Source organism: Neohoeflea coraliihabitans, from assembly GCF_019334345.1.
Lineage (GTDB): Bacteria > Pseudomonadota > Alphaproteobacteria > Rhizobiales > Rhizobiaceae > Pseudohoeflea > Pseudohoeflea coraliihabitans.
In genome coordinates, this window is record NZ_JAHWQX010000001.1 from 875,001 (window position 1) to 1,103,769 (window position 228,769).

At 62.2% G+C, this 228,769-nt stretch carries 211 protein-coding genes, 2 tRNA genes, 3 pseudogenes and 3 riboswitches (2 of these 219 only partly in view); of the genes and pseudogenes, 84 read left to right on the forward strand and 132 right to left on the reverse strand.

Annotated features, from left to right (window positions below; translation table 11 throughout):
- Window positions 1-1,694: the 3' portion of a M23 family metallopeptidase gene (locus tag KY465_RS04145; protein WP_219200151.1), read on the forward strand. 253 nt of this gene lie to the left of the window's left edge; only the last 1,694 of its 1,947 coding nucleotides appear in the window; its start codon lies beyond the left edge, outside the window; its stop codon occupies window positions 1,692-1,694.
- 43 nt (window positions 1,695-1,737) lie between these two features.
- On the opposite strand, the gene KY465_RS04150 is transcribed toward KY465_RS04145, so the two are convergent.
- The 7 genes from KY465_RS04150 to KY465_RS04180 all read right to left on the reverse strand — a co-directional run bounded on the left by KY465_RS04150 (window position 1,738) and on the right by KY465_RS04180 (window position 11,662).
- Window positions 1,738-2,094 (reverse strand): MmcQ/YjbR family DNA-binding protein, encoded by a 357-nt coding sequence (locus KY465_RS04150; RefSeq protein WP_219200152.1) that lies wholly within the window; start codon window positions 2,092-2,094, stop codon window positions 1,738-1,740.
- Between the two features lie 96 nt (window positions 2,095-2,190).
- Complete coding sequence (gene clpB / locus KY465_RS04155) at window positions 2,191-4,809, reverse strand: ATP-dependent chaperone ClpB (protein WP_219200153.1); 2,619 nt, start codon at window positions 4,807-4,809, stop codon at window positions 2,191-2,193.
- 187 nt (window positions 4,810-4,996) lie between these two features.
- A complete protein-coding gene (locus KY465_RS04160) occupies window positions 4,997-5,758 on the reverse strand; it encodes a DUF4167 domain-containing protein (RefSeq protein WP_219200154.1) in 762 nt (253 codons plus the stop codon).
- A 310-nt stretch (window positions 5,759-6,068) separates the two neighbouring features.
- A complete protein-coding gene (gene prmC / locus KY465_RS04165; RefSeq protein WP_219200155.1) occupies window positions 6,069-6,947 on the reverse strand; it encodes a peptide chain release factor N(5)-glutamine methyltransferase in 879 nt (292 codons plus the stop codon).
- The gene (gene prfA / locus KY465_RS04170; RefSeq protein WP_219200156.1) at window positions 6,940-8,022 is read right to left on the reverse strand and encodes a peptide chain release factor 1; all 1,083 of its coding nucleotides are present in this window, start codon (window positions 8,020-8,022) and stop codon (window positions 6,940-6,942) included. Before prfA ends, prmC begins: the two co-directional genes overlap by 8 nt.
- A gap of 17 nt (window positions 8,023-8,039) precedes the next feature.
- Window positions 8,040-10,301, reverse strand: coding sequence for a phosphoenolpyruvate--protein phosphotransferase (gene ptsP / locus KY465_RS04175; RefSeq protein WP_219200158.1), 2,262 nt, complete (start codon window positions 10,299-10,301; stop codon window positions 8,040-8,042).
- An 86-nt stretch (window positions 10,302-10,387) separates the two neighbouring features.
- On the reverse strand, window positions 10,388-11,662 hold the full coding sequence (locus KY465_RS04180) for an aspartate kinase (protein WP_219200160.1): 1,275 nt from the start codon (window positions 11,660-11,662) through the stop codon (window positions 10,388-10,390).
- A 284-nt stretch (window positions 11,663-11,946) separates the two neighbouring features.
- Between KY465_RS04180 and ubiG the strand changes: the two genes are divergently transcribed.
- Window positions 11,947-12,714 carry a bifunctional 2-polyprenyl-6-hydroxyphenol methylase/3-demethylubiquinol 3-O-methyltransferase UbiG gene (gene ubiG, locus KY465_RS04185; protein WP_219200163.1) on the forward strand — a complete coding sequence of 256 codons (768 nt, stop codon included), beginning with the start codon at window positions 11,947-11,949 and terminating at the stop codon, window positions 12,712-12,714.
- Window positions 12,715-12,741: 27 nt separating this feature from the next.
- Here the strand turns inward: ubiG and KY465_RS04190 are convergent, their stop codons facing one another.
- The 4 genes from KY465_RS04190 to KY465_RS04205 all read right to left on the reverse strand — a co-directional run bounded on the left by KY465_RS04190 (window position 12,742) and on the right by KY465_RS04205 (window position 15,284).
- Entirely contained in the window at window positions 12,742-13,251 is a 510-nt protein-coding gene (locus KY465_RS04190; protein ID WP_219200165.1) for a DUF1178 family protein, read from the reverse strand.
- A complete protein-coding gene (locus KY465_RS04195) occupies window positions 13,248-14,147 on the reverse strand; it encodes a carbon-nitrogen hydrolase family protein (protein WP_219200167.1) in 900 nt (299 codons plus the stop codon). Before KY465_RS04195 ends, KY465_RS04190 begins: the two co-directional genes overlap by 4 nt.
- A gap of 1 nt (window position 14,148) precedes the next feature.
- The gene (gene grxC / locus KY465_RS04200; protein ID WP_219200168.1) at window positions 14,149-14,409 is read right to left on the reverse strand and encodes a glutaredoxin 3; all 261 of its coding nucleotides are present in this window, start codon (window positions 14,407-14,409) and stop codon (window positions 14,149-14,151) included.
- A gap of 83 nt (window positions 14,410-14,492) precedes the next feature.
- A complete protein-coding gene (locus KY465_RS04205; protein WP_219200170.1) occupies window positions 14,493-15,284 on the reverse strand; it encodes a ComF family protein in 792 nt (263 codons plus the stop codon).
- A gap of 137 nt (window positions 15,285-15,421) precedes the next feature.
- Here KY465_RS04205 and KY465_RS04210 point away from each other — a divergent pair, with 137 nt between their 5' ends.
- A complete protein-coding gene (locus KY465_RS04210; protein ID WP_219200172.1) occupies window positions 15,422-16,330 on the forward strand; it encodes a class I SAM-dependent methyltransferase in 909 nt (302 codons plus the stop codon).
- A 38-nt stretch (window positions 16,331-16,368) separates the two neighbouring features.
- Here KY465_RS04210 and KY465_RS04215 read toward each other — a convergent pair whose 3' ends face one another.
- From KY465_RS04215 to KY465_RS04240, 6 genes are all read right to left on the reverse strand, one after another.
- Entirely contained in the window at window positions 16,369-16,545 is a 177-nt protein-coding gene (locus KY465_RS04215) for a Flp family type IVb pilin (protein ID WP_219200174.1), read from the reverse strand.
- An 81-nt stretch (window positions 16,546-16,626) separates the two neighbouring features.
- Entirely contained in the window at window positions 16,627-16,947 is a 321-nt protein-coding gene (locus KY465_RS04220; RefSeq protein ID WP_219200176.1) for a hypothetical protein, read from the reverse strand.
- 138 nt (window positions 16,948-17,085) lie between these two features.
- The gene (locus tag KY465_RS04225) at window positions 17,086-17,502 is read right to left on the reverse strand and encodes a (deoxy)nucleoside triphosphate pyrophosphohydrolase (protein WP_219200178.1); all 417 of its coding nucleotides are present in this window, start codon (window positions 17,500-17,502) and stop codon (window positions 17,086-17,088) included.
- The gene (locus KY465_RS04230; protein WP_255561427.1) at window positions 17,499-18,338 is read right to left on the reverse strand and encodes a GNAT family N-acetyltransferase; all 840 of its coding nucleotides are present in this window, start codon (window positions 18,336-18,338) and stop codon (window positions 17,499-17,501) included. The genes KY465_RS04225 and KY465_RS04230 overlap by 4 nt, the downstream gene beginning before the upstream one ends.
- The gene (gene argJ, locus KY465_RS04235; RefSeq protein ID WP_219200181.1) at window positions 18,319-19,551 is read right to left on the reverse strand and encodes a bifunctional glutamate N-acetyltransferase/amino-acid acetyltransferase ArgJ; all 1,233 of its coding nucleotides are present in this window, start codon (window positions 19,549-19,551) and stop codon (window positions 18,319-18,321) included. Before argJ ends, KY465_RS04230 begins: the two co-directional genes overlap by 20 nt.
- Before the next feature lie 121 nt (window positions 19,552-19,672).
- Window positions 19,673-20,623 (reverse strand): peptidylprolyl isomerase, encoded by a 951-nt coding sequence (locus KY465_RS04240; RefSeq protein WP_219200182.1) that lies wholly within the window; start codon window positions 20,621-20,623, stop codon window positions 19,673-19,675.
- 259 nt (window positions 20,624-20,882) lie between these two features.
- Here KY465_RS04240 and secA point away from each other — a divergent pair, with 259 nt between their 5' ends.
- The 7 genes from secA to KY465_RS04275 all read left to right on the forward strand — a co-directional run bounded on the left by secA (window position 20,883) and on the right by KY465_RS04275 (window position 29,599).
- Entirely contained in the window at window positions 20,883-23,609 is a 2,727-nt protein-coding gene (gene secA / locus KY465_RS04245; protein ID WP_219200184.1) for a preprotein translocase subunit SecA, read from the forward strand.
- Between the two features lie 178 nt (window positions 23,610-23,787).
- On the forward strand, window positions 23,788-24,072 hold the full coding sequence (locus tag KY465_RS04250) for a hypothetical protein (protein ID WP_219200185.1): 285 nt from the start codon (window positions 23,788-23,790) through the stop codon (window positions 24,070-24,072).
- On the forward strand, window positions 24,069-24,746 hold the full coding sequence (locus tag KY465_RS04255) for an SDR family NAD(P)-dependent oxidoreductase (RefSeq protein WP_219200187.1): 678 nt from the start codon (window positions 24,069-24,071) through the stop codon (window positions 24,744-24,746). Before KY465_RS04250 ends, KY465_RS04255 begins: the two co-directional genes overlap by 4 nt.
- Window positions 24,730-26,052, forward strand: a complete 1,323-nt coding sequence (locus tag KY465_RS04260) for a class I adenylate-forming enzyme family protein (RefSeq protein ID WP_219200189.1) — start codon at window positions 24,730-24,732, stop codon at window positions 26,050-26,052. The genes KY465_RS04255 and KY465_RS04260 overlap by 17 nt, the downstream gene beginning before the upstream one ends.
- Window positions 26,052-26,738: a GNAT family N-acetyltransferase gene (locus KY465_RS04265; RefSeq protein ID WP_219200191.1), complete on the forward strand. Its 687-nt coding sequence runs from the start codon at window positions 26,052-26,054 to the stop codon at window positions 26,736-26,738. The genes KY465_RS04260 and KY465_RS04265 overlap by 1 nt, the downstream gene beginning before the upstream one ends.
- 154 nt (window positions 26,739-26,892) lie before the next feature.
- Window positions 26,893-28,314 carry an oligosaccharide flippase family protein gene (locus tag KY465_RS04270; RefSeq protein ID WP_219200193.1) on the forward strand — a complete coding sequence of 474 codons (1,422 nt, stop codon included), beginning with the start codon at window positions 26,893-26,895 and terminating at the stop codon, window positions 28,312-28,314.
- Window position 28,315: 1 nt separating this feature from the next.
- On the forward strand, window positions 28,316-29,599 hold the full coding sequence (locus KY465_RS04275) for a GNAT family N-acetyltransferase (protein ID WP_219200194.1): 1,284 nt from the start codon (window positions 28,316-28,318) through the stop codon (window positions 29,597-29,599).
- Between the two features lie 3 nt (window positions 29,600-29,602).
- Here KY465_RS04275 and KY465_RS04280 read toward each other — a convergent pair whose 3' ends face one another.
- Window positions 29,603-31,240: an AMP-binding protein gene (locus KY465_RS04280; protein ID WP_346432586.1), complete on the reverse strand. Its 1,638-nt coding sequence runs from the start codon at window positions 31,238-31,240 to the stop codon at window positions 29,603-29,605.
- 195 nt (window positions 31,241-31,435) lie between these two features.
- Window positions 31,436-32,989, reverse strand: coding sequence for a malonate--CoA ligase (locus KY465_RS04285; protein WP_219200195.1), 1,554 nt, complete (start codon window positions 32,987-32,989; stop codon window positions 31,436-31,438).
- Window positions 32,990-33,170: 181 nt separating this feature from the next.
- Between KY465_RS04285 and KY465_RS04290 the strand changes: the two genes are divergently transcribed.
- The 6 genes and pseudogenes from KY465_RS04290 to KY465_RS04315 all read left to right on the forward strand — a co-directional run.
- The gene (locus tag KY465_RS04290; protein WP_219200196.1) at window positions 33,171-33,959 is read left to right on the forward strand and encodes an alpha/beta fold hydrolase; all 789 of its coding nucleotides are present in this window, start codon (window positions 33,171-33,173) and stop codon (window positions 33,957-33,959) included.
- Between the two features lie 6 nt (window positions 33,960-33,965).
- Entirely contained in the window at window positions 33,966-35,177 is a 1,212-nt protein-coding gene (locus KY465_RS04295) for a PAS domain-containing sensor histidine kinase (RefSeq protein ID WP_219200197.1), read from the forward strand.
- 185 nt (window positions 35,178-35,362) lie between these two features.
- Entirely contained in the window at window positions 35,363-36,700 is a 1,338-nt protein-coding gene (locus KY465_RS04300; protein WP_219200198.1) for a tyrosine-type recombinase/integrase, read from the forward strand.
- 340 nt (window positions 36,701-37,040) lie between these two features.
- Window positions 37,041-37,460, forward strand: a complete 420-nt coding sequence (locus KY465_RS04305; protein WP_219200199.1) for a hypothetical protein — start codon at window positions 37,041-37,043, stop codon at window positions 37,458-37,460.
- A gap of 108 nt (window positions 37,461-37,568) precedes the next feature.
- A pseudogene (locus KY465_RS18835) lies at window positions 37,569-37,838 on the forward strand (BRO-N domain-containing protein); the annotation flags it as partial.
- A gap of 457 nt (window positions 37,839-38,295) precedes the next feature.
- Window positions 38,296-38,559, forward strand: a pseudogene (locus KY465_RS04315) (BRO-N domain-containing protein); the annotation flags it as partial.
- Between the two features lie 90 nt (window positions 38,560-38,649).
- Here the strand turns inward: KY465_RS04315 and KY465_RS04320 are convergent.
- Together KY465_RS04320 and KY465_RS04325 are read right to left on the reverse strand one after the other, a co-directional pair.
- Window positions 38,650-39,243 carry a hypothetical protein gene (locus KY465_RS04320; protein WP_219200203.1) on the reverse strand — a complete coding sequence of 198 codons (594 nt, stop codon included), beginning with the start codon at window positions 39,241-39,243 and terminating at the stop codon, window positions 38,650-38,652.
- A gap of 627 nt (window positions 39,244-39,870) precedes the next feature.
- Window positions 39,871-40,977, reverse strand: a complete 1,107-nt coding sequence (locus KY465_RS04325) for an HNH endonuclease (protein WP_219200205.1) — start codon at window positions 40,975-40,977, stop codon at window positions 39,871-39,873.
- Between the two features lie 451 nt (window positions 40,978-41,428).
- On the opposite strand from KY465_RS04325, the gene KY465_RS04330 reads away from it, so the two are divergent.
- On the forward strand, window positions 41,429-42,175 hold the full coding sequence (locus tag KY465_RS04330; protein ID WP_219200207.1) for a S1 family serine peptidase: 747 nt from the start codon (window positions 41,429-41,431) through the stop codon (window positions 42,173-42,175).
- 313 nt (window positions 42,176-42,488) lie between these two features.
- On the opposite strand, the gene KY465_RS04335 is transcribed toward KY465_RS04330, so the two are convergent.
- A tRNA-Leu gene (locus tag KY465_RS04335) sits at window positions 42,489-42,573 on the reverse strand.
- A 248-nt stretch (window positions 42,574-42,821) separates the two neighbouring features.
- Here KY465_RS04335 and KY465_RS04340 point away from each other — a divergent pair.
- Together KY465_RS04340 and KY465_RS04345 are read left to right on the forward strand one after the other, a co-directional pair.
- A complete protein-coding gene (locus KY465_RS04340; protein WP_219200209.1) occupies window positions 42,822-43,409 on the forward strand; it encodes a YqaA family protein in 588 nt (195 codons plus the stop codon).
- Window positions 43,410-43,411: 2 nt separating this feature from the next.
- Complete coding sequence (locus tag KY465_RS04345) at window positions 43,412-43,936, forward strand: disulfide bond formation protein B (protein WP_219200210.1); 525 nt, start codon at window positions 43,412-43,414, stop codon at window positions 43,934-43,936.
- Window positions 43,937-43,970: 34 nt separating this feature from the next.
- Here the strand turns inward: KY465_RS04345 and KY465_RS04350 are convergent, their stop codons facing one another.
- Together KY465_RS04350 and KY465_RS04355 are read right to left on the reverse strand one after the other, a co-directional pair.
- Complete coding sequence (locus KY465_RS04350; RefSeq protein WP_219200212.1) at window positions 43,971-44,528, reverse strand: HNH endonuclease; 558 nt, start codon at window positions 44,526-44,528, stop codon at window positions 43,971-43,973.
- A gap of 158 nt (window positions 44,529-44,686) precedes the next feature.
- A complete protein-coding gene (locus KY465_RS04355) occupies window positions 44,687-45,343 on the reverse strand; it encodes a DNA-3-methyladenine glycosylase family protein (protein WP_219200766.1) in 657 nt (218 codons plus the stop codon).
- 142 nt (window positions 45,344-45,485) lie between these two features.
- Between KY465_RS04355 and gluQRS the strand changes: the two genes are divergently transcribed.
- Window positions 45,486-46,406 carry a tRNA glutamyl-Q(34) synthetase GluQRS gene (gluQRS, locus tag KY465_RS04360; protein WP_219200215.1) on the forward strand — a complete coding sequence of 307 codons (921 nt, stop codon included), beginning with the start codon at window positions 45,486-45,488 and terminating at the stop codon, window positions 46,404-46,406.
- On the opposite strand, the gene KY465_RS04365 is transcribed toward gluQRS, so the two are convergent.
- Both KY465_RS04365 and KY465_RS04370 read right to left on the reverse strand, forming a co-directional pair.
- Window positions 46,381-46,668, reverse strand: a complete 288-nt coding sequence (locus KY465_RS04365) for a hypothetical protein (protein WP_219200218.1) — start codon at window positions 46,666-46,668, stop codon at window positions 46,381-46,383. The two genes, gluQRS and KY465_RS04365, sit on opposite strands and share 26 nt — an antisense overlap.
- 233 nt (window positions 46,669-46,901) lie before the next feature.
- Window positions 46,902-47,747: a YihY/virulence factor BrkB family protein gene (locus KY465_RS04370; protein WP_219200220.1), complete on the reverse strand. Its 846-nt coding sequence runs from the start codon at window positions 47,745-47,747 to the stop codon at window positions 46,902-46,904.
- Between the two features lie 78 nt (window positions 47,748-47,825).
- On the opposite strand from KY465_RS04370, the gene KY465_RS04375 reads away from it, so the two are divergent.
- The 7 genes from KY465_RS04375 to KY465_RS04405 all read left to right on the forward strand — a co-directional run bounded on the left by KY465_RS04375 (window position 47,826) and on the right by KY465_RS04405 (window position 53,400).
- Window positions 47,826-48,686: an SDR family oxidoreductase gene (locus KY465_RS04375; RefSeq protein ID WP_219200222.1), complete on the forward strand. Its 861-nt coding sequence runs from the start codon at window positions 47,826-47,828 to the stop codon at window positions 48,684-48,686.
- Between the two features lie 75 nt (window positions 48,687-48,761).
- The gene (locus KY465_RS04380; protein ID WP_219200224.1) at window positions 48,762-48,959 is read left to right on the forward strand and encodes a twin transmembrane helix small protein; all 198 of its coding nucleotides are present in this window, start codon (window positions 48,762-48,764) and stop codon (window positions 48,957-48,959) included.
- Between the two features lie 14 nt (window positions 48,960-48,973).
- Window positions 48,974-49,558, forward strand: a complete 585-nt coding sequence (locus KY465_RS04385) for a cob(I)yrinic acid a,c-diamide adenosyltransferase (protein ID WP_219200225.1) — start codon at window positions 48,974-48,976, stop codon at window positions 49,556-49,558.
- 35 nt (window positions 49,559-49,593) lie between these two features.
- The gene (locus tag KY465_RS04390; RefSeq protein ID WP_219200227.1) at window positions 49,594-50,448 is read left to right on the forward strand and encodes a rhomboid family intramembrane serine protease; all 855 of its coding nucleotides are present in this window, start codon (window positions 49,594-49,596) and stop codon (window positions 50,446-50,448) included.
- Between the two features lie 199 nt (window positions 50,449-50,647).
- Window positions 50,648-51,397 (forward strand): electron transfer flavoprotein subunit beta/FixA family protein, encoded by a 750-nt coding sequence (locus tag KY465_RS04395; protein ID WP_219200228.1) that lies wholly within the window; start codon window positions 50,648-50,650, stop codon window positions 51,395-51,397.
- A gap of 65 nt (window positions 51,398-51,462) precedes the next feature.
- On the forward strand, window positions 51,463-52,392 hold the full coding sequence (locus KY465_RS04400; protein WP_219200231.1) for an electron transfer flavoprotein subunit alpha/FixB family protein: 930 nt from the start codon (window positions 51,463-51,465) through the stop codon (window positions 52,390-52,392).
- A 126-nt stretch (window positions 52,393-52,518) separates the two neighbouring features.
- Complete coding sequence (locus KY465_RS04405) at window positions 52,519-53,400, forward strand: 3-hydroxybutyryl-CoA dehydrogenase (protein WP_219200233.1); 882 nt, start codon at window positions 52,519-52,521, stop codon at window positions 53,398-53,400.
- Between the two features lie 17 nt (window positions 53,401-53,417).
- On the opposite strand, the gene tlpA is transcribed toward KY465_RS04405, so the two are convergent.
- Window positions 53,418-54,107: a thiol:disulfide interchange protein TlpA gene (gene tlpA / locus KY465_RS04410; protein WP_219200236.1), complete on the reverse strand. Its 690-nt coding sequence runs from the start codon at window positions 54,105-54,107 to the stop codon at window positions 53,418-53,420.
- 21 nt (window positions 54,108-54,128) lie between these two features.
- On the opposite strand from tlpA, the gene argH reads away from it, so the two are divergent.
- The 4 genes from argH (at window position 54,129) to KY465_RS04430 (ending at window position 59,928) form a co-directional block, all read left to right on the forward strand.
- The gene (gene argH / locus KY465_RS04415; protein WP_219200238.1) at window positions 54,129-55,529 is read left to right on the forward strand and encodes an argininosuccinate lyase; all 1,401 of its coding nucleotides are present in this window, start codon (window positions 54,129-54,131) and stop codon (window positions 55,527-55,529) included.
- Between the two features lie 135 nt (window positions 55,530-55,664).
- On the forward strand, window positions 55,665-55,862 hold the full coding sequence (gene lptM, locus KY465_RS04420) for an LPS translocon maturation chaperone LptM (RefSeq protein ID WP_219200241.1): 198 nt from the start codon (window positions 55,665-55,667) through the stop codon (window positions 55,860-55,862).
- Between the two features lie 29 nt (window positions 55,863-55,891).
- Window positions 55,892-57,157, forward strand: a complete 1,266-nt coding sequence (gene lysA / locus KY465_RS04425) for a diaminopimelate decarboxylase (protein ID WP_219200243.1) — start codon at window positions 55,892-55,894, stop codon at window positions 57,155-57,157.
- 95 nt (window positions 57,158-57,252) lie between these two features.
- Window positions 57,253-59,928 (forward strand): TIGR02302 family protein, encoded by a 2,676-nt coding sequence (locus tag KY465_RS04430; protein WP_219200245.1) that lies wholly within the window; start codon window positions 57,253-57,255, stop codon window positions 59,926-59,928.
- Window positions 59,929-59,982: 54 nt separating this feature from the next.
- Here the strand turns inward: KY465_RS04430 and hpt are convergent, their stop codons facing one another.
- Both hpt and KY465_RS04440 read right to left on the reverse strand, forming a co-directional pair.
- The gene (gene hpt / locus KY465_RS04435) at window positions 59,983-60,528 is read right to left on the reverse strand and encodes a hypoxanthine phosphoribosyltransferase (RefSeq protein WP_219200246.1); all 546 of its coding nucleotides are present in this window, start codon (window positions 60,526-60,528) and stop codon (window positions 59,983-59,985) included.
- 109 nt (window positions 60,529-60,637) lie between these two features.
- A complete protein-coding gene (locus KY465_RS04440; protein WP_219200247.1) occupies window positions 60,638-60,859 on the reverse strand; it encodes a hypothetical protein in 222 nt (73 codons plus the stop codon).
- A gap of 698 nt (window positions 60,860-61,557) precedes the next feature.
- Here KY465_RS04440 and ftsE point away from each other — a divergent pair.
- From ftsE to KY465_RS04460, 4 genes are all read left to right on the forward strand, one after another.
- Complete coding sequence (gene ftsE, locus KY465_RS04445) at window positions 61,558-62,217, forward strand: cell division ATP-binding protein FtsE (protein ID WP_219200248.1); 660 nt, start codon at window positions 61,558-61,560, stop codon at window positions 62,215-62,217.
- Complete coding sequence (locus KY465_RS04450) at window positions 62,210-63,358, forward strand: cell division protein FtsX (protein ID WP_255561428.1); 1,149 nt, start codon at window positions 62,210-62,212, stop codon at window positions 63,356-63,358. The genes ftsE and KY465_RS04450 overlap by 8 nt, the downstream gene beginning before the upstream one ends.
- A 108-nt stretch (window positions 63,359-63,466) precedes the next feature.
- Window positions 63,467-64,204: a YdcF family protein gene (locus KY465_RS04455; protein WP_219200249.1), complete on the forward strand. Its 738-nt coding sequence runs from the start codon at window positions 63,467-63,469 to the stop codon at window positions 64,202-64,204.
- 136 nt (window positions 64,205-64,340) lie between these two features.
- A complete protein-coding gene (locus KY465_RS04460) occupies window positions 64,341-65,153 on the forward strand; it encodes a lysophospholipid acyltransferase family protein (RefSeq protein ID WP_219200250.1) in 813 nt (270 codons plus the stop codon).
- Here the strand turns inward: KY465_RS04460 and KY465_RS04465 are convergent, their stop codons facing one another.
- Window positions 65,154-65,687, reverse strand: a complete 534-nt coding sequence (locus tag KY465_RS04465; RefSeq protein WP_219200251.1) for a gamma-glutamylcyclotransferase — start codon at window positions 65,685-65,687, stop codon at window positions 65,154-65,156.
- Between the two features lie 60 nt (window positions 65,688-65,747).
- Here KY465_RS04465 and KY465_RS04470 point away from each other — a divergent pair, with 60 nt between their 5' ends.
- Window positions 65,748-66,755 carry a DUF2125 domain-containing protein gene (locus tag KY465_RS04470; protein ID WP_219200252.1) on the forward strand — a complete coding sequence of 336 codons (1,008 nt, stop codon included), beginning with the start codon at window positions 65,748-65,750 and terminating at the stop codon, window positions 66,753-66,755.
- Between the two features lie 11 nt (window positions 66,756-66,766).
- Here KY465_RS04470 and KY465_RS04475 read toward each other — a convergent pair whose 3' ends face one another.
- The 3 genes from KY465_RS04475 to KY465_RS04485 form a co-directional block, all read right to left on the reverse strand.
- Window positions 66,767-67,690: a prephenate/arogenate dehydrogenase family protein gene (locus tag KY465_RS04475; protein ID WP_219200253.1), complete on the reverse strand. Its 924-nt coding sequence runs from the start codon at window positions 67,688-67,690 to the stop codon at window positions 66,767-66,769.
- Window positions 67,690-68,790, reverse strand: a complete 1,101-nt coding sequence (gene hisC / locus KY465_RS04480; RefSeq protein ID WP_219200254.1) for a histidinol-phosphate transaminase — start codon at window positions 68,788-68,790, stop codon at window positions 67,690-67,692. The genes KY465_RS04475 and hisC overlap by 1 nt, the downstream gene beginning before the upstream one ends.
- A gap of 150 nt (window positions 68,791-68,940) precedes the next feature.
- Window positions 68,941-69,687 (reverse strand): class I SAM-dependent methyltransferase, encoded by a 747-nt coding sequence (locus KY465_RS04485; protein ID WP_219200255.1) that lies wholly within the window; start codon window positions 69,685-69,687, stop codon window positions 68,941-68,943.
- Between the two features lie 94 nt (window positions 69,688-69,781).
- Here KY465_RS04485 and gloB point away from each other — a divergent pair, with 94 nt between their 5' ends.
- Both gloB and KY465_RS04495 read left to right on the forward strand, forming a co-directional pair.
- Window positions 69,782-70,552, forward strand: coding sequence for a hydroxyacylglutathione hydrolase (gloB, locus tag KY465_RS04490; RefSeq protein ID WP_219200256.1), 771 nt, complete (start codon window positions 69,782-69,784; stop codon window positions 70,550-70,552).
- A gap of 42 nt (window positions 70,553-70,594) precedes the next feature.
- Window positions 70,595-71,097 (forward strand): annotated as a pseudogene (locus KY465_RS04495) (cupin domain-containing protein).
- Here the strand turns inward: KY465_RS04495 and yddG are convergent.
- Both yddG and KY465_RS04505 read right to left on the reverse strand, forming a co-directional pair.
- Window positions 71,094-71,972, reverse strand: coding sequence for an aromatic amino acid exporter YddG (gene yddG, locus KY465_RS04500; protein ID WP_219200257.1), 879 nt, complete (start codon window positions 71,970-71,972; stop codon window positions 71,094-71,096). The pseudogene KY465_RS04495 and the gene yddG overlap by 4 nt on opposite strands.
- A 41-nt stretch (window positions 71,973-72,013) precedes the next feature.
- Window positions 72,014-72,847, reverse strand: a complete 834-nt coding sequence (locus KY465_RS04505) for a DUF3108 domain-containing protein (RefSeq protein WP_219200258.1) — start codon at window positions 72,845-72,847, stop codon at window positions 72,014-72,016.
- Window positions 72,848-73,093: 246 nt separating this feature from the next.
- Between KY465_RS04505 and rpmB the strand changes: the two genes are divergently transcribed.
- Entirely contained in the window at window positions 73,094-73,384 is a 291-nt protein-coding gene (rpmB, locus tag KY465_RS04510) for a 50S ribosomal protein L28 (RefSeq protein WP_219200259.1), read from the forward strand.
- A gap of 126 nt (window positions 73,385-73,510) precedes the next feature.
- Window positions 73,511-74,167: a queuosine precursor transporter gene (locus KY465_RS04515; protein ID WP_219200260.1), complete on the forward strand. Its 657-nt coding sequence runs from the start codon at window positions 73,511-73,513 to the stop codon at window positions 74,165-74,167.
- 1 nt (window position 74,168) lies between these two features.
- Here the strand turns inward: KY465_RS04515 and KY465_RS04520 are convergent, their stop codons facing one another.
- The 4 genes from KY465_RS04520 to KY465_RS04535 all read right to left on the reverse strand — a co-directional run bounded on the left by KY465_RS04520 (window position 74,169) and on the right by KY465_RS04535 (window position 78,843).
- Window positions 74,169-75,161: an esterase-like activity of phytase family protein gene (locus KY465_RS04520; RefSeq protein WP_255561486.1), complete on the reverse strand. Its 993-nt coding sequence runs from the start codon at window positions 75,159-75,161 to the stop codon at window positions 74,169-74,171.
- 86 nt (window positions 75,162-75,247) lie between these two features.
- Complete coding sequence (cobT, locus tag KY465_RS04525) at window positions 75,248-77,140, reverse strand: cobaltochelatase subunit CobT (RefSeq protein WP_219200261.1); 1,893 nt, start codon at window positions 77,138-77,140, stop codon at window positions 75,248-75,250.
- A gap of 11 nt (window positions 77,141-77,151) precedes the next feature.
- Complete coding sequence (gene cobS, locus KY465_RS04530; RefSeq protein ID WP_219200263.1) at window positions 77,152-78,147, reverse strand: cobaltochelatase subunit CobS; 996 nt, start codon at window positions 78,145-78,147, stop codon at window positions 77,152-77,154.
- Between the two features lie 66 nt (window positions 78,148-78,213).
- On the reverse strand, window positions 78,214-78,843 hold the full coding sequence (locus KY465_RS04535) for a J domain-containing protein (protein WP_219200265.1): 630 nt from the start codon (window positions 78,841-78,843) through the stop codon (window positions 78,214-78,216).
- A 175-nt stretch (window positions 78,844-79,018) separates the two neighbouring features.
- Here KY465_RS04535 and KY465_RS04540 point away from each other — a divergent pair, with 175 nt between their 5' ends.
- A complete protein-coding gene (locus tag KY465_RS04540) occupies window positions 79,019-79,300 on the forward strand; it encodes a BolA family protein (protein WP_219200267.1) in 282 nt (93 codons plus the stop codon).
- Between the two features lie 28 nt (window positions 79,301-79,328).
- Here KY465_RS04540 and KY465_RS04545 read toward each other — a convergent pair whose 3' ends face one another.
- From KY465_RS04545 to KY465_RS04555, 3 genes are read right to left on the reverse strand one after another with little or no spacing between them, the layout of a single operon-like run.
- Complete coding sequence (locus tag KY465_RS04545; RefSeq protein WP_219200269.1) at window positions 79,329-80,633, reverse strand: HlyC/CorC family transporter; 1,305 nt, start codon at window positions 80,631-80,633, stop codon at window positions 79,329-79,331.
- Window positions 80,630-81,793: a 3-dehydroquinate synthase gene (aroB, locus tag KY465_RS04550; protein WP_219200270.1), complete on the reverse strand. Its 1,164-nt coding sequence runs from the start codon at window positions 81,791-81,793 to the stop codon at window positions 80,630-80,632. Before aroB ends, KY465_RS04545 begins: the two co-directional genes overlap by 4 nt.
- Complete coding sequence (locus KY465_RS04555; protein ID WP_346432588.1) at window positions 81,790-82,398, reverse strand: shikimate kinase; 609 nt, start codon at window positions 82,396-82,398, stop codon at window positions 81,790-81,792. The genes aroB and KY465_RS04555 overlap by 4 nt, the downstream gene beginning before the upstream one ends.
- Window positions 82,399-82,905: 507 nt before the next feature.
- Between KY465_RS04555 and KY465_RS04560 the strand changes: the two genes are divergently transcribed.
- The 4 genes from KY465_RS04560 (at window position 82,906) to KY465_RS04575 (ending at window position 86,674) form a co-directional block, all read left to right on the forward strand.
- Window positions 82,906-83,877, forward strand: coding sequence for a site-specific tyrosine recombinase XerD (locus KY465_RS04560; protein WP_219200274.1), 972 nt, complete (start codon window positions 82,906-82,908; stop codon window positions 83,875-83,877).
- Between the two features lie 75 nt (window positions 83,878-83,952).
- A complete protein-coding gene (locus KY465_RS04565; protein WP_219200276.1) occupies window positions 83,953-84,909 on the forward strand; it encodes an acetyl-CoA carboxylase carboxyltransferase subunit alpha in 957 nt (318 codons plus the stop codon).
- A 311-nt stretch (window positions 84,910-85,220) separates the two neighbouring features.
- Entirely contained in the window at window positions 85,221-86,411 is a 1,191-nt protein-coding gene (locus KY465_RS04570) for a L,D-transpeptidase family protein (RefSeq protein ID WP_428982944.1), read from the forward strand.
- Window positions 86,411-86,674: a sulfurtransferase TusA family protein gene (locus KY465_RS04575; protein ID WP_219200279.1), complete on the forward strand. Its 264-nt coding sequence runs from the start codon at window positions 86,411-86,413 to the stop codon at window positions 86,672-86,674. Before KY465_RS04570 ends, KY465_RS04575 begins: the two co-directional genes overlap by 1 nt.
- Before the next feature lie 19 nt (window positions 86,675-86,693).
- Here the strand turns inward: KY465_RS04575 and KY465_RS04580 are convergent, their stop codons facing one another.
- Together KY465_RS04580 and KY465_RS04585 are read right to left on the reverse strand one after the other, a co-directional pair.
- Window positions 86,694-87,788, reverse strand: a complete 1,095-nt coding sequence (locus tag KY465_RS04580; protein WP_255561429.1) for a CobW family GTP-binding protein — start codon at window positions 87,786-87,788, stop codon at window positions 86,694-86,696.
- A gap of 1 nt (window position 87,789) precedes the next feature.
- The gene (locus KY465_RS04585) at window positions 87,790-88,899 is read right to left on the reverse strand and encodes a D-alanyl-D-alanine carboxypeptidase family protein (RefSeq protein WP_346432589.1); all 1,110 of its coding nucleotides are present in this window, start codon (window positions 88,897-88,899) and stop codon (window positions 87,790-87,792) included.
- 205 nt (window positions 88,900-89,104) lie between these two features.
- Here KY465_RS04585 and KY465_RS04590 point away from each other — a divergent pair, with 205 nt between their 5' ends.
- The 5 genes from KY465_RS04590 (at window position 89,105) to KY465_RS04610 (ending at window position 93,810) form a co-directional block, all read left to right on the forward strand.
- Window positions 89,105-90,274 (forward strand): M20 aminoacylase family protein, encoded by a 1,170-nt coding sequence (locus tag KY465_RS04590; RefSeq protein WP_219200281.1) that lies wholly within the window; start codon window positions 89,105-89,107, stop codon window positions 90,272-90,274.
- Between the two features lie 55 nt (window positions 90,275-90,329).
- Window positions 90,330-90,405, forward strand: a tRNA-Arg gene (locus KY465_RS04595).
- Between the two features lie 98 nt (window positions 90,406-90,503).
- The gene (locus tag KY465_RS04600) at window positions 90,504-92,075 is read left to right on the forward strand and encodes an amino acid adenylation domain-containing protein (protein WP_219200283.1); all 1,572 of its coding nucleotides are present in this window, start codon (window positions 90,504-90,506) and stop codon (window positions 92,073-92,075) included.
- Window positions 92,072-93,559 (forward strand): hypothetical protein, encoded by a 1,488-nt coding sequence (locus KY465_RS04605; RefSeq protein WP_219200284.1) that lies wholly within the window; start codon window positions 92,072-92,074, stop codon window positions 93,557-93,559. The genes KY465_RS04600 and KY465_RS04605 overlap by 4 nt, the downstream gene beginning before the upstream one ends.
- Window positions 93,559-93,810 carry an acyl carrier protein gene (locus KY465_RS04610; RefSeq protein ID WP_219200286.1) on the forward strand — a complete coding sequence of 84 codons (252 nt, stop codon included), beginning with the start codon at window positions 93,559-93,561 and terminating at the stop codon, window positions 93,808-93,810. The genes KY465_RS04605 and KY465_RS04610 overlap by 1 nt, the downstream gene beginning before the upstream one ends.
- A gap of 23 nt (window positions 93,811-93,833) precedes the next feature.
- Here the strand turns inward: KY465_RS04610 and KY465_RS04615 are convergent, their stop codons facing one another.
- Complete coding sequence (locus tag KY465_RS04615) at window positions 93,834-94,070, reverse strand: hypothetical protein (RefSeq protein WP_219200287.1); 237 nt, start codon at window positions 94,068-94,070, stop codon at window positions 93,834-93,836.
- A gap of 176 nt (window positions 94,071-94,246) precedes the next feature.
- Complete coding sequence (locus KY465_RS04620) at window positions 94,247-95,023, reverse strand: hydroxypyruvate isomerase family protein (RefSeq protein WP_219200288.1); 777 nt, start codon at window positions 95,021-95,023, stop codon at window positions 94,247-94,249.
- A 162-nt stretch (window positions 95,024-95,185) separates the two neighbouring features.
- On the opposite strand from KY465_RS04620, the gene dxr reads away from it, so the two are divergent.
- Together dxr and KY465_RS04630 are read left to right on the forward strand one after the other, a co-directional pair.
- A complete protein-coding gene (dxr, locus tag KY465_RS04625; protein ID WP_219200289.1) occupies window positions 95,186-96,349 on the forward strand; it encodes a 1-deoxy-D-xylulose-5-phosphate reductoisomerase in 1,164 nt (387 codons plus the stop codon).
- 150 nt (window positions 96,350-96,499) lie between these two features.
- Window positions 96,500-97,000 (forward strand): response regulator, encoded by a 501-nt coding sequence (locus tag KY465_RS04630; protein ID WP_219200290.1) that lies wholly within the window; start codon window positions 96,500-96,502, stop codon window positions 96,998-97,000.
- On the opposite strand, the gene KY465_RS04635 is transcribed toward KY465_RS04630, so the two are convergent.
- Genes KY465_RS04635 through KY465_RS04655 form a run of 5 tightly spaced genes read right to left on the reverse strand, consistent with a single transcriptional unit; the run spans window position 96,981 to window position 102,500 of the window.
- Entirely contained in the window at window positions 96,981-97,925 is a 945-nt protein-coding gene (locus tag KY465_RS04635; RefSeq protein WP_219200291.1) for a dipeptide ABC transporter ATP-binding protein, read from the reverse strand. The genes KY465_RS04630 and KY465_RS04635 overlap by 20 nt on opposite strands.
- A complete protein-coding gene (locus KY465_RS04640; protein ID WP_219200292.1) occupies window positions 97,922-98,911 on the reverse strand; it encodes an ABC transporter ATP-binding protein in 990 nt (329 codons plus the stop codon). Before KY465_RS04640 ends, KY465_RS04635 begins: the two co-directional genes overlap by 4 nt.
- A 3-nt stretch (window positions 98,912-98,914) precedes the next feature.
- Complete coding sequence (locus KY465_RS04645; RefSeq protein WP_219200294.1) at window positions 98,915-99,844, reverse strand: ABC transporter permease subunit; 930 nt, start codon at window positions 99,842-99,844, stop codon at window positions 98,915-98,917.
- A 10-nt stretch (window positions 99,845-99,854) separates the two neighbouring features.
- Window positions 99,855-100,859, reverse strand: coding sequence for an ABC transporter permease subunit (locus tag KY465_RS04650; RefSeq protein WP_219200296.1), 1,005 nt, complete (start codon window positions 100,857-100,859; stop codon window positions 99,855-99,857).
- 48 nt (window positions 100,860-100,907) lie between these two features.
- Window positions 100,908-102,500, reverse strand: a complete 1,593-nt coding sequence (locus tag KY465_RS04655; RefSeq protein WP_219200297.1) for an ABC transporter substrate-binding protein — start codon at window positions 102,498-102,500, stop codon at window positions 100,908-100,910.
- On the opposite strand from KY465_RS04655, the gene KY465_RS04660 reads away from it, so the two are divergent.
- On the forward strand, window positions 102,499-102,726 hold the full coding sequence (locus tag KY465_RS04660; protein ID WP_219200298.1) for a hypothetical protein: 228 nt from the start codon (window positions 102,499-102,501) through the stop codon (window positions 102,724-102,726). The two genes, KY465_RS04655 and KY465_RS04660, sit on opposite strands and share 2 nt — an antisense overlap.
- On the opposite strand, the gene KY465_RS04665 is transcribed toward KY465_RS04660, so the two are convergent.
- The 10 genes from KY465_RS04665 to KY465_RS04710 all read right to left on the reverse strand — a co-directional run bounded on the left by KY465_RS04665 (window position 102,711) and on the right by KY465_RS04710 (window position 114,402).
- Window positions 102,711-103,505 (reverse strand): FAD binding domain-containing protein, encoded by a 795-nt coding sequence (locus tag KY465_RS04665; RefSeq protein ID WP_219200299.1) that lies wholly within the window; start codon window positions 103,503-103,505, stop codon window positions 102,711-102,713. The two genes, KY465_RS04660 and KY465_RS04665, sit on opposite strands and share 16 nt — an antisense overlap.
- A 114-nt stretch (window positions 103,506-103,619) precedes the next feature.
- Window positions 103,620-105,962 carry a xanthine dehydrogenase family protein molybdopterin-binding subunit gene (locus KY465_RS04670; RefSeq protein ID WP_219200300.1) on the reverse strand — a complete coding sequence of 781 codons (2,343 nt, stop codon included), beginning with the start codon at window positions 105,960-105,962 and terminating at the stop codon, window positions 103,620-103,622.
- 128 nt (window positions 105,963-106,090) lie between these two features.
- Complete coding sequence (locus KY465_RS04675) at window positions 106,091-106,582, reverse strand: (2Fe-2S)-binding protein (protein WP_219200301.1); 492 nt, start codon at window positions 106,580-106,582, stop codon at window positions 106,091-106,093.
- 193 nt (window positions 106,583-106,775) lie between these two features.
- The gene (locus KY465_RS04680) at window positions 106,776-107,972 is read right to left on the reverse strand and encodes a vWA domain-containing protein (RefSeq protein ID WP_219200302.1); all 1,197 of its coding nucleotides are present in this window, start codon (window positions 107,970-107,972) and stop codon (window positions 106,776-106,778) included.
- A 122-nt stretch (window positions 107,973-108,094) separates the two neighbouring features.
- On the reverse strand, window positions 108,095-108,547 hold the full coding sequence (locus KY465_RS04685; RefSeq protein ID WP_219200304.1) for a GNAT family N-acetyltransferase: 453 nt from the start codon (window positions 108,545-108,547) through the stop codon (window positions 108,095-108,097).
- Complete coding sequence (locus tag KY465_RS04690; RefSeq protein WP_219200306.1) at window positions 108,544-109,512, reverse strand: homoserine O-succinyltransferase; 969 nt, start codon at window positions 109,510-109,512, stop codon at window positions 108,544-108,546. The genes KY465_RS04685 and KY465_RS04690 overlap by 4 nt, the downstream gene beginning before the upstream one ends.
- A 63-nt stretch (window positions 109,513-109,575) precedes the next feature.
- A riboswitch (SAM riboswitch) is annotated at window positions 109,576-109,653 on the reverse strand.
- A gap of 57 nt (window positions 109,654-109,710) precedes the next feature.
- Window positions 109,711-110,883 (reverse strand): sensor histidine kinase, encoded by a 1,173-nt coding sequence (locus tag KY465_RS04695; RefSeq protein ID WP_219200308.1) that lies wholly within the window; start codon window positions 110,881-110,883, stop codon window positions 109,711-109,713.
- Window positions 110,884-110,957: 74 nt separating this feature from the next.
- Window positions 110,958-111,797: an AAA family ATPase gene (locus tag KY465_RS04700; protein ID WP_219200309.1), complete on the reverse strand. Its 840-nt coding sequence runs from the start codon at window positions 111,795-111,797 to the stop codon at window positions 110,958-110,960.
- A gap of 117 nt (window positions 111,798-111,914) precedes the next feature.
- Complete coding sequence (locus KY465_RS04705; protein WP_219200311.1) at window positions 111,915-113,744, reverse strand: ABC-F family ATP-binding cassette domain-containing protein; 1,830 nt, start codon at window positions 113,742-113,744, stop codon at window positions 111,915-111,917.
- A gap of 1 nt (window position 113,745) precedes the next feature.
- Complete coding sequence (locus KY465_RS04710) at window positions 113,746-114,402, reverse strand: thiamine diphosphokinase (protein WP_219200313.1); 657 nt, start codon at window positions 114,400-114,402, stop codon at window positions 113,746-113,748.
- Window positions 114,403-114,465: 63 nt separating this feature from the next.
- Window positions 114,466-114,576, forward strand: a riboswitch (TPP riboswitch).
- Window positions 114,577-114,609: 33 nt separating this feature from the next.
- Here KY465_RS04710 and thiB point away from each other — a divergent pair.
- The 4 genes from thiB to KY465_RS04730 all read left to right on the forward strand — a co-directional run bounded on the left by thiB (window position 114,610) and on the right by KY465_RS04730 (window position 119,900).
- Entirely contained in the window at window positions 114,610-115,632 is a 1,023-nt protein-coding gene (thiB, locus tag KY465_RS04715) for a thiamine ABC transporter substrate binding subunit (RefSeq protein ID WP_219200315.1), read from the forward strand.
- Between the two features lie 10 nt (window positions 115,633-115,642).
- Window positions 115,643-117,310, forward strand: coding sequence for a thiamine/thiamine pyrophosphate ABC transporter permease (thiP, locus tag KY465_RS04720; protein WP_219200316.1), 1,668 nt, complete (start codon window positions 115,643-115,645; stop codon window positions 117,308-117,310).
- Complete coding sequence (locus tag KY465_RS04725) at window positions 117,307-118,098, forward strand: thiamine ABC transporter ATP-binding protein (protein WP_219200318.1); 792 nt, start codon at window positions 117,307-117,309, stop codon at window positions 118,096-118,098. The genes thiP and KY465_RS04725 overlap by 4 nt, the downstream gene beginning before the upstream one ends.
- A gap of 323 nt (window positions 118,099-118,421) precedes the next feature.
- Window positions 118,422-119,900 carry a M48 family metalloprotease gene (locus KY465_RS04730; RefSeq protein WP_219200321.1) on the forward strand — a complete coding sequence of 493 codons (1,479 nt, stop codon included), beginning with the start codon at window positions 118,422-118,424 and terminating at the stop codon, window positions 119,898-119,900.
- 136 nt (window positions 119,901-120,036) lie between these two features.
- Here KY465_RS04730 and KY465_RS04735 read toward each other — a convergent pair whose 3' ends face one another.
- The 7 genes from KY465_RS04735 to KY465_RS04765 all read right to left on the reverse strand — a co-directional run bounded on the left by KY465_RS04735 (window position 120,037) and on the right by KY465_RS04765 (window position 129,060).
- Window positions 120,037-120,900 carry an RNA polymerase factor sigma-32 gene (locus KY465_RS04735; protein ID WP_219200323.1) on the reverse strand — a complete coding sequence of 288 codons (864 nt, stop codon included), beginning with the start codon at window positions 120,898-120,900 and terminating at the stop codon, window positions 120,037-120,039.
- A 346-nt stretch (window positions 120,901-121,246) separates the two neighbouring features.
- The gene (locus tag KY465_RS04740; RefSeq protein WP_219200324.1) at window positions 121,247-121,816 is read right to left on the reverse strand and encodes a CarD family transcriptional regulator; all 570 of its coding nucleotides are present in this window, start codon (window positions 121,814-121,816) and stop codon (window positions 121,247-121,249) included.
- A gap of 381 nt (window positions 121,817-122,197) precedes the next feature.
- Entirely contained in the window at window positions 122,198-122,536 is a 339-nt protein-coding gene (gene fdxA / locus KY465_RS04745; RefSeq protein WP_219200326.1) for a ferredoxin FdxA, read from the reverse strand.
- Window positions 122,537-122,692: 156 nt separating this feature from the next.
- Window positions 122,693-123,103 (reverse strand): RNA-binding S4 domain-containing protein, encoded by a 411-nt coding sequence (locus KY465_RS04750; protein WP_346432590.1) that lies wholly within the window; start codon window positions 123,101-123,103, stop codon window positions 122,693-122,695.
- An 18-nt stretch (window positions 123,104-123,121) separates the two neighbouring features.
- Complete coding sequence (locus tag KY465_RS04755; RefSeq protein WP_219200330.1) at window positions 123,122-126,343, reverse strand: helicase-related protein; 3,222 nt, start codon at window positions 126,341-126,343, stop codon at window positions 123,122-123,124.
- A gap of 695 nt (window positions 126,344-127,038) precedes the next feature.
- Window positions 127,039-127,764, reverse strand: coding sequence for an acetoacetyl-CoA reductase (gene phbB / locus KY465_RS04760; protein WP_219200332.1), 726 nt, complete (start codon window positions 127,762-127,764; stop codon window positions 127,039-127,041).
- Between the two features lie 114 nt (window positions 127,765-127,878).
- Complete coding sequence (locus KY465_RS04765) at window positions 127,879-129,060, reverse strand: acetyl-CoA C-acetyltransferase (RefSeq protein ID WP_219200334.1); 1,182 nt, start codon at window positions 129,058-129,060, stop codon at window positions 127,879-127,881.
- Between the two features lie 338 nt (window positions 129,061-129,398).
- On the opposite strand from KY465_RS04765, the gene phaR reads away from it, so the two are divergent.
- Together phaR and KY465_RS04775 are read left to right on the forward strand one after the other, a co-directional pair.
- A complete protein-coding gene (phaR, locus tag KY465_RS04770) occupies window positions 129,399-130,022 on the forward strand; it encodes a polyhydroxyalkanoate synthesis repressor PhaR (RefSeq protein WP_219200336.1) in 624 nt (207 codons plus the stop codon).
- Between the two features lie 172 nt (window positions 130,023-130,194).
- Complete coding sequence (locus KY465_RS04775) at window positions 130,195-130,626, forward strand: GlcG/HbpS family heme-binding protein (RefSeq protein WP_219200338.1); 432 nt, start codon at window positions 130,195-130,197, stop codon at window positions 130,624-130,626.
- A 7-nt stretch (window positions 130,627-130,633) separates the two neighbouring features.
- On the opposite strand, the gene KY465_RS04780 is transcribed toward KY465_RS04775, so the two are convergent.
- From KY465_RS04780 to KY465_RS04795, 4 genes are all read right to left on the reverse strand, one after another.
- Window positions 130,634-131,098, reverse strand: coding sequence for a hypothetical protein (locus KY465_RS04780; RefSeq protein ID WP_219200339.1), 465 nt, complete (start codon window positions 131,096-131,098; stop codon window positions 130,634-130,636).
- A 259-nt stretch (window positions 131,099-131,357) separates the two neighbouring features.
- Entirely contained in the window at window positions 131,358-131,543 is a 186-nt protein-coding gene (rpmF, locus tag KY465_RS04785; protein WP_133282438.1) for a 50S ribosomal protein L32, read from the reverse strand.
- 159 nt (window positions 131,544-131,702) lie between these two features.
- Window positions 131,703-132,341: a glutathione S-transferase family protein gene (locus tag KY465_RS04790; RefSeq protein ID WP_219200341.1), complete on the reverse strand. Its 639-nt coding sequence runs from the start codon at window positions 132,339-132,341 to the stop codon at window positions 131,703-131,705.
- 77 nt (window positions 132,342-132,418) lie between these two features.
- On the reverse strand, window positions 132,419-133,138 hold the full coding sequence (locus KY465_RS04795) for a biosynthetic peptidoglycan transglycosylase (RefSeq protein WP_428982924.1): 720 nt from the start codon (window positions 133,136-133,138) through the stop codon (window positions 132,419-132,421).
- 195 nt (window positions 133,139-133,333) lie between these two features.
- On the opposite strand from KY465_RS04795, the gene KY465_RS04800 reads away from it, so the two are divergent.
- Together KY465_RS04800 and KY465_RS04805 are read left to right on the forward strand one after the other, a co-directional pair.
- Window positions 133,334-134,251 (forward strand): polyprenyl synthetase family protein, encoded by a 918-nt coding sequence (locus tag KY465_RS04800; protein ID WP_219200342.1) that lies wholly within the window; start codon window positions 133,334-133,336, stop codon window positions 134,249-134,251.
- Window positions 134,252-134,355: 104 nt separating this feature from the next.
- A complete protein-coding gene (locus tag KY465_RS04805) occupies window positions 134,356-136,908 on the forward strand; it encodes a hybrid sensor histidine kinase/response regulator (RefSeq protein ID WP_219200343.1) in 2,553 nt (850 codons plus the stop codon).
- A 58-nt stretch (window positions 136,909-136,966) separates the two neighbouring features.
- Here the strand turns inward: KY465_RS04805 and ispG are convergent, their stop codons facing one another.
- Window positions 136,967-138,232, reverse strand: coding sequence for a flavodoxin-dependent (E)-4-hydroxy-3-methylbut-2-enyl-diphosphate synthase (ispG, locus tag KY465_RS04810; RefSeq protein WP_219200344.1), 1,266 nt, complete (start codon window positions 138,230-138,232; stop codon window positions 136,967-136,969).
- Window positions 138,233-138,743: 511 nt separating this feature from the next.
- Between ispG and KY465_RS04815 the strand changes: the two genes are divergently transcribed.
- Window positions 138,744-138,893 (forward strand): DUF3309 family protein, encoded by a 150-nt coding sequence (locus tag KY465_RS04815; protein ID WP_219200345.1) that lies wholly within the window; start codon window positions 138,744-138,746, stop codon window positions 138,891-138,893.
- An 80-nt stretch (window positions 138,894-138,973) separates the two neighbouring features.
- Here the strand turns inward: KY465_RS04815 and pyc are convergent, their stop codons facing one another.
- From pyc to KY465_RS04835, 4 genes are all read right to left on the reverse strand, one after another.
- The gene (pyc, locus tag KY465_RS04820; RefSeq protein WP_219200346.1) at window positions 138,974-142,444 is read right to left on the reverse strand and encodes a pyruvate carboxylase; all 3,471 of its coding nucleotides are present in this window, start codon (window positions 142,442-142,444) and stop codon (window positions 138,974-138,976) included.
- Window positions 142,445-142,662: 218 nt separating this feature from the next.
- Entirely contained in the window at window positions 142,663-143,403 is a 741-nt protein-coding gene (locus tag KY465_RS04825) for a helix-turn-helix transcriptional regulator (RefSeq protein ID WP_219200347.1), read from the reverse strand.
- A 556-nt stretch (window positions 143,404-143,959) separates the two neighbouring features.
- Window positions 143,960-145,348 (reverse strand): aldehyde dehydrogenase family protein, encoded by a 1,389-nt coding sequence (locus tag KY465_RS04830; protein WP_219200348.1) that lies wholly within the window; start codon window positions 145,346-145,348, stop codon window positions 143,960-143,962.
- A 121-nt stretch (window positions 145,349-145,469) separates the two neighbouring features.
- The gene (locus KY465_RS04835) at window positions 145,470-146,228 is read right to left on the reverse strand and encodes an N-formylglutamate amidohydrolase (protein ID WP_219200350.1); all 759 of its coding nucleotides are present in this window, start codon (window positions 146,226-146,228) and stop codon (window positions 145,470-145,472) included.
- Between the two features lie 193 nt (window positions 146,229-146,421).
- Between KY465_RS04835 and KY465_RS04840 the strand changes: the two genes are divergently transcribed.
- The 3 genes from KY465_RS04840 (at window position 146,422) to KY465_RS04850 (ending at window position 149,669) form a co-directional block, all read left to right on the forward strand.
- Window positions 146,422-146,769 (forward strand): ArsR/SmtB family transcription factor, encoded by a 348-nt coding sequence (locus KY465_RS04840; protein WP_219200351.1) that lies wholly within the window; start codon window positions 146,422-146,424, stop codon window positions 146,767-146,769.
- A 90-nt stretch (window positions 146,770-146,859) separates the two neighbouring features.
- Entirely contained in the window at window positions 146,860-148,125 is a 1,266-nt protein-coding gene (locus KY465_RS04845; protein ID WP_219200352.1) for a putative DNA modification/repair radical SAM protein, read from the forward strand.
- Window positions 148,125-149,669, forward strand: coding sequence for a UdgX family uracil-DNA binding protein (locus KY465_RS04850; protein WP_219200353.1), 1,545 nt, complete (start codon window positions 148,125-148,127; stop codon window positions 149,667-149,669). Before KY465_RS04845 ends, KY465_RS04850 begins: the two co-directional genes overlap by 1 nt.
- A gap of 15 nt (window positions 149,670-149,684) precedes the next feature.
- On the opposite strand, the gene KY465_RS04855 is transcribed toward KY465_RS04850, so the two are convergent.
- Genes KY465_RS04855 through KY465_RS04865 form a run of 3 tightly spaced genes read right to left on the reverse strand, consistent with a single transcriptional unit; the run spans window position 149,685 to window position 153,417 of the window.
- A complete protein-coding gene (locus KY465_RS04855) occupies window positions 149,685-151,883 on the reverse strand; it encodes a xanthine dehydrogenase family protein molybdopterin-binding subunit (protein ID WP_219200354.1) in 2,199 nt (732 codons plus the stop codon).
- Complete coding sequence (locus tag KY465_RS04860) at window positions 151,880-152,905, reverse strand: FAD binding domain-containing protein (protein WP_219200355.1); 1,026 nt, start codon at window positions 152,903-152,905, stop codon at window positions 151,880-151,882. The genes KY465_RS04855 and KY465_RS04860 overlap by 4 nt, the downstream gene beginning before the upstream one ends.
- Window positions 152,902-153,417: a 2Fe-2S iron-sulfur cluster-binding protein gene (locus tag KY465_RS04865; protein ID WP_219200356.1), complete on the reverse strand. Its 516-nt coding sequence runs from the start codon at window positions 153,415-153,417 to the stop codon at window positions 152,902-152,904. Before KY465_RS04865 ends, KY465_RS04860 begins: the two co-directional genes overlap by 4 nt.
- Before the next feature lie 190 nt (window positions 153,418-153,607).
- Between KY465_RS04865 and KY465_RS04870 the strand changes: the two genes are divergently transcribed.
- The gene (locus KY465_RS04870) at window positions 153,608-154,450 is read left to right on the forward strand and encodes a MaoC/PaaZ C-terminal domain-containing protein (protein ID WP_219200357.1); all 843 of its coding nucleotides are present in this window, start codon (window positions 153,608-153,610) and stop codon (window positions 154,448-154,450) included.
- 59 nt (window positions 154,451-154,509) lie between these two features.
- Window positions 154,510-154,941 carry a PaaI family thioesterase gene (locus KY465_RS04875; protein WP_219200359.1) on the forward strand — a complete coding sequence of 144 codons (432 nt, stop codon included), beginning with the start codon at window positions 154,510-154,512 and terminating at the stop codon, window positions 154,939-154,941.
- Window positions 154,942-154,973: 32 nt separating this feature from the next.
- Here KY465_RS04875 and KY465_RS04880 read toward each other — a convergent pair whose 3' ends face one another.
- From KY465_RS04880 to KY465_RS04930, 11 genes are read right to left on the reverse strand one after another with little or no spacing between them, the layout of a single operon-like run.
- Window positions 154,974-156,590, reverse strand: a complete 1,617-nt coding sequence (locus KY465_RS04880; RefSeq protein WP_219200361.1) for an alpha/beta fold hydrolase — start codon at window positions 156,588-156,590, stop codon at window positions 154,974-154,976.
- Window positions 156,591-156,593: 3 nt separating this feature from the next.
- Entirely contained in the window at window positions 156,594-157,301 is a 708-nt protein-coding gene (locus KY465_RS04885) for an ABC transporter ATP-binding protein (RefSeq protein WP_219200362.1), read from the reverse strand.
- Complete coding sequence (locus KY465_RS04890) at window positions 157,294-158,073, reverse strand: ABC transporter ATP-binding protein (RefSeq protein ID WP_219200363.1); 780 nt, start codon at window positions 158,071-158,073, stop codon at window positions 157,294-157,296. Before KY465_RS04890 ends, KY465_RS04885 begins: the two co-directional genes overlap by 8 nt.
- On the reverse strand, window positions 158,070-159,029 hold the full coding sequence (locus KY465_RS04895; protein ID WP_219200364.1) for a branched-chain amino acid ABC transporter permease: 960 nt from the start codon (window positions 159,027-159,029) through the stop codon (window positions 158,070-158,072). The genes KY465_RS04890 and KY465_RS04895 overlap by 4 nt, the downstream gene beginning before the upstream one ends.
- A 2-nt stretch (window positions 159,030-159,031) precedes the next feature.
- Entirely contained in the window at window positions 159,032-159,907 is an 876-nt protein-coding gene (locus KY465_RS04900) for a branched-chain amino acid ABC transporter permease (RefSeq protein ID WP_219200365.1), read from the reverse strand.
- A 56-nt stretch (window positions 159,908-159,963) separates the two neighbouring features.
- The gene (locus KY465_RS04905; protein WP_219200366.1) at window positions 159,964-161,094 is read right to left on the reverse strand and encodes an ABC transporter substrate-binding protein; all 1,131 of its coding nucleotides are present in this window, start codon (window positions 161,092-161,094) and stop codon (window positions 159,964-159,966) included.
- 50 nt (window positions 161,095-161,144) lie between these two features.
- Window positions 161,145-162,008: an isocitrate lyase/PEP mutase family protein gene (locus KY465_RS04910; RefSeq protein WP_219200367.1), complete on the reverse strand. Its 864-nt coding sequence runs from the start codon at window positions 162,006-162,008 to the stop codon at window positions 161,145-161,147.
- A 21-nt stretch (window positions 162,009-162,029) separates the two neighbouring features.
- Window positions 162,030-162,539 carry a LeuD/DmdB family oxidoreductase small subunit gene (locus KY465_RS04915; protein ID WP_219200368.1) on the reverse strand — a complete coding sequence of 170 codons (510 nt, stop codon included), beginning with the start codon at window positions 162,537-162,539 and terminating at the stop codon, window positions 162,030-162,032.
- 8 nt (window positions 162,540-162,547) lie between these two features.
- On the reverse strand, window positions 162,548-163,804 hold the full coding sequence (locus tag KY465_RS04920) for a 3-isopropylmalate dehydratase large subunit (RefSeq protein WP_219200369.1): 1,257 nt from the start codon (window positions 163,802-163,804) through the stop codon (window positions 162,548-162,550).
- Window positions 163,805-163,838: 34 nt separating this feature from the next.
- Entirely contained in the window at window positions 163,839-165,443 is a 1,605-nt protein-coding gene (locus KY465_RS04925) for an FAD-binding oxidoreductase (protein ID WP_219200371.1), read from the reverse strand.
- Window positions 165,444-165,454: 11 nt separating this feature from the next.
- Complete coding sequence (locus KY465_RS04930; protein WP_219200372.1) at window positions 165,455-166,354, reverse strand: MBL fold metallo-hydrolase; 900 nt, start codon at window positions 166,352-166,354, stop codon at window positions 165,455-165,457.
- A 166-nt stretch (window positions 166,355-166,520) separates the two neighbouring features.
- Between KY465_RS04930 and KY465_RS04935 the strand changes: the two genes are divergently transcribed.
- Complete coding sequence (locus KY465_RS04935) at window positions 166,521-167,360, forward strand: IclR family transcriptional regulator (protein WP_219200373.1); 840 nt, start codon at window positions 166,521-166,523, stop codon at window positions 167,358-167,360.
- 16 nt (window positions 167,361-167,376) lie between these two features.
- Window positions 167,377-168,078, forward strand: coding sequence for a fumarylacetoacetate hydrolase family protein (locus KY465_RS04940; protein ID WP_219200374.1), 702 nt, complete (start codon window positions 167,377-167,379; stop codon window positions 168,076-168,078).
- 12 nt (window positions 168,079-168,090) lie between these two features.
- Here the strand turns inward: KY465_RS04940 and KY465_RS04945 are convergent, their stop codons facing one another.
- The 15 genes from KY465_RS04945 to KY465_RS05015 form a co-directional block, all read right to left on the reverse strand.
- Window positions 168,091-169,809 carry a SulP family inorganic anion transporter gene (locus KY465_RS04945; RefSeq protein ID WP_219200772.1) on the reverse strand — a complete coding sequence of 573 codons (1,719 nt, stop codon included), beginning with the start codon at window positions 169,807-169,809 and terminating at the stop codon, window positions 168,091-168,093.
- A 28-nt stretch (window positions 169,810-169,837) separates the two neighbouring features.
- Window positions 169,838-170,269 (reverse strand): YeeE/YedE family protein, encoded by a 432-nt coding sequence (locus tag KY465_RS04950; protein ID WP_219200375.1) that lies wholly within the window; start codon window positions 170,267-170,269, stop codon window positions 169,838-169,840.
- 1 nt (window position 170,270) lies between these two features.
- Window positions 170,271-170,699 carry a YeeE/YedE family protein gene (locus KY465_RS04955; RefSeq protein WP_219200376.1) on the reverse strand — a complete coding sequence of 143 codons (429 nt, stop codon included), beginning with the start codon at window positions 170,697-170,699 and terminating at the stop codon, window positions 170,271-170,273.
- 306 nt (window positions 170,700-171,005) lie between these two features.
- Window positions 171,006-171,899 (reverse strand): DMT family transporter, encoded by an 894-nt coding sequence (locus tag KY465_RS04960; protein ID WP_219200377.1) that lies wholly within the window; start codon window positions 171,897-171,899, stop codon window positions 171,006-171,008.
- 49 nt (window positions 171,900-171,948) lie between these two features.
- Window positions 171,949-172,989, reverse strand: coding sequence for a Gfo/Idh/MocA family protein (locus KY465_RS04965; RefSeq protein WP_219200379.1), 1,041 nt, complete (start codon window positions 172,987-172,989; stop codon window positions 171,949-171,951).
- 90 nt (window positions 172,990-173,079) lie between these two features.
- Entirely contained in the window at window positions 173,080-173,910 is an 831-nt protein-coding gene (locus KY465_RS04970; RefSeq protein ID WP_219200381.1) for an HpcH/HpaI aldolase family protein, read from the reverse strand.
- Between the two features lies 1 nt (window position 173,911).
- Window positions 173,912-174,973, reverse strand: a complete 1,062-nt coding sequence (locus KY465_RS04975; protein WP_219200773.1) for an alanine racemase — start codon at window positions 174,971-174,973, stop codon at window positions 173,912-173,914.
- Between the two features lie 151 nt (window positions 174,974-175,124).
- On the reverse strand, window positions 175,125-176,315 hold the full coding sequence (locus KY465_RS04980; RefSeq protein ID WP_219200382.1) for an amidohydrolase/deacetylase family metallohydrolase: 1,191 nt from the start codon (window positions 176,313-176,315) through the stop codon (window positions 175,125-175,127).
- A complete protein-coding gene (locus tag KY465_RS04985; RefSeq protein ID WP_219200384.1) occupies window positions 176,309-176,980 on the reverse strand; it encodes an SDR family oxidoreductase in 672 nt (223 codons plus the stop codon). The genes KY465_RS04980 and KY465_RS04985 overlap by 7 nt, the downstream gene beginning before the upstream one ends.
- Window positions 176,965-177,882, reverse strand: coding sequence for an SMP-30/gluconolactonase/LRE family protein (locus KY465_RS04990; RefSeq protein WP_219200386.1), 918 nt, complete (start codon window positions 177,880-177,882; stop codon window positions 176,965-176,967). Before KY465_RS04990 ends, KY465_RS04985 begins: the two co-directional genes overlap by 16 nt.
- Window positions 177,875-178,756 (reverse strand): aldose epimerase family protein, encoded by an 882-nt coding sequence (locus KY465_RS04995; protein ID WP_219200388.1) that lies wholly within the window; start codon window positions 178,754-178,756, stop codon window positions 177,875-177,877. Before KY465_RS04995 ends, KY465_RS04990 begins: the two co-directional genes overlap by 8 nt.
- Window positions 178,756-179,259: a RidA family protein gene (locus tag KY465_RS05000; RefSeq protein WP_219200390.1), complete on the reverse strand. Its 504-nt coding sequence runs from the start codon at window positions 179,257-179,259 to the stop codon at window positions 178,756-178,758. Before KY465_RS05000 ends, KY465_RS04995 begins: the two co-directional genes overlap by 1 nt.
- On the reverse strand, window positions 179,256-180,047 hold the full coding sequence (locus tag KY465_RS05005; RefSeq protein WP_219200392.1) for an IclR family transcriptional regulator: 792 nt from the start codon (window positions 180,045-180,047) through the stop codon (window positions 179,256-179,258). Before KY465_RS05005 ends, KY465_RS05000 begins: the two co-directional genes overlap by 4 nt.
- A 121-nt stretch (window positions 180,048-180,168) precedes the next feature.
- Window positions 180,169-181,347 (reverse strand): mandelate racemase/muconate lactonizing enzyme family protein, encoded by a 1,179-nt coding sequence (locus KY465_RS05010; RefSeq protein ID WP_219200394.1) that lies wholly within the window; start codon window positions 181,345-181,347, stop codon window positions 180,169-180,171.
- Complete coding sequence (locus KY465_RS05015; protein ID WP_219200395.1) at window positions 181,344-182,408, reverse strand: LacI family DNA-binding transcriptional regulator; 1,065 nt, start codon at window positions 182,406-182,408, stop codon at window positions 181,344-181,346. The genes KY465_RS05010 and KY465_RS05015 overlap by 4 nt, the downstream gene beginning before the upstream one ends.
- Before the next feature lie 225 nt (window positions 182,409-182,633).
- Between KY465_RS05015 and KY465_RS05020 the strand changes: the two genes are divergently transcribed.
- A complete protein-coding gene (locus KY465_RS05020) occupies window positions 182,634-184,091 on the forward strand; it encodes an NAD-dependent succinate-semialdehyde dehydrogenase (RefSeq protein ID WP_219200397.1) in 1,458 nt (485 codons plus the stop codon).
- Window positions 184,092-184,097: 6 nt separating this feature from the next.
- On the opposite strand, the gene KY465_RS05025 is transcribed toward KY465_RS05020, so the two are convergent.
- From KY465_RS05025 to KY465_RS05040, 4 genes are all read right to left on the reverse strand, one after another.
- Window positions 184,098-185,093: an Ldh family oxidoreductase gene (locus tag KY465_RS05025; RefSeq protein ID WP_219200399.1), complete on the reverse strand. Its 996-nt coding sequence runs from the start codon at window positions 185,091-185,093 to the stop codon at window positions 184,098-184,100.
- On the reverse strand, window positions 185,090-186,025 hold the full coding sequence (locus tag KY465_RS05030; RefSeq protein WP_219200401.1) for a hydroxyacid dehydrogenase: 936 nt from the start codon (window positions 186,023-186,025) through the stop codon (window positions 185,090-185,092). The genes KY465_RS05025 and KY465_RS05030 overlap by 4 nt, the downstream gene beginning before the upstream one ends.
- A gap of 78 nt (window positions 186,026-186,103) precedes the next feature.
- Entirely contained in the window at window positions 186,104-187,285 is a 1,182-nt protein-coding gene (locus tag KY465_RS05035) for a UxaA family hydrolase (protein WP_219200402.1), read from the reverse strand.
- 13 nt (window positions 187,286-187,298) lie between these two features.
- Complete coding sequence (locus KY465_RS05040) at window positions 187,299-187,586, reverse strand: UxaA family hydrolase (RefSeq protein WP_219200404.1); 288 nt, start codon at window positions 187,584-187,586, stop codon at window positions 187,299-187,301.
- 133 nt (window positions 187,587-187,719) lie between these two features.
- Here KY465_RS05040 and KY465_RS05045 point away from each other — a divergent pair, with 133 nt between their 5' ends.
- Entirely contained in the window at window positions 187,720-188,448 is a 729-nt protein-coding gene (locus KY465_RS05045) for a GntR family transcriptional regulator (protein WP_346432591.1), read from the forward strand.
- 10 nt (window positions 188,449-188,458) lie between these two features.
- Here KY465_RS05045 and KY465_RS05050 read toward each other — a convergent pair whose 3' ends face one another.
- From KY465_RS05050 to KY465_RS05085, 8 genes are read right to left on the reverse strand one after another with little or no spacing between them, the layout of a single operon-like run.
- Window positions 188,459-189,961, reverse strand: coding sequence for an aldehyde dehydrogenase (locus tag KY465_RS05050; RefSeq protein WP_346432592.1), 1,503 nt, complete (start codon window positions 189,959-189,961; stop codon window positions 188,459-188,461).
- A gap of 13 nt (window positions 189,962-189,974) precedes the next feature.
- Window positions 189,975-192,230: a N,N-dimethylformamidase beta subunit family domain-containing protein gene (locus KY465_RS05055; protein WP_219200407.1), complete on the reverse strand. Its 2,256-nt coding sequence runs from the start codon at window positions 192,228-192,230 to the stop codon at window positions 189,975-189,977.
- A complete protein-coding gene (locus KY465_RS05060) occupies window positions 192,227-192,499 on the reverse strand; it encodes a N,N-dimethylformamidase alpha subunit family protein (RefSeq protein WP_219200409.1) in 273 nt (90 codons plus the stop codon). Before KY465_RS05060 ends, KY465_RS05055 begins: the two co-directional genes overlap by 4 nt.
- A 12-nt stretch (window positions 192,500-192,511) precedes the next feature.
- Complete coding sequence (locus tag KY465_RS05065) at window positions 192,512-194,197, reverse strand: thiamine pyrophosphate-binding protein (RefSeq protein WP_219200410.1); 1,686 nt, start codon at window positions 194,195-194,197, stop codon at window positions 192,512-192,514.
- On the reverse strand, window positions 194,194-195,864 hold the full coding sequence (locus tag KY465_RS05070; protein ID WP_219200411.1) for an ABC transporter ATP-binding protein: 1,671 nt from the start codon (window positions 195,862-195,864) through the stop codon (window positions 194,194-194,196). The genes KY465_RS05065 and KY465_RS05070 overlap by 4 nt, the downstream gene beginning before the upstream one ends.
- Window positions 195,864-196,706: an ABC transporter permease gene (locus KY465_RS05075; protein WP_219200412.1), complete on the reverse strand. Its 843-nt coding sequence runs from the start codon at window positions 196,704-196,706 to the stop codon at window positions 195,864-195,866. Before KY465_RS05075 ends, KY465_RS05070 begins: the two co-directional genes overlap by 1 nt.
- Entirely contained in the window at window positions 196,706-197,680 is a 975-nt protein-coding gene (locus KY465_RS05080) for an ABC transporter permease (protein WP_219200413.1), read from the reverse strand. Before KY465_RS05080 ends, KY465_RS05075 begins: the two co-directional genes overlap by 1 nt.
- An 8-nt stretch (window positions 197,681-197,688) precedes the next feature.
- On the reverse strand, window positions 197,689-199,299 hold the full coding sequence (locus KY465_RS05085) for an ABC transporter substrate-binding protein (RefSeq protein WP_219200414.1): 1,611 nt from the start codon (window positions 199,297-199,299) through the stop codon (window positions 197,689-197,691).
- A 114-nt stretch (window positions 199,300-199,413) separates the two neighbouring features.
- Between KY465_RS05085 and pdxR the strand changes: the two genes are divergently transcribed.
- Window positions 199,414-200,913 (forward strand): MocR-like pyridoxine biosynthesis transcription factor PdxR, encoded by a 1,500-nt coding sequence (gene pdxR, locus KY465_RS05090; protein WP_219200415.1) that lies wholly within the window; start codon window positions 199,414-199,416, stop codon window positions 200,911-200,913.
- Window positions 200,914-201,028: 115 nt separating this feature from the next.
- On the opposite strand, the gene KY465_RS05095 is transcribed toward pdxR, so the two are convergent.
- The 12 genes from KY465_RS05095 to KY465_RS05150 all read right to left on the reverse strand — a co-directional run bounded on the left by KY465_RS05095 (window position 201,029) and on the right by KY465_RS05150 (window position 213,308).
- A complete protein-coding gene (locus tag KY465_RS05095) occupies window positions 201,029-201,994 on the reverse strand; it encodes a carbohydrate kinase family protein (RefSeq protein WP_219200416.1) in 966 nt (321 codons plus the stop codon).
- 19 nt (window positions 201,995-202,013) lie between these two features.
- Window positions 202,014-203,525 (reverse strand): mannitol dehydrogenase family protein, encoded by a 1,512-nt coding sequence (locus KY465_RS05100; protein WP_219200418.1) that lies wholly within the window; start codon window positions 203,523-203,525, stop codon window positions 202,014-202,016.
- A 1-nt stretch (window position 203,526) separates the two neighbouring features.
- A complete protein-coding gene (locus KY465_RS05105) occupies window positions 203,527-204,300 on the reverse strand; it encodes an L-iditol 2-dehydrogenase (protein WP_219200419.1) in 774 nt (257 codons plus the stop codon).
- Window positions 204,297-205,301 (reverse strand): ABC transporter ATP-binding protein, encoded by a 1,005-nt coding sequence (locus KY465_RS05110; protein WP_219200421.1) that lies wholly within the window; start codon window positions 205,299-205,301, stop codon window positions 204,297-204,299. The genes KY465_RS05105 and KY465_RS05110 overlap by 4 nt, the downstream gene beginning before the upstream one ends.
- A 10-nt stretch (window positions 205,302-205,311) precedes the next feature.
- Entirely contained in the window at window positions 205,312-206,142 is an 831-nt protein-coding gene (locus tag KY465_RS05115) for a carbohydrate ABC transporter permease (protein ID WP_219200423.1), read from the reverse strand.
- A gap of 11 nt (window positions 206,143-206,153) precedes the next feature.
- Window positions 206,154-207,026, reverse strand: a complete 873-nt coding sequence (locus KY465_RS05120; RefSeq protein WP_219200424.1) for a carbohydrate ABC transporter permease — start codon at window positions 207,024-207,026, stop codon at window positions 206,154-206,156.
- Window positions 207,027-207,167: 141 nt separating this feature from the next.
- On the reverse strand, window positions 207,168-208,481 hold the full coding sequence (locus tag KY465_RS05125; RefSeq protein WP_219200426.1) for an ABC transporter substrate-binding protein: 1,314 nt from the start codon (window positions 208,479-208,481) through the stop codon (window positions 207,168-207,170).
- A gap of 106 nt (window positions 208,482-208,587) precedes the next feature.
- Window positions 208,588-209,613 (reverse strand): LacI family DNA-binding transcriptional regulator, encoded by a 1,026-nt coding sequence (locus tag KY465_RS05130; RefSeq protein WP_219200428.1) that lies wholly within the window; start codon window positions 209,611-209,613, stop codon window positions 208,588-208,590.
- A 148-nt stretch (window positions 209,614-209,761) separates the two neighbouring features.
- On the reverse strand, window positions 209,762-210,505 hold the full coding sequence (locus KY465_RS05135) for an energy-coupling factor transporter transmembrane component T family protein (protein WP_219200430.1): 744 nt from the start codon (window positions 210,503-210,505) through the stop codon (window positions 209,762-209,764).
- On the reverse strand, window positions 210,484-212,067 hold the full coding sequence (locus tag KY465_RS05140) for an ABC transporter ATP-binding protein (protein ID WP_219200432.1): 1,584 nt from the start codon (window positions 212,065-212,067) through the stop codon (window positions 210,484-210,486). Before KY465_RS05140 ends, KY465_RS05135 begins: the two co-directional genes overlap by 22 nt.
- A complete protein-coding gene (locus KY465_RS05145; RefSeq protein ID WP_219200434.1) occupies window positions 212,051-212,635 on the reverse strand; it encodes an ECF transporter S component in 585 nt (194 codons plus the stop codon). The genes KY465_RS05140 and KY465_RS05145 overlap by 17 nt, the downstream gene beginning before the upstream one ends.
- A 61-nt stretch (window positions 212,636-212,696) precedes the next feature.
- On the reverse strand, window positions 212,697-213,308 hold the full coding sequence (locus KY465_RS05150) for a Ykof family thiamine-binding protein (protein WP_219200437.1): 612 nt from the start codon (window positions 213,306-213,308) through the stop codon (window positions 212,697-212,699).
- A riboswitch (TPP riboswitch) is annotated at window positions 213,297-213,409 on the reverse strand. Its footprint overlaps the gene before it by 12 nt.
- Window positions 213,410-213,578: 169 nt before the next feature.
- Here KY465_RS05150 and KY465_RS05155 point away from each other — a divergent pair.
- Window positions 213,579-214,277: an outer membrane protein gene (locus KY465_RS05155; protein ID WP_219200439.1), complete on the forward strand. Its 699-nt coding sequence runs from the start codon at window positions 213,579-213,581 to the stop codon at window positions 214,275-214,277.
- Here the strand turns inward: KY465_RS05155 and KY465_RS05160 are convergent.
- Complete coding sequence (locus tag KY465_RS05160; RefSeq protein WP_219200441.1) at window positions 214,257-214,952, reverse strand: GNAT family N-acetyltransferase; 696 nt, start codon at window positions 214,950-214,952, stop codon at window positions 214,257-214,259. The genes KY465_RS05155 and KY465_RS05160 overlap by 21 nt on opposite strands.
- 84 nt (window positions 214,953-215,036) lie before the next feature.
- Window positions 215,037-216,764 (reverse strand): mechanosensitive ion channel family protein, encoded by a 1,728-nt coding sequence (locus tag KY465_RS05165; RefSeq protein WP_219200443.1) that lies wholly within the window; start codon window positions 216,762-216,764, stop codon window positions 215,037-215,039.
- A gap of 277 nt (window positions 216,765-217,041) precedes the next feature.
- Between KY465_RS05165 and KY465_RS05170 the strand changes: the two genes are divergently transcribed.
- From KY465_RS05170 to KY465_RS05220, 11 genes are all read left to right on the forward strand, one after another.
- Window positions 217,042-217,908, forward strand: a complete 867-nt coding sequence (locus KY465_RS05170; RefSeq protein ID WP_219200444.1) for a helix-turn-helix transcriptional regulator — start codon at window positions 217,042-217,044, stop codon at window positions 217,906-217,908.
- A 98-nt stretch (window positions 217,909-218,006) separates the two neighbouring features.
- On the forward strand, window positions 218,007-220,955 hold the full coding sequence (locus KY465_RS05175) for a xanthine dehydrogenase family protein molybdopterin-binding subunit (protein WP_219200446.1): 2,949 nt from the start codon (window positions 218,007-218,009) through the stop codon (window positions 220,953-220,955).
- Complete coding sequence (locus tag KY465_RS05180) at window positions 220,952-221,779, forward strand: FAD binding domain-containing protein (protein WP_219200448.1); 828 nt, start codon at window positions 220,952-220,954, stop codon at window positions 221,777-221,779. Before KY465_RS05175 ends, KY465_RS05180 begins: the two co-directional genes overlap by 4 nt.
- Window positions 221,767-222,276 carry a (2Fe-2S)-binding protein gene (locus tag KY465_RS05185; RefSeq protein ID WP_219200450.1) on the forward strand — a complete coding sequence of 170 codons (510 nt, stop codon included), beginning with the start codon at window positions 221,767-221,769 and terminating at the stop codon, window positions 222,274-222,276. The genes KY465_RS05180 and KY465_RS05185 overlap by 13 nt, the downstream gene beginning before the upstream one ends.
- Window positions 222,269-223,843 (forward strand): AMP-binding protein, encoded by a 1,575-nt coding sequence (locus KY465_RS05190; protein ID WP_219200452.1) that lies wholly within the window; start codon window positions 222,269-222,271, stop codon window positions 223,841-223,843. The genes KY465_RS05185 and KY465_RS05190 overlap by 8 nt, the downstream gene beginning before the upstream one ends.
- A complete protein-coding gene (locus tag KY465_RS05195) occupies window positions 223,824-224,627 on the forward strand; it encodes an enoyl-CoA hydratase/isomerase family protein (RefSeq protein WP_219200453.1) in 804 nt (267 codons plus the stop codon). The genes KY465_RS05190 and KY465_RS05195 overlap by 20 nt, the downstream gene beginning before the upstream one ends.
- A gap of 34 nt (window positions 224,628-224,661) precedes the next feature.
- Window positions 224,662-225,834 carry an ABC transporter substrate-binding protein gene (locus KY465_RS05200; protein ID WP_219200455.1) on the forward strand — a complete coding sequence of 391 codons (1,173 nt, stop codon included), beginning with the start codon at window positions 224,662-224,664 and terminating at the stop codon, window positions 225,832-225,834.
- 22 nt (window positions 225,835-225,856) lie between these two features.
- Window positions 225,857-226,741 carry a branched-chain amino acid ABC transporter permease gene (locus tag KY465_RS05205; RefSeq protein WP_219200457.1) on the forward strand — a complete coding sequence of 295 codons (885 nt, stop codon included), beginning with the start codon at window positions 225,857-225,859 and terminating at the stop codon, window positions 226,739-226,741.
- Window positions 226,734-227,762: a branched-chain amino acid ABC transporter permease gene (locus KY465_RS05210; RefSeq protein WP_219200460.1), complete on the forward strand. Its 1,029-nt coding sequence runs from the start codon at window positions 226,734-226,736 to the stop codon at window positions 227,760-227,762. The genes KY465_RS05205 and KY465_RS05210 overlap by 8 nt, the downstream gene beginning before the upstream one ends.
- Window positions 227,759-228,499, forward strand: coding sequence for an ABC transporter ATP-binding protein (locus tag KY465_RS05215; RefSeq protein WP_219200462.1), 741 nt, complete (start codon window positions 227,759-227,761; stop codon window positions 228,497-228,499). The genes KY465_RS05210 and KY465_RS05215 overlap by 4 nt, the downstream gene beginning before the upstream one ends.
- Before the next feature lie 3 nt (window positions 228,500-228,502).
- A protein-coding gene (locus KY465_RS05220; RefSeq protein WP_219200464.1) for an ABC transporter ATP-binding protein crosses the window boundary here: on the forward strand, window positions 228,503-228,769 show its start. 432 nt of this gene lie beyond the right edge of the window; only the first 267 of its 699 coding nucleotides appear in the window; its start codon is at window positions 228,503-228,505; its stop codon lies off the right edge, out of view.

Below are 228,769 nucleotides of genomic sequence, written 5' to 3' on the forward strand. Positions count from 1 at the left end.
AGGGCTCCCGCCTCGTGCAGTCGGCCATTGCTGCGAAAGTGACCGACCGTGAGATCATGGAGGTCTCGACCATGGTGCGCGACGGCGATCGCGATGTGGTCCGCAAGCAGCCCTTTGCCCATGTCCGGATGCTGCTTGCCGCAGCCGAGCCGCCCGCGAAGAAATACCCGGCCTTCGATCCTCTCGCTATTTTTGCCACGGAGGACGTTGAGACCGTCGCCTCGGTCCGCACCGGCCAGATTTACGGCGCCGACGTCGATTCGGAGATCTCGCTGCGAACGCTGGATTTCCCGCTCGAGGCGCCCGGGCGTCCCTATGCCGCCACGATGTCCCTTGAGGAAGCTGAGGAGACCGTGCGCACCAATGGCTCGGTGCTGACCGACGGAACCATTCAGCTGGCGTCCCTCAACTATGTCGATCCGCGCCGTTTTGCCTCGAATTCCTTCGAACTTGATCTGACCATCAGCCCGAATGCCAACGTCGTCGCGGAAAATGTGTCGGTCGCCGCGATGGAACCTGATTTCTTCCATCAGTCGTCCGAGTTCGTCGATGATGTCATACCGGCCCGCAAACCCGCGCCGATTACCGATGTCCTGACCGGCGCCGGCTATCAGGGCGATCAGGTCAACGAGGCCTTGGCGGCGTTGCGCTCGCTCACCGGCCTCGCGGAGGTCGAGGAACTGAGCGCCGTACGCCTTGGCGCGATGCAGCGTGGACCGGAGACAGAGATCGTCCGTCTGAGCATCTACGAGAAAGGTCGGCATCTCGGCACCGTGGCCCGGACTGATTCGGGAATCTTCGTTCGCGGCAGCGAGCCGCCGTCCACGCCGGCGATTGCTTCAGCTTTCGAACAGGCTCCCGTCGCCCTTCCGGCTGGTCGCACGCCGCCGACCATCTACGACGGCATTTACCGCGCCGGTCTCGGTTATGACATGCCGCTCGACATGATTGGCCAGGTGATCCACCTTCTGGCCTCGAATGTCGACTTCAAGGCCAAGCTGCAGCCGAGCGATACGCTGCAAGCCTTCTTTTCCGTCGATGATGCCAAGGGGACCGCCAGCGACGAATCGGAATTGCTCTTCCTCGACGCCAAATTCGGCTCAAGCCACGTCCGGCTCTACCGGTTTCAGCATCCCGAGGACAATTCGATCGATTACTATGACCCGGAAGGGCGCAGCGCCAAATTGTTCCTGCTGCGCACCCCCGTCCCGACCGGCAAGTTCCGCTCCGGCTTTGGCATGCGCCGCCATCCGATCCTGAAATACAATCGCATGCATTCGGGCGTTGACTGGTCAGCGCCGCGCGGCACGCCGATCCTGGCTGCCGGCAATGGCAAGGTGATCAAGGCTGGCTGGGATTCCGGCGGCTACGGCAAGCAGACGCTTATCCAGCACCCCAACGGCTATGTCACGTCCTACAATCACCAGAGCCGTATCGCCAAGGGCGTCAAGCCCGGCGCCACGGTGCGCCAGGGCCAGGTGATCGGGTTTGTCGGCTCCACCGGCCTGTCAACAGGGCCGCATTTGCACTACGAGCTGCATGTCAATGGCCGCAAGGTCGATCCGATGCGTGTACGCCTGCCGGACGGCAAGGTTCTCGATGGTGAAGCGCTGGCATCGTTCAAACGCGAACGCCAGCGTATCGATTCGCTGTTGGGAATCGACGCCGAGGACACCAAGCTCGCCAGCCGCTAACGCGACAGTGACCGTCAAAGGCGGCAGGTCCTTAGCGAACCCGTCAAAGGCCGAGTTCGCTGCGCGCCTTTTTCGTCAGCTTGGCGGTGACCAGGGCATGCGACTCGGCGATGAGATCGCAGAGCGTCGCCTCATCGATCGTGCGATCATCGCACCATTGCAGCCATTTCATGCCGCGCGTCGCAAGATAGGGAGCAGGCCGCACACCGTGCGCATCGCGAAAGATCTCCCAGGCCATCTCCGAGGCCTTGAAGGTCACGTGACAGGCGCCGCCCTCCCCTTCGCGCGCCAGGGCGAAGACCTTGGCCCCGACCTTCCACACATGCGCGCCACCCCACTGGACAACCGTGTGAGTCGCCGGCAGCGCCGCGCACAGCCGGTCGAATTCCTCAAGCTGCATCGCGCTGCTCCTGAAACTGAAAAAGCGGGCCGAAGCCCGCTTTAACTTCTTCTGGCTCTGTCCGCTCGGTCAAGTGCGCCGCGCGGATTGCACCTCTCAGGCGGCTTCCACGTCGTCTGAGCCGGCCGGCCGGGCGGCTCCGGTCTGGAAGACGAGCCGGTCGGAACCGCTCGAAACGACCACATGTTCGCCATCGGCAATATCGCCCATCAAGATCTTCTCTGCGAGCGGATCCTGCACTTCCTTCTGGATGACTCGCTTCAAGGGACGCGCCCCGTAGGCCGGGTCATAGCCCTTGTTCGCCAGCCAGGCGCGCGCCTCCTCATCGAGCGCCAGGGTGATCTTGCGGTCTGCAAGCAGAGCCTCGAGGCGCTTGAGCTGAATCTCCACGATCGCGCCCATCTCCGAGCGCCGCAGGCGGTGGAACAGGATCGTCTCGTCAACGCGGTTGAGAAACTCCGGCCGGAAAGCCGCCCGCACGACCGACATTACGGCTTCGCGTGCATCTTCCGCCTCCTGCTCCTCGCTGAGCGCGGTCAGATGCTCCGCGCCGAGATTGGAGGTCATGATGATCAGCGTGTTGCGGAAGTCGACGGTGCGTCCCTGCCCATCGGTAAGACGACCATCATCAAGCACCTGCAATAGCACGTTGAACACATCCGGATGCGCTTTTTCGATTTCGTCGAACAGCACCACCTGATAGGGCCGCCGCCGCACCGCTTCCGTCAGTGCTCCGCCTTCATCGTAGCCGACATAGCCGGGCGGAGCGCCGATCAGCCGCGAAACGGAGTGCTTCTCCATGTATTCCGACATGTCGAGGCGCACCATCGCCGTCTCGTCGTCGAACAGAAACTCCGCCAACGCCTTTGTCAGCTCGGTTTTGCCGACGCCGGTCGGGCCGAGAAAGATGAACGAGCCGATCGGCCGATTCGGATCCTGCAGGCCGGCACGCGCACGCCGCACGGCCTTGGAGACCGCCTGCACCGCTTCGCCCTGCCCGATAACCCGCTTACCGATCTCATCTTCCATGCGCAGCAGCTTGTCGCGCTCGCCTTCCAGCATCCGATCGACCGGAATCCCGGTCCAGCGCGATACCACATGCGCAATATGGTCCGAGGACACCGTTTCCTCGACCATGCCGGCTTCCGTCTCGCCCTCGGCCTCCGCCTGGGTCAGCTCCGCCTCGAGTTTCGGGATCTCGCCATAAGCCAGTTCGCCGGCGCGCTGATACTCGCCCTGCCGCTGGGCCGTCGCGAGCTCATTGCGGGCTGCTTCGAGCTTGGTCTTCAGGTCGGCCGCCAGACCGAGCTTTTGCTTCTCCGCCTGCCATCTGGCAGTCAGCGCATCCGCTTTCTCGCCCAGTTCAGAGAGATCCTTCTCGAGTCGCTCGAGCCGATCCCGCGAAGCTTGATCCGTCTCTTTCTTCAAAGCCTCGCGCTCGATCTTCAGCTGCATGATTCGGCGGTCGAGCTCGTCGAGTTCCTCTGGCTTGGAATCCACCTGCATGCGCAACCGAGCCGCCGATTCATCGACCAGGTCGATCGCCTTGTCCGGCAGGAAGCGGTCCGTGATATAGCGGTTCGAAAGCATCGCCGCCGACACCAGCGCCGAATCACTGATCCGCACCTTGTGATGCTGCTCATATTTTTCCTTCAGGCCGCGCAGGATCGAGATCGTGTCCTCGACCGTTGGCTCAGCGACCATCACCGGCTGGAAACGCCGCGCCAGTGCGGCATCCTTTTCGACATGCTTGCGATACTCATCGAGCGTCGTCGCACCGACGCAATGCAGCTGGCCGCGTGCCAGTGCCGGCTTCAGGAGGTTGGAGGCATCCATTGCGCCGTCTGCCTTGCCGGCGCCGACCAGCGTATGCATCTCGTCGATGAACAGGATGATCTCGCCATTATGGGCCTCGATTTCGGAGAGCACCGCCTTCAGACGTTCTTCGAATTCGCCGCGGTATTTCGCCCCGGCGATCAGCGAGCCCATATCGAGCGCCATCAGCTTCTTGTCTTTCAGCGATTCGGGCACATCGCCATTGACGATGCGCAGCGCCAGCCCTTCGGCGATCGCAGTCTTGCCGACGCCCGGTTCGCCGATCAGCACCGGGTTGTTCTTGGTACGTCGCGACAGGACCTGGACGGTGCGCCGGATCTCGTCATCGCGGCCAATGACCGGGTCGAGCTTGCCCTCCTGCGCCGCCTCGGTCAGGTCGCGCGCATATTTTTTCAACGCATCGAAGCCGCCCTCCGCCGACGCGGTGTCCGCGGTGCGCCCCTTGCGCACGGCATTGATCGCCTGATTGAGGGACTGCGCCGTCAGTCCGGCTCCAGACAGCGACTTGGCGGTGGAAGCCGACGTCTCGATGGTCAGGGCCAGAAGCAGCCGTTCAACCGTGACGAAGCTGTCACCTGCTTTCTTCGCCGCCTCTTCGGCGGTCGCGAAGACCTTGGCCAAAGGTTGCGCCAGGTACAGCTGGCCGTTGCCGCCCTGCACCTTGGGCAGCTTGGCAAGCGCCGCATCATTGGCCAAACGCGCATCAGCCGGCCGACCGCCCGCTTGCTCGATCAGCGCAGCGGCCATGCCTTCACTGTCATCAAGCAAGACCTTCAAGAGATGTTCAGGGGCGAATTGCTGATGATCCTGCGACAACGCGAAAGATTGCGCCGACTGGATGAAGCCGCGCACGCGTTCTGAATATTTTTCAATGTTCATCTTCTTGCTCCTTGGCATGTCCCACCCGAATTGGCGCAGGACAGAGGGGTCCGGAGAGGCTCCCGTTCGCGGCAAGCCTCATGTCAATAGGGATATGGGAACTGCCGGGAGTGAAGAAAAGGACGCTCAAAAACAAAAAAAACCGGCCACAAGGACCAGTTTTTCAAAGTATCGATTTGCAAGAGGCTTATTCGGCAGCCGTTGCTTCCGCAGTATCCTGCACAACCGATTGCGGCTGATCATCCTTGTCGGACGTCTTGACGCGGCGCGGCCGCCCACGGCGCCGCGGCGCCGGCTGCCCACCGGAAGCATCGGCAGAAGTCTCCTGCTGTTCCAATGCCACTTCGGCTGGAACGCCTTCAATCACGGGCTGCGGCGCATCCGGCTCAACGGCATTCCGCTTTGGAGAACTGCGCCGCTTGCGCGGCCCGGCGTCGCGGTCGCGCGCTTCATTGCCGCCTTGATCACCGCCCCGCTCGTCGCTCCGGTCTGTATCTTCATCCCGGTTGCGCTCTGCACTGCGCGTCTCATCGGCTCGGCCAGCTTGGCGGCCACCCCGACCGTTTTCGCCGTTATGCGACTGCGCATCATCATTGCTGGTGTTGCCGTTGTCATCATCGCGCGATTGTGCTTGCCGATCATCGCGCTGACCATCACGGTCGTCGCGTTGATTGCGCTCCTGCAACTGGGCCTGTGCGGCTGCAATGATGCGGTTGTAGTGTTCTGCGTGCTGCAGATAATTTTCAGCCATCACACGATCGCCCGAGCTTTGCGAATCGCGTGCCAGGCTCATGTATTTGTCCGCGATGGTTTGTGCGGTCCCGCGAATTTTGACGTCCGGTCCGGAACTGTCATATGACCGCGACAGCGGATTCTGACCCTTGCGGTTGTTGTTGCCGCCGCTGTTGTTGCGACCGCGACCGCGCTTGTTCTGCTGACCTGGCCTCATTCCATATTCACCTGATTTAGCGTCCTGAAAATCCGGCCTGCAATCTGTGCGTCCGGCTCGCGCGTAGCGCTTCGACAGAGATCCGCAATAACGGACCAGTCGTTGTTTATGGGTTTTGTAAAAGAAACCCGTACCGGAGACCGTCTCACGGTCCGCCTATGCCGTTATGGCAGCAGCCGTTCGAGCCTGAAGGATCGAATCTCTCGTAAGACTTGGGATCCAGTACTGGCCGGAACCGTAGACAGGTTTTCCGGCAATTCCAAGCCCTTTCTTTGTGCAATTCCCGGAAAAACCGCGGAAATCGGCGATTTCAGGCCTGGCTGAAACCGAGAACGCGAAGGATCGCCGACAGATCACCGGCGCTCGAACACTGCACGAATCCCTTGTCGCAGAATATTGCGGCAACATCGCGGCCTTGTCCGATACCGATCTCGACAAGAATGACCCCATCAGGGCGCAGCCGTCCCGAAGCCTGGGCTGCAATCGCCCGATAGGCATCAAGCCCGTCAGCGCCGCCGTCCAACGCCAGAAGCGGATCATGCAGCCGCACGCCAGGTTCCAGCGAACCGATCTCCGCACTGGCGATATAGGGTGGATTCGACACAATCAGATCAAACTGCTCTTCGCGCCCCTGCAGCCAGTCGCCCTGTACTGCCGCGAAGCGATCGCTCAGTCCGAGCGACGCGGCATTACCGGCTGCTGTAGCGACGGCATCCGGAGAAAGATCAACTCCAATGCAATGGCAGTTTTGCACCGCAGCAACGATCGACAGGCCGACAGCGCCCGTGCCGGTTCCAAGATCTGCGATCAAGAGGCCACCCTCCCTTAAAGGCCGGGATTGCAGGGTGGAAATGGCGACATCAACGAGCGTTTCGGTATCCGGACGGGGCTCGAGCGTGCCCGGCGAGAGCGCGAAATCATGGCCATGGAAGCCGCGTCGTCCCAGAATCCGGTGCGCCGGTTCCCCGGCAATCCTGCGCCGCGCCGCGGCGCGAAGGCGCGCCAGCTCATCGGCGTCGACGATACGCTCGGGCTGCAACATGAGCTGAGTGCTCGACAGGTCGAGCAGACCGGACACCAGCAATCGTGCCTCAAACCCCGGATTGTCGAGCTCTGCCGCTGTAAATGCTCTGCGCAATGCCGAAAGCACCGCATCGACTGGTGCCGGGTCTTCAGGAAGTTCAGCCATCCCCCTGCCCGAGCGCCGCCAACTGATTGGCCTGATGATCGCTGATCAGCGCCTCCACGACATCGTCGATTTCGCCCATCATCATGCGGTCAAGCTTGTAAAGCGTCAGGTTGATCCGGTGGTCGGTCACCCGGCCCTGCGGAAAATTATAGGTCCGGATGCGCTCGGACCGGTCGCCCGAACCGACCTGACTTTTCCGGTCTGCCGAGCGGGCGCTGTCGGCCATTTCACGTTCGCGGTCGTAAAGCCGCGCCCGCAGCACCTGCATCGCACGCGCACGGTTCTGATGCTGCGATTTTTCCGAGGAGGTGACAACGAGACCGGTCGGCAGATGCGTGATCCGTACCGCCGAATCCGTCGTGTTGACGTGCTGGCCGCCGGCACCCGAAGCGCGCATCGTATCGATGCGGATATCCTCGGGGCGGATATCGATATCGATATCCGCAGCTTCCGGAAGCACCGCGACGGTCGCGGCAGAGGTGTGAATCCGCCCCCCTGATTCAGTTTCCGGAACCCGTTGCACCCGGTGCACACCCGATTCGAATTTCAGCCGCGCAAAGGCCCCATGTCCGGCGATTGTCGCGATGATTTCCTTGTAGCCGCCGACCTCGCCCTCGCTTGCCGACAGCACCTCGACGCGCCAGTTGCGGGCCGCCGCATAGCGCTCATACATCCGAAACAGATCGCCCGCGAACAGCGCCGCCTCAGAACCGCCGGTCCCGGCTCTGATCTCGAGAATGACACTGCGCTGATCGGCAGCGTCCGTCGGCAGCAAGAGTATCTGGATATCGCTCTCGAGTGCGCCGATGCGCGTCTTCAGACCTGCCAGTTCCAGTTCTGCCAGTTCGCGCATTTCCTTGTCGGTTGATCTGTCCGACAGGATATCGCCAAGGTCGTCCCGTTCCCGCTTTGCCTTCTCCAGTTCGCTGATTTTCTTCACCAGCGGCTCCAGCTCCGCATATTCCGAAGCCAGCCGGACGTAGGCGTCCGCATCCGGACCGGCCGCCATGCGCGCTTCGACTTCGTCGAAACGCCGCTGCAGCTCGCGCATTTTATCGAGGGGAAGTTTGGCCATGAGAGTTGGATGCAATCCTAGATGCTGACGTCATTCTGATCGGCGAATTCCGTCAGAAGAGACCGGATCGTCTGCCCGCTGTCGGGTTGGTCGAGAGCGGCGAGAAGGTGCGACTGCAATTGCTTCGCATCAAGTGAAAGCAACATCGCCTTCACCGGCCCGATGGCCGCCGGGGTCATCGAGATCGATCGGAAACCGAGGCCGATCAGCGCCATGGCCGACAGGGGCCGCCCCGCGAGTTCGCCGCACAGGGTCAGTGGCGTGCGGGTCCTGTCAGCCGCCTCGACCACCTGCCGCAACAGGCGCAGGAAAGGACGACTGAGCGGATCGAACCGGTTTGACACACGCGCATTGCCACGATCCGCCGCCATTACGAACTGGAACAGATCGTTCGATCCCACCGACAGGAAATCCACTTCCTGCAGCAATTCGTCAAGTTGCCACATCAGGTTCGGAACCTCGAGCATGGCGCCGAACTGCAGCCGCTTCGGCAGCGTATAGCCGAACCGCGACAGCCGGTTGACTTCCTTTTTGAGCAATGCCTTGGCGGCCCGCAATTCGTTGACCTCGGTGACCATCGGCACCATCAGCTTCAGCTCGGCGCCGGCCGCCGCCCGCAGGAGGGCGCGAAACTGCGTTCGCAGCAATGCAGGCCGATCCAGAGACAACCGCAGCGCGCGCCAGCCAAGCGCCGGATTCTCTTCTTCTGCCGAGCGGAAAAAGGGCACCACCTTGTCGCCGCCCACATCGAGCGTCCGGAATGTCACGGGATGATCGCCCGCCTGTCGCAACACGCTGCGATAAAAGCTTTCCTGCTCCTCGATCTTCGGCATTGTCGAAGCGATCATGAACTGCAGTTCGGTTCTGAACAGCCCAATCCCCTGCGCCCCGCATTCGTCAAGCTGCGGCAGGTCAACGAGCAGGCCGGCATTCATCTGCAGATCGACGGAGATCCCGTCCTTGCTCTCGGATGGCAATCCGCGCAGCGCCCGGAACTGCTCCTGGCGGCGGGCCCGGAACCGAACCTTGTCGGCATAGGCCGACTCGAGCTCCGGCACCGGCCGCAAATGCACCTGGCCATCCTCGCCATCGACAATGATCGCATCGCGGTTCTCTGCCAGCGAGACGATCCCCGCCGCCTGGCCGACCACCGGGATTCCCATCGCCCGCGCCACGATGACCACATGGCTGGTCACCGCCCCGTCCTCCAGGATCAGGCCGCGTATCGCTTCGCGCGGATAATCGAGAAGTTCCGCCGCCCCCATCGCACGAGCGACGATGATGGCATCGTCCGGCAGCGACGCGCCGCCCGGTTCGAAGCCGGTCAGTTTGCGCATCAGCCGATTGGCCAGATCATCAAAGTCATGCAACCTTTCGCGCAAGTAGGGATCGGTCATGTGGATCATGCGCGCGCGCGTATCGCTTTGCACCTTTTCCACGGCCGCTTCCGCTGTCAGACCGTTGCGCACCGCCTCCTCCAGCTTGCGCACCCAGCCCCGGTCATGCGCGAACATCCGGTAAGCCTCCAGCACCGCCCGGTGCTCACCCTCCATCGAGACATCGCGGCGCGACAGCATGTCGTCGATCGAGATCCGCAGCGAATCAAGAGCCTCTTCGAGACGCGCTATTTCCGCATCGGCGTCATCGTTCAAAAGATTGGTGACGACCATCCGCGGCTCGTGCAAAACGACATAGCCAAGCCCAATGCCATCGCCATAGGCGTTTGCATCGATTGTCACGGGACGGGTGAGATCAAGTTCGACGCCGGAGGTCGACATCTGTCGCAGCTCGCCGGTGGCAATCATTTCGGCGAGAATCATCGCCGTCGTCTCGAGCGCCTCCAATTCATCATCGCGATACTTGCGATAAGCCTTGTTCTGCACGACCAGCACGCCGAGCGACCGGCCGGCTCTCAGGATCGGCACGCCGAGAAAGGAGTGGAAGATTTCCTCACCGGTTTCCGGCAGATAGGTGAATGCGGGATGCGTCTGCGCGTCCGAAAGATTGAGCGCCCGGGCGCTGGCAGCAATCGTTCCGACCAGCCCCTGCCCCATCTTCAGCTGCGAGTGGTGGACGGCGTCCTTGTTAAGCCCTTCTGTGGCAAACAGTTCCAGCGCCCCGTCGGCCCGCAGCACGTAAAAAGAGCACACTTCGGCCACCATGTTGGACGCGATCTGGCGCACAATATGGTCTAGGCGCTCCTGTGGCTCCAACGGTTCCGCCATCAGTTCGCGCAACCGCCGGAGCAACACGCGCGGACCTGTCGAGAGGTCTCTCATCGCGCTTGCTCTTCCCCCGTATTCATACCGTTCGCCACCTCTTAGCGGAGATGCGCGGTTAGCCCGGCGGCCCTGTTGTTATTGAATCAAGTCTTATCGAGACCATAGACGGAATGCAAAGTCCGCACCGCGAGTTCTGCATAAGCCCCATCGATCAGGATTGAGATCTTGATCTCGGAAGTCGTGATCGCTTTGATATTGATGGACTTTTCCGCCAATGCCTTGAAAGCGGTCGCCGCCACGCCCGCGTGACTGCGCATCCCGATGCCGATCACCGAGATTTTCGCCAGCCCGCTCTCACTCTGCACCACGTCAAAGCCGATCGCCTGCCGCTGCTTTTCAAGCTGATCCAGCGCCTTGTCGACATCCGCCGACGGCACCGTGAATGTCATGTCGGTGCGCGATCCGTCCTCGGATATGTTCTGGACGATCATGTCGACATTGATATGTGCATCGGCGAGCGGGCCGAATACGGCGGCCGAGACGCCCGGCCGGTCTGAAACGCGCCGCAATGAAATTTGCGCTTCGTCCTTGGCATAGGCGATGCCGGTAACAACTTCCTGTTCCACGATTTCTTCCTCGTCGCAAATCAGCGTGCCGGGTGGATTGAGCGGATCGCTCATGCCCGGCGCATCGGGATCATCGAAACTCGAACGCACGAATGTGCGCACATTGTGCACCATCGCCAGCTCGACCGAGCGCACCTGAAGCACTTTGGCGCCCAGCGATGCCATTTCCAGCATCTCTTCAAAGGCAATCTTCTTCATCCGCCGCGCCTTCGGCTCGATGCGCGGATCGGTGGTGTAAACGCCGTCGACGTCCGTATAGATGTCGCAGCGGTCAGCCTTGACCGCGGCCGCCACCGCAACCGCGCTGGTATCCGAGCCGCCACGTCCGAGAGTTGCGATCCGGTTGTCCGGCCCGATGCCCTGAAAGCCGGCAATCACCGCGACCTGACCGGCCTCGAAGCGGCTGACCAGATCGCCGCCCTCGATTTCGAGAATGCGGGCCGCGCCGTGCACATTGTCGGTCCTCACCGGCACCTGCCAGCCCTGCCAGGACCGCGCATCGACGCCCATCGCCTGCAGCGCGATAGCCAGCAGACCGCTGCTGACCTGCTCCCCCGAGGCGACCACCGCATCATATTCACGTGCGTCGTAGAACGGGGCCTGCGCTCCGGCAACCTTCGGCATGGTCTGCACCCAGTTGACAAGTTCGTTGGTCTTGCCGGCCATCGCCGAGACCACGACGGCAACCTGGTTCCCGGCCTCCACCTCGCGCTTGACATGCCGCGCCACATTGTGGATCCGCTCCAGGTCGGCCACCGATGTGCCGCCAAACTTCATCACGATACGCGCCATGCTGTATTTCCGGTAAGACCGCCCTGCCGTGAGCCCGCTGCTCGTCGGGATCGAAAATGAGGTCCGCTTTGGCGGACACGAAGTGCCGGTTTTCCACCGCGCAAGAAAAACGCCCCGGTCCAACGGAGCGAAATCTGCGGCCCTCATAGCTAAAAACCCTGTGGCCTGCAACATCGCCGCGGATGTGGCGCGACAAGTTCGTTGTCCGCGCCAGCCGCTCAAACCTTGACAAAGGCCCGTTCAGACGAAACTTGAAGGCAAGGTGCCGGAAAAGGAAACCCGCCATGCCCGAAACTGCTCAGAATGGAACGCCCAGAACAACGATCGATGATCGCGAAGTCGAGCGGTTCTCGCAGATTGCGCAGGAATGGTGGGATCCGGACGGCAAGTTCAAGCCGTTGCACAAGTTCAATCCGGTTCGTCTGAGCTATGTGCGCGACAAGATCTGCGAGCATTTCGATCGCGATCCGAAAGCGATGCGGCCGCTGACCGGCCTGCGCATCCTCGATATCGGCTGCGGCGGCGGTTTGCTGTGCGAACCGCTTGCACGCATGGGTGCCGAGGTTGTCGGGGCCGATGCCTCTGAAACCAATATCGAGGTGGCGAAATTGCATGCCACATCGCAGACCATTGAGATCGACTATCGCGCAACCACCGCCGAGGCACTGGCCGAGGCCGGTGAAACCTTCGACATTGTGCTCAACATGGAAGTGGTCGAGCATGTCTCCGATGTCGATTTGTTTCTCGAGTCCTGCGCCGCCATGGTGCGCCCGGGCGGATTGATGGTGGTCGCTACGATCAACCGCACGCCAAAAGCCATGGCCTTCGCCATTATCGGTGCCGAACTGGTGTTGCGCTGGCTGCCACGCGGCACCCATCAATATGACAAGCTTGTGAAACCGACGGAGATCGAAAGGCCGCTTTCGGAAAACGGCATGGGCATTATCGATCGCACTGGCGTGACTTACAGCCCGTTACAGGACCGGTGGCAGCTTTCGCGTGACATGGACGTCAATTACATGCTTCTCGCAGCCCGCCCGCAACCGGCCTGACGCCGCATCGGCCCTCGGTTGCCGCGCTCAGTTGAGATCTTCGGGAAGCGTCGGCAGCGGCGCAATCTCGATCCCCTCTTCGATCAGGGCCTTGGCATCTTCGAGGCTCGCCCGTCCGATTATTCCGCGCTCTTCCGCCTCGCCGTGGTGAATGCGGCGGGCTTCCTCCGGAAACCGGTCGCCCACGTCTTCCGACTGGGCCCGCACTTGCCGCACCACTTCCCGCACAGCCTTGATCATTTCTGCTTTTCGCGGGTCGATGGCTCCCGCAACCGCCATCGGCGCGCTTGCACCGGCGGCTTTGGTCGTGTCGGAACCTGCGCCCACCGCACCGGCTTCTGATGCTCTAGAACCCGGCGACCCCCGGCGCCTCGACGTGGCGATGGCCGGTGCCATCAATGCCTTTTCGACGTTCGTCGAACCACATGACGGGCATGCCACCAGTTTGCGGGCCCGTTGACGATCGAAATCATCATTTGAGGCAAACCAGATCTCGAACTGGTGCGCATGCTCACAATTGAGCGAAAACCGGATCATGACCCCGTACCCGCTGGCATCGTTCCACCCGTCTTTTCCGTTTCAGGCGCCGCGCAACGATAGGTTCGGCTGTTTTTCAGGTTCGGAATCTTGCGGCGGGCAGCCGCCGATTCCGCCGGGTCGATTTGCGCCAGCACCACGCCCGCTTCGTCGCCATCGGCTTCGGCGAGCACCCGGCCCCACGGATCGACGATCAGCGAATGTCCGTAGGTCTCGCGGCCATCCTCGTGATCACCGCCCTGCGCAGCAGAGATAACAAAAGCACCATTTTCGATGGCACGCGAACGCTGCAGCACGTGCCAGTGCGCCACCCCCGTCTGGCGTGTGAAAGCCGCCGGCGCGGTCAGCACCGATGCACCCGCCAGAGCCTGATCGCGGAAGAGCTGCGGAAAACGGATGTCGTAGCAGATCGCCAGACCGAACACCGTGTCGTCGATCCGCGTCGTCACCATCTCTTCGCCGGCGCGGTAGGTTGCACTTTCCCGCCAGCTTTCGCCATTGTCGAGATCGACATCAAACATGTGGATCTTGTCATAGACAGCCTGGCAGCGGCCATCAGGACCGAACACGAAGGCGCGGTTCGCCGCGACAGGCCCACTAGCCGAAGCTCCGGCCGCATCGCCGATCCGCACTGCCGTTGAGCCGATATGCAGATAAATCTCGTGTGCTGCCGCAAGTTCGGCTGCTGCCGCCACCACCGGATCGTCATCGGCAGTCCTCAGTCCAGCCATCAAACTCGCGCGATCACGCACCAGGCATCCGGTCATCTCCGGGGTCTGCACGTAACGTGCGCCGCGTCCCGCTGCCTCGGCTACCAGATCACGCAACGTGTCTATATTGGCCGCCGCATCCATGCCCGACCGCATCTGAATGGCGGCGACCGCCAACCCTGTCATGTCACGCCTCGCTGAGCATGGGATCGAGCTTGCCGCTGCGCTCAAGCGCCATCAATTCATCGCATCCGCCAATATGCGTCGACCCGATGAAAATCTGCGGAAACGTCGAACGGCCGTTCGCCTTCGCGATCATCTCCTGCTTGAGGTCCGGTGACTGTCCGGCATCATGCTCGGTGAACGCAACGCCCTTCTCACTCAAGAGCCGTTTTGCAGCCGTGCAATAGCCGCAGAACTGTCGCGTATAGATCGTCACATCCGCCATTCACTTTCTCCCGGCGGGCGCGCCGCCTTTTACCTGTTTTCTTGCCGGACCGGCCCGTTCCGCACCGTGGCGCGCCAGCCTTCTCAGGCATATAGAAGTTCGGCACCTTCGCTTGCAACCCTTGCAAAGGTTAGCACCGAAACCTGTGAGGCGCCGGCCTTGAGCAAGGTCCGCGCCGCCGCATTCGCCGTTGCCCCGGTCGTCAGCACATCATCGATCAGCACGATGCTCCGATCAGCGATCAGCGGCCGCCGGTGGGCTTCGATGAAAAACGCGCCGCGCAGGTTTTCGATCCGCTCCTGCCGACCGAGCCCCACCTGGCGCAGGGTGGCCTTGCGCCGGACCAGCACGCCGGAAAGTTGCGGTCGTCTGCTCAGCTGCGCCAGGATGCGCGCCAGTTCACCGGCCTGATTGTAGGAGCGCGCACGCAAGCGGGAAGGATGCAACGGAACGGCAATGAGAACATCACCGCTCTCCAGCAGTTCGTGACCCGCGCGCAGCATCCAGCGGGCCATGCCGGGCGCCAGGTCGGAGCGATCGGCATATTTGAGAAGATGCACAAGCTGGCGCCCGGGACCCTCGTGCAAGACGGCGGCGCGCGCCTTGGCAAACACCGGAGGGTCGGCGATCATCGCAGCGCTGACCATGCCCTCGCCACGCTCGTGACTGAAAGGCAGCCCGCTCACGGCACAGAAGGGCTGCTCGATAAACGGAATGGTGCGCCAACACTCGGCACACATCCCGCTCTCCGACCCGGTAAGTGTGTTGCAGTTCATGCATAGCGGCGGGTAGACCAGCGCCAGGCCATGCGCCGAGACGGCCTTCAGCCCCGCCCGGACTGCTCCGCTGATCCTATGCGCTGCAAGCCTGACCATCGCTTGACAATACTGGCCTGTAGCGTCATCGACAATCGAATTGAACTACGGGCGCATGTCTGCATTTCTGTGACATCGCACAGTGCAGACGGTTTGCCGCCACGTTTTGCCCGTCGGATCCGGGATCCTGGCCACGCATGGACACACTTTTCGATCACTCTCTGCTGCGCCAGCGCCACCGCCGGGCCCTTGCAGCAACGCGCAAGCAGCCGGCACGCGACCCGCAGTTTCTGTTGCGCCACGTGGCCACCGAGCTTGCCGAGCGCCTGAGTATGGTCGAGCGCCATTTTGCGAACCCGGTTCTCCTGCATTCCGCCACCACCCTCCCGGCGGATCTTCTTGAAGCGACCGGCAAGACCGACAGATTCCTTGTCGTTGCCCCCGACCGTCCGGAAGACATTGGTCCCACTGCCGGCACGAATTCCAGAGAGTGGGTTGCAGCGCCGCCGGACGAGGTCGGATTGAATGTGGCATCCGCCGATCTGTTCATTGCGCCGGCGACACTGCATCTGGTCAATGACACGCCGGGCCTGCTGATCCAGGTACGGCGCGCGCTCGTACCGGACGGGTTGTTTCTCGCGGCCGTGCCGGGAGCTGGAACCCTCGGCGAGCTACGCCAATCTCTGCTGCAAGCGGAAAGTGAAGTCACGGGCGGCGTTCATTCGCGCATTCACCCCTTCGCCGACGTGCGCGACTATGGGGCACTCATGCAGCGCGCCGGTTTCGCCCTGCCGGTGGCCGATTGTGAAGAGCTTGTCGTTCGCTACGACAACCTGTTTGCGCTGATGCAGGATCTGCGCGCCATGGGGATGACCAACGCCCTCGTTCAGCGCAGCCGGAAACCGCTCAGCCGGCGCGTTTTGCTGCGCGCCGCGGCAATTTACGCCGAACGTTTTGCTGATCCGGACGGACGCATCCGCGCCAGCTTTCCAATGATTCATTTATCTGGCTGGGCGCCGGATGCCAGTCAGCAGCAGCCGCTGCGTCCCGGTTCGGCCAAGATGCGCCTTGCCGACGCGCTGCGCCCCGGCGGCGACCGGAAATAGACGCTTCCCGCCGCTGTCACCGGCCTGGGGTCCTGACCCTAGTCCGCGGCGTTCGTCATCGTCGTCGATGTCTTGTTGAAGAGATTGCCGAGCGTGTTGCCGAAGCCGCCGATGCCAACCACGAGGGAGATCGAGATCAAGGCAGCGATCAGGCCGTACTCAATGGCTGTCGCGCCGCTGGAATTTCGGAGAAGGCGGCGCAGTATGACTGACATGATTGAACCTGTGCTTTGAGGGTAGGATCGCATCGCTCGTTTGTCGGGAGCGTCGGCGGAGCTTCGATGCTGCCGAAGTTTCTAGCAATCACCGGAGGTCCGGCCTCCGGGATGAATGATGCAGATTGCATCCGGTCGCTGTTGCAGAATGGACTTGCGGATCGTGTAGGTGCTGTGCGTCTGCCGCGCGGGTATCGACCCCGTCAGGATGGAATCATAGGCATCCGGGGCATAGGCGATCCGCGCCGACTGATCGACCGCGAGGATTGGCGTGAGCAGCAGCGCCGAGACCACGGCCGCTCCGGCGAAAAGACACGCCAGCTTCAAAGGGCCTATGCCTGTCGCCGCATGGCGCCCGGGAAAATTGTCCGCAGCCGTTGTCCAGAAATCGCCGTCTTGCATGCTCGCCCCTTTCCGGAACCCAGTTTAATCCGGTAGGTTTGCGAGTGTGTCTTAGAGGCGTTGACGTTTGCTTAACGGTGTTTGCGAATTCATCTGGCCTGGGGAGTGTGTGCCGTGAAACGGGCACAAATCCTGCCCCTAGAGCAGATCGATCAGGCTGGCCACCAACGGCGCATCAGCCGGCGGCATCGGCAAATGCCGCATATCTCGCGGGCGCACCCATTTCAGCGCCTGCCCTTCCCGGGATTGCGGCTGGCCTTGGTAGCGGCGGCAGATGAACAGCGGCATCAGAAGATGAAAGCTGTCATAGGCGTGGCTGGCAAATGTCAGGGGAGCAAGGCAGGCCGGCTGGGTGCGAATGCCGAGTTCTTCCTCAAGCTCGCGGATCAACGCGGTCTCCGGCGTCTCGGCGGGCTCCACCTTCCCGCCAGGGAATTCCCACATACCCGCCAGCGGCTTGCCCTCCGGTCGTTGTGCCAGAAGTACGCGCCCATCGACGTCGACCAGGGCGCAGGCGACGACCAGCAAGACCGGCAAGGAGGACAGTTCGCTCATGCCGCCTCTGACCCGATCGGCGGCCGGCGATAGACATAGCGATAGACCTCGCGGAAGCCGAGCCCGAGATAAAGCTGCACCGCTGCTTCATTGGCACTCTCGACCTGCAGCCAGCCATGCAGCGCTCCGCGATGCCTGGCCCAGCGCAGGCCGGCGCTGACAGCATCCCGCCCATGTCCCATTCGGCGCCGGTCAGCCCGGGTCGCCAGCTCATAAAGACCGGCAAGGTCGTTGTCGTGGATGCACAGCGCCGTGGCCACCGGGCCGGATTCGGGATCCTCGATGACAAACAATCCGGTTGGCGGCCTGATCGAACTCAACACCTCGGTAAGGCCGGCCTTCAGCGCCGGTTCGCGCCCATGCACCCGGATCGAGGCATCGACATAGCGGCCGACATCGCGCACCGGCAGATGATCCATGCCGGTATCAATATCCAGCGCAGCGATCGGCGCCATCATGACGATCGTTTCGTCAAAGCGGTCCCAGCCGGCTTCATCCAGGTAGGCGTCCAGTTCCGGAGGCGCCAGCGGCGATTGCCGGAACACCAGCGGCCGATCATAGGATTCGAAGCGGTGCGCCGCACGCTCGACGCGCTGTGCAATGTCGCGCCGGTCGGACGGGTCGAGCGGATTGACCGAGTTGAGGCGCTTGGACGGGTGCCCAGCGGTCAGCCGCACCTGCCAGCTGCCGTCATACTGGATCGAAGCCGCCGGCCAGGCACGAAATCCGGCGGCTTCCAACCGCCGCACGATGGCCAGATCCGACGTGGGTGATGTCTCCTGCCGCGGCCCGTCTCGGCGTGAGCCGTTTGCATTGTCAGCTTCGATAGTCGCCATTGATTTCCACATATGCCTTCGTCAGATCACAGGTCCAGACGCGCGCCCGGCCTTCGCCCAGTCCAAGATCCACCGTGATCGGGATCTCCTCGCGCCGCATCACCGCCGACACTTCTTCCTCGCTGTAATCGGGGTCGCGCTCACCACCAACTGCCACGCGAATATCTCCGAACCAGATTGCCAAACGGTCGCGATCAGCTTCCTCGCCAGCCTTGCCGACCGCCATCACCACCCGGCCCCAATTGGCGTCCTCGCCGGCAACCGCAGTCTTGACCAGCGGCGAGTTGGCAATCGACCGCGCGATCCGCCCGGCGGAGTGATCGGACACCGCGCCAGTGACCGTTATCTCAACCTGCTTTCGCGCGCCCTCTCCATCGCGGACGACCTGCAGCGCCAGATCCTCCATCAAGGACAGCAACGCGGCGCGAAAACCGGCATAAAGCGCGTCATGCGCATCCGCCGCGCCTGGACCAGCCTGTTGACCGGTGGCGAACAGCAGCACCGTATCGGAGGTCGAGGTGTCGCTGTCGACGGTGATCGCGTTGAATGTTGGCTTGACCAGCGCAGACAGCATCTCTTGCAGCACCGCCGCCGGGATCGCCGCGTCGGTGACGATGAAGGACAGCATCGTTGCCATGTCCGGCGCGATCATGCCCGCACCTTTGGCAATGCCGTTCAGTTGCACGCTGACGCCGTCGATTTCCGCCGACCGGGTCGCCACTTTCGGATAGGTATCGGTGGTCATGATCGCCCGTGCCGCCTGCAGCCAGCGATCGCCCTGCGCCGCAGAAACCAGGCGCGGCAGATGCCCGATGAACTTGCCGGCATCGAGCGGTTCGCCGATCACGCCGGTCGAGGCGAGAAACACTTCCGAGGCCGCACAGCCGAGTGCAGCCGCAGCCGCTTCGGCTGTCTGCGCGGTTGCCGCATGGCCTTTGCGCCCTGTGAAGGCATTGGCATTGCCTGAATTGACCACCAGGATCCGCGCCTTCCCGCCGGGGAGATTGACCCGGCACAGATCGACCGGCGCGGACGGACATTTGGACTGCGTGAAGACCCCGGCAACCTCCGTTCCGGGATCGAAGACCATGATCATCAGGTCGGTGCGCCCCTGATATTTGATCCCGATTTCGGCCGTCTCGATGCGCACGCCGGCAATCGCCGGCATCTCGGGATAGGACTTCGGTGCCAGGGGAGACACGGCTTCAGTCATGGTTTGGCGGCCTCGTTCGGATTGTTTCATTCTGCGCAAAGCGCCGCGCGGACGCTCTGTGATTTAGCCGCGTTTGGCCGCGGCCGCCAATTGCAGCGGCCCCGGCTCGCCATGCATCCCGTCATTCAGCGTCCGGTGCGCCGTCCGTCTGCGTGTCGGAAGCACCATCTGCTTCGGCGGCACCATCGCCATTCTCTGTCTCACCGGCCGCTGCAGCGCCGCCTTTCTGCATCGCCATGACCTGCTCGTATTTCGCTTTCAGGTCCGGATCGACCACCTCGATGTCGATCGAGTCGCGCGCTGAGGCCATCAGATCCGCATAGCGCTCACGCAGCAGAACCTGGCGCACCTGGCCCTCGACCTGTTCGAAGGAGGGCGGCGCGGCAGCACGGCGATCCTCGACCTTGATGACGTGGAAACCGAATTCCGACTGCACCGGCTCCTTGGTGAACTCGCCGGGCTCAAGTGCAAAGGCCGCTTCTTCGAAAGCCGGCACCATCCGGCCCTTGGTGAAATAACCCAGGTCTCCGCCTTCTGCTGCGCTGGGACCGGTCGATTTGGTTTTCGCCAGTTCGATGAAATCCTTGCCGTCTTCGAGCTCGGCGATCACCGCCTTGGCCTCGTCTTCGGTCTTCACCAGCACGTGCCGCGCTTTGACTTCTTCTTCGCTTGGCATCGCCGCGATTTCTTTGTCGTAGCGGGCCCGGGCATCTTCGTCCGTGATCGTGTCGACGATCTTTTCCTTGAACATCAGATTATGCAGCGTGCGGTCCCGGTAATAGGCCATCTGCCGCTTATAGGTCTCGGTCTCTTCAAGATCCTCGTCCTCGGCAAGCCGCGCCAGCAGCTTCACGTCGATTGCCGCCGCCAGCGCAGCCAGGCGCCGCTGCTCCGCGGGCATCTGCGCGAATTGCGGATCGAGTTCGCCTTCTGCCAGGCGCAATTCTGACTGATGCAGCTCAACCCCTCCGACCTTGGCCACGACCGGATCATCCTCCGCCGCGTGCAGCGGCGTCGAAAGAGAAAGTGTGGCTGCGAAAAAGACAGCAGCAAGCAGCGGGGTATGGCGCATGAAAAGACCTTTCGTTCAACAGGGGTATGCAATGCCGTGTGCACCGGAATTCGGTCAAGAACATGACCTTTCGCCCGTCCGGCGCGCCGTTGACATCGAACCAACCCCCTCTTATCTGTCAGCCAACCGCCCGTCCAGTCGGCTTCGCTCGCGCAAGCCCTTGGACTGTCGCATTCAAACCCGAAAGCCCGGCGCATCCCCTGCCGTCTCTGGCTTTGCAAATCTGCCTTTCGCGCAGCCTTGGGAAAGGACCTCAGGCATGGTCAATTTCGGCGCCGTTGCCAAGAAGATTTTCGGTTCATCCAATGATCGCCGCATCCGCAGCTATCAGCCGAAAGTTCAGGCTATCAACGCCCTCGAATCGGACATGCAAGCGCTGTCCGATGCCGAACTCGCGGCCAAGACCGACGAGTTTCGCGGACAACTTGCCGATGGCAAGACGCTTGACGACCTTCTGGTTCCGGCCTTTGCCGTGGTTCGCGAAGCGGCCAAAAGAACGATTGGCCTGCGCCCCTTCGATGTGCAGCTGATCGGTGGCATGATCCTCAACGAAAATTCCATCGCCGAAATGAAAACCGGCGAAGGCAAGACGCTGGTCGCCACCTTGCCGGTCTATCTCAACGCCCTGACCGGCCGCGGCGTCCACGTGGTTACGGTCAACGACTATCTCGCCAAGCGCGATGCCGAGTGGATGGCGCAGATCTACCGCTTCCTCGGCCTGACCACCGGTGTGATCATGCATGGGCTCGATGACGACGAGCGGCGCGCGGCCTATGCCTGTGACATCACCTACGGCACCAACAACGAGCTCGGCTTCGATTATCTGCGCGACAATATGAAATATGAGCGCGGCCAGATGGTTCAGCGCGGCCATTACTATGCCATCGTCGATGAGGTCGACTCCATCCTCATTGATGAAGCGCGCACGCCCCTGATCATATCCGGCCCCCTCGATGACCGCTCCGATCTCTACCAGACGATCGACGCCTTCATTCCGACCCTGGCGGAGACCGACTACGACATTGATGAAAAGATGCGCACCGCCACCTTCACCGAGGAAGGTACGGAAAAGCTCGAGAACATTTTGCGCGAGGCCGGCTTGTTGAAGGGCGAGTCCCTCTACGACGTCGAGAATGTCGCCATTGTCCATCACATCAATAATGCGCTGAAGGCGCATCGGCTGTTCACCCGCGACAAGGATTACATCGTTCGCAACGGCGAGATCGTCATCATCGATGAATTCACCGGCCGCATGATGCCGGGCCGCCGCTATTCCGAAGGCCAGCATCAGGCCTTGGAAGCCAAGGAAAAGGTGGAAATCCAGCCCGAGAACCAGACGCTGGCCTCGATCACCTTTCAGAACTATTTCCGCATGTACGACAAGCTGGGCGGCATGACCGGCACCGCATCGACCGAGGCCGAGGAGTTCGGCAACATTTACGGTCTCGACGTTGTCGAGGTGCCGACCAACCGACCGATCGCCCGGGTCGACGAGGACGATGAGGTCTATCGCACTGCCAGCGAGAAATTCGCCGCCATCACCGAAGAGATTTCACGCGCTCGCGAGAAAGGCCAGCCGGTTCTGGTTGGCACCACTTCGATCGAGAAGTCCGAACAGCTTGCCGATCTGCTCAAACAGGCTGGTATCAGCGAATTCCAGGTGCTCAACGCCCGTTATCACGAACAGGAGGCCTACATCGTCTCCCAGGCGGGCGTTCCCGGCGCCATCACCATTGCCACCAACATGGCCGGCCGCGGCACGGACATCCAGCTGGGCGGCAATGTCGACATGCGCCTGGACCGCGAATTGGCCGATCTGCCCGAAGGACCGGAGCGGCAGCAGCGGGAACAGGAAATTCGTGCCGACATCGAGAAGCTGAAGCAGCAGGCTCTGGCCGCCGGCGGTCTCTACGTGCTGGCCACGGAGCGCCATGAGAGCCGCCGCATCGACAACCAGCTGCGCGGCCGATCCGGCCGTCAGGGCGATCCGGGGCGTTCAAAGTTCTATTTGTCGCTTCAGGACGACCTGATGCGAATCTTCGGCTCCGACCGCATGGACGGCATGCTCAAGAAATTGGGGCTGCAGGAAGGCGAAGCCATCGTCCATCCGTGGATCAACAAGGCGCTCGAACGGGCGCAGAAGAAGGTCGAAGGGCGCAATTTCGACACCCGCAAGAACCTTCTGAAATTTGATGACGTGATGAATGACCAGCGCAAGGTCATTTTCGAGCAGCGGCTGGAACTCATGGATGCCGAATCGATCAAGCCGACGATCGACGACATGCGCGAGGAAGTCATCGACGGACTGGTCACGCTCAACATTCCCGAGAAGGCTTACGCCGAGCAGTGGAATATCGCCGAATTGAAGACCGGTGTGCAGACCTATCTCAACCTCGATCTGCCGCTTGACGAGTGGGCCGCCGAGGAAGGCATTGCCGAAGACGATATTCGCGCCCGCATCCTCGAGGCGGCGGAAGCGCAGGCGGCTGACAAGGAGCAACGCTTCGGACGGGAAATCATGCGCCACGTGGAAAAGTCCGTCGTGCTGCAGACGCTCGATCACCTTTGGCGCGAACATCTCGTCAATCTCGACCATCTGCGTTCGGTGATCGGCTTCCGTGGTTATGCGCAACGCGACCCGCTGCAGGAGTACAAATCCGAGGCGTTCGAGCTGTTCCAGGCGCTCCTGGCCAACCTTCGCCAGACCGTCATGGCGCAATTGAGCCGCGTCGAACTGGTGCGCGAAGCCGCCGACGCTCCCGACCCGGAGCCGCCACAGGATCTCAATCCCAGCCACGCCGATCCGCTGACCGGCGAGAATGAGTTTGCCACCCAGAACGCGCCTACCCTGCTGGCGGAAAGCAGCGGCCAGCCCACCGGCCCCCGCGATCCGGATGATCCGGCAACCTGGGGCAAGGTTGGGCGCAATGAATTGTGCCCCTGCGGCTCTGGCAAGAAGTTCAAGCACTGTCACGGACAGTTCTAGGGTCTGGCCAATAGCCCTGGCCCGCGCCCCACAAGGTTGCGCGAATCGAAGCCAAACGGTAGGTAGCAAACGTGCCGCTCGCCTGTGCCGGCAGCTTGATCCGGATCGCCGGCGCAGCCATCGGCAGCTGTGCCGCGCCCCTGCCCGGGCGTCAGCGGATCGGGAAGGGGCTTCCAGCATGACCAACGACGAAGCGGCAGCCATCGTGCAAGCTGTCATCGCCTCTGTTCTCGACACGGATGCAAATGGCATCGACCAAGACACACCGCTGATTGGCGGTCAGGCGCAGATCGATTCCATCAAGCTCGTCGAGGTCTGCCTCGCCCTTGAAGATCGCGCTGAACAGCTTGGCTTCGAATTTGACTGGACTTCCGAGGCGACCTTGTCCCGATCACGCAGCATGTTCCGCAGCGTTGGCGCTCTGGCCGAAGTCTTCGCCAAGCAGGCAGGCGGCGGCAAATGATCGTCATCACCGGCGCCAGCAAGGGATTGGGGGCGGCCATTGCCGAACGCTGCAGGAACAATGGACACAGCGTTTTCGGTCTCGCACGCGACACCAGCAACCTGTCTTTTCCCGGCATCAACTGTGACGTCGGTGACTATCAGTCGCTCAAGGACGCCGTCCGGGCCATCAAGAAAGCCGGCGAACCGCTCACGGCAGTGATCAATGCCGCCGGCATCGCCGCCATGAACATGGCCGTGACCAGCGACGAGCAGACCGTGCGCCGCATCATCCAGACCAATCTCACCGGGACGATCTTCGCCTGTCAGCTGCTGGCGCCGCTGATGATGCGGCGCAAGGCCGGAACGATCATCACATTCTCGACGATTGCCGTTCCCCTGGCCATGAAGGGCGAATCCATCTACGCCGCGTCAAAGGCCGGGGTTGAGGCTTTCACCCGCACCTTTGCCCGCGAGGTCGCCGATTTCGGCATTCGCGTCAATTGCATCTCTCCCGGCCCGATAAAGACCGATCTTTTGCGTGGCGTTTCCGAAGCGCAGATCGATGCCATTGTCTCGCACCAGCTCGTACCCCAGCGGTTCACCAAGGACGATGTGTGCGATCTCGTCGATCTTCTGCTCGACGACAAGGCGCGATCGCTGAGCGGACAGGTGCTTCATGTCGGCGGCGTCTGAGGGGCTCCTCGAGCGTCTGGCGCGCATCTGGGAAGGCGTCGACCATCCCTTCCTCATCCATCCGGCAGGCAACCTGACCTTCGCCGATATCCTCGGCCAGCCGCCGGTTGATCTGACCTCGGTGCATCGCGGTGATGTCGTCGCTCTCATCGGCGATTTCGACGCGCGTTCGGTTCATACATTGCTGCGCCTGTTCGATCTTGGCGCGATCGTTGTCCCGCTGACTGCCGCCACCCGGGCACAGCACGATTATTTCCTTGAGACGGCACTCGTCGATACGGTCATTGATGCCGCTGGAGTACACCGGCGCGAGAACAGGCACCTCCGTCCCCGGACCCATCCCTTGCTGGAGGAACTGCGAAACGATGAGACAGCCGGACTGATCCTGTTTTCCACAGGCACCACCGGGCAGCCCAAGGCCATTCTCCACGATCTCGACCATTTCATCCGTCGCTTCGACCGGCCGAATCCGGGCTTGCGCGCTCTGAGTTTTCTGCTCTTCGACCATATCGGCGGTCTGAACACTCTGCTGCAGGCTCTGTTCAATCGCCGCGTCATCGTCGCGCCGAGCGGCCGCACGGTCGATGCTGTCCTCGACGATTGCCGCCGCCACGGTGTCGAGGCGCTGCCCGCCACCCCGACCTTTCTTCGCATGCTGCTTTTGAGCGGCGCCGTGCCGCAGGGCGTGCCGGAGACCATCCGCCTGATCACCTACAGCACCGAGCGCATGGACCAGCCAACGCTGGATGCCTTGTGTGCCTTGTTGCCGGATGTCGAGTTTCGCCAGACCTTTGGCATGTCGGAACTGGGGATCATGCGCGTTGCCAGCAAGGCCCGCGACAGTCTGTTCTTCAACCTCGGCGGCAGAGGCGTCGAAACGCGAACGGTCGATAATGTGCTCTGGATTCGCACGCCGGCGCGCATGCGCGGCTATCTGAACGCGCCCTCCCCCTTCGATTCCGAAGGCTGGTACAACACCGGCGACATCGTTGTGGAGCGCGACGGCTTCTACAAGGTGACCGGGCGCGCCGATGACGTGATCAATGTCGGCGGGCTGAAATTCATGGCAGCAGAGGTCGAGCAGGCCGCGCTGGCGCTCGACGCGGTGCTCTTTGCCAAGGCTGTCGGCCGCGACAATCCGCTGACCGGACAACATGTGGAACTGCTGGTGCAACCGGTGCCGGGAGCGAACCTCGACACGGCCGAGCTGAAAGCGCAATTGCAGCAGCGTCTTCCCGCGCACATGATGCCGCGGCGCCTGCGCATAGATGCAGTGCCGGTCAGCCACCGCTATAAGCTGGTCTGATGAACATTGCTGAACAGATCCGGCGCCTGAAGCATCAGGAACAATCCCGGGCCCGCGCCGATGCTATCGAGATCCGTGATGATGAAGATCTGCCCGCCGGAATGCTGGTGCCAATCGGCGCCTGGGCGCTGAAAGACCCCGGTCTGATCGACGATTTCACCGCATGGCGGCGCGCCTTCAGGCGCTTTTTCCTCACCCGTTTCACCGAAACGCCTGAGCACACCCTAGCCTATCTGAAGAATGTCGCGATTGCCGAAGAGGATCGCATCCTGTTCGCCCTGACCACACTCGAAGGACGCGTCATCGGCCATCTCGGCCTGTGCAATATCTCGGCGGAGTGCGGCGAGCTCGACAATTTCATTCGCGGCGTTTCCGGTGGCCCGCCCAATCTGATGTTTCTTGCCGAGCGTCAGCTCTTGCGCTGGGCATTTTTTGATCTCGGCCTGGAACGTATCCTCGCCCAGGTGCTGTCATTCAATTTCCTCGCACACGGGCTGCATGCTCCGCTTGGCTTTGAGGTGCTTGAACAGCGCTGCCTGAGACAATCGACCCAAGGCCCGCTGGTCAGTCATTCAACCTGCGAGCCGGAAGACTCGAATGTCAGCTACAAACTGGACCTTCTGGCCCTCGACCGCAGCGTCTTCGAAGCGCTGGCCGCTTCGGAACCGCGCCGTCCCGCTGATTAAGGGAGGCTTCGGCAATCGACGACAGCCGCCCGATTCGCCATCACCGCCCGTCTCACCATTACTTTCTGCTAATTTTTCCGGACCTGACCAACCGTTTCTTAACGACACAAAGAGATAGTGCCGTCATGCAATCTGGAGCCAGGCCACTCATACGATGACCATCATCAACGCCGCAGAACGGGTTCTGCCAGCAGGCCGCTTCCGGCGTCTGCGGCCGGCGCTTGCCCGCCTTTCTGCGATGAGCACGGGTCAGGGCGAGATGGCCAAGGCCCAGCGCATGGCACTGATTGCCTTTTCGATCCGCATCATCAGCGCGCTGATCACGTTCTTATCGCAGATCGTCCTGGCCCGGATCATGGGCCATTTCGAATACGGCATCTTTGTCTATGTCTGGGTGCTCGCAGTCATTCTCGGCAATCTCTCATGCCTCGGATTTCACACGGCGGTGATCCGCTTTCTGCCTCAGTACCGTGCCGCCGGCGCCGAAGATCGAATCCGCGGCCTGACCGTGACGGCACGCATTTTTGCCATGCTGTCGGCAACATTGCTGGCCGGCATCGCCATCGCCACGGTGCACCTGCTCGGCGAACGTATTCCGGCCTACTACGTCGTGCCGCTGATCATCGGGGCCTTTGCCCTTCCGATGATCGCCCTCGGTGACGTGCTTGATGGAACGGCGCGCGCCAACAACTGGCCGATCTACGCCCTCAGCCCGACCTATATGGTGCGCCCGACGCTGATCTTGCTGTTCGTTGTCGGCCTTCTGTATTACTTCGGCGCCGTCAACGCGACACTGGCCCTCATTGCGGCGCTCGTCGCCACTTACGTGACCACCCTCGGCCAGCATGCGGTGATCCTCAGCAAACTTTGCGGGCAACTCGCCAGGGGTCGGCTCGACATTGATCTGCGCGCCTGGCTGGCTGTCGCCCTGCCGATTTTTCTGATCGAGGGTTTCTACTTTCTGCTCACCAATTCAGACGTCATCGTTGTCGGCATCTATTTGCCGCCCGAACGGGTGGCCGTCTATTACGCCGCCGCCAAGACCATGGCGCTGGTGCATTTCGTCTTTTTTGCGGTCAAAGCGGCTGCCGCTCCGCGTTTCTCGAGCCTGGTCTACAGCGGCAATCGTCAGGAGCTTGGTCACTTTGCGAGCCTGACAACCCGCTGGACCTTCTGGCCCTCGCTGACGCTTGGAGCCCTTGCACTTCTCGCTGCGCCCGTTCTGCTCTCCCTGTTCGGGCCCGGCTTCATCGAGGGCCGCACGGTGATGTTCATCCTGTTTGCCGGCATTCTGGCGAAGGCCGCCGTCGGCCCGGCGGAAACCTTGCTGACCATGGCCGGCCATCAGAAGATCTGTGCTCTGCTTTACGCCAGTGCCTTGGCCATCAACATTGCCCTGAACATCCTTTTGATCCCGCGATACGGGATCGAGGGGGCCGCACTCGCCACGGCGGCAGCCATGATCTGCGAAGCTCTCCTCCTGCATCTGACCGTACGCCGAACCCTCGGCATGGTGCTGTTTGCCGGTGTCGACCAGCATGGTCGCTTGGGCCTGTTGCCACGGCGGGAGATCTGACATGGCGAGCAAACCCGTTGTTGATGACCATGTCGGTAGCCAGGCCAACACGCTTCTCGGCGAGCTTGCCTCCATGTCGGCGGCGCGTCCCGTCGCCGAACTCGAGATCGACGTTGGCCGCGAGGGCCGGCAGCTGGTCACCTACAATGCCCGCGCCGGGTACAGTCTGCGCACGGAGCTCGACCACCTGACCAACCGCGTCGTGGAGCCGAATGTCTTTTTCTCCGCACGCTTTCTGGCACCGGCCATGCCGCGCCTGGATGACCGCCAGGTCCGCCTGCTGCTCATTCGCGACGAGAACGCCCGCTCGTCGCGCATGCGGCTGATGATGCCGTTCTCCATCGAAAAGCCCGGACTGGCCGTCGGGCCGAACATCCTGCGTGCCTGGGCCAACCCGTTCGGACCGCTCGGCACACCCTTGCTCGACGCGGAAGGCGGTGCCGAAACGCTCGACAATCTTCTTGAAGGCCTCGCGCGACCGGGCAGCGGCTTTCCAGAGGTCCTGGTGCTGCCCGATGTGCGGATGCAGGGACCGGTCATCAGCCTGCTGCGAGCGGTCGCCATCGACCGGAATTTGCCGATCAGCGAGACGGGCTTCACGGAACGACCGATGCTGGAAAGCAATCTCGAGGCCGACGACTATCTTGCCGCGGCAATCGGCAAGAACCACCGCCGCGAGATGCGCCGCCAATGGCGTCGGCTGTCCGAACGCGGCACGCTCAGCTACGTTGTCGCCCGTCAGCCCGACGAGGTGCGGCATCATCTCGAGGAGTTTCTGACCCTTGAAGATAGCGGCTGGAAAGGCCGGCAGCGTACCGCCATGGTGGCAGACCGGTACCGGGCCGCCTTTGCGCGCGAAGCCATCAACGGGCTGGCCGAACACGATGCCGTGCGCATTCATACCCTGTTGCTCGACGACGAGCCGATCGCATCCATGATCGTGTTCATCGCCTCCGGCGAAGCCTACACCTGGAAGACCGCCTACAATGAAGAGTATGCATCCTATTCACCGGGCAAGCTGCTCGTCGAAAAACTGACCGAATGGCACCTTGATGATCCGAACATCAGCAGGACGGATTCCTGCGCCGTGCCCGATCACCCGGTCATGTCTCGCCTCTGGAGCGAAAGGATGCGCATGGGCACGCTGATTATCGGTTTGCGTCCCAACAGCGACCGGGAAGTCCGCCAGGTCTCCGCGACCCTTCACATCTACAAGAACACCCGCAACATGGCCCGTCTGATCCGACAGAAGATCCGCGGCCTCGCCGCCCGGCGTCGCCCGTAGCGCTCAGTTCCCAACTTCTCCGGCGGCCTTGTCGCGCAGTTCACGCCGGATCACCTTGCCGGTCGTGGTCACCGGCAAGCTGTCGACGAAAGCGATTTCCCGAGGATATTCGTGGGCCGACAACCGCTCCTTTACAAAGGTCTGGATGTCGCGTCGCAACGCCTCATCGGCCGTTTGTCCATCCGCCAGGACTATATAGGCCTTGACGATCTCCGTACGGATCGGGTCCGGCTTTCCCACAACTGCTGCCAGGGCCACCGCCGGATGGCCGATCAGGCAATCCTCGATTTCGCCAGGTCCGATGCGAAAACCGGAGGAGGTGATGACATCATCATCGCGGCCGAAAAAGCTGATAAAGCCCTCATCATCCAACACGCCCTGATCTCCGGTCAGCATCCAGTCGCCGACGAATTTGCTTCTGGTCGCCTCTTCGTTGCGCCAATAGCCCAGAAACATCGCCGGATCGGGACGCCGCACAGCGATCTGTCCGACAGTGCCGGCCGGCATTAAGGCTCCTGTTGCATCGATGATCGCCACGTCATGTCCGGGCACCGGGCGACCGATTGCGCCCCCCTTGCTCACGTCCCGGGCGGCGCAGGATGACAACACGGCGTTGCACTCCGTCTGGCCGTAAAACTCATTGATCGTCAACCCCAGCGCCCGTTGCCCCCACTCATAGGTGTCGCGTCCGAGCGCCTCTCCTGCTGAGCTGACCGTCCGCAATCGCAGTCGGTAGCGCGCCGCCGGATTTTCGACCGAGCGCATGATCCGCAGCGCGGTGGGCGGAATGAAGGCGTTGCGCACACCCATCTCCTCAAGTATCCGGAAGGCCAGCTCGGGATCAAATTTCTGTGCTGGCGAGGAGACCACCGGCACACCCAGAAGCAGCGCCGGAAGCAGCACATTCAACAACCCGCCAGCCCAGGCCCAATCGGCCGGCGTCCACATAAGGTCATCCGGTTGCGGCATGAATTCGTGGTGAAACTGGATGCCCGGTATGTGGCCCGCCAACACCCGGTGCCCATGCAGGGCACCTTTCGGCGCACCGGTGGTCCCGGAGGTGAAGATCATCAGCGCCGGGTCATCGCGACCGCCGATCACATTGATCGGTTCCTGCCGGTAGGCACTGATCAGCGCATCCATGCGGTCATCCCAGCCGCGCGACTCACCGCTGACAACGATATGTTCCAGCGCCGGCAGCGAAGAGCGGATGGCCTGAACCTTGTAGGCGCCCTCACGGGTCGAGACGATGGCACGCGCGCCGGAAGCGGCCAGGCGGTGCTGAAGTCCCTCGACGCCGAAAAGCAACGCCAGCGGCACGCTGATCGCCCCCAGTTTGAAGATCGCCATATGGGCGATGACGGTGTCAAATCCCTGCGGCAACAGCAGCGCCACGCGATCGCCTGCACCAACACCGAGAGCCTGCAACGCCCTGGCAAAGGCATTCGAACAGCCGGACAATTCGCCGTATGTCATCTCCAGATGTTGCCCGTCAGGCGAATAATGCGTCAGGCAAACTCGATCCGGCTCCCGTTCGGCCCAGTCATCACAGGCCACCCGGGCGATGTTGAAATCACCGGGCACGTCCCATCGAAAGTCGCGATACAGCTCTTCATATGATCGGTTTCGATCAATACGCACGTCGGCTCAATCCCTTCAAATACGCCCAGCCAGGACGCGCTTCACAATCGCCGAGCGTTACGATCAAGAGCGACCGGACTCTCCACGGATCAGATTGCCCCGCAACGGCCCCAAGGCTCGTCGAGGGCGGCTGCGACTATGCAAGAGTTCGCATAGTGTGTCCAACGCACGCACAGGCTTCAGGGCCGCACCGGATTACCCCATGGCGCCAAACCCGGCGAACAGGTCGCGGAAGCGCTCGCGCAACAGCGATTTCTGCACCTTGCCCATGGCGTTGCGCGGCAATGCATCGACGACCACGAAGCGGCTTGGATGCTTGTACCGCGCCAGTGAGGAAGCACATTCCGCGAGAATCGCATCGGTGTCGATTTCCCCCTCGTCCTGTTCATCGGCCGGCTGCGCTTGCGCGGGCACCAGCACGCCGACGACGGCCTCGCCGAAGTCGGGATGCGGCACACCTATCACGGCGCTTTCGAGCACCCCCTTCTGGGCATCGAGCACCAGTTCCACCTCTTTCGGATAGACATTGTAGCCCCCGGAAATGATCAGGTCCTTGCCGCGACCGACGATGTGCACATACCCATCCGCATCGATTCTGCCGAGATCGCCCGTGATGAAGAAACCGTTCTCTCGCAGTTCCTCCGCCGTCTTCTCCGGCATGTTCCAATACCCTGAAAACACGTTCGGCCCGCGCACCTCGATCATCCCGACCGCGCCGTCTTCGACAGGATCGCCGCTTTCCGGATCAGTGATCTTCACCTCCACACCGGGCAGAGGCATTCCGACCGTGCCGGCACGGCGCTCGCCCTCATAGGGATTGAACGTGTTCATATTCGTCTCGGTCATGCCATAGCGCTCGAGGATACGGTGGCCCGTGCGTGCCGCGAATCGCTCATGCGTGTCAGCCAACAACGGCGCCGAGCCGGAAATGAACAGCCGCATCCGCTCGGTCAGAGCCTGATCAAGGCGCGGATCGCTCAACAGGCGCGTGTAGAAGGTCGGCACGCCCATCATGGTCGTCGCCCTCGGCAGGGCGGCAACAACCGCATCGAGATCGAATTTCGGCAACAGGATCATCGAACCGCCGGCGACAAGCATCGTGTTGGTCGCGACGAACAATCCGTGTGTATGGAAAATCGGCAGGGCATGCAGCAACACGTCATCCGCCGAGAACTGCCAGAGTTCGGCCAGTGTTTCGGCATTGGAAACCAGATTGCCATGACTGAGCATCGCCCCTTTCGAGCGGCCGGTGGTTCCGGAGGTGTAAAGCAGCGCCGCCAGGTCATCCGCGCTGCGGGCAACCGGCGCAAAATCCGGACTTAGCTCCAGCGCCCGGTCCGGCAATGAGCCCCCGCCGGCCGCGTCCAGCGTCATGATCATCGCGTTGTGCCGTTCGGCAATTGGCGCAAGCTCCTCGCTCCGGCCCGGATCGCACACCAGCATGCGCGCGCCGCTGTCTTCGATAAAGTAGGACACCTCGTCCCTGGTGTAGGCGACATTCAACGGCAGGAACACCAGGCCGGCCTGCACGCACCCCGCATACAGCGCCAGCGCATCCGCCGATTTTTCGACCTGCGCCGCCACCCGGTCGCCGGCCTCTAGACCCGCAGCGCTGAGAGCGGCCGCCATCTGCCCGGCGCGCGCAACAAATCCCGCATGGGTCAGCGTCTCGCCACCGGGAAGGTGCAGAAACGGCGTATCACGCCCGGCGTGAATGCCGAGCAGCGTGTCATAAAGCATGTTGGTCATCGGGTAGCTCTCCCCTCATTTGAGACATTTCTACCACCGCCGATGTCGGATCGCCGTGATGGGCGCCAGTGTGTACGCTCAGCCGTGCTAAGCTGCACTTGGCGCGGCGCAAGCGTTGTGCAATGAAGAATATGTGTTCTGAGCAAAAACGAGTACCCTTCTTGCGGCCGGGGAGGATGCCATGTCGTCTGTTGAACGAAATAATATCACCATCTCCGGGAACGGGTCCCGTCCCATGATTTTCGCGCATGGCTTTGGCTGCGATCAGAACATGTGGCGCTTCGTGGCTCCGGCTTTTGCGGATGACTTCAAGGTCGTGCTGTTCGACCATGTTGGCGCCGGGCGCTCTGATCTCAGCGCCTACAGCTCCGAGAAATACGGCTCGCTCGCAGGTTATGCCGATGACCTTGTCGAGATCGGCGAGGAGCTCGAGTTGCGCGATGCGGTGTTCGTCGGTCATTCCGTCAGCGCCATGATCGGGGTGATGGCATCCATCAAGGCACCTGGGATGTTTGAGAGCCTCGTCCTTGTCGGACCCTCTCCCCGTTACATTGACGATGCGGACTATCGAGGCGGTTTCAGCCGTGCCGAGATCGAGGAATTGCTCGATTCGCTGGCGGACAACCCCATGGGCTGGTCGGCAGCTATGGCGCCAGCCATCATGGGCAATCCTGACCGCCCGGAACTCGGCGAAGAACTGACCAACAGCTTCTGCAGGACCGACCCCGATATCGCGCAGGAATTTGCGCGTGTGACATTCATGTCCGACAGCCGCGGCGATCTGCCCAAGGTGCCGGTGCGCGCCCTTGTACTGCAGTGTCGCGATGACATTATCGCATCCGAGCAGGTCGGAGAATATGTTCATCGGCACCTGCCCGAGAGCCAGCTCGTCCTCCTGAACGCCACCGGTCATTGCCCCAATCTGAGTGCGCCGGATGAAGTGATTTCGGCCATGCGGTCCTTTCTCTAGGTGGTGATGGCAACCCCGCCACCCCCGGAGGATCTTGAGGATCTCTACGAGCATGCGCCGTGCGGTTACATGTCGCTGCAGCCTGACGGGCGAATCGTCAAATGCAACGCGACGCTTTGCGCCTGGGTCGGGTATTCGCACGACGAATTGCATGGCAAGAGGCTGCACGATCTGCTGAGTGTTGCCGGCCGCATTTTCTTCGAGACACATTTCGCGCCACTTCTGCGCATGCAAGGATATTTCGACGAGGTGGCGCTCGACTTCATCGCCCGCGATTCCACGAAGATCCCCGTTCTTGCCAACGCCATGGAACGCCGCGATGACCAGGGCGCCTTGCTGTTCACCCGCATCACGATCTTCAAGGCGACCGACCGTCGCCGCTATGAACGCGAACTACTCGAGGCAAGAACTAATGCGCAAACGGCGCAGCGCGAGCTTCAGGCCTTGAACGCAACCCTAGAGACGCGGATACGGCGGGCGGTTGAGGAACGGCTGCAGATCGAGGAAAGCCTGGCGCGCGAACGCCAGCTGGCGGAGTTGCGTGAGCAGTTCATTGCCATTCTTGGTCACGACCTGCGCAATCCCCTGGCATCCCTCGACGGCGGAATCCGCATGCTGCACGGCGAAAATCTGAGCCCGCAAGGCGAGCGTGTGGTCAAGCTGCTGCAAGGAAGCACCCTGCGCATGTCGGGCCTGATCGACAATATCCTCGACTTTGCCCGCACGCAGCTCGGCGGCGGCATCGCGCTGAAAATTGAGGATGACGTAGAGGTGCAGCCGGTGCTCGAACAGGTGGTCGACGAACTCCGCACTGCCACGCCTGATGCCACGATCGAGACTGAATTTACCATCCCCGCCCCCATGCGCTGTGATCGCATTCGCATCGGGCAGCTGGCCTCGAACCTTCTCGGCAACGCGCTGGCGCACGGCCACCGGACCAGCCCGGTCAGGGTTCGGGCTAACGCCGCCGATGGCGAGTTCGTTCTCTCCGTGACCAATGCCGGCGAGCCTATTCCGCCCTCGACCATGGAGCGGCTTTTCCAGCCCTTCGTGCGCGGCACATCCGGACGAAACCAGGACGGCCTCGGCCTCGGCCTGTATATTGCCTCGGAGATCGCGCGCGGCCATGGCGGCACGCTTGAAGCGGAATCGACCGCAGAGGAAACCCGGCTGACTTTTTGCATGCCGCTGACCGGCAATCCCGTCGAACCTGACTAAACGCTGACGCCGGCAAACAACCGCAGATGCTGCCGGTCGGACGTCCGCATCGAAGATCACGCCATATTTGCTTGAATGGTGCCCCTGGCCGGGATCGAACTTGCCTGCGATCCGACTGTAATGCTTGACTTTTATGGGGAGGCCGGCGACTTGTGGTACGCATCTCGGTACACAAAGGCGCTCTCATGGCGAAATCTCCCGCTCTTCCCCGGCACGTCTCGCAGTCCGACACCGGCATATACCGATATCGCCGCCGGGTCCCCGAAGCCCTGCGGGCAGAACTCGGACTTGAGGTAAAGCGAAGCCTCGGCCGGGACTATGCAAAGATGTTGGAGCAATATGCTGTGCTGCAGGCTCAGGTAGCGAAATCCTTCGCATCAAAGCCGCATCGGCAGTCCAACGCACGACAGAAAGTTATTTCGAAGCTGCGGGAGCACGGCTTCCAACCGCACGAGGTCGTGAGCTTGGTCAGTAGCGGCGCGGACCCCGATGACATGGACGGCCGGTTTTACGCTTTCGACGCCGCGCTCGACGAGCTGGCGCGAGAGGCGGACTTGACGCCTGAATTGATCCGCGCCGTCAGCCGCGGCGAAATTCCGATGACAATGGAAGCGGCCCTCGATGAATACCTCGAATACCGCATCCGGGATGCGCCACAACGGGCAACACAGTCCCGGCAGGCAGTAGAGCGGCATAAGGCATTGCTGAGGTCTACGTTGGGGGGCACGGCGTTCTCTCGCCGCCCCGTACAGCAACTGAGACGAGCAGACGCGAGGCGAGTACGCGATCACCTGATGGAGCGTGTAGCTGCGTCAACCGCCCGCCGCTCGCTCAACGACATCTCCGCCGCGCTCCGTAGAGCGATCCGCGAACACGATCTAGACATGGCCAATCCGTTCGCGGATCTCGAGGTCGCCGGATCGCAACACACGAGGTCGCAGCGGATACCGCTAGATCATGCAGACATGGCGAGGCTGGCGAAGATCATGGAGACGAATGACGAGCTCGGTGACATCTGGATTACCTTGCGCGACACAGGCGCTCGGCTGAGTGAGATCATTGGGCTGCGTGGGATGGATCTGGACGCGAAGAGCCTCCTCGTCCGAGTCGAAACCCATGACGAGCGACGGTTGAAGACAGCCAACAGCGAGCGGGAGATCCCCATTCCTGCCGAATTGGCAGAACGCCTCGCCAGCCGCGCCAATCCTGACGACAAGGCTGCTCCACTTTTTCCCCGATATCAGCGCCCACGCGGCAATGACGCCTGCTCGCAAGCCTTGATGAAGCGACTCCGTCGGGTGATCAAGGATCCCCGCAAGGTCGTTTACAGCCTCCGACATCGCATGAAGGACCTGCTGCGAGATACGGACTGCCCCGAGAGCCTTGCTCGGGAAATTATGGGGCACTCCGACCAGTCCAGCGCAGCGAACTATGGCAGAGGCTCCTCGCTTGAACGAAAACGCCGCGCGTTGGTGGCGGCATGGACCAACAGTCAGGACGGCACTGCGACCTTCCACGGATAGGGCACCGCCCCGGCCATCACTGCATTCACCCCCTCCGGGTAAAAGGTACTCGTACAGCACGAGAGATTCTCGAGCTCCCTCGGGCCCGAAGAGTCCAAGAGAAACCCTGAGACCACCCCAAGGCGCCAGAGACAACTTCTCTGGTGCAGGTGGGGTGTGCTCCCCTTCGGATAACACTCCGGCCTCCCGCGAGGAGAACCCCGACTTATCCCCGCCTGCCGGTCCAGTGCATGGACCGCCCTGCTCCTGCACCGATTTCCCCTTGCTCAGCTCCCCACGCCGGAGCCGCGCTGCCGGTGCATGCACCCATATGTCCTCGATCACAGGAAAGGTAACCTGTATGATCCCCTTCACCATCTCCACCCTGCACACCATCGAACTCATCGGCTCCTATACCGCCCGCCACCTCCCGTCTGGGCTCACGACTAACCAGCGTTCTCGCAGAAACCGAAATACCACTCGCAGCCCCATATCTCCGTTGTGCAGGAAACTGCTGGAGGAAGGCTATGACCCCTCCGAGGAGGTCCATATCATTCGCAAGGCGCTTGACCGCGACGGATACATACCCGTCTTCAAACGCGACCGCACACTCCAAGGCTGGGCCGACCTGGATTGCGTGGAAAGCGACCGACACTCCGTCACAATCGTCAGGCATCGCCCATTCCCCCATGCGGTCAACGCGAAAAACAGCCGGGAGGCGGCCTCAGAGGAGGATGGGCCCGAAGCGAACGTTCACGCCGCTAAAACGCATCGACCGTGACAGCGAATTGCCAGAGGCGGCGCAGCTCCCTTGCGTCGCCTCCCGCCTTCAACGACCACACCACCATCCGCGTGGTCACCCTCGAGTGGGCCTTGATTCGTCGCGGCCGATGTGAGCTGTGCCCTTGCCCTCGGCCAAACCGCCTCCGCCCTGCGGCGGCTCGATGATTATGAGGTCATCCGCATATCCCGATCTAATGTTGATCCGATCAACACTAGCTTCCGGAACCGCGGGGCCCACTGCGTCACCGAGAGCAGCCTGTACAAGCTCGTCATGCGCTCCGACAAGCCCGAGGCCCCCGCCTTCCAAGACTGGGTGACACGCGAGGTGCTCCCGGCAGTCCGCAAGGACTGTGGGTACATCAAGGGCGAGGAGAGGTGCCGACCGCCCCTCCGACAGGGCGATGACCGCGTCGATGGGCTCTCGATGATGGTGGCTCACTTCGTTGAGGTGATGGACCAGGACGCCAAGAAGGCCAGCGACAGCGCTTACGATAAGGGGATGCGAATGGAGATGGCGAAGATCCATCAGGCCCGGCTCAATAGCGGCAAGGGGACTGCTCCCGGTGGGGGTGGTCGGGGGCCGTGGAGTGGGTCGATTTAAAAGGTACTCATACAGGCGGGAGATACCTCCTCTTAGTGACACATTAGGTTAACCTGAGGTTCTCCTCCTCCGCTCGGTCCAGAGTATTTCGTGTCTCCCGCCCCGGGAAACCCCCAGGCAACCCCTCCGCCTCCGGGGGAGACCCACCACCTACCACCTACCCCCTCTCACAGGGCCCGAGAGGTCCCCAGGGAGCCGTTGGAACCCGGCAGGACACCGACACACCATCCGCGTGGTCGAGAAAGACGGAGCCCCATGGTTCGTCGGGTCGGACGTACTGCACGTCCTGTACGGGAGGTCCTCGGGGATCACCCACATCTACAACCGGCTGGACGCCGACGAGAAGCCCAAAGTGAAACGAGTTCACCTTGGGATGCGCCAAGGCAAGGACGCCAGCATCGTCACCGAGAGCAGCCTGTACAAGCTCGTCATGCGCTCCGACAAGCCCGAGGCCCCCGCCTTCCAAGACTGGGTGACACGCGAGGTGCTCCCTGCGGAGCTGCGATTTCACCGGCTTACCTAAGCTCGAAGTTATTGAAGATAATAGAAGACTAAAGGTCGACGCTGACAACAAATGTTTTCGTCATCAGCTGATGATCTCTACCGTTAAACCCAACCCCAATGCGTCCGAAATTTGTTCGATGTTCCGCTTTTTTTGTGCCGTGCTGCTGTGCGTCTTAATGAAATGGGGCGGTACTCTCGCTTCATTGTATTTCTTCGAGGGCGTTCGTGACACGATATTCTCGCTATTAACTAAAATTCCTAGCTTCGCGACACGCTCAGCTCCGGCGCGTTTGATGACCTCAATAAGCGTGTCCGCGCCTTTTTTCTCAGCCACCACCTCGCCGCATGGGTATCGAACCAAGAGTGCTGTCTTTGGAGATTTTGAGTTGGAGAGAATTTGGCGCGTTGCAGCCTCGACCGCTGGATCTTGGTAGTCAACTTCGGCGGTTCCGGCGAACGAGTTAACCCATTCCGCCTCAAGTAGCTGAACTTTCTCCAAGAAGCCCCGAAGGGCTTTTCCTCTCTCTCCCAGCTTCGTCGCCTCTTCATACTGCGATTCGTGGAAAAGGCTCGCTCCATAAGCATTTAGGTTATCAACTTCGGCACCGAGCTCCAGTCTCATGAGCTCGAACGCAATAGTTACGCTATCCATGCTTCCGCTCTGACGATGGTTCATTTCTGCCACCCCCTTTTAACTCGTGGAATGCACTATCGGGTCTACGATCATGGGACTAGATAAGCGGCCTCTTGGCTTTATGCGTTACAGCAGCATGTCATACTACCGCAAAATCTACACAGGCGCGAAACTTCGCGATCGGTGAGAGGCCCTCAAGTTCTATGACCGCGCGGATGCGCCGGCCAAGCTGGTGGCGCACCTCGTCGAGGTCATTGACCAAGACGCCTCCAAGACGAGCGGCCAAGCTACGACAAGTGGATGGTCGACCAACTCTCCAAGTCGCACGCCGGCGGGGAGTACGCCCTGCCTCCCCCCGTATCCCACCCCAATCCCCCGGGGTCCCCAGGGTTACCCCGGGCATACACCGACCCCCTTCCCCCACCGCTCATCCTCCGTCCCTCCTCCGGATCCCCGGGGTCCCTGAGATACTCTTGGTGACCGTGAGATCCCGGGGAGCGGTAGGGGACCCCGCGCCCGGCCGTGGCTCAGTCTGCTAACGACCATTTCGTGAAAAACCGCCTTACCGTGCTTGAATTGGCGCACGTTTCCCGATTACCCCCCGTGGGGGGGGTAACCTCATGTCCAGCCGCTCGAAGCTCACGGTACAACACGGGCAAAATCAACCTCCTAGCGTCCTGCAAAGCGGCTGCGCTGGCTCATCTGACTGTGAACGACGCGGTGACAGTTCGCGCAAAGGCATTCGACATCCGACAATCTCGTTTCATGTCCAGGAGCCATTTCGGCTAATGGCAGCGCATGATGCACCTCTATGCATGCTTCCCCTTCGGGCCCGCCGTATTGAATCACGGGATCGAGTCCGCACAGCTCGCAGAAGAGTCGGCCATGAATTCTTCTGAACTCCGCCCGTTTGGCCGCAGGAAGACCTCTATGCCGCTCTCGTTTAAGATGACTGACCAGCCTCGGATCGCCTTCAGCCCAAGACAAGTCCTCGCGCGACAAGACCGGGACGGCCCTCTCGACCTCGCCCTTCGGAACGATACCGAAACCGGCCGCCCTAAGAATCTTGAAACACGGCTCACCCTCCCCCGCCGAGAAATGCTCCGGGAGCACTCGAAATCCAAGTGCCAGCGTTGCCGCTCGCCCGAACACGGCCTTGGGCGGCAATCTGATTCCATCTCCCGCAATCAGGTCGTACTGGCGGGACTCCTGAAATGCGGGGTCCGGGCCATTTTCGATAGCGTCAAGGACAGCTTCCCGGACATGTTCCGCCGTTACACTGTATAGGGTGTCGGCAGAAAGACGACCGCGCGGCGAACCGCTTTCGCGACGGATATGCGCCGATAGCATGCGCTCGATTTGTGACCGGCTCTTTCCCTCCACCTCGATGCGAATGCGCTTATTCGAGTTTCCTCGAGTTGTCTGTGCCGTCGAAGAACGGCCAATTGCCTGCATACGTCGGCTAATCAAGGTAAACAGGTCGCTGGGAGACCCAACAAATTCGCTAGAAGCCAGAATGATACGATCGGCTCCCGGAAGATGCCGGGTCCGGGCGCTATCCACCCATATGCCACGCAAAACCGCTCGTGCCTCAAGTGTGCGTGTCAATATGAGACGTAGAGCTTCCGAATAATCGCGATTTCTCTCGCTGTAGCTCCCGATCGTTCCGCCTCGGCTATGCAGCACTATAGCGCCATCCTCGATATCGATAGCAGCACTTAACGGCTCCGCGCCTTCCGATAGTATCTCGTAGACCATAGGGGAAACATCGCTCATGCCGCAGCGGCACAGCAAGGATTATTTTAAAGAGGACACCGATCGACGCTATGTAGAAAGCGACTCCAGCAAGCGAAATCTAGGAACGCGCTCGTCGCCACCAGTGCACTCCGAGTGCTCGGCATCGCCTAGTCAAGGATGAACTTCGCTGCATTCGGCGAAGCGGAAACGCATGTGATGCGTAAGAGTGGTTTAACCTCTCTTAAGAGGGACGGCAGGATGTTGGTCTCCGAGATCGGCCTCTGCCTCCGCCACCTTGCTTCATTCACCCACACATGTTCGCTGTCGAAGACTAGGACCCTCTCAGTCTTCGGGGGACCCGAAACTTCCCCATGCAATCATCACTCGCGCGACACTTTAATGGGCGGCCCCTAGCGCAACTGCACAAATCATTACATAATGGCCTAGCAAGGTAGGCTCTTCGATAATCACGCGCGGCAAAGTCTCTCAGTTGAACAGTATCCTCCTCCCATCAGTGAAGTCTTTGTACATTCAGTTGCTTTTTGAAGATACGATATTGAGCACCGGGACGGCGTTTTCCGTTCAGACGAGCCAGGGCGCGATGTTGATAACCAATCGGCACAATTTAACAGGACGAGATCAAAATACCGACAGATGTCTTCATAACATGGGTGGATTGCCAACCCATGTCCGGATCCATCACCACGCCACCGGAGCCTTGGGGACATGGATCGAGAAGACTGAGGCTCTATACAAAGACGGAGTGCGACGATGGCTTGAGCATCCTGCTCTCGGAAGCAGAGCGGACGTAGTCGCTTTGCCCCTCGTTGAGACGGATGGAGTAGATCTCCATCCATACGACCTATACAACGAAGGCTGCGATTTTGTGGTCGGTCCCGCCGATCCGGTTAGCGTGATCGGATTTCCGTTTGGCCTCACTGCGCACGGTAAATTCCCAATCTGGGCTACAGGATTCATCGCAACCGAACCGATTTTCGATTACGAAGATCTTCCAGTTTTTTTAGTAGACTGCCGATCTAGAAAAGGTCAATCCGGGTCACCAGTCATTGCGCAACGCAATAGTGGCACGGTAACGCGGCCTTCCGGTGCAGTAGTCACATTTGGAGGGCCCGTTTCTCAGTTTCTCGGCATCTACAGCGGACGAATTAACAACGAATCAGATTTAGGGTTCGTCTGGAAAACAAGAGCCATTCAAGAAATTATTGCATTTAACTGATAAGAGACAGATTGCAGGAGATTCTCGACATCCGGCAAACTAGAAACAGCGATAGCTACACCACACCTTAGTTGTTTCGTCACTCTTTCCCATTTCGATGAATTTTGATGACATAAGTTACTCAATCGATGTGAAAAGCATGCCTTCGGCGAACATATGTATGGCTGCTCCCGTGGGAGTGTGAATACGCCGCACGAAGCCAACTTACAGCTGGATGCGAGCTAGATCAGTCCACAAATTGGTACACAATCCCAGCCAATGGTGCACAAAAACCGAGAAAAGCACTTACATATCAAAGCACGTAAGCGCTGCATGGTGCCCCTGGCCGGGATCGAACCAGCACTCCCGAAGGAACCGCATTTTGAGTGCGGCGCGTCTACCAATTCCGCCACAGGGGCACTGTGTCTCGCGCACCAGGATGCGCGAGCGGGGGTAGGCGGGCAGGACTATATTCGCCGATGGGTCAGGGTCAAATACTTTCTGCCATCAGCTTGCCTAACCGCTTGCCGCAGCGATCGGAACGGGCCGCGCCGGCAGGAAATGTCAGTTGCGCGCAAGCCCCTCTCCGGTTTGTCGTCCGCCCCGGTTGTTCTCGGTCATCAATGCTCCTAAAACCGGAGCGACCCACCGAATCGCGAGCCCGGAAATGCTGCGACGCCTCTATGACTGGACCATGTCGCTGGCAGCGACCCGCCACGCCGAAAAGGCGCTCTTCGGCGTTTCCTTTGTCGAAAGCTCGGTGTTTCCGATCCCGCCCGATGTCCTGCTGGTCCCGATGGTGCTGGCGCAGCGCGCCCGATGGCTACGCTTCGCCGTCATCTGCACACTCGGCTCGGTCCTCGGTGCCTTTCTCGGCTATCTGATCGGCATGTTCCTGTTCGAGGCGATCGGCCAGCCGATTCTCGCCTTCTACGGCAAGGCCGATTCCTTCGCGCAGATCAGCGACTGGTACAACGAGTCGTCCTGGGGCGGCTGGGCCATCTTTTTCGCGGCCATCACACCGTTTCCCTACAAGGTGCTGACCATCTTTTCCGGCAGCACCGGGTTCAATATCGTGCTCTTCACCCTGATCAGCATAGTCGGCCGCGGCTTGCGTTTCGTACTCGTCAGTGCCCTTCTTTACCGCTTCGGAGCGCCGATCCGGCTTTTTATCGAAAAGTATCTTGGCCTTCTTTTCACCCTTTTCGTCCTCTTGTTGGGCGGCGGTTTCTACGCTGTCAAATACGTGTTCTGATCATGCATCTTGCAACAAGCCTTACCGCACCTACTGGCCGGCCGCAGCTCGTCGCAGCCCTGTTTCTCACTCTTGGCATGGCCGCGGTGGTCGGCACCGCGCTGGCCTTTGAGCACATTGGCGGCTACATCCCCTGCGCCCTCTGCCTGACCCAGAGGACGCCCTACTATCTCGGCATTCCGTTGATGGCGTTGGCAGCGCTCAGCCAGGTGCTGTCCGGCCCGGCGCTGCTGACCCGCGGTCTGCTTCTCGCCGGCGCCCTGCTGATGCTGTATGGCGGCGCGCTCGGCATCTACCATTCCGGCGTCGAATGGCAGTTCTGGCCCGGCCCCACCAGCTGCGCCACCTCGGCGCAAGGCGTCACCACCAATGCCGGCGATCTGCTTTCCGATCTCAATGCCAAGAAGCCGCCCTCATGCGACGCGGCGGCGCTGCGCGTTCTCGGCCTGTCCTTTGCGGGCTGGAACGTCATCGCCAGCGCCATCCTCGCCATCATCGCCCTGCGCGCCGCCTTCCGCCGCGCCTGACGCACCGCCTGACGGCGCCGGACGACGGCGCCAGTCAGGGCTGCAATTCGACATCCCAGTAGAGATAATCCATCCAGCTCTCATGCAGATAGTTGGGCGGAAACAGGCGGCCATTGTTGTGAAGATCATGCACCGAGGGGCGAAACGGCTTCTGCCGCGGCAGCATGCCAGCCTGTTTCGGCATCAGCCCGCCCTTGCGCAGATTGCACGGTGAACAGGCGGCAACGACATTCTCCCAGGTCGTCTGCCCACCACAGCGGCGCGGAATGACGTGATCGAAGGTCAGTTCTTCCTCCGAGCCACAATACTGGCATTCGAACCGGTCACGCAGAAAGACGTTAAAGCGTGTGAAGGCCGGATGCCGCGAAGGTCGGACGTAGCTTTTCAGGCAGACGACGCTGGGCAATTGCATGGAGAAACTCGGCGAGGAGACCGCGTGGTCATACTCCGCCACGATCGTCACGCGGTCGAGAAAAACAGCCTTCACTGCATCCTGCCACGACCACAGTGACAATGGATAATAGCTCAAGGGTCTGTAATCCGCATTCAAGACCAGCGCGGGCATCGACTGCGGCGACACATGGATCGTCAAGCGAACCTCCCGATCGTCTGTTGCCTAGCGGTCTTATATTAGGCGCACTGTGACACCCTTGTGAAGCTGGCATCTGCGTTCTTCACACAAAGCGCTGCCGGGGCGCTGGCAGTGGCGCTGCCGGTGGTACTGGCGGTGGCACTGGCCGGCGGCGTCAGCTAGGGCGGCGCGCCGTCGCGGCGCATATGATGCGCATAATAGGCCCAGAACAGCCGTGCCGCGACGCTGCGCCAGGGCGACCAGGTTTCCGCCACCTGCCGCAAGGCCTTTGCACCCCCGATTGACGGATCGCCGAAGGCATGGCCCACGGCCCGCTGCAATGCGACATCGCCGACCGGGAAAATGTCCGCATGTCCGGCACAGGAAAGAAGATAGACTTCCGCTGTCCAGGGTCCGATCCCTTTTATCGCGGTCAGGGCACTCATCGCCTTCTCGACCGGTTCGGCACACAGATCCGCCGGCTTGAGCCGTCCCGCTTCAACCGCCTCAGCCACTGCGCGCAGCGTTGCGAATTTCCCCCGTGACAACCCGATCACGCGGCTGTCTGCCTGCGAGAGCGCCAGCAGGGCCGGTAGTGTGATCTCGCCATCGCATGCCGCCCGCAAGCGCGCGCTCAAGGCCGCGGCGCTGCCTTTCGAGACCATCTGTGCGAGCACGATGTCGACAAGCGCGGCAAGTCCCGGCGGACGCAGGCGCAACGGCACCGGCCCCGCCCTGTCTATCACCGCACGGAGCCGCGAATCCTTCAGCGCCAGCGCCGCCAGCCCTTCAGCGATATCGGCCTCGCAGCCTATGCGCAGCCTATTCTCTCCCATCACTGCCAGTGCCTCGTTCAAGCCTTCGCACTACCCTACGAGAACGTCCGGCACCGGTGACGTCAACCGCAAAACATGCGACAGACAGCCGATGAAACCGCCAACTGATCCGGGCCCGCCCGGCCCGGATACGACAAACGCCATGTCAGACACCCAGACCCTTCAGGCGCCGCGCGTGCGTTTTGCACCTTCACCCAATGGCCGGCTGCATCTCGGCCATGCCCGCTCGGCGCTTCTTAACTGGCAATTTGCCGCAGAAAATGGCGGCACCTTCCTGCTGCGGATCGAGGACATCGACGCGGAGCGCTGCCGCCCGGAATATGAGCAGGCAATCGGGGAGGACCTTGCGTGGCTCGGCCTGTCCTGGCCGCAGCCGGTGCGCCGCCAGTCGGAGCATATGCCCGCCTATCGCGCCGCGCTTTTGGAACTTGATCGCCTCGGCCTTGTCTATCCCGCCTTTCTCAGCCGAGGGGAGATCAAGGCGAGCGTCGCTGCCTTCGAGGAGCGCGGCGCGGTCTGGCCGCGCGATCCGGATGGGGCACCCCACTACCCGGGTCAGGAGCGTCATTGGTCGCAGACGAAGAGAAACGAACGCATCGCCTCCGGTGCCTCTTTCGCCTGGCGTCTTGACATGCAGCGCGCGCTGACGGGTCTTGCCACCCCGCTGAACTGGCAGGAAGGCGGGGAAGACGGGACGCTGCGCGACGAGGTCGCGGCGCCACAGGATTGGGGCGACATCGTGCTGGCGCGCCGCGATACGCCGACAAGCTATGCGCTGGCGGTAGTGGTCGATGATGCCCTGCAACAAATCACCGATGTCATTCGCGGCGCGGACCTCTTCGCTGCCACTGCTGCCCACCGGCTCCTGCAGGTTCTGCTCGGATTGCCGGCACCCATCTACCGCCATCACCAGCTGATCACCGACCGCAATGGCCGCAAGCTATCGAAGAGTGACGGGGACACGGCTCTCGCCGCACTCAGGGCACGCGGTACGACCATCGCTGAAATTCGCAAGATGGCCGGTCTTGATGCGCCGCTCAGGCCATTCGGCCGAGAAGCTTGACGAGCATCGCCAGGATCAGCCCCGTAAATGCACAGCCGACCGCCGCTGGCATCAGCCATTCCCATGGCAAGGGGGGCGAGGCCAACGCATCCAGCGCCATGCGGCTGGTCAGGAACCCGGTGAACAGGATCAGCATGTTTCCGAACGGGCCGAAGCCGCTTTCCGCAGCCAGAGCATCCATCGCGCAACCCATGAAATAAAAGGCAGCGGCGAAAACCAACACGATCAGGATCGGCAGGCCGAAAACTTCAATGGAAAACATGCAATGTCTCCCTTCATCCTCCCGTATTAAGGCGAATTGCCTCAATGGAGGACCCTGGAAGCCGGCGGAATGCAACGCTAGGACCTGACCTCGCGCTGCCGCTGGCCCTCATGGCCGCAAACCGACATCACCACGCATACCAATGTACGCTTGCACTCAACTTCGCGCAAAAGCACTTTAATCTTAGGGTTAAGGCCTGCTTTGCAGCGTGGCCGACGCTGCCGGCAATGTGGCTACTGATTTTTGCGCGCCCGCGCCCGCGCCCGCATCTTCATGATCGCTGCATTGACCTCGGCACCGAAGATGAAGATCACGGCGATCATGTTGAGAAACACCAGAGCGACGACGATCGAAGCCAGCCCGGCATAGGTCGCCACATAGGTGCCGAGCGCCTGCAGATACCAGGCAAACAGCAGCGCTCCCGCACTCCAGGCGACAAGCGTGACAATAACGCCCGGCAGCACATCGATCACGCGCCGTTCCCCGGCCGGCAACCATTTATGGGCGATGATCATGCCGATCACCAGGACGACGATGGCAATGACGATCCGCCACTGATCGAAAGCCGTGATGATCTCTTCAAGCAGCGGAAAATACTGGCGCGCCAGCTTGACGACCACCGGCCCCAGCACGACGAGAAAGCTGACCGCGACAACCGCCAGCACCGCCATAATCACGAATCCGACACTCTGCAGGCGGGTCAGATACCAGGCGCGGTTGTCAATCATCCGGTACGCCCGGTTGAGCGACATCCGCAACGCCTCAACACCATTGGCCGAGAAAAACAGCGCTGCCAGCACCGACAAGGTCAGAAGGCCGCCCCGGTCCACCGTCAGCACCTCGACCAGTTCGTTGGCAATCGGCGTCGCGATTGCCGCCGGCCAGGTGTCGAAAATCAGATGCGATACCGTTTCGGAATAGGCGCTGGCGCCGAGGAAGCTGGCCAGGGCCGCTCCGAATATGACAAATGGGAACAAGGCCAGCAAAACCGACATCGCCACATGGCTTGCCATTGCCCAGCCATCATCATTGTTGAAATGGTAGATGGCGTCCCAGATCACCGAAAGCGTACGTTTCATAGAGGCGGTATTTCCTTCAAGCATGTCCGGTGAAGATCTTAGATGGGATTCTGTCCCGCAATGAACAGGTATTGCGAAATGTCGATAACACACCGAAAGCCGGTCATTCTCATCACCGGCTGCTCAAGCGGCATTGGCGCCCATTGCGCCCGCCGGCTGCGTGACGATGGCTGGCACGTGATCGCCTCCGCCCGCAAGCCGGAGGATCTTGACCGATTGCGCGCCGATGGCTTCGAGGCCTTCGCGCTGGATTACGCCGAGCCGCAATCGATCGCCGCCTTCTTCGAGGCGGCCATGGCCGCCAGCGGCGGGCGCTGCGACGCATTGTATAATAATGGCGCGATCAGCCAGGTCGGCGCCGTCGAGGATCTGCCGCCGGCAGCCCTGCGTCACCAACTCGAGGTCAATCTCATCGGCTATCACGATCTGACCCGCAGGGTGATCCCGGTCATGCGGGCCCAGGGGTCCGGCCGTATCGTTCAATGTGCCTCGGTTCTCGGACGTATGCCGGTGCGCTGGCTCGGTGCTTATACCGCCTCCAAATACGCTCTCGAAGGGTTGACCCTGACGTTGCGCATGGAACTGGCCGGCAGCGGTATTCACGTCAGTCTGATCGAGCCCGGTCCGATCGAATCGAACATCGCCACCAATGCTCTCGGGCATTTTCAAGACAACATCAACGCGGAGCAATCGCCGCACGCTGCCGACTACGCCAGCCGGATCGACCGTCTGCGCGGCGGCACGCTGTCAAGCGATAAGCGCCTGCTGCGCCGCTCCAAGACTGGCCCGGAAGCTGTCTACAAGGCCGTGCGCCGTGCCCTGACGAGCGCTGCGCCGCGCCCGCATTATCCTGTCACGCTCGAAGCCCGCATCGGCCTCATCGCCCAGCGAGTGCTGCCGTCTGCCCTGTTTTACCGCCTGCTCGCCCGCTCATCGTGAGCGGCGCGGCTTCCGCCATCGCCACCTTGCGGCGGCGATGCACCTGTGCCATCTGAAAGCTGCGAAAGGACGTTTATGTCGACCTTCACCTATTATCTGGCCATCATCGTAATGTTCGCCGTCGCCGTTGTCCTCGTGCGCGGTCTGATCAACATGGCCCGCGGCGGCAGCGGAAATGCCTCGAACAAGATGATGCAGATGCGCGTGCTTCTGCAATTCGTCGCCATCGTCCTGATCGTTGCCACGATCTGGTTGACCGGGGCCGGCCGCTGACGGAGGCTTTATCGATGGTCAAGCTCAACAAGATCTACACCCGCACTGGCGATGATGGCACCACTGGCCTGGTCAGTGGCGCCCGCCGGCTGAAATGCGATTTGCGCGTCAAAGCCTATGGCGCCATCGATGAAACCAATGCGCTGATCGGCATCGCGCGTCTGCACAGCGCCGATCAGCCCGACTTCGACGCCATGCTGTCGCGCATTCAGAACGATTGCTTCGATCTTGGCGCCGACCTTGCCACACCCGAGCCGGAAGCGGACGCTGAACCGCAATGGCAGCCCTTGCGCATCATCGATCATCAGGTCGAGCGTCTGGAGGCGGAGATCGACCGGCTCAACAAGGATCTCGAACCGCTGCGATCCTTCATCCTGCCGGCGGGAACGCCGCTTTCGGCGCATTTGCATCTGGCGCGCACGGTGGCACGGCGTGCGGAACGCGATGTTGTTGCCTTGCAGCAAGCCGGTGGCGAGCACGTCAATCCTGCCGCCCTGCGCTATCTCAACCGCCTCTCGGATTTTCTCTTTGTTGCGGCCCGCTGGACCAATGCCAAGGGCGCCGAAGACGTTCTCTGGGTGCCGGGCGACAATCGCTGAGCGGCAGTCGCCGGGCGAAACAATGGGAAGCTCCGATGTTCGTGCCCCTGCATGACCGCAACAGCCTCAAACACATCCGTCTGCAATATGTCACCTGGCTGCTTATCGCCGTCAACGTGATCGTCTACCTGCTGACCACTCTGGCCGGTCCTGACAGCGGCTTCGCCCAGGCGGCGATGCTCAGCTACGGCTTCATTCCCTCAGTGGTCAATGACCTTGCCGAACTGCCGCCGGAATTCGTCGTCATTCCGGAAACGCTCAGCTACGTCACCTACGCCTTCCTGCATGCCGATATTCTGCATCTTGGCTCCAACATGCTGTTTCTCTGGGTGTTTGGCGACAATGTCGAAGATGCGCTCGGCCACATCCGCTTTCTCGCCTTCTATCTCATCTGCGCTGCCGCGGGGGCCGCCGCTCACAATCTTCTGCTGCCCGCCTCGATCGCCCCTTTGATCGGCGCTTCGGGCGCCGTCGCCGGTGTCATCTCGGCCTACCTGATCCTGCATCCGCGGGTTCGCGTCTGGATCCTCGTGCTCGGCCGCATTCCGTTGCCTCTGCCCGCCTACATCCCGCTGCTCTTCTGGATCGGCATGCAGGTGTACATGGTCATTGCCGACCCGGACGGTGAGGTGTCCTGGGCCACCCATCTCGGCGGCATCCTCGCCGGTGCCGTGCTCGTCGTCGTCTTGCGGCGCCGCAGCGTGCCATTGTTTGACCGCGCCCTCGAGAGCCCCCGCGCCGTCGTGCATACCGAAGGGCCACCGCCCTTGCCGGGCCGCCCGGCGCCTTCCGGGCCGCCGCCGCTTCCGCGGTCGGAATCTACAAGGGGCACTGATCCTCGCGGTACTGGTCGTCGCGGCACCGGGCGCCGCGTGCGCTGGGGACGTTAGGTCCGAACACCGGCATGAGCGCCGCGTGCCGAGCACATCCACCTATGGCAGCGATTGGCAGGGGCACGGTTTCGGTTGAAATTGCGGCAATTTCGTCTATCCCTGTCGCCGGAGACTTCGGGCTGGGCCCTGCAGACCAATTTCGGCCAGGCCGAGCATCTGCTCGCACCGCGGCGACACAGAATGAGGAAGCTGACCTATGAAAATTTTGGTGCCTGTAAAACGGGTGGTTGATTACAACGTCAAGATACGCGTCAAGCCGGACGGTTCGGGCGTTGAACTCGCCAATGTCAAGATGTCGATGAACCCGTTTGATGAGATCGCCGTCGAAGAGGCGCTGCGCCTCAAGGAAGCCGGAAAGGCCGAGGAAGTGATCGCCGTGTCGATCGGCGCTGCCAAGTCCGAGGAAACGCTGCGCACCGCGCTGGCGATGGGGGCCGACCGCGCCATTCTGGTCGAAGCCGACCAGCCGGTCGAGCCGCTGGCCGTCGCCAAGATTCTCAAGGTGATCGCCGAGGAGGAGAAGCCCGATCTCGTCATTCTCGGCAAGCAGGCCATCGACGATGATTCCAATCAGACCGGCCAGATGCTTGCCGCTCTTCTCGGCTGGGCGCAGGCCACATTTGCCTCGAAGCTCGAACTGGGCGATGGCAAGGCCGACGTTACCCGCGAGATCGACGGCGGTCTGCAGACCATTTCCGTCAAGCTGCCAGCCATTGTCTCCACCGACCTGCGCTTGAACGAACCGCGCTATGCGTCGCTGCCGAACATCATGAAGGCCAAGAAGAAGCCGCTCGACAAGAAAACCGCCGCAGATCTGGGCGTCGATGTCGCTCCGCGCCTCGAGATTCTCAAGACCGAGGAGCCGGAAGGCCGCAAGGCCGGCATCAAGGTGGAGACTGCCGCCGAGCTTGTCGACAAGCTGAAGAACGAAGCCGGCGTATTGTAAGCTTTGCGATCCTTCTTTCGCCCGGGTCGAGCCTGCCGCTCGCCGGCGCAAACCGGAGACAATGAATGACCATTCTTATCCTTGCAGATCATGACAATGAAAACCTGTCCGACCAGACCGCCAAGGCGGTCAGTGCCGCTGCCAAGATCGGCGGCGACCTGCATGTCCTGGTCGCCGGCAAAGACGCGGGCGGTGTCGCCGAAGCGGCCGCCAAGCTCGATGGCGTCAGCAAGGTGCTCAGCGCCGATGACGATGCCTATGCGCATGGGCTGGCCGAGCCGGTTGCCGACCTGATTGTCAAACTCGCCGGCGACTACGACGTGCTCCTCGCCGCGGCCACCACCGCCGGCAAGAATGTCATGCCGCGCGTTGCCGCCCTGCTCGACGTCATGCAGCTTTCGGATGTGCTGGAGATCGTCTCCGCCGACACCTTCAAGCGGCCGATCTATGCCGGCAATGCGATCCAGACGGTCAAGTCGGGCGAAGCCAAGAAAGTGATCACTGTTCGCACGTCCGCCTTCCAGGCTGCTGGTGCGGGCGGTTCGGCCTCGGTCGAGACAGTCGAATCCGCCGGCGATCCCGGCCTGTCGAGCTTCGTGCGCGAGGAAATTGCCGAAAGCGACCGGCCGGAACTGACATCGGCAAAGATCATCATCTCCGGCGGTCGCGCCCTGGGATCCGCCGAGAAGTTCGAATCCGTCATCCTGCCGGTTGCCGACAAGCTCGGCGCCGCTGTCGGAGCCTCCCGCGCCGCCGTCGATGCCGGCTACGCGCCCAACGACTGGCAGGTCGGCCAGACCGGCAAGGTCGTCGCCCCGGATCTTTACATTGCCTGTGGCATTTCCGGAGCCATCCAGCATCTCGCCGGCATGAAGGATTCAAAGGTGATCGTCGCCATTAACAAGGACGAGGACGCACCGATCTTCCAGGTTGCCGATTACGGCCTGGTCGCCGATCTCTTTGACGCACTGCCGGAATTTGAAAAAGCTCTCTGAGCTTTTTCTTTGCCGCGGTATAATCTTCGAGTGGCCGGGCTGGACGTCTGCATCCCGGCCCTTTAGCTTGCCGATGCCCTCCGAGACTGCGGGCGTCCATCTGAATGCGAGACCCAGGCGATTTCAATGGCAAATCAGATCAGAAGTGTTGGCGTGGTAGGCGCGGGCCAGATGGGCAGCGGCATTGCCCATGTTTGCGCCATGGCCGGGTACGAGGTGCATGTCTACGACGCCGCCCCCGAAAAGCTGCAGACCATGCATGCGACCATTTCCGGCAATCTGGCGCGGCAGGTCTCCTCCGGCAAGGCCACCGATGAGGAACGTGATGCTGCCTTGGCGCGCATCAAGCCCGCCGCCGAGATCAGCGATCTGGCCGGCATGGATCTGGTCATCGAGGCCGCCACCGAAGATGAAACGGTCAAGCGCAAGATATTCCAGCAGCTCTGCCCGGTCCTCAATCCCGAAGCAATTCTCGCCACCAACACCTCTTCCCTGTCGATCACCCGGCTGGCCGCCAGCACCGATCGCGCCGAACGGTTCATCGGCATCCATTTCATGAATCCCGTGCCGGTGATGAAGCTTGTCGAACTGGTGCGCGGCATCGCCACCGAGAACGAGACCTTTGAAACCGCACGCGCCTTTATCGACAGTCTCGACAAGACGATCACCGTTGCGGAGGATTTTCCCGCCTTTATCGTCAACCGCATACTTCTGCCGATGATTAACGAGGCGATCTACACGCTCTATGAAGGTGTCGGTTCGGTCGAGGCCATCGACACGGCGATGAAGCTCGGTGCCAATCACCCGATGGGCCCGCTGCAACTGGCCGATTTCATCGGTCTCGACACCTGCTTGTCGATCATGCAGGTGCTCTATGACGGTCTCGCCGATTCCAAGTACCGGCCGTGTCCCTTGCTCGTCAAATATGTCGAGGCCGGATGGCTTGGCCGCAAGTCAGGCCGCGGCTTCTACGATTACCGCGGCGACACGCCGGTACCGACGCGCTGAGACCGGCGCCGTCGCAATCAGGATTGCGGCGTCCCGGCTTTCAATTGCGCAATCAGCGCCTTGGCATCCGGGCTTGCCCATTCGGCCGGACCATTCATTACCCCGAGCAGGCAGCCATCCGCGCCGACAAGCAGCGTCGCCGGCAGCCCGAAGGCCAGTCCTCTTTTTTTCAGGATGTTGAACACATCCATCGTCGCATCACGGTAAAGACCGAGATTGCTTACTCCGATCTCATCGAGAAACGCTTCCGGCTTTGATCGGTCGCCGGTGTCGATATTGATTGCCAGCACCTGGAAATCGTCTCCGCCCATCTCCTCCTGCAATTGCGCGAGAGCCGGCATCTCGGCGCGGCAAGGCGCGCACCAGGTGGCCCAGAAATTGACAAGCAGAGGCGTGCCTGAGAAATCGTCGAGCGAGCGTCGCTCTCCGGCGCTGTCATCAAACGTCAGTGGCGGCAGAGTGAGCGCGGGCTCGCGGATGTCCATCGCCGCCACCTCGCCGCGCGCCAGCGGTTCCAGCGCCGCACTCAGTGCATCGTTGCCCGTGCAGCTCGCGCTGTCGTCGGATGCGACAACCGGCGCGGCCACGCCATTGCCAGAGGGCGGGCCCATCCCGTATACCCACCACACGCCCGCCGCGGCGCCCAGAACAATGGCGATCGCCACCAGCACGGGCGTTGGAATATGGCGCGATCTCGCTGAACTCATGTGTCACTCCGGGACTTCTTCATGACTGATAAAAACAATTCCGACGCCTCCAATCAGATGTGGGGCGGCCGCTTTGCATCAGGACCGGATGCTATCATGGAAGAAATCAACGCTTCCATCGATTTCGACCGCACTCTTTTTCGTCAGGATGTCCGCGGCTCGCTCGCGCATGCCAACATGCTGGCCAATACCGGCATTATCACGTCCGAGGACCGCGACAAGATCGCGCAGGGACTGAACACCATACTTGGCGAGATCGAGAACGGCACCTTTATCTTCTCACGCCGCCTTGAAGACATTCACATGAACATCGAGGCGCGGCTGTCCGAGTTGATCGGCCCGGCCGCCGGACGTCTGCACACGGCCCGCTCGCGCAACGATCAGGTGGCGGTCGATTTTCGCCTCTGGGCCAAGGAAGAGCTGCAGCGCACGGAGACAGCACTGACGGGCCTCATCGGCGCGTTTCTCGATCAGGCCGAAGTGCATGCCGACACGGTGATGCCGGGCTTTACCCATCTGCAGACGGCGCAACCCGTCACCTTCGGGCACCACTGCATGGCCTATGTCGAGATGTTCGGGCGCGATCGCTCGCGCGTTCGCGACTGTATCGAGCGCATGGATGAAAGCCCGCTTGGCGCTGCAGCGCTGGCCGGCACCGGCTTTGCCATCGATCGCCATCAGACGGCGGAATCGCTCGATTTCCGTGAGCCAACCCGCAACTCGATCGATTCCGTCTCGGATCGTGATTTCGCGCTGGAGTTCCTGTCGCTGGCCGCAATCTGTGCGACGCATCTCTCGCGCCTTGCAGAGGAAATCGTCATCTGGTCGACACCGCAATTCAACTTCGTCCGCCTCTCGGATTCCTTTTCGACCGGCTCGTCGATCATGCCGCAGAAGAAGAATCCGGACGCTGCCGAACTGGTGCGCGCCAAGACCGGCCGCATCAATGGCGCCCTGGTCGCCCTTCTGACCGTGATGAAGGCGCTGCCGCTCGCCTATTCGAAGGACATGCAGGAAGACAAGGAGCAGGTCTTCGACGCCGCGGCCAGTCTCGAACTGGCGCTCGCCGCGATGACCGGAATGCTGCGCGATCTGACCGTCAATGGCGCAGCAATGCGCGCTGCGGCAGGCTCCGGATATTCAACTGCCACCGACCTCGCCGACTGGCTGGTTCGGGAAGCCGGCCTGCCGTTTCGCCAGGCCCATCACGTCACCGGCCGTGCGGTCGCACTTGCAGAGGAAAAGGGTCTCGACCTTGCCGCCCTCGATCTGGCCGATCTGCAAGCCATCGACGCGAAGATCACTGCCGCGGTGTTTGACGTGCTGACTGTCGATGCCTCGGTGCGCAGCCGCACAAGCTTCGGCGGCACCGCCCCCGATCAGGTGCGCCGGCAGATCGCATTCTGGCGCAGTCGGTTGTAGCATCGATGCAGGGTCCCCGCGGTCACCGGCCCGGCGTCGCTCATCCATCCCGAACTTTCTGGGGTGCACAAACGGTGAAAAACGGCTAAGAGGGCATCGATCGATGGTTTCAGCGCAGCACCCGGGACGGAACGGATGACCACCCGCAGATTGACGACTTCTCTGACTCTCCTGCTCGTGGCCGGACTGGCGCTGAGCGCTTGCGGCCGCAGGGGCGATCCCATCACACCAAGTGCGGCACGGGCCGAAGCGGCGGGCAACGCCGAACGTCCCGCCGAGGAGCGGTATGAAGCGCCCGACCGCCGTTTCATTCTGGACGGGTTGCTCGATTAGCGCCGCCATCTGTTGAGGATCAGCCTCTCGTGAACCATTTCGAATATCGCGAAGGCATTCTCCATGCCGAGAATGTCAGTCTGCCTGCCATCGCGGCTGAGGTCGGCACGCCCTTCTACTGTTATTCAACAGCCACGTTGCGCCGCCACTACACGGTGTTCGCCGCGGCATTCGCTGATCTCGATTCGTTGGTCTGCTATGCCATGAAGGCCAACTCCAACCAGGCGGTTCTGACCACCCTCGCCCGTCTCGGGGCCGGCGCCGACGTTGTCTCCGAAGGCGAATTGCGCCGCGCCCTGGCCGCCGGCATTCCTGCCGACAAGATCATGTTCTCCGGCGTCGGCAAAACCGCGCGCGAGATGGATGCGGCGCTGGAAGCAGGCATCTTCTGCTTCAATGTTGAATCCGAACCGGAATTGGAACTGCTGAACCAGCGCGCTCTGGCTCTCGGCAAGGTGGCGCCGGTCTCGTTCCGCATAAATCCCGATGTCGATGCACGCACCCACGCCAAGATCTCCACCGGGCGCAAAGAGAACAAGTTCGGCATTTCCTGGGAACGCGCCATCGAGGTTTATCGTCGCGCTGCCGAGCTGAAAGGCGTTCACGCCATCGGCATCGATATGCATATCGGCAGCCAGATCGTCGATCTCGATCCGTTCGACGATGCCTTGACGCTGATGGTCGAACTGATCGGCATTCTGCGCGCCGAGGGTCATGAGATCAGTCACATCGATGTGGGCGGCGGCCTTGGTGTCCCCTACCGCGATGACGCCACCGTGCCCCCCGATCCGGTCGCCTATGCCCAGATCATCAGGCGCCATCTCGGCGATCTTGGCTGCAAGGTCATCTTTGAACCGGGCCGGCTCATCGTTGCCAATGCCGGCGCGCTGATTTCCGAGGTGATCTACGTCAAGGACGGCGGCGAAAAGACCTTCGTCATCATTGACGCGGCGATGAATGATCTGATCCGCCCAACCCTTTACGATGCCTGGCACGAAATCCGCCCGGTCCGCCTGCAGGCCGCCAATCAGCCCTGGATGCGTGCCGACATCGTCGGTCCCGTCTGCGAAAGTGGTGACTATATGGCGCTCGATCGCGAGGTGCCGAAGATGAAGGCGGGTGATCTGATCGTTGTCGGATCCGCCGGCGCCTATGGTGCCGTGCAGGCGTCGTCCTACAACACGCGCCCGCTGGTGCCCGAGGTTCTGGTCGATGGCGACCGCTTTCACGTCATCCGTGCGCGCCCGACCTATGAAGCCATCATAGCGGCGGATTCGATGCCTGACTGGCTTTAGACACACCGGACCGCCAGCCGTCACTTTTCCGCGATCCGCCTCGTCAAAGCCGCAAAGGATGCTATCCTCGTTGCGACACGACAACGGAGAACGGGATGGCCGACACCCGCACCCCGGGGACCGTGACCGGTTCCGACCGGCAGCCGCCCCGCAGACCTGCAACGCCTGACGCGTCGAAAGCACTTCGCCATGACGACACATTGGGCCGGCGCATCGGCTGGGCGCGCTGGCGCATGCGCCTTGTCATCCTCAGCGAGACGTTGCTCGGCCAGCTCGCACTGCCGCTGGCGCTGCTGGCTCTGTTCTGTGCGCTGGCCTGGTTCAATGTCTTTCAGCTCATTCCAAATTGGGCACGCCTGGCAAGTCTGACTGCACTGGCTGCCGCACTGATTGCCGCGCTCTGGCCGTTGCGTCGCCGCCCTTCCCCCGCAGCGCAAACGATCGACCGCCGTCTCGAAAGCACCAACCACATCGCGCACCAGGCGCTCCGTGCCCGGGACGATGCCCTTGCCAGCGACGATCCCTTCGCGCAGGCCCTGTGGGACGAACACCGTCGGCGCCTGGCGGCCGATATAGACCGGCTGGCCACCGGCGCGCCGCGCTCTGATCTGCCCGCCCGCGACCCCTACGGTCTGCGCGTGCTTGTCGCGCTCCTGTTCGTCACCGGTTTCGCCTTTTCGTTCTCAAGTCAATCCGGGCGGCTTGCCGACGCATTCAAAAGCCATGCATCTGCCGAAACCCGCGATATCCGCATTGATGCCTGGATCAGCCCGCCGCCCTATATCAACGCCGCGCCCGTGTTTCTGACCGGCGACGCCACGAACTCGCGCGGCAGCAGCGAGGCCGTGTCGGGCAGCGAGATCACCGTGCGCGTCGGTGCAGATGCCGATCGCGTTGATGTCCGCTATGGCGATCAAGACGATCTTGTTGTGGACCTCGAACCGGCCACCGCACCCGCCCCCGGCAGCGGAACCGACACGGCGCGATCTGCCGCCACCGCCAGCGTCTACACCTTCAAACCGCAGGGCTCCGGTACACTCAGCGTCGAAGTCGCCGGCTCAGAGCGCAGATGGCACGTCAACCTGATAGCTGACCGGCCGCCGCAGGTTTCCTTCGCCGAACCACCCCGCCGGGCCGTCAACGGGGCACTCGATACCGACTATACGCTCAGCGATGATTTCGGCATCGTCGAGGCTTATGCGGAGATCATTCCCGCCATTGAGCAACGAGCGGAGGCGGTCCCGCTCTACGATCCGCCGGAATACCGCCTGACGGTACCGCGGCGCGGCACGGAGGATCATCGCGCCGCCACCAGCGTCGATCTCACCGCTCACCCGCTGGCGGGCCAGCCGGTGCGCTTGACCTTGGTCGCCACCGACGGCGCTGGCCAGACCGGCCGCAGCGAGACCATCGAGATGACCCTGCCGGCGCGCCGTTTCAACGAGCCTCTGGCCGCCGCGGTCGCGGAACACCGAAGCATTCTGGCGCTTGATGCGCACCAGCTGCCCCGGGTGTTCGCGCTGCACGACGCATTGCGGGTTGCGCCGGAGGAAACCATCCCCAACCTCACGCACTTCCTGTTGTACAGCTCGGTGCGCGGCCGGCTTGAAACGGCGCGAACGACAGACGATCTGCGCGCCGCCCTCGATCACATGTGGGGCGTTGCCCTGGAGATCGAGGATGGCGATCTGTCCGTTGCGGCGCGGCGCTTGAGCGAGGCGCAGAAAGCCCTTGCCGAAGCTCTCGAGAATGGTGCTTCCGATGCGGAGATCGCCCGGCTGATGAATGAATTGCGCGAGGCCATGCAGGACTATCTGTCCGAATTGGCGCGCCAGGCGCCACCGTCGCAGCCAAACGCAGGCATGAACCAACAGGCGCAGAACATGCTGCGTCAGCGTGATCTCGACAACATGCTTGATCAGATCGAAAACCTTGCCCGGTCGGGCGCCCGGGATCAGGCCCAGCAGATGTTATCCGAACTGCAGCGCATGATGAACAATCTGCAGGCCGGTCGTCAGCCGGGCCAACAGGGGCAGCAGCAGCAAAATCCGATGCGGGAACAGATGGACAAGCTCGGTGAACTGATGCGTCAACAGCAGCAATTGATGGATCAGACCCTGCAATTGCAGCAGCGTCAGAACAACCGCGATCAGCGCCAGCAAGGGCGCGACCAGCAGGGCCAGATCCAGCCCGGCCAACAACCGGGGCAACAACCGGGCCAGCAACCGGAGCAAAGGCCCGGGCAGCAGGGCGAAGGGCCGTCGCTTCAAGAGCAACTCGATGCTTTGGGGCAAAGCCAACAGGCGCTGCAGGACCAGCTCGAAGCCCTGCGCGAGGCCCTCGAAGGCATGGGCATGCAGTCCCCCGAAGGCTTCGGCGAGGCGGGCACCGCGATGGGTGACGCCACCGGCAATCTTCAGGGCGGCGCTCCGGGCGAGGCCCTCTCGGACCAGGGAAGGGCGCTCCAGGCCCTGCGCCAGGGCGCCCGGCAGATGATGAACCAGATGATGCAGGCGATGGGCACGCAGCCCGGCGGGCCCGATGGCGAGGGCATGCAGGGAGCCGGCGGCCAGGGTGCCGATGGCCGGGATCCGCTCGGTCGGCCGCGTGGCAGCAATGGTCCGGATTTCGGAGCCAATGTCAAAGTGCCCGACGAAATCGATGTCCAGCGCGCCCGCGAGATTCTCGAGGCCATCCGCGAGCGTTTGGGAGAGCGCCTCTCGCCGCAGCTCGAAAAGCAGTATCTCGAACGGCTTCTCGAATTGCAGTAATGGACTACAGCGCCTTGTGCGCGGTGCTTCTGATCGAGGTGTCGGTTGCCCTGGTTAGCTCGCGTCGCCGCGGACAACACCGACAAACGGCAACTCGCGAAAGGCGTAAGCCACATCCATGCCATAGCCGACCACGAAATAGTCCGGACATTCGAACCCGACATACTCCGCCGTAAGTTCGCCCTCGCGCTTGCAGCTCTTGTCGAGCAATACCGCCAGTTCGACGCTGCGCGCGCCGCGCTCAAACATCAGGTCGCGGGCAAAGCGCAGTGTTCGGCCAGATTCGAGAATGTCGTCGATCAACAGCACATCACGGCCCGCAACGTCACTGTCGATATCCTTGATGATCTTCACGCCTTGGCTCGTCGTTCCCTTGCCGTAACTCGACAGAGTGATGAACTCAACTTCCGGCGCCAGGCCGGCTTGATGCAGCGCACGGATCAGATCGGCAGCAAAGATGAACGACCCCTTCAGGATCGAGATGACCAGAAGATCGGTTTTCGGCTGGCGGGCAATAGCTTCTGCCATGGCGCCATTGCGTTCGGCGATCTGCTCCGGTGAGAACAGTGTCTCGATCTGTTTGCCGCGAACGACCTGCATGGGGTACCCTTTTCCTTCCAGCCACTACGCCGGGCAAACTAGAACGAGACGCAGTTGAATGGAACTGTTTCCTCATCACTCCCCTGGAAGTTTGCAACAGCCGTCTTGATCAGTCACCGGCGCGGATCATCAGGATAGAGCCGGCGCGCTCGATGCGCGGTGGTCGCGAGGCCACATTCTCGGCTTCCTCGGTCAGAGCCGGCATCACCCGCTTCTCCGGTACTGACCCGGCTGCCGACGGTCGCACAGCCGGCTCGACGCTGCGCTGCAGCGCATCCCGCACCAGTGCTGGCGGGTGGTTCGCCTGGGCTGGCGCCGCCATGGTTTGCATGAGCAATGGGGCCGCCGGCTCGCGCTCAAGCATCGCCGGGCCTTGCGCGGCTGATTGCGAGAACCAATAAAATCCCGTCGAAACTGCGGTGAGACATCCAAGCACCATAACCCCGATGCCGACGGCAAGTCCTGCCGACCATCGCCGGTGTGATCCTGCAGCTCGGCCAGGCGCGAAGATCGCGCCGCGACCGGTGCCAGCGTCCGAGGGGCCTGTCTGCCGCATCGGTTCCACCAACACTGGCGGGACCGAGTTATCCTGACCGGATGAAATGGTTTCGAACTCCGCGTCCTCAACCAGGTGACGTGGCCCTGCGCCGCCGCGCTCGGACCGTCTTCTTTCCGGCCGCAGCAGCTCATATTCCGGCTCTTGGCCGCCCCTTTGACGCGCTGCGCTATAGCTTGTGGCGGACGCACCGCGCATGTCGCTCTCCATGTCCTTGCCGAGGCAAACCTTTCGAAAACGTAAAGCCAAGAGGTTAACGCTTGGCAAACATGCCCGTCCCCATCGCCCTTTTGCTGCCCGAATTTACCTGCCATTAACCATAGGGTAAGAGGGTGCCGGCTTCTGCTGGTCGCGCACTGCCGGCCGTGGCACGCAGCAAGTTGCCGGTTGGCAAATGGCGGCAGCATCGGGTATGGCCGGCGACTGCCGCACAGTCGCACTCCGATAACCGATAGGCCGGGAGAGAAGACAAGGTGATTCACTTCGAGAATGTCGGTTTGCGCTACGGGATGGGACCGGAAGTCCTGCGCGACCTGACGTTCGATATTCCGAAGGAATCCTTCCAGTTCCTCACCGGACCGTCGGGTGCAGGCAAGACCACCCTGATGCGTCTGTTGTTCATGTCGCTGCAGCCGACACGCGGCCTTGTCCGCACATTCGGCCGCGACATTTCGACCATCGGCAAGGAGGAGCTGCCGCTCCTGCGCCGCCGAATCGGCATCGTGTTTCAGGATTTTCGTCTGCTCGATCACCTGACGACCTATGAAAACGTTGCTCTGCCGCTTCGCGTGCGCGGCAAGGAAGAGGCAAGCTACCGCAACGATGTCATCGAGTTGCTGCGCTGGGTCGGCCTTGGGGAGCGCATCAATGTCCTGCCGCCGGTCCTGTCGGGCGGTGAGAAGCAGCGCGTTGCCATTGCGCGTGCGCTGATCGACCAGCCCCAGCTTCTATTGGCCGATGAACCGACCGGCAATGTCGATCCGCCGATGGCGCGGCGCATCCTCAGTCTGCTCGTTCAACTGAACCGTCTTGGCACCGCCGTCGTTATTGCCACGCACGATCTCAGCCTGATGGACCGCTTCGAGGCACGCCGCATGATTCTCGCTGACGGACGGCTGGAAGTCTATGACTGACCGCCCGACATCCCCACTCCCGGCGGCAGGGCCCGGTCGTGGCGGGCGCCAGCGCGCCAGGACCATAGCTCAGATCCGCGACGGCAACCGCGATGAGCCGGGCGACAGTCATGCCGCTGGCGGCACCGCCGGTTCCGGGGACGGACGCGTGCCCCCTTCCGCGCCTGACAGCCAATCCTCCGAACAGCGGCAGCGTCCGGTCGTTCTGCGGCCGACAGCGCCGATCGTCCCGGCGGGCAACATCTCCGGTCGCGCCCTGATCCTCGTCATCGCCATCATGTCGTTTCTGTCGTGCCTGACGGTCGGCATCACGACCATGGTTGTCGCCACGGCCGAGAGCTGGCAGAGCCAGATTTCACGCGAGGTCACGATCCAGATCAAGCCGGCCGAGGGCCTGGATATGGACGCCGCACTGCAACAGGTGCGCTCGGCGGTGATGGCCGTGCCCGGTGTCACAACGGCCACTATCGTCGATCGGGCGGCGACCGAGCGCCTTCTTGCGCCATGGCTCGGTGACGGTTTCGACATCGACACGCTGCCGGTGCCGCGGCTTGTCATCCTGTCGGTCGGCGGAGAGACGGCGCCCGATTATGAGCGCCTGCGCCAGGTCCTCGCGGACACCGTGCCCGAGGCGGTGCTGGACGATCACCGCACCTGGACCGACCGTCTGGTGGCGATGGCGCGCACCATGAGCCTGTTCGGCTTTCTGATCCTCGGATTGATGCTTGCGGCCACCGCCCTGACGGTGATTTTCGCCACCCGTGGCGTCATGGCCGGCAATCGGCACATCATCGAAGTGCTGCATTTCGTCGGCGCCGAGACCGGCTTTATCGCCGGTCAGTTCCAGCGCCGCTTCTTTTTGATCGGGCTGAAGGGCGCAGCCATCGGCGGCGGGGCAGCCACCCTGCTTTTCGCCGCCCTCGCCATCTGGCAGACCTTCACGCGCGCCACACCGCTCAACGATCAGGCTACGGCCCTGTTCGGGCAGTTTCTGCTGCCGGCTGGCGGGTATCTCGGTATTGCGCTGGTTATTCTGATCATTGCAGCCATGACCACGCTGACATCACGCTACACCGTCATGCGCGCCGTGCGTGAGATCGACCGCCTTCGCGCCGATCCATCCCTTGTCGGAATTTCCTGACCGGCGCCGCGATTCCCCCTCGGAAAGCGGGGGTTAACACCGGTGATTGCCTCTTTTCAGCCGGAAATCTGACTGGTACTTGCCCGATTCTCAGGTTAGTTTCATTAAATGAGCTATGAGACTGTTCATGAGCCGCCCTTGCCGCGGACATCGACAGGCCCTGCGCGTCGCCTGCGTCGCGGCGGTCGATATACCTTGTTCGTTCTCATCGCGCTTCTCGCCGCGCTGCTGCTCGCCACCATGGTCGGTTTCTTCCGTTTCACCGAGCGCGTCGCCCATCTGCCTCTGCCGGTCGATATCACCTCCAATGAAGCGATCGTCGCGCTGACGGGAGGCTATCAACGCATCGACAAGGCTCTGGAACTGCTTGAAGATGGCGTCGGGCAACGGCTGCTGATCAGCGGCGTCAATCCGGCCACCTCAGGCGCCGCCATCAAGAAGGCCACCGGGGCCAGCGAACGTCTCTTCGATTGTTGTGTCGATATCGGCTATCAGGCCATCGACACCATCGGCAATGCCAATGAAGCCGCCAACTGGATCCGCAAGAACGGGTACCGCCGTGTTCTCGTGGTCACCAACAACTATCACATGCCGCGCAGCCTGCTCGAGCTTGCAGCCGTCAGCCCGGAGGTCGAGTTCACCGGCTATCCTGTCAGCCACACCGACTTGCGGACCGAGGATTGGATTTCCGATCCGATGGCCATCCAGACCCTCCTGACGGAATATTTCAAATACGCCTTGGCGCAACTGCGCAGCCTGACCGGAGCGGTCGCCGGCGATGGACTGCGTGCCGATCTTCCTGAGGCCGGGCCGGCTGTTACCGCCTCTCTGCTCAGGCCCCAATGATGTGCCCCAAGGTGTGAGAGCCAAGGATATCGGCACGGATCACGATTGACCGAAACCTGACCCTGACGCTAAGTGCCGGAGTGCTCTTCTTCGCCGCCAAGGCGCTAAGAGGTGCAAAACGGGGACCCCGCCATACATGATTGTTCTGCGCTCGATCATCTTCAACATCGCCTTTTATCTCAATCTCATACTGCGGATGATCATTTTCAGTCCCTATTACTTCCTCGCCGAGCGCAAGAAGGCCTGGCGGGTGCCAAAGGAATGGGCGATGTCCAACCACCGCCTGCTCGAAAAAATCGTCGGCACGACCTTTGAGATCGAGGGGTTGGAAAACCTGCCGAAAGAAGGCGGATTCATTTTCGCCGCAAAGCACCAGTCCTTTTGGGATGCCTATGCGCTGCTGCCCTGGATCGAGGATGGCGTGATCATTCTCAAGCGCGAACTGACCTGGATCCCGCTGTTCGGGCAATACATCACCAAGATGAGAATGATCCCGATTGATCGCGGCGCCCGGGGCAAGGTGATGAAGCATGCGGTCAATCGCACCCGCGCCGAAATGGAAGCCGGCCGGCAGCTGATCATCTATCCGGAAGGGACCCGCCGCCCGGTTGGCGCCGAACCAAGCTATCGCTATGGCATTGCCAGGCTGTACCGCGACCTGCGCGTTCCAGTCGTGCCCTGCGTCATGCATCCGGGCCTGTTTTGGCCACGCCGCAAATCCATGCGCTATCCCGGTCATTTCAAGGTGCGCATCTTGCCGGCCATTCAGCCAGGGCTCGACCCGGATGTCTTCTTTGCAAGGCTGATCAGCGGGATGGAGACCGCCAGCGACGCGCTTTTGCTGGAAACCGTGCGCGCCAATCCGCAGGTTCCGCTTACCCCGCTCGCCCGCCAGAAGGTCGCTTCACTCGAAGCAGCCGCAAAAGAAAGCGGAACGACGCAGCCCTGATCAAGGCGAACCGGGCGCTGCCTCAAGCAGTCGCGCCAGCGATTCCAGGCTGCGATCGCGTATGCCGAGACCTTTCAGATGCTCGACCGTGTTGATCACATAATCTGAATTCGGTCCCGACATGCCCTGCGCCCCGACGATCATTTGCGCCGCCTGCGGTACGGGCAACCGACCGGCATATTGGTGGTGCATGCGGTCGACCACGAAGGCGACCGCTTGTACCGCTTCGCCGTTTGCGAGCTGGATGTTACGCACCGTCTCCTTGTAGACATGGGTCACCAACTCACGCTCACGCAGATAGGCAAGCACCGTTTCGCGCTCGTCACCCGCCACGCGAAATGCCAGACCGACACATGAACCGCCGCGATCGAGCCCCAGCACCAGGCCGGGGTGGTCGACCGTACCGCGATGCACATGCGACAACACGCAGAGGGAACGGTGAAATCCGTTCAGCCGCGCCCGCGAGGCGTCGGTGTAGACAAAGCCCGGTCGCCACATCAGCGATCCGTAGCCAAAGACCCATAAATCCGCCATATCACCATTCAAACAGTAGCCAGCCCGGCACCAGCCGCGCGCATCACAACGGAGTGCACAATGCCCGATCAGCGACGCGACGCAACCCGCAAACCGTCGGCCGCGCGGAAGATTGCCTGGCTTGGGGTCGTCGTCCTTGTCGCCGTCGTACTCTATGTCGGTGCCTGGTTCTTCATCGCCGCGCGCATCGAAAACAGCCTGCCGGACTTTTTTGCACAGGCGCAAAGCGAAGGTATTTCGCCGCGCTGCGACAATGCCGAAGTGCGCGGTTTTCCCTTCCGGCTTGGCCTGTTTTGCAACGGTGTGGCGGTCGAATTCGAAGAATCCGCGACGACCGTCTCCGCCGGCCCGGTGCGCTCTCTGGCGCAGGTGTACAATCCGCGCCACATCGTCAGTGAGATCGACGGTCCGCTGACGATCAAGGGCACGGCCGGCCTGGACCTGGTACTCGACTGGCAGCTCCTGCACATGAGCACAGTGCTCTCTGGCAATGGGGTGAATCGCGCTTCCGCCGAGGGCGTCAATATCAGCTTGAGTGGCGACAGCCCGGCATTTCCGGTGCGCCTCGACGCAACGGCAGAACGCGTCACCGCGCATGCGCGAGCCAATGAAGGCGATCTCGACGTCGTCATCACCGCCGACGGTTTCACTTCACCGCTCGCACTCAATGCCCGCCGTATCAATTTGGAGGCCACGGTCGAAAATTCAGCATCCTTTCTGCACGGCGAAGAGCCGGATCTGCGCGGCAAGACAATTCATCTGCACGGCTTGCGCTCGGAACTGGACGGGGGCGGAGCCGCTTCACTTTCTGGCATCGTCTCGATCGATCGACAGGGGCGCGCCAGCGGCGACTTGCAGCTGCGCCTCGAACAACCGGCGGCGGTGCTGCAGGCCATCGCGGTACTGCGGCCGGAACTGGCTGAAGACATCAACCGCTACGGCGGTCTGGTCACGGCGTTAGACACGGAGCCCGGTGATGGCTCCGACACCATCACCGTTCCTCTCACCCTGCGTGACGGCAATGCCTCGATCGGATTTCTCAATCTCGGAACGGTGCCGGCGCTCTGACCGACAGCCGGTCAGTCCTTCTTGCCGATCCGGCCGAAATCCGGGGCCGAAATATCCTGCCCGGCCTCGACGATCGAACGGCGAATGCTGCGCGTGTGGCTGAAAATGTCGAACAGCTTGTCACCGTCGCCCCAGCGGATCGCGCGCTGCAGAGATGACAGATCCTCGGAGAACCGCGCCAGCATCTCGAGGATGGCATCCTTGTTATGCAGGCAGACGTCGCGCCACATGATCGGATCGGACGCCGCCAGTCGCGTAAAGTCGCGAAAACCGGACGCCGAATATTTGATCACCTCGGATTTGGTAACCGTTTCCAGATCATCGGCGGTGCCGACGATGTTGTAGGCGATGATGTGCGGCAAGTGCGAGACGATCGCCAACACCATGTCGTGATGATCCTTGTCCATCTGCTCGACGGTCGAGCCGCACGCCTCCCAGAAACGGGTCAGGCGTGCCACCGCGTCAGGCTCGACACCCGGTTCGGGAGTGAGAATGCACCAGCGCCCCTCAAACAGCGTGCTGAAACCGGCGGACGGTCCTGACTGCTCGGTACCGGCAATCGGATGCCCCGGCACGAAGTGAACGTCGGCCGGCAGATGCGGCGCCATTTGCCGCACCACCGACGCCTTGGTCGAGCCGACATCGGTGACCGTGGCGCCGCTCTTCAGCGCCCCCGAAATCTCTTTGGCGACGCTTTCCGAGGCGCCGACGGGAACCGAAACGATCACCAGGTCAGCATCGCGCACCGCTTCGGCCGCCGCCGTCGAATAGCTGTCGCCCAGCCCCAGTCGACGCGCTTCATCCAATGTCTCCGCGCTGCGCGTGGCAATCGAGATCTCGTTGCCAAGTCCCTTTTCGCGGATCACGCGCGCCAGCGACGAGCCGATCAGACCGATGCCGATCAACGCGATCCTGTCATAAATCGGGGTCGCCATCATGCCTCCATGAAGGCGCTGAGCGCTGCAATAACGCGGCGATTGGCCTCCTCGCTTCCAACTGTCATGCGAAGAGCATGCGGCAGTCCGTAGCCGCTGACGCGACGCAGAATCAGTCCCTGCCCTGTCAGAAATTTATCCGCCTCGGCGGCGGTCTTGCCCTCGGTCTCTGGAAAATGGATCAACAGGAAATTGGCCACCGAGGGCGTGACTTTGAGACCGATCTCTTCAAATGCACCCCTTAGACGGGGCAGCCAGACCTCGTTGTGCGCCACCGCGCGCTCGACATGCGCCCTGTCGCCGATCGCCGCACTTCCGGCCGCAATTGCGAGCGCATTGACGTTGAAGGGTCCGCGCACCCGGTTGACGGCGGCAAGCACCGCCTCCGGGGCATACATCCAGCCGATCCGGAGCCCGGCCAGGCCGTGGATTTTCGAGAATGTTCGCGTCATGACCACATTCTCGCTGCTCGCCACGAGCTCGATACCGGCCTCATAGTCGTTGCGGCGCACGTATTCCGCATAGGCAGCATCGAGCACCAGCAGCACATCCTTCGGCAGTCCGGATTGCAGTCTCCTGATCTCCGAAAATGGCAGATATGTGCCCGTCGGATTGTTCGGATTGGCGAGAAACACCAGCTTGGTGCGCTCCGTCACCGCCGCGAGGATCGCATCGACATCCGCCGTCAGATTGCTTTCCGGGACCACCACCGGCACAGCGCCGGCAGCCGTGATCTGGATGCGATAGACGAGAAAGCCGTGTTCGGTGAAAATGCCTTCCGAGCCGGGTGACAGATAGGTCTGGCACAACAGCCCGAGCAGTTCGTCCGATCCGTTTGCGCACAGGATGCGCTCGGGGTTGAGCCCGTGCGCGCGTCCAATGGCTTGTCGCAATTGCTGCGCCGACCCGTCCGGATATAATTCCAGATGCGCTGCCGCCGAAGCAACCGCTTCCGCCACTGCGGGGCTCGGACCAAGCGGCGTTTCGTTCGACGACAGCTTGTAGATTTTCGCCACGCCGGGCGCGCTTTCACGCCCTGGCACATAGGCGGCGATATCCATGATGCCGGGATTGGGTTGGGGGCGGTCGGGGCGTGTCATGGCTGCAAAGTCCTGGTGGCCTGAATGCCCGGCGGCATAGCCCTTCACGCCGGAATTGTCGAGTGCTGCGGCAAGGGGCGGCGCGGGCCGATGGTCCGTACCGGATGGCGACCCGCACCTTGCGCGGTCCTCTGGCTTTGCAATGGGGTGTCAGGAACCGCCAGGCTGACGCACCCGAGTCGGCTGCGGCGACAACACCGGCACGAACACCCGCCGCGAGGACCGGGCCGCGATCGGCAGTCCCTGATACAGTCGCTTCTGAGCCTCAACGATGATCACGCCCGAAAACGCCGGCCACAGGCGCCGCCCGATCCGCTCCAGCCCCATGCGCAGGCGGCTGATGGCCGGCAACCGGCTCGGCGGGAAGAACAGGGCCTCGGCAAGGCCGCCCGGCGTGAAGTTCGTCTCGCGCAGCAGCCGCGTCATCTGGCCGCGAGAATAGGGTCGCCCCGCACCGAAGGGCGTATGTTCGAAGCGCGCCCAAACGCCGCGTCGGTTCGGCGCGACAACGATCAACCGCCCACCGGGAGCCAGCACCCGCCATACCTCCTTGAGGGTCTCGCGCGCATCCTCGGCAAATTCAAGCGAATGCACCATCAGCACCCGGTCGATCGAGGCATCCGGCAGCGGCAATTCCTCGTCAAAACACAGGATCGCCGCCGAGGCTGTGCTGGACGGCCAGTTTACCGCCCCCTGGCCGGCCGGCATGAAGGCGAAAACCCGCTCCGCATCAGGCCCGAACCGATCGAGATAAGGCACCGCATACCCCATGCCGACCAGACGTTCGCCCGGCAGATTGGCCCATAAAGTGCTCAATGCCATGCTGATTGCCTGCGCCGCCTGCTGGCCGAGCCGTGAGTGGTAGAATGCCCGCAAATCAACAATATCGGTGTGCATTCCGGGAACCTAGACCCGCCCACCCACAGCGGCAAGGGTGACGGAGGCCATTTCCGCCGCTAGACTCCGCCGAGCCAAAGGGGGGAATGAAGCCATGAGTACGTTGATCATCGAACAGTTTGCCTGCCGGCAGGACAATTACGGCGTGCTTGTTCACGACCCGATGACCGGCGACACGGCAGCAATCGATGCGCCCGATGGCACCGCCGTCTTGCGCATGGTCGAGACGACCGGCTGGGACCTGACCGATCTGTGGATCACCCACCATCACCCTGACCACGTCGAGGGTATTCCGCTGATCCGCCAGAAGCTTGACCCGAAAGTGGTCGGTCCGGAGCCGGAAGCCGGACGCATCGCCGGTCTGGACGAGACCTATGGCGAAGGCGACAGCTTCACTTTTTCCGGGCGGCAGGTCGAGATCTTCCACACCCCGGGCCATACGCTGGGACACATTTGCTATCATATTCCCTCGGAAAAGCTGCTGTTTGCCGGCGACACGCTGTTCGCTCTCGGCTGTGGCCGCCTGTTCGAAGGCACGCCCGCCGACATGTGGAGCTCCCTGCAGAAGCTGATGGCCCTGCCCGACGACACGACGATTTACTGCGGCCATGAATACACGCTCGCCAATGCCCGCTTCGCGATCAGCGTCGACCCGGAAAATCCCGCATTGACCGACCGCTATGAGCGCATCGTAGAGATGCGCGAGAACGATGTGCCGACGCTGCCGACCGCCCTCGGCTATGAGAAAAGAACAAACCCGTTCCTGCGCGTCGACGATCCGAAAATTCGCGCCGGCCTGGCGATGCAGGATGCGACCGACCTTGAGGTCTTCACCGAACTGCGCCGCCGCAAGGATTCGTTCTGAATGCCCGAGGCGGCGCGCAAATCACCAGCAGGCCATGATGGCCTGACTCCGGCCGGGCTCATCAAGGCGCTTGGCATGCGCCCGCATCCCGAGGGCGGCCACTATGTCGAAACCTTCCGCGATCCGGCCGGCCCCCGCCTGCCGCATCCTCCGAAATCGCCTCGCGCGGCCACTGCACCGCCATCTACTATCTGCTCGAATCCGGCGAGCGGTCCCACTGGCACCGCGTGCGCGACGCCGCCGAGATCTGGCATTTTCATGCCGGTGGTCCGCTCAGGCTTTCCATGGCTCCCGCATCGGGGCCGGATGAACCGGGCACAGACAACGAGTATCCGGCGGCGCCAGGCGAGCATGTTCTCGGCACAGCCATCGCCGACGGCGCCCGGCCACAGATCGTCATTCCGCCGGGATGGTGGCAGGCGGCCGAACCGCTCGGTGACTGGTCGCTTGTCGGCTGCACCGTCGCGCCGGGATTTCTGTTCTCACATTTTGAAATGGCGCCGCAGGGCTGGGTGCCGCCCGGCTGGCCGGCGGCACGCGGCTAAGGATCAGGACCCCGGCGTCCGGTCAGCAGCGATTTAGCCGCCAGCGCCGCCCCACCGGTGATCAGCAGACAGGCGGTCAGGATTGCGAAGGTCGGCGCGGCGAAGCCGAAGCCGATCAGAACCAGCGTCGATAGGAGCGGCGCCAGATAGCTCGACGCCCCGAGCACCTGGATATCGCCATGCTTGACGCCGAAATCCCACGCATAGAAGGCTGCACCGACCGGGCCAAGTCCGAGCCCGACAACCGCCAGCCATTCACTTGCCGAGGCCGGCCAGACGGTGCTTTCCAGCCACAGATGCGCCAGCGCTGACAATGCTGCCGTCGCCAGGCAGAAACCGGTGACCACATCGCTCGGTACCGCGCCGAAACGCCGCGACAACAGGGAATAGCCGGCCCAGGTGAACGCGCACAACAAGGCCGCACCGTAGCCGAGCGCCGAGCCGCCGCCATACGTGCCGCCGGCCGAGCCGCCCGTCAGGATCAGGGCCGTTCCTCCCAGCCCCATCAATGCCCCGACCACGTGATGCCATCCGAGCCGCTCGCCGGGCAGCAGAGCGGACCCGACGACAATCAGCAGCGGCCAGAGATAGGCGATCAACCCGGCCTCGACCGCCGGCGCATTGCGCAGGGCGGTGAAATAGAGAAAGTGGTAGCCGAACAGCCCGCCGACCCCGAGACCCCAGACCGCGGCCGGCTGCCTCAGGGCTCTAAACCGCTCCGGCTGCCGTGCCATGGCGAGAAGGCCGATCATACCGCCGATTGCAAAGCACATGGCGCTGAGCTGCAAGGGCGGCACCTGCCCTGATGCGGCGGTAAAAAGCGCCAGCAGCGCCCACATCAGAACCGCTGAAAAACCGACGAGCGTGGCAAACATCTGTCCGAATCGTCCTCTCTTGCGCCCGTCAAGAGGTCCGTCTAGCTTCCAAATTTGCGCGCCGCAATGATCACATTGCCATATTTCGTCGGCACCTTGGCATAGACCGGCGCCATGTAGCCCCCCTGCGGATGCCGGGCGAACCACACTTCCATGCCCGATTGCCGGCGCATGGCTTCGATCGACGAACTGGACTTGCGGTACCCGCTTTTCGGCGTAAAGCGCACGGCGCAAACCGTGGTGTCCCCGGCATATCCCTCGGTCCGGAAGGGACGCTTGCCTTTGGGGGTCAGCTTCAGGTCGAAGCGGGATACCCCGTCAAAAACCGGCACGGTCGCCGGGCACGGCGTGTTTCCTTTCGCAAAGATGAGGCTGGTCAGCGGGTCGACAATCGACCGCATGTCGGCTTTCGACACCGGAACCCAGTCCCCCGAGCGCTTCTTCTTCGGCTCTACCGTCGTTGAGCGCACATTGCCGTTCCGCAGAGACATCGTCGCCCGGTACGGCTCGCTGCCGCTCTGGTAGCGCACCTCGAATCGCGTAGCCTTGAATCGTCCATCGACGATCTGTCCTTCGGAACGCACGTTGCCGCGGGTCGGATCGAGCATGTCCGCAAGAAATGTCGTCGCCATGTCGCCCGATATCTCGAAAGCCTTTCCATCGATGCGAACGGAAAAATTCAAAGTAGCCACCGGGATGCCGATGAAACTGACCGAATAGGCCGAGGTGTAGCTTTCCGACGCCTGCACCTGGCGGACCGCCGCCGGTGCCATCACCGCAACGATCAGGCTCGCCGCCGCCAACAGCCCGAGCGCCGGCTGCCTTGATGCCCGCACCCTCTGCAAACACGCCTTCGGCTGCTTATGTGACATCATCTCTGTCTCCTCTGCGATCCGGCGGTGCGGCGATCGCCTCCACACGTCGCCACTGCCATTTGATTGCGGCTTTTCCACGCCCGCCCGGCTGAAGACGCGCTCTGCATGGCGCGGGCGGCTTTTGGCTTGACGCGTTCCGGCACAATGACTATAGACACCCGACTTTCCAAGAATGGCCTGAAGTCATCCGGGCGCGCCGCATCAGGGCGCAGCCGTTGATCAAGGCGTAGAACCATAGGTGCGAACATGTCCCGTTGCTGTGAATTGACCGGCAAGGCCGTGCTGACCGGAAACAACGTCAGCCACGCCAACAACAAGACCCGTCGCCGGTTCCTGCCGAACCTGTGCAATGTCACCCTGATCTCCGATGCTCTTGGCCAGAGCTTCCGCCTGCGCGTCTCCGCGTCGGCGCTGCGCACGGTCGAACATCGCGGTGGTCTCGACGCTTTCCTGGCCAAGGCCAGCGAGAAGGAATTGTCGATGCGGGCCCGCCTGCTCAAGCGGCAGATTTCCAAGAAGGTGGCAGAAGCCGCTTAAGGCCTCTCCCACTGCATTGCGACGAATAGATCGAGCCGTTTAGGCTCGTTTTGTCATTTTCACCGTGCCGGTTTGCTTTCGGGACCGGCACATGGATCAACTGGTGGCATCACCCAGGATAAAAAAATGCGTATCGAGAAATCGTATCTGCCCTTCATGGGCGCCATGATCGCGGTCATCGTGGCCTCCAATTACCTTGTTCAGTTTCCGGTCGACGCCCGGCTCGGCATCGTCGACCTCTCCGAAATCCTGACCTGGGGCGCTTTCACCTATCCCGTTGCCTTTCTGGTCACCGATCTGACCAACCGCCGCTTCGGCCCCAAGGCGGCCCGGACGGTGGTCGCCATCGGCTTCCTGTTTGCCATCCTGCTTTCTATCTGGCTGGCCACGCCGCGCATTGCCATCGCCTCGGGAACCGCATTTCTTCTTGCTCAGTTCCTCGACGTGTCGATCTTTGACCGCATGCGTCGCGCCACCTGGTGGAAGGCGCCGCTGATTTCCTCGCTGATTGGGTCCCTGATCGACACGGTGCTGTTCTTCGGCATCGCGTTCGCCGCGCCCTTTACGCTGTTCGACACCGTTTTCGGACTGCCGGACGGTTCGCTGCCCTTCCCGGTGCCGTTTCTGTCGGTCGGCGCCGACGTGCCGCTCTGGACATCCCTCGCGGCCGGCGACTTCATCGTCAAGATGGCCGTTGCGCTGCTTCTGCTGGCGCCTTACAGGGCGCTGCGCAGCCTTGTGAGCGAGCGCCCTGCCCTGGCGGCCTCGAACGGACCGGTTTGATTTACTTGGCGCCTGCCTCATCGGCCAGGAGGCGGAATTCCAGAAGCAGATTGCGCTGCAATATCGAGTGATTATCGTCCGATACCAGCGTCAGATAGACATTCCCGGTCGCATCGACGCTGACATCGAGGCCTTCCATATTGTCGATCTGATGGCCGAAATCGGCATCCAGCAATACCGAGCCGTCAACTCTCGCGCCGCTCCGGATCGTTTCGCCGGCAATCCGTCTGAGCCGCATGCCGATGCCGCCGGAGATGGAAAAGCGCCGCTCCAGAAGCACCAGATCGCCATTCGGCAAGAAGGCGCCGTCGGTCACATCGAATGGCGGCTGTCGGCGCACGAAGAACACGCCCTTGTGCGGCCCATCGAGCACAGCCGCAAAGATGTCCCCGTCACCATTGATGGAACGCTCCGAGACGGCCACTGTGGCCCCGGCCAACGGGCTGTCCTGCGGCGCCACGGCAACGGTTTCCAGTCCGCGATTGGAACGCAATTCATGCCGCGGAATGAGGATCGGCGCCGACCCCATGGGCGATGCCGCCACCGGATCTGCCAGCGGGTAAAGGTCGATGCGATGGTCCCGCTCGAAACCGACCAGCACCGCGTCCTCGCGGACCGCCAGTCCCTCGGCATCCACCATCCATTTGGCAGACGAGCGATCGCCGCCGCGCGTGCGCATTGGCGTGATTGTGAAGTCCTCGATGCCCTGCGCCACGCCGGCCTCATCCCGGACGATGCGCCCTTTGAACCAGTGCCCGGTATCCATCACCCCGAGAAACCGTGAGCGGTCCTCTTCAAGCCGGATTGCCGACATCGCCCCGAGCAGGCGGCTTGAGCCGGTCAGTTCCAGGCCGCCGACAAATTCGAGATCACCGAAACGCGTTTCAGTGGAGCCGATTTGGAAGGCGTCGATCGGGCGCGCCGTGACCGTAACCGGCTGTTCTTGCGCCCCCGCCGCCGTCGCCGCCACCGTCGCCGTCGTCGTCGCCGTCAGGACGAACGCCAGCGCGCCAACAAGGCGACCCACGGCATGTTCCCTAGCACCGCCGGCTTTGGCCTTGCGCCTCAACCCGACCGCGCTCACGCCGACTGCCGGCGGCCGTTGGCGACGGCATCGGACGCCTCGTCGGCAAACAGTTCAGCAAGCTGCTCGGTCATCGCACCGGCCAGCTCTTCCGCATCGACAATCGTGACCGCGCGCCGGTAGTAGCGCGTTACGTCATGTCCGATGCCGATCGCCAGCAATTCCACCGATGAGCGTGTCTCGATCTCTTCGATCACGGCGCGCAGATGCCGTTCGAGATAATTACCGGAATTGACCGACAGGGTTGAATCATCCACCGGCGCACCATCAGAGATCATCATCAGGATGCGGCGCTGCTCTGGCCGGCGCAGCAGCCGCTGATGCGCCCAGATCAGGGCCTCGCCATCGATGTTTTCCTTGAGCAGCCCCTCGCGCATCATCAGCCCGAGATTGCGCCGCGACCGCCGCCACGGCGCGTCCGCCGACTTGTAGATGATGTGACGCAGATCGTTGAGCCTTCCGGGCGAAGCCGGCTTGCCGTTGGCCAGCCATTTCTCCCGCGCATGGCCGCCTTTCCAGGCGCGCGTGGTAAAGCCAAGGATTTCCACCTTCACACCGCAGCGCTCAAGCGTGCGCGCAAGGATATCGCCGCAGGTTGCCGCCACGGTGATCGGCCGTCCGCGCATGGAGCCGGAATTGTCGATCACCAGCGTGACGATGGTGTCGCGGAAATTGGTATCGCGCTCCATCTTGAACGACAGAGGCTGCATCGGATCGATGATCAGCCGTGACAGCCGCGCAGGGTCGAGATGGCCCTCCTCGAGATCGAAGTCCCAGGCCCGGTTCTGCTGCGCCATCAGCCGCCGCTGCAACCGGTTGGCCAGCCGTCCGACCACGCCCTGCAGATGCGCCAGCTGCTTGTCGAGAAAGGCCCGCAGACGGTCGAGTTCTGCCTCGTCGCACAAATCCTCGGCGCCGATCTCCTCGTCAAATTCGCTGGTATAGACCTTGTAGTCGACCTTCTCGGCGAAGTCGGCAAACGGCTGGTTCGGTCGCCGGGTCTCACCCGGCGTTTCGGCCTGCTCGTCATCGTCGAGATCGTCGTCGCCAGCTTCGGCGCCGTCCATCTCTCCGGCTTCGCTCTGCTCGTCCGAGGTCTCATTTTCCTCAGCCGGCGCCGATTCCGATCCGGCTTCCTCTTGGTTTTCCTCTTCGCCCTGCTCCTGGCTGCGCGGCTGGTCCTCGTCCGAGTCCTGTTCTTCCTCGTTCAGCTCGTCGTCAGCGCCGTAATCCTCTGCCATGTCGAGGGCGCTCAGTATATCCCGCACCGAACGTGCGAAATGCTCCTGATCCTCCATCGCGCCGGAGAGTTGAGCGAGCGCCGAGCCGGCCTTCTCCTCCACCCAATTGCGCCACAGATCGACAACCTGGCCGGAATTGACCGGCGGCCGCAGGCCGGTCAGCCTTTCCCGGACCATCAGGGCAACCGCCTCCTCGAGCGGCGCATCCTCGCGCACCGTCACTCCGGCATAGTTCGCCCGCGCGTATTTGTCCTCGAGCATCGAAGTGATGTTGCGTGCAACCCCGTCCATGCGATTGGCGCCGATCGCTTCGACCCGCGCCTGCTCGACCGCATCGTACACGGCGCGCGCCTCGGCCCCTTGCGGCGCCATCTGCAGATGAATGCGGTTGTCGTGGCAGGCGCGCCGCAGCGCCATGGAATCGCCCAGGCCGCGCGATACGGCGACATCGGCTGGAGATGGCTTCTTTGGCAGATCCGGCAGCCGCGCATGGCTCTCGACCAATCCCGGCCGATCGCCGCTGAACACCACCTCGAGATCATGGTCGCCGGAAATGGCGCGCATGCTCCCGGTCAGAGCCCGCTTGAACGGCTCGGTATCCGTCTGCCCCTTGGCCTTGCCTTTGTGATTGTCGCCGCGTTGAGCCATGGCAGCTCCTGTCAGGCCGTCGCGTCAAGCACGATATTGGCCGCACTTTCCCGCAGCTCTTCGCCGAAGGCACGCTGATAGTGCTCCGCCACGAGCGTGCGCTCCAATTCGTCGCACTTGTTCAGGAAGGTCAGCCGGAACGCCATCGCCACATCGCCGAAAATGCGCGCATTCTCGGCCCATGTGATCACCGTACGCGGGCTCATCACGGTCGAAAGGTCGCCATTGATGAACGAGGAGCGCGTCATGTCGGCAATCCGCACCATGCGCGACACGGTCTGCCGCCCCTCTTCGGTGTCGAACTCCTTGACCTTCGACAGGACAATGCCGACCTCGTGATCATGCGGCAGATAGTTCAGGGTGGTGACGATCGACCAGCGGTCCATCTGTGCCTGGTTGATCTGCTGGGTGCCGTGATAAAGCCCCGTGGTGTCTCCCAGGCCAACGGTATTGGCCGTGGCGAACAACCGGAAGGCCGGATGCGGCCGGATCACCCGGCTCTGGTCGAGCAATGTCAGACGCCCGGACGATTCCAGCACCCGCTGGATGACGAACATCACATCAGGACGGCCGGCATCATACTCATCGAACACCAGCGCGACGTTGTTCTGATAGGCCCAGGGCAGGATGCCATCCCTGAATTCGGTGACTTGCAGGCCATCCTTGATGACGATCGCGTCCTTGCCGACCAGATCGATACGGCTGACATGGCTGTCGAGATTGACGCGCACGCAGGGCCAGTTAAGGCGCGCCGCAACCTGCTCGATATGTGTTGACTTGCCGGTGCCGTGATAGCCCGACACCATGACACGCCGATTATGCGCGAACCCGGCAAGGATGGCCAGCGTGTTGGCCCGGTCAAACAGGTAGTCCGGATCAAGCTCCGGCACGTGCGGATCGCGCTCCGTATAGGCGGGCACGTCGAAGTCCGCGTCAATGCCGAACGCCTCGCGCACATTGACGGTCGTATCGGGCAGATTTGTAATATCGAGATCGATCTTGCTCATCACAACTCCAGGCCCGCCTTTGTGCCGGCCGCTTCATTCAGAAATAGCTCGCATTCGCCGGTTCGCTTAACAGAAACCCGACTGCTTTAGCAATTGATAGGCTTGGATGACGGAGCGAAAGCGTTCTTCCGATCCGCGGTCGCCGCCATTGGCATCCGGGTGATGCTTCTTCACCAGCTGTTTGTAGCGCTTCTTGATCGCCGCAGCCGTCGCCTCTTCGCTCAGGCCCAATGTTTCGAAGGCTTTCGCTTCCAGAGATTTGACCTTGCGCTGCCGGGGCTGCGGGCGCCGCGCTTCCGTTTCCGCGAAAAAGCCGAAGGGGTCGCGCATGCGCGCATGCGAGGCTGCCGAACCCGAGCGCATCGTTCCCGGTTGCGGGCCGTTGCGGGCTGCCTTGTTGACACCGATACCCCAGGTCGGCCGGTGACCCGTCAGCGCTTCTTTCTGGTAGCGCGCGATCTCGCCATCCGACAAACCGGAAAAGTAATTGTATCCCTTGTTATATTCGCGAACGTGGTCGAAACAGAACATGAAATACTGCCCGTCCGCATGCCGCCCGACCGGTGCGCGATGCGCACCTTTCTCTTCGCAGCCATCCCATTGACACACTGGTGCCGCCGGTGGCGCGTTTTCCGCCTGACGCCGGGCCCGGTTGCGTGCCCGGATGCTGTCGAAGTATTTGGAATCGAGTTTCATGCAACGATTATGGTGCTCTGAGGGGCTCTCTACAAGATTGACAAGCGCGAAACATCCTGACACCCCGTAGCTGATTTGTATGCGCCTTGCGCCTGTCTTCTGAAGGGTCCGAGGCCGTGCGGCAAGTGGCTTTGACGGGCCACTGCGTCAAAAATGAGAACGGAGCCGGATCGCCATGAACCGCCAAGCCCGCATCGAAGCTGCGTTGACTGAGACTTTCGCCCCGCTGCGCCTGCAGGTGATTGATGAAAGTCACCTTCACGCCGGACACCAGCCGGGCATGGATGGCAGCGGCGAGACGCATTTCCGTGTTCGCCTGGAGAGCGCCGCTTTCACCGGCCGCAGCCGCATCGACCGGCACCGTGCGGTTAACGCTGCACTGCAGGCGGAATTCGATGCCGGCCTGCATGCTCTGGCTGTGGAGGCGGCCGGTGCCGGCGAAGCCACCCGCTGGTAGCCGACCGCTCAAGCAACGCCCCCTTGACTCAATCGCCGATGATCTCGACCGTCGGCCGGATGCGCAATCGCGTGATGCGGTTCTTCTCGCGCTTCATCACCGTGAACCGCTTGCCGTGGAAGGTGAAGGACTGCTTTTCCGCCGGGATCACCTGGCTTTCATGGATGACGAGGCCAGCCACAGTCGTCGCCTCCTCGTCGGGCAATGACCAGTCAAGCGCCCGGTTGAGATCGCGGATCGGCAGGGTGCCGTCGACCACGACGGACCCATCGGCTTCCTGACGCAGGCCCTGCACATCGATATCGTGCTCGTCGGTGATGTCGCCGACGATCTCCTCGAGAATATCCTCGAGCGTCACCAGCCCCTGCAGTTCGCCATATTCGTCAACAACCATCGCGATATGCGCCTTGCGACGCAGAAACGCATTCAGCTGGTCCGGCACGCTCGTCGTATCGGGGACAAACCACGGTTTGTGGGCGATCTTCGCCACATCGATCCGGTTTGCCACATTGCCGGCCTCGGCCAGGGCGCGCAGCACATCCTTGGCATGGATGATACCGATGATGTTGTCGGTCGAACCGCGCCAGATCGGCATCCGCGTATAGGGGCTGTCGAGCACGGCGCGCACGATCGTCTCGGAACTGTCATCGGCGTTCAGCATCTTCAACGAAGTGCGGTGCACCATCACATCGGAGACCTCCAGCTCGCCGAGATCGAGCACACCCCCAAGGCGGTCGCGGTCATCCTTGATCACCGATCCCTCCTTGTGCAGCAGATCGACGGCGCCGCGAATTTCTTCATGGGCCGGCATCAGCGAAGGGTCATGCGACAGCTCCACATTGAACACGCCGAGGATGCGGCGAACCAGCCAGTTCACCAGGCTGGACAAGGGCCCGACGACAATGACCACCACATTGACCACCGGCGCGACGATCATTGCGAACCGATCCGGCACCGCGATGGCCCAGCTCTTTGGCAGCACCTCGGCAAAGACCACCAGAAGGACCGTCATCACGGCCGTGGCCACGGCCACCCCCGAATCGCCGAAGATCGACAGGAAAAGGCTGGTCGCCAGCGCCGACGACAGGATGTTGACGAGATTGTTGCCGATCAGCAGCGCCCCGATCAGCCGCTCACGCCGCTCGATCAGCCGGTTGACGATCGAGGCGCCGGCCTCACCGGAACTTTCCAAAGTGTGCATCCGCGCCCGCGATGCGGCGGTCAGTGCCGTCTCGGAACCGGAAAAGAAGCCGGAAACACCGATCAGCACCACAATGGCGACGATCGTCAGCCAATGCGCGGCGATCAGCTCACCAATTTCAATCAGGGTCATGGCGAACGCCTTTCTTCAAGAAATCTGTGCACTTCCGCGCCGGGGACATCATCGGCGATGAAGGCTTGTCCGATTCCGTGCGTCAGTATGAAGGTCAGCGCACCGCGCCGAACCTTCTTGTCCTGGGCGATGTGATCGAGAAGCACATCGGTCGGGGGCAGCGCGCCGGCAATATCACCGAGCCGCGTCGGCAGGCCGACCTCTGCCAGATGGCGCTGAACCCGCGCCGCGTCATCACGGCTTGCCAAATTCATGTGAGACGAGAATTCATGCGCCAACACCATGCCGATCGCCACACCCTCGCCATGCACGAGACGCTGTCCGTCATACTGAGTGGCCGCCTCCAGCGCATGGCCGAAAGTGTGTCCGAGATTGAGCAGCGCCCGCCGGCCGGCTTCGCGTTCATCGGCTGCCACCACCTCGGCCTTCGCCCGGCAACTGACGGCAATCGCCTCGGCCCGCTCCGGTCCACCGGAAAAGATGCCGCGCCAGTTGGCTTCCAGCCAGGCGAAAAAGTCCGGACGATCGATCAGACCGTATTTCGCAACCTCCGCATAGCCTGCGCGAAACTCGCGGTCCGACAGCGTGTCGAGCACTTTCGTATCGGCGATAACGAGATCGGGCTGGTGAAACACGCCAACCAGGTTCTTGCCGTGCGACGTATTGATGCCGGTTTTGCCCCCGACGGAAGAATCCACCTGCGCCAGCAAACTCGTCGGCACCTGAATGAAGCGCATGCCGCGCCGCACGATACCGGCGGCAAAGCCCGAGAGGTCGCCGATCACACCGCCCCCCAGTGCCACCACCGCATCGCCGCGTTCCAGCCGCGCTGCCAGAACGTGGTCGACGACCTGCATCAAGGCTTCAAAACTCTTGGTTTTCTCACCGGCCGGCAGCACCAGTGAAACGGCGGCGATACCGGCATCGGCAAGACCGGCCATGAGCGGGTCAAGGTGCAGCCGCGCAACCGTCTCGTCAGTAATCACCGCCACCCGCATGCCGTCGCCAAGCGCTGCAATGGCCTTGCCGGCGCCATCGATCAATCCCGTGCCGATCAGAATGTCGTAGCTGCGCGCGCCCAGCGCCACCTGCACTGTTTTCTGCGCGGTTGAGAGGGTCACTGCGGGTTGAGAAAGCCCGCCGGACTGCGATTCTGTCATGACACATTCCCGGTATCTTGCGCCGCCACAGCGGCCAGCGCCGAAATGACCTCGCCGGCAATCGTCTCTCGTGGTGCATCGCGTGATAGGACGCGCAACGGCGCTGTCGCATAAACCGGGTAGCGCGCTTCCATCAGCGTCTGCAATGTACCCTTTGGATCTTCGGTCTTCAGCAAAGGTCGGTTGTCACGCCGTGACACCCGCTCCCACAGGACGTCCAGTTCTGCATCAAGCCAGACCGCCAGCCCCTTATCGCCAATCACCCGGCGATTCTTCTCGTTCATGTAAGCGCCACCGCCGGTCGAGACCACGCCGGCACCGTTTTTCATCAACCGGCGGATGACCCGCGCCTCGAGCGCCCGGAACTCCGCCTCGCCATAAGCAGCGAAAAGATCGCTGATGCTCATCCGCGACGCCCGTTCGATTTCATGATCGCTATCGAAAAACGGCACCTGCAACCACTGCGCCACCAATCGGCCAATTGCCGATTTGCCCGCTCCCATCAGACCGACGAACACCAGCTTGCGTGGCCCCAGGGCCGCGAGTGCACGGCTGATGTCCCTTTCCGCCGGGCGGCCCGGGTTCGCAGCTGTCGCATGCGTCACTGATCTCTCCGTACTCCGATCGCCCCATCCTGGCGGTCCTGGCCGTGCACGCCATCTCGACATCTCTGTGTGCATCGCCAAGGCGCCCCTGCGCCCCATCCCCGGCGTTGCGCATCCTGTCGAGGCCGGCGTTGCGCATCCTGTCGAGGCCGGCGTTGCGCATCCTATCGAGGAATGCGGCCCGCACGTCAAGACAAGCCCCCGCCCCGCGCCCCCCGCCCCGCGCGCCCCCGCCCCGCGCGCGATGACACAGGCCCCGGGTTGTAGCGGACTTTCCGGCTTCAGCTTCGCGCCGTCTTGAAACACCGCCGCCGCTGGCGCATAAGGAAAATACTGTAGTAAGGTAGCATGATGCCCACTCTTTTCCGGTTTCTCGTTTTCTGTGCCGTTCTCGCTGGCCTCGTCTATGGCGCGATGTTCGCGCTCATTTTTACGGTCCAGCCGACAGAACGTGAAGTTACGGTTCGGATTCCGGCGGAACGGATAAACCCGAGATAGGCCGTCCCCATGCGCAATTCAGGCCGAGCGCAGGTCGAGGCATTTCTCGAAATGCTCAGCGCCGAGCGGGGCGCCGCTGCCAATACGCTGGCCGCCTACGGCGCCGATCTGGAAGAAGCGATCGCGTTCATGTCGTCGCGCAATTCGGCACTACCAGCCGCCGGCAGCGATGATCTCAAGGCCTTTATTGCCGATCTGGCCGGGCGCGGCTATGCGGCCAGCTCGCAAGCCCGCAAACTTTCCGCACTGCGCCAGTTTTTCCGGTTCCTGCATGCCGAGGGACTGCGAGCCGACGATCCGACCGGGACGATCGATACGCCACGAAAGGGGCAAGCACTGCCGAAAATCCTCAGCGTCGAAGAGGTCAGCCGCCTGATTGCACAGGCCGAAGCCGACATTGCTGCCGCCGGTTCCGACCAGGAACGCTATCAGCGGATCCGCTTCCGCGCACTGCTCGAGCTGCTTTATGCCACCGGCATGCGGGTGAGCGAACTGGTCAGCCTGCCTGAACGTGTGTGGAGCGGCGATGGTCGCTTCCTGATGATCCGCGGCAAGGGCAACAAGGAGCGGCTTGTCCCCCTCTCGCTGCCGGCGCGTCAGGCGATGGCTGACTGGATCGCAACGCGCAATGCCGCCTGGCCTGCCAACACCGATGATCCGCAATGGCTTTTTCCCGCGGCTTCCGATCTCGGGCATCTGGCCCGCCAGGTTTTTGCGCGCGATCTCAAGGCGCTTGCCGGACGGGCGCAGATTCCCGCGCGGCTGGTTTCACCGCATGTGCTGCGGCACGCCTTTGCCAGCCACCTGCTTGCCAATGGCGCTGATTTGCGTGCCGTCCAGGAACTGCTTGGCCATGCCGACATTTCCACCACCCAGATCTACACGCATGTTCTTGACGAGCGTCTCAGGCAACTGGTCAACGATCATCACCCCCTTGCAAAAAGCGGCATAAACCGCGATGTAGCGGCCGACAACGGTTGAGACCGGCATCCGAGCGCCTTATTTGCTGACCGGAAGACGTGTCGCGTACCCAAGGGGGGGCCAGACCGAGGGCAAATGCAGAATTATCTCGATTTTGAAAAGCCGATCTCCGATCTCGACGCCAAGATCCGTGAATTGCGGGCCCTGGCGAGGGAAGATGACAGCGTTGACACCAGTGAAGAGATCACGCGTCTGGAAACCCGCAGCCGCGAGGCGACCGCCGAAATCTACACGCGCCTTACCCCCTGGCAGAAGACCCAGGTGGCCCGCCATCCGGGACGGCCGCATTTCAAGGACTACGCCCGCGCGTTGTTCACCGAATTCACGCCGCTTGCCGGCGATCGCAAATTCTCGGAAGACGCGGCGATCCAGGCCGGCTTAGCGCGCTTTCGCGGCCAGCCCGTGGCGATCATCGGTCAGGAAAAGGGCCAGGATACCAAGTCGCGCATCAAGCATAATTTCGGCTCGGCACGCCCGGAAGGTTATCGCAAGGCCATCCGCATCATGGAAATGGCGGATCGCTTCGGTCTGCCGGTCATCACCCTCGTGGACACGGCCGGAGCCTATCCGGGTGTGGGCGCCGAAGAGCGTGGTCAGGCCGAAGCCATTGCCCGTTCGACCGAGACCTGTCTCAAGCTTACCGTACCGCTGGTGTCGGTCATCATCGGCGAAGGCGGCTCGGGTGGTGCCATCGCCATCGCCACCGGCAACCGCGTCTATATGCTTGAGCACTCGATCTACAGTGTCATTTCTCCGGAAGGGGCCGCTTCGATCCTCTGGCGCGATTCCGCCCGCGCGCGTGACGCCGCATCCTCGATGCGCATCACCGCCCAGGACCTCATCCAGTTGGGCGTGATCGACGGCATCATCGGCGAACCTCTGGGTGGTGCGCACCGCGACCCGCAGACGGTCATGGCGCATGCCGGCGATACGTTGACCGCTGCGCTCGAGAGTCTCGGCGGCCTGTCGCCCGAGCAGCTGCGCACCGAACGCCGCGAAAAGTTTCTCGCCATCGGCCGCAAGATCGGCTGAGGTCCGGCGTCACCAACCGCCGGCCCGATACTGGCGGCGAGCAGCCGCCGCACTGGCGCCACAATCACGCTCTTGTTATGCCTTGGTGGCGGGCCTGTCCTTGCGGTAACCAACCGTCAACGATAAGCAGCGAAAATGCGATGCTTGTCGGGCAAGCCGCAAGCAATGGATGGCGAACAATCACGACGGTCGGCACGCCCTGCAAACCTCGTGATTATCCAGTGTTTTAACCGCACGGCAAGTGGCGATGTAAGACCTGAGCGGCGCCAAGCCCAAATGACTTTAGGGAAGACATGATTCGAAAGAGCTTTTTGCATCTGCCGCTGCTCGGTCTTCTCGGCCTCCTGCTGCTCGCCCTCACCGGCTGCCAGGACGCGCTCGATTCTGTGGCCAACAAGGCCGAGCATCCGCTGCCCTCCAAGCTGGTCAACAAGATGAAAGCGCATGACATGAGCTCGCGCTCGCCGATCATGATGCGCATCTTCAAGGAGGAAGGCGTTCTCGAGATCTGGAAGCAAAAGGGCAATGGCCGCTTCGACAAGCTGACGGAATACGAGATCTGCAAATGGTCCGGCAAGCTCGGTCCGAAGTTCAAGGAAGGCGACCGCCAGGCGCCGGAGGGCTATTATCGCATCTATCCGGCCCAGATGAACCCGCGCTCGAGCTATTACCTCTCTTTCAACCTCGGCTTCCCGAACGGCTATGACCGCGCCCATGGCCGCACCGGCACCAATCTGATGGTGCACGGCGCGTGCTCATCGGCGGGCTGCTATTCGATGACCGACGAGCAGGTGCTCGAGATCTATGGCCTCGCCCGCGACGCCTTCAAGGGCGGGCAGGAGTATTTCACCGTCGCTGCCTATCCGTTCCGCATGACGCCCGAAAACATGGCGCGGCACCGCAACAGCGAGCATTTCGAGTTCTGGAAGATGCTGAAGATCGGCTATGACCAGTTCGAGCTGACCAAACGCCCGCCGCAGGTCGAAGTCTGCGAGAAACGCTATGTCTTCAACCAGCAGCCCGAGGACGCCGACGCCAGCTTTGTTGCCACCGCCGCCTGCCCGGCGATGCGCACACCCGACAGCCTGGCGATCGCCTATCAGGCCTACCAGCACAAATGGAATGACGCTTTTTCCAAGGCCGTCACGCGCGAAAGCCGCGACGAAGCCCGCGAGGCCGCCGAGGAAGCGCGACGCGACGAGCGCGACGCACGCATGGAGGCGCGCCAGGAGATCCGCTCGGAGACAGCTGCGAATGGCACGCCATTGCCGATCGGCAATCTGTTTTCGACACTCGGACCTTCGGACAGTCCGGCAGCCGCGCCCGCGCCGTCCAGTGTCGCAGCCGCAGCATCCTCCAGCGCGGCAACCGCAGTGAATCCTGCTGCCCCCTCTCTAAGCGCTGATGCCGCTGTCGCCGCCGTGGCCGAAACAGCGCCGCCAGCCGCGCAACCGGACACTGCAGCCGACCGGCCGTTCTGGAAGATCTGGGGCGGCAACTGATGGCGCAGGCCGAAGTCGTGCTTGATCTAAAAGGCCTGAAATGCCCGCTTCCGGTCATGCGCACTCGCCGGCATTTGCGCAGCTGCACCGCAGGGACAATCATACTGGTCGAGACCACCGACCCCCTGGCGGTCATCGATCTGCCGCACTTCTGCCAGCAGGAAGGGCATCGGCTGCTGGAAAGCCAACCGCGCGCCGAGGGCCATGCTTTCCTGATTGAGAAGTCGACCGCTGCCGAGGCGACCACAGCACCGCAGATCTGAGCCCGTCCGGCGCAGGGCCCTATCCGCGGCCCGGCGTGTAGCCGCCGGGAATGGCCAGCGGGTTATCGATCAGTGCCTGGCTGTCGGGGCGGTCGATCCCCGGTCTGTTCGCAAGGGCGCTGAAAAGTTCGCTGACCAGTCCCGCCGGCAGATCTTTGCCGATGACCACCAGCCGGGTCTTTCGATCGGCTCCTTCGGGCCACCCCGCGAGCCGCACCGGTGCAGCGATGATCGATTGCACGGCGTGCACCACCAGCGGCCGCTCCGGCCGGTCGCTGAGCTTGACAATCCCCTTCATGCGCAAAAGATTCGGCCCGTGAGCGCTCTGCAAGCGGTCGAGAAACAGCATCAGCGCCTCAGGTGCGATCGCCTCATCAATCACCAGGCTTTCCGTTTGGATGCCGTCAGCATCGTGCCCGTGACTGTGTGCATGGGCGGCAGCAGGCACTGCGGCGGCTTCATTGCCAGCGTTCGCGTTAATTGAAAACACCGCCTCCGCCGTAAGATCCGGGTCATCCCCGTCCAGAACCGCGACACGTGGATTGAGCTGCGTCAACAGCGGTGCAAGCGCGCTGCGTTGCATTTCGCCGACCATGCCGGACTTGCTGATCAGCAAGCGATCGGCCAGGCGCACCTGACGGCGCGCTTCCTCATGCTTTGCCAGCGTATCGTTGCCGTGCACCGCATCGACCACCGTCACGAGGCCGGCAAATTCGTAGCACCCCGCCAGCACAGGATGCCCGATGATCGCCTGCAGCACGGGCCCGGGGTCCGCCAGCCCGGTCGTCTCGACGAGTACACGCGAAAACGGCCGCACCCGCCCGGTCTGTCGCCGGTCCATCAGATCGGCCAGCGTATCAACCAGGGCGCCGCGCACCGTGCAGCACAAACAGCCATCCGACAGCTCGATGATGCCATCGCTCGATTGTTCAACCAGCAGATGATCAACCCCGATGGCGCCGAATTCATTGATGATCAGCGCCGCATCGGACAGGAACGGCGCGCCGAGAAAACGGTTGATCAGCGTGGTCTTGCCAGCACCGAGAAACCCCGACAGGACATGCACCGGCATCTTTTCCGGTCGGCGTGCGTGAGGCGCGGGATCGCCATTCATCTCAGATCGACGGCTTGTAGACCGGCAGCGGGATACCCCGCGTGCCAAGCACTGCGGCCGCCTCGAGCGCCGTCGCCGGCCCGTCACCGATCGGTTCGCCCAAGGGAGCCGGAACGAATTCCGGCGGGCCGCCGCGCCCTTTGATCAGCGGCGAGTTGAATACCAGTTCCCCATCCTCATCGCGTTCACCGCGGCGCGCTTCCTGCGCTTCCGGCGAACAGATCTCCTCGGAAACATCGCGTGTCGTGGCCCGCTCGGCGCCGTACGGCTCCAAAGTCAGAAGCGTTTCACTCTCGTCGGCCGGCGTGCGCAACGCCTTGTCCAGAAGCCGGGCTGATTCTTCTGCCCGCGAGACCTGGCTGTCGGCACCGAAAACCACCGCCACGACCGTTCGGCCGTCGCGGCTGGCCGAGGAGACCTGATTGAATCCGGAAGCGCAGATGTAACCGGTCTTCATGCCATTCGCGCCCTCAAAGCGGCCGATCAGAATATTGTAGTTTTCATAGGTGCGCCCGCCCACTTCGAATCCCTCGAGGTCGAAATAGGAGGCATATTCCGGGAACTCGCGCCGCAGCGTCACGGCAAGCAGCGCCATGTCGCGCGCCGTCGTGTACTGGCCTTCACCGGGCAGCCCGTTCGGGTTGACGAAGCGGCTGGACGTCATGCCTATGCGCCATGCCTCGGCGTTCATCGTCGCGACGAAACCGTCAAGCGAGCCGCCGACCGCCTGCGCGATCGCCACGGCAACGTCATTGGCTGACTTCACCATCAGATACTTCAACGCCGAGTCGAGTGGAAAGCGCGTTCCCGGTTTGAAATACATTTTGCTGGCCGGTTCATCGGCGGCGCGCGGGGTCATGACAATGTCGGTGTCGAGCGAAATGCGCCCGGCCCGCACGGCCCGAAATGCGACATAGGCTGTCATCAGTTTGGTCAGCGATGCCGGATACCAGCGTTGGAATGCGTTATTGTGCTCGATCACCCGGCCGGTAGCCACCTCCACGGCCATGGACGGACCGGCAGCGCCAGCCGGGGCGGACAGCGCCACAGACAGCACAAGTCCGATCAATGCTGCAAGGCGGGTGTGAGACAATGAGATCGACAGTAGCACGGCCTATCCTTGAACTGATTGCGACAAGCGGCCGGAAGCAGCCGCAGCGCGCTTTTTCCTCGTCCCGACGCGCTGACTGGTTTATATGGCAGGAAAATGGTCGATGGCCACCGTCCATCCCCAGAGTGCCAAAAAATTTGGCGCAACACGCAGCTTTACCCGCCGCTGCATGACGAGAACAGCATCAGCCTGTGAAGGAGAGTTCATGTCGCTAACGCCCGAGGTCGAAGACCTGACGCACACGGTCACGCAATGGCGCCGTCACCTGCATCAGCATCCCGAGATCCTGTATGATGTGCATCAGACGGCCGAATTCGTCGCCACCCGGCTCAGGGAATTCGGCTGTGACGAAGTGGTGACCGGCATCGGTCGCACCGGCGTTGTCGGCCTGATTCATGGACGCGCTGGCTCCAACGGGCCTACCGTTGGTCTGCGCGCCGACATGGATGCGCTGCCGATTACCGAATCCAGCGGTGCCGCCTGGACGTCGAAAATTCCCGGCCGCATGCATGCCTGCGGACATGATGGTCACACCGCAATGCTGCTCGGTGCCGCCAGCCAGCTGGCGCGCCAGCGCGATTTCAACGGCTCGGTCGCCGTGATCTTCCAACCTGCTGAAGAGGGCGGCGGCGGCGGCGATGCGATGGTCAGAGACGGGTTGATGCAGCGCTTTGGCATCGAGCGGGTCTTCGGCATGCACAATCTGCCCGGCCTTCCCGTTGGTCATTTCGCCATCCGCCCCGGCGCCATCACCGCCTCCACCGACGAATTTCGCATCGTCGTTACCGGCCGCGGCGGACATGCCGCCATGCCGCATCTGATCAGGGATCCGATCGTCGCCGCGGCAGCCATCGTCACCTCCCTGCAGACCCTCGCCGCCCGTCAAGCGGATCCGCTCGACTCCCTTGTCGTCTCGGTCACCCAGATAAACGGCGGTTTTGCCCACAACGTCATTCCGGAAACGGTCGAACTGTCCGGCACGGTGCGCAGCCTGACCCCGGCCATGCGCGATCTCGGCGAACAGGGACTGCGCGACATCGCCAGCGGCATCGCTGCTGCCCATGGCACGACGGCAGAGATCCACTACCAGCGAAATTATCCGGTCAGCATCAACCATGCCGCCGAGACCGAAATCGCCGGTGACAGCGCGGCGGCAATTGCCGGCGAAGAGCACCTTGACCGCGCAGTCCGCCCGATGATGGGGGGCGAGGACTTTTCCTACATGCTCGAAGCCAGGCCGGGCGCCTTCATCTTCATCGGCAATGGCGACACAGCCGGACTGCATCACCCGGCCTACGACTTCAATGATGACGTTATTCCCTGGGGCATCAGCTACTGGGTCAAGCTCGCCGCGCAAGCTCTCGCCGCGCGTTAAACCCGCATCAGCGAGTTGAAGAGGACCTCCGGCTTCTGTAAGGAGTTGGCCGCGTGGTCCCGTAGCTCAGGGGATAGAGCACAGGATTCCTAATCCTGGTGTCGCAGGTTCGAATCCTGCCGGGATCACCAAATTTATGTATAATTCGAAATATTAAGGTAAACAAAAGGATAAAATGGAGAAGATGGCTCTGTGATGCTAGTCAAATTCCCGGCATGGGGATTTGAATATGGCAACGAACTTTAATATTTCCACAGCTTTCGGCAGAAATGCCGGACTGTTTCCTGACAACTCCGCGCTCGTGGTTGGCGCAGATCGGTTCACCTACGGCGAACTCGCGAGCCTGGTTCAGCGCCTGGCAGGTATTCTGGCCCCGGTCCTCACCCACGGCCGCGTCGGAATTCTTGCAACGCGCAGCACCGAAGCCTGCGCCGGTATTCTTACCACCGCCTGGGCCGGCGGAACCTATGTCCCGATCGGGTTGAAACTTCCCGAAGAGCGGCTGATCGCGCTCTTCGAGATGCTGCAGCTCGACGCGCTCATTGTCGACAAGGCCGGCGAAAGGCTGCTGTCTGATACTCTCATCGCTGCCGCACCCCGACTGATCCTTGCCCCCGGAGAGACGCGCGGCGACTTCAAGGCCTTGAAGGGCAGTCTGAGTGCAACGCCGGGCCCGGCAATGCCCACGCCGGTAAAGGTCGGGCCCTCGCACACGGCCTATATCGAATTCACCTCCGGCACGACGGGCACGCCGAAAGGCGTCATGGTCTCCGCCGGCGCCGTCGCCGCTTATCTCGAGGCGATGCACACCTGGTACGACTTCGGGCCGGAAGATCGCGCCGCAGAAACCTGCGACATCACCTTCGATCTGTCGGTCCATAACATGTTGACGACATGGAAGGCCGGGGCGGAGCTGCATATCATGCGGCCCTTGGACATGATCGCGCCAGCGCGCTTCGTCAATTCCCATCGCATCACCACATGGCTGTCGGTCCCCTCAGTGGTCGCCATGACCCGTAAAACCGGCGGCTTGTCGCCAAGCAGCATGCGGACACTGAGGATCTCGCTGTTTTGCGGAGAACCGCTGCCCGCATCGGCGGCCCGGGCCTGGGCCGAGGCAGCGCCGAACAGCGTGATCGACAATATCTATGGCCCGACGGAGGCGACGATCGCCTGTCTGCGGCAGACCTGGAGCGCCGGCGGGCGGGAGACGGCCTCGCGCGCGATCGTTGCGATCGGCCAGCCCTATCCCGCCATGCAGGCCGAAATTGTCGATCCTGAAGGTCGTCCCGTCGAGGATGGCACCGCTGGGGAAATCGCTCTGGCCGGGGCGCAACTGGCGGATGGATATTTTCAACAGCCCGAGCTCACGGCTGCGCGCTTTCCCACACGTGAGGGCACGCGCTGGTACCTCACCGGCGATCGCGGCTACCGCGATCCCGATGGTGTCTTCCATCACCTTGGCCGGCTCGACAACCAGATCAAGCTGCATGGGCATCGCATCGAACTCGAGGAAATCGACACCCATCTGCGTGCTGCCACGGCAACCGAGATGGCCGTCGTCGTGGCCTGGCCGCTAAGCCATGGATCAGCCGAGGGCCTGGTAGGCTTTTACGCCGCTGCGCCGCACGACGGAAAGCAGATCCGGGAACGCCTCGCATTGGTTCTGCCCCCGCACATGATTCCGGACCGTTTCGAGGCCATCGAAACCATGCCTCTCAATGCCAATGGCAAAATCGACCGCAATGCCCTGTTCCGCCGGTTGGAAGCCGGCGAAGTTGAGCTGGAGCGCGCATCATGACCTCTCTGGACGCACTGCAACCCACCGGTCCCTCAAGCCTCAACCCCCTGTACTGGCGGCAAAGATGGCTTGACATGGACAAGAACGAGAAGGTGCTGCGCTGGGCACAGAGCCTGTGGGGTCAGGGGATCCTGCATGCCGCGTTCATCGGCTTGCTGCTGAGCCTTCCCGTGGTGCGCGACAAGCACTTCGTACTCATCGCGTTCGCCCTTGTCCTGTGCGCTGTATTTCCGGCCCGGCGAATGCTGCTGCTGACCGGAGTGGGAGCCGTCTATTTCCTATTGCGTCCTCTCAAGCAGGAACACCACTACGCGTTCTATGACGCCGTGTGGGGATCGTTTGGCACAAAAGTGCCTGCCGATGCGGGTTTCGTCGGTTTCGGGCTGATCTTCATCGTCTTCGCCTTTGCGATGATCACCAATCAGAAGTCTCGCCGGATCGGGCTCATTGCCAGGCATCCGGTATGGTTCATGCTTGCCTTGGCAACGGGCCTGTCGGCCGCGACGATCGCTCTTCCGCAGGCGCACCCGCTTTTTGCCGCCTCCTGGATTTCCGTGGGCTACCTGACCGGATCGTTCTTTTTCCTCGGTTACATCCTGCTGGATGCCCGCGCCAAGAGCGCCCTGCCGGCCTATCAGCAGCTGGGCTTCCTTCGCCCCGTATGGGCTGCCGGTTCGGTTCCCTTGAAGGGGCCCGCCTTCTTCCGGAAGTTCGAAGCCAAGAACAGCGTCGAACTGGCAGCAGCTCGATTGAAAGCGGTCAAACTGCTGGTCTGGGCCGCAATTCTCTTCGGCATCGGCGAGCTTCTCTTTGAGCACATGCTGTTCGGTACTTTAAATATCCCGCATCTTGAAACGGCGATCCCGGCCATTGCGGCAGGCGCGCAGGAAACTCTCGCCGCTCGCTGGCTGATCCTCGGCGTCACCTTCGCGGCGGAACTCGTCGCCTTCGCCGTAGCCATCCATGTGTTTGTGGCCGTGATCCGCATGGCCGGTTTCGGCATACCTCGCGGCATGGCACGACCGCTCTCCTCGCGCACAATGTCGGAGTTCTGGTCGCGCTACCTGTTTTATTTCAAGGAACTGTTGGCCGATTTCTTCTTCTATCCGACCTTCCAGCGGTGCTTCAAGAAATACCCCCGGCTGCGGCTCGCCTTCGCCACCTTCATGGCCGCATTCGTCGGCAATGTGCTGTTCGACCTGATCAGCGATGCGCCAGCCTTTGCGATCAACGGCTTCATCGACACAGTCGACAACTACTATTCCTATGTCATCTACGCCGCGGCCCTGACCGCTGGTCTGATCTGGTCGCAGCTTTTCCAGAAACGGACGACAACCAGGGATGGCTGGTTGCGCCACGACGTGGTGCCGCGGGTCCAGGTCATCCTCTTCTTTGCCCTTCTTCAGGTGTTCGACAACCACAGTGGTCTTGTCGACATTGAAGATCGCATTTCCTTTTTCGCCAGCTTGTTTGGAGTATCGTGATGACGTCAGTGAATATTGAAACCGTGCGCGGCACCATCGCGGAGATGCTCGCGGCACGCGATCAGGAGGCCGATTTCGCCGACGACGAGTCCCTGTTCGACAGCGGCCGGCTGGATTCGATCGCCGCTGTCAATCTGCTGCTGGCGCTGGAAAACGACTATGGCGTCGATCTGAGCGATCCGGACTTCAACGTCTCGCAGATCGACACGCTGCAGGAAATCGTTCAACTGGTCTCGACCCATCAATCATAGGGACTGCGAGGGACACGGCAGCCTCACATTCCTGCCATGTAACCGGGACCGACGCGATTCCATGGCGCCCCTTCGTTCGTCAGTTCCACAACCGCCTGTTCGAGCGCCAGATCCAGGGCCAGCAGGCCTTGATAGGCATCGCCCTGTGGCGTCAGTTTGCGCAGCAATGCCATCAGCGCCACATGTGCCGCTTCGGCCTGGTCAAGAAATTCGGCTTTTTCGGCAGCGCTCAGAGCCACCCGGCGTTTGTATCGTCTCATCGGCAACCCCATGCGCCGACACTCCGAACTTGCGTCGCAGCGTTGGCGGAATCACCGTCCCCGGCAGGACTCTTCGCCTATCCGCAATTCCCCTGTCAATTTTAGGGAACGCTCCAATATTACCTGCAAATTTTCGGGGTATGAGGACACGGAAGCACGCCAGCCCGCGTTAAAAATCAGCGCCAGTCCCGCAGCCAGGCAAGGCTGTCCTCCGTTGCGCCGGCCGGCCTGTACTCGGCGCCGAAAAAGCCGGCGTGGCCCGCATCGCGCAACTGCCGCAGCAACCAGCCATAGGCGATTTCCCCCTGATCCGGCGCGCCGCGGCCCGGAACCGCGGCAAACTGCACGTGACGGATCAGCGCGTGGTGACGACGGTAGCGCGCCAGCACATTGCCGCCTTCGATCTGCACGTGATAGCAGTCAAACAGCAGGCCGAGATTGTCCGCCGCAATACGCTCCATCAGGGCAGCAGCCTGCTCCGGCCGCCGAAGAAAGTAGCCCGGCGCATCGCCATCATTGATCGGCTCGATCAACACCGTCACGCCGTAAGCTGCGGCCCGCCGGCAGGCTTCGCTCAGATTGGCGATGAAGCAATCGGCCGCCTTTTGCCCCGCAGCTCCATCCCGTTCCGCCCGGCCAGCCATGGCGTGGATCATGCCGCAGCCGATCGCCACCGCATAGTCGAGCGCCTGATCGAATCCGGCCAGCGCCTCCGCCTCGCGCCCCGGCACCGCAAATAGGCCGAATTCGCCTTGCGCCACGCTGCCACGCGGCGTGTTCAGAGAGAGCATCGGAATCTGCGCCGCTTCGAGCGCTTTTTTCAGCTGCGCCGCCGGAGTGGCGTAGGGCCAGTGCGCTTCCACGGCAGGAAAGCCGCATGCGGCCGCGCGACCCACGGCCTCCGGCAATTCCAGCTCGGTAAAAAGGAACCCCAAATTCGCCGAAAATTTCATAGGTCCATCCCCTGCTGTTGACCTGCCGGGCCCGGAGAGGGATTAAGTGCAACCGCCAACCTGCCATCGGAACGTGTCTTTGCCCAGCCGCCGCAAAATTGCAATTGCCTTGTCACCAGCTGCCAAAAGCGATTGCAGGTGCCAGCAGAGAAAGCATTGCCGATGACCCGCCGCCTCTCCGTTCTCGGATCAACAGGGTCGATCGGCCGCTCGACTCTCGATGTGGTTGCCCACATGGGCGGATCCGAGAGCTGCGACATCGTTGCCCTGACCGGCCACGACAACATCGACCTTCTGGCCATGCAGGCGAAGCGCCACAATGCCCGCCTGGCGGTGACCTCCAACCCCCGGCGCTACGGCGAGCTCAAGGCAGCCCTTGCAGGAAGCGGTATCGAGGTGGGCGCCGGTCCGGAGGCGCTGATCGAGGCAGCTTCGCAGCCCGCCGACATCGTCATGGCCGGTATCGTCGGCATTGCCGGATTGGCACCGACGCTCGCCGCTGCGTCCACCGGCGCGGATATCGCGCTCGCCAACAAGGAATGTCTCGTCTGTGCCGGCAACCTCTTTCTGGTGGCCATTGCCAGCGGCGGCGGCCGCCTGCTGCCGGTCGATTCCGAGCACAATGCGATTTTTCAGGTCCTGGAGACCGATCAGCGGCACGCGGTCGAGCGCATCATCCTGACGGCCTCGGGCGGCCCCTTTCGCACGCTCTCGCGCTCTGACATGGCCGGCGTCACACCGAAAGATGCAGCAGCGCATCCCAACTGGTCGATGGGTCTGAAGATCTCGATCGACAGCGCTTCGATGTTCAACAAGGCCCTGGAGATGATCGAAGCGCACTACCTCTTCGACATGCCGCCGGATGCCATCGAGGTCATTGTCCACCCGCAATCCATCATTCATTCCATGGTCGGCTACAGCGACGGGTCGGTTCTGGCCCAGCTCGGCGCTCCGGATATGCGTACGGCTATCGGCTACGCCCTGGGATATCCGCGCCGGCTCGCCCTGCCGGTCGAGCGTCTCGATTTCGCAAAGCTCGCCCGTCTGGATTTTCATGCCATTGATGCCGAGAGGTTTCCGGCCATCGATCTGGCGCGGCGCGCCATGCGGCACGGTCATGCCCAGGGCGCCGTTCTGAATGGCGCCAAGGAAGCGGCCCTGGACGCCTTCATAGCCGGTCGCATCGGATTTCTCGACATGGTGGACATCGTCGACCAGGTCATGGATCATTTGACCGACTTCGCCGAACCTCCGGCGATCGAAGCCGTCTTCGAGGCCGACCGCGCCGCCCGTGATCAGGCCGAGCGCTTGATTGCTGCCCTGTAAAAACCCCATTTCCGCTGCATGCAGGCGAAAATATGAGGGTCCGCGCCTTCAGGTCGAATATCCACCGCCGTTCTGATAGTCTAGAGCAATCGGCATGGTTGCGGACAGAACCGGCGCGACATGCGCCCGAGGGGGCCGGGAGACACATAAATGCAGACGATCAATCTGAAGCCCGTCCGAAACCAGTGCTCGGTTCTGGTGATCGAAGATGAACCGCTTGTGGGCTTTGATCTCGTTGAAACACTGAATGATCACGGTTTTCGTGCCGACGGGCCGGCCCGCTCCGTCGAACAGGCCTATCAGTTCATCGACAGCCTTGATCCGGCGATCTGCATCCTCGACGTCAATCTGGCCGGCCATGAGACCAGCATGCCAATCGCCACACGATTGACCGAGGAAAACCGCTGCTTTGTCTTTTTGACCGGCTACAGTGCGGGCGGCACGCCGGAACTTGATGCCTTTCCCGACATTCCGCGTTTGTCCAAGCCCGTCGATGAGACAGCGCTGATCGAGATGCTCGACAGATTGTGTCCCACTGAAAATGACGAAACTGCCAAGTCATTGTCGACGTCGGGTGCCGAGAACGCCGCGAATCTGGACGCCCTGTCCCGGCCGCCGCATGGTTCCGAGCCTACGCCAGATGGCAACTGACCAGCCGACCTGCCACATCTCGCAGATGCGGCACATCGACCGCGCAATTGGGAACGGCGATCGGGCAGCGCGGATGAAACGCGCAGCCTGAAGGTATGGCCAGCGGCGACGGCAATTCCCCCTCAAGCCGGACCCGTTGCTGCTTGCGCGAGGGATCGGCCACGGGTGTCGCTGACAGCAGGGCCTGCGTATAGGGGTGGCGCGGGTCGGCAAACACCGTTGCCGCATCACCTTTTTCCACCGCCAGCCCCAGATACATCACCATCACCTCGTCGGCGATGTGCTTGACCACCGACAGATCGTGGCTGATGAAAAGATAGGCGAGCCCGAACTCCTGCTGCAGATCGATCAAGAGGTTCAGCACCTGGGCCTGAATCGACAGGTCAAGCGCCGAGACCGGCTCGTCCAGAACCAGTATCTTGGGATTGAGCATCAATGCCCTGGCGATCGCGATACGCTGGCGCTGTCCGCCGGAAAACATGTGCGGGAAGCGATCGTAATGTTCGGGGCGCAGGCCGACGCGCTCCATCATCGCCTTGGCTTTTTCCCGGCGCTGACGCGCCGAAGTGCTCGAATTGACCTTCAGCGGCTCTTCAAGGATGGCGCCGATCTTCTGTCGCGGATTGAGCGAGCCATAGGGGTTCTGGAACACGATCTGCACGGTCTGGCGCAGGGCCCGGTCTGCAGGATCGGCGGCCCGGCCGTCGATCAGCAATTGCCCGTCCGTCGGCTCCTCGATCATCGTCACAAGCCGCGCCAGGGTCGACTTGCCACAGCCGGACTCGCCAACCACCGCCAGCGTTCGTCCCGGCTCGAGGGAAAAGCTCACCCCGTTCAACGCCTTGACGATGTCCGGACGCCCGAACACACCTTTGCGCACTTCATAATGGCGACACAGATCGGTGGCCTCGAGAAGAGCGCTCATGCCTCGGCCCTCTCATCGAGCGGCACGCCATCCACCAGCGGCCTGTTGCACAGCGCCAATCCCAATTCGGGTCCCTGGCGCACCGCACCCCGGCGGCAGGCCTCGACGGCAAACGCGCAGCGCGGTTCGAACAGGCAACCGGGCGGGCGGTCAAACTGCCCGGGCACCACGCCCTTGATCGACGGCAGGTGACCCTTGCCACTGGCCCGTTCCGGCAAGGCCGAAAGCAGCGCCGCCGTGTAGGGATGATGCGGATCGTCGAACAACGCCGCCACCGGCTGCTCCTCGACCTTCTGACCGGCATACTGCACCTGCACCCGGTCGGCCATCTGCGCCACCACGCCCATGTCATGCGTGATCAGCACCAGCGCCATGTCCGTGTCCGCACACAGATCACGCAACACATCGAGGATCTGCGCCTGGATCGTCACATCGAGCGCCGTCGTCGGCTCATCGGCAATCAGCAGTTTCGGACGGCACGACGTCGCCATGGCGATCATCACCCGCTGGCTCATACCGCCGGACAGCTGATGCGGATAGGCGCTCAGACGCTTTTCCGGGGACGGGATACCGACCTGCTCCATCAGTTCGATCGAGCGTCTCCGGCGCGCCGCCCGGTCGAGATCGGTATGTTTGCGCAGCATTTCGCCGATCTGGAACCCCACGGTGAAGCAGGGGTTGAGGCTGGACATCGGCTCCTGGAAAATCATCGCGATGTCGCGGCCGATCACTGAGCGCTTCTGACGCGCCGAGAGCTCAAGGAGATCGCGGCCATCAAATTGCATGCGATCGGCGGTGACCGTTGCCGTATCCGGCAACAGCCCCATCAGCGCCAGCATCGACACCGATTTGCCCGAACCGGATTCCCCGACGATCGACAGGATCTCGCGCCCATCGACGGATGCATCGACCCCGTCGACGGCGCGGAACGGACCGGAGGCCGTGTCGAAGGTGACGGAAAGGTTGCGGATATCGAGCAGCGCCATCTCTCAGCTCTTCTTCAGTTTCGGATCGAGCGCGTCGCGCATGCCGTCACCCATCAGATTGATCGCCAGCACCGTCACCAGGATTGCCAGGCCCGGAAATGTCACCACCCACCAGGCGCGCAGAATGAATTCGCGCGCCTCGGCCAGCATCGTCCCCCACTCCGGGGTCGGCGGCTGAGCGCCCATTCCGAGAAAGCCGAGTGCCGCCGCATCGAGGATCGCCGAGGAGAACGACAAGGTAGCCTGAACAATCAGCGGCGCCATGCAATTCGGCAGTATGGTGACGAACATCAGCCGCAACCGCCCGGCTCCGGCGACCCGCGAGGCAATGACATAGTCGCTGTTGCGCTCCATCATCACCGAAGCCCGTGTCAGACGCACGAAATGCGGCTGCAGGACGAGGGCGATGGCCACCATCGCATTCAGCAGCCCCGGACCGAGGATCGCCACCAGCACCAGAGCGAGAAGCAGGGACGGGAACGCCAGGATGATGTCCATGACCCGCATCACCACCGTATCCACCCAGCCACGGAAATAGCCGGCGATCAGCCCGACAATGATGCCGACGCTCATCGCCAGGACCACAACGAACAGACCGATAAACAGCGAAAAACGGGCGCCGTAGATCAGGCGTGACAGCATGTCCCGGCCAACCGCATCGGTGCCGAGGAGAAAGGTCGTATTGCCCCCCTCCTGCCAGAAGGGCGGCAGAAGAAAGGCACCGCGATTCTGCACGCTCGGACTGTGCGGAGCAATCAATGGCGCCAGCACCGCGGTCACAACGATCAGCGCGAATACCACGAGCCCGATCACCGCGCCGCGGTTCTGACGGAAATAGTACCAGAACTCGGCGAGACGCCCGCGCCGTTCCGGCCCGCCCACCACGAGTTCTTCTTCCAGTTGATGCTCGTCGAGTTGTGCCCGGTCCGTCATCGCGCGCCCCTCATCGCCGGATCCGCGGATTGATCAGACCGTAGATCAGATCGACCGCCAGATTGACCAGCATGATCATCCCGGCAATCAGCAGCAACCCGCCCTGCACCACCGCATAATCGCGCTTGAAAACCGAATCGACCATCCATTTGCCGATTCCCGGCCATGAGAAGATGGTCTCCGTCAGGATCGCCCCGGCCAGCAGCACGCCAACCTGCAGGCCGATCGTCGTCACCACGGGTATCAAAGCATTGCGCAGCGCATGCAGGCCGATGACCCGGCGTGGCGCCAGACCTTTCGAGCGCGCCGTGCGGACATAGTCCTCGCTCAGCACCTCGAGCATCGCCGAGCGCGTCTGCCGGGCGATTACCGCCAACGGGATGGTCGCCAGGACGATTGTCGGCAAGATCAGGTGACTGACGGCGGAACGGAAGGCCCCGGGCTGACCGGACAGAAGACTGTCGATCAGCATGAAACCCGTCACCTGCGGGAAATAGAACAAGAGGGAGATGCGGCCGGAGACCGGCGTCCACTGCAACACGCCGGAGAACAGGATGATCAGCAACAATCCCCACCAGAAGATCGGCATCGAGTAGCCGATGAGAGCCACCCCCATGATCGACTGGTCGAAGAACGAGCCACGCTTGACCGCCGCCATGACGCCGGCCGGGATGCCGATCAGTGTCGCCAGAAGGATGGCACAGATCGACAGTTCCAGTGTCGCCGGAAACAGCGTTAGGAATTCGTCGAGGACCGGCCGCTTGGTCACGAAGGACGTGCCGAAATCCCCTTGCAGGATGTCGCCGAGATAATGGATGTACTGGATCACCAGCGGCTGGTCGAAACCGAATGCGGATTGCAGCTCGGCATAGCGCTCGGCCGAGACGCCGCGTTCGCCGGCCAGAAGCGTGATCGGATCGCCGGGCAGCAGCCGGATAAAGGCGAACGCAATGATCGACACTCCGATGAATGTCGGGATCAATAGGCCGATCTTGTGCAGGATGAAGCGGAGCATCGTGAGGCGGGAACCGGTCGCACCAAGCGCCCGGTTCCCTTGTCTGACTTATTCGGAGATGTCGACGCCGGTGAACCAGTGGCCACCGAGCGGGTCCATCTTGTAGCCGCTGACCTTGTCGCTCATCGGCATGTAGACCACCGAATGGGCGATCGTGGCCCACGGGGCCTCACGCTTGAAGACGACCTGCGCCTCTTCATACAGCTTGGCGCGCTCTTCCTGCGTGCCGACCTTGGCCTTGGTGATCAGGGCATTGAACTCGTCATTGCACCACTGGGCCCGGTTCGAACCGCCGACCGCATCACAGCCCAAAAGCACGGCGAGGAAGTTGTCCGGGTCGCCATTGTCACCCGTCCAGCCGAGCAGCACCGCGCCGTCGCGGTCTTCCGCCTTCGACTTTTCCAGATACTCGCCCCATTCATAGGACACGATCTCGACATCGACACCGACCTTGGAGAAGTCCTCCTGGATCAGTTCAGCCATCCGCCGCGCATTCGGATTGTAGGGGCGCTGCACCGGCATCGCCCAGACCTTCATGGACAGGTCGGAGACGCCCGCCTCTTCGAGGGCTTTCTTGGCCGCTTCCGGATCATACGCATCATCCTCGACCGACTCATTGTAGCTCCACATGGTCGGCGGGATCGGATTCTTGGCGATCTGCGCAGCACCCTGGAAAACGGCGTCGAGAATGGCTTCCTTGTTGATTGCCATGTTCAGCGCCTTGCGCACCTTGGCATCATCGAAAGGCGCCACCTTGGTGTTGTAGGCCAGATAGCCGACGTTCAAGCCTTCCTGTTCCATCACGGTGATGGACTCATCTTCCTTCAGCGAAGCGACGTCCGCCGGGTTCGGATACGGGATGACATGACACTCACCTGCCATCAGCTTCTGCTGGCGCACCGAAGCATCGGTGGTGATGGCAAACACCAGATCATCGATCTTTTCCTTGCCATTCCAGTAGTCCGGATTGGCCTTGTAGCGGATCACGGCGTCGGGCTGATAGGCCACGAACTGAAACGGACCGGTGCCAATCGGCTTCTGGTTGAGGTCGGACTCATTGCCCGCCTCGGCCAGCTTGTCTGCATATTCCTTCGACACGATCGAGGCGAAATCCATCGCCAGATTGGCAACGAATGGTGCTTCGGCGCGGGTCAGCTTGAACTTCACCGTCATGTCGTCGACCTTTTCGATCGATTCGATCAGATCGGGCATCGACATGCCGTTGAAATATTCCCAGGAGGCGCCTTCCACATACTGGTTGAAGGGGTTCTCCGCATCCAATTGCCGTTCGAAGGAGAAGATCACGTCATCAGCGTTCAGATCGCGCGACGGTGTGAAGAAATCGGTGCTGTGAAACTTCACGCCCGGGCGCAGCTTGAACGTATATTCCTTGCCATCCTCGGAAACTTCAAAGCTCTCGGCGAGACCGGGCTGCGTCTCGGTGGTGCCGATCTTGAATTCGACAAGCCGGTTGTACACCGTCTTGGAGGCCGCATCGAAAGTCGTGCCCGATGTGTAGAGTGCCGGGTCGAAGCCTTCCGGCGAGCCTTCCGAGCAGTAGACCAGGGTTTTCGCGTGCGCGCCGGCAGCGATCACCGAGAGCAGCATCGTGGAGGCCAGAAGCCTGCGGAAATTTCTCATGAGTATTTCCCCATTTTTTGGTTTGTTGAGGGTGTGTGTCCGGTTCCGCATTCGTATCGCAGACCGGCGTGCTGGCGATGAAACGCCAATAATCTGCCCATTGCAAGGGCAATTCCCGGATGACGCAAGGGCAGAAGATCACTTTTTTGACCAAAAAGAAAAAAGCGTCCCGAAAGACGCTTTGGTCGGGTCAATGCGCTCGCAAGGAACTCACCTGGCGTCCTGAACGGCACGTTTGGCCATCACCTTGACGAGATTGGCGCGATACTCCGCAGAGGCGTGCAGATCGCTCATCAGCGCGCCGGCATCCACCGTCGTCCCGTCAATCGCCTCGGCGGCAAAATTGCCCGCCAGTGCCTCTTCCATACCGCTGTGCCGGAACACACCGTCGGCGCCCGACCCGGTGACCGCCACACGAACCGACCCATCGCCAAGGCGCGCAACAAAGACGCCGGTGATTGCATAGCGCGACGCCGGATTGCGAAATTTCGCATAGCCCGCCTTCTCCGGCGCCTCGAATTCAACCGCCGTGACCAGCTCGCCCTCTTCGAGCGCCGTCTCGAACAGGCCGGTGAAGAACGCGTCTGCCGAAAGGGACCGCTGATTGGTGATGATCGTTGCACCAAGTCCAAGCAGACCCGCAGGATAATCGGCCGCCGGATCGTTGTTGGCAATCGAGCCGCCGATCGTGCCCATGTGCCGCACGGCCGGATCACCGACCAGCGAAGCCAGATGACACAGACCCGGGCAAACCTTTGCAAGTGCGTCCGAACTGGCCACCTCGAAATGCGTCGTTGCCGCTCCGATCCGCACCTTCCGGCCCTCAACCGAAATGCCTTTCAATTCATCGATATGACGCAGATCGATCAGGGACTCCGGCGCCGCCAGGCGCTGCTTCATCGTCGGCAGCAGGGTTTGCCCGCCCGACAGATACATCGCTTCCTCCGACGCAAGCTGGCCCGCTTCCTCGATCGATTTGGGGCGGTGATAGGTTGTCGCATACATCTTGTCTCTCCCTTGCATGAAAGGCCGCGCCGCGCCGGTGGTTCGTTGCGCTCCGGGCGAAGAATCCATTGCGGTCCGGCGCCGGCCTTTCGGGTTGTTGCGGTGTCGTTTTGCTTAGTTCTGCATTGCCTTCCAAACCTTTGCCGGTGTCGCCGGCATGGTCAGATCATTGTTGCCGATCGCATCGGTGATGGCGTTGATCACCGCCGGCGGGGAACCGATTGCGCCAGCCTCTCCACACCCCTTGAGGCCGAGTGGATTGGACGGGCACGCAGTCGTTTCATGCTTGATCTTGAAGGCGGGCAGATCCTGCGCCCGCGGCATCTGATAGTCCATGTAGCTGGCCGTTATCAGCTGCCCGGTCTCGGGATCGTAATGGGTGCCTTCCGCCAGCGCCTGTCCGATACCCTGTGCCAGTCCGCCATGCACCTGACCCTCGACGATCATCGGATTGACGATGTTGCCGAAATCATCGGCAGCAACGAAATCGACGATCTCCGTCATGCCCGTCTCCGGGTCGACCTCGACCTCGCAAATATAGCAGCCGGAAGGAAAGGTGAAATTCTGCGGATCGTAGAAAGCCCCTTCCTTCAGTCCCGGCTCCATGCCTTCGGGCAAATTGTGAGCCGTATAGGCGGCCAATGCCATCTGGAACCAGGGCACGGACTTGTCGGTGCCCTTCACCTTGAGTTCACCGTCGGAGATCTCGATGTCGCTCTCATCGGCCTCCAGCAGGTGCGCCGCCAGCCTCTTGGCTTTCACCTCAACCTTGTCGAGCGCCTTGGCAATGGCGTTCATGCCCACCGGCCCGGAGCGCGAGCCATAGGTGCCCATCCCCATCTGCACCTTGTCGGTGTCACCATGGATGATCGACACCTGCTCGATCGGCAGGCCGAGCCGGTCGCACACCACTTGCGCGAAGGTGGTCTCATGGCCCTGACCATGGCTGTGCGACCCGGTCAGAATCTCCACCGTGCCGACTGCATTGACCCGCACCTCGGCCGATTCCCACAGTCCCACACCGGCACCGAGCGATCCGACCGCCTGGCTCGGCGCGATGCCGCAGGCTTCGATGTAGCAGCTCATGCCAATGCCGCGCTTTTTGCCGCGCGCCTCGGATTCGCTTCGCCGCGCGGGGAAGTTGTCATAGTCGATCGCTTCCAGCGCCGCGTCGAGGATCGCGTCGAAATTGCCGGTGTCGTAATTCATGATCACCGGCGTCTGATAGGGAAACTCGCGGATGAAATTCTTGCGCCGCAGTTCGACCTGATCGACGCCCAGTTCGCGTGCCGCCGTTGTCATCGCCCGTTCGAGAACATAGGTCGCTTCCGGCCGTCCGGCGCCGCGATAGGCATCAACCGGCGCGGTGTTGGTATAAACAGCACGCACATTGCCGTAGATGTTCGGGATCCGATACTGCCCGGACAACAGCGTCGCGTAGAGATAGGTCGGCGTCGCCGAGGAAAACAGCGACATGTAGGCCCCGATATTGGCAATCGTGTCGACCTTCAGGGCAATGATGTTGTGATCGCCGTCAAATCCCATTCTCACCGTCGAGACGTGATCGCGCGCATGCGCGTCCGTCAGGAAGGCCTCGGTCCGGTCACCCACCCACTTGACCGGCACGCCGGTACGCCGCGCGGCCCAGAGGCAGACGATCTCCTCGGGATAGATGTAGATCTTCGAGCCAAAGCCGCCGCCAACATCCGGCGCGATGACCCGCAGCTTGTTTTCCGGCGCCACATTGTAGAAGGCACTCATCACAAGTCGTGCCACATGCGGATTCTGCGACGTGGTGTAGCAGGTGTAGTGATCTTCCGCCTCGTCATAAACGCCAAGCGCCGCGCGCGGTTCGATCGCATTGGGGATCAGGCGATTGTTGACAATGTCAAGTTCGACAATGTGCGCCGCCTCGGCGAGCGCCGCGTCGGTTGCCGCTTCATCGCCAAGCCCCCAGTCGAAGATCAGATTGTCCTTGGCTTCCGGATGAATTTGCGGTGCGCCCTCTTCAAGGGCCGCGGCTGCTTCGGTGACTGCCGGCAGCACCTCGTAGTCGACCATCACCGCTTCCGCCGCATCACGCGCCTGCGCCTTGCTGTCGGCGACAACGATGGCCACCGCATCACCGACATAGCGCACCACCTCTTCGGCGAGCGGGCGCCAGGCGCCCATATTCATCGGTGATCCATCTTTCGAATGGATCATCCAGCCGCAGATGATATTACCGATCCCGTCCTCGGCCAGCTGCTTGCCGTTCAGCACGGCAATGACCCCGGGCATGCTCTCTGCCTGCGAAGCATCGATGCCGCCGATTTTCGCATGCGCATGCGGCGACCGCACGAAATGCGCAAATTTCATGCCCGGCACCACCATATCGTCGGTATAGCGGCCTTTGCCCGTGATGAAGCGTTTGTCTTCCTTGCGCGTCACCCGCGCACCGATGCCTTCAACTCCCATGGGGTCTTCTCCTCCCGAAAATATAGTGTTCTGACGGCGTGGCAGATGCTTTCAAAACACCGCAATACGATGCCTATGAAGCGGTCCGGTCTCCTCCCGGCTCTACCATGATGCCACTATGCAGCCTGCTATTCCGCGGCGACCTTGGCCCCGGCTCCCATTTCCTCGGCCGCGGCGAGGATCGCCTTGACGATGTTGTGGTAGCCGGTGCAGCGGCAGATATTGCCCTCCAGCTCATGGCGAACGGTCTTCTCGTCCAGCTGGCCGCCATGCCGGCGCACCATATCGACGGCTGTCATGATCATGCCGGGGGTGCAGAAGCCGCATTGCAAACCGTGATGTTCGCGGAACGCCGCCTGCATCGGATGCAACTCTCCGCCGGAAGCCAGCCCTTCGATCGTCAGCACTTCGGCGCCGTCCGCCTGGGCTGCGAGCATGGTGCAGGATTTGACCGCCTTGCCGTCGATGTGCACGACACAGGCGCCGCACTGCGACGTGTCGCAGCCGACATGCGTCCCTGTCAGTCCGAGATTCTCACGGATGAACTGGACCAGGAGCGTCCGGTCCTCGCAAGTGCCGCTGACCGTGCGGCCATTCACGGTGAGATTGATGTCGGCCATGAAATTCCTCCCTTTCACGAGAGCCGACCGGTCGCTGATGACACGAGGTTCGGCCCGAAGCCGCTACTTTGACATCGCGCCGCAAAACTGCAACCACACTTTTGTAGGAGTTCGCAATTGGCGCCCCCGCGGCACCGCCGCCCTGCGCTGACCGCCGTCGTTGATCGTCTGGCACGATCGCCGAGAGAGCTTGTCAGCGCGAAAGCGTTTTCGTTGCCGCCTCAAGGCCACGCAGGGTCAGGGGATACATGCGATCCTCGAAGATCTGCCGGATGATCTGCGTCGACTGCGTGATCGACCAGTATTTCTCTGCCACCGGATTGATCCACGCGACCTTTGGGAAATGGCTGAGAACGCGCTGCAGCCAGATCTGGCCCGCTTCCGCGTTCCAGTGTTCGACGGAGCCGCCGGCGGCGATCACCTCATACGGGCTCATCGCCGCATCGCCGACAAACAGCACCCGATAGTCCGATCCGAAAGTGCGGATCACGTCGAGGGTCGCCATCTTCTCGCGGCGGCCACGCCGGTTGTCTTTCCACACGGTCTCGTAGAGGCAGTTGTGGAAATAGAAATATTCCATGTGGCGAAACTCGGCACGGGCGGCCGAAAAGAGCTCTTCGACAACGCGCACGTGATCATCCATCGATCCGCCAACGTCGAAAAACATCAGCAGCTTCACCGCATTGCGCCGCTCCGGACGGGTTTGCACGTCGAGCCACCCATGCTCCGCAGTCGAGCGGATCGTCCCCGACAGATCCAGCTCCTCGGCGGCGCCCTCGCGCACCCAGCGGCGCAGCCGTTTCAGAGCGATCTTGATGTTGCGTGTCCCGAGTTCGACGGAATCATCGAAATTGCGGAATTCGCGTTTGTCCCAGACCTTGACGGCCCGCCGGTGCCGGCTCTCATTCTGGCCGATGCGCACGCCCTCAGGATTATATCCATGCGCCCCGAAGGGTGATGTGCCAGCCGTGCCGATCCACTTCGAGCCGCCCTGGTGCCGACCCTGCTGCTCCTCCAGACGCTTTTTCAGCGTCTCCATCAGTTTGTCGAAACCGCCGAGACTTTCGACGAGCTTCTTTTCCTCGTCGCTGAGATGCTTTTCCGCCAGCCGCCGCAGCCACTCCTCCGGCAAATTTCGGCTTTCGACACCCGCGCCATCGCCGCCTTCGCCGCCGACCGCCTCCAGCCCTTTGAAATACTGGCCGAAAACCCTGTCAAAGCGATCAACATGGCGCTCGTCCTTCACCAGGGCCGACCGTGCCAGATAATAGAACCCTTCCACATCATGGTGCACGACGCCGTCTTCCAGCGCCTCGAGAAGCGTCAGATACTCGCGCAGCGAGACCGGCACACCGGCAGCCTTCAATTCGAGAAAGAACGGCAGAAACATGCGCTTGTCCTAACGCTTTTGGCGCCCTAGGGAAACCTCGGCAGTGCACCATTTTGCGCGCTGATCCATCGGTGTCGCCACCGGTTTCGGCACCGCTTCACCCCCCGCGGCCCATGGCAATCCTACCGGCTGTATTTGATGAACGGCGTTTCCTTGCCGATGCGATCATACAAACGCCGGGCAGTCACGTTAAAATCCTGTGTCAGCCAATAGACCGACGGGCAACCCTCCGCGTCGGCTGCCGCATAAACCGCTTCGATCAGCGCGCGGCCGACGCCGCTGCCACGCACCTGTGTGTCCGCGAACAGATCCTGCAGATAGCAGACATTTTCAATCCGCCAGCAGTGGCGATGAAACAGGTAATGCACCAGCCCACAGGCCTTGCCGTCAATTTCGGCGAGCAAGCCGCGAAACTCGTTCGGCGAGCCATCATTGCCGGTCAGCAGACGCGCAAATGTCGTCTGGTAGACCTCGTTGGCCACCTGCGTCTCGTAATAGTCGAGATATCCGGTCCACAGGCGACGCCATTCCGCCTCGTCGGCTTTGGTGATCGGGCGGATGACTGGCTCGCTCATGACGCCTCTCCTTTCGCCACCGCGGCCATCTCCGGACGTTTGCTGCCTTCCCGGTCGTCGCCGATCTCGGCCATATTGAATGGCGTGGTCTGATAGACCTGGTTGATCCAGTTTCCGAACAGCAAGAAAGCATGCGAGCGCCAGCGGTTGAGCGGCCGTTGCTCGGGATCATCATTTGGAAAATAGTTCGCCGGAATACGCACCGGGCGTCCGGCCTCCACATCGCGGAAATACTCATCCGCCAGGGAATTGGAATCATATTCGATATGATTGAAGATGTAGAGCCGGTTGGCGAACGCCTCATGCAACAGGCACAAGCCGGTCTCGTTCGACTCCATCAACACATCCAGCCCCGGCACCAGGTCTTCGCGCCGCACCTCGGTCCAGCGTGATACCGAAACCTGGAAATCGTCGGAAAAGCCTGACAGATAAGGCGATGCCGGCGCCAGATTGCGGTGCCGATATATTCCCGAGGCCTTGGTTTCCAACGGATGCTTCGGCACACCGTGAAAATGCCACGCCGCCGCCATAGCCCCCCAGCAGACAAAAAAGCTGGAATGCGCATGCGTCGTCGTCCAGTCGAGAATCCGCTCCATTTCGGGCCAGTAGGTGACCTCCTCGAACGGCAGGGTTTCGATGGGCGCCCCGGTGATGATGAAGCCGTCGAACTTGCGATCCTTCACCTCTTCCCACGTATGGTAGAAGTTGATCAGATGCGCTTCTGGCGTGTTGCGCGCCTGGTGCGAGCCGATGCGCACCAGGGTCAGTTCGACCTGCAGCGGGCTCGATCCGACCAGGCGGGCAATTTGCGATTCCGTCACGGTCTTGTTCGGCATCAGGTTCAGAAGGCCGATCTGCAGGGGCCGAATATCCTGTCGCACTGCCAGGGATTCATCCATCACCTGAATGCCCTCACGCACAAGAACATCGCGCGCGGGAAGTCCGTCGGGAATCCTGATGGGCATGGCCGCCTCTCCTCTTCACCGGCCGGCCAGCACTTTACACTTGCTTGACTGCTGCCGGTGCGATGGGTGACGCCCACGGCCCTTTAGCGAGTTTTTTAACGTGGCTGCAAGCCGGCCGGCCAAATCACCACAATCGGAAATGCAATAGTCCCTTGCGCTTCAAGGGTCAAGCAAACCGGGCCCGCCTGCAATTGCCGCTCACGTGGCTGCCTCCGGTGCCGGAAAATCGATCTCGAAGCGATAGCCTTCCGGTGTGGCACGCAGATGTGGCTGTCCGCCGAGCTGGCGCCCGACCGAGAGGATGATGCGTTGGCCAAGACCGCGCGGCCGCGGTGGTCTGTCTGCGGCATCCGGTCCAGCCGCAACTGCTTCCTTTTGCGAGCCGATGCCGTTGTCGCGCATCGCCAGGTGGTAGCGGTCCCCCTCGCGCCGCCCCGACAGAAGGATGCGGCCGGGCTCGCCCCCTGGGAAAGCATGCTTGAAGGCATTGGCGACGAATTCATTGGCAATGATGGCAAAGGCCGAGGCTTTCTGAGCCTCGACCCGGATCGGTGCCATGTCGACTTCCAGGGAAATGTTTTGCGGCGCGGTCTCACCGAGCAATGAGGTAAGGCGCTCGGCGAATTCGGGCAGCGCAACCTCCCCGTCCACGGCCGCCGAATAAAACTCGTGATGCAGATGGCTTATCGCCGCCACGCGCTGCGCCGCCGCTTCCAGTTCCGAACGGGCTTCCTCATGTTGGGTACGCCGCTTCTGCATGGTCAGGAAGGAGGTGACCATCGCCAGCGAATTCTTGACCCGGTGATCAATCTCGCGCGCCAGCAGATCACGTCCCGCCAGGGCGGTTTCGAGACGCGCGCTCAGATCCTCGGATTCTTGCAGCCTGCGCCGCAATTCGAGTTGCGCCATCACCTGCCGGCTAAGGACTTTCAAGGCAAAGCGCTGATCCTCCGTCAACTGCCGGGGATTATGGTCGAGGACGCACAGCATGCCGAGAGACAGGCCATCCTCGGTCATCAGCGGCGCTCCGGCATAGAAGCGAACCGGGTCTTCTTTTGCGGTAACGATGTCCATGTCGGCGGTACGCGGATCAAGCCGCGTATCGGGGATCTCGAAAATGCCGTCCTCGGACAGTCCATGCGCGCAGATCGAGTTCTCCAGCGTCGTTTGGCTGTCTGCAAAGCCCTTGCGGGCCTTGAACCACTGCCGGTCGCGGTCAATCAGGGAGACCAGTGAAACGGGCGTGCCGGTGATGCGAGACGCCAGTTCGACCAGTTCGTCATACTCTGTTTCCGGAACCGTATCGAGGATACGATACGCGTCAAGGCGGCTGAGGCGGTCATCTTCCCGGGGATGTGGCTCGGCTCGCATCGCAAACCTCCAGACTGGTCGTGAATTTCTCCGCCTCAGGCCGGCAGACCTGCATCTGCTGACTGCAGAAACAGCTACCCGCGCTGACGGGCCAGAAAGGCAAGCCGCTCGAAGAGATGGACATCCTGCTCGTTCTTCAATAACGCCCCATGCAGTTTCGGCAAGGCGTTTCTCGCATCGCCGCGCAGATCTTCGGGTGCCACATCATCCGCTACCAGAAGGCGAATCCAGTCGAGCACCTCGGATGTAGAAGGTTTTTTCTTCAGCCCGGCAGTATCGCGGATCTCGTAGAATTGGGCCAGCGCTTCCCGCACCAGTGACTGCTTGATGCCCGGATAGTGCACATCGACGATACGCTGCAACGTCTCCATGTCGGGAAACCGGATGAAATGGAAAAAGCAGCGGCGCAGGAAGGCGTCTGGCAGCTCCTTCTCGTTGTTGGAAGTGATGATGACGATCGGGCGCTGCCTGGCCTTGATCATCTCGCCGGTCTCGTAGACGTAAAACTCCATCCGGTCGAGTTCCTGCAGCAGATCATTCGGAAACTCGATATCCGCCTTGTCGATCTCATCGATCAGCAACACCGCCCGCTGCTCCGCTTCAAAAGCTGTCCAGAGCTTGCCCTTGCGGATGTAGTTCGAGATGTCGTTGACCCGCTCGTCTCCCAGCTGGCTGTCACGCAGCCGGTTGACCGCATCGTACTCGTAAAGGCCCTGCTGCGCCTTGGTTGTCGACTTGATCGACCACTCGATCAGATCGAGATCGAGGGATGCCGCCACCTGGCGCGCCAGTTCCGTCTTGCCGGTGCCGGGTTCGCCCTTGACCAGCAAGGGGCGTTCAAGGCGGATGGCCGCATTCACCGCGATCGTCAGATCTTTTTCGGCAACGTAGCTGTCAGTGCCTTCAAACTTCATAGGAGAATGTCCTCTCGCGCTGGGCATGTCACAATGGCGCTGTCCTCACCACACTCACGACCATTTCGCAAGTTTCCCCGCCAGTTCAATTTGGATATCGCGCATCGCGACCGAGGCTCACCCCTCGATTTCCTCGCGCAGCATTTCCAGTTCCAGCCACTCGCTCTCCATCGCCTCGAGCGCTGTCTTTTGCTCCGCAAGCCGGGTTGCCAGGCTGGAAAACCGCTCGGGATCGCGCGCAAACAAGGCCGGATCTGCCATCCGTGCTTCGATGTCCTTTATCGTGGCAGTGGCGGCCTCCATCCGCTCTGGAAGCGTTTCCAGGGCGTATTTCTGCTTGTAGGACAGTTTTCGCACTGCTTGCGCCGGCTTGCGGACCCCGTCCGTCTTCTTCGTGCCTGTGTCTTTCGATGCCTTGCCGGCGGCCCGCCGGTCGCTGTTCTCAGCATCGCGGCGCTGTGCGCGCATGTCGCTGTAGCCGCCGGCATAGGCAATCCAGTGCCCGTTCGGCGCCGTCGGCGTCGCCGGAGCCAGTGTCGTGCTGACGGTTCGATCGAGAAAATCCCGGTCATGGCTGACCAGCAGGACGGTGCCCGAATAGTTCGTGACGATTTCCTCGAGCAGATCGAGGGTCTCAATGTCGAGATCGTTCGTGGGTTCGTCGAGAATCAGCAGGTTGGAGGGACGCGCCAGGATGCGGGCCAGTATCAGCCGCGCCTTCTCCCCCCCCGACAGGTTGCGGATCGGCGTGCCCGCCTGTTCGGGCGCGAACAGAAACTCCTTCATGTAGCCGGTCACATGCTTCTGCGCGCCATTGACGATCAGCGTGTCGCCGCGACCGTCCGTGAGAAAATGCGACAGGGTTTCATCCGGATCCAGCGCCGCGCGCTGCTGATCAAGCCGGGCAATTTCCAGATTGGTGCCGAGGCGCACGAGCCCCTCATCGGGGGGAAGTTCCCCGGTCAACATCTTGATCAGCGTCGTCTTGCCGGCTCCGTTCGGCCCGACCAGTCCGATGCAATCGCCGCGATGGATGCGGATCGAAAAATCATCGACGACCGCCTGCCCGCCAAAACGTTTCGAAATGCCCTCGGCTTCGATGACCAGCTTGCCCGACTCGCGCCCCTTGCTGAGAGTTGCCGCAACCCGCCCCTGCGGACCATCGTGCTCGCGGTGCGATTTGCGCAGTGCCTGCAATTGCCCGAGCCGCCGCACATTGCGTTTGCGCCGGGCGGTGACGCCATAGCGCAGCCAGTGCTCTTCGCGCTCGATCTGCCGGCCAAGCTTGTGCTGCTCCTCAGCCTCCGCTTCGAGCACCTCATCGCGCCAGGCTTCGAAGTGGGAAAAATCCTTCTCGATCCGACGCGCCTTGCCCCGGTCCAGCCATACGGTTGCCCGGCTGACCCGCGCCAGAAAACGCCGGTCATGCGAGATCACCAGAACGGCGCCCTTCATCCGGCGGATTTCCTCTTCCAGCCATTCGATCGCCGGCAGGTCGAGATGGTTGGTCGGCTCGTCGAGCAGCAGAATGTCCGGATCCGGCGCCATCACCCGGGCCAGGGCGGCACGCCGCGCCTCACCACCCGACAGTCGCGCCGGATCTTCTGTTCCATCCAGCCCGAGATGCTCCAGCAGATAGCTGACCCGATGCGCCTCATCGCCTGGCGCCAGCCCTGCCTCCGCGTAGGCGCGCACACTTTCATGACCGCCGAAGTCCGGGGCCTGTGGCAGATAGCGCACCGTCGCCGAAGGGTGTCGAAAGATGTCCCCCGATTGCGGCTCGACCAGCCCGGCGGCAATCTTCAAAAGTGTCGACTTGCCGGAGCCGTTGCGACCCACGAGACAGATGCGGTCGCCCGGACCGACCTGGAGATCAGCTTCGTCTAGCAGCGGCGTCCCGCCGAAGGACAGGGATATGTGGTCAAGTTTGAGAATGGGCGGCGCCATGTCACACTCCGGAAAAATCGTGCGGACGGGCGATCATGATCGCTCTTCCCGACCTCAGGCTCAGTTCGATCGGACCTTCGGCCACGTTTGAAATGGGCCGCGAACTGCCGAATGGAATGGCCATGTCGACCAGCGGATAGCGCGCTCCGCGGATCGTCAGGCCGCCGAGATCGGAAAACGGCAATAGTGAGAACAGAGCGCCCGCAGGCAAATCAACCGCCAGGCGATTCTGTGAGCCCGCGCTCAGCGGGTGGGCTTCTTCCGCGCCCGAGGACAGGACGACGATGAGACCGCGTTCCGCGAGTGCGACCGCCTGCACCAGATGCATGGCCGCATGATCGGTCCGCTCACCGCCGAACGCACCGAACAGACGCAGATGCGTGGCGCCCAGCGCGATCGCCTCATCAATGGCGATCTCACCGTCAGTGGCGTTCTTTTCCGCCGCGAAGGCGCGACGCGGTATGTTCGGCCAGGCCGCTTGGTCGCCGGCATCGGTTGAATCAAAGTCGCCCAGCCACAGTTCCGGCTGCACGCCGAGCGCGGCCGCATGCCGGATGCCGCTGTCAGCCGCGATCACACGGCATTGCGCGGCCAACGCCCGGACACGGGCATCAACCTGCAGCGCGCCGCCGAGCAGGATTGCAAATCGCTTCGTCATGGCGACGGCACATAGCAGGTTTTCACCGGCTTGCCAGCGGCGCCGCGGCAAACTATGTCTGTCAATGCTCTAACGGGGTGCCTGGTCGTCCGGACCAGGCTGAGAGGCGTTCGCCGCCAACCCGAAGAACCTGATCCGGTTAGAACCGGCGGAGGGATTAGACGCCATATCAAGCGCCTTTCCCATCCCACAACAAAGGAGGCGCTGATGCCATCAAAGACCACCAATTTTACCCTTTCCGCCATGCTGGCTGCCGGTTTGGCTGCCGCAACGCCCCTCGCCGCGCAGACGGCTGACCGGGAGCTGACCGTCTACACCTATGAAAGCTTCGTCGCCGAGTGGGGACCGGGTCCGCAAATCGAGGCGGCCTTCGAGGCACAGTGCAGCTGTGATCTCAAATGGGTCGGCGTGGCCGATGGAGTGGCTCTGCTTAATCGCCTCAAGCTCGAAGGTGAAGAGGCGGCGGCCGGCGTTGTCCTCGGGCTCGACACCAACCTTGTCACCGAAGCCAAGGCCACCGGCCTGTTCGAAGCGCACGGCATCGATGCCGCTGCCGTCGAAGTTCCCGGAGATTTCGCCGATGACACTTTCCTGCCCTATGATTACGGCCACTTCGCCGTTGTCTACGACTCCGAGGCCATCGCCGCGCCGCCGGCCAGCCTGAAGGAGCTCGTCGAGGGGGACTCCAATCAGAAGATCGTCATCCAGGACCCGCGCACCTCGACACCCGGCCTCGGTCTGCTGCTCTGGATCAAGAAGGTCTACGGCGACGACGCTGCCGCCGCCTGGAGCCAGCTCAAGGACCGCGTTCTGACGGTGACCCCGGGTTGGTCGGAAGCCTATGGGCTGTTTACCAGCGGCGAGGCACCGATGGTGCTCTCCTATACGACCTCGCCAGCCTATCACATGGTCGCCGAGGAGACCGACCGCTATCAGGCGGCGGCATTTGACGAGGGCCATTATCTGCAGATCGAAGTCGCAGGCCTGCTCAAGGCCGCGCCTGACAAGGAACTGGCGCGCCAGTTCCTGACATTCATGCTCAGTCAGGAGTTTCAACAGGTCATCCCGACGACCAACTGGATGCTGCCGGCTGTTGCCATTGAAGCCGACCTGCCGGATGCCTTTGACAAACTGGTCAAGCCCGCAACCAGCCTGCTGTATGAGCCGCAGGTGGTCGCTGAAAATCGCAAGGCATGGATCGATGAATGGCTCAATGCGATGAGCAAATGATGCGGCTGCGATGTCGTCATTACTGACCCGCGCGGAAAGTCGCGCCGCCGTACTCGGCGGCGTGATCGCCATTGCTGCCATCAGCGTGGCCATCGCTGTGCCGGTGACCGCCCTGTTGTGGCGCGGCACCACGGGGGAAGCGCCCGATCTCGGATTTGATTCCTACCTGCTGCGCGTGACGCGATTCACGCTGCTCCAGGCCGTTCTTTCGACGCTGCTCTCGGTGGCTCTCGCCATACCTCTGGCCCGCGCCCTGGCGCGGCGCCCCTCGTTTCCCGGCCGGGTCTGGCTGCTGCGCCTCTTCGCGGTGCCTCTCGGCCTGCCGCCGCTGGTGGCCGCACTCGGCCTGCTCACCATCTGGGGGCGACAAGGCGCCGTCAACGATCTGCTGACCGGGCTGACGGGAGGCGAGCCTTTTTCGATCTACGGATTGAGCGGCATCCTGCTTGCCCATGTCTTCTTCAATCTGCCGCTGACAGCGCGCTTGCTGCTGCTCGGACTCGAGCGCTTGCCGCAGGAATACTGGAAGAACGCAGCCATCCTCGGCCTCGGGCAGTGGACGACCTTCCGTCATGTCGAATGGCCGGCGATGCTGCAGCCGGCACTTGCCGCCGCCAGCCTCGTATTCATGCTGTGCATCACCTCGTTCACTCTCGTGCTGGTGCTCGGCGGCGGGCCTGCGGCCACAACGCTCGAAGTGGCCGTCTACCAGGCGCTGCGCTTCGACTTTGACCCCTCGCGTGCCGTTTTCCTCGCCGTCATCCAGATAGCCCTGACAATCGCCGCGCTGGCGCTGCTGCGCCTGACCGGTGGTCGTGACGATGTGTCGGAACTGATGGTGACCGGCCAGGCGCGACCGGATGTGCACGGCCGAGCTGCTGGTCTCGTCGATATGACAGTCATCCTGGTCGCCGCCTTGTTCGTGCTCTCTCCGCTTCTGGCCACGCTCGTTGCGGGGCTGTCGGCCGATCTGCCGCGCCTCCTGACGGAAGCGGCGCTTTGGCGCGCCGGACTGACCAGCCTCGGCGTCGCACTCTGCGCCGCGCTGCTGTCGCTTCTGCTGGCCCTGTTGTTGATCCGCGCTCGCTTGCAAATGCCCGGCCTCGGGGCACAGCGCACCAAGCACGGCCTTGATGCGCTGGCTGGAGCCGCCGGCTCGCTGGTCCTGATGGTGCCGCCGATCGTGTTGGGTGCCGGTTGGTTTCTCCTGTTTCGCGGCGCTCGCGGCTCGATTCTCCTGCCGCTGATACTGATCATCATCATCAATGCCATGATGGCGCTTCCTTTCGTCATGCGGGTTCTGGAGGGCGCTTACCGCACGGCCATGAGCCGCAACGGGCAATTGGCGCTGGCGCTCGGGGTGACCGGCCTGAGCCGCATCCGGCGCATCGATCTGCCGGCGCTGGCTCGGCCGCTCGGCGCGGCATTTGCATTTGCGATGGCGTTGTCGCTCGGAGATCTCGGCGCCATCGCCCTGTTCGGCAATGACAGGCTGGTGACACTGCCCTACCTTCTGTTGCAGAAAATGGGCAGCTACCGCACTGCCGATGCCGCCGGCATGGCTCTGATCCTCGCAACACTGTGCATCGGCTTGATGATGCTTGCCGACCGGTCCGTCAGCCGGCAGCGCAGCGGCACGCAGAAGAACCCGCAGAAGAACAAGGGCCGCATGCCATGACCGCCGTCTCTTCCGCGACAAGCGACAGGGCAGTCGCCTTGCAGCTCGAGGGCGTGCAATTGCAGCTGGGGACCAGTTCGATGCACTTCGACCTGTCACGGCCGACGGGCAGCGTGACGGCGATCATGGGACCGTCGGGTTCGGGGAAATCCACCCTGCTCAACCTGATTGCCGGATTTCTGACAGCGGATGCTGGCCGGATCCTGATCGAAGGCATTGATGTCGGACACCTGCCGCCGGCGCGGCGTGGCCTGTCGATGGTGTTCCAGGACAATAACCTTTTCGCTCATCTCGACATTGCCACCAATATCGGCCTCGGGCTCGATCCGCATCTCAAGCTGACGGCGGATCAAAAGAAAACCATCGAGGCGGCCCTGGAACGGGTGGGTCTGCAAGGCTTCGGCCGCCGTCTGCCCGGGACGCTGTCCGGCGGTGAGCGGCAACGCGCCGCGCTTGCGCGGGCCTTCGCTCGCCGGCAACCTCTCCTGCTGCTCGATGAACCCTTTGACGGGCTTGGCCCCGGTCTCGCCGCCGACATGATCGCCCTGATGCTGGAAATTCGTCGTGACGTCGGCGCCACCGTGCTGATGGTCACTCACGATCCGGACGAGGCAAAGATGGCCGCCGGCCATGTGCTGTTTCTCAGCAAGGGCAGGATCATCGCCGAAGGCGCAATCGATGGGTTCTTCGAGCGCCGGGATGTGCCAGAACTGGCCCGCTATCTCGGCACCGATTCCAGCCCGGCGACGGCTGCGCAAAAGCGTCCCCCGACCTCCCCTCTGCCCTAGCGACGATGGCCGACCGAAGCATGCATCCAGCCGTCATGCCACCTCGCGGCCACAATTTCGACCAGCTGAGATGGCACTGGAACCCTGAACTGAATTAGGGTAAGCACTGCAACCAATTGACCACTTCAAGGTTCATCTCTCGGAGTGTCCGAGAGTTCGCCCCGCCGTTGCAACTGCTCTTTCACAAAGTTACACGCGAACCGGAGTGCATGCGCCGATCTTTTCCCCTCATGCCTGTGTTACAACGCCCCGGTCCGGTTGCGGTGCCCGGTCCTATTGCGGTGAATAGCGCTGCGCCGGTTCAGGCGCATTATGCATCCACCATGCCGAAACCCCGCCGCACGGCGCGGTTGGCTCGGATGGCGGCGATCGGATTGACCCTCGCGCTTGCCGGGTGCCAGACTCTTGGTGTTGATGTTTACAAGCCGGACGTCAGCCCCTCCGCTTCGCCGCAGACCGCCGAGCGCGCCGGCAGCGCCGATCCGCGCACCAAGATCGGCGCCAGTGAGCATCCGCGCATCGTTGCAAGCTATGGCGGGGAATATCGCGACCAGCGCACGGAAAAGCTGCTCGCCCGCATCATCGGCAAGCTGACCGTCGTCTCGGAGAACCCGCAGCAGGCCTACCGCGTCACGGTTCTCAACTCACCGGCGGTCAATGCCTTTGCCCTGCCCGGCGGCTATGTCTATGTCACCCGCGGCCTTCTGGCTCTGGCCAATGACGCCTCCGAAGTAGCGGCCGTGATCGCCCATGAAATGGGCCATGTGACGGGCAATCATGGCATTGAACGTCGCCAGCGCGAACGCGAGGAAGCGCTCGCCGAACGAATGGCCGCAAGTGCCATGGAAAAGGGGCTCGCCGCCCGCGAGGAACTGGCCCAGAGCAAGCTTCGCCTCGCTGCCTTCTCGCGCAACCAGGAACTCGCTGCCGATGCGATCGGCGTGCGCATGCTCGGGGAAGCCGGTTACGACACCTATGCCGCCGCCCGTTTCCTCAATTCCATGGACGCCTACAGCCGCTTCTCTGCCGTGGATCCGACGAGCGACCAAAGTCTCGATTTCCTGTCCAGTCACCCCAACGCACCTCAGCGCCTGGAGTTGGTCAAGCAGCACGCCCGCGCCTTCGGACCCGAGGGCACCACCGAGCCGGGCCGCGATTTCTATCTTGACGGCATAGATGGGCTGTTATTCGGCGACAGCCCTCAAGAAGGCTATGTCCGGGGCACGGCATTCCTGCACCCGGTTCTTGGCATCCGTTTTGAAGTTCCCAGCGGGTTCCGCATCGACAACAAGGCGGACGCCGTTCTCGCCACAGGTCCCGATGACCTTGCCGTCCGCTTTGACGGGGTCAGCGAAAATTCTCGCCGCTCCCTGTCGGACTACATGGCAAGCGGATGGGTCACCGGTCTGATCGCCGGCTCGATTCGCGAAACCCGTCTCGGGGGTTTCGAGGCTGCGACAGCCAGAGCCCGCGCCGATCGCTGGGATTTCGACATCACCATCGTCAAGGTCGACAACCGCATCTATCGCTTTCTGACCGCCGCACCGCTGAATTCGCCGCATCTTGAGCCAACTGCGGCCAAGCTGCGTGACAGTTTCCGCAAGCTGACCGCCGGTGAGGCAAAGAGCCTGCAACCCCTGCGCATCCGCATCGTGACGGCACGGGCACGTGATACGCTGACCTCGATGGCAGCCAAGATGCGCGGAACGGACCGCAAGCAGGAACTGTTCCAATTGCTCAACGCCATCGGGCCCGGTGCAGGGATCGAACCAGGCCGGCGCTACAAGATCGTCACGGATTGAAATTTATCGCAGGAAGCCGTCCGGTCGCTTCATTGCTCGTGCCGATGCGCTTCGGCGGAGTGCCGCCGGGCGAGATCCGCCGCCCGAGAGCACGGCTTCACCTGCGCGAAGGCAATCTGCCTCGCCGAAGCAGATGTCACAGGCTGGCGATCTCCGGGGTGGCCTCGGTCAACACGTCGCGAAGTTTCTCCAGCGCCCGGCTTTCAATCTGCCGGACCCGTTCCTTCGAGATGCCCAGGGATTGGCCGAGCGATTCCAGCGTTGCGCTGTCCTCCGTCAGCCGGCGTTCATTGATGATCCGCAATTCGCGCGGATTGAGCGTCTCCAGGGCCTGCACCAGCCAGACATTGCGACGTTCTTCGTCGATGATCGTCGAGACCTGTTCATCCGGCAGCGGGTCATTGCTTTCCAGAAAGTCGACGCGGTCAGCCGATGTCCCGTCATCCGTTCCGCCGATCGGCGCGTTCAAGGACGTATCGGCGCCCGACAGACGCGCATCCATCACCGCCACGTCACGCGCATGCACGCCGAGCGCATCCGCAATCTTCGAATGCAGAGCACTGTCGGTGATGCCTTGGTTGCCCTGCGTCAGGCGGGCACGCAACCGTCGCAGATTGAAGAACAGCGCTTTCTGCGCCGAGCTGGTCCCGCCGCGCACGATGGACCAGTTGCGCAGGATGAAGTCCTGTATGGATGCACGGATCCACCAGCTTGCATAGGTCGAAAACCGCACTTCGCGATCGGGATCAAACCTTGCCGCCGCTTCAAGTAGCCCTACATGTCCTTCCTGGATCAGGTCATTCATCGGCAAACCGAAATTCTTGAACTTTGCCGCCATGGAGATCACCAGACGCATGTGAGCCATGGTTATCTTGTGAAGAGCCTGCTGATCATCCCGATCGCGCCACGCCAGCGCCAGATCATGTTCCTCGCCGCGCTCAAGATATGGGGCGGTCATTGCTGCGCGAACCATCTGGCGATTGGCTGATGTCGACTTCATGGTGTCACTCTCCCGTTTGGCGGCCCTAAGCGATATCAACGGCACCCAAGCCGTAACGCATCTGCCCGGACCACGACCTCTTCAGAGAACACCGGCATGCGGAAGTTACACGTATCGGTGCAACCGCCAGTGGCAGATCTCCTAACCGCCGTGGCCTGATTCTGCAGCGCGGTTTGTTCACGAAACGCAACAGCCCCCGGGCGGGTTCCGCCTCAAGCGCATTTCTGGTGGAATAACAGCAGGAAGCGGGCCGACATGACCCCCTCGGCAAGACTGTAAGTCGAGCCGCAAAGAAAAAAGCCCGGTGCGAGCACCGGGCTTTTCAAATGCAGATGGGTTGATGCGATCAGGCAGCTTCTTCCTGCTTGCCCTCATCATCATTCGCCTTGCCGCGCTTCGGCCCCTTGGCGAGGTGGGTCTCGATCAGCCGAACGGATTCGGTCTCGGACAATTTGTTCACCGCGGCAATCTCGCGCGCCATCCGGTCCAGCGCCGCTTCATAAAGTTGACGCTCGGAATAGGATTGCTCCGGCTGATTTTCAGCCCGGAACAGATCGCGCACCACCTCAGCGATCGAGATCAGATCGCCTGAATTGATCTTCGCGTCATACTCCTGCGCCCGGCGGGACCACATTGTCCGCTTCACACGCGCCTTGCCCTGCACGACCTTCAGGGCGCGTTCAACATAATCGGTTTCGGAAAGCTTGCGCATGCCGATCGTGGAAGCTTTCGCCACCGGCACCTTCAGCCGCATCTTGTCTTTCTCGAAATCGATGACGAACAGTTCAAGCTTGTGGCCGGCCACTTCCTGCTCTTCAATCGCTACAATTTGGCCAACACCGTGGGCGGGATAAACAATCGCCTCGCCGGTCTTGAAACCCTGACGCTGAGAAGACTTTTTCTGCTGGGTCGTCATACGTGGTCAAAACTCCCTGTTAAGGTAACGAGATCGCTGTCTGCTACAGAACCGATCCCGCGCACGCATCGGTACGGCGTGCTGCTGACACACTCTTATTGCAAACGTTCCGGTAAGATGGTTGGGACACTCACAGCCGAACATGCATGCTGGCTCATGGAGCAGGCAACCGTTTTCGAGGACGTTTCCGTGTTCGTGTTTCCGCCCTGGCGGCGCCTTAAATATGTCAGTTCTTCTTACCTAACATAAATTACGGCAGAAATCAATGATTTGCTGCACCCGCACAAAAGCGGCCGGCAATAGCTTACGAAAAGGTTAACGGCAAAGTGCACTGCGATTGCAGCGGACAGGATGGACAGGCCGGCCAGCGTTGAGGCGCGTTCAGTCGCCCTCACCCGGCTCGGCTGAGAAGTATTTTTCGAATTTTCCCGCTTCGCCGTCATACTTCTCGGCATCGGCCGGAGCCTCACGCTTGATCGTGATATTCGGCCATTTGTCGGCGTATTCCGTGTTGACCTCGAGCCATTTGTCGAGACCCGGCTCCGTATCCGGCTTGATGGCCTCAGCCGGGCATTCCGGCTCGCACACGCCGCAATCAATGCACTCGTCCGGATGGATGACCAGCATGTTCTCGCCTTCGTAGAAGCAGTCCACCGGACACACCTCGACGCAATCCATATATTTGCATTTGATGCAATTGTCGGTGACGATATAGGTCATGCAATGGCTCCCGAGCCGTTCTTCTATGCGGGGGGTCAGGTACCGGCTTTAACCAGCCTTGGCAAGAACCCTGCCGCGCGCCGCGCCGACGTGCCGCACCCCGATGTCAGGCCGCACCTTGCGACCCGGCTTGACGACTTTCCAGCCAATTTCCTCTCAATTTTCCCGGTGATCGGGAAATTTCAACCGATCGGTCTGCCGACGCTGCCGTTTTGTCGGCCGGCCACTGCCGGCATCGCGCTGTCCGGACGGCATCGCCCGGTTTGCCCGATCGCTTGCCGCGATCGGCGGCGAGAGATCTTCATAGAGCGTGCGCGCTTCGCTGGCCGGACCGCGGCTGCTTCCGCAATCGAGGATCTTGAGCACCAGTACCCGTCGTTCAAGCACGATGGTCAGGACGTCACCGGCACGCACCATGAAACTCGGCTGCGACTTCTTCTCACCATTGACCCGCACACGACCCGCCTCGACCGATTTCGCAGCCAGGGTGCGCGATTTGATGATACGCGCGAAAAACAGCCACTTGTCGAGCCGCTGCCTTTCAGGCGAAGCGGCGGGAGTCGCCACCATATGTTTCCTTCGGCCCTATTTCTTCAACTGACCTTTCAAGGCCGCCAGGGCCGCGAAGGGACTGTCGGGGTCCACCGCCCGCTCCTTGCGCGGCCGGTCCGATCGAGGTTTGCCGTGATGTGGCTTGTCATCCGTGTGTTGACGCGCTTTCTCATGCCGCTGCCGGCCCTTGCCGCCGTCCTTGCCACGACCTTTGCCGCCTGTCTTGTTGCGCCGGGATTCTCCGCGACCGGCTCCTGCCGCCTCATCGCCTGCCCCGCTGCGCCCCGCCTCGTCACCGGATGACGAACGGCCGCCTCGGCCGCGTCCGCGCGCCTGATCGTTACGACCGACCGGGCGCCACAACAGCACCGGCGCTGGTGGCTCCTCCGCCTCGGCGGCAATCTGGGCGTCTCCGGAAAAGTCCTCCGGCGTGGCGGTTCCGTCCGATGCAACGGGCGCCACCGCATCGGCATTCTTCGCCGCGTCGGTCTCGCTCTGAGCTGGCTCAGGAGCACCAGAAGCTGTGGCCGCGCCATCTTCCGCAGCATCGGCGCGCTGCGGCGTCGCATCGGCATTAGCGGCGCTGTCGCCAGCCACCGGGGATTGAGCGGCGATCGTCGCGTCTGTCGCCCCCGCTTCTGAGATCGCCTCCGAGGCTGCTTCCGAACCCTTCCGCTGCGGTCGATCGGCTGCGGTCCGCGATGCCACCACCTCGACCACCGGTCCACTTTTGCCGCCAGTGTCCTGAGGATGCGCACTGTCGAGAGCGGCCAGATGCGCAGCGGCCTCCTCCACCGGCACCGGTTCGGCGCGGTAGCCGAGCCCCTTGAGAATTTCCTCGATATCTTCCTGCGTGGCGCCGAGGATCGACAGCATGCCCGTCGTGGTGATGAAACGCTTGCCGTCATAGCCCGCTTCCGGGCGCGCGCCGCTTCCGGGTGACCATTGCAGCGCTGGTCGGATCAGATCGGCAAGGCGCTCAAGAATATCGATGCGCACCGCCCGCTTGCCGAGGAAACGGAACCCCGCAAGCCGGTAAAACTGCCGGTCGATGCTCGCTTCCGTGGCAACAGAGGTGCGCCCGCTGGCCAGCAGCGGCGTCACTTCGCCATACCCCGGCTTGTCGAGACCATCGTTTGCAACCGCCCACAACAGCGTGATCATCTCTGCCGGCGCCGGTTTCAGGAGGGCCGGAACGAACACGTGGTAGGCGCCAAAACGCACGCCATACCGGCGCAGGCTGGCCCGCGCCGTCTGGTCGAGATCGCGGATCGTCTCGCTCACATCGCGCCGGAACAAGACACCGAGACTTTCGGTCAACCGGAAGGCAAGACCGCGCGCCAGCCCCTCCAGATCTTCCGCCCGTGCCAGATCATCGAGGGGTTTCAGCACCGTGTTGATCTGGTGGGTGACATACCGCTCGAGCCGCGCCAGAACCACATCGCGCGCATGACCGGTCAGTTGGTCATCCGCCAGCAGGATCAGCCGCGGGCGCAGGATGTGATCGCCGGACGCCAGTCGCGCCACCGGAGCACCGAGCCAGCGCACCGTGCCGTCGGAGGCCAGCGCGAAGTCGCTGTTGCCAGCCGCATGCAGCCGCGCCGCTCGAGCCTCGAATTCCAGGCCCAGAGCTTTCTGCGCCGCCGCGGATACCGCCTTCGCATCGGCCGCTTCGGCCGACGGATCGACCAGGAACCGGAAGCCGGCAAGTTCGCCGACATGATGACCTTCGACGAACACATCGCCGTTGACACTGATTTCTGCTTCGAGCATCGCATTCTCTCTCAAGCGCTTCATGAGCACGGATGTCCTGCGATCAACGAAGCGTTTCGTCAACCTTTCATGCAAAGCATCGGACAATCGATCTTCGATTTCGCGCGTCTTTTCGCGCCAGTGTGACGGATCGGCAAGCCAATGCGGCCGATTCGAAATGTATGTCCATGTGCGAATATTTGAAATGCGTGCCGCCAGCGTGTCGATGTCGCCCTGCGGTGAATCGCACCGCCGCACCTGTTCCGCCATGAAATCTTCCTGCACCGACCCCTTGCGAACCAGGTCGCGATAAAGAACGGCGATCAGATCCGCGTGCTGGGCCGGGGCGATGCGGCGATAATCGGGAAGCGCGCACACCTCCCAGAGGAGTTCGACTGCTTTTTCGGTGGTCGCCATCGCACGCACTTCGAAGTCGCTCGCCAGCCGTTCCAGCGCCCGCTGATCGACGGCCGGAAGCGCACGTGTCAGCCCGGCCACAGGCGGGATCTGTTCGAGACTGTCGATCAGCGCCCCCAGCGAGCTGAAATCGAGGCCGCGGGCGCGCCATTGCAGCACCTTGACCGGTGCGAAGACGTGACTTTCCAGACGATCGACCAGCTCATCCTCGAACGGCGCGACGCGCGATGTCACTCCAAATGTGCCATCGCGCATATGCCGCCCGGCACGTCCGGCCACCTGCGCGAATTCGCCGGGATTGAGCCGCCGATGCGTGTAACCGTCAAATTTGCGATCCTGCGCGAAGGCGACATGATCGACATCGAGATTGAGTCCCATGCCGATTGCATCGGTCGCCACGAGATATTCGACGTCGCCGTTCTGGTAGAGCTCGACCTGGGCATTGCGGGTGCGCGGGCTCAGCGCTCCCAGCACCACCGCAGCGCCGCCCCGTTGCCTGCGGATCAGCTCGGCAATCGCGTAAACCTCATCGGCCGAGAATGCGACGATCGCCGAACGGCGCGGCAAGCGGGTGATCTTCTTCGATCCACTGTACAGCAATTGCGACAACCGCGGCCGCTCGACCACCGTCAGCCCTGGCAGCAACGTCTCGAGCAGGCCACGCATCGAACCCGATCCGAGCAGCAGCGTCTCTTCGCGTCCGCGCAGCGACAGGATGCGGTCGGTAAACACGTGCCCGCGTTCGAGATCGCCGGCCAGTTGCACCTCGTCGACCGCCACGAATGCAACGTCGGCGTCGCGCGGCATGGCCTCGACCGTGCACACCGCATAGGGCGCATTGGGCGGCGAGATCTTTTCCTCGCCCGTGACCAGCGACACCTTGGCCGCGCCAACCTTCTCGACCATGCGCTGGTAAACTTCACGCGCCAGCAGCCGCAATGGCAACCCGATGATGCCCGAGGAGTGCGCTGCCATGCGCTCGATCGCGAAATGCGTCTTGCCGGTATTGGTCGGCCCGAGCACGGCGGTGACACCGCGCCCGGACAATATAAGCGGCGGCCTGGAAGAAGGGGGAAAAGAGGACATAAGGGTCCTGGTGTTGCGAACTGATCGGCGGATGGCTGGCGGCGCCGGCTGTCCGAGCCTTGCAGCCACCATATAGGGCGTCGCAGGGCTGAGCAAAAGGCCTGTTCAGGGCCGCCCGCAGTTCGAACTTTTCCGGTGACGTCTTAAGATTTGGAACAGGGGCGGAACGAATCGGCGACGAATCGCTGACTCGTCCAGGTTGCGGCTTTGTTCATGACTATATCTGCCCATTACGGACTGCCTGCCCCCCACATCGTGAATCTTCTGCTCAATGACACGTCCCAAACACCGGCAAATATCCCGCCAAAGGTTAATGCCCGCCCGCAGCCATTGGCTCCTCCACACGGCGGCCTTGCATCGAAATGAATTTCGTTAACCTTTCCAAATATTTGGTTAAATGTTTGCGCAGAATTGGCGGTTCTCCGTTAACACTCAGAACGAGCCCGGAACGAATCGGCGACGAATCAGCGATCTAGAAATGTTGGCCGTTTGTTCACGGCAGATCTTGTGGGTGCGTCCCGGCCCTGACACCAGAATTTCGCCCCATGCCGCTTTACAGCCGCATGCGGCGTCCCTTACCCGTTAACCTTTGAAGGTGATGCAAGCAAAAACGCCCCCTTGCGGGGGCGTTCGCTCTTAACGATTGCGATGGCTGTTCAAGCCTCGCGGGCAGCCCTGTTTTCCTGCCCGGGACTTCAAGCGAAATATTGCCCGCCATTCGCCGTCAGCGTAGCTCCGGTTATGAAGCCCGCATCTTCGGCCGCAAGAAACACGACGCATCGCGCAATTTCCGACGGCTCGCCCAGGCGGCCGACCGGGATCTGCGGAATGATGCGCTCGTTGAGCACCTTCTCGTCGATCGCCTTGACCATGTCGGTGCCGATGTAGCCGGGACAAATGGCATTGACCGTGATCCCGGCCCGCGCGCCCTCCTGCGCCAGGGCCTTGGTGAAGCCGAGGTCGCCGGCTTTCGCCGCCGAATAATTCACCTGTCCCGCCTGACCCTTCTGGCCGTTGATCGAAGAGATGTTGATGATCCGTCCGAACTTGCGTTCACGCATCCCCTTCCAGATCGGATGGGTCATGTTGTAAAGGCCCGTCAGATTGGTATTGATCACCGCGTTCCACATATCCGGCGACATCTTGTGGAACATCGCATCCCGCGTGATCCCCGCATTGTTGACGAGAACATCCACCGGCCCGATCTCTTCGGTGACTTTGGCGATCCCCGCTTCACAGGCGCCGTAGTCGGATACGTCCCACTTATAGGTGGAAATGCCGGTGGCATCGCTGAACGCTTTCGCCTTTTCATCATTGCCCGCATAGGTCGCGGCGACGCGATATCCGGCATCCCGCAACGCCAGCGAGATCGCTTCGCCGATGCCGCGCGATCCTCCGGTCACCAGTGCTACCCGTTCCATACTGCTCTCCTCATTCATGCTGCTGATTGCATCCGCGGTCTTGTCGGCCACGTTCGCACGAGTCTCATTGTCCGCGCGCCTCCTTTCGGAGGCGCGTCCCTTGTCTGCTCCGCCTCAGGGGCGCTCGACACACATGGCAACGCCCATGCCGCCGCCGATGCAAAGGGTTGCTAGCCCCTTCTTGGCATCGCGCCGCTGCATCTCGTACATCAGCGTCGTGAAGATCCGCGCGCCCGAGGCACCGATCGGATGACCGAGCGCGATCGCGCCGCCATTGACGTTCACGATATCGAGATCCCAGCCCATATCCTTGTTGACGGCACAGGCCTGCGCCGCAAACGCTTCATTCGCCTCGACCAGATCGAGGTCACTCGCCGACCAGCCGGCCTTCTCCAATGCCCGGCGCGACGCCGGAATCGGTCCCGTTCCCATGATCTGCGGATCCACCCCGGCCGTCGCCCAGGAGACGATACGGGCCAGCGGCTTGATGCCGCGCTTTTCGGCTTCTTCGGCAGACATCAGCACCACTGCGGCAGCCCCGTCATTGATGCCTGAAGCGTTGGCCGCCGTGACGCTGCCCTCCTTGTCGAAGGCAGGGCGCAATTTTTGCACGCCCTCAATCGTCACGCCGTGCTTGATGTATTCATCATCCTCAACGACCGTTTCGCTCTTGCGGCTCTTCACGGTGAACGGCGCGATCTCGTCTTTGAACCGCCCGGCTTTCTGCGCCCGCTCCGCCTTGTTCTGCGAAGCGACGGCGAAATTGTCCTGCTCGTCGCGCGACAGCTGCCACTGGCGGGCGATATTTTCCGCTGTATTGCCCATGTGATAGCCGTAGAAGGCGTCGGTCAGCCCATCCTTGATCATCGTGTCGATCATTTTCATGTCGCCCATCTTCACGCCGGAACGCAGATGCGCGCAATGCGGCGCCATCGACATCGATTCCTGACCGCCTGCCACGATGATCGATGCATCGCCCGTGGCGATCTGCTGCATGCCGATGGCGATCGTGCGCAGGCCCGAACCGCAGAGCTGATTGAGGCCCCATGCCGTCGTCTCGTCCGGGCAACCGGCCGCCATCGCCGCCTGGCGCGCCGGGTTCTGACCTTCACCGGCCGACAGCACCTGTCCCATGATCACCTCGTCGACCTCCTTGGCGTCGACGCCGGCGCGCTGCAGTGCCGCCTTTATCGCTGCGGCGCCCAGCTCATGCGCGGGAACATTGGCAAAGGCACCATTGAAGGCTCCGACTGGCGTGCGGGCCGCGCTGGCAATGACAATCTCGGAAGTTGACATGAACATTTCCTCTTTGGATTCTGATTTCCGAGACCCTGCCGCACCGCCCTGTTGCTGTCAAACAAATGCATGCAACCGGGCAAAACGTGAAGCCCCACGCGCCTCGTCGTCTCTGGCAGATCTGGCGCGCCCGCACCGGGCATTCACTGCAACGCACAAATGATTTGTCAAAAACGTCGGATTTCGCCTAAGCTCCCGCCGGGCGAAGTCGTCCGCAACGCACCTTCCGGGGTGCCGGCCAGTGGCAAACGGCTTCGAAGCGGGCCGCCGGGCATTAGGTTTCGCGACCAGGTTTGCATCGGTCGACCGCCAGCACTGAAACGGAGAGGGACCGCTGCATGGCGAAGAAAGACGGGCCGATCATCATCAAGAAATATGCCAACCGGCGGCTCTACAACACGGGCACAAGCACCTATGTGACGCTCGATGATCTCGCAGTGATGGTCAAGAAGGGGGAAGATTTCGCGGTCCAGGACGCCAAGTCAGGCGAAGATATCACCCATTCCGTACTCACCCAGATCATTTTCGAGCAGGAATCCAAGACCGGAAATACGCTGCTTCCCGTTTCCTTCCTGCGCCAGCTCATCTCCTATTACGGCGATCAGCTGCAAATGGTCGTGCCGAGCTATCTCGAGCAGTCGATGGCTGCGCTTTCGGAGCAGCAGGAACAGGTGCGCGACCAGTTGACCCGGCAGCTCGGGGAAAACCCCGTGACCCGCAACATGCAGATTCCGCTGCAGGTGATGGAGGAGACCGTACGCCGCAACACCGAGATGTTTCAGAAGGCAATGGCGATGTTCTCGCCATTTGCGATGCCGACCGGCAATGTGTCCGCCGATGGTGATTCCGAAACACCCGGCGAAGACCGCAACGCCGCTTCCAGTCCGAAAGACAAGGACCTAGAGGATCTGAAAACGCAACTGAAAGCGCTGCAGGACCGCATCGATACAATTGGACGCTGATCGCTCATTGGCAGCGCATAGCCGCCTTCCACCGGCCCACATCGGAAAAACACCTTTGACGAAATTGACGTAAAGGAAGACTGGCCTCCCGCGCCGGCGGCGCCTATCGTGCCTGCCGGCAATGCGCGCATGCCGCATGTCCTTCTTTCGTACCTTCTTGCAGGAGACCCAAGTGGCAACTCTGACGCTGACCCAAGCCAACACGATCATCTCTGCCGCCTTCAAGCACGCCGAGAAGCTCAGTCTGGCGCCCCTGACCGTGGTGGTTCTCGATCCCGGCGGTCACATGATCGCCTTGCAGCGCCAGGATGGCTCTTCGATCCTGCGCTGCGAGATTGCCACCGGCAAGGCTTTCGGCGCGCTCGCCCTCGGCCTCGGATCACGCAAGGTCAGCGCCATGGCCATTGAACGCCCGCATTTCCTCGAGGGGTTGTCCGGAGTTTCCGGTGGCCGCATTGTTCCGGTTCCAGGTGGCGTCTTGGTGCGCGACAGCGAAGGTGCGATCATTGGCGCCGTTGGCATCACCGGCGACACCTCGGACAATGACGAAGCCTGTGCCATCGCCGGCATCGAGGCCGCTGACCTGACGGCTGACGGCGGCTGAGCTTGCCTTAAAGGCCGATCGACACGTCGCGCCTGGCCGAGCGGATTGACACCGAAAATCCGGCAATGACGTCAATGAAGGCGATCACCATCAGGATGAAGAAGACATCCGTCGCCGCGTCGGCAACGAGCAGAAACTCGACCAGGAAGGCGACGAAGACCAGCATCGACAGCAAGTGATCACGCACCGATCCCGCGCCGGCACGCGTGGCTTTCAAAATTTCAAGGAACAGGATGAGCAGCGCCACAACGATCAGCAGATCACCAAGGCTCATCTCCCACACCGCACCGGATAACATCGGAACGCTGAGCAGGGTGGTACCCAGAGTGATCCCGGTTGCGCCCACGCCATCCGCGCCCATATCCGTGACCATCGGATCAGCTCCGAAAATGAACAGATCGCCGGCGAGATCGAGCAGGATCCCGTTATAGATGAGAAACGGTATGATCATCAGCGGGATGGCGGCCAGCATGCAAATCTCCGAAACGCAACAACGAGGATCACTGCGCCTCAAGCACATTCTCCACGGCTGAAAATGTGCCCCGTTGAACCCCGCCCGGCAAGAGGCAACAGGATGTGCAGATCGAATTCTGACCGGTTTCAGGCGCCCGGTCGGCGCCCCGCGCCGCAGGCTTGAATATCAGCCTGCCACGGCAACCCGAGAAGACTCAAACGCCAAAAGCCGACCCGATGGGCCGGCTTGGCAGTCGCAGACACTGAAGTCGGTCGTGCTAGGCGTTTTCTTTCGGCGTCAACACTTGCCGACCGCGATACATACCGGTCTTCAGATCGATATGATGCGGACGACGCAGTTCGCCGGAATTCTTGTCCTCGACATAGGTCGGGGCCTTCAGCGCATCGGCGGCACGCCGCATGCCACGCTTGGAAGGAGTGGTTTTCCGCTTCGGAACAGCCATGATAAGCTCCAGTTTGATCTCACTGCACACCTTGCGCGCCGCCAGTTGAGCCGGACCTGCATGTGTGATTTCAGGAATTGGCCGGGCTTATACATCGCTTCAGGCGCTTTGACCAGACTCGCCAATCGTGTTTTTGCGCGTTTATCGCCCTGCCTGGCATCAAACTTCCTCCTCCGCGACGACAGCGTCTTCGGCAAAGCCGGCCTGCTCCCATTCTTGCCAGGCGGGCAGAGCCTTCATGCGATCCATATAGGCCCGCGTCACCGCGTCGGTTTCAAAGGCGTAGACCACAAACCGATTGACCACCGGCGCAAACATGGCATCGGCAATCGAGAAACTGCCGCACAGGAACGGACCGCCGGAATCCGCCAGTGCCTTGCCCCAAAGTGTCTTAATGCGCGCGACATCACCCGCCACCTCAGCGCCGGTCTTGATAGGCGCCGGAGTGCGCCGCATGTTCATCGGGCAGGCGGCCCGCAGTGCCGAAAAGCCTGTCGCCATCTCGCACGCCATCGCCATGGCGCGGCTGCGCCACAATGGATCGGCCGGCCACAGCCCCGTTTCGGGAAGTTTTCGCGCCACATGATCGAGGATGGCCAGCGATTCAGGCAGGACAAGGTCGCCATCGGCAAGAACCGGCACCTTGCCGCTCGGCGACATCGCCCTGATCTCCGGATGGCCATGATCATGATCAAACCACAGTTGCACTTCCTCGAAGGGGATGCCCGCATGGCGCAGCCCGATCCACGGGCGAAAAGACCACGATGAATAATTCTTGTTCCCGATGTAAAGCTTCATGCTGCCTCCGCATCCGCTCGTTTGCGGCACGAAGGGTTACACAGGCAAACCGGGCGATGCCAGTTAGAACGGCTGATCTAGTCGTAAAGACATTTGATGTAGGCGCCCGATTGCCGCGCACGCGTCTCGATTGTCTGCGCCAGCCTGCGCAAACCGGAGCTGGGGCTGGCCGGGTTGCGCCGGTGCGGGTTCGGCAGGGTCACCGCCAACAGCGCGGCCTGCTGGCGGCTCAACTGCCCCGCCGAAACACCGAAATAGCTTTCCGCAGCCATCTCGATTCCGAACACTCCAGGCGCCCATTCGGCGCTGTTGAGATAAAGCTCCATCATCCGCTTCTTCGACCACACCGCGTCCGCAAACAGGGCCAGCGGGATTTCCAGCGCTTTGCGGATGACTGAACGGTGCGATGTCAGGAACAGGTTCTTCACGGTCTGCATCGGGATCGTGCTCGCCCCCCGCGTTGCCTCGCCTTCGAGTGCTTCGTCGAGGACAAGGTTCAGCGCCGGCCAGTCAATGCCATTATGCGCGCAATACCGGCCGTCTTCTGACATCAGAACCGACTGCACAGCCACGGGGGCAATGGCCTCGAACTCCACCCAGCGCCGCTCATAGGTACGCCCGGCCAGGCGCTCGGCAAGCATCAGCGTGCTGACCGGATGCACCGAGGCGGGAAGATAGGCGAGCACCAGGAGATACGGCAGCAGCAGCAAGACCACTACAATCGTCAGGATCCAGACCAGGAGACGCGAGATGCCGCTGCGCCGTTTCCTACCCCTCGCTTTGTCACCACGCGCCACTGCCTGCTCCACGCCGCCCCGCCCCTTCTTTCCTGTTCAATAGGGCGAGTGTCCCGCCTTGCCAAGGCCAGTCCGGTCAATGCGGCAGCGCCGCGCGTCGGTTTCAGGGGGCCACACCCTTCGCAAGGTGGATGTGACACGTCGCCTGTACAGGAAAAGATTGATGCGCGCCATGCCGCATGGCATGACGGCGCCATGACACCCCCCGCCACCCCTTCCGCATTTGCCGCGCGACTTGCTGCTGACGCAGGCAGCATAGTCGCCTTCCTCGATGCCGAACTGGCGCGGGATGATGGTATCCGCCGCCACTGGCCGGCCCCCTTGCGGTCCGCCATGCGTCACGGCGTCCTGAATGGTGGCAAACGGTTGCGCCCGTTCCTGCTGATGGAAACAGCCCGTCTGCTCGGCGGCGATGAGAACGCCGCATTGCATGTCGCCGCCGCGCTCGAATGCGTTCATTGCTACTCGCTGATACATGATGACCTGCCGGCAATGGACGATGATGCGCTGCGGCGCGGTCAGCCGACCGTGCATGTGGCTTTTGACGAAGCAACCGCCATTCTGGCCGGTGACGCGCTATTGACCCTTGCTTTCGAACTGATCTGTCGCCCCGGCCTTGCCCTGGCACCGGCCGCGCAGGTGACATTGGTCACTCTCTTGTCGGAAGCGTCCGGCGCCGCGGGCATGGTGGGCGGACAGTCGCTTGACCTGGCGGCGGAAACAGGTCGGCTCAATGAGACAGACGTTGCTCGAATGCAGGCCATGAAGACGGGTGCATTGTTGCGCTTCGCCTGTGAAGCGGGCGCAGTGGTGGCCGGTGCCGGCCCGGCTGAGCGCCGCCGTTTCGTTGCCTTCGGCGAACGCATCGGCCTGGCGTTCCAGCTGGCCGACGACTTGCTCGACGTGACTGCCGACAGCGCCGTGGTCGGCAAGGCGACGGGCAAGGATGCGGAACGCCGCAAGGCCACCTTCGTCGCACTCAACGGCATTGATCACGCTCGCCGGCGCTGCGCGGAACTGATCGATGAAGCTGCAGCAGAACTGGCGGAGTTCGGAGCATCTGCCGACATTCTGAAGGAAGCAGCGGCATTTATCGCCCGTCGCGACCGTTAGTATCACTGCCGATGCTTCATTCCCTGCTTTTTTATGGCCTAGGGGATTGTTAAGGACGTTCTCGGATAATGCCGTGAGTTGATCACTGCCATGTATTGAGTCCGATGATTTTCCGAGCACGGCTGAGAACCCGACACTATCTCAAGATTTACCGCGCCGCCTATATCGTCGCGTTGACGGCAATCGCTGTTCTCTGTGCCATCTCCTATTACACACAGCACATGCGGAACGACGAATTGCAGCTTGTCGGCGTGTTCTCGCGTCAGGTCGCAAAGGTCGACGCCGCGATGCGGCACATCGCCGACCAGACTGACCGGTTGACCGAGTCGCTTGCCGCTTATTCGGATGTAGTCGACCACACGACGATGGGCATGACTCTGGCCGAGAGAAATGCCTATCGCGAGCAAAGAGAGATTGATTCCGAGATTATCTCGCCGCTCAACGGGCTGCGTTTCCGCCAGGACCAGGTGCGTGATGAACTTGCCGTGTTAGAAGAGCTGTGGACCGAGTTGCCAGAGGAATTGCGCCAGGAGACCGCTCGGACCTCGCGCTACATGGCTTCCAGCGAACCTTTCGCCAATCATGGCCTTCTCGTCGAGCAGACAAGCAACAAGAGCCTGAAAACCAAAGCTGACCTCTACTGGCGGGCCCGCAAGCTCGGCGGCTTGTACGAGAACGTCATTGAACCGACCAACATCCACATTCAGAACTCCATTCGCCACTACCTCTCTGCCCTGTCGAAAACCACCGGACTGATGCTGGAACAGTTTCTGCTGACCATTCTGGGGGCGCTCGTTGTTCTTGGCCTCGGTGTCTTCCTGCCGATCGATATCGTTGTCCACCGCATGGTGGCGCGTCTGAAGCGCAAATCGCGGGAAGCCGATGAGGCACTGGTCAAGGCGCGTGCCGCCGACCGCGCCAAGTCCGAGTTCCTGGCAACCATGAGCCACGAGATCCGCACCCCGATGAACGGCGTGCTCGGCATGGCCGAACTTCTCACCCGCACGGATCTCGACACCCGGCAGCGCACCTTTGCAGAGGTCATCGTTCGTTCCGGAAACGCTCTTCTCGAGATCATCAACGACGTCCTCGATTATTCGAAGATCGAGGCCGACCGTCTTGTTCTCGAAAATCGCCCTTTCGATCTCGCCGAAATGCTCGAGGATGTCGCCATGCTGATGTCCGCCCGCGCGGCGGAGAAAGACATCGAGCTGGCGGTGCGGCTGCATCCGGGCATCCCCGAGCAACTCTCCGGTGACCCGGCGCGCCTGCGGCAGGTGATCATCAATCTCGTCGGCAATGCCGTCAAATTCACCGAGGTCGGAACCGTTACCATAGAAGCGGGCTGCGTCCCCGTTGCATCGACGCCCCACGATGGCGCACAGCAAAGATACCGCGTCGATGTTGCGGTCACCGACACCGGAATCGGCATCCCCGAAGACATGGTCCCCCGCATTTTCGAACGCTTTAGCCAGGCCGACAGCTCGTCAACGCGCAAGCACGAGGGCACCGGTCTCGGGCTCGCCATCGCCTCTCGTCTCGTTGGCCTGATGGGCGGAGCCATCGAGGTTGACAGCGTGCCTGGCGAAGGATCACGCTTCCACTTCGAGATTCAGCTGGAGGGGGCCTGCGCCGGCTCTGCGGAAAACCCGCAACCCGGCGAAACGCCGGCGCGTGTACTCATCGTTGACGCCAGCGCAGCCGGACGGAAAGCGGTCACAGAACAGGTTCGCAGCTGCGGCATGGATTGCGTTGCCGTCGAAAGCGGCGATATGGCTATTGATCTGCTTGGACATGCTGCCCAATCCATGGGGATCGACGTCGATCTGATCATCATCGACGATCAGTTCCCGGAAATAGATGCAGCCGAGATAGCCAGTCGCATTCACGCCGATGAAACCATCGCCACCACGCCGATACTCTTGCTGACATCGGCTGATCGGACCGGCAATGCGTCTGCGGCGCCCGAGCTGTTCGCAACTGTCTTGCACAAGCCGCTGCCCCTGGAGAAACTGCGATCCGCTGTCGAGGCAACCATCCGTGAAGCCCGCCGATGCCGGACCGTGACTGTCACGGCCTCCCTCGCCGCACGTCCCGTACAGCCGCCAGGCGCCGCATCCGCAACGGGTCCAACCGGTGCGAAAAACCCGGCGTCAGTTGATACAGCACAGGAGGTCTCAAAGCCTGGTTTCGGAGAAACGCCTGCTCCGGCGGGTCAGCCCGCGCCGTCGTCGCGTGCCGAAGCGGAAGGCCACACCAGCGCGCCGCTGCTTGTCGCTGAGGACAATCCGGTCAACCAGATCGTCTTTTCCCAATCTCTGGAAGAGCTCGGTTTGCCCTACAGGCTCGTGGAGAATGGCGTCCAGGCCGTGCAATACTGGCGGGAACACCACCCGCACCTGCTGCTTCTCGATCTCGGCATGCCCGGCCTTGACGGGCATGCTGCGGTCGCCGAAATCCGCCGCTGCGAAAAGGCTGAAAACCGTCCGGCATCGGTCATCATCGCTGTCTCGGCGCATCGCGAAGGCATCGAGCTTGATGACCTCGTGGCTGCCGGCTTTGACGCCTGGCTGACGAAACCGATTTCGGTCGATCGCCTGGCGACCAAATTACGCCCGTTCCTGCCAGACCAACTCGCATTGTCCAATACCGCGTGACGCGCTGCGCGCCGCGCGTCGGCCCATCGGCCGGTTCAGGCGCGAAAGGCCCGCAGGCTCATGATCCGGCTTCGCCTGTCGGCGGCACCGCGCTCTTACCGCCGAAACGCTGCTCGATGTAATCGGCGACCATATCCTGGAAATCGGCAGCTATATTCGTCCCCCGTAAAGTGGCGACCTTGCGTCCATCCACGAAGACCGGCGCCGCCGGGCTTTCACCCGTGCCCGGCAATGAAATGCCGATGTCGGCATGTTTGGATTCGCCCGGGCCGTTGACAATACAGCCCATCACCGCGACCTGCAGACCTTCCACGCCGGGATATTTGTCCCGCCATACCGGCATATTGCGGCGCAGGTCATCCTCAATCGTGCGAGCCAGCTCCTGAAACACGGTGGAGGTCGTGCGTCCGCAGCCGGGGCAGGCGGCGACCACCGGCACGAACTGGCGGAACCCGATCACCTGCAACAGCTCCTGCGCCACGATGACTTCCTTGGTCCGATCGCCGCCGGGCTCGGGGGTGAGTGAAATGCGTATGGTGTCGCCAACCCCCTCCTGCAGGATGATCGACAGGGCTGCCGAGGAGGCGACAATTCCCTTCGATCCCATCCCGGCCTCGGTCAAACCCAGATGCAGGGCATGATCCGATCGCCGCGCCAGCTCGAGATAAACGGCAATCAGGTCCTGCACCTGGCTGACCTTCGCCGACAGGATGATGCGATCGCGACCAAGTCCGGTCTGCTCCGCAAGCTCCGCCGACAGCAGCGCCGACTGGATGATCGCCTCGCGCGTGACCTCGCGGGCCGCAAGCGGCGAGCCCTTGGCCTGATTGTCATCCATCAGGCGGGTCAGCAGTGCCTGGTCGAGCGACCCCCAATTGACCCCGATCCGCACCGGCTTGTCATAACGGATCGCCGTCTCGATGATGGCAATGAACTGCCGATCCTTCTTGTCCTTGAACCCGACATTTCCAGGATTGATCCGATATTTGGCCAAGGCCTCGGCACAGGCCGGATGGTCGGCCAGGAGCTTGTGGCCGATATAGTGGAAATCGCCGACCAGCGGCACCTCAAGTCCCAGCCGTTCCAGCCGCTCGCGAATGCGCGGCACGGCCGCGGCACTCTCATCCCGGTCGACAGTGATGCGGACGATTTCAGAACCGGACCGCGCCAGGGCTGCAACCTGCGCGACCGTCGCATCGACGTCGGCCGTGTCGGTATTGGTCATCGACTGCACGACAACCGGCGCGCCGCCGCCGACCAGGACTCCGCCGACATCGACGGCGACGCTGGCGCGGCGCGGCTGGGGACCTGCGGCATGTGTCATGCGAGCCTCATTACTTCCGTTGGCAATGGCGATCGCCATCGATGTCGGGGCCTATCCGACCGGCTGAACTTAGAAACGTGATGGCTGGGTCGCCTCTGCCGCCGCGTTTGTCAAGTTGCGAGCAATGGCCGTCATCCATGACAATCCAGTGACACATTGCCGCCAGCGAAGTCTCTGCGGTCACGATGAGACGGAATTCAGATCGCCACGGCCTGCTCGGTTAGATGCGCCCCTCATGCGTCTCAAGTTTCAGCGGCAGCGATGCGCCGACGGCCGCGCGTCGCGACCGCTCGCATGCAGATATAGAAATTGCACCCGCTGAGAAACAGGCCCCGCGTCAAATTGGTCGCAATCAAACTGGAAGACAGTCGAGAAATTCGAGAAAAACGGCCCGAACGCGCTTTCTCTCGCCATTAAACCAGCACATTCTGGAAAGTTTGTGGCGACGATGTGGAACCGCTCCGGCAGGCGATACGTTGTGCGGTTGCTACAACCGGAAAGGAAAACTCACATGACTGTCGGTACAATCCTGCTCATCATCCTCATTCTGCTGCTTATCGGTGCCATTCCGACGCGCGGTCGCTTCGGTAACGGACCGATTGGCATCATCGGTGTGATCCTGGTCATCGTCATCATTCTGATGCTGCTCGGCCAAATCTGACGCCAGAAAGCACCTGTTGAAATGGGGCTGGAGAACACGCAGTTCTCCAGCCCCATTTTCATGTCCGCGACGGTGTCGGCCTAGCTCTCCGCGGCCTGATAGGACAACAGCAGATCCTTGGCATCGATCTGATCGCCGGCCTTCACCAGGACCTCGGCCAATGTTCCGTCTCTTTCGGCGTGGATCGCGGTCTCCATCTTCATTGCCTCGATGGACAACAGCACATCGCCAGCCTTGACCTGCTGGCCCGCCGATACTGCCACCGTCGACACCACTCCCGGCATCGGCGCGCCGAGATGCAGATCGTTGCCTGCTTCGGCCTTCCGCCGGGCCGCCGCGGCCGATGCGCCATGCACGCGGTCAGGAACCTTGACCCGGCGCGGTTGGCCGTTCAGTTCGAAGAAGACCGTCACCATTCCCTTGCTGTCGGTTTCACCGATGGCGAGATTGCGCACCACCAGCGTTTTTCCCTGTTCGATCTCGACAAACAGTTCTTCACCGACATCGAGACCATAGAAGTAAGCGGGCGTCGGCAATGTCGACACAGGGCCGTAGGTCTCGGCGGCCAGGGCATAATCGGTGAAGACTTTCGGGTACATCAGATAGGACGCGAACTCATAGTCGTTGACCGGACGCTCGATCTTTGACTCGATCGTCTGCCGGGCCGCATCGAGATCGGCATCCTCGAGCAGTGACCCGGGACGCACCTCGTAGGCCTCGCCGTTTTTCAAGACCTTTTTCTGCAGTCCCTGCGGCCAGCCGGAAGGCGGCTGACCGAGATCCCCCCGCAACATTGAAACGACCGATTCGGGGAAGGAAACATCCTTGTTGGGATCCTCGACATCGGCGACCGTCAGATCCTGGCTGACCATCATCAGCGCCATGTCTCCGACCACTTTCGATGACGGCGTGACCTTGACGATATCGCCGAACATCTGGTTGGCGTCTGCATAGGCCTGCGCGACCTCGTGCCAGCGTGTTTCCAGCCCCAGTGAACGCGCCTGTTCCTTCAGATTGGTAAACTGCCCGCCGGGCATCTCATGCAGATAGACTTCCGAGGCGGGTCCCTTCAGGTCGCTCTCGAAGGCCGCATATTGATGGCGCACGGCCTCCCAGTAAAAGGAGATCCGGCGTATCCACTCGGGATCAAGTTCGGGGTCACGCTCGTGTCCCGAAAGCGCTTCGACAATCGATCCGAGACAGGGCTGCGAGGTATTGCCCGACAATGCGTCCATGGCCGCATCGACGGCATCCACTCCGGATTCAACAGCGGCAAGCACGGTCGCGGCTGAAATTCCCGACGTGTCATGGGTGTGGAAATGGATCGGCAGGTCGGTCGCCTCACGCAACGCTGAGAACAATTGCCGCGCGGCCGCCGGCTTGAGCAGGCCGGCCATGTCCTTGAGCGCGATGATATGCGCGCCGGCCCGTTCCAGCTCCTCGGCCAGCGCCACGTAATATTTGAGATCATATTTCGGACGCGCCGAATTGAGGATATCGCCGGTGTAGCAGATCGCTGCCTCGCAAAGCTTGTTCTCGGCGCAAACGGCATCCATCGACACCCGCATGTTTTCCACCCAGTTCAGGCAGTCGAAGACGCGAAACAGATCGATGCCGCCGGCCGCTGCCTGGCGGACGAAGTACTTCACGACATTGTCGGGATAGTTGGTGTAGCCGACACCATTGGCGCCGCGCAGCAGCATTTGTAACAGAAGGTTTGGCGCATTCCGCCGGATCTTGTCGAGCCGCTCCCACGGGTCCTCGGTCAGAAAACGCATCGACACATCGAAGGTCGCGCCGCCCCAGCATTCCAGCGACAAAAGCTGCGGCAATGCGCGTGCATAGGTGCCGGCAATGCGGGCAATGTCATCGGTACGCATGCGCGTCGCCAGCAAGGATTGATGGCCATCTCGCATCGTCGTGTCGGTGAGCAGCACGCGCTTTTCAGCGCGCATCCAGGCCGCAAATTCCTGCGGGCCGAGTGCGTCGAGGCGCTGCTTGCTGCCGTCGGGTATCGCCATATCGATGTGCGGCACGGTCGGGGCCGCCGCCTCGGCGCTCGGGCGCGGCCGGTCGCGCGTCTCCGGGTGGCCATTGACCGTCACATCGGCGAGATATGTCAGCAGTTTGGTCGCCCGGTCCTTGCGCTTGACCTGCGTGAACAATTCCGGCGTGTTGTCGATGAAGCGTGTCGTATAGCTGTTGTCGCGAAATTGCGGATGCGCGATGATCGCTTCGAGAAATGTCAGATTGGTCGCGACGCCGCGGATGCGGAATTCGCGGAGCGCCCGGTCCATCCTGCGGATCGTCTCTTCCGCGCTCGGCGCCCATGCGGTGACCTTCTCGAGCAGCGGATCATAATAGCGTGTAATCACCGCGCCGGAATAGGCGGTGCCGCCATCGAGCCGGATACCGAAGCCGGTAGCGCCGCGATAGGCGGTGATGCGGCCATAGTCGGGGATGAAATTCTGCTCGGGATCTTCCGTGGTGATCCGGCATTGCAAGGCATGACCATTCAGCCGGATGTCGGGCTGAGCCGGGACGCCTGACGCTGCTGTGCCGATCGCATGGCCTTCGAGAATGCGGATCTGCGCCTTGACGATGTCGATCCCCGTCACCTCCTCGGTGACGGTATGCTCGACCTGGATGCGCGGATTGACCTCAATGAAATAGAACCGGCCAGTGTCGACATCCATTAGAAATTCGACGGTGCCGGCCCCTACATAATTCGTCGCCTCGGCGATCTTCAGCGCATAGGAACTCAGTTCTTCGCGCTGCTCCGCCACGAGATACGGAGCCGGCGCGCGCTCGACCACCTTCTGGTTGCGCCGCTGGATCGAGCAATCGCGCTCAAACAGATGCACGGCATTGCCGTGCGTGTCGCCAAGCACCTGCACCTCCACGTGCCGGGCCCGCTCGATCAGCTTCTCGAGATAAACCTCATCCTTGCCGAAGGCTGCTTTCGCTTCGCGTTTGGCTTCCGTGACCTCGCGCTCGAGATCATCCGCCGAACGGATCGCCCGCATGCCGCGGCCGCCGCCGCCCCACGACGCTTTCAGCATGACCGGATAGCCGATCTCTTCAGCCAGGCGCGCCACTTCCGTCATGTCGGCGGGAAGCGGCTCGGTCGCCGGCACCACCGGGACGTCGATTTCCACCGCCAGGTTGCGAGCCGCCACCTTGTTGCCGAGCCGCCGCATCGTTTCGGGCTTCGGACCGATGAAAATGATGCCGTTTTCCGCGCAGGCGTCGGCGAATTCGGGACTTTCCGACAGCAAACCGTAACCCGGATGGATCGCATCGGCACCGGAAAGCTTGGCAACGCGGATCACTTCCTCGATCGACAGATAGCTCTCGATCGGCCCCAGATCACGCTCGAGATGCGGCCCGCGTCCGACCTGATAGCTTTCATCGGCCTTGAAGCGGTGCAGAGCGAGTTTGTCCTCCTCCGCCCAGATCGCGACGGTTTTGATGCCCATCTCGTTGGCGGCGCGGAACACGCGTATGGCGATTTCAGATCGGTTGGCAACGAGAATTTTGGCAATCGGCACGGAGGTCTCCCGGGTGGACTAAGAGGCTGACGACAAGATCGCGTTTGGCAATCCCAGCGCTTTTATCGTCCCTCTTGTTGCGGCGCAACCAAACACAGGCGGACCCGGCACCGCCAGCCATGAACAGAAGCCGGCAGCCCGAGGTTGCGGTTCCGTGGCCGCTTGAAAAGAGCAGCCTGCCCCTGCATCTTCGGCGCCTGTAGCCGCACAGTGTAAGCCTAGGAAATCAGTCCTCGCCGAAACGCCAGGGCGACGGCATGATGACGGTTTTTGGCAGCAAGTTTTGCCTGAATGCCGTTCATGTACCAGTCGACCGTATGCGCCGACAGACCAAGCGTCGAGCCCATCTGTCCCGATGTCAGACCTTCGGCGAGGAGATGCAGCGTCTCCAGTTCCCGCTTCGTCATGGCAACGCCGCTGTCCGACAATTCAGCCACGGGGGTCGCAATACCGGCCCCCTCGGCAATGGCCCAGAACGCCCGCTTCGCCACGGCCTCGAACAATTGCACCTCCGAGGCGGACAGCGTCACCGGTTGCCCTCCGACGCTCAGCATGCCCGCCAGCCCCTGGCGACCATGCACCGGAAACACATAGCCAGCCTCCAGGCCGAACTTCTTGGCATGCTTGAACATGCGTGCGATCCGTTTGCCATGACAATCATCGCGAAACGCATCGGCCGCCTCGCTCCAACTGAAACCGCGCTGGCAGTAACCAAGATAGCGGATCATCGGATCGATGGCGGCATATTTGCGCTGCACATAGGCTTCGGGCCAGCCCGCCGGCCAGCGGCCGCAAAGGACAAGATCCTGCGAGCCGCTGTGCATCAGCGGTTGCCGGGTCAGCGTAAAATAGTCAAATCCCACTTCATCAATAACGCCCTCAAGCGCAACAATAATATCCGCTGAACTCAAATCGGAAAAATCGAGTTCGAGAAATCGCAACAGCCCCGCTTTGTTCATTTTCGACTTTCACCATCCTTGTTGGGGGATAAGGCGAGGTCCGTCTCGCGAAATATCCCCAGCCCCGATACCGGTGGTCAGTCCTGCCACCTCTTTCCAATTCTCTTGGCTCACATATCCGGGCAGTTCACCGCAGTGCACTGCCCGTTCAACCTCAAGTTTCGGACCGGAACGCCATGCCCGACCGAACGATTCTCCTCCTCGCGCATCAGCTGCGCAACGAGACGAATCGTCCCATTACAATCACCCCCATAAAAGATGGGGTCAATCTGCAATTCGCAAGTAAAATTGCGTCTCGCAACTTTACACTCGCGGAACGCGGCAAGTGTTGAGCAGCACTTTCCCGGCCATCCCCTATAGGAAGGGGGAGGAATGGGTAGTTTTATTTCTTATTTCCTTGCAATTCCGTCATAAAATGTCCTGCCGAAGTGATCATATTTTCTTGGTGACAACCGGCGCAGCCCAATGCATGTCCTAGGATAGTACTCCGGCTGCAGCCGTCGGGACACAGCTGTTTTCGCAAGACCGTCCTCGGCAAATGCACGAAGTGCACCCGTCATGACTGCGTCTTGCGCATGTGGAAGGATTTCGGCCGCGTCAGGTTGTGAAAGCCGATTTCTGACAGCGAACCGCCCCGCCCGGTCGCTTTGCACCCTGTCCAGCACAATGCCGGGTCAAGATAATCGGCGCGGTTCATCAACACCGTTCCCGTATCGAGTGCTGCGCCAATGCGCTCGGCGCGCTCGGCATCTTGGCTCCACAGCGACGCGGTCAGTCCGAACGCACAATCGTTCATCAGCCGGATCGCCTCGTCGTCGCCGTCAACCGGCATGATGCCAACCACCGGCCCGAAACTCTCGTCGCGCATCACCCGCATGTCGTGGGTTACATCGACGAGGATTTGCGGCATCAAATAGGCGCCGCCATCATCACTGGGAAAATGCTTCGGGTCGACGACAGTCCGGGCTCCATCGGCGATCGCCTCATCGATCTGCGCACGCACCTCACGAGCGAACCGCACTTTGGCCATGGGTCCGAGCGTGGTCGCCTTATCAAGCGGATTTCCCAGTTTCAGCTTTTCCACCCATGCCTTCGCCTTCTCGACGAAGGCCTCATAGTGAGGCCGCGCCACATATATGCGTTCAATGCCGCAGCAGCATTGTCCGGCATTGTAAAATGCACCATCCATCAAAACGTCGACGGCCCAATCAAGGTCCGCATCCTCCATCACATAGGCTGGATCCTTGCCACCCAGTTCAAGTCCGATCCCCGTGAACGTGCCCGCGGCAGCCCGCTCGATGGCCTTGCCGCCGCCGACTGAACCGGTGAAATTGATGAAGTTGAACGCCCCTTCCGCGATCAGGGCCTCGGTGCCGTCATGATCGAGAAACAGGTTGACCAGCAAATCGTTCGGCAAACCAGCCGCGGCAAAGGCATTGGCGATGCGCTCGCCGACCAGCAGCGTCTGTGTCGCATGCTTGATGACCACCGAATTGCCGGCGATCAGCGCCGGAACGATCGTGTTGATCGCAGTCATATAGGGATAGTTCCACGGCGCGATGACGAACACCACTCCGTGCGGCACCCGCTCGATGCGCCGTGAGAACTGTGCTGATTCCTCGGCGATCAAGGGGGCCAGCGCACGCTCCGCGATCTCCGACATATAGTCCGTGCGTTCATTGACGCCGCCGAATTCGCCACCATAGCGCACCGGCCGCCCCATCATGTGAGCCAGTTCGACCGTGACCTCGTCAGCCATCGTGTTGAGCTGCGCGACACCTGCCTTCACGGCAGCGATCCGCTCATCAAGCGGTCGCGCCGCCCAAGCCTTCTGCGCCGCCCGGCACCGGTCAACGATCTGGCGTGCCGCGTCCGGTTCGATCACCGGCCGCTCGGCATACACGGCACCATCGATCGGTGAAATGCATGTCAAAGTCTTGCTCATTTTTTCTCTCCTGTCGCCGCGACATGGCCGCGGTCGGGCTCAAACCTGTCAGATATTGCGCCGGTTGCACAGGCAAATGCGGCCTGCCCGATCGCTGAATTCCTATCCCCATCCGCCCACATCAAACGGTCGCCTGCTCGAGCAGAGCCTGGATCCTCTTCGCCCAGACCGCCTGGCCCTCGGGCGCCGCGATCAGATCATTGCGCACTTCAAGCATAGCGTTCTCCAAACCGCGTGCCAGACCGTGACGCTGCAGCGTATGTGTGACGCCATCGCTGGCGCTGTAAGGATAATTGCGCCGCACACCGGACAGGCCGAGCCCATTCGCCGCTGCCATTAGCCGATCGGCCAGGCGGCTGTCGGCGTCATGCAGAATGCCAAGCTCGCCATCACGCCGCGCTCCGAAATAGATTGGCGTGAACGAATGCACGGTGACGATCAATGACGCACGTCCGGCTGTCTGGCGTTCATCGAGAAGCCTTTCCACGGCGGCATGGAAGGGGGCGTAGATCGCCGTTGCTCGCTCCTGCCGTTCCTGGGCCGATAGTCCTTCGTTGCCGGGAATATCGTAAATCTCGCTTTTGTGCGGAATGGCGCTCGGCGCCTCTGGCGGACGGTTGCAGTCGTAAACGAGCCGCGAGTAAGGCTGCATCACCAGTGCTGCATCGAGACGGGCCGACAGTTTTTCCGACAGACCCAGCGCGCCGATATCCCAGCCGATATGACTTGCCAGCACCGCGTCCGGCAAACCCAGCGTCCCGACAGACGCAGGCAAAAGCATTCCCGCATGTTCGCATACCAGCACGATATCACTGCGGCCGTGCGGCCGGACGACACGAACCGGTGCAATTTCACCTTCTCGCAACAACGGCGTGCTCATCCGCTCTCATCTCCTGATTGCGCCTTGCGGCAAGCTCCGGTGCATACAGATGCCAAGTCACCAGCTTGTCAATGGACGAAGGTCGGTATGCATCGGGCTAAAACGCGCCGGTTAGATCTGGCCGCGCCAGCCCGGCTGACCTGCGATCGAAACCGCCGTTCCAACCGCGGAACGGATTTGCTATGCAGACGAGATGGAAACCGCACGCGCCGTCGAAGCTTTCTCCGCCCTGGGCCAGGACACGCGTCTGGCCACGTTCCGCCTGCTCGTCAAGGCCGGACCGGAGGGCCTGCCCTCCGGGGAGATCGGCGAGCGCCTCGGCATTCGTCAGAACACCATGTCGACCAATCTGGGAATATTGCGATCCGCCGGCCTTGTGCGCCGCAGCCGTGAGGGGCGCACCATACGCTACCGGGCTGACTTCGAGGGCATCGCGACACTGCTGTCGTTTCTGCTTGAAGACTGCTGTGGCGGCCAGCCCGCTCAATGCCGCTCGCTGATGGTGGAAATGGGTTTTGACACCGGCCTGCCGCAGCGCTGAACCCTCGCCACCGCGCATATCACCTAGGCAGTGCCGACCGGTATGTCATTCTTTATAGCCGTTCCCCCAAAAAGAACATATAAGGAACAAATGCCAAGGAAAACGTTGCAAGAAAAACTCGCCATTCTCAGCGATGCCGCCAAATATGATGCTTCTTGTGCATCAAGCGGCACGACCAAGCGCCATTCCGCCTCGGGCGCCGGCAAGGCGGGTGGAAAGCCGATCCCCGCCGGCCTCGGGTCCACCGAAGGATCGGGAATTTGTCATGCCTATGCGCCGGATGGCCGCTGCATCTCGCTTCTGAAAATCCTGATGACCAATTTCTGCATGTATGACTGCGCCTATTGCATCAATCGTGTTTCAAGCAATGTCGAGCGGGCCCGGTTTACTCCCGAGGAAGTCGTCTGGCTGACCATGGAATTCTACCGGCGCAATTATATCGAAGGTCTGTTTCTGTCGTCCGGCATCATCCGCTCTCCTGACGACACGATGGCCGATATGGTGCGCATAGCCCGCCAATTGCGTCAGGAGCATCGGTTCCGCGGCTATATCCACCTGAAGACCATCCCCGATGCCGATCCGGCGTTGATTGAAGAGGCCGGCCTTTATGCCGATCGCTTGTCGATCAACATCGAATTGCCCACCGACCCGTCAGTGCAGCAACTGGCTCCTGAGAAAAACCCGCGCAGCATCCGCAAGGCGATGGGCGATCTTCGTTTGAAGATCGAGGACTATTCCGAACCGTCGGCCCTGAGCAAGAAGCGCCGGCGCTTTGCACCGGCTGGACAGAGCACGCAGATGATTGTCGGCGCCGATGCATCGACCGACAATGATGTGCTTGATCGCTCAGCCAATCTTTACGGAAGCTACGGCCTCAAGCGGGTCTACTATTCCGCATTCAGTCCGATCCCCGATGCATCGCGGCTGCTTCCTGCCATCACCCCGCCCCTGATGCGCGAGCACCGGTTGTATCAGGCCGACTGGCTGATGCGTTTCTACGGATTCGGCATCGACGAAATCACTTCGACGGCGCAAGGGGGCATGCTTGACCTGGCGGTTGATCCAAAACTCGCCTGGGCCTTGCGCAATCGCTGCCAGTTTCCAGTTGACGTCAATCATGCGCCGCGCGAGCTCTTGTTGCGCGTCCCCGGCTTCGGCACGCGCACCGTGCAGGGCATCATCGCGGCGCGACGCTATCGCACGCTGCGCTATGAAGATCTTGTCCGTATCGGGGTATCCGTGAAAAAGGCCCGCCCCTTCATCTCGCTGCCCGGCTGGACGCCCGGGGGTCTGACCGACAGCGTGGATCTGCGCGCCCGCTTCCTTCCGGGCCCGCAACAACTGACCCTGTTTTGATGCACGGCATCGACATTCCGCTGATCGGAGCCTGGCCGGCTTGGCGCGCCGCCGCCCGCCGCCTGGCCGCGGGAGGAGTGCCGCCCGAGGCCATTTCCTGGCGCTTCAACTGCGCGGGCGGCACGCTGTTCGAGCAGCCGGCCATCCAGCCTGAATTGCGCCCTGCTGCATCTGCTCTGGGCGAGCCGATGGAGTCGGCTCTCCTGCCCCCTGACCCGGAACGATCGCCCAACGCGACAGCGCTGAGCGTACCCCGCGCGTTCCTGGAGCTGGCGGAGGCGGCAATCGCCCACAGCGATCCCCAACGTTTTGCGCTTCTCTACCAGGCGCTTCTCCGGCTACAGGACGAAAAGAACGTGCTGAAAGACCGGTCCGATCCCCTGATCGCCCGGCTCGCAGGAATGGCCAAGGCCGTTCGCCGCGACAGCCACAAGATGAAGGCCTTCGTCCGGTTTCGCGAAATGGATGCTGACCAAGAGGGTCGCCGGCGCTTCGCTGCCTGGTTCGAACCTAGTCACTATAGTCTGGAGCGCACTGCGCCGTTTTTTCTCAGGCGCTTCGGCGATATGGACTGGGCAATCGCCACTCCTGGGCTGATCGCGCACGGCCGCGATGGCGACCTCGCTTTCGAGCCATTTGAGGGCCGTCCGACCTTCAACGCGGATCCCACGGAAGATCTTTGGAAAACCTATTTCAGCTCGATTTTCAATCCTGCTCGCCTGAAGGTGAAAGCGATGACCGCCGAGATGCCAAAAAAATATTGGCGGAACCTTCCGGAGGCTGAACTCATTCCCGATTTGATCAGGCACGCCGAAGAACGCAGCCGGCACATGGTCGAAAGCGGCGTCACCCTGCCGCAGCCGGCGACCGAGCGCATCAAGGCTCAACAGGCGCGCCGCAACAAGGATGCTTTCATGACTGCTGTCAGTTCCAGTGAACCGCGCCTGCAACCGCGCCCTCAATCGCTCGACGCGGCCCGCCGCCAGGTCGACGCCTGCCAACGCTGCGATCTGCACCGATGTGCCACTCAGGCCGTGTTCGGCGAGGGCCCCGCAAATGCGCGGCTGATGCTTGTTGGCGAGCAGCCGGGTGACCGCGAGGACCTTGCGGGCAAGCCCTTTGTCGGACCCGCTGGTCAGCTGATGGACGAGATTGGCGCCGAGGCCGGACTTGACCGCAGCGCCTGCTATGTCACCAACGCTGTCAAGCACTTCAAATTCGAGCCACGCGGCAAACGCCGCCTGCACAAGCGCCCCGATAGCGCTGAAATTCAGGCCTGCCGCTGGTGGCTCGACTTCGAGTTGGAAGAAATTCGCCCCGAGCTTGTGGTGGCGCTTGGCGCCACAGCCGCCGAGGCGCTGACCGGCGATGGCAAAGCTATTCTCAAGCGGCGCGGCAGCATCGAAACGCGCTCCGACGGGCTGAAAGTGTTGATCACCATACACCCCTCATCGATCCTGCGCATTCCCGATCGCCAGGCCGCTGAGATGCAACGCGAGGCGCTGCGCAACGACTTGACCCTCGCTTTGCAGGCGGTCGCCTGAGATCGGGAGCCGGGCTCAGAGGCCCAGCGCCTCCAACCCGGCGACCACCTTGTCCGGCGTGGCCGGAAAAGCGCGGATTCGCACGCCGCAGGCATTGTAGATGGCATTGACCACCGCCGCCCCGGCACCTGAAATGCTCAGCTCACCGATCGCCTTCGACTGAATGGGATTGGATTGATCGTCGCGTTCCTCGATGAAATGCACATCAATCAACGGCACGTCCGCATTCGATGCAATGTGGTAATTGGCAAGATCGCGGGTGATGATATGGCCCGTGCGCGGGTCATGCCCGAGCTCTTCCATCAGGGCCGAGCCGATCCCCCAGACCATGCCGCCGATGCACTGCGATCGTGCCGTCTTGACGTTGAGGATGCGTCCGGCGGCAAACACGCCGAGCATGCGGCGAACCCGCACCTCTCCGCTGTCGGCATGTACCGCCACCTCGGCGAAATGCGCCCCGAAACTGGCCTGCTCATAGTCGTCACCCAGCTTGCCTGCGGTAATACCCGCTTCTTCGCAAATCGGTTCGACGCACAGATCCCGTAGCGGCTTTTCCACATTGCCGCCGCGCGCCACGCCATCTTTCAAGGTCAGCGAATCGACATCACAACCCAGCTTTTCGGCCAGGCGGGCGCGTATTTTCTTCGCTGCGAGAAAAACCGCCGAACCCGTCGATCCGGCCCCGAATGAACCGCCGGATCCGGAAGCCCCTGGCAGGTCGGTGTCGCCAAGTCGGGTCGTTACCTTGCTTGCCGGCAGGCCAAGCATTTCCGCCGCAATCTGCGTCAGGATCGCGTAGCTGCCGGTACCGATGTCTGTCAGATCGGTTTCCACAATGGCGCCGTCAGCTGAAAGCGTCACGCGTGCGTCGGCCCGCACCAGGGAGTTGGAGCGCGCCGCAGAGGCCACGCCACAGCCGATATACCATTGTCCCTCGCGGCGGCTTCCCGCAGCGGGCCGGTTCTCCCAGCCGAATTGCGACGCCCCTTGTTTCAGGCATTCCGCCAGGCTGCGCGACGAATACGGCTTGCCCGTCTCGGGATGTGTGTCGGGGATATTGCGCAGGCGCAATTCGACCGGGTCAATGCCGCAGACCTCAGCCAGTTCGTCCATGGCCCCTTCCAGACCCAGCATGCCAACCGCTTCGCCCGGCGCCCGCACCGATCCACTCGGCGTGCGGTGGATGCGGGCTATTTCCTTGCGATACAGACGATTCTTGCCGCCATACATAAAATGCGTGGCTGTGGCTGTCGGCTCGCCAAAGCTTTCCTCCGGCAATTGCGAGATGCGGTCCTCGTGACCGACGCCGGACAGCCGGCCATCTTCATCCGCTGCCAGCCGCAGCCTTTGCCGCGTCTCCGTACGCCGCAACACGCAATCAAACACCTGTTGCCGCGCCATCACCACCCGAACGGGTCGGTCAAGCTCACGCGCCGCCACCGCCGCCGCGACCGCTTCCGCGCCAATGCCGAGCTTTGACCCGAATCCGCCGCCGACAAACGGCGCAAGGATGCGCACCCGGTCGGCATCGACACCAAGCGAATCCGCCAGCTCTTTCTTGTTGAAACGCAACATCTGGTAGGAGCCGTGCAGGCTGAGGTTTCCTTCGTGCCACTCGGCCAGCGAGGCATGCGGCTCCATTGCCGCCGAGACATGACCGGGCGTCGTGTACACGCTGTCGACCGTGTGAACGGCTTCCGCCATCGCGGCCTCAAGATCGCCGAACTGCTCAGAGCTGTCCTCGTCGAGCTCGATCGCTTCAGCGGTCTCCGGATCCACCTCGACTTCCTCTGCCGCTTCGAAACGCACGGCAAGTTGCTGTGCCGCATCGCGCGCCTGCTCGAATGTTTCGGCAACGACGACGGCGACCGATTGTCCGTGATAATCGACGCGCAATCCGGGCTGGACCGGTGCCTCTCCGGCCATCCCCTGCGCCGAATTGCGCAGCATCGTGCCATCGTGAAAGAGCCCGAGAAAGCCGGGCATCTCGCGAATGCTCTCGTCATTCAGCGCAAGAACCCGGCCCTTGCTGACCGTCGCCCGCACCAGAACGCCATGCGCCATCCGGTCGGCCGCGAACTCGGCCGCATAAGGGGCCGCGCCACACACCTTCAGCCGGCCATCGGGACGGTCCATCTCAGTCCCGATGATCCCCTGTCCAGTGCTGTCCAGCAGGCGCGGCTGCGCCTCATCCATCTTGAAACGGTCGTTCATGCCGCGCTCTCCTCTACCCGGTCCGTGCCGACCGATGCCGGTTCCAGCCCCGTGGCCTCGCGCAACACCGAGATCATCGTCCGCCGCGTCAGCCGCGTCTTGAAGGCATTGCCCTCCTCCGTGCGGGCTTCCGCAAGCAATCGATCCGCTGCCGCGGCGAAGAGCGGTTCGCCTGGCACTTCTCCGGCGAGCATCTCGTCGACCTCACTGTTCCGCCATGGCCGGGAACCGATACCGCCGAAGGCCAGTGCGGCTGTTGCGATGCGCTGCTCACGCCTCGTCACGATCGCGGCCACTGAAACCAGCGCGAAAGCATAGGAGGCCCGATCGCGCACCTTGCGATAGACGTGAACGGCGCCGCTCTGCTTTTGCGGCAGGTGCACTGCGGTGATGATATCGTCAGGGGCCAGCGTCGTCTCGATATCGGGACGCTCCCCCGGCAGGCAATACAACTCATCCATGCCAACCTGCCGGACATCACCCGTCGCATCGGCCACGTCGAGACGCGCGTCAAGCGCCCGCATCGCCACGGCCATGTCGGAAGGATGGGCGGCAATGCAGTGCTCGGAAACGCCGAGGATTGCCGTCATGCGGCTGATGCCGCCTATGGCCGTGCAGCTGCTGCCCGGTTGCCGCTTGTTGCACGCCATCGAAGTATCGTAAAAATACGGACAGCGGGTGCGCTGCAGGAAATTGCCGCCCGTCGTCGCCTTGTTGCGGATCTGGCCCGATGCTCCCGCAAGAATGGCCCGCGCCAGAACCGGGTAGTCCGAGCGGATGCGCGGATCGGCGGCAAGGTCGGAATTGCTGACCAGCGCGCCGATCTTCAGGCCGTTTTCTGTCTCTGTAATCTCCCTCAGCCCGGGCACCCGGTTGATGTCGAGAAGCTGCTTCGGCGTCATCACCTGCAATTTCATCAGATCAAGGAGATTGGTGCCCCCGGCAATGATCTGCGCTGCCTCTCCAAGCCCTTCACGCGCGGCAGCCAGACTGTCCGCCCGCCGATAGTCGAACGACCTCATGACTTGCCTCCCGCATCGCCCTGCGTTCGGGCGATTGCCTGACGTATGCCGGGATAGGCCGAGCAGCGGCACAGATTGCCGCTCATTCGCTCGGCGATCTCCGCGTCTGAGAGCGTGCCCGGATTGCTGAGCGATTCGCTGACATGCGACGGCCAGCCTTCCTTTGCCTCTTCCAGCATCGCCGTCGCCGACATCAATTGCCCGGGCGTACAGTAGCCGCACTGGAACCCGTCACAACTGATGAAGGCTTCCTGCAGCGGGTTCGGCGCCTCCGGCGAACCAAGGCTCTCGACCGTCTCGACCTGGTCGCCCTCATGCATCACCGCCAGCGTCAGGCAGGAATTGATCCGCCGGCCGTTAACAAGCACCGTACAGGCGCCGCACTGACCGTGATCACAACCCTTTTTCGTTCCGGTCATGTGCAGATGATGACGCAATGCGTCGAGCAGCGTGACGCGCGGATCTAGGTCAAGATCTCGCGACACGCCGTTCACAGTCAGTTCGGTTTTCATTGAGAATCCTTTATCCGCCGCAAGGACTGCCGCAGGCGCAGATGGCCAATTTGCCTTTCAGAAAAGCCAACGGGTGGTCACGGCAAAGGTTCCGCGCCCGCAGAGATGAAGTGGGCCAGGCTGTTCGTCTCGATTTTCGGCTCTTGTTGTTCTAGACATCCACCCTTCGCAGTATTGAAGGGTTGCGGCCATGCCACTCAACGTCGATCATCTGATGAACTATCGGATCGCTCCGGTACGCCAGACCTATACGGCACGCGACAGCGCTCTTTATGCCCTGTCCATCGGCATCGGACAGGACCCGATAAATGAGCCGGCACTGAAATTCGTCGGTGGCAGCCAGGCGGTCACCGCTTTCCCCACACTGGCTCTTGTCCTTGGTCAGCCGGGCTTCTGGCTTGGCCACCCCGATACGGGGGTCGATGCCGTCCGATTACTGCATGGCGAGCAAAGCATAAAGATCCGCGCGCCGCTGCCCAGTTCAGGCACTGTCATCGGCACGACACGCGTTACGGGCCTGGTCGACAAGGGCGCCGGCCGCGGCGCCTTGCTGTACAGCGAAAAGGAGCTGACAACCCCTGAAGGCTCCGTTCTCGCAATCACCCGCAGTACCATTTTCCTGCGCGGCGATGGCGGCTTTGGTCACTCGACCACCGAAGCGGTGCCGCCGCCGAGCTTGCCAGACCGCGACCCGGATCTCGTGATCGCGGCGGAAACGCGCCCGGAGCAGGCCCTGTATTATCGCTGGAACGGCGATCACAATCCTCTCCATAGCAATCCTGAAACGGCGCGCCGGGCGGGCTACGATCGCCCGATCCTGCATGGATTGTGCACCTATGGCATTGCGGCGCGCGTGTTGCTTGCTGCCGTGTATGACTGGGAACCGCACGCGATGAAAAGCATGTCAGGCCGCTTCACGGCGCCGGTCTATCCGGGCGATCACCTTGAAGTGTCGATCTGGCTGGACGGCTTTTTCAGGGTGACGCGAAAAGCCGACGGCAAAGCGGTGGTCGACAACGGCACCTTCGCATAAAGCAGTCCGGACGCACTCAACCGCGCCAGACGCGGCCAATCAACCCATCAGGAAAGCATATGAGCACGAGCGATTTCGACCCCGCGGCAGAAGGCTGGGAACCGGTTCCCGATGCCGGGTTCATCGATCATGTCGGCCCGTTCTGGCAGCGTCTGGAGGGCAGCGGACGGGCCTATGGCTTCGCCGCCCGCGATCACCACGCCAACCTGCTTGGCGTCGTGCAGGGCGGCATGATCATGACCTTTGCCGACCGCGTCTTCGGCCTGGAGGCCTGGGCTGCCGCCGACCAGACACCGTGCGTGACCGTGCAGTTCTCCTGCCAGTTCATCGCGGCGACCCCCCTTCGCACATTTGTCACAACGCAGCCGGAGATCGTGCGCAAGACGCGCTCGCTGGTCTTCGTTGAAGGCAGGGTGTTCTCGAACGACGCCCTGGTGGCTTCGTGTCAGGGGGTCTGGAAGATCGTGGCCCGGCGTCCGAAGACGCCGTAAGCCGGGAACCAGGACGCCTTGTGCACAGGACCCTAGGCGAGAAAGTCGCGATATAGCGCCAGCGTCTCTTCCGCCTCGGCCGGATCCGGGTTCGGCCACCACACCGTGGTCGGTGTCTCGCACACCTCGACGAGGCCTTTCGGCCCCAACTGGCGCGACTCCACCAGCCCGTCCTTCAGCATGTCGTTGGGTCCGGCGCAGATCAGGGCCGGGCGTGTCAATTGCGGCAGACGCGACCGCGTATCGTAGGAAAAGGCTGAACGATAGGCGCCGTCATAGCTCGCGCCGCTTTCCAGGATACCGATCGCATACATGTGCAATTCCTCGGCATCCGGTACGCCGAGCGCGCGCGCCGCATCGCGTTCGACCCGGTACCACGGCCAGAACATGAACAGATCTCGCCGCCAGTTCCACACCAGCGGCAGGTGCAGCCCCCATTTGTCGGCTTCGATCTTCGGAAAATAGTGCTCGAGCAGGTCGGCCTGGAAATCAGCGCTGATGAACACCGGGCCTTCCATCACCAGTTTTCCCACACGCTCGGGCGCAATCACCGCCATTTCCAGCGCCACCAGCGACCCGGTGTGGGATCCCCAGACATCGATCTGATCTATCTCCATTGCATCGATCAGGGCAATCATGTCTTTGGCAAGGCTGCCAATATCGACGGGCACCCGTGATTTCTCGGACAGGCCGTTGCCGAGATAGTCGACTGCGAATACCGCCCGCTCTCCTTCGGTGCCTTTCGCCAGACCGCGCACCACCGGGGCGAACTGCGAGGAAGATCCACCGCCGGTCGGGATAACCAGGATCGGTCGTCCCGCGCCACCGGCCCGACGCAGATGCATGCGGCCATTGGCCGTCTCGACATAGTCATGCCAGATCTGACGATCCGGCAGCGGCGCGGTCGCCGGCGGCTGTTGTCCGCCTGCGGTGAAGCTGGGCGCCGACAGCGCCTCGCCAAGTCCGGCAATGTGATCCACCGGAACCGAACCGGCCACATCGTCTCCGGCCAGATCAAGGCACAGGTTCCACAGCGCCGCGAAGCGCTGCGGGTTGACCGCTGCCGCAACAAAACAGCGCGACAAAGCCGCATCATCCGGCAGGGGTTCACCGCGTGTCGCCGGCAGGCCGGGATTGTCGGGCTTGAGCAGATGCCGATCACGCAGAAAGCTCCACAGCGCCTGCAAATGGCTGCCGTCTTGCCGCGGCGACAGTTCGGGGGGCAGAATTTTCGCCTTGCGCCAACCCTGTGCCCGCCGCCGGCCGATCACCGGCAGCGTCACCACTTCGGCATCAAGCCGCCGTGCCACCAGGGCGGTCAGCCCCATGGCAAGATCAACTCCGCCAAGCACGATCTTACCCCGGCCAAGCCAGGCAAGCGCTTCAGACAGGGCCTCGGCGCAGGCGTCCGCTGACTGCGGGTTGACGCCGGCAGAGCCGCCGATGCCGGGCAATTCCGCGACCGTCACCCGCCAGCCCGGCAATGCGGCGCCGGCCCTCGCCGCCAGATCTTCTGCCGCATCGATGAGACCGCCGAGCAGAACAAGGTCGGGCCCCTCGCCGATCTGCCACAAACGCACCTGTCCGGCCGCAGTGGTCACATAGAATGGCCGCGGTGCGCGTGCGCCGGAACTTGCATTCTGCGCCATGACCTAGATTCCCAGATAAGCGGTTTTCACCCGCGGATCGGCAAGCAGGACCTTGGCATCTTCTTCGAGAGCGATGCTGCCGGTCTCAAGCACATAGCCGCGGCTGGCGAGACGCAGCGCCAGATCGACGCGCTGCTCGACCAGAAGGATGGTCATGCCCGCTTCGTTGAGACTCTTGATCGTGTCCTCGAGCTGATCGACCATGATCGGCGCCAAGCCCAGTGACGGCTCATCGAGCATCAGACAGCGCGGATTGGCCATCAGGCCGCGGGCGATCGCCAGCATCTGCTGCTGTCCCCCCGAGAGCGTGCCGGCCTTCTGCTCCTTGCGCTCGAGCAGGATCGGAAACATCTCATGGATCCAGTCGATCCGCTCGCCGTAACTGCGACCGCCGGAGCGGGCGCGCACGGCGCCAAGCTCGAGATGCTCACCGACCGTCATGTCGGGAAACAACAGACGACCCTCCGGAATCTGGACGACACCGTGCGCAATGATCTCGTGCGGATCCATCTTGTCGATGCGTTCGCCGTCAAAGGAAATGGATCCCGACACCGGCTTGAGCATGCCGGAGATGGTTTTGAGCGTTGTCGTCTTGCCCGCTCCGTTCGAGCCGACGAGCGTCACGACATCGCCCTCGGCGACCTTCAGCGACAGGCCATGAATAACTTCGCGCCGGCCGTAGCGCACCACGATATCGGAAACTTCAAGCATGGACGGCCTCCCTGCCCAGATAGACCCGGACGACGTTCGGATCGTTGACAACATCGAGCGGTTTGCCCTCGGCGATCTTTTCGCCATGGTCGATCACCGCGACCCGATCGCAGACGCCCATCACGACGCGCATATGATGCTCAACCAGCAAAATACTGATCCCTTCATCGCGGATCCGCTTGATCATCGACACCAGACGCTGACCCTCTTCCGGGTTCATCCCTGCCGCCGGTTCGTCGAGCAGCAGCAATTCCGGCTTGGCGGCGATCGCGATGGCAATCTCCAGCCGTCGCTGCTCCCCGTAGGACAGCGCCTCGGCATTGACATGCGCCCGCTTGCCAAGATCGACGAACTCCAGTGCCCGCATCGCTTCGGCATCGACATCCGCTTCTTCGTCCTGCCAGGCCCTGTTGCGCAAGATAGCTGCCGCCCAGCCGGTCTTCTTGTGACGATAGGTTGCTGCTCGAACATTATCGATCGCCGACAACGCCGGAAACAGCGAAGTGATCTGGAACGTGCGCGTCATTCCCAGCCGCGCCATGCGGTCGGCCCGCATCCCGGTGCAGTCATTGCCCTTGAAGCGCACCGAGCCGGACGTCGGCGGCAGGGACCCGGCGATGACGTTGAAAAACGTCGTCTTGCCGGCGCCATTCGGTCCGATGACGCCAAGGATCTCGCCGCGTTGCACCGTCAGATCGACAGCCTTGACGGCCGTCAGGCCGCCGAACGCCTTGGTCAGTCCCGAAACTTCGAGAATCGTTTCCTTGCTCATTGCGCCCCCTCCTGGTGCGGCGTGTCAGCGCCGGTGATTCTCCGCCAGAGGCTGACAATGCCGCCCGGCAGAAAGATCACGGAAGCAGTCAGCAGAGCTGCGAAGATGACCAGGCGCAGCGGACCGAGCGCCCGCAGGGCTTCCAGAAGCGCCACATAGATCAGGGCACCGATGATCGGCCCGGAAATCGTCCCGCGTCCGCCGACGATCACCATGATGATCAGGGCGGCAACATACTGCATGCTCATTACGTCCGGCGTCACCACCGTCAGATAGTGCGCGTAAAGCGCGCCGCCGACACCGGCGACCGCGGTCGCGACGACGAAGCCGAGCAGCTTCATGCGGAACACGTCGATCCCCAGTGAAGCGGCAAGCGGCGCATTTTCGCGCGTGGCGATGAAGGCCCGTCCCGTGCGGCTGCTCATCAGCGCGTGGCAGGCATAGGCGAAGGCTACGACGCAGCCGAGGATAACGTAGTAATATCCGATCGCGCTGGTCAGCGCGATGCCGTCGCCACCCCACAGACCCAGCGGCTGAATGTTGGAAATCCCCATCGGCCCACGCGTCAGATCCACCCAGTAATTGGTGATCGTGTAGATGATCGATCCGAAGCCGAGCGTCAGGATTGCGAACTGCGGCCCGACGATGCGCAGCGAAACGTAGCCGATGACGAAACCGAACAGGCCGGCGACGATGGCCGCCAGAAGAATGCCGGGAATGCCCGCAAGACCGAAATGCATCCCCAGGATCGCCGCCGTGTAGGCGCCGATTCCAAAGAAGGCGGCATGGCCGAAGCTCAGTTCGCCGATATAGCCGATGATGACATTGAGGCTCAGCGCGAGCAGCGAAAACAACATCCACAGCACCATCAGATGGTGGAAATAGGTGTTCGCCGTCATGAATGGCAGTGCCAGCGCCGCGAGCAGGATCACGGGTATGGTGATTTTACGGGACATGATCATGTTCTCCGGGCTGTGCCGAACAGGCCTTGCGGCCGCCACAACAGCACCACGATGATGATGGCGTAGCCAATCGCCTGGGCGAAGCCGAGCGAAATGTAGCCACCGGCAAGAGATTCAACGACGCCGAGCGTCAGCCCGCCGATCAGGGCGCCAGGAATACTGCCCAGACCACCCAGGATGACGACGATAAAGCCTTTCAGGACAGCCCAGCTGCCGACCGTCGGAAAGATCATTGCCGTCGGTCCGACGAGCGCGCCGGCGAGTGCCGCCAGCCCGCAGGCCAGCACGAAGGTGACGGTATAGACCTGGCGGATGTTGACGCCGGACAGGGCCGCGCCTTCCGGGTTCTGCGCCGTCGCCCGCATCATCTTGCCCATGCGGGAATGGCGTATGAACAGATTGAGACCGAACAGGACCAGCGCGCCGACCACGAAGATCAGCACCCGCTGCTGCGTGACGATCAGCTGGCCAACTTCAAAAACGCTGTCGGCGAAGGGGCTGGGCACGTATTTCGGATCGGCCCCGAAGATCAATTCGCCACCATTGGTCAACAGCAGTGCGAGCCCGAGGCTCGACAAGAGCACGGTGAATTCATGCTCCTTGCGCAACGGCCAGAAAAACAGCCGGTTGGCAAAGATCCCCAGGACCGCCACACCAAGCGTCGCGACCACCGCCGCGGAGATGTAGTCCAGTCCGAGAAGCTTGGCGGCGAAATAGGTGAAGAACGCCCCCAGCATGTAGAATTCGCCATGAGCAAAATTGATGATGTGAAGCACACCGAAGACCAGCGTCAGCCCGGTAGCGATCAGCACATAAGTCATCCCGTTGACCAGGCCATTGGTCAACTGTTGGGCAAAAACGACGTAGTCCATGGGAATCCCCCTCTTGCGAGAGATGCGCGCCGGTTGGCGCGCATCCCAGTTCGGTCCTATTCGTTGACCGAGGTGATTTCACCATCTTTGACCTGCACCAGGTAGATGTTCTGCATCGCCTGGCCGATCTCGTCGAAGTTGATGGTGCCGAGGATGGTTTCCCACTCATGGCCACGCAGCGCTTCGGCGATCTTGTCGTAATCGCGGGCGCTGCCAGCCTCGTCCATCGCACCGGCCAGCAGTTCGACCGCCTGGGCGCCGAGCGAACCGATGAAGGACGGCTCGTTGCTGAACATCTCGCCGTACTGCTCCATCCAGGCCTTCAGCTTCTCGCTGTCGCTATCGGGCGCGAACAGCGACACCGAATACACGCCTTCCAGCGCAGGGCCGGACAGTTCAACCAGCTTCGGGTTCATGTTGCCGGCCGAGGCGATCGTCGTGCCCTTGTAGCCCGACTGCTTGATCTGCCGGTAAATGGTGGCGCCCTGGGCGGTGTTGATGGCCGAAACGTAGATGGCGTCCGAATCCAGAGCCTTCAGCTTGGTCAGCGCCGTGGTGAAGTCGGTGTCATCCTTGTTGTAGAACTCGTTGCCGAGCACTTCGATGCCGCATTCATCCAGCAGCCGCTCGTAGTTCTCGACTTCCAGGCGACCGTAATCATCGTTGATGGTGATGAAGGCAATCGTTTCGATATCCATCTTGTCACAGATGAACTTCGCATAGGTTTCCGACATCATCACCGAGGTGGCGTTCAGACGGAACAGATATTTGTGACCTTCCTTGGTGGTGTTCGGATGCTGCGTCGATGTCATCACGTTGATGATGCGGTCACGCGTCACTTCCTTCATCGTCAGTGCAACCGAGGAGAACCAGCCGCCGACGATCGCGTCGACATCGTCCTGCTCGATCGCACGTTTGGCGGCGCTGACGCCTTCTTCCGGATTGCCCTTGTCGTCATACTTGACGAGTTCGATCATCCGGCCATCAAGGATACCGCCATTCTCATTGACGATCTCGACCATGGCTTCCATGCCTTCAACGGCCAGCTGGCCATCGAATGCGCCGGGACCCGAGAGCGGCGCGATCGTGCCGATGCGCACCGGTTCCTTGTCCTGTGCCTGGGCGCCGAACGCGGTCCCAAGCAACACTGCCGCCGCCGCGGCCATCAGGTATTTACGTTTCATCATTGTGCTTACCTCCCTGTAAGACTCTCTTTGGATAAGGGCTGCCGAACCCCTCAGGCGTTCGGCAGGTATTTGAGTTGCAGCTGCTCGACCTCGGTGAAGCCGATGAAGTCAATGAATTCGTTATGGTCCATGCGCCGATGCGGCAGATCCGTGGTGCTGCGCTTCTCGGCGAGCACCTTGAGATTGTCCTGCAGCGCCTGAGCTGCGGTCATCAGGGGCGTCAGGGCAAATACCGCCAGACCCGCGACACTCTCGATCTCCTCCGGCGACAGCTCTTTTTCCAACCAGCCGAGCACCTGCAGCGACAGCGGCACGCCGCAGCCCTCGCGCATGGCCTTCAGCCCGTCGATCGAATTGAAGCATTTTGAAATCGGCTGGATGATATCGGCGCCGGCCTTCACATAGGCCTTGCCGCGCCGGATCGCCTCGTCGGCATCGACGACGTCGGTGCGCGCAATGATTGCCATGTTCGGGTCACGCCGCGCGGCTACCGCGGCCTCGATCTTGGCAACGCCCTCTTCAAGAGAGATCACCTCGACTCCGCCGACACAGATCGGGCAACGCTTCGGCGCCAGCTGATCTTCAAGGATGACGGCGGAAAGGCCGGCGTTCTCGAATTCGCGCACCGTGCGCATGACGTTGATTGCGTTGCCGTAACCGGTGTCGATATCGGCAATCACCGGGATATCGACGACATTGGTGACATTGCGCGTCACATTGAGATTTTCAGTCATGGTGTAGAGTTCGGCATCGGGCAGACCGAGATGGCTGGCAGAGACACCGAAACCCGACGTCATCACCGCATCAAACTTCGCCTGCTCGATCAGCTTTGCTGACATCGCGTCATAGGCACCCGCAGCCCAGACCGTCTTCTGGCTCTTCAGGCGGGTGATGAAATCGGAATTGCGCGGCATCGTGTAAATCTCCTTGGCCGTTCAGTTGGCCGGGTTGTTCTTCAAATAAGGAAGCAGACCACCGGCCTCGAGCATCATCGCGTCGCTGAGCGCCAGCGGCTCGAAGGCGATCTGCGTGTCTTGCGAAAGGTTGCGGATCACCCCTTCCGCCCAATCGACCTCGATCTCGTCCCAGCGCTTGACCGCCTTGCGGATGCCTGGGCAGCTGCACTGCGGGAATCCCATCGAGATTTCGCCGCGCCAATAGCCGGGCGAAAACGACTCCGCGACAACGCCGGCGATGCCGAGATGCCGAAGCGCCTTCATCGGCGGATAGTGGGGATGCCCATAGCCGAAATTGATGCCGCCGACGATGATGTCGCCGGGCCGCACCTGCGAGGCGAAATCCGGATCGTAGGACTGCATCGCCAGTCCGGCGAGTTCATCCAGATCCTGAATCTTGATGTTCTTCACCCCGACGATCTGATCGACATCGAAATCGTCCTCTTCGAAGATGAAGGCGACCCGTCCCTTGAGATTTTGCAGCGCCATGTCCGACCTCACAGATATTTCCGCGGATCCGTGATCCGGCCCTCAATCGCCGAAGCGGCGACAGCGGCGGCATTGCACAGATAGATTTCCGAATCCGGACTGCCCATCCGGCCCTTGACGTTCAGCGTTCCGGTCGAAACGGCGCGCTGTTTTTCCGTCATCGTGGCGATCCGCCCGAAGCAGTAGTCGCAGCTTGGCGAAGAGACGAACGCGCCCGCCTCGACAAGGGTCGAGATGTAGCCAAGCCGCGCCGCATCGGCCATGATTTCCTGGCTGGTGGGAATGACATGCAGGCTGAAGCCGGTCTTCACCCGCCGCCCTTTCAACACCCGCGCCGCGATTTCCATATCTTCCAGACGACCGGATGCGCACGAACCGAGATATCCTGTATGCACTTCCAGCCCCGCATATTCGGAGAGGTCGCGTGTGTTGGCCGGTGTTGGTGGCACGACGACGATCGGCTCGAGCGCCGAAAGATCGATTTCATGCACTTCCGCATAGTCGGCGTCGGGATCGCTATAGACGGGATCGAGCTGCTTGCGTGCCCGTGGCAGCGCGTAGTCGAGCCGTTTCTGGTCCGGATTGACGATGGCCGTCAGAGCCCCGGTGAACATTGCCAGGCAGGTGATCGACTGGATGCCTTCGGTGCTCAGCTTGTCGATGCCGTCACCGCCCAGCTCCATCACCTGAAAGCGGCAGGACGAGGGGCCGAGCACCCGCACGATGTGGTGAAAGACGTCACGTGCCATCACGCCCGGCCGCAATTCGCCGGTCAGATTGATGCGTACTGTTTCCGGCACCTTGATCGACACCTTCTCACGCACGAAGGCTTCGAGCACATTGCGCCGCATGCCGATGCCGAGCGTGCCATAGGTGCCCAGTTGGCTGATGTGACCATCAAAATGCACCACGAATGCGCCAGGGGTCGCGAACCCCACTTCGGCAGCCACCTGGTGACCGATGCCGCGCCGCTCGAACAATTCGACATTGTTATGCGCGCACCAGGCGCGGGTGCCCTCGTGCAGTTCTTCTTCCTTCGGCGTGGCCACCGGCACCATGTGATCGATGAAGATGCCGAAGCGCTCAGGCTCGGCGACCTTGTCGATGCCGAACTCCTCCTTCATCTGCTTGAAGTACACGTCGGTGTATCCGGGGAAATCATAGGCGAGCACGAAATCGGGCTTCGCCATGATCTCCTCACCGGCCTTCACATGCGGCAGGCCGGCAGCCCGAGCAAGTATCTTTTCGGTGATCGTGTAACCCATAGTGCCTCCTTCGGCGGTGTGCCCGCCGCAATGCCTAGCGTGCGTCGTCGGAACCCAGCCCGAGCGATCCCGGGTTCATCAGGCCATGCGGATCGACCGCCGCCTTGATTGCCGAGAGCAGAGCATAGGTTTCCGGTTTGAGCACCGACTTGAACGGATAGTCGCGCGCCACCTGCCAGTTGACGCCTCCGAGAGAAATATAGAGATCCTGCGTCTCGCTGCGCAGTTGCGCCACAGCATCGCGCGCCGCCGGGTTGGCCGGACGATCGCGCCAGGCCTTGACCGTGTCTTCGCCGACGCTTTTGGCATGCAGGTCGGTGATCTCGTCGTGCCAGTAGAAGGCCGGCTCGATGAAAAACTCGCCGCCAACCGTCATGGTCATGACCGAATAGACAATGCCATGCTTTTCGAGAAACGCGCGACGCTCTTCGAAAAAAGCATCATTGGCCTCCACCACCCGCTTCCAATCACCAAGCGGAAACACGCCGTGAATGGGCACCCAGCGCTCACCCTCGAGACCGAGCATGCCGCGCACCGGACTGAACGGCTTGGAGCGCATCACCTTCGGCACCGAGTTCTCGATTTCGACGCCATGTTCAGCCCCGATTTCGCGCGCCCGCGCCATCGAGGTCTTCAGCTCATCGTCGTTGCGCGCTTCGAGCACCAGATGCAGCGTGAAATTGTGCGCCTTCAGGAAACTGGCTCCTCCAGTCGCCACAGCCGCGGCATCCTTGAGACCGGAGACGAAGGTCTTGCCGCCGCGCACCACATTTCCCAGCGTCTTCAGACCATCGGAAATACGGTTGACGCTGGCCGAGTGGGAGGCCTTCGTGCGGTCGATCCCGAACCCTTCGGAAACCAGCCGTTCGCGCGCCAGCCCCACCTGCACCGCCGCCATGTCTGCCATGGTCTCAAAGCCAAAGGAGAGGTAATCGGTCGCAGCCGGCTTTGGCCACAGCCGCAGCGTCGCTGCCGTCTTCAGGCCAAGCGCCCCATTGTCACCCAGGAAAAGGCCGGTCAGATCCGGGCCACCCTCGCGGGTGAACGGCTTGGCGCCCTGCCGACCACCGGCACCGGTTGTCACCCGTGCGCCGTCGGCCAGGATCACCTCGACGCCAATCACCGAATCGGCGACCGTGGCATTGCGCGCCGATCCGAAAAAGGCGCTGTTTTGCGACAGCGCGCCGCCGACTGTCGCATTCACACCGGACAGCGGACCCCAGTAGCCGGTCCGCAAACCGGTGCCATCGAGCGCCGCATTGACTTCGGCCCAGGTGCAGCCGCTTTCCACCGTGATGAAGAGGTCATCCTCGTTGACCTCGATAACCCGATTGAGGCCGCGCATGTCGAACACCACCGCGCTGCTGACGGCCGGAAGGTAGCCTTTTGTGTAGGACATGCCACCGCCGCGCGGCACGATCGCCACACCGGATTGGCTACACGTCGCCACGGCGCGGGCCGCGCTGTCCGCATCCTCGGGCATTGCCACGCCGAGCGGCCGTGTTCCCGACTGCCAGAAAACGTCGTTGGAGTAGTAGGCGCGCGTCTCATCGTCATTCTTGTAGTTTGCGCCGAGCACGTCCTGAAGCTGACGTGTCACCGCTGAGGAATCACTGTTGAGGGTCTGTGCGGTCTGCATCATTGAACTCCTTAGGCCGCTTCTTCGACCGGAATGAATCGAAAACCGCCATCATCCCGGTGGGCAATCCGGCCCACATGCGGCCGGTCGAAATGTGCGGGAAAAATCAGGGCGCGCTGCTCGGCGCAGTGCGTCAGCAGCTGCTTACGCGTCACCGGCGCCACGCTGTTGTCTTCACACCATGCGCAATTCAGCTCTGGTTCGAAGACCTGCATGGCGCGGTGCATCGTGTCGGCCGTGAAGATTCCGGTTTCACCCTGCGAGGTCACCTCCAGGACAAGCTGCCCGCTGGTGTGGCCGGGAGCGGCCCGAAAACGCAATCCAGGTCGCAGTTCGTCCCCATCCGAAACCCAGTCCACCATCTCGGCATCGACGATCGGATCGATGCTGTCGGCGATCACCGCCAAGCCCTCCGGCTGGGCCAGGGCGGTGACGCCGCCCGGCTGCCAATTGGCATATTCGTCCCGGCCGAAGACGTAGCGGGCGTTGGGAAACGTTGGTACCCACCGACCGTCCTCGAGCCGGGTGTTCCAGCCGGAATGGTCAACATGCATATGCGTGTTGACGACGACGGAAACATCCTCTGGCTTCACTTCCGCGCGCTTTAAAACACCGAGATAATCCGTGTCGAGCATGTGGAAGCGCGCATAACTCGGATTAAGCCGTTCCTTGTGGTTGCCGGAGGCCGTATCGACAAGGATGATTTCATCGCCATAGCGCATCAGCCAGCTGTGGATACTGGCAAAGGTTCGCCCCGTTTCCGGATCGACGCGGTCCATGTCCGACAACTCGGGAAATTGATCGAAGAGCGCAGGATCGAAACCGACGAACTGCGACTCCAGCGCCAGCCCGGCAGAGAAAAATTCCTCCACCCGCTCGACAGCAATGTCGCCGATGCGCCAGCCGGCCATACAAACCTCCTCCAAAGTCGGGGGCAGCTAAACAACCTCTTGCATTCGTGTCAACAGATAAAATAGATTTCATCATACGAAATGCCCGGTGCTGGTTTGTCGACCTGGAAATTGCTATGGCCGCTGCGGGCGAAAGGTGCGCTGCATCGAAGAAAAGGGAACGCACATGCAAAAGCTGGATGACACGTACTCCGCGCCGCCGCGCCCCACCGGCGGACCCGCTGACGCAAACAAGCCGGCAGGGAAAGACAAGCCGGGGTCGAATGTGCGGGCCGTCACCCGCGCCGCCAATATTCTGCGCACGTTTCGCACCCAGCCGCACCAGAGCCTTGCAGAGGTCGCCAGTGCGGCATCTCTTGACAAGGGCACAACCCGCCGGTTGTTGCTGACCCTGATGAATTCAGGCTTGATCGTGCAGGATCCGGCCAGCCAGAAATATGGGCTCGGGCGGCTGATCCGCGAGCTCGCCGGCAGCGTCGTAGATGACTTTGATCTGCGCTCGATCGCCGTCCCCGAACTCGCTGCCATTGCCGCTGAGCTGCATCTGACCACATTTCTGTCGGTCTATCGCGACCACGCCGCCCTTTGCCTTGAGCGCCTGCATGACATGCAGGGTATGGAGGTCCACTGGTGGCCGGTTGGCGGAACCCTGCCACTCAATTCCGGCGGCGCCCCCAAAATTCTACTCGCCTATCAATCCGAAGCCGAGATCGACAAGGTGCTGAGCGAGCCGTTGCATGCCCTTACGCCGCGCGCGGTCACGGACATCGCGGAGTTCCGCAACCATCTCGCAGAGGTGCGCGAGCGCGGCTGGGAATATGCCGAGGACGATGTCAGTCTTGGCCTCGCAGCTCTTGCCGTTCCGGTCCTCGATGGTGACGGGCAGCTGATTTGTGCCCTGTCGATGGCCGGACTCTCGCCGCAGATGCGTGGAAAGGACGAACCCGCCTTTTTGCCCCGTCTGCAGCAGGCCGCCGAGCGAATCCGCAGCGCGCTGGGCTATTGATTGAAGGACCCGTCACGTGAATTTTGTTTTCCAGCCCCAGAGCCCCGCTTCCGTTGCCATCGCCGACAGTGCCGATCGCTTTCCCGTGCGCCGCATCTTTTGCGTTGGGCGCAACTACGCGGCCCACGCCCGTGAGATGGGCGGCAATCCCGAGCGCGAACCGCCGTTCTTTTTCACCAAGCCTGCCGATGCAGTCTGCGACAGTGGTACCGCGATCGCCTACCCACCCCTGACCACTGACCTGCATCATGAGGTCGAACTGGTGGTTGCGATCGGGGCCGAGGGTGTCGCTGTCAGCGCCGAAGCCGCCACCGCGCTGATCTGGGGCTATGGTGTTGGCATCGATCTGACGCGCCGCGACCTGCAGGCCAAGGCGAAGGCAGCCGGCCGTCCGTGGGACTGGGCCAAGGGGTTTGACGCTTCGGCTCCCTGCGGACCGTTGCGCCCGGCGCAGCGTGAAGCATCCTCGGCCAGAACGGCTTTATCCTCCGGGCGGATCGCCCTGACGGTCAACGGCGAGACGCGCCAGCAGGCCGATCTTGCCGATCTCATCTGGTCAGTACCGGAAATTATCGCTCAATGCAGTGCAGCCGTGGTGTTGCGTCCGGGAGATCTGATATTCACGGGCACACCGGACGGCGTCGGGGCTCTGCAAGCCGGTGATCACGTCACCGCCAGCATCGATACCCTCCCGGATCTGCAGATTTCGATCGCCTGAGACCAATACGGATCATTTCCCGTTTGGCGCGATCTTCTCCACCGCCTCATACTGGCTGAGAAACACTTCGCCGGTCAGGTCTTCGAGGAAATCCGATCGCTTGAGGCGGTCCATAACCGGCCCCTTCACTTCCGACAGATGCAGCGTGATCTTCGCGTCGCAAAGGCGATGGTTGATCGCCTCGAGACTCTCGAGCGCCGAAGCATCAATCTCGTTGACAGCCGAGCACATCAAGATCACGTGCTGCAATTGCGGACGCTCGGCGACAAGCTCCGAAACCTGGTCCTCGAGATACCGCGTATTGGCAAAATACAGGCTCTCATCCACCCGCAGCGACAACACCTCCGGTGACGTGACGACCGCATGGCGCTCGACATTGCGAAAATGTTCCGTCCCCGGCACCTGCCCGACCACCGCCATATGCGGTCGTGAAGTCCGGTAGAGATGCAACAGCACCGACAGCCCGACGCCCAGCATGACCCCTGCCTCAACACCGAGAAACAAGGTGCCGAGAATGGTCGCGGCCATTGCCGAGAAATCCGTTTTCGAGTAGCGCCAGACACGCTGCACAGCCGCGACATCGACCAGCGACAGCACGGCGACGATGATTGTGGCCGCCAGCGTCGCCTGTGGCAGATAAAACAGGACCGGCGTCAGGAACAGCGTCGCCACGGCAATGCCGATCGCCGTGAAAGCCCCCGCTGCCGGGGTCTGAGCCCCTGCGTCGAAATTGACAACCGACCGCGCGAAGCCGCCGGTCACCGGATAACCGGAGGTGACGGATGAGGCGATGTTGGCCGCGCCAAGTCCGATGAGTTCCTGGTTGGGAACGATGCGCTGCCGCCGACGTGCCGCCAAAGTCTGCGCCACCGAGACAGATTCGACAAAACCGATGAGGCTGATCAGAAAGGCCGGCCCCGCCAGTTCGATCAGCAGATCCGTGTTGAAGGCCGGAAGCGATGGCGCCGGAAGCCCGCGCGGAATCTCACCGACAAGCGCCACACCGCTGTTGCCCAGGTCGAGGAGATAGGCAATCACGATGGTGACGGCGATCGCCAGAACCGGACCGGCCTTGGTCACGATATCGGCAAGCCGGGGCCCCGCTCCCAGCGCACGTAAAAGGCCTTTCAGACGCAATCGCGCAAAGTACAGAAACGAGAGAACCGCAATCCCGATGATCAGCGTCGTCGCACTGAACGCGCCTGCATTCTCCACCAGTCCGGCTATTATTTCCGGCAGGGTATGGCCGCTAATGTCGATCCCGAGCATATGCTTGAGCTGACCGGCCGCAATCAGCAGGCCGGTCGCGGTGATAAAGCCGGAAATGACCGGATGGCTCAGCAGATTGGCGATAAACCCCAGTCGCAGGAGACCCATCACCACCAGCATGACGCCGGACAGAAATGCCAGAAGCACCGCAGCGGCCAGATAATCGGACGAACCTTCGGCGGCAATCTTTCCGACCGCCGTCGCAGTCATCAGCGAGACCACGGCCACCGGCCCGACCGCAAGGGTGCGGCTGGTCCCGAACAGGGCATAGGCAATAAGCGGCAGCATCGACGCGTAGAGACCGACTTCCGCCGGCAATCCGGCGAGCATCGCATAGGCGAGCGACTGCGGGATCAGCATGATCGTCACAATCACCGCAGCGATCAGGTCGTTTGTGAAGGGTGTGCGACCATAGGTGCGGCCCCATTCGAGAATCGGGAAGTAGCGCTCCATCTGCCGCATCAGGCTCCCTCTCACGCCATTTTCAAGGCTAGGCCGCGCGTGCCGTGTTGTTTCGTTCGGCCACCAGCCGGGCTACGGCCATGCCGGCAATCATCGCCGGAACGAAAGTCAGCGTTCCAATGGCCCCGAAGCTCAGCGCCGTCAGTGCCGGGCCTGGGCAAAAACCGCCGAGCCCCCATCCGACACCGAAGATCGCCGGACCAATCAGCACCCGTGCGTCGATATCGCGGCGGGTCGGCAGGTGGAAACTCTGGCCGCGGATCGGTTCGTCGCGGCGCAGCACATACCGGTAGCCGATGGCGCCGACCAGCACGGCGCCACCCATGACAAAAGCCAGCGAGGGATCCCAGGTTCCGAACAGGTCGAGGAAATTGAGCACCTTCGCCGGATTGGCCATGCCCGAAATCAGCAGGCCGAACCCGAACAGCAATCCAAGGCCGAGATTGACGAGAAACGACATATCAGGCTCCCATTCCGTGGCGCACGACGAAGACGGTGAGAAACGCAGTGCCCATAAATACGGCGGTTGCGAAGATCGAGCGGCGCGACAGGCGCGAAATCCCGCACACGCCATGCCCGGAGGTGCAGCCATTCCCCCAGACTGAACCGAACCCGACAAGCAGGCCGGCGCCGACCATCAAGGGCACATTCGCCGAGACTTCGAGGTCGATCTCGAAGCCCGACAGGGCGCCGAGCACGATCGGAGCGCCGACGAGCCCGATGATAAAGCCCAGTCGGCTCGGCAGGGCGCCGTCGCGGTAGGGCGGCAAGAGGCGGCTGGTTATACCGGAAATGCCTGCAATCCGGCCTTCCCATAACAGCAGAAGGACCGCCGAAAGGCCGATCATCAGACCGCCCACTGTCGATGCGATTGGCGTAAATTCTGTCATCTCGATGTCCTTGCAGATGTTGACCACGGCACCAACGGCCGTGGCGGACTGTCACGCCGCCCGGCCTGCCGTGACGCCAGTTCTGAGCACTGGCCCGAGCGCTGGTCCGAGCCCCGGCCCGAGGCGGAAGAAACAACTTCGCGGGCTACAACCGCGCCGTTTCATATAGTATAATTACTATATTTTCTTTTTCAATCAGGAGCTGATTGGCGTAACCCGCCCAAGGCAGCGGCCGCCGCCGGTCCGGCGCGGTTTTCTCGGGCGTGCCGAAAAAAACATCCTGCATCGCCCGGCTGCCCGCCAGGCTCAGCTTCGCCGGACTGAACCCTTATCCTTCAGGTAGCGCAACATGTGCGGCATCGCGACGCCGCACAGGATAAACAGGACATAGGCACTGTCGGCAGGACGCAACGTCGATCCAAGCAGGATCCAGGCCGCCAGCAGGCCGAACACCGGCGCAAAGGAGGCATTGAGCGCAATCAGCGCCACCGGCAAACGCGCCAGGGCAAAATTGAAGGCGAGAAAATTCGCCACTGTCATGAAAAGAACCAGAAAGGCGAGCGCCAGTCCGTTGCTTGGCACAGAGAGCGAGGGAGGATGCCAGCCTGCGAAAACCATCACCACCCCGGCGCCGAGCGCGGCGCCGGTAACCTGCAGAGTGGCGACGTCGAACCAGCGGGTTGCGTTGCGGTTCATGACACGGCCGATGGTCGCATTGAAGGCGGCGCAAAGAACCGCTGCGAGAATGAGCCCATTGCCGGCCATATCGCTGCTGCCGCTCTCCGCCCTCCCGGCAGTCAGCAGGGCCACGCCGATGAAAGCCAGCAGGCCGCCACCATACACGCTCCAATGGGCCGGTTCGCCGATCACCAGTCGCGCCACCAGCGGACCGATCAGCGGAAACAGGCCCCAGATCAGTGCGATGCTGACCCCATCGGTGCGTGCTGCCCCGGCAATGCCGAGCACGAACACCAGCCCCGGCGCCATCAGTCCCCACCCGAGATTGGCGAGGCTGCGCGTCGAAACTGGCGGATGCCGGCGCAGGATGAGCTGGGCCGCCCAGAGCACCATAGCCGCCAGCCCCAGTTGCAACACAAGGATCGTTGCAACACTTGACTGAACGACAAGAAGCTTTTGCAGGATCAGTCCCACTTGCCAGACGAACAGCGACAGGAACTGCGCCAGGATGCCGGTTCTCATGCCTGTCTTACCCACGGCTCCGGCGCCTGCCGCTTGTCACCACGCGCCATCAGCTCTGATCGAGTGTCACCGGCTTGCCTTCGCGGTAGGATTGCTCCGCCGCCAGGCAGACCGCGACGGCGATCCGTGCTTCCTGCGGCGTGAGAATCGAACGCTTTTCCCGGAAACCGGCATAGGCCAGGCGCAGGTTCTCTTCCAGTTCGAACACCTCGCCCGACTGCGGAATGCTCACAGTCTCGACCGGCGCACTGCCCCGCTGCACCTTCAGTTCGAACTCCGGATGCAAGGTCCGGTCCGCCGCCCCCGACCACCAGGTGCGCACGCCGCCATTGGTGCCACCGATTTCCAGCAGCGTGTGATGCTCGAAGCCGGACAGACACTGGCTGAGCACCGCCGTGGCGCCGTTCTCCCATTCGAGCACGGTCGCGAAATTTTCGACCAGATCATCGTTGCCGCCACTGCCGTGGGCTGTGACCCGGTGCGGCGCGCCATGTTCGGCGGCATACCACATCACCAGGTCGAAGAAGTGCACCAGTTCCTCGAGCACCCACGAGCCGACCCGTGCCGGATCGTAGCGCCATCCGCCCGACCCCTGGCGGAACTTGTGCCGAAACAGCGAAAAATGCTGATAGCGCACCGCACCGATGTCTCCCGCGGCGATGATCTCGCGCACCCCGCGCCACTGATGCGAGACGCGCAATTCGTGGTTGATTGCCACCCTCCGATCGGCCTTCCGGGCCGCCTCAATCACCGCATCGCATTCCGCCAGCGTGATGCCGACCGGCTTTTCAAGAAACACGTCGGCGCCGGCTTCAAGCGCTCGCACCGCAAACGAGGCGTGCACATTGTTCGGCACCGTCACATTCACGGCGTCAAACCCACCGGCAGCGAGCATCGCATCAAAGTCATCAAAGCGTTGCGCTTCAGGCAGCTGCGCGGCGGCAGCCTCGGCCGAGCGCTCGGAGTGGCAGTAGACCGAGGTGATCTCCGCCCCCTCGATGGCCGAAATGGCCTTGGCATGCATCTGCCCCCAGGCGCCGAACCCGGCCAGTGCGATGCGCGTGTGTCCGCGTGTCTGTGCTTGTGTCATCGGTGAGCCTTTCCGTAAGGACGATGAGGAATGAATGAACCTGCCGGTCCGATTAGGTGACGCAATGCCGGTCAGACGCCGCCGCGCCGGTCAGCCGCCGCCACGAATAACGGTCTCGGAGGCAATGGCACGGTGCATTTGCGCCGCGGCTCGCGCCGCCGAAAACAGCAGCGCCGCCTCGTTGGCGACCGAGACAAAATGATAGCCGTTGCGCAAATGGCGCTCGGCCAGCGCCGCATTGGCCGCCAGTACGCCCGCCGCCTTGCCAGCCGCGCGCACTTTTTCCGCAGCCAGATCGATTGCTTCCGTCACCGCCGCATCGCCCGCCTGGCCCAGCTTCCCCATGCTGGCCGCCAGGTCGCCGGGCCCGAAGAACACCGCATCGACGCCATCGACCGCGGCGATTTCATCGATCTCTTCCAGTGTGGCGCGGGTCTCGGCCTGCACGATCAGGTAAAGGGTCTCGGATGCTGCGCCCAGATAGCCCGGTGCGGCACCATAACGACCGGCGCGATGCATCGCTGCGACACCGCGCTGTCCGTGCGGCGGGTAGTGCATGGCGGCGACCGCCCGGCGCGCCTCCTCCGCCGTCTGCACATAGGGCAGCATGATGGTCTGGGCACCGATGTCGAGAAACTGCTTGATTGCCACCGGATCGTTCCATGGCAGCCGGACGATCGGCAAGGTCGGCGTCCCCGCCAGGATGCGCAGGTGCGTCAGCGCGTCCTCGAGGCTGACCGGCGCATGTTCGCCATCGATCAGGATCCAGTCATACCCGGCCCAGCCAAGGCCTTCGGTGGCGTTGAAGGCATTGAGCATCGACCAGATGCCGCACAGCGGCCGGCCCCCGTCCAGCGCCGCGCGGAAGGGATTGCTCAGCCGCGGCGTGAAGACGCCCTGATCGCATTTCGTTTCATTCATCTCAGTTGTTCCTCCCGCGCGCATCGATCGTCAGCTTTCCAACGATCCGGCCCCCGCGAACCGTGGTGATTTCATCGAACAGATTGACCACCGGACAGACGTGATTGGGCAGAATGCGAACGATCTCGCCGATTGCCGGCACCTCGTCACAGTCTGACACGTCGACAAAGCCGTGCTCCTCGGCAAAGCGCACCAGCCGAGCCTGCGGGTAGTCGGGCAGAAGTCCATGGTCGGTGAATCCCGCAAGGTCGCTGGTCAACGTCTTCGAACCGGCATCGAGCATTATACGCCCCGGTTCCGGGTGCGAGACCACGGACGCATAGACGAAGAGCGCACAATCTTCAGGCCGCGCCGCGCCGAGCGCGATCATCTGGCGGTCGTTGAAGATCGAAGTGCCTGACCGGTACGCCGTTTCGCCGGACTGCCCCGCCAGGGCGAGGTTCGGTGTACCGCCGCTGGAGATGATCCCGACTTCGAGATCCCTTTCCGCACAGAGACGACGCACCTCCGCGACAAATTCTCGGGTCGCTGCCACCGCCTCGCTGCCGTTCGGCGGATAGATCAGCAAACCGGCAAAGGACAGGCCCGGCAGGGAATGGATCAGCTGTGCCAGATCAGCCACGGCTGGCGGCGAGGTGACTCCGCACCGATGCCGCCCCGTATCGCACTCGACCAGAACCGGAAGCGGCTTCGAAGCGTCTTCGCTTGACCGGATAGCGGTGTCGAGATCGCGGGCGACTGTCGCGTTGTCGCAGCTCACGGTCAGGTTCACTCGTTGGTGCAGGGCAGCCAGGCGCCGATGCTTGGCCACGCCGAGAACATTGGTGCTGATCAGCAACGGCCCGAGCCCGGCATCCGCCATTACCTCGGCCTCGCCGAGCTTCTGGCAGGTCAGGCCGGCAGCGCCCAGAGCGATCTGCCGTCCCGCCAGCTCCGTCGATTTATGCGTCTTGATGTGCGGCCAGCAGGCGACGCCGGCAGACTCGCAGATTTGCTGCGCGCGCCTCAGATTGGCCTCGACGACGTCCATGTCGATGATCGGCATCGGCGTGTCGAGTTGCATTTCCTGGCCCGTCACCGCCGTCACACTCCAGCCAGTCCATTCTTCCGTCATCCGCACCTCCTGCCGATGGGCTCGCTGCAGCCTAGAGAACCGACGTCAGCGAAACAAGAAAAATATTGCATTACAATACTTAGTTTCACAATATGATACTTTAAGCGTGTTCTTCGAAGGGCCTTGGATCGGCGTCGCGAAAGACGCCGCCGACAAAGCTGCCCCGGCTTTCAAACAGGAAACGCCCTTCCCGCTGCTCGCCGCGCACATCGCTGAAGACGAATGACCGATTGGCTTCCGCCAGCAGCGTGATGTCCGCCGGCACCCCGACCGTGAGATGCCCGCGGTCATCACGTTGCAGCGCCCGCGCCGGCCGATCGGTGACCATCGCGATCACGGCTTTAAGATCGAGGCCGCACGCCACCAGCTTGCTCATCGTGTGCAGCAGATCATAGGCCGGCCCGTCGATGCACAGCGCATGAACGTCGCTCGAGATGATGTCCGGCGGAAAGCCGTCAGCCACCGCATGCTCGGCGCTCTTGAACCCGAAAGCGCCCATTCCGTGGCCGATGTCGAACAACACACCGCGCTGCCGCGCCGCGCGCAGCGCCGGCAACACTGCCCCCGCCGCATCGACCGGTGCATTCGGCGCCGGGCGGAAGCAGTGGGTGAGAACATCACCCGGACGCAACCGCGCGACAATCTCGCCATAGCTCGGCGGCGGCTTGCCGATATGCGTCATGATCGGCAGGCCGGTGCGCTCCGCCGCCTGCAGCGCCCGGTCGAGCGCCAGAAGCCCGATCTCGCCCGACGTGCCGGGACCGAGCCTGACCTTCACCCCGACTGCCACGTCGCGATTGTTCTCGATGGCTGCGACGCAGTGGTCCACCGACAAAAGATCCTCCACCGAGGCTTCGCCAAAGGAATAATCGCGGTCGAAGGCGAAGATGCCCGGATAGGATATGTTGACATAGGCCAGCGCGCGGAACTGCGAACGGGCAAAGACGAAATCCCGCAAGCCTGCGAAGTTGCCGTAGCCGGCGCTGCCGGCGTCGACCATCGTCACCACCCCGGAACGGCGCGCCACCGGATCCGGATCAACGCCATAGGCCGTCGCCTTGTGATAGATATGCGTGTGCAGATCGATGAGGCCGGGGACGACCAGCAGACCGGCCGCATCGACGCGCTGCCGTGCCGCGCCACTCAGGTCCCGGCCGATGGCCGCGATGCGCCCGTCTTCTATGGCAAGATCGGCAATGCCATCCTGTCCGTTGCGCGGGTCGATCACCCGCCCGCCGGCGATGACCAGGTCATACGGTTCGCGCGCTCCAGCCCTGCGCTCCTCTACCATGGCAGCGGCACCCCCTTGTAGTCATAGAGCTGGCCGGTGTCGTGATTTCCAAGCCGGCTGATCACCATGCGCATTTCTTGCACGCTCTCAGCCACGGGCACCGCCGCATTGCCGCCGCCACCCGCCGTATCGACCCAGCCGGGATGCAGCGCCGTCACCGTGATGCCGTGCGAAAACAGGTCGATTGCCAGGCTACGCACCATCGCATTCAGCCCCGCCTTGCTGGCGCGATACCCATAATGTCCGCCCGACAGGTTGAGCGAGATCGAGCCCATGCGGCTGGTGATGGCGATGAAGCGACGCATTTCGCCCGCCTTCAGATTGTCCGCAAAACATTCGATCAGCCGCAGCGGCCCGATCGTGTTGACCTCGTACATCTGCCGCACATAGGAAAAATCGAGACTCCCCAATCGCCCGGTGTCGAGACCGATACCGGCATTGGAAATGATCAGGTCGATCGGCCGCTCCCCGATCTCTGCCTTCAGGGCGGTGAACTGCGCCTCATCGGTCACGTCGAGGGATGCGTGAACCGAGCCGGAGAGCGCGTCAATGCGATTTTCGGGATCGCGGTAGGTGGCGATCACCTCCCATCCTTCCTGCGCATACTGGCAGGCAAATTCCCGGCCGATGCCGTGGTCGCATCCGGTGATCAGAACGGTTGGCATCGGGCTGCCCCCTTTTTCTCCGTGAAGTTGTGGTCAAAGCGCGGTTCGACGATGCCCTGCGCCCCGGTGCCGTCGATGCGCAGCAGCTTGCCCGCCTCGGGCCATTCGCTGCGTTCGTTCTCGGTCAGCATGGCCGTCGCGGTGGTGACATACAGCGATCGCATGTCCGCGCCGCCGAACGTCACCATCGTCGGGTGCTTTGCCGGCACGCTGATGTGGGCGATCATTTCGCCTTTCGGCGAGAGACAGGCCACCGCCGCGCCGTGCACCAGCGCGCACCAGTAGTTGCCGTCGCGGTCACAGGTGGCACCATCGACCCGACCTTCGATTTCGGCGGTCGAGAAGAAGAGCCTCCGATTGCTGATTGCGCCGCTGGCGAGCTCGAAATCATAGACCCAGACCTTTTCATCGCGACTGTCGGCAAAATACATGCGGCTATCGTCCGGTGAAAACGCGATGCCGTTGCCGATGATGAACCCGTCATCCATTTGCCGCACGCTGAAGTCGCCGTCGAGCCGGTACAGGACCGAAGAGCGTCCGAGAAAATCGGAATGAGCGCTGGCGCACCAGTAGCGGCCGGCCCGGTCGCACTTGCCGTCATTGAGCAGAAGTCGCGGATCGTCTCCCAGCGGATTGACGATCGGTGTCACGGTCTGACCGGCAAGTTCGACATGATTGAACCCGCTGCGCATCCCCGCCACCAGTCCACCGCCGCGGGCAAAGACGAAAGAGCCGATGTCGCAGGGCATCGCGAAGCTTTCGACGATGCGCGTCTCCGGGTCGATGCGCCGGATTGCCGGAGCAAAGGCATCGACCCAATACAGACGGCCGTCTTCCGCGTTCCACTGCGGCCCCTCCCCGAGAATATCGGGCGTATCGGTCAGGACGTGAACTTCAGGCACATGCGGCCTCCTCGAAATGATAGGTCGCGCCATGACGGATCTGTTCACCCGGCGGCAGACTGATCATCGACGGGCGCGCCGCGAATTCACCGCCATAGCCCGGCGTGTCGCCATGTCCGGTCCAGCTTTCGATCGACAGGAACGGCGCCTTTCCGCTGGTCCACAATGCGACATGGGAAAACCCTTCATTGCGTACCCGCAGCGCCGACCCGTCGCCCTGCCGGAAGGTCAGCTCCGCGCTGCGCGCATCGAGAAAACAGACCGCCTCGCCGCCGAGATTGGCCGCACTCAGCGCCATTCGCCGCCCGTGCATCGACAGGCTGCGACGGTCGCTGGCAAAATAACCCTCTGCCGTGATCTCTGGCACCTCCGCCGATTCGGTCTCTGAGAATTCGACCGTCGCCTGTTCGTCCCCGCCATTGATCCGGTCCTGCCAGAGAAACCCTGGATGCAGCCCGGCAGCATACGGCATGGGCGTCTCGCCGCGGTTTTTCACCGTCAGCCGCACGGCAAGCGTCGGCCCGGAGAGGGCAAACCCCACCTGCAGGCGAAAGGCAAAAGGATAGTGTCGCCGGGATTCCGCTGTGTCGGTCAGGGTAAAGGCAGCGGCCCCGCCGCCGATGCGCTCGCCCGTAAATCGGCTCGTCGGCGCAAAGCCGTGCACCGGCATCGGATAGCTTCGCCCATCGACGCGAATCTCGCCGCCGGCGCATCGTCCGACGACCGGAAAGAGAATGGGCGCGCTGCGCGGCCAGGACTCTGTATCGCCCGGCCAGATCAGTTCGCGCCCGCCGACCGACCAGGACTTCAGCTCTGCTCCGCACGGATCGATTTCCGCTCTTGCCCGACCGGAGCCGATCACCATCCGGTCCATCAGGGAAGAATCCGGACGATCATTTCGATCTCGACGGTCATGCCGTTCGGCAAACTGCCAACCCCGAAGGCCGACCGCGCGTGCCGGCCCCTGTCGTCAAACAGTGCCAGCATCAGATCGGAGCAGCCATCGATGACCTGCGGGTGATTGGTGAAGTCCGGCGTCGCGTTGACCAGGCCAAGGATCTTGACCACCCGCTCGACCCGTTCGAGCGAGCCCAGCGCATCACGCATCGCGGCCAGCAAATTGATCCCGGCGAGGCGTGCGTCCTCGCGCCCCTCCTCCAGGCTGATATCGCCGCCAAGCTTGCCTGTGCGACGGCTGCCATCCGGCCGCCGCGGCCCCTTGCCCGACAGGTAGAGCGACGTGCCGTCGAGCACCCAGTCGACATAGGCGTTTTCCGGCGCCCGCAATTCGGGCAAGACCAAACCGAGGGCTTCCAGCCGTTCGGCGCTCCCCGGCGCACCCGCATTGGCATCTGAGTGTTGCGTCTCACCGGTCATCGATGACCCCCAAGTCTTTCCGAGATCTGTCGTGCCCCCGCCTTGACCGCCGCGACGATTGCGTCCTGATCCGCCACTTCACCCGACAACCCGGGAACGGAAATGCTCAGCCCGGCGATCACCGACCGCGCATCTCGCACCGCCGCAGCCACGCAGAACACCAGAGCGTTGTATTCGCGATCGTCGATGGCGTGACCGGCCTGGCGGACGTTCTCCAGTTCGCGGCGGAATGCTTCGGGTTGCGTGATCGTCTGTGCCGTGTGTACCGGCATTCCCTGCGCCGACAGGATTGCCGCCACAACAGTCCAGTCGAGTTCGGCGCAGATCGCCTTGCCGAGCGCCGTGCAGTGCACCGGGCGCCGCGAACCGACCTGCGTATTGATTTTCAGGGGCAGATCGGGGGGTTCAACCTTTTCCACATAGACGATCTCCTGGCCGCCAAGGATCGCCAGTTGCACGGTGTGTCCGAGCCGATCGCTGATGTCCTGCATGATCGGACGAGCGACTTCGCGCAGATCCGCACGCCGACCGGCACGCGAGGCCATGTCGAAAAGTGCCGGGCCGAGGCCCCAATGTTTGCCGGCGCCCACCTTTTCCGTCAGCCCGTTTTGTTCAAGCGACTTGAGAAACCGCAGCGCCGTTGCCTTGTGCAGTCCGGTCTTCTCGGTCAGCTCGGTCAGCGTCAGGCCGTCGGGATGATGCGAAAGCACCGTCAGCACTTCGGTGGCGCGATCAATCACCTGCACTTTCGAGGCGGAAGCATCTTGCACGGCAGGGCTCGTTGGCATGATTGTCTCGCTTGCGAAGATTACGGCAGAAGCTCATCCCGCCATCACCCTGAAGCCTAGCCAAAAGCAGAAGAAGTTTCAATCTTCAAAATTGAGTTTCATAACATGAGACATTCAATCTTCAAAAGGCGACCGCGTAAGGCGTCAAGGCCTGCAGATCCGGCTCGACGCCCAATCCAGCTTCCGCGCAAAGTGTCATGTCACCCTGCTGATCGAGCGCGGGGAAACCCTTGACCAGTTCGTTGCGCAGCGGGTTGGGATTGGCGTCCACCTCAAGCACGCCGCCGCCGCCCACCGCCGCCAGCAAATGCTGCGAGGCGATGAGACCGATACCGCCGCCCAGCCAGTGCGGACACAGAACGACATTTGCCTGCCGGGCCAATTGCCCCACTTCGACGCAACCGCTGAAACCGCCCCATTTGCCAAGATCCGGCTGGACGAACCGGATGCCACTTTCGGTGATGTGGCGGTCGAAAGCCTCGAACCCGCGCAGATTTTCCCCGAGCGCCACCGGGACTGGTGATCGCTTTGTCATATCTTGCCAGGCGGTCATGGGCACATCGGCCCGCAGTGGCTCCTCGAGCCAGGTCGGATCATAGGCTGAAAGCGCTTCGCTCATCTCCACTGCCGTCTCGAGCGTCCACGCCTGGTTGGCGTCAATCATGATCGGCGTGTCCGCACCGAGCGTCGCCCGCATCCGTTTCAGATTTTCCAGGTCGCATTCGCGGCCAAAGCCGACCTTCAGCTTGAAGCGGCGATAGCCTTCATCGCGCTTTCTCGCTGCAAGAACCTCCGGCAGCCGCGCATTGATACCGCTTGCATAGACGGGCACCGCAGCCACCGCCTCATCCCGGAACATCCGGTAAACCGGAAGCCCGGCGCGCCGCGCCACGAGATCCCAAAGCGCCATGTCGATCCCTGCAATCGCCTGGGCAATCGGCCCCGGCTCGCCGCTCTGGATGGCCAGCGTTCGGGTCTGCTGCGTCAGCGACCGGAATGCCTCTGACGGGCCCGAAAACTCCTGCCGCTGCAACAAGGGCGCCAGCACCGACCGGATCAGCCGCGCCCGGTGCTCGGCGCCCACCGCTGGAAAATTGCACCACACTTCCCCCCATCCCGCAACACCATCGGACCCGGTGACACGGACGAACACCGCCGGCCGATCGCGCATCTCGCCGAATGAGGTCACAACAGGTTCGGCGATCGGCACGCGGAAGACGTAAGCCTCGACCGCCGCAAGCCGCAGCGTCACGTCCTGCGCATCTGCGGCAAGACCCGAATGGTTGAATTGATCCGTCATGACACCTCCCGCGACCGTTCGGGCGGCGGCGCCGTCGACTCCCGCACCACCAGTGAAAACCCGATCTCGCGATGCCGAACCGCCGGAATGGTTCCGCTCAGATGTTCGACCAGATAGCGGCCGGCGCGCACCCAGATCTCGTCAATCGGGATATGGATCGTCGTCAGGCTCGGCTGCAGGTGGCGGCTCCACTCGAGATCGTCGAACCCCACCACCGACAAGTCTCCCGGTACGGCAAGGCCGAGCCGTTTTGCTTCGACGATGACGCCATAGGCGATGACGTCATTGCCGCACACCAACGCCGTTGGCCGGTCCGCGCGCGTTAGGAGTGTCCGCGCCGCCTGGCGCGCGTCGTCCAGCTGATAGGCCACCTCCACGACCCAATCCTCGGGCGGCCTGCATCCGGCGGTCTCGAGCACTTGCATCACGCCGCCGATACGCGCCTGCGCGCGATCGTTGTTGCGCTGCAGGGCGGACAGCACACCGACGGCGCGATGTCCGAGTTCGACGAGATGGCGGGTGATGCGCTCCCCCGCCGCGAAATTATCGATCCCGACACTCGGATACGGCTTGTCGGGCTCGTAGACGCCGACATTGACGAATGGCACCGGCTTGCTGTCCAGCAGTGCGCGCACATCCGGATGTCGCGCGTCTCCGCGAAGAATCAATCCATCGACACCGCGGCTGACCAGATTGCGCACCTGCTTCAGTTCCACATCGAGATCGTATTCATTGGTTGCCAGGAGCAAGAGATAGTCCTGCGTTGACAGGTAGGATTGCAGCGCCTGCAGACCCTTGGCGAACATCGCATTGTCGACGGTCGGCACGATCGCCCCGATTGTCCGCGTTCGCCGCGACGACAGGGCACGCGCCGAGGCGTCGGGGATATAGCCGATTGCGGCAATGGCCTCCGCGATTCGCGCGCGCAGCGCCGGCCGGACCGCACCCGGCGTGTTCAGCGCCCGCGAGACCGTGGCGGTCGAGACCCCCGCGCGCTTGGCCACCGCCCGGATCCCGACTTCCTTGTCCTCGCCTCCGCTGCCATCTTCGGCATCGCTCATCGACAGATTGCTCCATCCCGTAATCGTTTTCACTGACGGTTAGCAGGAGAAGACCGAAATTTTCCCCGCTTTCGCAGCCGCTTTAAAGGATTTACCGCCGCCTTGACGCCAATGCAAGATGCCCATATGTAAACGGTTACATTTGTGCAGCACTCAACTCCGATGGCGCACATCCGCCGAGGATTGCCGCCCACGCCTGCCAGAAAATATGGGGGAAATGAAGCGATGACCGAACTGAAACTTACCGATGGCACACTGTTCACCGATCGGTGCCTGGTTGATGGCTCTTGGATCACTGCTACGGATGACGGCATCGCGGTCACCAATCCTGCTGACGGCAGCCTCATAGCCACCGTCCCCAGCCTGCCGGCGGACGCCATTCGCCGCGCCATCGACGCAGCCCATCTTGCCAAGGACGACTGGGCGGCACGCCCGGTCAAGGAACGCGCCGCGCTCTTGCACCGCTGGTATCAACTGATCCTCGAAAACGCTGACGACCTCGCCGTTATCCTCAGCGCCGAACAGGGCAAGCCGCTCGCCGAGGCCAGGGGAGAGATCATCGCCAACGCCGCCTATCTCGAATGGTTCGCCGAGGAGGCCAAGCGCATTTACGGTGACATTGTGCCGCCGCCGGCCCGCGATCGCCGGGTTCTCGTCATCAAGCAGCCGGTCGGCGTCTGCGCCGCCATCACACCCTGGAATTTTCCGAACGGCATGATCACCCGCAAGGCCGGACCGGCACTCGCCGCCGGTTGTCCGATCATCGTCAAGCCGGCCTCGCAGACCCCGCTTTCGGCCCTCGCCCTCGCCGTCCTCGCCGAACGCGCCGGCATCCCGGCAGGCGTCTTCCAGGTGGTCACCGGCAAGGCCAGCGCCATTGGCACCGAGTTCTGCCTCAACCCGAAGATTGCCAAGATCAGCTTCACCGGCTCGACCGAGGTCGGCCGCTGGCTGATCCGCGAAAGCGCCGGCGATATCAAGCGATTGTCGCTCGAACTGGGCGGCAACGCCCCCTTCATCGTGTTCGAGGATGCCGATCTCGATGCCGCCGTCGCCGGGGCAATGATCGCCAAGTTTCGCAATTCCGGCCAGACCTGCGTCTGCGCCAACCGCATCTACGTCCATCGCTCCCTTGCCGGCGCCTTTGCCGCCAGGCTCGCCGAGGCCGCAGCCAGGCTGAAGGTCGGCACTGCAGGCGAGGAGGGCGTCGAGCAGGGTCCGCTGATCGACGAGAAGGCGGTGGAGAAAATGGAAGAGCACCTTGCCGATGCGCTCGCCAAGGGCGCGCGGCTGCTGACCGGCGGCAAGCGTCACGCGCGCGGCGGCACCTTTTTCGAACCGACCGTGCTCGAGAACGTCTCGCAACAGATGGTGCTGGCGCGCGAAGAGACATTTGCACCGCTGGCCCCCGTCATTCCCTTTGACGACGAGGCCGAGGCACTGGCCATGGCCAACGACAATGTTTTCGGCCTGGCCGGCTATTTCTACACCCGCGACCTGGCGCGCATGTTCCGCGTCGCCGAGGCGCTGGAGTGTGGCATTGTCGGCGTCAATTCCGGCGTCATTGCCAATGAGATGGCGCCGTTCGGCGGCTTCAAGCAGTCGGGGATCGGCCGCGAGGGCTCGAAATACGGTATCGAGGAATATCTCGAGATCAAATATGTCTGCGTCGCCGGTCTGTAGATTATCCTAGGCTCCGAGCGCTGCGATCTCGGCCAGCAGGCCGGCATCTGCGGCAATCCCGTCACGCATCATCGCAGCCTTCAGCGCCTGACGCCGGCGGCCCGGCAAACGCGCCCCCGGCATTGCCTCGATCAGCTCTGCGAACGCCGCGCAGCGCCGCTGGGCATCGCCCCCGAAAGACTCGGGGTCGATCGCGATCAGCAACTGCCCGGTGCCGGGAGGCGCGCCTTCAGCATTCAGGAACGAGCTTGCCTCCGACGCGAAATTCGCTCCGGTCAGGCCGGCGCACAGCATCTCCACCATCAAGGCCAGCGCCGTCCCCTTGGCATCGCCCATCGGCACCATCGTTCCCCCCAGCGCCGCCTCGGGGTCGGTGGTCGGACAACCGGCTTTGTCGAGCGCCCAGCCCTCCGGAATAGCCGTTCCCTTCTGCCGTGCCGCCATGATCTTGCCGCGCGCCACCTTGGAAAGGGAGATATCGACCACCGCCGGGCCGCCCTCGCCGCCAGGGGCCGCAAAAGCGATCGGGTTGGTCCCAAACAATGGCTTGTCTCCACCCCACGGCGCGATGGCCGGCGGCGAGTTGGCGAACATCAGCGCCATCAGCCCCTTTTCCGCGAGACGCTCGACAACCACCCCCGCGACGCCGCAATGGTGCGAGCGGCGAATGCCGGCCATGGCGATGCCCTGCTTTCGTGCCAAAGTCGGAAGCCGCTCGACAGCCAGATCAAGCGCCGGAAACGCGAAACCGTGCGCCGCGTCGATCGCGAGCGCCCCCGGACGCCGTGCCTCAACGCTTGCCACCGCCTGTCCATCGATCTTACCGGACAGCAGCTGAGCGCAATAGGACGGCACACGCCGCAGGCCGTGACCCGCCTGCCCGGCAAGCTCCGCTGCGATCAGTGCACGTGCCACTGAGGCGGCGGTCTCGGCCCGCGCTCCGCAACGCATCAGTGTCTCCCGCGCCAACGTTTCGGCTTCGCTTACGCTAAGCACCGTCATGGCTGCGCCCCTTTCAGGTGGCGCGTCACCGTTTCGGCGATCAACTGGCTGACGCGCACATTGGATTCCGTGGTCACCCCGGCAATATGCGGTGTCAGAATAAGGTTCGGAAGCCCCGCGAAACGCGTTGCCGCTTCGCCTGTGAGCGGTTCTGTTTCGAAAACATCGAGCGCCGCCCCACCGATCCGGCCCTCACGCAAAGCATTGGCCAACGCCGCCTCATCGACCACGCCGCCGCGCGCCGCGTTGATCAGAACGGCGTCCGGCTTCATTTGTGCGAGCGCGTTTGCATCGATGAGATGCCGCGTCCCGGAGGTCAGGGGGGTGTGCAGGCTGATCACGTCCGCCTCCCCGAGCAGAGCATCGAGAGATCGCGATCCGGCCATGACCCAGGCCGGATCGTCAGCCGCCACGAACGGATCATGGGCGATCACATGCATGCCGAGGGCGCTGGCGCGGCGTGCCACCTGCCGGGCGATCGAGCCGAAGCCGATCAGTCCGAGGATCCGCCCGGAGGTTTCCCCGCCGATCAACGCCTGTCGCGGCCAGTCACCGGCCGCCACCGCATGCGTTGACAGATAGGCCCGCCGCACCAGCATCAAGGCGGTTGCTATGACATATTCGGCAACGGCCAGATCATTGGCGCCGGTCGCCGGATAGACCGTCACGCCCCGCGCCTTGCACTCGGGAAGGTCGATATTGTCGAGACCGACCCCCAGCCGACCGACACATTCGAGAGTTGTTCCCGCGTCCAGCAATGACGCGGTAACCTGTGTCCGGTTGCGCACGATCAATGCGCGAGCCCCGCCGAGCGCTTCGGTCAGCGCCTGCGGTCGGTCGACCAGATCCGGCGCATAGTTAACCTCGAAATCCGATCGCAAATGGGCGACCGCCGCCTCGTCCATGAATTCACTGATGATGATATCGGCCACGACAGGTCCTCAAAGAGGGAATCGAAACGCCGTCGAGACAAGGTTCGCCCCGTCGGCGCAACTGCAGCACCTGAGGACTCAGGCGCTGCGATAGAGTTTGGTCATCACGAACTCGCGGTGACCCAGTGCCTCGGCGGCGGTGCTGCGGCCATTTGATGTCCGCACGATCATCTCGATCAGCGCGTCACCGGCTTGGTCAATCGTCATCTCGCGGCGCAAGATGCCCGACACATCGACATCGATGTGTTCGCTCATCGTCCGCACCGTGCGCGGATTGGCGGAAATCTTGATCACCGGGACGATCGGGTTGCCGACCACATTGCCCTGTCCGGTCGGGAACGTATGCACGACATACCCGCCGGCAGCCATCAACGTCACGCATTCGGCAGCAGCCGAAGAAGAATCCATGAAATACAGCCCCGGCCCTGAACGCGGCGCCTCCGCCGGCTCCAGAATGTCGATATAACGCGATGTCCGGCCGATCTTCTCGAGATTGCCGAGCGCCTTTTCCTCGATCGTCGTCAGCCCGCCCTCGATATTGCCCTTGGTCGGCTGGCTCTCCGACAGATCATCCGTCTGATTGGCGAAGATCACGTCCTCCTGATAGGCCTCCCACATCTGGTACCAGCGAGCGCCGACCTCCGGGTTGACGGCACGTTCCTGGCAGATGTGCTCGGCGCCGGTGATCTCCGAGGTCTCGCCAAAACAGCCGTAAATGCCTTCCGGCAGAAGTTTGTCATACATGTTGCCAACGGTCGGACAGGACCCCAGCCCTGTGGTGGTGTCGCTCTCGCCGCATTTGGTTGACACCCACAGTTCGGAAATCGGGCATTCGACCCGCTGCAGTTCCGACGCGTAGTGGACGAAACCCTTGGCGGCGCGCGAGGCATCCATGATGGTTTTCAGATCCCCGTTCTGTTCGATCGAGAAGGCGGCGACCGGCTTGCCGGTTTCCGCAATGCCATCGGCGATCTTGCGGGTCCAGCCGGGCTCGATGCCGATCACGACGACAGCGGCGACATTGGGATTGCTGCCGGTGCCGATCATCGTGCGGAAATGCAGATCGAGGTCGGCCCCGAATTGCAGTCGGCCATAGGCATGCGGCAAGGCCAGCGTGCCCTTGATGTTGTTTGCCACCGCCTCGCATGCGGCGTTCGAGATGTCGTCGACCGGCAGAATGACGACATGGTTGCGAACGCCGACGCGCCCGTTGTCACGCCGGTAGCCCATGAATTTCAGATCTGAAACGTGCAATGCCATTGTATCCTCCCGCCTACCAGCGCTTGGTCTTGAGATTATGGACATGCACATGCGCGCCCTTCGCCACATCGGCGACGAACTTGCCGATGTCCTCACCGTATTTGATTGCCGTGCCGCCCTCTTGGAGATCGTCCAGCGCCACCTTGTGGCCGATCGGCACGTCCTCCTTCACAACCAGTTCGAAGCTTGAATTGTCGGCAGTGACGACACACAGCATCGTCGTTCCGGCCTTCAGGTGCTCGACGACCACGACGCCGACATTGTCGGCGTGATCATGAACCAGCAGATGCGGTGCGCTCACTTTTGTCTCCTCCCGGATCGGATCCGATATATATACTCAAGTCTTATATAAGATATAAGATACAAAAAAGTGGCGATGTCAACGGCGCTGCTCTAGAATCGGTGGCGATCGATGGCAGGAAGGAACAAAGCAAGTGCCCGCATCCGAGGAATCGCTGGATCACAAACCGCTTTACGCCCGCATACGCGACCGGCTGGTGGGGCGCCTCGTCTCCGGCAGTTGGACACCGGGCATGCTGATTCCCAGCGAAATGGAGCTGGCCCGCCAGCTCGGCGTCAGCCAGGGCACTGTCCGCAAGGCACTCGACCTGATGACGGCGGAAAACCTGCTGATTCGCCGCCAGGGGCGCGGCACTTTCGTCGCGGTCCCCGACGAGGGTCGCAAACAATTCCAGTTCTTCCGCCTCGTACCCGACAGCGGCGAACATCTGCTGCCTGAATCGCGCGTCACGCGCCGCGACACCGCCGCCGCCGATGCCGCCGAGGCGGCGGCGCTCGCCATAAGCCGCGCAGCACCGGTCTGCCGCGTTGAACGCCTGCGTTTGCTCGCCGGCAAACCGCTTCTGGTCGAGACACTGTCGGTCCCGAAAGCACGTCTTGATGGCTTCGAGGCGCTCGAGACGATTCCCAACAACATCTACGGGCTGTACGCCGCACGCTGGGGAATCACCATTGCCGGCGCCACGGAAAAACTGAAGGCGATTGCCGCTTCCAAAACCGACGCTGCCCTTCTCGGCTGCGCAACGGGAGAGCCGCTGCTGTGCATCGAGCGCGTCGCTGTCGATCTGGAAAACACACCTGTCGAGTGGCGTGTCTCGCGCTGCCTCACCGGTGAGGCCCACTACCTCGCGGAATTGCGCTGAAGCGGCGTTTCTACGAAGACCGGGCGATCCACACCGTCTTGGCCTGCAGATATTGCTGCATCGCTTCCGTGCCGTTGTCCCGCGCCAGCGAACCGGACCGCTTGTAGCCGCCGAACGGCGTCTTGATGTCGCCCTCCGAGAAGCTGTTGATCGAGATCGTGCCGCACGGCAGCCGCCGGGCGAAATGCAGCGCCCGGTCGATGTCGCGGGTAAAGACGCTGGCATGCAGCCCATAGACACTGTCAGCCGCCATCTCGAGCGCCGCCTCGGCCGTGTCGAACGGAATGACCCCGAGCACTGGACCGAAGATTTCCTCGCGCGCGATTGTCATCTCCTGCGTGACGTCGTCGAACAGCGTCGGCAGCACGAAAAAGCCGTCCGATCCCTCAAGTCCGCCACCGCCGCGCACCAGCCGCGCCCCCTCGCTGACGCCTTTTTCGATATAGGACATCACCCGGTCGCGGTGTTCCGACGAGACCATCGCGCCGATATCGGTCTCCGGATCTAGCGGATCGCCGACCTTCAGGCGGGAAATCCGCGCGCTGACCTTGTCGAGATATTCCGCCTTGCGGCCGGCGGACACGTATTGCCGCATGTTGGCCGAACAATTCTGGCCGCCGTTCCACAGCGCCGCCATCACTGCATTCTCGATCAGCGCCTCATTGATCTCGGCATCATCGAGCACGATGAACGGACTCTTGCCGCCCATTTCCAGACCGACCGGTTTCAGATTGCTGTCGCTGGCATAGCGCAGGAACATTGCGCCGATCTCCGTCGAGCCGGTGAACGACACGACATCGATGTCCGCATGACGGCCGATCGCCTGCCCCGCCGTCTCCCCAAAGCCGGGCACGACGTTCAGCACTCCCGCCGGCACCCCCGCCTCGAGCGCCAGCTGCGCGAGGCGCAACGCGGTCAGCGGTGTCTGTTCGGCCGGCTTGACCACCACGCTGCATCCCGCCGCCAGCGCCGGCGCCACCTTCCAGGCAGCCATCAGCAGCGGAAAGTTCCATGGCAGCACCACGCCGGCGACGCCGATGGGCTCCTGCAGGATCAGGGCCAGCGTCTGCTCATCGGTCGGCGCGATCTTGCCAAACGTCTTGTCGATCAATTCGCCATACCACTGGAAGAAGGCCGGCACCTCGTGACCGATCTCGTTACGGCAATCGGTGATCGTCTTGCCCGAATCAAGGCTCTCCATCGTCGCCAGCGCCTCGGCATCGGCGCGAATGAGTTCGGCCAGTCGGATAAGTACCGCCTTGCGCTCTTCCGGTGCGACCCGTGACCAGCTGCCCTCCTTGAACGCACGCCGCCCGGCCGCGACGGCGGTATCGACATCGGCGGCATCGCAGGCTGCCACCGTGTTGAGGACCGCACCGGTCGCGGGATTGACGTTCTCGAAGACCTTGCCCGACGCCGCCGGCCGAAAACCACCGTCGATGAACGCTTCACCGGGCAACGAGAGATTGGCCGCCATGGCATGCAGATCGGTGGTGCCTTGCTGTGTCGTCACGTCGAATACTCCTTCATTTGCCGGATTGCGGTGAGGGCTGATGCGGCACGCTGAATGGTGCGGCATCAAGAAAACGGTCGACCGCCCTGCGGGTCAGCCGGGCAATGTCGTTGTCGGCGGGCAGGTCGCCGAGGCTTCCGGCCCAGGCCACCGAACCAGTCGACAGCACCGCGCCCCCGGCTGGCGTTTCAAAGAACACCAGATCACAGCGCAACAGCGGTGACAGGCGCCCGACCACCGTCGGCCGGTTGACCAGTACTTCTTCGTTGGCAAGCACATAGCTGTCGTCGAACGCGCTGCACGATGCGATGACCAGCGCGTGCTCCGGCGTTCCGAGACGGGTATCGGCGCGATCGATCTCGATACCGGCCGCACCGCCGCCGATCTGGCCGAAATCCCCAAGCAGCGTTTCCGCCTGCGGCGGGTCGCCATCAAAAAGGAAGCCGACGCGGTCGATTTGGCAATCGCCGGTGAAGCGATAGGGGTGGCAGCGGAAGAACCCTTGCCCCGTATACCCCACCCCGACCAGGTGTTGCGGTGGCCGGCCATTGCGCCGCCATAGCCCGCCATAGGCGCCGTCGAAGGCATGGTAGTATTCGCCCGGCTCCGAGGCCCAGCTGCGGTTGCCGTCTTCGGCACGACGCAATTCGATGGTGCCCGGGTAGTCCGCATGCGTCGAGACACGCCAATAAAACCCGTTGCCGCCGAAATAGATCAGCCGACCGCCCTGGGCGAGAAAACCGGAAAAGGCGTCGTGGCTGTTCGCCGTGTGATATTCCGGATGCGAGCCGGTCAGGACGCAATCATAAGCGCCCAGCGCTCCGCTGCCCTCGGCATCGAGCTGGTCGTCGCAGACGATCTCATACTCCAGCCCTTCGCGGTCGAGCCATGACAGAATGAGCAAATCGGCGGAGAAATTCCACAAGCCGCTGCCGATGCCGCCCTGCCACGCCCGCTGGCTGTGCCGGAAGGTCAGGCAGGGTCGCCGTCGCGAGGCGTAGGAGACACCCGAACCATCCACATGCGTGTCGTAAAGAGACAGGCCGAATTCAGGATGCGCCGCCAGAGCGCAATCGCCTTCGGTCAGAACCAGCATCCGGTTGGCGAGCACCTCCGGATTGGCCCCGTGCAAGAGGCACCGGTCATTGGCATAGGCGAGATAGCTGAAGGTCGGCGCGACGAAGGCCAGCTTGCTGCGGCGGCCGCGCACCTTGGGTGTCACGAAGATCGGCAACACATCTCGGCCGGCATCACCCGCCACTTCGATCAGGTAGAGACCGCTGGCAAGGCTGTCTGGCAGGGCGAGCGTCGTTGCTGCCGGCCAGTTGGCATCGAGCAGGTCGTCCTGATGAAAATGGATGCTGGCATAGTCGCGTGGCGCATGTTTCCAGCTCTGTTCGCCGCCACTCCAGCGTACACCCTTGACCGCCCGCATGGGCAAGTTCACGAGCCGGCCATCACAGCCATGCGGCCCGCAATCCGCAATCACCGCGCTGTCCATCTGCCGGCTGAAATCCCACGCGGCCATGACCCCTTCCGATGGCACCGCACCGTCGAGGAAGGCGTCGAGACGCGCCAGCATTGATCTGGCGTCAGCGCCGTCTTTGCAGAGAAGCGGCGCTTCGAGGCGGCCATTGAAGCTCGGCAGGCTGCTGCACTCGGCGGCCGCCAGCGTCAGTTTCGCCGCTCCCGCAGGGAACCCGGCCGGCAGCGCCATGGCGTAATTTCGCAATTCACCGCCGCGCCGCACGCAAATCTCGAGGCGTTCCGCCTGCGGATTAAAATGCACGGTCAGCGCCTGCCAGGCATTGACAGCCAGCACTTCGGACCACGTCTCTGCCACCGGTGCGCCATCACCCTTGAAGCGGGCGCGAAGCAGACCGCCAGGATGGATCGACAGAGACAGGGCTGCATCGCCAGCCGTCAGGCTGAAAAGCCCGTTGCCTTCCGCCCCGACCGCCGTGGGCCGCACCATCACAGCCAGCGCCAGACCACTATGCGGCTCGTGCTCGAGGGGTAAGTCTGCCTCGAAATACGAACCGATGCGGGTCTGTTGCGGAACCACCTCGAAATGCGCATCCGCTCCGTCGATAGCATCCAATATCAGCTCGAAGCCGGGATTTTGCGGAACATATTGCCGGAACCGGTGCAGCGAAGCGCGCCCCAGGCCCGCCGTCTTTGCGGACAGGTGCAACGAAACGGTTTCGCCGGGGCGATAGCTCCACCGATCCGTATAGCCGATGATGCCGAAATCGGGATCTGCGATCATGCCTGGCGCTCATCAAGGCGCAGGCGAAAGACATGCCGTTCGGCAGCCCTGAGATCGTCAAAGTAATGATCGAGCCGCTCGACAGGCTGGCCGCGCCCGCCAAGCCGCGCCAACTGCCATTTCCGCCCCGGCTCGACTTCGATCAGCACAAGCTTGCCAGCCGCCGGCTGGTCCCGCAGCGCAAACAGAAGGCGCTGCAGCTCCGGACCATGGTCGGCGAAGGGATCGGCGAGAAACGCAGCCTCGATGTCGGTGTCAGTCTCGGGCACGGCCGTCCTCGCCTAGTGATCGATCTTGGCGCGGTGCACGCGCTCGAAATGCTCGTGGTAGAGGTGCGGCGCGATCTGCACGTCGATCAGCGCCGGAACACCCCGGGTGTTGGCCGCCAGCGCCTCCTCGAGAGCCGCATCGATCTTGGCCGGATCCTCGACCTTGATGCCAACACAGGCCTGGGCCCGGGCAATCGCCGCGAAATCGCTGTTGACCTCGAAACCGGTGGCAACGAACGGTTTCTGTCCGAGCACCTGGTTGTACTGCACCCAGCCGAAGGCCTGGTTGTTCAGCACGATCCAGGTGATGCCGCAGCGCCGCTCGGCGGCGGTTGCCAGCTCGACCACCGACATCTGCATGGCGCCGTCGCCTGCAAAGCAGACGATCTTCTTCTCCGGCCGGGCAATCTTCGCCCCGATCGCCCCGATCGCCCCCATGCTCATGGCTGTCTGTTCGGCCATCGGCACGCAGTCGTCGACATCAAGCACCTTGTAATGCGGCCAGTAGTAGCACCACAGATCGGCGCCGCCATTCTCTTTCATCAAGATGGTGTCCTTGCCGAATATGCGATTGACCGCGTCGAGTACTTTCGGCACCCGGATCGGTGTCCCGTCGTCGGCCGCCGCAGCTTCGAGCTTCGGCTGGTAGTCGGCTTTCAGGCGCGCCATTGCATTGATGCGCTCGTCACGCGCCTCAGCATCAACCGCCGGCAAAGCCGCTGCCAAATCATTCAGGGCCAGGGTGGCATCGCCGATAAGGGCGATGTCCGGACGCTTGTTCATGCCGATGGTTTCCGGATCGATGTCGAGCTGGATGAATGTTGCCTGCTCCGGCCAGAATTGCCAGCTGTTGGTGGAAAATGCTTCCAGCCTGGTGCCCACAGAGAGAACGAGATCGGCTTCGTCGAACCAGCTCTTGCCCGGCTGCGAGAAATACAATCCCGTCTGCCCCATCGCCAGCGGACCGTCTTCCGGATAGATGCCGCGCCCCCCCGGCGTCGTCATGACCGCCATCCCGACCTTGTCGGCCAGCGCCTGCACGGCGCCTGCTGCACCTGAGAATACGGCCCCCGAACCGCACCAGATCAATGGCCGCTTCGCCGCGGCAAGCGCCTTCGCAGCTGCCTCGATCGAAGCTTTGTCGGGCCGCGCCAGATGCCGTCTGAAACCGGCGCGGTAGTCCGGCATGTCGATCTCGGCGTCAGCGAGATCAGAAGGAATCTCGATGAACACGCCGCCCGGCCGGCCGTTCATGGCAATGGCGAAGGCGCGCTCCATGACCCAGGGTATCTTCTTCGCATCGGTGACGCGCACCGCCCATTTCGTCACCGGCCGCATCAGCGATACCGCGTCCAGCTCCTGAAACGCACCCATCCCGTCATGCGATTCGACCACGCCATTGACGATGGCGATCACCGGCAGCGACCCCGAGGTCGCCTCGAGCATGCCAGTCACCAGCGTGGTGATTCCCGGCCCGGGATTGGAAAAAACGATCCCCGGCTGGCGCCTCAGCCGCGCATAGGAATAGGCGCAGGAAACGGCGGACTTCTCGTCGCGCACGAGCACGAAATCGATGTCGGTGTGCTCATCGAGATCATAGACCAGGTGCTTGGGGTTTCCCGGAAGCCCGAAGACATGCCCCACACCTTCCGCTTTCAGCGCCTCTGCCACCGCCCGCCATACCGTCTTCTTGCTCATTCCCGTGTCCTCTCCATAGCTTCGGCGGCGGCCGTGGCCGGCCCGTGTTTCTTCGGCATCTGCCCGCGTCCCGGAATCGAATCGATGAGCAGCCGCGTGTACTCGTGTTGCGGGTCAAACAGCACCTGGGCGGAGGTCCCGGCCTCGACGACCTCGCCCTTGCGCATGACGATCACGCGGTCGCAGATCTGTGCTGCCACGCGCAGGTCGTGGGTGATGAACAGCAAGCCGATACCCAGCCGCTTCTGGATGTCGGCGAAAAGATCGAGAACCCGCGCCTGGATCGACACGTCGAGTGCCGAGACCGGTTCGTCGGCAACGATGACATCCGGTTCCAGCGCCAGGGCGCGGGCAATGCCGATGCGCTGCCGCTGTCCTCCCGAAAAGGCATTCGGATAGCGGTCCGCCGCCGACGGATCGAGCGCCACGAGGTCAAGCAGTTCCTCGACCCGTCGTCGCGCCTCCCGGCGGCCGACACCGTGGGCGCGCAACCCCTGTGCGACGATCTCGAAGACCGTGCGGCGCGGATTGAGCGAGGCGAAGGGATCCTGAAAAACCATCTGCACACGCTTGCGCAGCGGCGCCAGCTGGCGTGTGTCGAGATCGAGCAGATTGGCATCCACGCCGTCGAGCCGCACATCGCCTTCATCCGCGGTCAACAGCCGCACGACGATGCGCGCGAAGGTCGACTTTCCAGATCCGGATTCGCCGACGACCCCGACCGTTTCGCCGCGTCCGAGCTGCAGGCTGACATTCTGGACCGCATGCACCTCGCGCCCCGGGGTAAACCAGCCGCTGCGCGTCCTGTAGGTCTTGCTGACATTTGCCGCCGACAAGAGCGGCGCCGGTTCTGCGTCCGCCGCCGGGCGCGGCGAAAGGTCGGGCACCGCCGCCAGCAACGTCTGTGTGTAAGGATGCTGTGGGTCGTGCAGCACATCCTTGACCGCCCCGCGCTCGACAATGCGGCCCTCCTGCATCACTGCCACTTCATCACCGATCTCGGCAACCACGCCAAAATCGTGGGTGATCAGCATGATCGACATCTGCCGCTCGTGCTGAGCGGTCTTGAGCAGGTTCAGGATCTGCTTTTGTGTCGTCACGTCGAGCGCCGTCGTCGGTTCGTCGGCGATCAGCAGCGCCGGATCGAGCGCCAGCGCCATGGCAATCATCACCCTCTGGCGCTGCCCGCCGGACAGGCGGAACGGATAGGCATGCCGCAGCAGCTCCGGCTCGGGCAGCCCCATGGAGTCAAGAAGTGCGACGATGCGATCATCGTAAGGACCGGGAATATTGTGGAAGCGGAAAACCTCCTCGATCTGCTTGCCGACCTTCATCACCGGGTTGAGCGCTGCCATCGGCTCCTGAAACACCATGCCGATGCGGCTGCCGCGAATGCCGCGATGCACCGAGGGCGCGATGTCGGCGAGGTTGTGACCATCGAAATGAATGGCGCCCTCGACCTTAAGGGGTTTGGGCACCAGACCCATGATGGCATGCGCCGTCATTGACTTTCCGGACCCCGATTCCCCCACGATGCAAAGGATTTTGCCCGGCTTGACCGACAGATCGATGCCATCGACCGCCATCACCCGGTCGCTGCCCAGGGGCAGACTGATCCTCAGCCCCTCGATCGACACGAGTGGCGTGCTGGTTGTGTCCTGTCCCATCACTGCACCCCGACCCGTCGTCCTTTCAGGTGCGGATTGAGCGCATCGTTCAAGCCCTCACCCACCAGATTGATTGCAAGTACGGTCAGGACGATCGCCAGGCCCGGGAAGACCGATAGCCACCAGGCGTGGCGGAACACCGTGCGCGCCGCGCCGATCATGTACCCCCAGGAGATCCGGTTCGGATCGCCCAGCCCGAGGAAGCTCAGCGCCGATTCCGTCAGGATCGCCGTGGCAACGGTCAAGGATCCCATGACGATCAGAGGCGACACCGCGTTGGGAAGCACCTCGCGCAGGATGATGCGCGGCCGCGATACCCCCGAGAGCACCGCTGCCTCGACGAATTCGCGCGAGCGCAGCGTCATGAATTCGGCCCGTGCCAACCGCGCGATCGGCGGCCAGGTCACAACGGCGATCGCCACGACGATCGAGGTCAGGCCGGGGGTCAGGATGGCGACCAGCAGGATGGCGAAGATGAAGCTCGGGATCGTCTGGAAGAACTCGGTGATGCGCACGAGGACATCATCGACCCAGCCGCCGAAGAAGCCGGCGATGGCGCCCATCGTCACGCCGATCAGCGCCGCCACCACCGCCGAGAGAATGCCGATCCACAGCGAGATCCGTGCCCCGTGCAGGATGCCGGCCAGGACGTCGCGTCCAAGCATGTCGGTGCCCAGCGCAAACTCCCCGCCCGGCGGCTGCAGCGGCCGCCCCAAACTGCGCCAGGGATCGACCGGGCTCAGGAGCGGCGCCGTGATCGCCACTAGGATGATCACCGTCAGCACCACCAGACCGACAAGGGCGCCGCGGTTCTCGCAGAAACGCTGAAAGAAATCCCTCATCACGCGCTCCCGATCCGCGGGTCCGCCAGGCGCACCAGAATGTCGGTAATCATGTTGAAGAAGACCACCATCAAAGCCGACAGCAGGAAGACGCCAAGCAGCAGATTGTAGTCCCGCTGGAACAGCGCATCGAAGGCCAGGCGGCCGATCCCCGGCCACGCAAAGACGGTCTCGACGACGACGGCGCCGCCGACCAGGTGACCGGCCTGCAAACCGGCGAAGGTGATGATCGGCAAAAGGGCAGTGCGCAGCACGTGCGCCGTCGCCACCCGCCATTCCGGCAGGCCCTTGGCGCGCGCCGTTTTGACATAGTCGAGGCTCGAGGTCTCGAGCATCGAGGCACGGGTCAGCCGCACATAGACGGCGATGTAGAATAGCCCGAGCGTCAAGGCCGGCAGGATCAGGTGCCTGAGCACGTCGAGCGTCTGGTTCCAGGCGCCCGAGACCGGGATCATGCTTTGCATGCCGAAGGGTGGCAACCATCCCAGTTGCACCGAAAAGACGAGGATCAGCAGAAGGCCGACCCAGAAGATGGGAGTTGCGTAGAAGAACAGGGCCACCACCATCAGAAGACTGTCGAAAATGGTCCGCGGTCGCGTCGCCGCAAGCGCTCCGAGCAAGGGCCCGAGCAAAAGCGCGAACAGATAGGCGGATCCGGTGAGGAGAAGGGTCGCGGGCAGCCGCTCAAACAGCATGTCCACGACCGGTCGCTGGGCCCGGTAGCTTTGTCCGAGGTCGAGGGTCAGCACGTTGCCGACATAGGCCGCAAGCTGGATCGGAAGCGGCCGGTCAAGGCCGAAATCCGATCGCACTTGCTCAAGGAACTGCTCATCGGCTGCTCCCGCCTCGCCCGCCAGAACAATGGCCGGGTCGCCGGGCGCCATTCTGATCAGGAAGAAGTTGAGGATGGTGATGGCCAGGACGACCGCCAGGGCCTTCACCATCCATCCTGCGATGTAGCTCAGATGGCGCATCGGAAAGTCTATTCCTTTTCGAAATAGGCTTCGGCGAAGTTGTCGTTCGGGCCAAGCCCGTTCCGCACCACATTCTTCAGGTTGGAAGCGTGCACCGTCGGCCACTCGAGCTCGACCAGCCAGGCCAGCGCCACTTCGTCGGCGATGATCTTCTGCACCTCGTGGTACATCTGCATGCGCTTGTCCGAGTCAGGCTCGGAGGCCGCCTCGGCAAACAGCCGGTCGACTTCCGGATTGGAATAGCCCGACGTGTTGGTAAACAGCACACCCTTCTTCTGATTTTCGGTGATGTAGCTGCGGGCCACGCCAAGCGCCGGATCCGACAGGGTGGTCAGGTAGGTGGTCGACATGTCGACATCCCAGTTCGAGATGCGGCTGCCCCAGCCGGCGACGTCGGAGGCTTCGAGCGTCACTTCCACGCCGACTTCGCCAAGCGCCTGCTTGATGTATTGCGACAGACGGTCCCACATTTCGCCATAGGGCAGGCCAAGCAGCTTGATCTCGGCGCGCGTTCCGCCATCCTCGGCCGTCAATCCCATTTCGTCGAGCAGCGCCTTGGCCTTTTCCGGGTCATGCGGATAGGTCGGCACGTCGGCGGTGTAGAACGGCGACGAGGAGTGAATCGGTCCGGTCGGGATCTTCGCCCAGCCGAAGAAGATGTTGTCGCGAATGAACTCGTGATCGAGAGCGAACATCACCGCCTTGCGGAAGCGCACATCGTCGAAGGGCTCGCGCCGGACATTCATTTCCAGCCACGAGATCGGCGCGCCCCATTCCCAGCCCTTTGTCGTCACTTCGAGATTGGGCATGGCCTCGAGCCGCGCCAGATCGACAAGCTCGATGTCATTCTGCGTTGCCAGTTGCACCTGGCCCGATTCGAGCGCCAGGGCGCGCGAAGCACTGTCGGGGATGAAGCGGTAGTAGATCTCGTCAAGATAGGGACGATTATCCAGATAGTAGTCGTCGTTGCGGACGAGATGGATGTACTCACCGCTCTTCCATTCGGAGAACTTGAACGGCCCGGTGCCAATCGGCTCGCGGTTGGCCGGATTGTCGCGGATGTCCTTGCCCTTGTAGATATGCGCCGGCATCATCGGCGCCGCGATCGTGTCGAACGAGCGGATCATCGGCCCGTACGGCTCTTCCAGTGTCAGGACGACCGTGTAGTCGTCGGGCGCCGTGATCTCGGCACGAGCGAAGGTCGGCCGCGAGCGCGCATGCACTTCCGGAATGAATTCGGTGAGCGTGTAGACGACGTCCTCGGACGTGAATGCCTCGCCATCATGCCACTTGACGTTTTCACGCAGCTTGAACGTGTAGGTCAGGCCGTCGTCGCTGACCTCCCAGCTTTCAGCCAGCATCGGCTGCGGGCTGAGATTGAAATCATAGGCCAGCAGCCCCTCGAACATCTTAGTCGAGGGAAGCAGGGTCGGCGCGTTGAGATTGACGCCGATGATGATGCCCGGCGGCTCCGGCCATAGCGTCGAATTGAGCGTCCCGCCCTGCATCGGTTCGGCCTGCGCCGGACTGGCCCCTATGCCGAGCGGACCCGGCGCATTGACCGCCAACACCCCGGCCAGGGCGAATGCGGTGGCAGCAATTGCACGTCTTATATGCATGATGTTCCCTCCATCGGTTCGTATCCGCCGAGTTTCCGAAAGAAAGTGCGCTTGTGGAAGAGCCATTTTTTGCTAATTTAATGGAGCCACTTTCCACCGAGAGGACCCGTGCCAGTGCCCGCCAATTGGTTCACCGCGTTTCTCGACCTGGAGAGCAGCGACGACCGCACCTTGCAGCAGCGGATCTACGAGCAGTTCGCCCGAGCCATCCTGACCGGACAGCTCAAGCCGGGAGACCGGTTGCCCTCGACGCGCGAACTGGCAAAGGCCATGGGTGTCGGACGTAACACCGCCAGCTGGGCCTACGAGCAGCTGACCATGGAAGGCTTCGTCCAGACGCGCAAGGGTGCCGGAACTTTCGTGTCCGAAGAACTGCCCGAGGTCGGCCTCGTGGCACAGCGCGAAATGTCCCGCCGTCAGGATCCCGAAGCTCTTTCAACGGTCGCCCGGCGCTCGCAACGCTACCAGGCCGTCGCCCGGTCGCTGCGTGTACCGCAGCGCCCGATTCCCTTTCGCATCAACATGCCGGCGGTCGACGATTTTCCCATCGCCCTCTGGCGACGGGTGACGAAGTCGCTGATGGCCGATGGCGCGCCCGGCGCCGGATCGCTGCTTGGCGAGACCGAACCGGCCGGCTACGGCCCGCTGCGCGAGGCGATTGCCCGCTACCTCACCATCAGCCGCGGCGTCGTCTGCACCCCGGACCAAGTCGTCATCGTGGCCGGCGCACAGCAGGGGCTTGATCTTGCGACCCGACTGCTCCTCGATATCGGGGACCAGGTACTGTGCGAGGACCCGGGATTTCCCGGCTCGGTGGCCGCCTTGCGTGCCGCCGGTGCGGAGATTGGCGCTGTCCCTGTCGATGGCGAAGGTTTTGACATCGAGCTGGGTGAGCGGACCCACCCCGAGGCCCGTCTTGCCGTGGTCTGCCCCTCTTCGCAGTTTCCGCTCGGCTACACCATGTCGCTGGCCCGGCGCCTGGCGCTGATCGAATGGGCAAGGAAAAAGAGCGGCTGGATCATCGAGGACGATTATGATTCGGAATTCCGCTACCGGGGACGGCCGGTGCGCTCGCTGCAAGGTCTCGATGGCGGCAACCGTGTGGTCTATATCGGCACTTTCTCCAAGGTGCTGTTTCCCGGCCTGCGGCTGGCCTACCTCGTGGTTCCCGAGCCGGTCATCGATATCTTCGTCAATGCGCGGATTGTTGCCGGGCGGCAGTCGCCGACCTTCGAGCAGGTGATTGTCGAGCGCTTCATCACCGAGGGTCATCTCGGCCGCCACGTCGCCCGCATGCGGCGCCTTTATGCTGAACGCCGGCTTGCCCTGATCCGTGCGCTCGGCGAGCGCATTCCAGACGACATCCGCCTGCAAGCCTCAGCTACCGGCCTGCAGATGATCGGCTGGCTGCCGCCCGACTGGGACGATGGCGTAATCAGTGCCGCCGCCGCCGCGCAAGGCCTGGAGATCACTCCCATCTCCCGCCTGACGGTGGAACGCACGCGGCCGCCCGCCCTTCTCCTCGGCTTTGGCAATTTTACGCCGGCGGCGATCCACGCCGGAGTCGAAACCCTGGCAGGCGTGCTTGCCGACTACCGCGCTGCCCGTACTTAGCCGCCGAAAGAACGGTCCCCGCCGCATCGGGATTTGACCATGTGCCCGCTGCTATCCATCTGGCGCTGCGCATCCATCCCGGCGGTTGTGGTCTTCGTAGTGGGGTCTGGAGACGTCAGCTTCCGGCAGGCAGCGTCTCGAGTTCGGCTTTCCACGGTGGATTGGCCCCGGCGCGCGAGACGGTCACGCCGGCTGCCCGGGCGCCATAGGCGAGAATGGCTTCCAGATCCGTTTTCTGCAAAGCCCGAATGCGCGCCTTGTCCATCAGGCCGAGTTCTTCAAGCTTTGCCAGCACCCCCGCATTGAAGGTGTCCCCGGCGCCGACCGTATCGACCACCTGCGCCTGCACCGCAGGCCTTTCGACCACCAGATCACCTGCCGCGAAGGCAATCGCCCCGGCGCTGCCGCGGGTGACGATGACCACTGCCGGCCCCTGCTCCATCAGATGCGTGACCTTCGCCTCCAGTGTCGGCGGATCGGGCAGCAGCCAGGCAAGATCCTCATCGGACAGTTTAACGATGTCCGCATGCGCCATCATCGCCGCGAGCCGCGCCCGGAACCGGGCATCGTCCGCGATGAAACCCGGCCGGATATTCGGGTCAAGCATCACCACGCGGCCATTCGCCGCGCGCGCCAAAAGTGCCGCATAGGCATCCGCACCGGGCTCGCAGGCAAGGCTGATACCCCCGAAGAACAATCCTCTTACGGTTTCCGGTAGCGGCGGCAGATCATCCGGCGACAGCATCCGGCCCGCCGAATTCTCGTCGTAGAATTGATAGCTGGCCTGGCCGTCCTTGAGCGTGACGAATGCCAGTGTCGTTGGACGATCGGAAACGATGAGGAAAGACGTATCGACCTGACTGTCGACCAGAGCATTGCGAAGCTGCACGCCGAACAGATCCGTCGACAGGCCGGTGAGCAGTCCCGTCGAGATGCCAAGTCGGCCAAGGGCGATCGCCGTGTTGAAGACGGCGCCCCCACAATGGGCCGCATAGGCGACCTCTTCGCTCACGGCATTGGACAGTCCCGATGCTTGGGCCGGGATCATGTCAATCAGCGCTTCGCCACAACACAGTATCATGGTGTTTCCAGTTGCCGGTCTATCGACCGGCGGTACGCGGGGCTCGGCCCCGCCAATCTTCTGATGCTTCGCCCAGATAGCTGATCAGGGCCGCTTCTGTCCCGTTGGCGTAGATCGCATCGAGCCAGCTGCAAAAAGCACTGCTGAAGCGATCGTCTTCCGCCAGATCGCCATAGATCGCACGTTGCTGCAGCCAGACCTGCGGCGTCTGTCTTGCCTGCTGCGCCGCATCCGTCAACTGCTCCCAGATCGGGTCATTGGCAGCAATCACGGTTCCATCTTCCCGGCGCCCCGCACACATGCGCGCCCACAAGGCCTCGGCAAGCGCCAGTCCCTCGATCGGACCTGAAGTGCGAAGAGCATCACGCAGCACCGGCAGCAGAAATCCGCTGTGCCGGGACGAGCCGTCAAACGCAACCCGGCGCACCGTGTCGACGATCTCCGGATTGGACCAGCGCCGCTCGATCAGGGCGACGTAAGCTTCCGGTGTCATGCCGGGGACGGCATCCACATGCGGAACAATTTCCTCAAGGGTCACCTTGCGCAGATACGGACCGATCAGCGGATTGGCCATGCAGCCCGAAATGGTTTCCACCGATAAGAGTTCGCCCGCATTGGCAATCAGCTGGTGCCCGCCATTGAGCAGACGAATCTTCATCGTCTCGAAAGCTTCGACATTCCCGGAAAACGTCGCTCCGACCTGATCCCAGTCCGGCCGACCGGCGCAGAAATCATCTTCCATGACCCATTGACGAAAGGTCTCATGCGCCACCGGCGCCGCATCATCAAGGCCGAAGTCACGCGCCAGCGCCAGTTCACGTGGACCCGTGGCGGGCACGATGCAATCGACCATCGAATTCGGGAAGGAGCAATTCTCGTTGATCCAGTCAGCCAGATCAGGGTCCGAAAGACGCGCCAGCCCGACGACGGTCCGTCGCAAGACGGCGCCATTGTCCTGAAGGTTATCGCAGCTTTGCCCGGTAAACGGCCCATCGCCGTTGGCGCGGCGGCGCTTCAATGCGGCCACCATGGCGCCGAAAGCTGTGCGGGGGCTCCCGGGATTGGCGGCATCGTGGCGAATGTCCGGATGGCCGAGATCGAGCCCGCGGCCCGACGCATCCGGGTAATACCCGCCCTCCGTCACGGTCAGTGAGACAATGCGGATAGCGGGATCGGCCATGCGGGCAATCAGCGCGCCATGCCCTTCCTCGACCGGCACGAAATCAATCATCGATCCCACCACCTCGGCAGAACGCCCCGCCGGGTCAAGCTCGATGAGTGTGGTGAGATAGTCCTGCGCCGCCAGCTTCAGCCGCTGCCCGGCATCATAGGGGCGCACGCCGGCCCCCACGATCGCCCAGTCATGCGCCAGCCCTTGCTGCATCAGCCGATGCAGATACCAGGCCTGATGGGCACGGTGGAAATTTCCCACCCCGATATGCACGATTCCCGGTGTCAGCCGCGAGCGATCATAACGCGGACGGGCGATGCCGCCTGGCAGATCGCCAAGAGTGGCATTTGACAAATTCATCTCAACTCATCCATTGGCCGCCATCGACATTGTATGTCTGGGCGACGATGTAATCCGCTTCCTTTGAAGCCAGGAAGACAGCCATTCCGGTTAGGTCCGCCGGGACCGCGAAACGGCCGGCCGGGACGCCGGCAGCGACCTCTGCCTTTTTCTGTCCGGGTGGTTTGCCCTCGAGGCGGGCAAACAGTGCATCGACATGATCCCAGTGAGCCCCGTCGACAACGCCCGGCGCGATGGCGTTCACATTGATCCCGTCAGCAATCAGATTCAGCCCGGCCGACTGCGTCAGCGAGATCACCGCCGCCTTGGTCGAGCAATAGACCGCCACCAGACTTTCGCCGCGCCGCCCGGCCTGCGAGGCCATGTTGATGATCTTGCCGCCGTGTCCCTGACGGATCATCTGCCGCGCCGCCGCCTGCAGCGTGAACAGGGTGCCCTCGACATTGACGGCATACAGCCGCTGATAGCTTTCACGCGGAATGTCGACGATCGGATGCGCATCAAACAATGCGGCATTGTTGATCAGGATGTCGAGCTTGCCGGCTGTCTCGACAACACGGGCAACCGCCGCGTCGATACTGGCCTGTTGCGTGACATCCAGTTGCACCGCATAGGCGCCTGCGCCGATCGCCGCCGCAGTTTTCTCGGCGCCGGCGATGTCGATATCAGCCACCGCTACGCGCGCGCCTTCCCGCACATAGGCCTCGGCAAAACTGGCGCCGATGCCGCGGGCCGCGCCGGTGATCAGCGCCGATTGTCCTGCAAGGCGGGTCATTCGATGCGGAGTCCGTCGGTTCCGAAGCGGTGAATCTGGGTCGCATCCGGAGTAAGGTGAATGGTATCGCCGTGATGCAGATCGACATCGCCGCCCGCGCGCACCGTGATCGGCTCGGCAAAACCCGGTATGGTCACATGAAAGAAGGTATCGCTGCCAAGATGCTCGGACACGCCGACCGTGCCGGTCCAGTCACCGGTTCGGTCCGAAACAGACAGATGCTCCGGCCGGATGCCGATCGTATGAGCGCCGCGCCGTTCCGCCTCGGGGCCTTCGATCAGGTTCATTTTCGGTGAGCCGATGAAGCCGGCGACGAACTTGTTGCGCGGCGAACGGTACAAGTCCAGCGGACTGCCCACCTGCTCGATCACTCCGGATTGCAACACGACAATCTTGTCAGCCATCGTCATCGCTTCCACCTGATCGTGCGTCACGTAGATCATCGTCGTGTCGAGACGCTTGTGAAGCTCACTGATTTCCAGCCGCATGCCGACGCGCAGCGCCGCATCGAGATTGGAAAGTGGCTCATCGAACAAGAACGCGTCAGGCTCGCGCACGATCGCCCGTCCGATTGCCACGCGTTGACGCTGACCACCGGACAACTGCCCCGGACGGCGGTCGAGATAGTCGGTCAGGTTGAGCGCTTTCGCCGCAGCCTCGATCCGCCGCTCCTGCTCCTGCTTCGACATCTTCGCCATGCGCATGGGAAAGGCGATGTTTTTGCGCACCGACATGTGCGGATAAAGCGCGTAGCTTTGAAACACCATGGCCAGACCGCGCTTGGCAGGCGGCATGCCCGTGGCGTCGGTGCCATCGATCTCGATCCGTCCGGAAGTGGTATCCTCCAGCCCGGCGATCAGCCGCAACAATGTCGACTTGCCGCAACCGGACGGGCCAACGAAGACCACGAACTCGCCATCCTCGATATCAAGGTCAAGCGGCGGAATGACCGTCACCGGGCCGAATGATTTGGTGACCTGCTTGAGTGCTATGCGTCCCATGAGTTGCTCCTCACTTCACTGCGCCGAACGTCAGGCCGCGGACGAGTTGTTTCTGGCTGAACCAGCCCATGATCAGGATTGGCGCGATGGCCATCACCGAGGCCGCCGAGAGCTTGGCATAAAACAGGCCCTCGGGACTGGAATAGGATGCGATGAAAGCGGTTAGCGGTGCCGCCTTTGCCGCCGTCAGATTGAGCGTCCAGAACGCTTCATTCCAGGCAAGGATGATATTGAGCAGAACCGTCGAAGCCATGCCGGGCACTGCCATGGGCGTCAGCACGTAAAGCACTTCGCTGCGCAGGCTGGCGCCATCCATGCGCGCCGCCTCGAGGATCTCGCCCGGAATTTCGCGGAAATAGGTGTAGAGCATCCAGATGATGATCGGCAGATTGATCAGCGTCAGCACCACCACAAGTCCGATGCGGCTGTCGAGAATGCCCAGATCCCGGAAGATCAGGTAGATCGGCACCAGAACGCCGACCGATGGCAGCATCTTCGTTGACAGCATCCACATCAGCACATCCTTGGTGCGCTTGCCGGGCACGAACGCCATTGCCCAGGCTGCCGGAATGGCGATCAGCAGGCCGAGGAGTGTCGATCCAACCGATATGATCACCGAATTGGAGAAATGCTTGAAATAGTCGGAGCGCTCCTGCACCGCCGTGTAGCTTTCAAACGTCCATCCCGAAGTCAGCACTTCGAGTGGCGCCCGGATCGCGTCGCCCTCGGACTTGAACGACAGGACGACGATCCACAGGATCGGAAAGAAGATGAGAAAGCCGAGCGTTGCGGCGACCGCCGTATTGAGCGCCTTGCGAGAGTTGGAAACCGAGCGTGCCATCTGATCCCTCCTTAAGCGTCCAGGTTCTTGCCAATCATCCGCATCAGGAAGATCGCAACGATGTTGGCGAGGATGATGGCGATGACGCCACCGGCACTGCCCATCCCCACGTCGTATTGCAGCAGCGACGAGACGTAGATCAGGTAGGTCAGATTGGTCGTTGATGTGCCCGGGCCGCCATTCGTCGTCACCAGGATTTCCGCGAAGATCGACAGGAGAAAGATCGTCTGGATCAGAATGACGACGGTGATCGCCCGCGCCAGATGCGGCAACATGATGTACCAGAAGCGTGCCAGCCAGCTGGCCCCGTCCATCTCGGCGGCTTCAAGCTGTTCCTGGTCCAGCGACTGGAACGCCGTCAGCAAGATCAGCGTCGCAAACGGCAGCCATTGCCAGGCAACGATGAAAATGATCGACAGCAAGGGAATCTGACTGAAGAAATCGACCGGCTGCATCCCCAGCGCGCTGGCGATATGGCCGAAGATGCCGTTCACCGGGTTCATGAACATGTTCTTCCAGACCAGGCCCGAAACCGTCGGCATCACGAAGAACGGCGCAATCACCATGATCCGGATGACGCCCTGTCCCCACATCGGCTGGTCAAGCAGCAATGCGAACAGCACGCCGCCGACGGTGGTGATCGCCAGAACGCCGCCAACCAGCAGCAGCGTGTTGAGCATCGCGTCCTTGAAGCTCGGATCGGTGAAGAACCAGTAGTAATTGTCCCAGCCGACGAACGGATTGCCATCCGGCATCAACAGATTGTAGCGCAGGAACGAAAAATAGACCGTCATGCTGAGCGGGATGATCATCCATCCGAGCAACAACAGAACTGCTGGGGAGATCATCAGCCGGGCGGCTGAGCGAGATGCTTTCGTGGCCATGCGATCAATCCTCCGAGCAGCAGTATAGACCGCAATGATCGAAAGGTCCCGCGGGACCTTGTCAATCGGCAGCTTACAATGGGAGAGAGGGTGTTGGGTGTGGACGCGCGCTGCAAGGCGCGCGTCCGTTTCAAGCGTAACTTACTTGATGTAGCCGGCGCGTGTCATCTCACGCTCCGCCAGGTTCTGGGCGCGGTCGAGCGCCTCTTCAGCAGTGATCTGACCGGCCAGTGCCGAGGAGAACTGCTGCCCGACCGCCGTGGCCAGACCCTGGAATTCAGGGATGGCAACGAACTGCACGCCGGTATAGGGCACCGGATCAACCGTCGGATTGGTCGGATCGGCTGCATTGATGCTGTCGAGTGTCATTTTCGCAAACGGCACCTTGGCATATTCGGCGTTTTCATACAGCGACGTGCGGGTTCCGGGAGGCACATTCGCCCAGCCTTCCTTTTCCGCGACCATCTCCGTGTAGGCCTTGGAGGTCGCCCACTCGACGAACTTCTTGGCCGCATCCTCGGAATCCGTGCCTGCCGGAATGGCCAGCGACCAGGCCCAAAGCCAGTTGCCGCGCTTGCCCAGACCGTTGTCCGGCGCCAACGCGAAACCGACCTGATCCGCGACGGTTGAATCGTCCGGGTTGGTCACGAACGAGGCCGCGACGGTGGCATCGATCCACATGCCGCATTTGCCCTGCTGGAACAGCGCCAGGTTTTCGTTAAAACCATTCGACGATGCTCCGGGCGGTCCGGCTTCATTCATCAGATCGAGATAGAAGTTCAGCGCGTTTGCCCATTGTTCGGTGTCGAACTGCGGCTTCCAGTCTTCATCGAACCAGCGCGCGCCGAAGGAATTGGCCGTGGCGGTGAGAAACGCCATGTTCTCGCCCCAGCCAGCCTTGCCGCGCAGGCAGATGCCGTACTGTTCATTTTCCTTGTCGGTCATTGCGACCGCGGCCTCGCGGATGAAGTCCCAGCTCGGCGCGTCGGGCATTTCAAGCCCCGCCTTCTCCATCAGGTCCTTGCGGTACATCACCATCGAGCTTTCGCCATAAAATGGCGCGGCATAGAGCTCGCCATCGACAGTCAGGCCGCCGCGAATAGCGGGAAGAAGGTCGTCGACATCATAGCTCTCTGGCAGATCGTTGAGGGACACGAGCCAGCCCTGCTTGGCCCAGATCGGAACCTCGTAGGTGCCGATGGTCATCACGTCGAATTGCCCACCCTTGGTGGCGATATCCTGAGTGACGCGCTGGCGCAGGACGTTCTCCTCCAGAACGACCCAATCAAGCTCGATATCCGGATTTTGCTTGGTGAATTCCTCGGACAGGGCCTGCATGCGCACCATGTCGCCATTGTTGACCGTGGCGATGGTCACGGTGGTTGCCGCGACCGCGGCCGTGGAGACGAGCGCACCAAGTGCCGTCGTCACGATAAGCGTATTTAACAGTCTCATCCAATTTTCCTCCCTAGATATTCGGATGCATGGGGGATTAATGAGCGATACTGTTATGCATGTCAACTTTTTTCTTTACGCCCGTAAATTTTATGGGCGCGCGCAATCAGGCAGAAACGCGCAGAACCAGCTTGCCTTCGCACAGAATCTCCTCGCGCCGGGGCGGCGGCGCACCCTTGTCGATCAGCTGGAACAGCAGATCCGCGCTTTTTTCGGCAATTGCCTCATAATCCTGCGATACCGTTGTCAGGGGCGGGCAGGTAAAGCGCGCCCACGGATGATCATCGTGGCCGGCGATGCGCAACGCGCAGCCCGGCCCGTGCCCGACACGCCGCCCGGTCTCGTAGGCTGCGGCAATCAGGCCGATCGCCAGCCGGTCATTGCTGCACAGGATCGTGTCCGACGGCAGGGCCTTCTCGGATATCAGCCGGATACCGCCTTCCTTGCCTATTCGTTCGAACTCCCATCCGGCCCCCTCCACCTGCACCACCATGGGTTCGTAACCCAGCCGCTCCATCGAGCGCGTATAGGCTTCCCGCCGCTTGTTGGCGTTCGGATTGACAGGCTGCATCTCGAAGAAACACGGCGCCTCGCCGGTGCGGCAAAGATAATCGACAATCAGCCCGATACTCTGAAAATTGTCCGACCCGACAAAAGCTTCACCCACATTGACATTGCTGTCGAAGACAATCGTCGGCACCTCTTCGGCAAAACGCCGTACACTTTCCAGGTCCGAATGGCGCCCCAGCGGCGCCAGCAGCGCCCCAGCCGGCTTCAACGACTGCAGCGTCGCCAACGCATTATTCTCAAGATCCTGGCGCCCATGCGCACTGAACACGATGGGCCAGAAGCCGGCATCAATGCAGCGCCATTCAATCATGCGGACGATTTCCGCGAAGAACGGATCGGCGAGGTAAGGCACAAGAATGCCGACTGTCTTCGTCAGCTTGCGGTTCTGATTGATGGCAAAGATGTTCGGGCGGTAATCATACTCTTCGAGCGCCGCCTCGATGCGCATCCGCGAACTCTTGCGCACGCTCTCCGGATCGCGAAAATACTTCGAGACGGTCGGACGCGAAATACCGCTCAGCTCGGCGAACTCCTCCATGTTCCTGATTTTACGTCCGGCCACAAGGCTCTCCCATTGCTTTCATATTGCCCACCAGAGAGAGCACGATAACATCTCGATGTAAAATACAATTTTACGCGCGTAATATTTTCTGTCAATTTAGGGTGCTCGAAGCCGTTCGGTCAAGGGCCGACTTTTGCAGGAACCAGACTCACAGCGCCCAGAGCAGCGCCGCCAGAAGGGCAAGGCCGGCGGCAAAGCCGGCCGCATCACCGCGCGTCATCGCCACATCGCGCAAATGACTGCGCGGTCGTCCAGCTTGCAGTCCGCGCGCCTCCATCGCCAGGGCGGCGCGGCCGGCCCGGCGTATGGCGAACGCCAATAGCGGGATCGTCAGCGCCGCCACTTCACCCGGACCCGGCAGGCGCCGCAAGGCCCGGCCGCGGCGGATGGCGCGGGCCATCCGCAGACTTTGCATCTCGCGCCCCAGATCCGGCACAAGGTGCATCGCCTGCATCAGAGCGTAGCCAACTGATGGCGGCAGTCGCAGATGCACCATCAGCGCGCGCACGAAGTGGCCTGGATCGGTGGTCAGCGCGAAAAGCGCCGAGAGCAGCCCACAGGCGAGGGTGCGGGCAAACAGCACAAGGCCCGGAGAAAAATCGGGTCGCCGCATGGATTGCTCGCCAGCCATCTGCAGCGCGTAGCCGGATTCCGCTGAAAAAAGCACGGATGTCGTCAGAAAGCCGAATCCAAACAGCGCAAATGGCACAGTCAGAACGATCATCTTCCACAACCGCACCCCCTCGCCCAGCCACAACAATGCGAATGCCAGGACAGCCGCCGCCACTTGAAACCGCAAATCGAAGACCAGAACCGACGCAGCGATCCAGATGAGGCAGAGAAAGAACTTCGGTAGAGAGTGAAAATGCTTCAGCATCGCTGCTCGACCCACTCGAGCAGTCCTGCCGCTTCGGGCGGCGCGAGATCCTGCGCCTCAAGCAATACTCTGTTGCGCAGCACATCGCTCGCCGGCCCGATTGCCGCCAGCCGTCCCGGCGCCAGCACGGCGATGCGGTCGCAGACCGACAGCGCGAAGTCGGCGTCATGCGTGATCACCGCGATCGCCCGCCCCGTGCCGGCAAGGCGCCGGATGTGCGCCGCCGCGATTTCCGTCCCCTTGAAATCCAGTCCGGCAGTCGGTTCATCAAGAACCAGCAACGGCCACCGCTTGGTCGCCGTCAGCAGCGCCAGGGCGAGACGGCGCTTCTGCCCCATCGACAGGGTGAAGGGATGCTGTTCGGCAACCTTGCCCAACCCCCATTCTTCCAGGACCGCCGCTACAGCCGCGGCGGGCAGGCCGACTGCGGCCAGTTCCGCCCGCACGGTATCGGCGCTGAAATGCGCTTCGGCGTTCTGAAAGGCAATGGCGCCGGGGGCGCCGTGCCGTCGGCCCTTGCGCGGCGGCACAAGTCCGGCCAGGCAGGCGGCAAGTGTCGATTTTCCCGCCCCGTTCGGCCCGATGATGCCAAGCACCTCTCCGCCACGCAGGCTGAAGGACACATCCTCCACGACCACCGGGCCGAACGGCGGCGCGCAGGCCACATGCTCCAGCCTGACCCGCTCCGGTCCCAATGGCACGGGCTGCGGCAGCAGCAACGGCTTCAAGTCCGTCTCCGGCGGCAGGCATGCGAGAAGATCCTTGACCTGAGTGACGGGCGGGATCTTCACGCCCTGTCGGGCCAGCGCCTCGCGCACCCGCACCGCCAGCGGCGTCCAGATGCCTTCGGCGATCAACGCCGCGCCGAACTCCGCGAACACTGAATCGGGCGCACCTTCGGCAAGCAACTGGCCGCCCGCTCCGAGCACAATCACCCGGTCGATGCGGTCGAGGATCGGCCCGAGGCGATGGTCGACGATCAGGGTTGTGCGCCCGCGGGCCAGGAGGCGATCGGCCATCAGGCGCGCCGCTTTCGGAGCCAGGCTGGCCGTCGGCTCGTCGGCGATCACGGCATCGACATCCTGCGCCAGCACCGCCGCCAGCGCGACGATTTGCTTCTGACCGCCCGACAGCGTCGCAATGCGCCGCATTCGCCACTCCGGCGGCAAGCCGGCCAAGTCCATGGCCCGAACGACGCTTTCCTCGATCGCGCCGGCGGGAATATTGCAATTCTCCAGCGCAAAGGCGATTTCGTCCTCAACCGTCAGGCCGGCCAGCGTCTGCTCGACATCCTGAAACAGCAGTGCAACCCTATCGGCCCATTGCGCCGGGCTGCGCGCCTCGGCCGGATGCCCGAACAACCGGATCTGCCCGTCTCGCTCTGCCGCGATGCTGCGTGGAATCAAACCCGTCAGCGTGTGCAGCAGGCTCGATTTGCCGCAACCCGAAGGCCCGAGCAGCAGCACCCGCTCGCCTCGCCTGACCTGCAGGGACAGCGGCCCGACGGCAGGCCGCGGTGCGTAGGGGTAACGCACCGCAACCGCGTCGCAGGCAATGGCCTCAGGCGTGTGCAGCACGCAGATCCCGTTCGATCCGCAATCCCGACAAGACGCCTGTGCGGTACAGGGCCCGGATCACCAAATGGCCAAGCAGCCCCCCGAGCAAGGCGCCGGAGGCACAGCGCAGCACGAACATTGCCGCCAGCAGCCCAGGCGCCAGATTGCCGTAGTCGAAGCGCATCCAGGTATAGGCGAACGAGGCCAGGGCGGCCCCGACCCCCGCTGCCATCAGCACCGGCAGCGACCAGCGGCGATAGCGCGTGGCCGCGAACACGGCTTCGGCACCGGCGCCCTGCACAAATCCTGTCAGCAGCAACAAGAGGCCGGCCGGGCTGCCAAGCAGGATCTGCACCGCCGCCGCCAACATCTCCGACACCAGCGCTACGCCGGGTTTGCGGATGATTCCGGCGGCAATGATGGAGACGATGAACCAGAAGCCCATCACCACATCCATGGTCACCGCGCCGAACAGCGCCTGGGCGATCAGCCAGACCTGAACCCATCCGAGATAGAGAACACCGAAAACCGCGCCGAGCACGGCGACGATCAGAGTTTCACGCAAAGTCCAGACAGCCGCATGGGGCATGACAGTCTCCATTGTTTGTAAGGAAGGAAGAGACGGCGATAAACGCCAGCTCGGGATAGGCTCAGAATTTGCTCGGGCTGTTTGCCGAGAGGGTCACGTCGAGAGCCACGTGACCCGCTTGTGCGCCGAAACCCGTGAAGGCCTGCGACAGCGTTTCGAACACCGGGCCGGCATCGCCGCGCAACTTGGTGCAGAAATGTTTTGATTTCTCGAAAGTGCCGGACGCTTTGACGAAATCGATGCAGCCGTAGATTTCATCCATGTGGTGACCGAGACCCAACGGATACAGCGAGAACTGCGCCGCCACCGGCTGGCCGGTCTCTTTCGCAGCTTCGACTCGTCCCCGGGCCGCTTCAATGCGTGTATGAAGCGGCGCATCGGCACGAAGCCCACCCTCGGGCGGCGTACAGATCGGATCATCCGGTTCACCGGGACATCCGCGAGACACCGTTGCGTGCAAGGTGCAATGCACCCCGCCCCGCGCAGCCGCGACGAACAGGTCGCGCATGGCCGGAAACAGGATGTCGGCAGGCCCGACCATCAGGGTCGAGACGTCGTCGGTCTCGATGCGCAATCGATCGCGCCATGGATCCAGCGCGTCCAGCGCGCCGAGAATCACGGCAACGAAATCATCGGACATCGGATATAGGGAGAGCTGTGCCCCTGAGAACATTTCACCTCGCTCCGCTGGCATTACCCAGATCAGCTGAAGGGTCTGCGGGATTGCACCCGGCATCTCAGCCCCGGCTTTACGGAGCACCCCTGTGGATGGCCTTGATTAGCACAGCCGCGCCGTTTGACAAGCCCATTGTGGCTCGCACCGCACCGCCGTCGTCCGATTTTTCGCAGCAACGACCCACGAAATTCTACTGAAAATAAACTGCTAACGTTGCAGAATCGCAACTATCTTCATGAAAGAATTACGATATGTTCAGCTTGATTGATGGGAGATTTCGATTTGTTGGGTGTACCGAAATTGCGACACGTCCTGATTGCATCTGTGGCAATCGCGGCACTCTCCACCCCGGCGCACGCCGAGGATGGCAGCCTTGACTGGTCCGGCTTTTATGTCGGTGCTCAGGGCGGCTTTGTGTCGTCGGCCCCGAATTTCACTGGTACGATAGCCGTTGATGAGGGGCCCTATCCCGAGGAAGGGTTTATCGGCGGCGTCCACTTCGGTCATGATTGGCAGATCGACAATGTTGTCTTCGGTTTTGTCGGTGACATCAATTACCTCGGCGTTGAGCAGACAAATCTTTCCGGTTCGTTTACTGGTAAGGATGAAGACTACGCCTACGACATCGACTGGATGGCGACGGCGCGGGCCCGCGTCGGTGTTCTCCCCACTGAACAGCTGCTGATTTATGGAACTGTCGGCGCGGCCGTCGCAGAAATCGCGGTAGACAGTCGTGTGGAACAGAATTTCGCCCCGGATCAAGTATTTTCCGACAGCGGGCTGCAATTCGGTGGTGTGGTTGGCGTCGGAGCGGAGTTTGCGCTCGCGCCGAATTGGTCGGTGAAGGCGGAGATATTGCATGCCGAATTCGGAACGGTAGACGCCGAACCTGGGTCGAATCCGAGCGGCTTCAATCCGTCAGTGACGTCCGCGACCATCGGTCTGTCATTCAAGTTCGGCAGGTAGTGCCCGCCGCACTGCTGCCGGCACGCCCGGCCCCTCATAGGGCGCCGCCGTGCCCGCTTTGACGTTCGCCTGATCCCTGACAACGTATTCTTCGCGCGTCATGCCGAATACCATTTGATCAAGCCGCTCCCCCGTCCGCCCGTCGATCCGGTGCGAGCGCAGTGTTCCTTCAAGCGTCAGCATGGCGAAGGTGCAGGCCGCCACCGCGGCCCTGTTGCGGGCGAGCGGCTGAAAGGTCAGCTTTTCCATTTTCCGCTCGATGAAGAAATACCGGACCATGATCCGCACCGCGTTGATCGTCGTCGAAAGGTTGCGGTGATCTGCCTCGCCGATGACCACATGCAGCGCCCCGACCTTATGCCGCAGGTCCAGTTCGAGCATCATCAGTCCGAGGGGCGCATCGTCGGAGCGATTGCGGATCGCCACCAGATTGCGCCTGATATTATCGAAACTGGCGACATAGGCCCTGAAAGCCTCCGTCCCCATCGCGGCGCGGGGCGCGTTCACGCCCTCCATGATCTCCGGAGCTGTCAGCCACTCCTCGATCACCGGGGTCACCTCGGACGGCTTGAGCGTCCTGAGCCGCAGCTTGTCACTCCACCGGTCGATGAAAACCGGCTTCAGCCGCTGGGCGGCGAGTGGGGGGCGAATGCGGGGCGGAGCGGAGCGTGTCATTTTAGGCATTGCTAATTCTTGCGGTGCCTGCATGCCCTTGGTCAAGTCGGCAAAAAAACGGGAACAACGCGCGGGACCTTTCGCCTACGAATTCTCCGCGCCCGTGTCCGGCGCATCCGAATTGGGTTGATCAGCCTCGCCCAACGGAGAATCGCCCTCCTTGTTGAGGATCAGGTGCCGCCGCCGCGGCAGATAGCGTCCGCCTTCAAGCTCGCGAATGTGTTTGACCAGCTTCTCTCTCACTTCGTTGTGCAAATACCAGGAGTTGAAGGCCGAGGTCGCCGAGATCCACACCCAGAGCACCGCCACTTCACCTGTGAGCTCGACCATCTCCACCTGCGGCGGCTCGCTCGTGGCGCGCGCATCGGACTCGACGATCTCCTTGACCTTCTCCCGGACGCTGTCGACATCGATGCGATAGTCGACCGGGATCTTGACAATGCGTCGCACCGCATCGCCTTCCTTCGACCAGTTTTCGAAGGGCCGTGAGAGAAGGTCGCTGTGCGGGACGATGATCCGCGTGTCGATCCAGGTGCGCAGAACCGTATGGGCAAAGGAGATGTCTTCGACAGTGGCCCAATGTTCATCAAAAACCACGACATCGCCGATGCGCACCGGATCGGTCAAAGCAATCTGCAGCCCCGCGACCATGTTGCCGAGCAGGGGTCGTGCGGCGATGGCGACCAGCACACCGAGCGCACCGGCCGAGGCCAGGATCGAGATGCCGAACGATTCGAAAATTCCGACCCGAAGCAGGATGTAGCCGATGCTCACCAGCGCCACCGCAACAATGACCAGCCGTCGCGCCACATAGACGGCGGTTTGTATTCGCCGATTTTCCGGATCGTCCGAGGTGAGGGGAACCACGTATTTCCGACTGAGAGCGAGGCTCAATCCTGAAGCCGTCTGCAAGACCAGCCAGGCACCGGCCGCCAAGGCGACGATCTCTGACGCCACATCCATCGACTTGGCGATCGGAAGCGTGAGCACCACCAGTTCTTTCAGGCTGATGCGGAATGCGACCGCGGCAATGAGGACCGCAAGCGGCAGGCAGACATTCTTTCCGGCGCGCCGATATCGCAGCGGCAGCAGGCGCACCATGAGACGCATGCCAAGATAAGAGAGTAACCCGAGCACCAGCGCGGCGGTCAGCATGAGGGCCGCTGCGATCCGTTCTACCGTCGAAGAATAGTCGTACGTATCGACCCGTTCGCTGAGCGGCAGCCAGCGACTGAGCAGATCTCGGCCGGGCTCGCGATATATATCAGGCACCCGTTCGACCATGAACGGTGAAAACAACCACACCGCCTCTCCATCCGGGGGCTGGAAGCGTTGCAGGCTGATCGGGATCGGCCGACCATCCAGCTCCACCGTCCCCAGTTCAACCGAGCGTCGCTTGTACGGACTGGTCGATTGCTGCAGCCGTGGCAATACTCTCGCGTCCGGCTGGTCCGGAATGTCCGTCCAATCGATGAGATCGTATCGCCGCAGGATGAAGGCCAGCATCAGGGCGAGTTCCGGCGCGCGGTCCGCCTGCTCTTCGGCCGGGATGGCATTGAGGTTCAAGGTCGCACCGGCCCGGCGGAAATCCTTGCGGCGAATGGCTTCCAGAAACGCCTCGAGACTCGCTCTCGGCGTATCGAGGCGCAGAGAGCCGATATCCGCCGGCAGTCCCACGTTCAGCGGCTCGGACTTGAAAGCGAAAGCGGCGCTGCCGCTTTCATCCTCCTGCGCTTGAGCGGAGGATGAAACGAGTTGCATGAACGCCAGGATCACCGCCAGGAGCAGCAATGGCGCCTTTCCTGCAATCATGCTCTTCCTCCTCTCGCTCGCACAGGCGAAGCCCGAAGACCGCCATCTTTCCCCTCGCCCACATAGCATTGTGCACCAAAAGCCCAAGGGTCAGGACTCGTTAATCTGATTGTTATGCGCTCGATATGGCAAGGACTACGAGAAAAAGCCTGTAAAATGGAGCATATGTGCGCCTCAGGGGCTAGGACGCGGGTGCCTGCCGCCAGATTGCCAGGGTCGTCGAACGTCCTCCGGATCGGACGGGTGACAAACCGGCCGAAAACGTTAGAATTCGCCGATGTCCGATGCCCTTAGAATAAAGAATGGACCTTTCGGCCGTGTCGCCTTGCTCGACATGGATCGGTCGCTGGTGCGGCACGCGCATCCGCATTGCCATGTCCTGTTGAAGATCGACGGCGCGGACACATCGTTTTTGGTCGGCGACAGTGTCGCACATCTGACTGACGAAAGTGCGGTGCTGATCAATGCCTGGACCCCGCATGCCTATGTCCACCGGCCCGACGCGCCCCGCACGATCATCCTGGCTCTTTATATCGAGCCGTCCTGGCTGACCATGCTGCGTCACAACTGGGCCGCCAGCGGCGGTGCCGGTTTCTTCGGCAGAATATCGGACGCCATCACGCCACGCATCCGCAAGCAGGCCCTGGAGCTGGCGTCCAGCATGGTTCATGCGCCCACCGCCGAAGTCGATCATGAAGAACAGCTCAGCGCGCTGATGATCGCGGTGATCGAGCGGTTCACCGAATGGCGCACTGTCGGCGACCATCTGCGAAACGCGGCGCGCACCCAGTGCATCGATCGCCGCGTCAGCACCGCCATTGCGGAAATGCGCTCCAATCCCGGCAGCATTGATGGCATCGATCGCCTCGCCGCCTCATCGGGGATGAGCCGGGCCAACTTCTTTCGCGTCTTCGAGAACTCGACCGGCGTCACGCCGCGTGTCTTCCTGAATGCGATCCGGCTGGAGCAGGCCATCAGCGCCACGCTGTCCACCGATGTCAGCTTCGGCGCCTTGTCGGACCGCCTCGGTTTTTCCACCCAGGCGCATTTCACCCGCTTTTTCCGGGATAACGCCGGCGTCACGCCGTCGAACTTCCGCGCCACCTCACGACTGGGCGATCTGTCGCAATTTCTGCGAATTTGAGACTCCAGGGTAAAACGCGCAACTCCTGACAATGGGTTTCCGCCTTTTATCTCCCTAGCCTGACCTGACCGGTCTTGCAGAGGAGGAAGAAGAGCGGAATGGTGGAGGAGGCATCTCAGCTTGCGATGTTGCGTGTCGAGGATGCGCCGCTCCTGACGGGCCGCGGGCGTTTCTTCGACGATCTGCCAGCGCCGCGCGGCACGCTGGAGGCCGCGATTCTGCGCAGTCCGCATGCACATGCGCGCATTACTTCGATGCGCTGCGATGCGGCGCGTGCCTTGAAGGGTGTGCATGCGGTCATTACCGGCGAGGATTACGCACGCGTTGCCTCGCCCTTGATGGTCGGCGTCAAGCTGCCGATCCAATGCTGGCCCATCGCCCGCGACAAGGTGCGCTACACCGGTGAGCCGATCGCCGTGGTCCTCGCCGAAGATCGCTACATTGCCGAAGACGCGCTGGATCTCATCGAAGTCGATTTTGACGTGCTCGCGCCGGCGCTCGATCCGCTGGTGGCGCTGAATGACGATGCCCCTGTGCTGCACGAGGAAATGGGCGGCAATCTGGGCTCCGAGCGATCCTTCACCTACGGAGATCCGGAAGCGGCCTTTGCCGCCGCTGACCAGGTGGTCGAGGTCTCGGTGCGCTATCCGCGCAACTCCTGCACTCCGATCGAGACCTATGGCGTGCTGACCGAATGGAACCCGCATGACCAGTCCTACGAGGTCACGGCCAATTTCCAGGGACCGTTTTCCATCCATCCGGTTATCGCGCGTGCCCTGAATGTGCCGGGAAACCGGCTGCGGCTCAAAACCCCGGAGGATTCCGGGGGCAGCTTCGGGGTCAAGCAGGGCGTCTTTCCCTATATCGCGCTGCTCGGCGCCTGTGCCCGGCTGGCTGACCGGCCGGTCAGATGGGTGGAAGACCGGCTTGAACACCTCACCGCTTCGGTGTCGGCGACCAACCGCGCCATCACCCTGCGCGCCGCCGTCACCGCGACCGGTCGGGTCACGGCCCTGGATTTCGACCAGGTTGAAGATGTCGGCGCCTATCTGCGCGCCCCCGAACCGGCCACGCTCTATCGGATGCATGGCAATCTGTGTGGCGCTTACGATATTGCCAACCTGTCCGTGCGCAATCGCATCGTCATGACCAACAAGACGCCGACCGGCTTGAACCGGGGTTTTGGCGGACCGCAACTCTATTTCGCGCTTGAACGCTTGATGCAGCGCATCGCCGGCACGCTCGGTCTCGACCCGCTTGAGGTGATCAGAACGAATTTGATCGCCGCGGAGGCATTCCCCTATCGCACCGCCAGCGGCGCGACCTACGATTCCGGCGATTATGCTCAGGCCCTTGAGCGCGCCCTGACGGAGGGCGACTACGAGGCGCTGCTGGCGCGGCGCGATACGGCCCGTGCCGAGGGACGGCTGTATGGCATTGGCTTGACCGCGGCGGTCGAACCCTCCGTATCGAACATGGGCTATCTCTCCACGGCGCTCACGCCGGCCGAGCGCGCCAAGGCCGGCCCGAAGAACGGCGCCCAGTCCTGCGCCACCATTGCCATCGACCCGGTCGGCAGCATCACCGTGCAGATCGACTCGGTTCCGCAAGGCCAGGGACATAAAACCGTCGCTGCAGGCATCGTCGCCGAGCGCTTTGGATTGAATGCCGGCGATGTCAGGGTTGTCGCTGCCATCGACACCTCCAAGGATGCCTGGTCGATCGCAGCCGGCAATTATTCCAGCCGCTTCGCCGCGGCATCGGCGGGAGCGGTCAGCATCGCAGCGGACAGGTTGCGCCAGCGCATCGCTCGCATTGCCGCGGCGCAGCTGAACGTCACCATTGACGACATCCGATTTGCCGACGGCAAGGTTTTCTCGATCCACAACCCCGACGCTGCGGTCAGCTTTTCGCGCGTGGCCTCGGCGGCCCATTGGGCGCCTGCGACACTGCCCGAGGGCATCGCCAGTCCGGTCCGCGAAACCGCCATCTGGACCGCGCCCGAACTGGCGGCGCCAACCGAGGATGACCGCATCAATTCCTCGCTGTGTCATGCCTTCATTTTTGATTTCTGCGGCATCGAGATCGACCCCGTCACCTGCCAGGTGCGCATCGACCGCTATGTCACCATGCACGATTGCGGCACCATCCTGCATCAGGGCATGGTCGATGGACAGATCCGCGGTGCCTTTGCACAGGCGGTCGGCGCCGCGCTTTTCGAGGAATATGCCTACGACGAGGACGGGGCGTTTCTCGCCGGAACCCTCGCCGATTATCCGGTGCCGACCATTCACGAGATCCCGGATTTACAGATCCTGCACACCTGTTCCCCCTCGCCTTTGACACCCCTTGGGGCAAAGGGCGTCGGGGAAGGCAATTGCATGTCCACCCCGGTCTGTATCGCCAATGCCGTCGCGGATGCGCTGGCCCCGGCACATGGTCCGCTCGACCTGACCCTGCCGCTGAGCCCGACGCGCATTGCGGCGTTGCTGTCTGCCGAGCCCCCGGCTCCTGCCGGGCAGGCTTCGCCGCGAAAACCGGATGGCAAGGGTCTGTCGGGACAGGGCCAGGCCCGGGTCTCTGCCACGCCGCAAGAGATCTGGGACCTTCTGATGGACGCCGACCAGCTCGCGGCGCTGATCCCCGGCGCACACGGCGTCAAACAGCTCTCGCCAACACGATTTATCGCCGACGTCACACTGGGCGTCGGGCCGGTGAAGGGACGATATCGCGTCGATGTCGGCCTGTCTGATCTCAACGAGCCGCACAGCGCCGTTCTGACCGGCAAGGCCAATGGCGCCCTCGGGTCGGGATCGGGGACCGGCACCGTGACCCTGGTTGAGGATGACGGTGGCACGGTCATTTCCTATTCCTACGAGGCTGCCGTCGGCGGCAAGGTCGCCGCAGTTGGCGGTCGGCTGCTCGATGGCGCTGCGAAGATCGTCATCGGCCAGTTCTTTACGGCTCTCGGACGCAAGGCGGGCGGCGATGTCCCGCGCCGCGGCCTGCTCGCGCGTCTGCGCGCGCGCTGGGGGGCCAGCTCATGAAACCGGCTCCCTTCGATTATGTGCGTTGCGACAGCCTTGAGGAGGCCGCGGAGGTGATCGCGCAACACGGCGACGCCGTCCGGGTGCTGGCCGGCGGACAATCGCTGATGCCGATGCTGAACATGCGGCTGTCGCGCCCCTCGGTGCTGGCCGACATCATGCAGGCTGGTGACGCGCGCCAGATCACCGCCGACAAGGCCACATTGCGCATCGGCGCCGGGGTGCGCCAGACCGCTCTCTCCGCTTACCCGGACCTTTGCAAAATCAACCCGCTATTGGCCCGCGCACTGCCCTGGGTCGGACACACGCAGACCCGCGCCCGCGGCACCGTCTGCGGCTCCGTCGCCCATGCCGATCCGTCCGCCGAAATTCCGCTGACGCTGGCGGCGCTTGATGGCACTGTGATCTTGCGCCGCGGCGGCAAACGCCGGCGGGTGACGGCATCGGATTTCTTCCTTGGAATGATGCTCACCGACAAGGCTGACGATGAGATCATTGAAGCGGTGGAATTCCCGATCCTCTCAGAAGGCACCGGCGTCGGGTTCTGCGAGGTCGGTCGCCGCAAGGGCGATTTCGCGATCGTCGCCTGCGCTGCACTGGTCTCGCCCGACCGGGTGCGGCTGGCCGTTGGGGGCGTTAACGACACGCCCGTCATCCGCGATTGGGATGCATTCGATCCAGCCGAGGAGAGCGACGCCCTGAACGCACTGGCCTGGTCGCTTGATGCGCGCGAAGATCTGCATGCCAGCGCTCGCTACCGCCGCGATCTTGTCCGCAGTCTCGGCGCCAAAGCCCTGCAGGAGGCCCGCACATGCGCCGCTTGAACGCTGACCAGCGCCACAAGATTGGCATGACCTTGAACGGCCGGCCGGTCGAGGGATACGCCGTGCCGCGCCTGTTGCTGAGTGATTTTCTACGCCACGAGCTGGCTGCCACCGGCACTCATGTCGGCTGCGAACACGGCGTGTGCGGCGCCTGCACGGTGCGCATTGATGGCATGATGGCGCGCAGTTGCCTGACCCTCGCCGTCCAAGTCGATGGCGCGGTCATCGATACGGTCGAAGGCCTGGCCCCCGATGCCGAGCGCCTGTCGGTGCTGCAGTCTGCGTTCCGCAAGCACCATGCCCTGCAATGCGGTTTCTGCACTGCCGGCATCCTGATGTCGCTCGACACCTTGCTGCGCGACACGCCCGATGCCGACGAACACCAGATCCGTGATGTGCTGTCCGGACATCTGTGCCGGTGCACCGGCTATCACACGATTCTCAACGCCGCGATCGAGGCGGCTGCAACTCTCAAGAAGGACATCCAGGATGCTTGATCTCGGCCGGTCCCTTATCGCCAGCGTCGCCCGCATGCCCAACGCTCTGGCGCTTGTCGATGGCGATGTCCGCCTGAGTTACGAAGCATGGTTTTCGCAGATATCCGCGCTCGTCGCCGGTCTGTCCGACATGGGTCTGACACGCGGTGACCGGATCCTTGTTGCCATGCAAAACAACCGGGCCGCGGCCAGTCTGCACTGGGCCTGCCAGATGGCCGGCGTGATCACCGTACCGGTCAATTGGCGCAGCACCGCTGACGAGATTGGTTTCTTCATCGAAAACAGCGCTGCACGCGCCCTAGTGTTCGATAAGTCCAGCGCTGAAGCGATTGCAGAGGCACCGCAGGCCGTCTCGCTGCCGCGCATAACTTACGGAACAAGCGCTGAAGGCGCACTGGATTACGACGAGATCGTCGCGGCTTCAGCTCCCGATGCCAGCCCCCAGGCGGGTGCCGATGACTGGTCGATCATGCTTTATACCAGCGGCACCACTGCCCGTCCCAAGGGCGTGCCGCGTCGCCACCGCACCGAGCGCGCCAGCACCGTGGCCCATATCGCACAGAACCTGATGCCGATGCGGGATGCCACGCTGGGCGTGATGCCGCTCTATCACACGATGGGGGTGCGCTCGCTCTTGGCGATGACCCTGCTCAACGGCACCTTCGTCTGCCTGCCGCGCTTCAACAGCGCCGTCGCGCTGCGCCTGATCGCCGAAGAGCGCATCGGCAGCCTGTATCTCGTTCCGACGCTGTATCATGATCTGCTCGATCATCCCGATTTCGCGCAAACCGATTTGTCTTCCGTCAAACGCCTCGGCTTTGCCGGGGCTTCGATGACCGATGGACTGCTGCAGCGGGTCGACAGGGCATTCCGGCCCGAGCTGTTCGTCAACCATTTTGGCTCCTCGGAGATCTACACCTTCTCGATCGAGCAGAACGCCGTGGCCAAGCCCGGCTCAGCCGGCAAGGCCGCTTTGAACCAGGATTTGCGCATCGTCGAAATGGGCTCCGGCGATCCCGAGGCCGTGGTGAAAAGAGGGTCGGAGGGTGAGATCATCGCCACTCTGGCCGGCGACGAAGCCTTCGAGGGCTATTTTCAGAACCCTGCGGCCAACGCAAAGGCACTGAAAGATGGCTGGTACTTCACCGGTGACTGCGGCCATTTCGACGAGGATGGCGATCTGTTCGTCACCGGCCGGGTCGATGACATGATCATCACCGGCGGCGAGAACGTCTCGCCGCTTGAAGTCGAAAGCTGCCTGTCCATGCACGAGGCAGTGGCCGAATGTGCGGTGGTCGGCCTTCCCGACGAGCGCTGGGGCAAGATCGTCGTCGCTTTCGTCAAGAAGCGTGGCGAGGTCACCGAAGAGGATCTCGCCGACTATTGCCGCACCACGACTCTCGCCAATTACAAGCGGCCAAAAAAGTTCGTTTTCGTCACCGAGCTACCGAAATCGCCCGTCGGCAAATTGCTGCGGCGCGATCTGGTCTCAGGAAATTACACTCCCAACACCGCGGCCGCTCAGGCTGCCCTGAAGGAAAAGACACATGACAGATCCGCGATATAACCACCCGCTCCTGGCTGAACTTGACGGGTTCCGCATCGAAATCGATGCCGAGACGCAACGTGGCGACATCGTCCTTGATCGCGCGCCGATGAACGTGATTTCCATGCCGCAGCGCGACCAGTTGCGTGCGGCGTTCGAAGCCCTCGATGCCGATCAGCGCGTCCGCGTTATCGTGCTGCGCGCCGAGGGCGAGCATTTTTCCTCTGGCGGCTACATCAAGGGCTTCCTCGAAGCCTCGCCCGAGCATGTCAGCCATCTTGCCGACAACATTGCCGCGCCTTGGCGCTGTGCCAAGCCGGTGATCGCGGCGAACAAGGGCTACACATTCGGGGTCGGCTTCGAAATCTCGCTCGCCTGCGATTTTCGCATTGCCGCCCGGTCCACCCGCTACGCTCTGCCCGAACAAAAGCTGGGGCAGATCCCCGGATCGGGGGGCTCGGCGCGGCTGCAGGCGCTGATCGGACTGGCCCGCACCAAGGATGTGGTCATGCGTTCACGCCGTATCAGCGGCCAGCAGGCTTATGACTGGGGCATTGCTGTCGAACTTGTTGACAACGAGGCGCTGGAAGAATCCACGGCCAAACTGGTGGCCGAACTGTGCGAGTTCTCGCCGATGGCGCAGCGCACGGCCAAGAAACTGCTCAATGACAGTGAAAATGCCACTGTCGCCACTGGCATCGAACTGGAAGGCCACGCCTACAGCCGTCTTCGCCAGTCGGAAGATTTCGCAGAAGGCGTCAAAGCCTTTCACGAAAAGCGGAAACCGACATTCGTCGGACGCTAGTCAAACCTGATCGTTTCAATGGGAGGAACTGAACATGACGATTAAGACCCTGACAGCAAGTGTCGCACTGGCGGCTCTGATGACCGGCAGCGCCCTGGCGCAGGACGAGCCGATCCGGATTGGTGTGCTGACACCGATTTCCGGCACCTATGCCGGTATCGGTCAGCAGGTCTCATGGGGCCTGGACATGGCCGCCGAGGAGATCAACGCCGCCGGCGGCATCATGGGCCGGCAGATCGAACTGATCTATGAAGACAGCGAGGCCAACCCGTCCGTCGCAGTGCAAAAGGCCGAAAAGCTGATGACCTCCGAGGACGTTGACTTCCTCACCGGCACGGTGAACTCGGGCGCCACTCTTGCGGTCGGCCAGGTCGCCGAACGCGCCGGCAAGCTGATTGCCACCACTGTTTCGTTTTCGGACGCGATCACCGGCGACAAATGTTCGCCGAACGTGTTCCGTGTCAATGCGCGCGCCGGCCAGCAATCGGCCGCACTCGCAGCCTGGATGAAGCAGGAAAAATCAGGTGCCAAGGTGTTTTATCTCGGACCTGACTACGAGATGGGCCGCTCCACGGTCGCGGCATTCAAGTCGAATGCTGAAGCGGTTGGCGCTGAATCCACGGGCGAGGTTTACGCTCCGCTCGATGCCAAGGATTACAGCCAGTATTTCGGCCGCATCCGCGCCTCCAACCCGGAAGTTCTCTACACCTCTGTCGCAGGCAACGACACGGTGCGTCTGCTCACCCAGATGCAGGATTTCGGCATTCGCGACGGGCTGACCATCCTTGGCGCCTCCGGCACGGTCACCAGCCAGAACATCAAGGCGATCGGCGCAGCGGCTGAGGGCTTCATCACCGGCGTGGGATATTCAACCCTGATCGACACGCCCGAAAACAAGACGTTCGTTGAAGCCTTCAACGAGCGGAACGGCGCCGATCCCGACCTTTACGGTGCTGACAGCTACGGACTGCTTTTCGCCTACAAGAAGGCGGTGGAAACAGCCGGTGGCACCGGCACTGATGAAGTCCGCGCCGCTCTTGAAGGCCTGGAGTGGGACACGCCTCAGGGCACCAAGACCATCCGCGCCGGCGACCACCAGGCCATCCAGCCGATGTATGTGGTCCAGATCAAGGACGGTGCCTTCACCATCGCCAACCGGATCGACGGCGAAGCCGCCATCGGACCGGACACGTGTGAACGGTTCTAACAGCAAGAAGGGGGTACAGGGCATGGAAAGCTATCTGCATTACGTCCTGGCACCGCAGATGTTGAATGGTCTGGCGCTGGGGATCTCCGTGATCCTCGTCGCGCTCGGTCTGACGATCATCTTCGGCCTGCTTGACGTCATCAACATGAGCCATGGCGAATTCTATGCCATCGGCGCCTTTGGTGCGCTGGCGTTGAGCCTGTCAGGCATGAATTACTGGGTGCTGATAGCCCTTGTACCCCTTCTGATGATCCCCTTGGGGATCATCACCGAACGCTATCTGATCAGGCGGGTCTATGACGGGGCAGACCGCCACGTCACGACCCTCCTGGTCACCTTCGGGCTGGGACTGATCCTCGAGGACATACTGAAGATCCTGTTCGGCCCGAACACCCACCGCCCGGCAAATCCGTTGCCCGGAGCCACGGATCTTTTCGGCATTGTCATTCCGACCTACCGTCTGTTCCTGATCGCGATTGGCGCCGTGGTGATCTTGGCGGTGACCTTTGTGGTCTATCGCACGCGCCTCGGCGCCATCGTGCGCGCCGCATCCTTCGACCGCAACATGGCGGCCAGCCTCGGTGTGCGCGTTGGGTGGGTCTATTCCGGCGCATTCGCCTTCGGCGTGACCCTGGCGGGCCTGGCCGGCGTGCTGCTTGCACCCGTCTACTCGGTGTTCCCAACCATGGGACGCGACTTCATCCTGCTCGCCTTCACCGTTGTCATCGTCGGCGGGCTGGGCTCGATCTGGGGTGCGGTGATCGCCGGAATATTCCTCACCCAGGTACAGGCCATCTCGAGCCTTGTCATTTCTCCGGTCTGGGCCGATCCCATCGTCTTTGGCGTGATGGTGCTCGTCCTCATGTTCCGACCCCAGGGTCTGTTCGGGAGGATGGGTCATGCGTGATCGCCTCGATATATCCATGCGCGCCAACCATGTCTTCTTCGCTGTCCTCATGGGCATCGGGCTGATATGCGTCGCGCTCGCTGTCGCCATGAACGACACCTTCTATCTGCGGCTCGGAACCGAAGCACTGATCCTGGGCGGATTGGCCCTGTCGGTCGACATCCTGCTCGGCTTTGGCGGCCTTCTCAGTCTGGGCCAGGCGCTGTATTTCGGCATAGGCGCCTATGTGTCGGCGCTGGTGCTGCGCGAAGTGCCGTCCTTCTGGCTGGCCATGGCCGCCGCCACCGGCGTCACGCTGCTTGCAGGAATCATCGGCGGACTGATCGCCAACCGGGTTCGCGGCGTCTATTTCGCGCTGATCACCTTCGGCATGGCGCAGGTTGTCGCCAAGGTCGTTTACAACACGCGCGAACTCGGCGCATCCGACGGGCTCATCGGCGTACCGGTCCTGGAAATTCCGCTCGGCGTCATCACGGTGTCGGCCGGCGATCCGCTGGCCTTCTTTCTGCTGACGCTTTCGGTCCTCACGATTCTCTACGCGGCCGTCGCCTATCTGTTCACGACGCCCTTCGGCCGCGTTGTCATTGCTCTCAAGGCCAATGAGAAACGTGTGCCGTTCCTGGGTTACAACACTTGGGGGCCGCGCATGGTGTGCTACGTGGTGGCGGCGCTCGTCGCCGGCATCACCGGCGCGCTCTATCCGATGCTCCGCGGCTTCGTCTCCCCTGAGCTGATGTTCTTCGCCTCCTCGGGAAATGCGGTCATCATGGTCGTGCTTGGTGGTGTCGGCACCTTGATCGGGGCCTTGTACGGCGCCGTGCTGCTGACATTCCTGAAATCCGTGGTCGGCAGCTATACCGAACATCATCTAATCGCCATCGGCGTGATTTTCATCTTTGCCATTCTTTTCATGCCCAAGGGGATCATCGGCGTCGCCAAACCCTCACTGGAGCGTCGCCTCATACGCTTCGATGAACAAACGGATGCCGCACGCATCAAAGCCACCGGGGAACGCGCGTGAAACCCATCCTGCACACAGAAAACTTGAGCATCGCCTTCGGCGGGCTGAAGGCGGTGGATGCGATCAGCATGTCCGCCACGCCTCACGAGATCACCACGGTGATCGGCCCGAACGGCGCCGGCAAGACCACATTGTTCAACCTGATATCCGGCGCCCTGAAGCCGGGCAGCGGCAAGGTGTATCTTGACGGCAAGGATGTCACCCGCTTCGGTCCGGCTCAGTTGCAACATGCCGGGCTGGCCCGCTCATTTCAGATAACCAACCTCTTTTTCGAGATGACGGTGCGTGAAAACCTTCGTTTGGCCTCGCAGATTCTTGAACCTATCTCGCACGCCGTGCGCCCATTGCGCCGCACCGGCCGCGCCGCCCGCAAGGTCGATGAATTGATCGAACGGTTCGATTTTCATGACAAGGTGCACGAACAGGTCGGCTATCTCAGCCACGGGGAACAACGGCGGCTTGAGATTGCCATGTGCCTGGCCTGCGAGCCGAAGCTTCTGATGCTGGATGAACCGACGCAGGGCATGAGCCACGCTGATACCGACGAGACCGAAGAACTGATCAAGAGCCTGACCCAGAATGTCTCCATTCTGCTAATCGAGCATGATATCGGCATTGTCATGTCAGTCTCCGATCACGTTATCGTCATGCATCAGGGCCAGAAAATTGCGGACGGCACTCCGGCCGAAGTCCGCGCCAACCCCGCTGTCCAGGCGGCCTATTTCGGACATGGGTGAGATATGCTGAGCATCAAAGACCTTCACAGCCATTATGGACTGAGCCACGTCATTCAGGGCATCTCCCTCGAAGTTGCCGCAGGTGAAATCCTCGGCGTCTTCGGCCGCAACGGCGTCGGCAAGACAACATTATTGAAGAACATTGCCGGCTGGGTGAAACCGAGTTCCGGCAGTATTGAACTGAACGGTCAGGCGATCGGCGGCATCGAGCCGGATGCGATCAATCGCGCTGGTCTGGCAATCGTGCCGGAAGACCGACGCATTTTCCCT

Excerpts from the sequence above, each read along its gene's own strand:
- KY465_RS05205 (WP_219200457.1), top strand. The coding sequence starts at position 225,857 with ATGGAAAGCTATCTGCATTACGTCCTGGCACCGCAGATGTTGAATGGT.
- KY465_RS04535 (WP_219200265.1), bottom strand. The coding sequence starts at position 78,843 with ATGAAACTCGATTCCAAATACTTCGACAGCATCCGGGCACGCAACCGG.
- KY465_RS04955 (WP_219200376.1), bottom strand. The coding sequence starts at position 170,699 with ATGACAGAATTTACGCCAATCGCATCGACAGTGGGCGGTCTGATGATC.
- KY465_RS04670 (WP_219200300.1), bottom strand. The coding sequence starts at position 105,962 with ATGGGAGTTGAAGGCATCGGTGCGCGGGTGACGCGCAAGGAAGACAAA.
- KY465_RS05095 (WP_219200416.1), bottom strand. The coding sequence starts at position 201,994 with ATGATACTGTGTTGTGGCGAAGCGCTGATTGACATGATCCCGGCCCAA.
- KY465_RS04250 (WP_219200185.1), top strand. The coding sequence starts at position 23,788 with ATGACCAACGACGAAGCGGCAGCCATCGTGCAAGCTGTCATCGCCTCT.
- KY465_RS05170 (WP_219200444.1), top strand. The coding sequence starts at position 217,042 with ATGTCCGATGCCCTTAGAATAAAGAATGGACCTTTCGGCCGTGTCGCC.
- KY465_RS05000 (WP_219200390.1), bottom strand. The coding sequence starts at position 179,259 with ATGACCGGTGAGACGCAACACTCAGATGCCAATGCGGGTGCGCCGGGG.
- KY465_RS05180 (WP_219200448.1), top strand. The coding sequence starts at position 220,952 with ATGAAACCGGCTCCCTTCGATTATGTGCGTTGCGACAGCCTTGAGGAG.
- KY465_RS05075 (WP_219200412.1), bottom strand. The coding sequence starts at position 196,706 with ATGAGGGATTTCTTTCAGCGTTTCTGCGAGAACCGCGGCGCCCTTGTC.
- KY465_RS04995 (WP_219200388.1), bottom strand. The coding sequence starts at position 178,756 with ATGGACCGGATGGTGATCGGCTCCGGTCGGGCAAGAGCGGAAATCGAT.
- KY465_RS05165 (WP_219200443.1), bottom strand. The coding sequence starts at position 216,764 with ATGATTGCAGGAAAGGCGCCATTGCTGCTCCTGGCGGTGATCCTGGCG.
- KY465_RS04610 (WP_219200286.1), top strand. The coding sequence starts at position 93,559 with ATGACGTCAGTGAATATTGAAACCGTGCGCGGCACCATCGCGGAGATG.
- KY465_RS04895 (WP_219200364.1), bottom strand. The coding sequence starts at position 159,029 with ATGTCCCGTAAAATCACCATACCCGTGATCCTGCTCGCGGCGCTGGCA.
- KY465_RS04730 (WP_219200321.1), top strand. The coding sequence starts at position 118,422 with ATGCCGAAACCCCGCCGCACGGCGCGGTTGGCTCGGATGGCGGCGATC.
- KY465_RS04325 (WP_219200205.1), bottom strand. The coding sequence starts at position 40,977 with ATGAGCGATGTTTCCCCTATGGTCTACGAGATACTATCGGAAGGCGCG.
- argH (WP_219200238.1), top strand. The coding sequence starts at position 54,129 with ATGACTGATAAAAACAATTCCGACGCCTCCAATCAGATGTGGGGCGGC.
- KY465_RS04660 (WP_219200298.1), top strand. The coding sequence starts at position 102,499 with ATGAGTATTTCCCCATTTTTTGGTTTGTTGAGGGTGTGTGTCCGGTTC.
- tlpA (WP_219200236.1), bottom strand. The coding sequence starts at position 54,107 with ATGAGTTCAGCGAGATCGCGCCATATTCCAACGCCCGTGCTGGTGGCG.
- KY465_RS04475 (WP_219200253.1), bottom strand. The coding sequence starts at position 67,690 with ATGGCGACCCCGATTTATGACAGGATCGCGTTGATCGGCATCGGTCTG.
- KY465_RS04685 (WP_219200304.1), bottom strand. The coding sequence starts at position 108,547 with ATGAGCGAGCCAGTCATCCGCCCGATCACCAAAGCCGACGAGGCGGAA.
- KY465_RS04390 (WP_219200227.1), top strand. The coding sequence starts at position 49,594 with ATGTTCGTGCCCCTGCATGACCGCAACAGCCTCAAACACATCCGTCTG.
- KY465_RS04305 (WP_219200199.1), top strand. The coding sequence starts at position 37,041 with ATGATCCCCTTCACCATCTCCACCCTGCACACCATCGAACTCATCGGC.
- KY465_RS04950 (WP_219200375.1), bottom strand. The coding sequence starts at position 170,269 with ATGTCGTTTCTCGTCAATCTCGGCCTTGGATTGCTGTTCGGGTTCGGC.
- KY465_RS04370 (WP_219200220.1), bottom strand. The coding sequence starts at position 47,747 with ATGAAACGTACGCTTTCGGTGATCTGGGACGCCATCTACCATTTCAAC.
- KY465_RS04630 (WP_219200290.1), top strand. The coding sequence starts at position 96,500 with ATGCAGACGATCAATCTGAAGCCCGTCCGAAACCAGTGCTCGGTTCTG.
- KY465_RS04240 (WP_219200182.1), bottom strand. The coding sequence starts at position 20,623 with ATGCGCCATACCCCGCTGCTTGCTGCTGTCTTTTTCGCAGCCACACTT.
- KY465_RS04285 (WP_219200195.1), bottom strand. The coding sequence starts at position 32,989 with ATGACCAACATGCTTTATGACACGCTGCTCGGCATTCACGCCGGGCGT.
- KY465_RS05175 (WP_219200446.1), top strand. The coding sequence starts at position 218,007 with ATGGTGGAGGAGGCATCTCAGCTTGCGATGTTGCGTGTCGAGGATGCG.
- KY465_RS04375 (WP_219200222.1), top strand. The coding sequence starts at position 47,826 with ATGTCGATAACACACCGAAAGCCGGTCATTCTCATCACCGGCTGCTCA.
- KY465_RS04355 (WP_219200766.1), bottom strand. The coding sequence starts at position 45,343 with ATGGGAGAGAATAGGCTGCGCATAGGCTGCGAGGCCGATATCGCTGAA.
- KY465_RS04890 (WP_219200363.1), bottom strand. The coding sequence starts at position 158,073 with ATGAGCAAGGAAACGATTCTCGAAGTTTCGGGACTGACCAAGGCGTTC.
- KY465_RS04655 (WP_219200297.1), bottom strand. The coding sequence starts at position 102,500 with ATGAGAAATTTCCGCAGGCTTCTGGCCTCCACGATGCTGCTCTCGGTG.
- KY465_RS04960 (WP_219200377.1), bottom strand. The coding sequence starts at position 171,899 with ATGAGAACCGGCATCCTGGCGCAGTTCCTGTCGCTGTTCGTCTGGCAA.
- KY465_RS04225 (WP_219200178.1), bottom strand. The coding sequence starts at position 17,502 with ATGAGCGAACTGTCCTCCTTGCCGGTCTTGCTGGTCGTCGCCTGCGCC.
- KY465_RS04850 (WP_219200353.1), top strand. The coding sequence starts at position 148,125 with ATGCACGGCATCGACATTCCGCTGATCGGAGCCTGGCCGGCTTGGCGC.
- KY465_RS04865 (WP_219200356.1), bottom strand. The coding sequence starts at position 153,417 with ATGAAAACCGAACTGACTGTGAACGGCGTGTCGCGAGATCTTGACCTA.
- KY465_RS04980 (WP_219200382.1), bottom strand. The coding sequence starts at position 176,315 with ATGGTAGAGGAGCGCAGGGCTGGAGCGCGCGAACCGTATGACCTGGTC.
- KY465_RS04640 (WP_219200292.1), bottom strand. The coding sequence starts at position 98,911 with ATGGCGCTGCTCGATATCCGCAACCTTTCCGTCACCTTCGACACGGCC.
- gluQRS (WP_219200215.1), top strand. The coding sequence starts at position 45,486 with ATGTCAGACACCCAGACCCTTCAGGCGCCGCGCGTGCGTTTTGCACCT.
- KY465_RS05115 (WP_219200423.1), bottom strand. The coding sequence starts at position 206,142 with ATGGCACGCTCGGTTTCCAACTCTCGCAAGGCGCTCAATACGGCGGTC.
- KY465_RS04965 (WP_219200379.1), bottom strand. The coding sequence starts at position 172,989 with ATGACACAAGCACAGACACGCGGACACACGCGCATCGCACTGGCCGGG.
- fdxA (WP_219200326.1), bottom strand. The coding sequence starts at position 122,536 with ATGACCTATATCGTCACCGACAATTGCATCAAATGCAAATATATGGAT.
- KY465_RS04780 (WP_219200339.1), bottom strand. The coding sequence starts at position 131,098 with ATGCTGGCCGCCATCCCGCTGATGATCATACCGTTTCTCATCTATAAC.
- KY465_RS04215 (WP_219200174.1), bottom strand. The coding sequence starts at position 16,545 with ATGTCAGTCATACTGCGCCGCCTTCTCCGAAATTCCAGCGGCGCGACA.
- KY465_RS04910 (WP_219200367.1), bottom strand. The coding sequence starts at position 162,008 with ATGCCGCGCAATTCCGATTTCATCACCCGCCTGAAGAGCCAGAAGACG.
- KY465_RS04665 (WP_219200299.1), bottom strand. The coding sequence starts at position 103,505 with ATGTATGCGACAACCTATCACCGCCCCAAATCGATCGAGGAAGCGGGC.
- KY465_RS04920 (WP_219200369.1), bottom strand. The coding sequence starts at position 163,804 with ATGGGTTACACGATCACCGAAAAGATACTTGCTCGGGCTGCCGGCCTG.
- KY465_RS04270 (WP_219200193.1), top strand. The coding sequence starts at position 26,893 with ATGACCATCATCAACGCCGCAGAACGGGTTCTGCCAGCAGGCCGCTTC.
- phbB (WP_219200332.1), bottom strand. The coding sequence starts at position 127,764 with ATGGAACGGGTAGCACTGGTGACCGGAGGATCGCGCGGCATCGGCGAA.
- KY465_RS05120 (WP_219200424.1), bottom strand. The coding sequence starts at position 207,026 with ATGGCCACGAAAGCATCTCGCTCAGCCGCCCGGCTGATGATCTCCCCA.
- KY465_RS05125 (WP_219200426.1), bottom strand. The coding sequence starts at position 208,481 with ATGAGACTGTTAAATACGCTTATCGTGACGACGGCACTTGGTGCGCTC.
- KY465_RS04935 (WP_219200373.1), top strand. The coding sequence starts at position 166,521 with ATGCAAAAGCTGGATGACACGTACTCCGCGCCGCCGCGCCCCACCGGC.
- KY465_RS04645 (WP_219200294.1), bottom strand. The coding sequence starts at position 99,844 with ATGACGGACCGGGCACAACTCGACGAGCATCAACTGGAAGAAGAACTC.
- KY465_RS04205 (WP_219200170.1), bottom strand. The coding sequence starts at position 15,284 with ATGGTCAGGCTTGCAGCGCATAGGATCAGCGGAGCAGTCCGGGCGGGG.
- cobS (WP_219200263.1), bottom strand. The coding sequence starts at position 78,147 with ATGAGCAAGATCGATCTCGATATTACAAATCTGCCCGATACGACCGTC.
- KY465_RS04430 (WP_219200245.1), top strand. The coding sequence starts at position 57,253 with ATGGCCGACACCCGCACCCCGGGGACCGTGACCGGTTCCGACCGGCAG.
- KY465_RS05105 (WP_219200419.1), bottom strand. The coding sequence starts at position 204,300 with ATGACCCGCCTTGCAGGACAATCGGCGCTGATCACCGGCGCGGCCCGC.
- KY465_RS04575 (WP_219200279.1), top strand. The coding sequence starts at position 86,411 with ATGGCGCAGGCCGAAGTCGTGCTTGATCTAAAAGGCCTGAAATGCCCG.
- hisC (WP_219200254.1), bottom strand. The coding sequence starts at position 68,790 with ATGACACGCCCCGACCGCCCCCAACCCAATCCCGGCATCATGGATATC.
- gloB (WP_219200256.1), top strand. The coding sequence starts at position 69,782 with ATGAGTACGTTGATCATCGAACAGTTTGCCTGCCGGCAGGACAATTAC.
- KY465_RS04275 (WP_219200194.1), top strand. The coding sequence starts at position 28,316 with ATGGCGAGCAAACCCGTTGTTGATGACCATGTCGGTAGCCAGGCCAAC.
- grxC (WP_219200168.1), bottom strand. The coding sequence starts at position 14,409 with ATGGCGGATGTGACGATCTATACGCGACAGTTCTGCGGCTATTGCACG.
- KY465_RS04565 (WP_219200276.1), top strand. The coding sequence starts at position 83,953 with ATGCAGAATTATCTCGATTTTGAAAAGCCGATCTCCGATCTCGACGCC.
- KY465_RS04845 (WP_219200352.1), top strand. The coding sequence starts at position 146,860 with ATGCCAAGGAAAACGTTGCAAGAAAAACTCGCCATTCTCAGCGATGCC.
- KY465_RS05010 (WP_219200394.1), bottom strand. The coding sequence starts at position 181,347 with ATGACGGATCAATTCAACCATTCGGGTCTTGCCGCAGATGCGCAGGAC.
- KY465_RS05195 (WP_219200453.1), top strand. The coding sequence starts at position 223,824 with ATGACAGATCCGCGATATAACCACCCGCTCCTGGCTGAACTTGACGGG.
- KY465_RS05150 (WP_219200437.1), bottom strand. The coding sequence starts at position 213,308 with ATGTTCTCAGGGGCACAGCTCTCCCTATATCCGATGTCCGATGATTTC.
- KY465_RS04590 (WP_219200281.1), top strand. The coding sequence starts at position 89,105 with ATGTCGCTAACGCCCGAGGTCGAAGACCTGACGCACACGGTCACGCAA.
- rpmB (WP_219200259.1), top strand. The coding sequence starts at position 73,094 with ATGTCCCGTTGCTGTGAATTGACCGGCAAGGCCGTGCTGACCGGAAAC.
- KY465_RS04380 (WP_219200224.1), top strand. The coding sequence starts at position 48,762 with ATGTCGACCTTCACCTATTATCTGGCCATCATCGTAATGTTCGCCGTC.
- KY465_RS04800 (WP_219200342.1), top strand. The coding sequence starts at position 133,334 with ATGACACCCCCCGCCACCCCTTCCGCATTTGCCGCGCGACTTGCTGCT.
- KY465_RS04830 (WP_219200348.1), bottom strand. The coding sequence starts at position 145,348 with ATGAGCAAGACTTTGACATGCATTTCACCGATCGATGGTGCCGTGTAT.
- KY465_RS05210 (WP_219200460.1), top strand. The coding sequence starts at position 226,734 with ATGCGTGATCGCCTCGATATATCCATGCGCGCCAACCATGTCTTCTTC.
- KY465_RS04885 (WP_219200362.1), bottom strand. The coding sequence starts at position 157,301 with ATGCTTGAAGTTTCCGATATCGTGGTGCGCTACGGCCGGCGCGAAGTT.
- KY465_RS04970 (WP_219200381.1), bottom strand. The coding sequence starts at position 173,910 with ATGAATGAAACGAAATGCGATCAGGGCGTCTTCACGCCGCGGCTGAGC.
- KY465_RS04600 (WP_219200283.1), top strand. The coding sequence starts at position 90,504 with ATGGCAACGAACTTTAATATTTCCACAGCTTTCGGCAGAAATGCCGGA.
- KY465_RS05015 (WP_219200395.1), bottom strand. The coding sequence starts at position 182,408 with ATGAGCGATGCCGAAGATGGCAGCGGAGGCGAGGACAAGGAAGTCGGG.
- phaR (WP_219200336.1), top strand. The coding sequence starts at position 129,399 with ATGGCGAAGAAAGACGGGCCGATCATCATCAAGAAATATGCCAACCGG.
- KY465_RS04230 (WP_255561427.1), bottom strand. The coding sequence starts at position 18,338 with ATGGCGACTATCGAAGCTGACAATGCAAACGGCTCACGCCGAGACGGG.
- prfA (WP_219200156.1), bottom strand. The coding sequence starts at position 8,022 with ATGGCCAAACTTCCCCTCGATAAAATGCGCGAGCTGCAGCGGCGTTTC.
- KY465_RS04740 (WP_219200324.1), bottom strand. The coding sequence starts at position 121,816 with ATGACGACCCAGCAGAAAAAGTCTTCTCAGCGTCAGGGTTTCAAGACC.
- KY465_RS04320 (WP_219200203.1), bottom strand. The coding sequence starts at position 39,243 with ATGAACCATCGTCAGAGCGGAAGCATGGATAGCGTAACTATTGCGTTC.
- KY465_RS04460 (WP_219200250.1), top strand. The coding sequence starts at position 64,341 with ATGATTGTTCTGCGCTCGATCATCTTCAACATCGCCTTTTATCTCAAT.
- KY465_RS04300 (WP_219200198.1), top strand. The coding sequence starts at position 35,363 with ATGGCGAAATCTCCCGCTCTTCCCCGGCACGTCTCGCAGTCCGACACC.
- aroB (WP_219200270.1), bottom strand. The coding sequence starts at position 81,793 with ATGACAGAATCGCAGTCCGGCGGGCTTTCTCAACCCGCAGTGACCCTC.
- KY465_RS04450 (WP_255561428.1), top strand. The coding sequence starts at position 62,210 with ATGACTGACCGCCCGACATCCCCACTCCCGGCGGCAGGGCCCGGTCGT.
- KY465_RS04190 (WP_219200165.1), bottom strand. The coding sequence starts at position 13,251 with ATGATCCGGTTTTCGCTCAATTGTGAGCATGCGCACCAGTTCGAGATC.
- KY465_RS04290 (WP_219200196.1), top strand. The coding sequence starts at position 33,171 with ATGTCGTCTGTTGAACGAAATAATATCACCATCTCCGGGAACGGGTCC.
- KY465_RS05005 (WP_219200392.1), bottom strand. The coding sequence starts at position 180,047 with ATGCCAACGAGCCCTGCCGTGCAAGATGCTTCCGCCTCGAAAGTGCAG.
- KY465_RS04265 (WP_219200191.1), top strand. The coding sequence starts at position 26,052 with ATGAACATTGCTGAACAGATCCGGCGCCTGAAGCATCAGGAACAATCC.
- KY465_RS04345 (WP_219200210.1), top strand. The coding sequence starts at position 43,412 with ATGCATCTTGCAACAAGCCTTACCGCACCTACTGGCCGGCCGCAGCTC.
- KY465_RS04710 (WP_219200313.1), bottom strand. The coding sequence starts at position 114,402 with ATGACGAAGCGATTTGCAATCCTGCTCGGCGGCGCGCTGCAGGTTGAT.
- KY465_RS05145 (WP_219200434.1), bottom strand. The coding sequence starts at position 212,635 with ATGCCCCATGCGGCTGTCTGGACTTTGCGTGAAACTCTGATCGTCGCC.
- KY465_RS05025 (WP_219200399.1), bottom strand. The coding sequence starts at position 185,093 with ATGACGGTGCTTAGCGTAAGCGAAGCCGAAACGTTGGCGCGGGAGACA.
- KY465_RS04975 (WP_219200773.1), bottom strand. The coding sequence starts at position 174,973 with ATGCAACTCGACACGCCGATGCCGATCATCGACATGGACGTCGTCGAG.
- KY465_RS04680 (WP_219200302.1), bottom strand. The coding sequence starts at position 107,972 with ATGTTTCTGCCGTTCTTTCTCGAATTGAAGGCTGCCGGTGTGCCGGTC.
- KY465_RS04615 (WP_219200287.1), bottom strand. The coding sequence starts at position 94,070 with ATGAGACGATACAAACGCCGGGTGGCTCTGAGCGCTGCCGAAAAAGCC.
- KY465_RS04900 (WP_219200365.1), bottom strand. The coding sequence starts at position 159,907 with ATGGACTACGTCGTTTTTGCCCAACAGTTGACCAATGGCCTGGTCAAC.
- KY465_RS04150 (WP_219200152.1), bottom strand. The coding sequence starts at position 2,094 with ATGCAGCTTGAGGAATTCGACCGGCTGTGCGCGGCGCTGCCGGCGACT.
- KY465_RS04580 (WP_255561429.1), bottom strand. The coding sequence starts at position 87,788 with ATGAATGGCGATCCCGCGCCTCACGCACGCCGACCGGAAAAGATGCCG.
- KY465_RS04395 (WP_219200228.1), top strand. The coding sequence starts at position 50,648 with ATGAAAATTTTGGTGCCTGTAAAACGGGTGGTTGATTACAACGTCAAG.
- KY465_RS04455 (WP_219200249.1), top strand. The coding sequence starts at position 63,467 with ATGAGCTATGAGACTGTTCATGAGCCGCCCTTGCCGCGGACATCGACA.
- KY465_RS04605 (WP_219200284.1), top strand. The coding sequence starts at position 92,072 with ATGACCTCTCTGGACGCACTGCAACCCACCGGTCCCTCAAGCCTCAAC.
- dxr (WP_219200289.1), top strand. The coding sequence starts at position 95,186 with ATGACCCGCCGCCTCTCCGTTCTCGGATCAACAGGGTCGATCGGCCGC.
- thiP (WP_219200316.1), top strand. The coding sequence starts at position 115,643 with ATGTCGTCATTACTGACCCGCGCGGAAAGTCGCGCCGCCGTACTCGGC.
- secA (WP_219200184.1), top strand. The coding sequence starts at position 20,883 with ATGGTCAATTTCGGCGCCGTTGCCAAGAAGATTTTCGGTTCATCCAAT.
- KY465_RS05085 (WP_219200414.1), bottom strand. The coding sequence starts at position 199,299 with ATGCATATAAGACGTGCAATTGCTGCCACCGCATTCGCCCTGGCCGGG.
- KY465_RS04650 (WP_219200296.1), bottom strand. The coding sequence starts at position 100,859 with ATGCTCCGCTTCATCCTGCACAAGATCGGCCTATTGATCCCGACATTC.
- clpB (WP_219200153.1), bottom strand. The coding sequence starts at position 4,809 with ATGAACATTGAAAAATATTCAGAACGCGTGCGCGGCTTCATCCAGTCG.
- KY465_RS05160 (WP_219200441.1), bottom strand. The coding sequence starts at position 214,952 with ATGACACGCTCCGCTCCGCCCCGCATTCGCCCCCCACTCGCCGCCCAG.
- ptsP (WP_219200158.1), bottom strand. The coding sequence starts at position 10,301 with ATGAGAGACCTCTCGACAGGTCCGCGCGTGTTGCTCCGGCGGTTGCGC.
- KY465_RS04255 (WP_219200187.1), top strand. The coding sequence starts at position 24,069 with ATGATCGTCATCACCGGCGCCAGCAAGGGATTGGGGGCGGCCATTGCC.
- KY465_RS04860 (WP_219200355.1), bottom strand. The coding sequence starts at position 152,905 with ATGAGGTCGTTCGACTATCGGCGGGCGGACAGTCTGGCTGCCGCGCGT.
- KY465_RS04560 (WP_219200274.1), top strand. The coding sequence starts at position 82,906 with ATGCGCAATTCAGGCCGAGCGCAGGTCGAGGCATTTCTCGAAATGCTC.
- KY465_RS04930 (WP_219200372.1), bottom strand. The coding sequence starts at position 166,354 with ATGGCCGGCTGGCGCATCGGCGACATTGCTGTCGAGCGGGTGGAGGAA.
- rpmF (WP_133282438.1), bottom strand. The coding sequence starts at position 131,543 with ATGGCTGTTCCGAAGCGGAAAACCACTCCTTCCAAGCGTGGCATGCGG.
- argJ (WP_219200181.1), bottom strand. The coding sequence starts at position 19,551 with ATGACTGAAGCCGTGTCTCCCCTGGCACCGAAGTCCTATCCCGAGATG.
- ispG (WP_219200344.1), bottom strand. The coding sequence starts at position 138,232 with ATGACACATGCCGCAGGTCCCCAGCCGCGCCGCGCCAGCGTCGCCGTC.
- KY465_RS04440 (WP_219200247.1), bottom strand. The coding sequence starts at position 60,859 with ATGCAAACCATGGCGGCGCCAGCCCAGGCGAACCACCCGCCAGCACTG.
- KY465_RS04620 (WP_219200288.1), bottom strand. The coding sequence starts at position 95,023 with ATGAAATTTTCGGCGAATTTGGGGTTCCTTTTTACCGAGCTGGAATTG.
- KY465_RS04545 (WP_219200269.1), bottom strand. The coding sequence starts at position 80,633 with ATGACCCTGATTGAAATTGGTGAGCTGATCGCCGCGCATTGGCTGACG.
- KY465_RS04505 (WP_219200258.1), bottom strand. The coding sequence starts at position 72,847 with ATGATGTCACATAAGCAGCCGAAGGCGTGTTTGCAGAGGGTGCGGGCA.
- lptM (WP_219200241.1), top strand. The coding sequence starts at position 55,665 with ATGACCACCCGCAGATTGACGACTTCTCTGACTCTCCTGCTCGTGGCC.
- KY465_RS04840 (WP_219200351.1), top strand. The coding sequence starts at position 146,422 with ATGGAAACCGCACGCGCCGTCGAAGCTTTCTCCGCCCTGGGCCAGGAC.
- KY465_RS05200 (WP_219200455.1), top strand. The coding sequence starts at position 224,662 with ATGACGATTAAGACCCTGACAGCAAGTGTCGCACTGGCGGCTCTGATG.
- KY465_RS04540 (WP_219200267.1), top strand. The coding sequence starts at position 79,019 with ATGAACCGCCAAGCCCGCATCGAAGCTGCGTTGACTGAGACTTTCGCC.
- KY465_RS04905 (WP_219200366.1), bottom strand. The coding sequence starts at position 161,094 with ATGATGAAACGTAAATACCTGATGGCCGCGGCGGCGGCAGTGTTGCTT.
- KY465_RS04985 (WP_219200384.1), bottom strand. The coding sequence starts at position 176,980 with ATGCCAACCGTTCTGATCACCGGATGCGACCACGGCATCGGCCGGGAA.
- KY465_RS04485 (WP_219200255.1), bottom strand. The coding sequence starts at position 69,687 with ATGCACACCGATATTGTTGATTTGCGGGCATTCTACCACTCACGGCTC.
- KY465_RS04855 (WP_219200354.1), bottom strand. The coding sequence starts at position 151,883 with ATGAACGACCGTTTCAAGATGGATGAGGCGCAGCCGCGCCTGCTGGAC.
- yddG (WP_219200257.1), bottom strand. The coding sequence starts at position 71,972 with ATGTTTGCCACGCTCGTCGGTTTTTCAGCGGTTCTGATGTGGGCGCTG.
- KY465_RS04295 (WP_219200197.1), top strand. The coding sequence starts at position 33,966 with ATGGCAACCCCGCCACCCCCGGAGGATCTTGAGGATCTCTACGAGCAT.
- KY465_RS05190 (WP_219200452.1), top strand. The coding sequence starts at position 222,269 with ATGCTTGATCTCGGCCGGTCCCTTATCGCCAGCGTCGCCCGCATGCCC.
- KY465_RS05020 (WP_219200397.1), top strand. The coding sequence starts at position 182,634 with ATGACCGAACTGAAACTTACCGATGGCACACTGTTCACCGATCGGTGC.
- KY465_RS04805 (WP_219200343.1), top strand. The coding sequence starts at position 134,356 with ATGATTTTCCGAGCACGGCTGAGAACCCGACACTATCTCAAGATTTAC.
- KY465_RS04790 (WP_219200341.1), bottom strand. The coding sequence starts at position 132,341 with ATGAAGCTTTACATCGGGAACAAGAATTATTCATCGTGGTCTTTTCGC.
- thiB (WP_219200315.1), top strand. The coding sequence starts at position 114,610 with ATGCCATCAAAGACCACCAATTTTACCCTTTCCGCCATGCTGGCTGCC.
- KY465_RS04365 (WP_219200218.1), bottom strand. The coding sequence starts at position 46,668 with ATGTTTTCCATTGAAGTTTTCGGCCTGCCGATCCTGATCGTGTTGGTT.
- KY465_RS05055 (WP_219200407.1), bottom strand. The coding sequence starts at position 192,230 with ATGATCGCAGATCCCGATTTCGGCATCATCGGCTATACGGATCGGTGG.
- KY465_RS04755 (WP_219200330.1), bottom strand. The coding sequence starts at position 126,343 with ATGTCCTCTTTTCCCCCTTCTTCCAGGCCGCCGCTTATATTGTCCGGG.
- KY465_RS04465 (WP_219200251.1), bottom strand. The coding sequence starts at position 65,687 with ATGGCGGATTTATGGGTCTTTGGCTACGGATCGCTGATGTGGCGACCG.
- KY465_RS04880 (WP_219200361.1), bottom strand. The coding sequence starts at position 156,590 with ATGGCGCAGAATGCAAGTTCCGGCGCACGCGCACCGCGGCCATTCTAT.
- KY465_RS04195 (WP_219200167.1), bottom strand. The coding sequence starts at position 14,147 with ATGACAGGGTTGGCGGTCGCCGCCATTCAGATGCGGTCGGGCATGGAT.
- KY465_RS05065 (WP_219200410.1), bottom strand. The coding sequence starts at position 194,197 with ATGAGCAAGAAGACGGTATGGCGGGCGGTGGCAGAGGCGCTGAAAGCG.
- KY465_RS04385 (WP_219200225.1), top strand. The coding sequence starts at position 48,974 with ATGGTCAAGCTCAACAAGATCTACACCCGCACTGGCGATGATGGCACC.
- KY465_RS04925 (WP_219200371.1), bottom strand. The coding sequence starts at position 165,443 with ATGCAGACCGCACAGACCCTCAACAGTGATTCCTCAGCGGTGACACGT.
- KY465_RS04515 (WP_219200260.1), top strand. The coding sequence starts at position 73,511 with ATGCGTATCGAGAAATCGTATCTGCCCTTCATGGGCGCCATGATCGCG.
- KY465_RS04675 (WP_219200301.1), bottom strand. The coding sequence starts at position 106,582 with ATGGCCGACATCAATCTCACCGTGAATGGCCGCACGGTCAGCGGCACT.
- cobT (WP_219200261.1), bottom strand. The coding sequence starts at position 77,140 with ATGGCTCAACGCGGCGACAATCACAAAGGCAAGGCCAAGGGGCAGACG.
- KY465_RS05070 (WP_219200411.1), bottom strand. The coding sequence starts at position 195,864 with ATGGGACAGGACACAACCAGCACGCCACTCGTGTCGATCGAGGGGCTG.
- prmC (WP_219200155.1), bottom strand. The coding sequence starts at position 6,947 with ATGGCTGAACTTCCTGAAGACCCGGCACCAGTCGATGCGGTGCTTTCG.
- KY465_RS05110 (WP_219200421.1), bottom strand. The coding sequence starts at position 205,301 with ATGGGACGCATAGCACTCAAGCAGGTCACCAAATCATTCGGCCCGGTG.
- KY465_RS04400 (WP_219200231.1), top strand. The coding sequence starts at position 51,463 with ATGACCATTCTTATCCTTGCAGATCATGACAATGAAAACCTGTCCGAC.
- KY465_RS04875 (WP_219200359.1), top strand. The coding sequence starts at position 154,510 with ATGAGCACGAGCGATTTCGACCCCGCGGCAGAAGGCTGGGAACCGGTT.
- KY465_RS04915 (WP_219200368.1), bottom strand. The coding sequence starts at position 162,539 with ATGGCGCTGCAAAATCTCAAGGGACGGGTCGCCTTCATCTTCGAAGAG.
- KY465_RS04260 (WP_219200189.1), top strand. The coding sequence starts at position 24,730 with ATGTCGGCGGCGTCTGAGGGGCTCCTCGAGCGTCTGGCGCGCATCTGG.
- KY465_RS05035 (WP_219200402.1), bottom strand. The coding sequence starts at position 187,285 with ATGGCATTGCACGTTTCAGATCTGAAATTCATGGGCTACCGGCGTGAC.
- KY465_RS04405 (WP_219200233.1), top strand. The coding sequence starts at position 52,519 with ATGGCAAATCAGATCAGAAGTGTTGGCGTGGTAGGCGCGGGCCAGATG.
- KY465_RS04180 (WP_219200160.1), bottom strand. The coding sequence starts at position 11,662 with ATGGCGCGTATCGTGATGAAGTTTGGCGGCACATCGGTGGCCGACCTG.
- KY465_RS04695 (WP_219200308.1), bottom strand. The coding sequence starts at position 110,883 with ATGCGAGCCGAGCCACATCCCCGGGAAGATGACCGCCTCAGCCGCCTT.
- KY465_RS04340 (WP_219200209.1), top strand. The coding sequence starts at position 42,822 with ATGCTGCGACGCCTCTATGACTGGACCATGTCGCTGGCAGCGACCCGC.
- KY465_RS05080 (WP_219200413.1), bottom strand. The coding sequence starts at position 197,680 with ATGCGCCATCTGAGCTACATCGCAGGATGGATGGTGAAGGCCCTGGCG.
- KY465_RS04705 (WP_219200311.1), bottom strand. The coding sequence starts at position 113,744 with ATGGCGCCGCCCATTCTCAAACTTGACCACATATCCCTGTCCTTCGGC.
- KY465_RS04835 (WP_219200350.1), bottom strand. The coding sequence starts at position 146,228 with ATGAGCACGCCGTTGTTGCGAGAAGGTGAAATTGCACCGGTTCGTGTC.
- KY465_RS04160 (WP_219200154.1), bottom strand. The coding sequence starts at position 5,758 with ATGAGGCCAGGTCAGCAGAACAAGCGCGGTCGCGGTCGCAACAACAGC.
- KY465_RS04765 (WP_219200334.1), bottom strand. The coding sequence starts at position 129,060 with ATGTCAACTTCCGAGATTGTCATTGCCAGCGCGGCCCGCACGCCAGTC.
- KY465_RS04725 (WP_219200318.1), top strand. The coding sequence starts at position 117,307 with ATGACCGCCGTCTCTTCCGCGACAAGCGACAGGGCAGTCGCCTTGCAG.
- KY465_RS04870 (WP_219200357.1), top strand. The coding sequence starts at position 153,608 with ATGCCACTCAACGTCGATCATCTGATGAACTATCGGATCGCTCCGGTA.
- KY465_RS04815 (WP_219200345.1), top strand. The coding sequence starts at position 138,744 with ATGACTGTCGGTACAATCCTGCTCATCATCCTCATTCTGCTGCTTATC.
- KY465_RS04825 (WP_219200347.1), bottom strand. The coding sequence starts at position 143,403 with ATGAACAAAGCGGGGCTGTTGCGATTTCTCGAACTCGATTTTTCCGAT.
- KY465_RS04470 (WP_219200252.1), top strand. The coding sequence starts at position 65,748 with ATGCCCGATCAGCGACGCGACGCAACCCGCAAACCGTCGGCCGCGCGG.
- KY465_RS04690 (WP_219200306.1), bottom strand. The coding sequence starts at position 109,512 with ATGCCCATCAGGATTCCCGACGGACTTCCCGCGCGCGATGTTCTTGTG.
- KY465_RS04635 (WP_219200291.1), bottom strand. The coding sequence starts at position 97,925 with ATGAGCGCTCTTCTCGAGGCCACCGATCTGTGTCGCCATTATGAAGTG.
- KY465_RS04735 (WP_219200323.1), bottom strand. The coding sequence starts at position 120,900 with ATGAAGTCGACATCAGCCAATCGCCAGATGGTTCGCGCAGCAATGACC.
- KY465_RS04945 (WP_219200772.1), bottom strand. The coding sequence starts at position 169,809 with ATGCGGCAGATGGAGCGCTACTTCCCGATTCTCGAATGGGGCCGCACC.
- KY465_RS05155 (WP_219200439.1), top strand. The coding sequence starts at position 213,579 with ATGGGAGATTTCGATTTGTTGGGTGTACCGAAATTGCGACACGTCCTG.
- KY465_RS04700 (WP_219200309.1), bottom strand. The coding sequence starts at position 111,797 with ATGAAGTTTGAAGGCACTGACAGCTACGTTGCCGAAAAAGATCTGACG.
- ubiG (WP_219200163.1), top strand. The coding sequence starts at position 11,947 with ATGCCCGAAACTGCTCAGAATGGAACGCCCAGAACAACGATCGATGAT.
- hpt (WP_219200246.1), bottom strand. The coding sequence starts at position 60,528 with ATGCAGGTCGTTCGCGGCAAACAGATCGAGACACTGTTCTCACCGGAG.
- KY465_RS04220 (WP_219200176.1), bottom strand. The coding sequence starts at position 16,947 with ATGCAAGACGGCGATTTCTGGACAACGGCTGCGGACAATTTTCCCGGG.
- KY465_RS04210 (WP_219200172.1), top strand. The coding sequence starts at position 15,422 with ATGGACACACTTTTCGATCACTCTCTGCTGCGCCAGCGCCACCGCCGG.
- KY465_RS05185 (WP_219200450.1), top strand. The coding sequence starts at position 221,767 with ATGCGCCGCTTGAACGCTGACCAGCGCCACAAGATTGGCATGACCTTG.
- KY465_RS05100 (WP_219200418.1), bottom strand. The coding sequence starts at position 203,525 with ATGAATTTGTCAAATGCCACTCTTGGCGATCTGCCAGGCGGCATCGCC.